Genomic DNA, 230,686 nt, shown 5'->3' on the forward strand with positions numbered 1-230,686 from the left:
TTCCGGGTCGCCGGTGTATAGCTCACTGGTAATCCCCCTGTCGCCGGGTTCATTGCGCGGGTCGTTGCTGTCAAGCAATAACAACTCGCAGCGGCCAACCTGAGCCTTCCAGGCTCGTAGGCGAACGTTTCGCCCGGGGAAAGGTACAACCACCCTCACCCACTGGCCTTCATCATCCCTTAAGGGGGAAACCGGCAGCATAGTAGGGTCGTTGTAGGGATAAAATTCGAGCTGTTCACCATCGGTGCTGATGGCCTGGCGGAAATAGCCCTGCTGGAAAAGCAACCCGACAGCCATTACGGGCACACCAAGATCGCTCGAGGCCTTCAGAAAATCCCCCGCCAGGACACCCAGTCCGCCACTGTACAGCGGCAGAGATTCGCTCAGTCCATATTCCATGCAAAAATAGGCAATGCCCTCGCCCAGATTCCCGGGGCACTCCGATGTATACCAGGTATCAGCCTGAATAAACTCACTATGTGCTGATATCTGGTCACGGTAGCGTTTCTGGAAGTCAGGATCGGCGGCCAGTTCTTCAAGCCGGTCGCCGGAGACACTGTTCAGCACCAGCCAGGCGTTCCGGGTGGTATCCCAGATTTCCTCATCGAGGGCGCGCCAAAGCTCATCGGTGCCATGGTGCCAGGTCCATCGTAGATCCAGGGCCAGCTGAAACAGACCGGCCAGGGAGTCCGGCAAGGATCGCGTGGTATAGGCTGCCAGCGTCAAAGTAGGACTCCGCTCAGGTTGGCCGGTAAATTAGAGGGAGCTTCATGAGAGATCTCCCCCATCAATTCAGAAGGCTTGCTGACGACGAACCGGAAAATAATTGACGGGCATATGGTGCTTTCTTAGCCATTGCAGCAGAGAGGAGATGGTGAAGCTGTCGTTTTCAACGCCTTCGAAGTCGACACCCAGCCCCCGGTCGGATTTGCGGACTACGTGTGCTTTGAGGCGACGAAACCGCTTTTCCTGCTGGTCTGGGAAGCGAAACTCCAGCTCTACCGTCTGGTTTAACTGCACGTCCGTGTAATCGGTCGCAATGAAGAGCCCTCGTTTGGACGCATCCCGAATCTGTCCGGTGGCCACCGGCATCCCGCGTTTGTATACCAACAGGCCAAGCTTTCCCTGAACGCGTTTACTGAGTCTGTGTTCCATGTTTCCCCCCGGTGACTCATCAAGAACGGCAATTGTTGATACTGTTCGTGCTTTATAGCGAAGGTTGGGAGACGCCTCTTTGACTCTGGTCAAAAAATGCTCAGCCAGCGGGTAAGCGTCCATGTCGCTTTACAGCTTCAGCAATGCGTATTGACAGATCTTCCTGTGGAAAATTCCAGTCCAGTTGCCAAACCCAATTATTGGTAATCGTTCCCGGCGTATTGAATCGCGCCTCGGTTCCCAGCCCCAGAAAGTCCTGCATTGGTACCACCGCGATAGAGCACACGGATCTGAGAGCCGCCTCAATCACCGGCCATGGCATGCCCTCACCGGTGGTTCCCAGATAATCGTTCACGTTGCGTCTGGTGTGCTCGTCTAGACTCTGATACCAACCGAGTGTCGTATCGTTATCGTGGGTACCTGTGTAAACCAGATCCCGATGATGGTGGTTATGCAACAGGTGGGGATTGCTGGGACTGCCATCGAAACCGAACTGCATCACCGTCATCCCCGGCAACCTGAACCGCTGCCTGAGCTCTTCGACGTCGTCGCTGATGATGCCGAGGTTCTCGGCCACCAGCGGCAAGTCCGGAAACCGGTTGAAGCAGGCTTGCAGAAAATGATCGGCCGGACCTGGCACCCAATATCCGTTTCTCGGCGCTGGCGACTCGGCAGGAATCTCCCAGTACGCCTGAAGACCCCGAAAGTGATCAATCCGGATCAGATCGAAAAGCTGACGCTGACTTTCCAGCCGTTCCAACCACCACCGATAACCGTCTTCAGCCATAATCTGCCAATCGTAGAGAGGGTTTCCCCAGTGCTGTCCATCGGCGGAAAAGTAATCCGGCGGGACGCCAGCAACAACCGTGGGTTCACCCCTGGCGTCAAGTTTGAACAGGTGTCGATTGGCCCAGACGTCCGCGCTGTCATGTGCGACGAAAGTGGGAATATCACCGAATAACAAAATGCCCCTGTCGCGCGCATAGTCCCGCAGGGCTTGCCATTGATGATTAAACAGGTATTGCTCGAATTGTATGCGGGCCAGCCGAGCCTGATTCTGGTCAATAAAGCTCTTTAGTGCGCTAGGGTCCCGGTCTCTCAGGGGCACCGGCCACTGCAACCAGCCCGGCGACTCCTGAACCTCACGGATTGAGCAGAACAGGCAGAAATCATCCAGCCAGTAATCGTTCCTGGCCCGGAAATGCTCGAACCCGGGTTGATCAAGACCGTTCCGGCCTTGCGCCTTGCCATCGAAAAAACGCTGGGCGGCAATGCCCAGAAGCTGTTGCCGGGACTCACCAATCGGCTGTGCAATTTCTGAATCCACCAGCAGGCCGACCTGCAGCAGCTCCGCCAAGTCGATGAAATTCGGATTGCCCGCGTGGGCGCTGAGGGACTGATAGGGGGAAAGATCGGAATGTGTTGGGCCGATTGGCAGAGTCTGCCAGACCGTGATATTGCTGGCGGCCAGGAAATCCACGAAACGGCGCGCACCTGCTCCCAAGACACCGAGGCTGCCCGGCAGACACGTAGGATGCAACAGCACCCCCGCTCTCCTTACACTGAACAGGTCGTTGGTATTCGTTTGCGTCATGCCTGTTTTTCCGCGTCATGGCCCGGACGCATGGTTCCGCCCCGGGCTGGTTCTCCGCTGCCCTGGCTTAGCTGCTGGAATACCGAGGGCGGCGCCGGGTACCCGATCATTTCATAGAGGTTGACCAGGTGGCGGCGGTAGAGATGTTCAAAGTCGCTGACGATCTGAGCCGGGTTGTAGTCGCCAAACCACCAGAACCAGTCGGAGCCTTCACAGATCGCCAATTGTTGCATGGCAGCCTCTTTTTGTTCTGAATTGAGGCTGCCGTTATCCATCACACGGTCAAAGTGGACTTTTGCCTCGCAGAGCAGATCCCAGGCGCGGTTCTTGTCCGGATCACCGATCCAGGTAGAGAAGGTGCCGTAAATCCAGCTCCCGGCAACCAGATGTGGCAGATTGATGGGCTCGGTGACGGGGTTGGCTACCAAATCGCTATAGGTGGTCAATTGCAGTTTGGGGTGGTTTGCCAGAACCCGATAAAGCTCATCCAGAAAATGAAAGCCGTTTTCCGGGTAATACTCCCAGGCGTTTTCACCATCCATGATCACCGAAATCACCGGCCGTGTTTTGCCCTTGCCCTGGCCTGCGATGTTTTCCATGTGATGAACCAGGTCGCCGACGGCATCCCTGGCATGCCAGTCCGCGTAGGTAAACCCGATAAGATCAGACAGGCCGTCGTCCCGAAAGAACACGAACGTGCCCGATTCACCAAAGGTATACGGCCGATGAATGCCGTAATCGGGCAGTTCCGGGTTGGTTTCCCGGGCTCGGTTCAGGCTGTTGTGCACCACCGAATCCCCACTGGCCGTCCAACGGAATTGATGGTCTTCCAGCAAGGTCAGTGTGGCGGCGCTGAGGCCACCCTCTGAGGCCCAGCAGCCGGATGGTTCAAGGCCGAAGAATCGCTGGAAGACGGTTTTCGCCTCCTGGAGCTGCCAGCCGGCCCGCGCCTCACCACCCGGATAGTCACTGTGCACCGGCAAAGTGATGTCTGGCATGGCCTCCCGGGCGGAAGCCAGGTCGATGAGCAGAGGCAGCATGGCATGGGTGTAGGGGCTCACGGAGAGTTCAACCTGGCCCTTCTGGGCGAGATGGCGGTATCTCGGGCCGATGCCGGATAACACATCAAAGATCACGTCCAGCAAAGCTCGCCGGTCGTCCATCGAGAAATTATGGCCTTTTTCCTGAAGGCTCTGGATGCAATGGCTTTTCCTTCGAATCGTCTCCCCCATCCAGCCGAGGTGATACCAGACCAGCAGATCCGAGAGAAATCTGCGGGAAATATACCTCTGAAGCTCCGGTTTTCGGCGGTAGACGTCGGCCAGTTCCGCAAGACGCGCGAACGCGGGGTAGCGATTGATTATCCGCTCGCGGTTCGCCCGAAGGGACTTTTCCATCAGGCCAAGAAAAGCCGGGGTACCGGTTTCGGGCAACTCCTCGGCGACAAGGGCAGCCAGCAGAGGATCACCGATCTCACCTGCTCCATGCCGCCAACGCTCGATCTGGATCAGATAGGTCTCGATCTGCTCAAGCAGAACGGGCGCGAAATTGACCACAGCCCTGGCCTCAGGATTGCCTTCCAGATGGGCAGCCATGTCGCTGTAATCCTTGATGGTATGCAGGTATACCCAGGGAAACAGGAATTGATTGGTTCGCATGTCCTGATAGGACGGCTGGTGCATGTGCCAGCAAAGTACTACCGGCGTTTTTGTGTCAGAGGCCATGGGGATAATCCTGCCCGAGCATCTCGGGCGTGATCAGCACAATACCTTTTGGAGAAACATGGAACCGCTTCCGGTCTTCCTCGGCATCAAAGCCAATCCGGGTGCCCTCCGGAATCCGGCAGCCACGATCAATGAGGCAGTTTCGAAGGCGGCAATGGCGGCCTATCTGCACATCCGGATAGATCACTGAATCTGATATTTCACTAAAGGAATGCACCATAACCTGCGAAAAAAGCAGGGAATGCTTCACCAGTGAGCCGGAGACAATGCACCCGCCCGCCACCATGGAATCCACTGCCATTCCGCGCCGGTTGTCGTCGTCGAACACGAACTTGGCCGGTGGCAGTTGCTCCTGATAGGTCCATATCGGCCAGTGAGAATCGTAGAGGTTCAGTTCCGGGCTTATACTGATGAGCTCAAGGTTCGCCTGCCATAGGGCATCAACGGTACCCACGTCCCGCCAGTAGGCAGGTTTGTTCTCGACCGGGTTCCGAAATGGAAATGCCACCACCCGCAAACGTTTGATCACCGATGGAATAATATCCTTGCCGAAATCGTGGGAGGAATCGCCATCCATCTGTTGATCACGCATCAGCTCATCAAACAACACCTGGGTGCTGAACACATAGATGCCCATAGAGGCGAGCGCCTTGCCGGGTTGGCCGGGCATCGGCTTTGGCTGCTCCGGCTTCTCGACGAATTCAGTGACTCTGAGTTCATCGTCCACTGACATAACGCCGAATGCGGAGGCTTCATCGAGTGGCACCTCGATACAGCCCACGGTGATATCGGCATCGTTTTCCACGTGGTGGGCCAGCATGGTGCCGTAGTCCATCTTATAGACATGGTCACCTGCCAGGATCAGCACGTACTCCGGCTGATGGCTGCGTATGATGTCTAGGTTCTGCAGCACGGCATCCGCTGTTCCCTCATACCAGGAGGTTTCGATCCGTTGTTGTGCCGGCAGGAGTTCGACGAATTCATCCAGTTCCCCACGTAGAAATCCCCAGCCCCGCTGGATGTGGCGAATCAGGGAATGGGATTTGTACTGGGTAATCACACCAACCTGGCCAATGCCCGAGTTGATGCAGTTCGAGAGGGGAAAATCAATGATCCGGAACTTGCCGCCAAACGGAACCGCCGGTTTGGCCCGCCATTTGGTGAGATCATGGAGGCGGGAGCCCCGCCCTCCGGCAAGTACCAGTGCAAGAGTCTGACGAGTGAGACGACTGACGAAACGCTTGGCCGTTTGCATAGCTGCTTCCCTGAAGAAAACCTTCCGTCGGACCGATCGTTCAACCGCTAGGGTTTGCCACGTTTTTGACGCCTTAAACTATATTAGAACACTAGCACGGAATTATGACGTAAACTTGTTTTGGGTCGTTTTTTAAACAGGCCCTTTCGCGTCCAATGAACGGATGCCCAATGCGCTTTACCCGGTCAGGAACAGCACGGTCTATGGACAGTCCAACGCTCAGCGAATTTGACCTCCACCTCTTCGGCGAAGGCCGTCACTGGCACATTTACAATGTCCTTGGGGCCCACGTTTGCCGGAGCAAGGGAGTGGAAGGCGTGCGATTTGCGGTCTGGGCACCCCACGCCAAGGCCGTCAGCGTTGTCGGGGATTTCAATCACTGGGCCACCGGCGCCAACCCCATGGCCTCCAACGGGGACACCGGTGTCTGGTCCTGCTTTGTTCCCGGCATTGGTACCGGCGCTCTCTACAAGTACTCCATCACGACAGAAAAAGGCGACCAGCTTCTAAAAACCGATCCCTACGGGCAGGCCTTCGAATTGAGGCCCTCCACCGCCGCTGTTGTGACCGAACGCGGCCGTTTCGGCTGGGGCGACGGCGACTGGCTTGCCCGCCGTGGCCGCTGGAACTGGCAACAGTCCCCCATTTCCATTTACGAGGTGCATGCTGCCTCCTGGCGACATCACGGTTCCGGTCGCTGGCTGACATATAGAGAGCTGGCCGACCAACTCGTTCCCTATGTCCTGGAACTGGGCTTTACCCACATTGAGCTTTTGCCGGTAACGGAACACCCGCTGGATGAATCCTGGGGTTACCAGACCACCGGTTATTACGCCCCGACCAGTCGTTTCGGCAGCCCGGACGATTTCCGTTACCTGGTAGACCAGTGCCATCGGCACAACATCGGCGTGATCCTGGACTGGGTGCCAGGGCATTTTCCCACCGATGAGCACGCCCTGGCCCGGTTTGATGGCAGCGCGCTCTACGAGCATGAAGATCCCCGCAAGGGGCGTCATCAGGACTGGGGTACCCTTATCTACAATTACGGGCGCCACGAGGTACGGAACTTCCTGATCGGGAGCGCCCTCTTTTGGCTGGACGCCTTCCATATTGATGGTTTACGGGTAGATGCAGTGGCGTCGATGCTCTATCTCAATTATTCCCGCAAAGAAGGCGAATGGCTGCCCAATGTCCACGGCGGACACGAAAACCTCGAAGCCATCGAGTTTCTCCGCGAGTTGAACCGCGTTTGCCAGAGCCGCTTTCCGGGAACATTGATCTGTGCGGAGGAGTCCACGTCCTGGCCCCGTGTTACACGGCCGCCCGAAATCGGTGGTCTGGGGTTCAATCTGAAATGGAATATGGGCTGGATGCACGACACCCTCGATTATCTGGCTCAGGACCCGGTATACCGACAGTACCACCACGACAAACTGACCTTTGGGCTGTTGTATGCGTTCTCGGAGAACTTTCTCTTGCCACTGTCCCACGATGAGGTTGTTCATGGCAAAGCCAGCCTGATCAACAAGATGTCCGGCGACGACTGGCAGCAGCGGGCAACCTTAAGACTGCTCTTCACCTATATGTTCTGCTATCCCGGCGCAAAGCTTCTTTTTATGGGCGGGGAGTTTGGTCAGCGCCGTGAGTGGAGCGAATCCCGGGAGCTGGACTGGTCTCTGCTGGCGCACCCGGAGCATCAGGGAATCAAGAAGCTGGTCCAGGACCTCAACGGCGTTTACCGGCGGGAAGTTTCGCTAAACGGCGCCTGCTTCACGCCGGATGGATTCGAGTGGATCGATTGCCATGACTCCCCACAATCCGTTATCAGTTTCCTGCGCACGGCTGGAGGCGAAACCTCGGTGATTGTGGTCAATTTCACCCCTGTGCCCCGGCACCATTACCGGATCGGGTTGCCTCAGGGTGGCAACTGGCGGGAAATCTTCAATTCCGATTCGGAATACTACGGCGGCAGCAATCTCGGTAACCCTTACACCATGCCAGCGGATCAACAGCCGTGGATGAACCGTGACTGGTCACTGGAACTCACGCTGCCACCGATGGGCGCGATAATCCTGAGGCCAGCGTTATGATCCGGGTTCTTTTTGCCACCAGTGAAGTCTATCCACTGGTGAAGACCGGCGGTCTTGCCGATGTTTCTGCCAGCTTGCCCGAAGCGCTCTGTCGTCTTGAATACGATGTTCAGATTCTCCTGCCTGGTTACCCGGACGCGATAAAGGCCGCCAGAAAAGCCGGTTCCCGCAGAAAGGCCCGATTCCAGCTTGGCCAATACAATGTGAGCCTGTGGCAAACCCGGCTGCCAGGCACCGCGGTTACTCTCTGGTTGGTTGACTGCCCGCCCCTTTTCGATCGCCCCGGCAACCCCTACAAAAACGAGGAAGGGAGAGACTGGTGGGACAACGCTCACCGGTTTGAGCTGTTTGGCAAAGTGGGGGCCATGATCGCCATGGGCGAAGCCGGTCTGAACTGGAGGCCCGATCTGGTGCACTGCAATGACTGGCAAACCGGGCTGATACCGGTATTTCTGGAAGCCTATCAGGAGCGGCCCGGTACCGTGTTTACCATTCATAACCTTGCCTACCAGGGGCTCTTCTCCCACGAGACGTTCCGCGCCCTCGGCCTGCCCGACACCCTCTGGAGGTTTGAACAACTGGAGTTCTATGGCCAGCTTTCGTTTATCAAGGGCGGCCTGGTATTCAGTGATCGGATCACTACCGTCAGCCCCACCTATGCGCGCGAGATTCAGACTCCGGAATTCGGCAATGGCCTCGATGGTCTGCTCCGGCACAGGCAGCACGCCTTGACCGGCATTCTCAACGGCATCGACACCCGGGTCTGGGACCCGGAGGAAGATCAAGAGCTGGCCTTCCACTACGGACGCGACCATCTGAAGAACAAAACTCAGTGTCGGGCCGCGCTGCAACATGAGCTTGGGCTGGAAGTGAACGGCGCGCCGCTTCTTGGTTTCATTGGCCGACTGGTGGAGCAAAAAGGGGTGGACTGGATAGTGTCCGTGATGCCGGATTTGCTGGAACGGGGCTGCCAGTTTGTGATTCTCGGTTCGGGAGAGGACCGTTACGAGGAGCCGCTGAAACAACTGGCCCGTCAATGGCCCGGGCAGTTCTCCCTGACCCTGGGCTACAACGAAGGTCTGTCCCATCGCATCACGGCGGGCTGTGATCTCTTCCTGATGCCGTCCAGGTTCGAACCCTGTGGGTTAAACCAGATGTACAGCCTTCGGTACGGGACAATTCCGGTGGTGCACGGTGTCGGAGGGCTGGCCGATACGGTGCAGGATCCGCAGCAGGTAGGAATCGACAAGGCCAACGGATTCGTGTTTGCCGGTGCCAGTGCTGCGTCGCTGCTGGCTGCGGTACACCGGGCACTGCAGGTGTTTGAAAAGCGAAAACAATGGCGGCGATTGCAGGAAAACGGCATGGCCATCGATTATTCGTGGAAGCAGCGCGCTCGCACCTATGGTGACCTGTATCAGGGCATTCTCAAAGAACGTGATCAACAACAGCTGGATTAGTGCGAGCGTTTGCCCGCCTGGAGGCAACCAACATGCATAAAGCAACGGAATTTCGACTCGAAGCCCATCCCTTGATTCCAGAACCCCTTGAGCGACTGGAAGAACTTGCCAACGATCTGTTCTACAGCTGGGACCATGGCGTCCGTAGTCTGTTCGCCAGGATCGACCTGCGGCTGTGGCAGAAAGTGGAGCACAATCCCAAGCTGTTCCTGCGCCGGGTCGCCCAGGACCGGTTGGACGAAGCATCGGAAGACCGAGCGTTTCTGGCTGAGTATCGCCGGGTTCTGAGCAGTTACGATGCTTACCTCGAAGCCGGCCCCGGCCCGGAAGTCACCGAAAAACTGGATCCGGAGCAGGCTCTGGTGGCCTACTTCTGCGCCGAGTTCGGTTTCCATGAGAGCTTTCCGATTTATTCCGGCGGCCTTGGTATCCTGGCCGGGGACCACTGCAAGGCCGCCAGTGATCTTGCCCTGCCGTTCGTGGCTGTGGGCCTCCTGTACCAGCAGGGCTACTTCATCCAGAGTATCGACGCCCACGGCCAACAGATTGCACGTTACCAGTCCCATTCAAGCGATGAGCTGCCGATAACACCCGTGGAAATGGATGGCCAGGTTCTGAAGGTATCGGTTCCCTTCCCTGGCCGTGATGTGGTCGCACGGGTCTGGGAGGCTCGGGTTGGTCATATCCGGCTGTACCTGCTGGACAGCAACACCGAGGAAAATAACCCAGAGGATCAGAACCTCACACTCCAGTTGTATGGTGGTGACGAGTCCACCCGCATCAGCCAGGAAATGCTCCTTGGCATCGGTGGAACCCGGGTTCTGGAGACATTGAAACTGAAGCCGACGGTCTGGCACATCAACGAAGGGCATGCCGCGTTCCAGATCCTCGAACGCTGCCGAAGCACCATGTTGAGTTCGCAACTCGGCTTTGAAGCGGCCCTGGAAGCAGTTGCCGGTGCCACCCTCTTCACCACCCATACGCCTGTACCCGCCGGCCACGATATTTTCCCCAGGGCTCTGGTGCATCATGCCCTTGGCCGCTACCTTGAGGAGTCCGGGCTGGATTTCGAGCAGGTGTTCGCCCTTGGTTCAAAAGATGGCGGCGACAGCTTCAACATGACCAGCCTGGGGCTCCGTGGCTCCCGTTACCACAACGGCGTCAGCCGCATTCACGGAGGCGTCGCGTCGCTGATGGAGGGCGATGTCTGGCCCCAGGTACCACCAGCCGAGAACCCTATCGGTTACATCACCAATGGCGTGCATGTACCCACCTTTCTTGCGCCGGAATGGTCCAGCCTGTTTGATATACAGGCGCCCACCTGGAAAAGCGAGCTGAGGAATCCGGATTTCTGGGAATTTATCGACCAGATTCCGGATTATCACTACTGGAGCGTGCATAAAGCGCTTAAACAGCAAATGGGCGAGTATATTGTCCAGCGCCTGAAGCGCCAGCATAAGCGCAATGGCACCGGCCACTCCGTGACAGACAGGATGACCCGGCAGATTATGTCCTCAGAAAAGGACACGCTGGTCATCGGTTTTGCCAGACGCTTCGCCACCTACAAACGCGCGACGCTGATTTTTTCAGATCTGGAACGGCTTGAGCGGATTCTTACAAATCCGGACAGGCCGGTGGTGCTGGTCTTTGCTGGCAAAGCTCACCCGAAAGACAAGCCTGGCCAGCAACTGATCAAGGTTATCCACGATCTGTCCATGCATCCCTCCCTGCTGGGGCACCTTATTCTGCTGGAAGATTATGATCAGGCCATGGCTCGCCGGCTTCTCAGTGGTGTGGATGTCTGGCTGAACACCCCGGAATACCCGAAGGAAGCGAGTGGCACATCCGGTGAAAAAGCCGCCCTGAACGGCGCCCTCAACCTCAGCGTGCTCGATGGCTGGTGGGGGGAAGGCTACAACGGCAAGAATGGGTGGGGTATTCCGCCACGAGATACCGAACTGGACCCGGAGTTCCGGAACGAGGAGGAGGCCAGAGACCTGATCGATCTGATCGAGTTGGAGGTGGTGCCCCTGTATTACGATCGGGCATCCCAGGGCTTTTCGAAGGGCTGGGTCAAGCGCTCCAAAGCGTCGATGAAATCCATAACCCCCAGGTTCAATGCCCAGAGGATGGTGATGGACTACGTCAATAACTATTACCACCCCGCCTCCAGTCAGGGCGCGCTCCTGATGGCCGACGGAGGCCGGGTTGCGATTGAACTCGCAGACTGGAAAGCAAGGGTGCGGCAGGCCTGGAACGGGGTTGAACTGCGGGTAGTGGGCTGCGTGAAATCCTCATGCCCCCACGATGGCGCCGTGGAACTGCGGGTTGAGGCGGCGCTTAACGGCCTGACCGCGGAGGATGTCCGGGTGGAGTGCCTGGTCAGCCCTGAGTGCACCGGCACCGATGGCAGCCCCGGGCCAAACAGCTTCCTTCTGGAAAAAGAGGGGCAAGAGGAGGGCCGAACCCTATTCGCCACCCAAGTGCAGCCACCCTACCCTGGCTTGCAGACCCTGAGGCTGCGGATGTATCCATACCATGAGTCGCTGACCCACCCGCTGGAAATGGGCGCCATGCTCTGGGTCTGACCCGGAGCATGGCTGAGCCTTAAAGCAGGTGTCGGCGAATGAACCGGCCAATATCCTGTATTTCCTCCAGGCACACGCTGTGTTCCATGGGGAAGGTCTGGTAGGACGGGTCGTAGCCCATTTCCTTCAGGGTTTCGACACTGCGAACGCCCAGAGACTCCGGCAGCATCGGATCGAATGTTCCGTGATACACACTGATCGGTACATCCGCATTTGCCTCTGAACACTGAACTGTCTTCGCGGTGGCGAAGTAGGTGGAGAGCGCCAAAATGCCGCCCAGACGTTCCGGGTAGCTGAGCCCCAGTTCGTAGGCAACCGCCCCACCCTGGGAGAAGCCGGCGATGATGATCCGGTCTGCCGGAACACCTTTCTCCTTTTCGCGCTCCACCAGTCTGGCGACGGCATCGGCAGAGGCCCGCAGTTGTTCGGTATCCACCACCCGGTCAATGTCCATTGCCTTGATGTCGTACCAGGCCGGCATGGACATTCCACCGTTGATGGTCACAGGCAGGTTCGGCGCGTGGGGAAAGATAAACCGCACCGCGGCATCTTCCGGAAGGCCCAGTTCAGGCACTACCGGCTCGAAGTCGTGGCCACTGGCACCCAGGCCATGAAGCCAGATCACGGCCGCGGTAGGGTTTTCTCCGGTTTCAATCTCGATGTACTGAAGATCCTGCACGGTATACCTCTTTTCTGAAAATTGGGTGCCGATTTACTCGGAATGGCCGGATTTTTCGGCATTGGCCTCAAGCGCGGTAACTACCGGATTGGCATACATATCCAGCAAATAGGGCCGGATGGCCGGGTCGCAGGCTTCCAGTCGCCGCTCCATCTCCGCTTCGGCCGCCTCCATCTCCGCCGGTGACCAGGTTTCGGCGGTGACCACCGCATCGCTGACGGTATCCGGCGTGTCGTGAGCCTGGGGATGAAGGCCGCGTTGCTGGTAGGCCACCAGGTTCGAGGCATGCAGGTGGTAGTTCGCATGCATCTCGCGGTCTATACGCTGGGCCAGATCCTTGGGGTTATCAGGTGAATCATGAATGGGCGCGCCGAAGTGCACATGCACGTGCCCCTTGAATCCGGTCAAACCTTTCATGATCTGCTCGGTGTCCTCGCCCTCACGCTTGATGTATTTGCCGGTTCTGGCGCGGGTTTCCAGTTCCTGAGCCTTGTCGGCATCGCATGGGTCGTACTCATAGGCGATGGAAACCGGCACGATGTGCAGCCGGCTCATGGCCTCGCCAAAATCCAACCCGCTCTTCTTACGGCTCATGTAGAACATCTTGATGATGGCCGGATCGGTGAAATCAAGGCCGTCCTTCGCCCTGCCTTCCCGTTGGGCAATCCAGATACTGTGGTTGGTATCAATGCTGTGGTTGATGAAGCCGGAGAGTGTGATGTAGGCATCGCGCATCTCCCGCGGGCTGGTCATGCTACGACGTACCACAAAGCTCTTGTTCAGCCGCATCATTTCGGCGAACACACGGTTTGCCAGCAGATTGTCGCCTATGGCAATTCGGGTGGTGTGGAAGCCGTTTTGAAACAGCAGGTAGTTCACCACCATGGGGTCAAACACGATGTCCCGGTGGTTTGAAATGAACAGATAGGCGCCGTGTTTATCGAGTTTATCCAGGCCGCTGGTTGTCACTCGTGTGGTGGTGCTGTCGACCAGTTCACCAACGTAGCCGGAAAGCCCAGCCTGGAGATCATCAACACGCGTATAGCGACCAAAATGGCTGGTGAGCCATCGGCGGGTAAACACACGCAACATGGCCGGTGCCCAGCGTGCCAGTGTCGGAGACTTGAAGCGACCGACCATATCCAGAAATTCCCGGTCGTTGACCAGGCGGTTAATAGCAGCGCCGGTTTCTTCGTCCGAATACGGACGGATGGCATCAAATTCCTGCATGGAAGCCCTGTTATTATCAGTGTCTGTCACAGTATGGCGTGAAACGGTGGTTCAAAAACGCGGTATTGTAGCGTTTCTTACACTGCTTTGCCTCCATCTGGCACACGGGTTTGCTGGCCAACCCTCAGGGTTAATCTGGTATCATTGCCCACCGTGCCGACCCCGGCTTTCCACCCGTCTCAATAAAGCGGCTCCACGTCGACGAACCGGTTACCCTATGTATCTTGATCAGGACTTCGAACAGCTTTCCACCGAGCGGCCCACCACCTCGGGAAGGGATCCGGAACAGGTGCTGCACGAAGTCTTCGGCTACGAATCGTTCCGGCCGCTGCAGGGTGACATCATCCGGGAAGTGTCGGAAGGCCGCGACGCCCTGGTGCTTATGCCAACGGGCGGGGGTAAATCCCTGTGTTACCAGGTGCCGGCACTGGTTCGCTCTGGCACGGCGATTGTGATATCCCCGCTAATCGCCCTGATGCAGGATCAGGTGGCAGCGCTCAAGGAGCTCGGGGTAAGAGCTGCGTTCCTCAACTCAACCATGGATTTCGAGCAGGCCCGAGCCACCGAGTACGCGCTGATGACCGGTGAGCTGGACCTGCTGTACTGCGCGCCGGAGAGGCTGATTCAACCTCGCACGATTGAACTGCTTCATGATGCCTCGATCTCGTTGTTCGCCATAGATGAAGCCCACTGTGTGTCCCAATGGGGCCACGACTTCCGGTCCGATTACCTGCAGCTGAGCATGCTGAGTGAGCAGTTTCCCGGCGTGCCCCGCATTGCGCTGACCGCAACAGCCGACGAGCGGACACGCAAGGAGATCGCGGAACGTTTGTCGCTGACCGGGGCAAGACACTTCGTCAGTGGCTTCGATCGCCCGAACATTCAATACCGAATTGCACCAAAAACAAACGCAAACAAACAGTTATTGGATTTTATTAAAGCCGAGCATGAGGGCGACTGCGGCATTGTGTACTGCCTGTCCCGCAACAAGGTTGACGCTACCGCGAAAACCCTCGCCCAGAAAGGCTACACCGCTCTGCCCTACCATGCCGGCCTGTCCTCGGAGCAACGCGCCCATCATCAGGAACGCTTTCTGCGAGAAGATGGCGTGATCATTGTTGCCACTATTGCGTTCGGCATGGGAATCGATAAACCCGACGTGCGCTTCGTCGCTCATCTGGATCTCCCAAAGAGCCTTGAAGCCTATTACCAGGAAACCGGCCGCGCCGGACGGGACGGCAAGCCTTCGACGGCCTGGATGGTGTATGGCTTGCAGGATGTGATCAAACTGCGGCAAATGCTGGAAAGTTCCCAGGGCAACGACCATTTCAAACGGGTTGAGCGCCAGAAGCTCGACGCCATGCTGGGTCTCTGCGAGGTCACCAGTTGCCGTCGTCAGGTGTTGCTGCGCTATTTCGGGGACGAACTCGATCAGCCTTGCGGCAATTGCGACACCTGCCTGAATCCTCCGGAAACCTGGGATGGAACAGTGGCCGTCCAGAAAGCGCTGTCCTGTGTGTTCCGCACCGGGCAACGCTTCGGTGTGACCTACCTGATCGACGTACTCCGTGGCTCAGAGAACGAGCGGATTCTACAGGCCGGTCATCATCAGGTTTCCACCTACGGCATTGGCACAGAGCTCAGCGCCAACGAATGGAAATCTGTATTCCGCCAACTGGTCGCCAACGGCTATTTGCGGGCAGATCCGGAGGGTTACGGCGCACTTCAACTTACAGAAGAATGCCGCCCGCTGCTGAAAGGCCGGCAAACCATTGAGCTGCGTAAGGATCCGGTGGTCAAGAAGGCAGCAGGCCGGGCCTCCGGTGGCCGCTCAAGCGCTCCGGTTAAAGACCAGATAACGGATCAGGCCGGCTGGGACGCCCTGCGGGCCTGCCGCAAGGAGTTGGCTGACAAACAGGGCGTGCCTCCTTACGTTATCTTCCATGACACGACCCTGTTCGGAATGCTTGAACGCAAGCCCCGCACCCTTGAAGAGCTGGCCGAAGTCAGCGGTGTGGGTGCCGCCAAGCTTGAAAAATACGGCGAGATCTTTCTGGAAGCCATTGCCGGCCTTGATCCGGCCTGATCTTCAGGCCTCTGCTTTAAAGCCTTTCTTACGTACCCGGTAATGAGCAATGGAGGTAGCCACATGGTTGCCCTCCTCGTCTTTCAGTGTCCCCTCCAGGGTGAACTTGGCCCGGCCGGTTTCGTCGGCGTCTGCAAGGATGCCTGCCACGGTTTCCGGCGGAAGCGTGAACTCCACTGTGACATCGCTATTTGCCGGTTGCAGGAATTGCAGGGTCATTTCCTTGAGGATCGGGGTGTACGCAGGGCCCAGGTCAAACAGCGTCAGGACGCCACCCGGGATTTCCGCCACCAGAAAATAGGCGCCGGCATACAAGCTTCCAAAGTGGTTCTTGTTGCCTTTGAGCCGGATTCTCGCCCGCACATAGCCCGGCCGCACTTCTTCCACACTGAAGTTGTTCCGCGGCGCAAAGGGTATGGACAGGCCTATGATCTTGTTTACCGCCGCATAACCGCCGGTTTTCTTTAGCCAGGCCAGCGGACTGGCCAAGGTGGCCTTTGGGTCTGTGCTGGCGACCCACCACTGGCCAGTGGCGCCGATAAGGTTGTCGATAATTGCCATTCACTCGCTCCGAATTCTTGGTCGAAGCCGATGATTACAATGGTCTCTGGCAGCCGCAAGAATCTTTTACAATTTTTTTGGACATCGTCTGATTTATTTTTGAATTTATGTTCTAAAGTGAGGGTGGCTGCCTGAATTACGGCTGCTTTTTTGCCGGTTTTTCCAGTATTAAGAAAGGATTTCTGATTTGGAATGTTCTCTGCCCGCCTTCAGGAACTTGTTCCGGTTGCCCAAACTGGCCATCTTCCTCGCTCTGCTCGGTCTGTGCCTTGAAGTGGCCCCCATCGCAGCCTCAACCTCAACGTCCGGCATTACGGGGGCAGCCAGTCGTGACTATGTTCTCTGGTACAGGAATTATGACAGCCCGGCTATTCGTGCGCTTGTCGAGCTTGCATTAGAGAAAACGCCGGAATATGGCGACTCCCGGGTTATTCGCAGTGAAGAACTGAGTCAGGGGCGCGTGCTCCGCGAACTGGCAGATGGCCAGTCTCGCCTGGTTGATATCGCCAATGTAGCCACCTCGGCCGAGCGGGAAGAGTTTCTGACCGCGATTCCTTTCCCGGTTGATGGTGGCCTTCTGGGCTTTCGCGTCTGCGTGGTGTTGCCGCAATCTCTGCCCAAGTTCGCCGACATAAAGAATCTGGATGACTTTCGAGCCAGCCAGATCTGGATCGGTCAGGGCTCACACTGGCCAGACACGCCGGTGCTGGAGGCAAATGGTATTCCGGTGGTGACGCACTCGCGATACGAAATACTGTTCGGGATGCTCCGTAACGAACGCTTTGATTGTTTCGCCCGCGGCGTGAGTGAGGTCCTGTACGATCTGGAAATGGAGCAGGATCCCAATCTGGTGATTGAGCCCAATCTCCTGATCGCCTACCCCATGCCGTCCTATCTGTTCGTTGGCCCAGACGACCAGGAGACCGCTCATCGCCTGCAGCTCGGCATTGAGCGCGCCATCCATGATGGGAGTTTCAGCGAGTTCCTGAAGCGCTACTACTCCCGTGCTGTCAAGGAGCTCAACCTGAGCCAACGCCGGGTAATTGCCCTCGAGAACCCGTACCTGAGTGAGGAATCCCGATACATAGGGCGCAGCACCCTTGAGAATCTGCGCCGGCGCCTCGAGATCCTCAGCCGCTAGGTTTTCCTGCTATACCCGGAACCGGGAGACGTTCTGGTTCAGGGCCTTGCCAATGCTCTCTATCTGCCCGCTGTAAACGTCATTTTCCGTGGCTGCGGCGGCCGCTTCCTGCCCCTGATCCGCGATTCTCGTAATCGACGAGTTTAGCTCTTCGGTCACCGACGTCTGCTCTTCGGAGGCCGTGGCAATCTGCGACGTCATCTGGCTGATCGAGGTAATGGCTTCGGCAATCCGGTTCAGGGCCTCCATGGCATCCTGGGCTTTTTCCATGCTGACACTGGAAACCGCAGTTGACGCTTTCATTACATCAACCGCATCGTTAGCGCCTTTCTGCAGACGCTCGATCATATTGTTGATTTCCTCGGTGCTGGATTGGGTGCGTTGGGCAAGGTTGCGCACCTCGTCGGCCACCACCGCAAAGCCCCGCCCTGCCTCGCCGGCCCGTGCGGCTTCAATAGCAGCATTCAGCGCAAGCAGGTTGGTTTGTTCGGCAATGCCCTGAATCACTTCCAGGACAGTCGTGATTGAAGCGACATCCTTGCCGAGTGTGTCGATGACTTCAGCCGCCGCGTTGACCTCCCTCGAGAGCTTCTGCACCGCATCCCGGGAGGCGGCGACGGTCTCAAGCGATGCCCGGCTGTCGCCGTCGGCAGTATTGGCGGCGTCGGCTGTCTGTTGGGCGTTCTGTGCGATTTCGCCTGCGGCCGCCGACATTTCGTTGATGGCGGTGGCCACCATGTCGATCTCGACCTGCTGGCTCTCCACGCTTGAACGGCTGGTGCTGGCTGTGTCTCTCAGGGAGCTGACATTCTGGCCCAGCTCCGCACTGCCCTGCTGTACGTCCCAGACGACGTTCTGGATATTCTCGACAAACCGGTTGAAGCTTCTGGCCAGCTCACCAAATTCGTCTTTTGCACTGTCGTCAAGGCGCTGGGTCAGATCTGCATCGCCGCTACCGATGTCTCCCATGGCTTTGTTCAGACGACGAACAGGCGCCATAAGCACCTTGATGCCCAGATGCAGAATGACCAGTGAAACGATCAGGCCAATGACTGCCATGATCAGACCGGTCATGCGGGCACTCTGAACCGGCGCGTTGATCTTGTCTGCATTCACAAAAGTGCCCAGATACCACTCCACGCCGCGGGCATCGCTGATTGGATGGAAGCTGGCCTCCCAGTTCCCCTCTTCATTGTTATATTCGTGGGCAGCTCCGCCGAGGTCCGGGCTGCCGCCAATCAAAGCATTGATGTTCTTGCCCACAAGCGCCTGCTGAGGGTGGAACAGAACGGTTCCGCGTTCGTTGATCAAGGCTGCGTAGCCGGTATCCGCCAGGGTTACAGTAGAAAGGGTTTCCGCGATAGCGCCCAGACCGATATCTGCGCCGGCCACGCCTTCGTAGTCACCGCGCTTCACAGGCGCAAGCGTGGAGATAATCATGTCGTTGGTGCTGGCATCCTGGTACGGTTCGGTAAATGAGGCGCTTCCAAGGCTCATGGCCTTCTTGTACCAGGGACGTTCGCGGGGGTCGTAATCAGACGGCAGGGTTGCATTGGCTTCCGGCGATTTCATCAGCATGTAGCCGTCGGTGCGGCCCACATACACATCGCGAAACCCTCCACCGGTCGTAATGGCCTGGAGCACAACACGCGCCTCTTCATCATTCTTGGCGCTTTCCAACGCTTTGGCAGTGGCTTCGGTCATCACCAGCCGGGTATTGAGCCATTCGGCAATGCTTGAGGTGCTTTGCTGCACTGTGTCGTCAATCAGCGCGTCTACATAGGTTTTCGTGGTGTTCTGCAGCCGTAAATCGCCAGAGAGGGTGAAAGCCCCCATAACCAAAAGCAACAGAATACCGAAAGCAGTCAGGAGCTTTTGCCCGAATGTCAGCTGCACGGTCAAATCCTCAGCAATGAAAATTGATATTCGTTAATTTGTCTTTCGGCCTGCGGTGCGAAGTCTTTAGCGGCTTCTGTTAAACTTTCTAAGTATTGACGCAAATGCCGAGCTTGTCCTACTCCATAACGAACGGGAGCCGAACTGAATGGCCCATGAAGAACTGCACCTCAACCTCCGGAACCTGAAGCTTGAAGATTACGAACAGCTTCAAAAGCTTATGGACCGCGTTTACGACGACATCGGAGGCGCCTGGCCCAAGGACACGATCAAAGCTCTGGTGGAACAGTTTCCAGACGGCCAGATCTGCATTGAGGAAAGTGGCCAGCTGGTAGCAGTTGCGCTGACGGTTTCCGTAAAATACGACCGATTCAGCAACCCCCATACCTACGATGACCTGATCCTTCGCAACGAGAAGATCTGGCACAACGCCAATGGCGATTCGCTTTACGGTCTGGATGTTTTTATTCACCCGGATTACCGGGGTTACCGGCTCGGGCGTCGTCTCTATGAGGCCCGGAAAGAACTCTGCCGCTCCATGAACCTCAGGGGCATCCTGGCTGGCGGCCGCATACCCAACTACTTCAAGTATGCCGAGCAGTATTCCCCCGAGGAGTACATCCAGCGCGTGGATCGCAAGGAAATCTACGATCCGATCCTGAGCTTCCAGCTTTCCAATGATTTCCAGGTCACCCGGCTGATGCATAAATACCTGCCGGAGGATGAGAAATCGATGGGCTACGCCACCCTGTTGGAGTGGCGCAACATCCTTTACACCCCGCCTTCTCCGGTCCTCAGCGTCAAGAAGACGCAGGTGAGGCTTGGTGCCGTGCAGTGGCAGATGCGGGAATTCACCTCCGTTGAAGAAGTTCTAAAGCAGGTGGAATACTTCGTGGATGCGCTGTCTGATTACAAGAGTGACTTCGCTATCTTCCCGGAATTCTTCAACGCGCCGCTGATGGGGCTTACGGACCAGATGGACCAGACCCGCGCCATTCGCTTCCTCGCCGGGTTTACCCAGCAGTTCAAGGAAGAAATGTCTGAAATGGCGGTGAGCTACAACATCAACATCATCACGGGCTCCATGCCGTTGATCGAAAATGACCGGGTGTACAACGTTTCCTATCTCTGCCACCGGGATGGCCGAGTGGACGAGCAGCGCAAGGTTCACATTACGCCCCATGAACGGCGCGACTGGGTTATTGAAGGTGGTAACCAGTTCGAGGTCTTTGAAACCGACGCCGGCCGGGTCGCTATCATGATCTGCTACGACATAGAATTCCCGGAGCTGGGGCGAATTGCTGCCAGCCAGGAAGTCGATATCATCATGGTGCCCTTCTGGACCGATACCAAGAATGGCTACTTGCGGGTTCGCCAGTGTGCACAGGCGCGGGCGATCGAAAACGAGTGTTATGTCGTAATCACCGGCAGCGTGGGCAACTTGCCGAAAGTCGAGAACCTGGACGTCCAGTACGCGCAGTCCTCCGTATTCTCGCCATCGGATTTCGCCTTCCCCCACGATGCGGTGATGGCCGAAACCACGCCCAATACGGAGATGATCATGTTCTCCGATATGGACCTGGAAAAGTTGAAGCTGGTTCGCAACGAGGGGTCTGTCACTAACCTGAAAGATCGCCGCGTTGATATGTACGAGCTGAAAACAAAGTAAACTGGCCTGATCTGCCGTAAAAGATTGTTAAAAAACTGCCTTAGCGGTGGAGCGTATGGCACTGATGGCGTTGCAAAACCAAAGTCCAGTGTCTATTGTTTAATCAATATCCAGCCTGTCTCCCCATGAGACAGGTTGCTGTGGATACGGACATCACCAGAGAAGTTGATTCATGAACGAAGCATTGCCGGATCTTGTCGCCCGATTTCGAATCAGACAGGGCCTTTTTCGAAAGGAACTTGTCGAGGCAGCCCTCTACGAACTGGACGGCTATGGATGCGTGATGAAAACCGACAAGGTGTTCAACCCCGGTGATACCGTGGTGCTGGATCTCGTGATGGACATGCCGTTTGACAAGATCCGTGCGGAAGGTCTGTCCGGGCTGGTCACCGAACGCAGAAAACACTGCAGCAATTTCTTCTACTCCATCGATTTCGTGGAACTCGACTCCAACGGTGGCTCGTCCCTGGCGGAGAAGCTTCGCAGAATTCGGGAAGTGGTATCCAAAAAGCAGTCACTCAAGTCACGTCGTTCCCCAGGCTCCATTTCCGGTTTCCGGCAAATGGCCTGATTCTGATTTTTCGTTGAAACCTGTCCGTAAGGAGACAATCCATGGCGAAGAAAGCCAAACAGAACGTTGATAAGATCGTGAAGAAGGTCAACAAGGAGTTCGAAAAGACCTCCGCCCAGATCGAAGGTCTGGTGAACGATGCACTGAAGCAGTTCGACAGTCTGCAGAATCAGGTTCAGGAGCCAGTACGCAAACTGCTCAAGGAAATTGACGAACTTCGCGACCGTGAGATGAAGCGTTTCCACGAAGAGTTTGAACGCCGCCTTGACGAATTTCACGAACTTCAGAGCAGTATTCTTGAACGTCTGGGTGTTGCCTCCAAGGAGGCGGGCAAGGAAGTGAAGAAACTCACCGACGAAGTGAGCAAAGAAGCCGGCTCCGCCGCTAAAAAAGCAGCCCCGAAGAAAGCCGCCAAACCGGCCGCCAAAGCAAAAGCCGCTGCCAGCAAGCCTGCTGCCAAAAAGCCTGCTGCCAAAAAGCCGGCTGCCAAGAAACCTGCCGCCAGGAAAGCGCCTGCGGCCAAAGCGGCCAAGCCGGTGGACAAGAGCGACCTGACACTGGTCAAAGGCATTGGTCCTGCCACTGCCAAGAAGATGAAGGACGCTGGAATCACTTCCATCGACCAGATCGCAAATCCTTCTGCAGCAGACCAGGAAAAGCTGAAGGCTTTCTCCAACGTCAAGGGATACAGCCAATTTACAGCTGAAGCCAAGAAAATCAGCTAATGCGAACGCCTGACCAGCCTGTATTACGGGACATTGTCCTGATTGGCGGCGGGCACAGCCACGTCGGGGTACTCAAACGGTTCGCCATGAACCCGGTCCCCGGCGTGCGCCTGACCCTCATCTGCCGCGACACCCACACCCCCTATTCCGGCATGTTGCCTGGCTATGTGGCCGGCCACTACAGCTACGATGATGTCCATATAGATCTGAGCCGCCTGGCAGAATACGCCGGTGCGCGCTTTTATCGTGCCGAAGCCATGGGCATCGACCGGGAACGCAAGCGGGTTATCTGTCGGGGGCGCCCGGACGTACCCTACGATATTCTTTCCATCAACATTGGTTCCTCGCCGCGGGTTAACGAAGTGGAAGGCGCCTCCGATCATGCCGTGCCGGTGAAGCCGATTACCGGTTTCAACAACCGCTGGCTTGCGCTGCTCTCCCGGATCGAGAACCACGAAGGCCCCCTGACGGTGGCGGTTGTCGGAGCGGGTGCCGGTGGTGTTGAGCTCACCCTGGCAATGCAGTTCCGGCTCAAGAACGAATTGAAACAGCGTGGCAAAGACCCTGGGCAGCTCCATTTCCACCTGTTTGACGCAGCAAGCGAAATCCTGCCCACTCACAATCCGAAGGTTCGCGAGGTTTTCCGCAGGACGCTGGCGGAACGCGGTGTGAAGGTGCACCTGGGGTCCCCGGTAAGCAAGGTTCAGGAAGGGCTATTGATCACCGAATCCGGTGAAACCCTGCAAACCGACGAAGTGCTCTGGGTAACGCGGGCTGGCGGACCGGAGTGGTTGAAGGATACTGGCCTCGCCCTGGATGACGGACTGTTCCTCCGTGTGCGGGATACCTTGCAGGTGGAAAACGACGACAGCATTTTCGCTGCCGGCGACATCGCCAATGTACTGAACCATCCCCGGGAGAAAGCGGGTGTGTTCGCGGTAAGGCAAGGCCCACCGCTGGCTGACAACCTCAAGCGCCTGGCGACTGGCAAGGATCCAAAGGATTTCTACCCCCAGAAAAAATGGCTGGCGCTGATCAGCACCGGCGATAAATACGCGGTTGCTTCCCGTGGGGATACCCAGTTCGACGGCGCCTGGGTGTGGCGATGGAAGGACTGGATCGATCGCCGGTTCATGAAAAAGTTCAACGATCTCCCTCCCATGGAGGAAGAATCCAAATTGCCGGATACCGCGGCGGCCCAGAATGCCGAGGAGGCTTCCCAGGCAATCTCAGCCGTTGCCATGCGATGCGGGGGTTGTGGTGCCAAGGTGGGCAGTACAGTGCTTTCGCGGGCCCTGGGGGAACTCAAGCCCATTGAACGCGACGATATCCTCATCGGCCTTCACGCCCCGGACGATGCAGCCGTCCTGAAGGTACCGCCGGGCAAAGCCGTGGTTCACACGGTGGATTTCTTCCGCGCATTTATCGACGATCCCTACATCTTCGGTAAAGTCGCTGCGAATCATAGCCTGGGTGACGTGTTTGCCATGGGCGCCGAGGCACAAAGTGCTACCGCTGTTGCTACCGTGCCCTACGGCATTGAATCCAAGGTGGAGGACGTGGTCTACCAGATGATGTCCGGTGCCGTGGAAGTGCTGAACGAAGCCGGTTGTGCCCTTGTTGGCGGGCATACCGGTGAAGGCAAGGAACTGGCCCTGGGCTTTGCGGTTAACGGCCTGATCGACCCGGAAGAGGTCATGAGCAAAGGTGGCCTGAAAGCCGGAGACGCTCTGATCCTCACCAAGCCCATCGGCACGGGTACCCTGTTCGCTGCTCACGCAAAGCTGGCTGCGAAAGGCCGGTGGATCGACTCTGCCCTCGCCTCCATGGTGCAATCCAACAAGGCCGCGGCAGACTGTCTCCGTAAGTTTGGCTCCAAAGCGTGCACGGACGTGACCGGGTTCGGCCTGCTTGGGCATCTGGTTGAAATGACCAAACCTTCGGGCGTCGATGCCGAGCTGGACCTGTCTGCCATACCGATTCTTCCGGGCGCCGAGGAGACCGCAGCCGCCGGGATCCTCAGCTCCCTGCAACCGGCCAATATCCGCTTGCGCCGGGGGATCCGGGATCAGGGAAAGTGGGTTAACCACGCAAGGTATCCGCTGATCTTTGATCCGCAAACCGCGGGAGGGCTACTGGCAAGTGTTGCGGCAGACAAAGCCGAGGAATGTGTGCGGGAGCTAAAGGCCCTGGGCTACCCACATACTGCAGTCATCGGCCGCATCACCGCTCAGGATGAATCGGGGCCCATCGAGCCCATTTCCCTGCGGGATTAACACCTCTCTGAGCAGCGCTGCATCGCCAGTTGTAGCGCCTGCTCCAGGGATGCCTGCTCCTTTTCTGGAAGAAAACGCTCTGCCAGCTTTCCAACCTGTTGCGCCAAAGTGGCCAGAAACCCGGGATCGGTCTCGGCTCGATTCAGCAGCTCGGCCAGTGCCTCCTCGTTGCCAACCGGGAAATATCCACCATAGTCCGGCCCCAACAAACCGACGTTGCCCGGAATATCGGATGCCAAAACCGGTAAGCCAGCCCGACAGGCCTCGGATACCACGTTTGCCCCGCCTTCCATGATGGAGCTGATCACCATCACCTGGCTGTTTACCATCAACTGCCGGGTGTCGGCTTTATCCAACTCCCCGAGCCAACGGAAGCGAGGGTTCTCGGCCATTTCCCGCTCTGCTTTGCGTTGCCACTCGTCGTTGTGAGCCTTGCCGGCGCAGACAACCTCGATCCGCGAGTACCCTGGCAGCAGCCGCGCAGCATAGGCCACCCGGAGAGAGTCCTTTTCGTGCCGCAAATGGCCGATTACACACACGCCGAACCGGTTGCTCTTGGAGTCCATTTCCGGTTCTGGAAAGGACTCTGGACCCTCGGCCGACTGATACAGCGTTACCAGTTTCTCCGCCAGACCGGCCGGTATGTCGTCGGCTACCAGACCGTGCAGTCCGATGAGCGCATCCGCCACGTTCATGGAATAGAGGGTTTGTTCAGGATACTCGTGCTGGTGGTGATAGATATCCGTACCAGTCAGCGCCACTATGAGTGGCTTTTCGGGCCAGGTTTCACGGAACCGCCGGATGGCACCAGCGCTGCGCCAGGCATGCAACGCTATCAGGGCATCACAGGGCTCACCGTCGTATTCAGTAACCACACGTACGGAATGACCGGCATTTGCCAGCAGGGTTTTCCAGCGCTCAGCCGTTGCCCGGTTCCCTGCTTTCGATCCCGGCTTCGCCGGTGTAACCAAGATTAAACGCATTCTAATCGCCTGAATTGGTCGGCCGTCTTGAGCCATTTAAAAACGTATGCCGTATAGCTGTTCAGAGTTTACGTGAATACAGGTATCCTTCTTTAACAGGAGCCGCTCGTTCAGACTCCCCACTCTAAATATCCGTTTCAACAAGGAAAAACCATGACCCACAATCTTATACGGAAATTGCTGATTATTGGTCTCTGTTCTCTGTTCTCTGCAGCCGCATCGGCCCAGACGTTTATTTTCACGGCCATCCCCGATGAAGACGAAACCAAGCTCGTCGAGCGTTTCCGCGGCATTGCGGACTACCTGTCCGAGGAACTGGATGCGGATGTAAAGTACATCCCCGTCAAGTCCTATGCAGCCGCCGTATCTGCATTCCGGAACAATCAGGTGCAACTGGCATGGTTCGGCGGCCTGTCCGGCGTTCAGGCCAGATCCCTGGTACCCGGTTCGCAGGCGATCGCGCAGGGCACCGAAGACCAGGCCTTCTACGTTTATTTTATTGCTCATGAGAGCACCGGCCTGGATCGCGCAGACCGTTTGCCGGAAGATGTGCGTGGCAAGACATTTACCTTTGGATCGAAAGGCTCGACTTCCGGGCGATTGATTCCCGAGTACCACATTCGCGAAACCTTTGGAGAAGCTCCTGAAGACGTATTCTCCCGCGTGGGTTACAGCGGCAACCACACCCGCACCCTCCGCCTGGTAGAGTCCGGCACTTATGAAGTGGGCGCCATGAACTTCGCGGTCTGGGAAAAAGAACTGGAAAACGGAAACATCAATACCGATGCGGTGAAGGTGATCTGGAAAACGCCAAGTTTCCCCAACTATCAGTGGAGCATCCGTGGCGACGTGGATGAAAACTACGGCGAAGGCTTTACCGATCGCGTCCGCGAGGCCCTGCTCTCCCTGGATGATCCTGAGTTGCTTGAAAGCTTCCCGCGCTCTGCGTTTGTTCCCGCTTCAAACGATGATTACGAGCCGATTCGCAAGGTTGCAAAAGAAATCGGAATCATTGATTGATGGCAGGCTTTGATCTCTCGGGCCTGACGGCCTCTTTTGGGGGTGAGCGGGTTATCGGCCCGCTCACCCTTACTGTTAAGGAGGGAGATCAGGTCGCCCTGGTCGGGAAGAGTGGTGCCGGAAAATCCACTCTGATCCGGCTCATTCACCAGAGGGTGGATCGGGAATCGTCTCTCGTACCACAAGAGCTTGGCCTGGTTAACGCCCTACCGGTATTCCACAACGTGTTCATGGGGCAGCTGGACAAGCACGCCACCTGGTACAACACCGTTGCTCTGATCCGGCCCTTCAAACAGGATAGAAAGCAGATTGCAGAACTGCTGGACGCGCTGAGAATGTCAGAGAAACTCTGGATACCTACAGCGTCCCTTTCCGGCGGACAGCGCCAACGGGTAGCCATTGCCAGAGCCCTTTATCGCAACGCTCCCGTGTTACTGGCAGACGAACCGATCTCCGCACTGGATGGGCCAATGGCACATCACGTCATGAAACTGCTGAAAGACCGCTTCAAAACGAGCGTGATCGCGCTGCACGACGTTGACATGGCCATGAAGTACTGTAACCGCATTGTTGGCATCCAGGATGGCCAGGTCGCCCTGGATGAGCCTACAGAACGATTGACGGCTGCAGACATCATGTCGCTGTACTAGGACCGGTCCCGCGATGCTCTCCTACCCGACGGTACGCACCAGCCTGATTTTTCTTGCGATTGCGCTCGTGGGGTTGCTGTTTGCCGACATAGCGATAACCGCCAACAATCCCTGGCGAGACCTCGGCAATTTTTTCCTGGGCGTACTGACCCCCAATTTCTTCAGTAGCGAAGGGCTGCTTACCGCCCTGTTACGAACCGTGGCCTTCGCGTTCGTGGGGGTAACGGTTGGCGCTATTTGCGGCTTTCTTTTGGCACTGGTGTATCGCTTTCTCCCGGTTCGTATATTCTGTGCCTTTATCAGGGCAATTCACGAGCTGTTCTGGGCCCTTATTTTTCTCCAGTTTTTCGGCTTCCACCCGCTGACGGGCGTACTGGCGATTGCAATTCCCTATTCCGGTATTTTTGCCAAGGTTTACTCCGAGATTCTTGAAGAGGCAGATCCGGAACCGGGCCGGTTATTGCCTCCGGGCACGGGTACCATTGCGGCGTTCCTCTACACAAAGATCCCGGATTGCTGGGTTCAGCTACGGACCTACACGGCCTACCGTCTTGAGTGTGGTCTTCGCTCAAGCGCTATTCTCGGTTTCGTTGGCCTGCCAACACTGGGGTTTTATCTGGAAACCTCATTCTCGCAAGGCATGTACTCCGATGCCGGCGCGATGCTGATCCTGTTCTATGTGCTTATTGCCACCATCCCCCTCTGGGTGAAACCCAAGTTGTTGCCCGTGTATATCCTGGGCGCTCCGTTCTTCCTCGGCGATGGCTTGCCCATTGTCTGGGGCAACGTTGAGCGGTTCTTCACCCAGGACATTGTGCCCAGCCCATTGAGGGATGGTGAGGGCCTTGCTGGCCTGATGCCGTGGCTCAATGAATTGATGATTGAACAGGCCCTGCCAGGAATCTGGAATACCGTGATTCTCACGCAGATCGCGCTCGTGGCCACCGGCATCCTCGCATTACTTGCGTTCCCGCTTATATCGAACCATTTTGGTGGCCCAATACGCCGGACCTCCGGGCATGTTTTCCTGGTGATTGCGCGATCAACACCGGAATACATCCTGGCCTACATTCTCCTGCAGCTCTGGGGGCCCTCCATGCTGCCGGCCGTAGTTGCATTGGCGCTGCACAACGGCGGAATCATCGGCCATCTCATTGGCCGGCAAACCAACACAATCTGGTTGAGATCCGACGCTCCCCACGGCTTCAATCGTTATGGCTGGGAGCTGGTGCCTCGAATCTACCGCGCATTCCTGGCCTTCCTGTTCTACCGCTGGGAAATCATCATGCGCGAGACCGCCATCCTGGGCATTCTTGGTATCTATACCCTGGGTTTCTACGTCGATAGCGCCATTCAAAGCATCCGTTTTGACCAGGCAATGGTGCTCATACTGATCACCGCCATGCTGAACATTGGCGTAGACGTCCTTGGCCGCTTCATTCGCCGCAAGCTGGCCCTGCAAACCATGCCTACCTGCTAGCCGCAGCCGCTGCGATCCCCGTCACAGTTCCGTCATTTCAGTCAATCCCCGGCCGGGTAATGGGGACGGGTTGGCGGTATTGACAGGATACATTCCGTTACACTCCGATAACCTCTTGCAACATTCAGAGTTCTGGTGATGATGGTAAACGGATTGATTCTCTTGGTTCAGCTTGGGCTGTTTGCACTGCTTGTTCTTCTGGCTGTGAAGATGATCTCGCTGATGCGCGCCGAGCCTCTGGCTGCCGGCCATCAGGAAGACTGGGCAGGCAATCATCCGGGAACCCATCAGTCTGAACCAGCCTCACGGCATTCAGAGTGGCCAGTCGCAGTGCGCAAACCGGTTGTCGACGCTGCCCCGGACCGCGCCGAGCTGATTACCCAGCTGCATATTCTGGCGGGCCTTCAGGAAAGGGATTGTCGAGTGAACGGCCTGGATCTATCAACGGCGCCGAATGCGGTTAAGACGTACGTGGCGGTCTGGCTCTATGGCGCCGGTTGTGCCCTCAGCGACAAAACCAATCGGCACTCTTCGGCTCTGGCAGCCACCGTTGCCCAGATTGCCAGTCGAAAAACCGGAATTCGTCAGTCAGAGATTGTTGAGGCGATCGATACCTTGACGGCCAGTACGGTTTACCTGGCGTGTTTCAGGGCGGGGTTGGAAGGAGCGGAATTCTGGCGGTTCAACCACTATGTACCGCCGACTTCGAGCCTTTACGAGGCTATTACCGCTAACGCGTTTATTTAGCAGCCTGCCCGGAGGCAGTCTCAAGTACCCAATCGGTGCCCAGTGCCACAGGTTCTGCGTGATCCTGTTCGTCAGCACGGGTGCCGGTGATCTCGGGCCGGCTGAATCCACCATCGTCCGTATTGGCCATGCTGTCCACGTCGACAGAACGAACCACATAGGCCACGCCATCGGACAACACTTTCGCTCGGTGAGTTAATCCGAAGACAAACCGGCAGTAATCCAGCTTTAGCTGAATCAGATCCTGCTCCGCTTTGCGGATTTTTCTCAGCAGTACCTTCTGAACGCTATCTCCGTAATCCATCACGTTGTCCCTGGTAGTGGCGGTATGGTGATTTTACACAATCCGGGCCCGTTGTCAGCCGACTGACGTCCGGTTGCCCTTGTCTCAGTGTGGCTCGGCCTGAAATACCAGCTTTGCCGGAATGCCCTCGATAGCCTGTTGCCCATGCTGCAGATCAATCCGCCAGGTCATGGTAGCGTCTACGGTACAGAATGGCGCCGTAAAACGCGCGGAGTATTCGTTTCCGTCCCGGTTGCCCAGTGGTACGGGATACTCGCCCATGTACATGGACTCTCCCCGAAGAACGGCGAGAAAACGCTCCGGCCGTTCTGGTGTGACTACCGTGAGTTGGTACTCCATGCCCTGGGTGCCCTCACCCAGTTCGCTCAGGCTGATTTGCCACTCGCCCGAACCGTCTGACCAACTGCAAGGGCCCTCCTGAAGCAAATCACAACGGGCAAGGGGCGCGGCACTCTCTTTGGCAGTAGCACTTTCCAGATCCTCTTTGGCATCCTGAAGCAAGCCCGGACCAAACACTGCTACGGAAACAAGCCCCAGAATCAATCCTGCCACTGCTATTGCGCGTAACATAACGGCACCCCGAACAAACCTGCCGGGCATTATGGGGATTTCTCCCGCCAAGGCAAAGGTTTCTAAACTGGCGCCAGTCATGAGAAAATACCGCGCCTTCAATTCGACCCATTTTGACCACAGGACACGCCCGTGCAGCCGGATATTTCCGTTAAGCACCTGAGCAAGGTATATGGTGACGGTTTCCAGGCCCTGAAGAACATCAACCTGGACATCCGCCGTGGCGAAATCTTCGCCCTGCTCGGCCCCAATGGCGCCGGCAAGACCACGCTGATCAGCATCATCTGCGGCATTGTTAACCTCTCCTCAGGCGAGGTGAAAGCCGCCGGCTACGACATTGTCAAAGACTACCGCAAAGCCCGCGAGACCATCGGCCTTGTGCCCCAGGAACTGAACACCGATTCGTTCGAAACCGTGTGGGATGCCGTTTCCTTCAGCCGCGGTCTGTTTGGCAAGGCGCCGAAGCCGTCCCACATCGAGAAGGTGCTCAAAGACCTCTCGCTCTGGGACAAACGCAACAACCGCATCATGTCGCTGTCCGGCGGCATGAAACGCCGGGTGATGATTGCCAAGGCACTCTCCCATGAACCGCAGATCCTGTTCCTCGATGAGCCGACGGCCGGTGTGGATGTGGAGCTGCGGAGGGACATGTGGGATATGGTCCGCAAACTCCGTGAGAGCGGTGTAACCATTATCCTCACCACCCATTACATCGAAGAGGCCGAGGAGATGGCCGACCGGATCGGCGTGATCCGGCAGGGTGAAATCATTCTGGTTGAGGACAAGACCCAGCTGATGACCAAGCTGGGCAAGAAGGAGCTGCGCCTGCACCTGGCGCACAAGCTCGACAAGGTACCGGGCGAACTGACCCTGGAACCGGTGGAGCTGTCCGAGGACGGCTACCAGCTGATCTACACCTTTGACTCCCAGCAGGAACAGGCCGGCGTTGCCCGGCTGCTTCGGACACTCGGGGATCTGGGCATTGAATACCGGGATCTGCAAACCCGGGAAAGCTCCCTTGAAGAGATTTTTGTCGGCCTGGTGCACGAGTAAGCCCGCCGGCCCAACGGAGAAAGGCATGAACCTTTACGGTATCCGCGCAATCTACAAATTCGAAATGGCCCGCATGCGCCGAACGGTGATGCAGAGTGTGCTCTCGCCGGTGATTTCCACTTGTCTGTATTTCGTGGTCTTTGGCTCCGCGATTGGCTCGCGCATGGGTGATATCGACAACATCGCCTACGGGGCCTACATCATTCCGGGGCTGGTGATGCTGTCCCTGCTGATGCAGAGCATCTCCAACGCCTCGTTTGGCATTTACATGCCCAAGTTCTCCGGCACCATCTATGAAGTGCTCTCAGCACCGGTGTCCTACGTGGAAGTGGTCCTGGGATACGTTGGAGCCGCTGCCACCAAGTCCGTCATCCTGGGGCTGATCATACTTGCTACGGCGAAGTTCTTTGTGGATTACGACGTTCTGCACCCGTTCTGGATGTTCTCGTTCCTGGTGCTGACCTCCATCACCTTCAGCCTGTTCGGCTTCATCATCGGGATCTGGGCGGATGGCTTCGAAAAACTCCAGATTGTCCCGATGATGATCATCACACCGCTGGTGTTCCTCGGCGGCACCTTCTACTCCATCGATATGCTGCCTGAAGTGTGGCAGACCGTGAGCCTGTTCAACCCGGTGGTCTATCTGATCAGTGGCTTTCGCTGGGCGTTCTACGGCGTTTCAGACGTGCATGTCGGTATCAGCGTAGGCATGACCCTCGTGTTTCTCACTGCGTGCATGGTGGGCATCTGGTGGATCTTCAAAACCGGGTACCGGTTACGCTCGTGACAGCAACACCGCAACGCCTTCGAGGCCTGAAAGTCTGGGTCGTACTGGCGGTCAGCTCGCTGATCTACGGGTGCTCTTCAGGCATCGCAGCGCCACAGGAAGGCCTGCCGGTTGTCGAGGCTTGCTTTGTTTCAGCAACGGGCACAGTGCCGGTCAAACTGGAAGTGGCCAGTAGCTCTGAACAGCGCCGGAAGGGTTTGATGGGCCGTACTTCTCTGGCGCCCGACGCCGGTATGCTGTTTGAGTACAGCGAGCCCAGGGAAGCGAGCCACGGCTTCTGGATGTACAAAACCCTGATTCCCCTGGACATTGCCTACCTCAACGAGGATGGCGTGATCGGCAGTATCCGGCAGATGGTGCCCTGCGCCTCGGCCAGTGGTGCCGGCTGCCCCACCTACCCCGCCGGCGTGTCGTTTATCCAGGCCGTTGAGATGAACGCCGGTTTTTTCCAGGAACATGGAATCCGGACCGGCGACCGGCTATTCATTGGAAACGGTAATTGCCCGACCCAGTAGGCCGGGCTGATACTCCCAGGCGATTCTAACTGTCCTGCCACTCCGGCTTACGCTTCTCCAAGAACGCACAGATACCTTCCTGGGCGTCGTTGGCCATCATGTTGTCGGCCATTACTTTCGATGTGTACTCGTAAGCATCTTCCAGCGGCATTTCCAACTGCCGATAGAAGGCTTCCTTGCCAATTTTCAGGGTATGGCCGGATTTGTCGGCAATGGTCCGGGCCAGCTTGTAGACCATCTCGTCCAGGTGCTGTTCGTCAACAATCTGATTAACCAGGCCGATGCGTTCAGCTTTCACCGCGCCGATCATTTCACCGGTCAGCAGCATTTCCATGGCGTGCTTGCGGGACACGTTCCGGGACAGAGCCACCATTGGCGTGGAACAGAACAGCCCGATGTTCACGCCCGGGGTTGCGAACCGCGCCGTATCCGCCGCTACCGCCAGATCACAGCTGGCCACCAGCTGACAGCCCGCGGCTGTGGCAACACCCGCTACCCGGGCAATCACCGGCCGGGGCAGATTGACGATCTGCTGCATTACCTTGCTGCACTGGTTGAACAGCGCCAGCTGGAATTCATGGCTATCAAACTGCTCCCGCACTTCCCGAAGGTCGTGGCCGGCACAGAACACATTGCCATGGGCCGCGAGCACCACAACCCGGGTTTCCGTATCGGAGGCAATAATCTCCAGCTCTTCAGACAGCGCCTCCAGCATGGCCATAGACAGGCTGTTCTTCTTCTCCGGCTGGTTCAGCGTGAGCGTGGTAATGCCATTTTCGCTGTACTTGTGAACCAGTTCTGCGGTTTGTTCAGTCATGAGGACACTCCATTTTTAACGGTGCTGCACCAGGCAACCTGCAAACTTACCCTGAGTATTGCTGACTGCGTCTATACTGTCGAAGCGACTTTTGTAGGATGCTCAGTTTTGGAGGCTTTGCGGTTGTTATAGCCCTCTCCCGCCCATAGGCTGTTTGTATAAGCCAGAACGCAGAGAGGAAGAACGCATGTCCAAATCGATAATCCTCAAAGCCATCTTTGCCATCGCGGTTATTGGCGGCGCCATATTCATTATCATCAAGGACGAACCGGCAACACCAACCGGCGATATCAATAGCATCCAGCCGCTGCCAGAGCAGGATAACCCCTGAACTGAACAACACACCTCACCAGAACAGGCGAACTCACATTGCAGACAACCCGAATCAAAGGACTGACCATCGCCGCCCTCGGCGTGCTGTTTATCGTCCCGGATGCGCTGCTTGTGAAAATCACCTCCGTGGATCCGGTGGTGTTCCTGTTCTGGCGGGGTTTATTGCTGGCCCTCAGTTTCTTTGTGATCAGCTGGGCCCGTTACCGTTCCCGGCTGGTGCCTGAAATTCGCAAATGCGGTCGCAAAGGCCTGTTTTGCGCCGGCGCCTTCGCCATCAGCACGCTTGGATTCGTAGTCGGCATGAAAAACACCGCCGCCGGCAACGTGCTGGTGATTCTCAACACCGCCCCGGTTATCGCCGCCGTCATCGCCTGGGCGGTCTGGAAAGAAACCCTGCCCCTGCGAACCTGGGTAGTCATCCTGGTATGTGTGACCGGCGCGACCTTCATGGCCGTTGGCGAATTCGGCAAGGGCGACCCGTTGGGCCTGTTGATGGCTGTGGTTGCCGCCACCGCCCTGGCCTCCAACCTCAATGTGGCCCGCTCTAAACCCGACAGTGATATGAGCGTGATGCTCATGTTCGGGGCCCTGGTGTTGGCCGCTGTGGCCGCTCTGTTTGGCGGGGCCCAGATGCCCTCGGGCAGTGACTTCTTTTTCATTGCCCTGCTCTGTCTCGTGTTCCTGCCAACTGCCTGCATACTGATCCAGATTGGGCCCCGCTATATTCCCGCGGCAGAGGTCAGCCTGATGTTGCTTCTGGAAACCGTGTTCGGGTCCTTCCTGGTGTGGCTGTTCCTGGGCGAGGTACCGCCAAACCTCAGCCTGGTGGGCGGTGTCATCGTATTCTCGGCTCTAGCGGTGCACGGCTGGACGGAAGTCAGCCGCTACCGAAAGGCAAGGCTATTAGTTGATTAATCCGGTTCCTGCGCGCGAAGATACGCGCTGATCAAAAACAAGGAACCGCATTCATGACCAACGTACCCAAGCTCACCGATGCACTGCTCACCCTGGAAAACCGGGTAGCCACCCTTACCCTGAACCGTCACGACCTGCGCAATGCGCTGACAGGCTCACACCTGATCGACGATATCGTGACCACCGCAGAATGGGTGAACCAGTGCGACGATGTGTCGGTACTGGTGATCACCGGGGCGGGCTCTGCCTTCAGTGCTGGTGGCAACATCCGGGATATGGCCAACCGCAGCGGTGATTTTGCCGGCGACGTGGCCGAATGCGCCGATCGCTACCGCAAAGGCATCCAGCGCATTCCCCTGGCCCTGCAGAACGTTGAAGTGCCCATTATTGCCGCCGTGAACGGCCCAGCCATTGGTGCCGGCTTCGATCTGGCCAACATGGCGGATATCCGCATTGCCTCGGAAAGTGCCAAGTTCGGCGAAACCTTCCTCAACCTCGGCATCATCCCCGGCGACGGTGGTGCGTGGTTCATGCAGCGCCTGATCGGCTATCAGCGCGCCTTCGAGCTCACCCTCACCGGCCGTGTGATCGACGCCGCCGAGGCAAAGGAGCTGGGTGTTGTTCTCGAAGTGGTGCCAGCGGACGAATTGATGAATGCCGCAAACGCCATGGCAAGCCGCATGGCAAGCCAGCCGCCAAAGGCCACACGCCTGACCAAACGCCTGATGAAAATGGCGCCGAGGATGGAACTGAAGGATTTTCTGGATGTGTGTGCCAACTTCCAGGGCATGTGCCATAACGAGCCGGAGCACCTGGAAGCGGTGAATAGAATGCTGGAAACGATGTCGAAGAAGTGACAGCCAGCTTTCCCACAAATCTGGCAGGACTATTCCATCAGTAGGGAGCTGAAGAAAAGCAATGAATGATCTTGGTGGAGAGAGCTTTGAGTCCCTTCGAGCGGAGATCGAGCGAAGTCTAGGGCAATGCCTGCTCCAGCTCCAAAGATATGAACTGGGTCTCAAGCACTTTCTGTCGGTGACGGTTGTTAAAGGAAACACAGACACTTTAAAAGACCATCAGGAGGCTCGTAAAAGCCATTTCTACAATAAAACCCTTGGTCAACTGATCGGAGAGCTGACAGGAGAATATTTTTCCCCTTCCTCGGCTGAAGAATATTTTTCGCCGCCGCCGGATGAGCCACTGGAAAACCCGAAGCTTCCTGAGTTCCACTTTCGAGTTTCAATGCCGATGACCGAAGAACGACTTGAGGCTTTAAGGGCAGAGCTTTCAGAAATCGTATCGATTCGAAACGAACTGATTCATCACTTTCTCGAACGGTTCAATCTGAAAGAGATTTCTGTATGCGAGGACGCTGCAAGGCATCTCGCGAATGTTCAAAAAATAGTAACTAAGAATTTTGAAAGGCTAAGAGAATGGGACCAAACACGCAGGTTAGCGGCCCAGCAAGCCTTCAAATTCATGCAGTCAGATGAGTTTGAATCTATGCTGAGTTACGGAATTTATCCCGGTCTGCCCATTGTTTGGCGTGACACGATGGCTGTTCACCTTTTAAAACATGCCGAAACGGAGTTGCGTGGCGATGGCTGGACGGACTTGGGTGAGGCAATCTCCATGATTCAACGAAAGCGACCAGACCTCGGTCCAAAAATTTACCACTGCAAGACCTGGCGGCAACTTTTAACGAAGTCCGGGCTTTTCGAATTGAGAAAAATAAAACATCAAGACGAAACTACTTCGACCTTGTTCCGAAGTCGATAAAGTTATGAGGCCTGTACTAAATGGGGGTTGTCATAATTTCTTTATGTCGTTATCTGTTTGCCCCATTCCATTGTAGGCAGGAGAACTCTAATTACGCATGAGTCGATTTTAGGGGATCGTTACGGTGGCGGTCACTCGCCACCTTGGAGCTCTGTCAATAACTGTACTAGATAGCAGGTTCTCACCTATTTCAAAAAGTCTCTGGAGCGTTTCCTCTTTACTCCTCAATCGCAATTAGAGCACTAAACAACCGGATTGAAGGCTCAGCGAGCCCTGAGTTCCCTAATCATTGCAACTGATCGATTTATGAATCATTACTTGCGCCTCCGAAGGGGCCGGGCAAGTTGAAGCCTTTACAGATATTCTTAGGTCAACTTAACGGATAGAGCCTTACGGCCTACGATCGCAAGTAGACTATACTCTGCTATCTATCGCGACTGCATTTGCAGCGTCCACTACAGTCTCAACTGGTGTATAGATGTCTGCCTCGGCCTCGCCGACATCCAACGAGACGATCAACGCATAAGAAACACGCTCCTCGTTTTTCGCTGACATCAGAGCGCTTTGCCTTTGCTTCCACCAACCCGCAACGGGAACTACTGCAAGAGAGTTTCTTAGTGCTAACTCAGAAGCCCCTCCTTCCCAAGTATCTTGATGAATAGTTCCACGAGTCCTAAGTTGATCCCCGAGGACCCACCCTCGACCATCAGCTTGGCCACCCTCGAACTCTTCATCACGGACACCCACGTTTATGCGCTGAACAAACTGATCTCGGTCTTCGTTTTGGTTGATAAGCTTAAAGCGGAGCCCATAGGACTGATAACGGTACCTTTGCGAGTAGGATCGACGGCCTGGGTTAGGTTCGACAAAGTAAGAGAGTGTCACCCTCAATTTTACCGGAGCGTTACCTAGCGCGAGCAATTCATCAGATGGCCATGGCAAATCGACGAGATGCATTTCATCGAAGGATAGTGCCCCATCCTTCAATTTATATGGCTTTATAGTGTCTTGAACAACCAACGTTAGATACTGATGTGAGCAAGAACTCGCTTTTTCATAATCTGGAACACCATGACCGAACATGCGCAGCATTAACTCTTTCGAGTCTTTCATTCGGAGGCCACTCGCAGCCGCTCGATCCTTGTGCTCGAGCATGCTATCGGTCCATTGCGCACTATGTACAATTAATCCCCGGATTGTCTCGGCCCAATAATCAGGATATTTGGACCAAAGATTTGCTGCGATCCTGGAAGCCAGCGCCGTAGCTGCGCTCGTTTCACGATGATCTGTAAATAAGTTTTGGTTAGAGATATCCGAGGTAGTGACCAGCGATACGCAGTCGGCGTTAGTTATTTCCTGAGAATCAGGTGAAACCAAAAGGTTACCACCCTCCTCAACAATGTCGGGCTTAATGGGGGCCTCACTCCTCCAACCCCATTCCACGGAGGTGCGGGCTGTCGGACAGATATCACCGGAAACCGCCATTGCTTGCCAATTCCGATACTGATGTTCTGCAACATCGACTTTCTCTGTGTACGCACCAACTGTAAGCGCATTCCAGGATTGCCCTGGATCTTCAATACCAAACCGCAAAGTGTTCTCTTGGTAGTCTTGGCTTACATCCGCTCCACGAATGTTCCCTCCACTGATTACAAATAGTCTTCGTCCGTCTCCATCGTATGTCAGTTGATCGATCTCAGATGACCAAGACGTGGGCTGCCCAGTAATTCCATCATGATCTGCAGTAACTGCAAGCGATATAACACGATTAAAATTAGGATTAATCTGCTCGGCATTAGTCACTGAGAAGTATGTAAGAGATCCGAAGAGCTCACGGTCGTGGATACCAGCTGGAGGTAAAATACGGCAGGACTCAAGGCAAAAATTAACAACAATATCTTCATTGGAGGTGGCAGCTGCCGATATGTCGCCGTATGTTGTTATCCCCGCCTGCCTGGTTCCATGGTCATTCATCCTATCATGCTTAGGCCAGTTTACATCCCAAACAGAACAGTTCATGTCAGCAAGAACGGGCGACAGTAACGGATGGTTATAATTAACGCCACCGTCGACAATTAAAACCGAAGTCGACGTATTGTCATCAAAACTGGCTTTTTCGAGAATATGGTTAGTCCACTCCCGTTGATCAATAGGCGATTGTGCCAGGAAAAAATGACCTGTATCTGTGACTTTTCTAAGTTCTACCAAGCACGAGATTAAAGTAAGCGAGGCTCTTAGCTGAGTTATATTGGCGCGGACGGCTAAAACTGTTTGCAGTTCGAATTCCAATGTCCCAGCACCGGTTTGGATTCGTTCGCTTTCGCAAAACCTCAGAAACTCTTGAACTTCTACTCGCTGAAAACTCCGCCTCCTTAACCAAACTTCCCACCAAATAGTTTGGTTTTCATCGGGGAAGTCTTCTGGGTTAGATGTCCAGAAATCTCGAAGGCTCGCAAGTCTAATTTCAGCTATGTTATCAAAAAGCGTTGAGTGAGTTCTGGTGCCATCGGCTTGCTGCCTGTATCTCTCGACCTTATTTATGAATACTTGGCGCCTATCGTCGAGAAGGAAAATAGTGGCATATTCACGCTCACCTTCAGTACGGACATTACAAAGCTTACACTCTTTTGTGTCCAAAGATTCTATTGCTAGGGGAAAGCCTTCTTCCGAAATGATTTCTAAATAAGTTCCGGGATCTTCACTCAAATAATCATCAGACCTAGCTTCGGGCAAGCATTCCTGAATAGCCCCAACTAAGGCGTTTCCATGACGTTGTCTTTGGGCTTTTGTACGAGAAAATTTCTCGAAGTTTCCACGACCAGAGCCGGTGTAATTAATATTTTTCGCAATATTTTCTAATAATATTTGTTCTAAATCCATTTGAAAGAAGCGCTCTTATCTCGCTCGCAAATTTATTGCCTCCGCCAAAAGCGGGACATCCATTTTCCCTTCGTGGTGCATAACGCAGTCTTTTGCTGCATCATCACAAGCTTGCCCTAGGTCAGCATAACTCATCCCTTCCACCAAGCCTTTGAGGGATCCAAGGTTAAGAGAATCTAACTCGAATAAGAATAAACGAGTTTTAATAAACCTCTCAGCCTCTGGCCAACTTGGTTTAGCAAACTCGATTATGTCATCAAACCTTCTAAAGAGAGCTTTATCTAATAGTTCAGGATGATTCGTGGCACAAACTATTAAGCTTTCAGAACTATCATCTTCGAAAAACTTAAGAAAGGAATTGAGGACTCGTCGAACTTCTCCAACATCATTTGTACTATTTCTATGAGCACCAATAGCATCGAACTCGTCAAATAGATAGACAGCTCTCGAGTTAGCAATTTGATCGAAAACAGCACGAAGTTTACCTGCTGTTTCTCCAAGATAACGACTGATAAGGCCGTCAAATTGCAGCGTATACAGTGGGAGCTTTAACTCCGTTGCGAGAACTTTCGCAGTCAATGTCTTACCAGTCCCCGGTGGACCACATAATAGAATTTTCCTGCGGGGCAACAAGCCATACCGCGCCAATTTATCTTTTTGTCGATGCTCCATTATTATCCGCTCGATCCGAGACTGGCACTGCTCATTCAAAACAACTTCGCTGATACGAGTGTCCGCCTGAGACAAATGCAATAACGAATCTATATCGACATTGTTCTGTCGATTAGAGCGTTTGCTTACCGCAGTAACACCTCGACCAAAAACCGACCTACCAGAGCTAACCCTTCTGGCGTGGACCAGCCGTCGTAAATCCTCTGCCAACTTCGTGTGTCCTTTTTTGGCTTCTTTGTCAGCAACCTGCAACGCAACAGTGACGAAGCGCTGCTCATCATCTTCAATGAAATGCTTAACTAGGGCTTTGATCTGCTCTGCTGTGGCCATTTTATCGAAACACTATTGAGTTGACGGCTAATCCACTAAGTTACAGGTTAGCCTGCAGTTAGTCGAGATTACGAGAGCATAGCGCAAATTCGAGGCGCAGCGCTTAAAAACAAAAAGTTGTCTACATTATTTTGTTCTGAAATAGATCTTGGGAGATGTGCTCGTAACTTATTGAAAATCTGGTGCTCCGGGCCGGAATCGAACCGGCACGACCTTGCGGTCGAGAGATTTTAAGTCTCTTGTGTCTACCAATTTCACCACCGGAGCATTCGGGGGGAGGTTTTGACGGGCAGAATTGTATAAGTCTGCGTGGGGTAACGCAATTCGGATTCTGGCCTCGCCTTCAGGAGGCCGGGCTGGCCTCTGCGGGCTTGGTTGCCCTGCCCTTGTAGATGTATCCGGCAATTTTAGGTGCCTTGGGGATGTAGAGGTTTTCCAGTTCCTGGATGTCGAAGCCGGCGTGTCGGATCAGGTCGGCGATGTGGCGGTTCAGATGGCAGCCGCCAGCGAGCTTTTTCCATCCTGGGGTGATGCGGTGTTGCCACTTTCGGGTGCCGTCGTCGGGGGACTCGCCGTGTTCCAGGAACAGGAGTTCGCCGCCCGGTTTGAGCACCCGCCACATTTGCTGGAGGGCTGTATGCCAGTCCGGGATCGTGCACAGGGTGAAGGTCAGAAGAACGGTATCGACAGAGTGGTCTTCCAAGGGAATTTTTTCGCCTGGCAGGTCCAGCCACTCTACCTTGACGGGGGATCTTGCCAGATTCGATTGGGCCTTGCGTCGCATGCCTTCTGAGGGTTCCAGGCCATACACTATGTCGACATTGTCGGCATTGTAAAATTCCATGTTGATGGCCGAGCCCATGCCCACTTCCAGCACCACGCCTTTTGCATGGGGTACTACCTGGCTACGAAGCTTCATCACCTGGCCCATGGAGCATGCGCGGTCTATGATGTGGGGGAGAATCCTGTCTTCGTAAAAGCTCATCGGCAACACCATAATTGTTTTAAATCAAGGGTGCGGCAAAACGCCCTATCGAATTTGCTACCATGTTTAGTAGCATAGTAAGTATCTGCCGGTAATAACAATATAACAAACAGAGCTAAGGCAGCGGCTGAACGGGTTCGCTGGGCCCGTTTGTTATGATGTGACCGTTACCGGAGGGTTCCCATGGAACTTGATCCTCTCATTCTATCGCGAATCCAGTTCGCGTTCGTGGTGTCATTTCACGCCATCTTTCCGGTGTTTACCATCGGCCTTGCCTCCTACATTGCGGTACTCGAAGGCCTTGCCTTCAAAACCGAGAATCCTGTGTGGGTAAAGCTCTCTGCCTTCTGGACCAAGGTGTTTGCCGTGGTTTTCGGCATGGGAGTGGTGTCGGGCATCGTGATGTCGTTCCAGTTCGGAACCAACTGGAGCAATTTCGCGCAGGCCTCAGCCAACTTCCTTGGCCCTATCTTGAGTTATGAGGTGGTTACGGCGTTCTTCCTGGAGGCGGCGTTCCTCGGGGTGCTGCTCTTCGGTCGGGATAAGGTGCCGGCGGGCGTTCACCTGTTTGCCGCCATCATGGTTGCGACGGGTACCTTTATTTCCTCCTTCTGGATTCTCTCGGCCAACAGCTGGATGCAGACCCCGGCCGGCACCGAGCTGCGCGACGGCGTGTTCTATGTGACTTCCTGGAGCGAGGCGATCTTTAACCCCTCCTTCCCTTACCGCTTTGCCCATATGGCGCTGGCGTCCTTCCTCACCGGCGGCTTCGTGGTGGCCGGCGTGAGCGCCTGGTTTCTCCTGCGGGGTCGCGAGGTGGAGGCCAATAAGAAAGCGCTGTCCATGTGCCTGTGGCTTTTGCTGTTCATTGCTCCTGCTCAGGCGGTGCTGGGTGATTTCCACGGTCTGAACACCCTGGAGCACCAGCCCACCAAGGTTGCGGCCATGGAAGGTAACTGGGAAACCTCCCGCAATGTGCCGTTGCTGCTGTTCGCCATTCCCGATCAGGAAAACCAGCGGAACCTGTACGAGATCGGTATTCCCAGCCTGGCCAGCTTCATTCTGACCCATGAATGGGACGGAGAGGTGCCGGGTGTGAGCGCAGTGCCGGTTGAAGAACAGCCTCCGGTGGCGATTGTGTTCTGGTCCTTCCGGATCATGGTAGGTATTGGCCTGCTGATGATCGCCTTCGCGGTAACCGGTCTGGTTCTGCGTGCCGGCGGCAGGTACTGGCGCACCAACTGGTTCCTGCAGGGGATGCGTTTCATGAGCATTGCGCCCTTCTTTGCGGTGCTCACCGGCTGGTTCGTCACCGAAGTGGGCCGCGCGCCCTGGCTCGTGTATGGCCAGATGACCCAGGCCGAGGCACTGACCCCGTCGCTGACCGGCGGCATGGCGTTGTTCACGCTCATCGGCTATATCGTTGTGTACGCTCTGGTGTTTTCTGCCGGTGTCTACTACCTCATGCGTGTGTTGTATGTCGGTCTTGAAGACCGTGATGAGGACGAACACGAGGCAGATCGACCCAAGCGTCCGTTCTCCGCTGCACATGTGCCTTTCGAAATCGAACACGATTCTGACGATACTGTTGGTACTGCCAAGCCCGTCAACCAGGGAGGTCACTGATTATGGAACTGTTTGATCTGCCTCTTATCTGGGCATTCATTATCGGCTTCGGCATTATCATGTATGTGTTGATGGACGGGTTCGACCTGGGCGTGGGCATTCTCTTCCCCTTTGCTCCGAACGAGGAAGCCCGCGACACCATGATGAATTCGGTGGCCCCGGTGTGGGACGGCAATGAAACCTGGCTGGTGCTCGGTGGCGCCGGTCTTCTGGCCGCCTTCCCCATGGTTTATTCCATCTTCCTGCCGGCGCTCTATATCGGCGTATTCCTGCTATTGGCCGGGCTGATTTTCCGGGGCGTGGCCTTTGAGTTCCGGTTCAAGGCCCGTACGTCACGTTATCTCTGGAACTGGGCGTTTGCCGGCGGCTCCACAGTTGCATCCTTTGCCCAGGGTGCTGTGGTCGGGGCCTATATCCAGGGCTTTGAAACCGCCAATGGCGTCTATGTTGGCAGCGCGCTGGACTGGCTGACGCCGTTCACTGTGCTCACGGGTCTGGGTATGCTGGCCGGCTATGCCCTGCTGGGTTCCACCTGGCTGATCATGAAAACCGAGGGGAACCTGCAGCAGTGGGCCTACAAGATCACCCTGCCCTTGCTCCTCGCGGTGTTGGTGGTCTTTGGCATCATCGGTGTCTGGACGCCCTTCGTGGATGAGATGGTGCGTGAGCGCTGGTTCTCCAACCTGAGCATTATCTGGGTCCTGCCGGTTCTGACACTGTTTTGTGCTATCCAGATTTACCGTTCGGTTCGTGATCGCAAAGACGGCATGCCGTTCGTGGCTACCATGGGCCTGTTCATCACCACCTATCTGGGCCTGGTGGTCAGCCGCTGGCCCTATGTGGTCCCGCCGGAATACACGCTCTGGGAGGCAGCCTCCGCCTATGAATCCCAGCTGTTCCTCCTGTTGGGTCTGCTGTTCGTGATTCCGATTGTGCTGGTCTACACCGCCTGGACCTATTGGGTCTTCCGCGGCAAGGTACGCGCCGGCGAGGGATATCACTAAGTGGCGGAGCCATCGGCCAATGGGGGCGGAGAGAATACCTCCGCCGCCGATCAGAAAGCCGTCAAAGGATGGCTTTCTGATCTGGCCCGTGGCAACCGCCTGTGGATCCGGAGTACCGTGGCTGCCGGCACCGTTGCCGGCATTGCCACCATTATTCAGATGTTTTTGCTTGCCCGGATTATCCATCTGGGCATCATTGACGAGGTTCCGGTTGCGGACCTCACTTCTCTTTTTCTGGGTCTGATTATCGCCCTCGTTGTGCGCGCACTTGGCCAGGGCTACCAGACCCGCTTCGCCGCTCGATGCAGCGAACAGGTTCGCCGTGACGCCCGCCGGCAACTCCACAAGCACTGGCAGGTCACCGGCCCTGTTGAACTGGGCCAGTCTTCGGCTGGCGCGCTTGCCCGCGAATGGATAGATCACGTGGAAGCCCTGCATGGCTACTTCGCCCGTTTTCTACCGCAGATGACCCTGTCGATGATTGTGCCACTGCTGATCCTCGCCCTGGTGTTCTGGCTGGATTGGCTGGCCGGCATCTTCCTGCTGCTGTCTGCACCGCTGATTCCCCTGTTCATGGCGCTGGTGGGTATGGGTGCGGAGAAACTGAACCAGCAGCATTTTGAAACCATCAGCCGACTATCCGGCCAGTTCCTGGACAAGGTACGCGGCCTGACTACGCTGCAGCTCTTCGGGCAGACCGAGGGGGCAGCCGAGCTGATTCGCAAGCGCTCGGATCATTACCGACGCATCACCATGAAAACGCTCCGGGTCGCGTTTCTGTCGTCGGCGGTTCTGGAGTTTTTTGCGTCGGTGGCCATCGCCGTTATCGCCATCTACATCGGGTTTGGTCTGCTGGGCTACATCACCTACGGGCCTTCCGAAGATCTGACCCTGTTTTCCGGACTGCTGATTCTTTTACTGGCCCCGGAGTTTTTCCAGCCGCTGCGCACCCTTTCCCAGCATTATCATGATCGTGCCGCAGCGATGGGTGCTGGTACCGAAATTCTTGAGCGGCTGGCATCCCCGGTGAACCTTCAGAGCGCGAGTGAAACCGTGTCTGTGGAGGGCGCGGAAGACCGGATCGAGCTGCGTTCCGTCAGCAAGAGCTTCCGGTCGGGTCAGAAGGTGTTGAGTGATCTCACGCTGACCATCCGCAAAGGCGAAGTGGTTGCCCTGACAGGCCCCTCCGGCGGCGGGAAGTCCACCCTGCTACACCTGCTGGCCGGCTTTATCGCACCGGATGCTGGTCAGATCCACCTGTTCGGCGAGGCACCGGGCAGTTTCCGCTTTGGCTGGCTGGGCCAGAAAGGGTTTCTGGTTCACGGCACCTGGGCCGACAACCTCAGACTGACCACTCCGGATGCCTCTGATATCGCCATCGAGACGGCCCTGCGCAATGTGGGCCTCGGTTCCCTGCTCGACAGTCGCCAACAGGGTATTTACAGCCCGGTATCCGAGGAGGGCCAGGGGCTTTCCGGCGGCCAGGCGAGAAGGCTGAGTCTGGCGCGTATTTTCCTGGCAGATTACAGCCTGATTTTACTAGATGAACCCACTGCCGGCCTGGACAGCGACAGTGAAGTGTTTGTGCTGAAGGCCCTGCATAAACTGGCGATGGCCGGCAAAACCCTGATTTTCTCCACCCATCACCATGCCCTGCTGACTCTGGCAAATCGCGTGCTACTGGTCTCCGACGGGGAGGTGAGCGATGCGTGACCTGAAGCCCTGGCTGGACCTGATCTTCAAACGCCCGGGACGTTTGGTTGTGGGCGGTTTCCTGATTCTCGCTACCCTGCTCTCGGGCATTGGCCTGTTGGCGGTTTCGGGCTGGTTTATTACCGAAACTGCGCTGGTTGGCCTGCTGTTGGCGGCAGGCGTGGCGGCGACCATAAACCTTTACGTGCCCGGCGGCGCGATCCGGTTTTTTGCCGTTTCCCGCACGGTGTTCCGGTATATGGAGCGGGTTTACAACCACGATACCGTTCTGAGGTTGCTCACAGATATTCGTGTCGCTTTGTTCAAACGTTTGTCCCGCGCCAGTCGCGTTCGCCGTGGCGAGCTGAGCGGCGCCCAGTGGCTATCCAGGCTGACCACCGATGTGGATGCCCTGGATACCCTCTACCTGCGCCTGATCGCGCCCACCGCCCTTGCGGGCCTGGTTACTCTGCTGGTGATGGTTTTGGCTGCCGTGCTCTTCGATATCGGCACAGCGTTGCTGGTGGGACTGTTGCTGGTCATTGCCCTGGTAATCGCGACCGCAGGGGTTTATCTGAGAACCTGGCCCCTGGCGGCCCGGCAAAGCGACCGGCAGGAAGACCTTCGAACGGCGGTGATCGAGCACATCGAGGGTTTCCCGGAGCTGACCGCTGCCGGGCGTACTGGTAAACATGCGGCCTGGCTCATGCGTCAGGCTCATCAGGTAACTGCCGAGCAGGCCAGGGCCGATACCCGGGTAGGCTGGCATCTGGCTGGCTCCCATTTGTTCGTCAATCTCTCTGCCGTTCTGGCCCTTTGGGCAGGCTTCGCCCTGTTCCAGTCGGGGTCGGTGTCCGGCCCGGTGTTGGTTTTACTGCCCATTGCCCTGCTCGGCCTGGCCGAGGTCTACGCCATGCTGCCGGATGCCTTTGGCAAGCTCGGGGCAACCGTCGCGTCTGCGGCGCGGTTGAACCGGGATTGCCGGGAGGATGACCGGAACGCCGCGCCCAGCGCCTCAGAACTGCCGCCGGGAAAAGCCCTTCTGGCGGAAGATATTGTCGTAAAACATGAGGGTTACGCGCCTTTATTTACGCACTTCAACCTTGGGATTGAGGATAGAGAGCACATCGGCATTCTCGGGCATTCGGGCAGCGGCAAATCCTCCCTGGCGGATGTGCTCGCCGGCCTGCTGCCCACCGCCCAGGGCAATCTGGCGAGGAGGGAGTGCGTTTACCTCACCCAGAAAACCGTGTTGTTTGAGGATACCCTCCGGGCCAATCTGCTGTTGGGCTCGCCCGAGGCCTCGGACACCGAACTCTGGAGCATCCTGGAGCAGATGGAGTTGGCTGAACGTTTTGCCACCGAACCGGACCGCCTAGATACCTGGCTCGGCAGTGCCGGCAGCCGACTCTCCGGCGGTGAAGCAAGGCGTGTGGCCCTGGCGCGTGTGCTATTGAACCCCGCCCCGCTGGTAATACTGGATGAGCCGTTTACCGGCCTGGATGCCGATACCCGGGCGCGGATTTCAAAACGGATGGAAACGCTTCTGGAAGGAAAAACCGTCATCAGTCTGGCACACGGGTCGGATGCCCTCCCGGACACCGACCGTGTGATTTACCTCAGCGGTTAACGGGTCTCGAGTACCTCGAAAGTCAGGCCCGCCTTGCTGGTGAGACGGTCCATCAGCTTGCCGTCGAGCAGCGAAGACGGCGTCCAGAACCCGCCGGGCTGATCCGCCGGAATATCGAACGCCAGACACATCCCTGCTTCACCCAACATCTTGCCGGTGGAACCGTAGCCCGGGTCCTGATCGCCGGTCACCTTGGTGATAATGGTTTTGCCATCCTCTGTGCGGCCAACAAAACGAAGGTCATAGAACCCGGCCTTCTGGGCTTCCGGGCTGGGTCCTTCGCCCGGCTTGGGCACGAACTTCTCAACCAGCCAGCGGGTGGGTTTGACGGCAGAGGCCATCAGGAATGCCCCCAGACCGCCGGTGACGGCATACGCTGCCAGACGGCCCTTGGTACCACGACCGGTCATCATGGCTTCGTCGTAGGTGAACTCCTTGCCATAACGCGCGTTCTGCAGGGCGTTGGAACGATGAACCACGCGTGTGTTGATCGCTGCCATCACAAAAGGCGCCAGCCAGGCGTTGAAGGTCTTGTCGTACTCTTCACCTTTCAGGCTCGGCTGACGGGTCTTGGAGCGATGATCTGGCGGGCAGATTGAAAACGGATTGGCCATTTGTTTCCGCAGTTTCGGATCGGCCGCGGCTTCCTTTACCGCGTTCATCAGGGAGGCAACGGTCCCACCCGAGAATTCGCCTTTGGCGGTTTTCACCCGCATGCGAACATCCCGGCATGGCGCACCGAAGGTCTGCTCTGCCTGGTTCTGAAGGAACCACACGCCCATGTCGGAGGGAATCGAATCGAAGCCGCAGCAATGCACGATGCGGGCACCGGAGGACTTGGCTTCTTCCTCGTAGCGCTCCACCATCTTGCGGATCCACTGCACTTCGCCGGTCAGGTCGCAATAATCCGTGCCACTGCGCACGCACGCCTGAACCAGAGGCTCACCGTAAAGCGCGTAGGGGCCAACGGTGGAAATAATGACTCGGGTTTGCTCGCACATGGCCTTCAGGGCGGCCTCATTAGACGCATCCGCGAGGATCACTGGCAGGCCTTTGGCTTTGGAGCCAAGTTCACCCTTCAGGGTGTTGAGCTTGCTCTCGGAGCGACCGGCAATTGCCCATTTCACCGATTGACCCACTCCGTAAGTTTCGAGCAAGTAACGGGTGAGAATCTGGCCAACGAAACTGGTGGCACCGAACACCACCAGGTCATAGGCCGTTTCTGAGGATTTGGTCATTGCTCTTCCTTAGTCAAAATTAGCTTGAAAGTTGAGAGAGAATTAACAGAGCACTGGTTCAGGGTTCAACGAACGGCTGCAGTTGCCTTGGTGCCCATCAGGCGCATGAATACGGCCACGCCCAGGCCCCAGAACCCGTTGAGGATAAGCCCGCCAACCCAGGTCTGGGCAGAGACATCAAGCCCTTTAAGGGGAAACACCACTAGCATGGCAACGGCTGTGGGACCAACTGCCCCTACAATGACATGCCCCAGCCAGAACTTCATCCCTGCAAGGCGACCGAGAATCAGCCAAAGCAACATACCCCAGAGGCCCCCAAAGAACGCCAGTGATACAACCTGCGGAACGCCCAGCGGTGGTACCGGTGACATGTTGAACGGCGCTGCGGGCGCAACACCGCCCAGCCAGAACAGTGCGAACAGGCCCTGATGGAATACCAGGGTCGCGAGAAAACCACTTGCAAACGCCTTGAACCAAACCATGAACGATCCTCTGTTGGTGTGAATAGTTGGCCTTAACTCGTTGATTCTGCGTAGCTCATCCTACAACTGCAACCGATATTAGCAGTTTTGAGCGCTCGTTCTACTTTCCCCGCCGCGCTATTGGATCCGTCGTCACGGCCAATCGTTTGTCACACTTCATGGGGCACACTGCAACACAGTGCACGACACGATTTCCGGAGGTTCGAATTGATCACCTTTTTGATGGTACTGAGCATCTTGCTTGTGCTGTTCAGCGCTTTCGTCTGCTGGCAGGTTCTTGAACAGCGCAAAGCGATCGCACAGATGATGGAGAATGACGACATCGCAGATTCCGAGCAGCAGCCGGAAATGGTTATTACGCTACGGGTACTGGATCCGATTGCCCTGGCCAAACGGGAATCACGCTCTGCCCGCGTGCTTGCCGACAAACTCCCCGTGATGGTCCGCAAAATGGTGTACCAGGAAGTGCTAAAAGAGCTCGAAAACGAAATGGCAGAGCGTGAAATCGAGGTCGACATGCAGCTTGAGTATCGATGATTCGGGTAGTCACTCCGGTTGATGGAAGCGCATTAACATGATCACCACCGCGATCGTATCTTTTCTCCTGCTACTGGCCTTCATGGGCTTCGGCATCGCCTATTGGCAGCTCCTGCTGTGCCGCCGTGAAGCCCGGATTCTCAATTCTCATCGGGTGGCGGCACACAGCGCCCTACAGAAAAGCAGAATGGATCTTCTGGAAGTACGGAACCGTGCCCGCCTGCTCGAAGATTCCGTCTCAGGCGGTGCCAGCGCAGTGGAGAGAGTTCACAAGGCGATTTCCAACACCACGTTCGGGCTGATTGATCTTTTCTCGAAAGATGAAGAGTTCCGGCAGACGGCCCGAAAAGCGCGAGCCACCCATGACCAGAGCAGTCAGCAGATATACCGAACGGTACGCACCACCAACAAGGCACTGCACATCCTTGCCGATACCCTGATCATCGGCAAGGCCGAAAAGCGGCTGGCGTCCCGCAAGCGTGACAAGGGCCAAGGTTCCGACGATCAATAGCTTTTGGGAGGTTAGCTCTTTTCCCAGGATTTGAGCACCACGTCGACGGTCACCTCCAGTGAGTCAAGCGCTGCTGCCTTCTCAAGTCCCTCGGCGCTGGCCCGGTATAGATGCGGTGTCATGGCCAGAAGATCGGCAATACTTTCCTGATCCGGGAGTGTCACGGAGAAACGCACGACGGTAGAGTCCAGTTGTCGGAAGCCCTCCGGTGCTGCGCTGTCGGTCTTTCCAGGCGATTTCAGCTCGGGATAGATGATTTCTCGCAGCTCTCGAAGATGATCGGCACCGGCATCCACCTGGATCACCTGCCCACCGGGCTTGAGCACACGGGCAAATTCGCCATAGACCGGAAAACCAAACAGGCAAAGCACCAGATCCAGTGATTCCGGCAGAACCGGCAGGTTTGCATTGCTGCCCACTACCCATCGGGTCTGTTTATCCTGTTTTGCCGCTGCGAGGACCGCCCATTTCGAAATATCGACACCAATCATCGCAAGGTCTTTATCGCCAGCCTTGCCTGCCAGGTGCCGTAGGTAATAGCCTTCTCCGGAACCTGCGTCCAGCACCGACCCCTTCCCCTCATCGGGCAGCGACTGCAGCGCCCGATCGCTAACCGACTCGGCGATCCTTGCGTAGAAGCCGGCATTCAGGAACCGTTGTCTGGCCGCCACCATCGCCTTGCTGTCGCCCGGGTCCAGGGTACGTTTCTTCTGGACCGGCAACAGGTGCACGTAGCCCTGCCGGGCGACATCAAAACTGTGCCCGTTCTCGCACCACCAGGACGTTCCGCTGGCGGTGAGCGCGCACCCGTCCAACGGGCAGGCTAAAGCATCAAAGGGTGTGGTGGTCATGGTGTTTGAATCCGGTTCAACAGTCGGGCCGGGTATCATGGCACGTATTGGAGTTTCACCCAACGCAAAAAGGCACCCGAAGGTGCCTTTTTGGATGAAGAACCGAAGGTTACAGAACTTTCTTCAGCTCTTCTTCAAGCTGCGGAACCGCTTCAAACAGGTCCGCTACCAGGCCGTAATCGGCAACCTGGAAGATCGGCGCTTCTTCATCCTTGTTGATCGCAACGATCACCTTGGAATCAGACATACCGGCCAGGTGCTGAATGGCACCGGAAATGCCCACGGCGATATAGAGCTGCGGAGCAACAATCTTACCGGTCTGGCCAACCTGCATGTCGTTCGGTACGAAGCCGGCGTCAACAGCAGCACGGGATGCGCCAACAGCGGCACCCATCAGATCGGCAACCTGCTCAAGCATCTTGAAGTTGTCGCCGTTTTGCATGCCGCGACCACCGGAAACCACGATACCGGCGCTTGCCAGATCAGGACGGTCAGACTTGGCCAGCTCTTCGCTAACGAACTGGGACAGGCCAGCGTCTTTTACAACGTCCAGCTGTTCAACGGCAGCGGAGCCACCTTCAGCAGCAACCGGGTCGAACGCGGTCGGACGAACAGTAACGACTTTGATGCTGTCACTGGATTTTACAGTGGCAATGGCGTTACCAGCGTAGATCGGGCGAACGAAGGTATCTTCGGACTCCACGCGCATGATGTCGGAAACCTGGGCAACGTCCAGCAGTGCAGCAACGCGCGGCATGAAGTCTTTGCCCACGGTGCCAGCGGCGGCCAGGATGTGGCTGTAGCCCTTGCCAACTTCGGCAACCAGCTCACCCAGGTTCTCGCCCAGGAAGTGACCATAAGCAGCGTTGTCGGCAACCAGTACCTTGTTAACGCCTTCGGCCTTGGCAGCTGCCTCAGCAACGGCACCACAGTTCTCACCGGCAACCAGTACGTCGATGTCTCCGCCGATGGCCTTGGCAGCCGCTACAACATTCAGGGTAGCCTGTTTCAGGCTGCTGTTGTCATGTTCAGCAATTACAAGGATGCTCATTTAGATCACCTTCGCTTCGTTCTTCAGTTTATCGACCAGCTCGGCAACGTCGGCCACTTTCACACCCGCCTGACGGGAAGCAGGCGCTTCAACCTTCAGGGTGGAAAGGCGCGGAGCGATGTCGACACCCAGATCGGCCGGGCTCATGTTGTCCAGCGGCTTCTTCTTGGCCTTCATGATGTTCGGCAGAGAAGCATAGCGCGGCTCGTTCAGACGCAGGTCGGTGGTGACAACCGCAGGCAGATTCAGGGAAACGGTCATCAGACCACCGTCTACCTCACGGGTTACGTTAACCTTGTCACCCTCAACAACCACTTCAGAAGCGAAAGTGCCCTGACCCATGCCGGTCAGCGCGGCCAGCATCTGGCCAGTCTGGTTGTTATCGGAATCGATGGACTGCTTGCCAAGAATGACCAGCTTCGGCTCTTCTTTCTCAACAACAGCCTTCAGCAGCTTGGCCGCTTCGAGAGACTGAACCTCCTCGTCGGTTTCGACGTGGATGCCACGGTCTGCACCCAGCGCCAGCGCAGTACGGATCTGCTCCTGAGAGGCTTTCGGACCGATGGATACCACCACGATTTCACTGGCAACACCCTTCTCCTTCAGGCGAACGGCTTCTTCTACCGCGATTTCGCAGAACGGGTTCATTGCCATCTTGACGTTGGCGAGGTCAACACCGGTGTTGTCCGGCTTGACGCGCACCTTTACGTTGTAGTCGATTACTCGTTTTACAGCGACCAGAACCTTCATAGATTCCTCGTTCTTCTACGATGGGTTTATGACTTGCAGTCCTCGCGCAGAGCCTGCCGACATTCAATGCGCATTAATGATGGAGGCAACACTCAGCAGAATCAATAGCCTCAAACGACGCGCCAGGACTGAACTTTCAGCCAATTCCCCGGTATTGACCGGGAACGGCAATGAGACGATACTAGATTTCGACTCAAAACACACGATGTTTCAGTGTGCTCTTACAATGCCAAAGGTCAGAGTGAATTTCAAACAAACGTTTGTTTGATTCTTCAAATACGGTATCCTTTTGGTTATGCAAGTCGGGACAAACGGCTTGGGGCGGTCGTCTATACGCAGTTTTACCGGTATGATGGCGGCCCAGAATAATTGGCCTGCGGGCACATAATTTCCATTAAAGATGTTTGAGGAGACCAACGTGGAACGCGAATCGATGGAATTTGATGTTCTGATCGTCGGCGGCGGCCCGGCGGGCCTGTCTGCAGCGTGCCGTGTCATGCAGTTGGCACAGGAATCCGGCGAGGAACTCACCGTATGCGTGGTAGAGAAAGGTTCTGAGATCGGCGCACACATTCTGGCCGGTACCGTATTCGAGCCCACTGCCCTCAACGAACTCTTCCCGGACTGGAAAGAGAAAGGCGCTCCGCTGAACACGCCCGTTACCCGTGACGACATTTTCCTGCTGAAGAACCAGGATAGCGCCACCAAGATCCCCAATGCCTTTGTGCCCAAGAACATGCACAACCATGGCAACTACATCATCAGCCTGGGCAACCTGTGCCGCTGGCTGGCCGAACAGGCCGAGCAGCTTGGCGTTGAGGTCTATCCGGGCTTTGCGGCCGCCGAGACCATCGTTGAGGATGGCCAGGTAAAAGGTATTATCACCGGCGATATGGGCGTGGCCCGCGACGGTTCCGAGAAAGACGGCTACATGCCGGGCATGGAACTGCGCGCCAAGTACACTCTCTTCACCGAAGGCTGCCGTGGCCACCTGGGCAAGCGCCTGATCAACGACTTCAAGCTGGATGAAGGCAAGGATCCCCAGCACTACGGCATCGGCATCAAGGAGCTGTGGGACATCGATCCGGCCAAACACGAGCCAGGCCTGGTCGTCCATACCACCGGTTGGCCGCTCAACGAGACCGGCTCCACCGGCGGCTCTTTCCTGTATCACCTGGAGAATGGCCAGGTTTACGTGGGCCTGATTACCGATCTGTCCTACAGCAACCCGCATCTGAGCCCATTCGAAGAGTTCCAGCGCCTGAAGCTGCACCCGGAGATCAAGAAGCACCTGGAAGGTGGCAAGCGGGTGTCCTACGGTGCGCGCGCCATCGCCAAGGGCGGCTACAATGCCCTGCCGAAAATGAGCTTCCCGGGCGGCCTTCTGCTGGGTTGCGACGCTGGCACCCTGAACAGCTCCAAGATCAAGGGTTCCCACACCGCCATGAAGTCCGGCCTGTTGGGCGCCGAAGCGGTCTTCGAGGCCCTTAAGGAAGGCAAGAGCGGTGAGGAAATCACCAGCTTCCAGAAGCGCTTCGAGGATAGCTGGCTGTACAAGGAACTCTACGCCGAGCGTAACTTCGGCCCGGCCATGCACAAGTTCGGCAACGTGGTGGGCGGCGCCATTGCCTTCTTCGAGCAGAACATCCTGCGTGGCAGCCTGCCGATCACCTTCCACGATACCACTCCGGACTACGCCACCCTGAAGCCGGCGTCCGAGTGCAAGAAGGTGACTTATCCCAAGCCGGATAACACGCTGACCTTTGACCGCCTGTCCTCGGTGTTTATTTCCAACACCAACCACGAGGAAGACCAGCCGGTACACCTGAAGCTAACGGATCCGGAGCTGCCGATTCGTGACAACCTGCCGAAATACGACGAGCCTGCGCAGCGTTACTGCCCGGCTGGTGTGTACGAGGTAGTAGAGAAAGACGATGGCAGCGGCAAGCGCTTCCAGATCAACGCCCAGAACTGTGTTCACTGCAAGACCTGCGATATCAAGGATCCTGCCCAGAACATCAACTGGGTGACTCCGGAAGGGGGCGGTGGCCCGAACTATCCGAACATGTAAGTTCGGTTCCCCGTGAAAAAAGCGGCCCTTTTGGGCCGTTTTTTTTTTGGATATAGGGTTGTCTGATTACGGCTGGATTAATTCCAGGCATAAAAAAACGGCTCCATGAGGAGCCGTTTTTCGTTGCGCTTCAGAAAAGCTTAGTGAGCGTGACCGTGCTCTTGCTCTTCGTCAGTCGCGTCGCGAGCTTCTACCACTTCTACGTCGAAGTGCAGAGTCTGCCCGGCGAGCGGATGGTTGGCGTCGATGGTGACGGTTTCGTCGCCAACTTCAACCACGCGAACAACCTGGGGGCCGCCCGGGGTCTGTGCCTGGAACTGCATGCCCGGCTCGATGGTGTCGACGCCTTCAAATGCAGAACGTGGAACCGGCTGTATCAGTTCTTCGTTTACTTCGCCGTAGCCTTCTGCAGGTTCTACAGAAACCTTAACCTGATCGCCTGCGTTCTTTTCGTTCAATGCACTTTCCAGTCCACCGATAATGTTCTGTGCACCTTCCAGGTAAGACAGAGGCTCGCGACCTTCTACACGGGAGGAATCAAGCTGCTCTCCCTGATCGTTGGTGAGCGTGTAATGGATGGTGACAACACGAGGTTGGGCCATGTGATCTCCTTGCGTGTCCGCAATGACTGTTTAATTGATTTAGGCAATCGAAAGTGATCGTGAACAGCCAGACTGAACAGAGGGACTAACGACCACCGGGCCTCGTTAGAGAGCCAGGCTCATAACAAGTATGAAAACACAGTTTAACAACTGAGTTGATGCGTTTTCTACCGTAATTCTGGGGCCGCGGTACGGGTTTTCAACCACCCTGCCCGATTTTATAGAAAATTCCGTGGCTAAAGACGCCGAGGGTCGGATGACCACCCTCGTTTCGCTCGACCACATGGTCAGCCAGATCATAATAGGCAGCCGTGACCAGGCGTGCGTCGACGCCATGGCGAACCTTCACAACCGGGCGAGGCTCGTCGGAGCCCGGATAGGTTCCCACTTCCAGCGGGTGGTTCTGGCCGATCTCCAGGGTTTCGCCCACATTGGTAGTTAATGAGATGACCTGCCGGTCGCCCTCTCCGGTTACCTGGAGCGAGTGCGCCAGAAGCGGTGCATCCTCAACCTGGATTCGCCACTTCTCGACCGGGGTTACCAGGTAGTACTCGCCATCTTCTTCCTTGCGGAGAATGGTGGAGAAGAGACGCACGATGGCTTCCCGCGCCAATGGCTCACCCTTGAATATCCACTGGCCATCACGGGTGATGCGCAGGTCCATATCGCCCGAGAGCTCGGGGTTCCACTTATCCAGGGGCGGGTTTCTGGCATTCTTCACGGTTTCCTCCACCTGTTTTGCAAGATTATCCGGATTCATGCTCATAACCGTGGCTCCCGGTCCGGTAAATTACAACCCGCGCATCCATTCCGCACGCAGCGGCGCCGCACCGGGATTTGTGATGGCCAGGTTCACCTGGTCCAGCATCTTCTGCTTGTCCCTGCCCAGCGTCCCTTTGAGGACGAGATAGTTGGAGGCGTGGTCACTTCGGAAGATGGTTTTATCCAGTTCCAGGTGCTCCAGGAACAGGCGGATTTCCTCGAACAGCCCTTGCTGTGACAGTGGAACGAAATCGTCACCGAACCCTTCCCGGAAACGCCCCTCCCCCTGCGGGAAGCTCACTACCAGGGTCGACAGGTAGTCCGGCTGGGTCTCATTACAGAGGGTGGCGGTGTTGATCGCATGCTGACGGGAGAGACTTTCACCGCCAAGCCCGTTCAGCACCATCACAGAACTGGTAAGGCCCCCTTCGCGAATCTTGACCAGCGCCGAGCGGGTAGATTCCCAGGTTTCGCCTTTGTTGACGCGGCGCAGAACCTCATCATCGCCGGATTCCATCCCGACGTAGAGAATCTGGAGGCCGGCTTCCTTCAGCTGTGCCAGCTCTTCCACGGTTTTTTTGGCAAGATTACGAGGCAGGCAGTAGCTGGAAACCCGCTGGAGGTCGGGGAAAGCCTCCCGTAATTGCCCGAGAATCTCCAGCAGGCGACGGGTCGGCAACACCATGGCGTCCCCATCCGCCAGGAAGACACGGCGCACACCACCCAGGCTGCGAGCTGCATTCTGGATATCCTTAAGCACGTCGTCGGGCTTGCGGGCCCGGAATTTCTTCTGGGGCTGGGTGTACATCTCACAGAAGGTGCATTTGTTCCAGGAACAGCCGTTGGTAACCGGAAGGATCAATGACTTGGCTTCACTGGGAGGCCGGAATACCGGCTCTACGTAGTCAATCGGAAAGCTGTACATAATCAGGCTCGGATTTGAGAATTCAGAAATCGGATAAACCGAGTATCAGGGCAGAAACTGCGCTTTCAAGTCTGCGCAGCCCGGGCCAACCACCGGCATATCGAGCATCACCGCCTGGGAAGTCATGAACGGAATGCCCCGGCGGTGGGCATCTACCAGGAGGGTGGCAAGACTACCGACCAGCGGCATGTGGGAGACAATCATCAATGGCGACTCGTGCTGCTCAATCAATGCATCGAGGCACGCGCCGGGATCGTCGTCCGGGGTGATAAACAGCTTTTCTTCAACGGGACAATTCAGGATCTCGGAAACAATTGCCGCCGTTTGCCGGGCCCGGACGTAAGGGCTGCTCCAGATCAGTTTTGGGCGCCAGGGAGACTCGGCGATGCGGGCAGCGACCTCGGCCGCGCCCAGGCGGCCGGATTCTTTCAGTTCACGCTCCTGATCCAGAGTGTGCCAGCCGGCTTCGCCGTGACGCATGATGAGCAGTTGCAAGGGCTCTCTCCTTTCAGACCGTCTCCGGCCTTTGCAAACCGTTTTACTGGCTGATGGTACGCGGCAAGATGAACTCTACGTCGGAATTCTGGACCGACATCATCAGGCTGTTGATCACCGCCTTGATGGATGCGTTCTCGTAGAGAATCTCGTAAAGACCACGGACCAGCGGCATATAGATACCGATCGCCTCGGCCTTTTCCTTAACCAGTTTCAGGGTATAGATACCTTCGGCTACCTGCCCGAGCTCTGCCACTGCATCATCCAGCTTCTGGCCCTGGCCTACTGCATAGCCCACTCGGAAATTTCGGCTCTTGGATGAGGTACAGGTGACAATCAGGTCACCAACGCCCGCCAGCCCCATGAAGGTCATCGGGTTGGCACCGAGGCTGACGGCGAACCGGCTCATTTCCGCAAGCCCCCGCGTGATCAGCATGGCCTTGGCGTTCTCCCCCATCTCCAGGGCAGAGGCGAGGCCAGCAACGATTGCATAGATATTTTTCAGTGCTCCGGCGAGTTCTACGCCATACACATCCACATTGGCGTATACGCGGAAGTATTCACAGCCCAACAGATCCTGAACGGAACGGCGCACGTCCGGATCCTTGGCGGCGATAACGGTAGCAGTCAGATCTCGATTGACGATTTCTCCTGCCAGATTGGGACCACTGAGCACGCCTGTGCGGCAACGGGGAATCTCCTCCTGGAGAATCTCGCTCATCAACTTGAAGCCGTGCTCTTCAATGCCTTTGGTCAGACTGATCACAATCTGGTCATCGCGGAATTTTTCACAGTTTTCGCGAATAACGGCCCGAAAGGCCTTGCTGGGAATGGCGACGAAGACAATTTCGGCCTTGCTGACGGCATCCGCAAGGTCCGTGGTGGGCTGAATATCTCCGGACAGTTCAACGCCGGGCATATAGCGGCTGTTCACCCGGGTGGTACGAATTTCCTCGGCCTGGTCCTGGCCGCGCATCCAGAAGTGCACGCGGTGGCCATTTTCACCCAGTACCTTGGTCATTGCGGTGCCGAAGCTGCCACCGCCCAGAACCGCTACGTCGTGCACCGGTCCGGTTGCCCCGGTGTCTTGAGGCGTCGATTGTTCAGACATAGTTCTTCCGTTTTGTCAGATCAGGTGTGAAACCGGCAGCGCCTCACATCGAGGCAAGGAGGCATTAACCGGGCTCTTCACATTCCAGAGCGCGCACCAGATTCTTGAATTCTTCCCTGTTTCGGTTGTTCAGGCCCATCAGTACCTTGTGGGCATCGAGCACCTTGTCCCGAACCTGCTGTTCGCTGGCTCTGAGTACAGGTATCTCTTCAAGCTCTTCAATACGGGACGCGGGTTCTCGAACGATGATGAATATCTTGTCGAACCCCATGGAAGTGATAATGCGGGTAATGTCAGGGTTGGTCGAAATCAGTGTGGGCAGGAAGTGGCTTTGTTTCTGGGCCGCCATGGCTATTTTGGCAAGCAGTCCGAGCGTGGTGCTGTCGATGATCTCGGTTTCGGTGAGGTCGATTACCACAGTCTTGAACTGTGGGTCCTGGGTAATGGACTCAACCAGATTGTCCAGCGTCGAACACAGGTTCAGCCGGATTTCCCCGATAAACTTCAGGACATAAATGCCCTGTTTTTCAGCTTGCAGGATCTTGTAACCAGCCATGTCTCACACTGCCACTAATTCGACGGGGTGTTATCTGATGTCCCAATGGTATCAGTAACCGATACGATAGCGATATCGTCCGGCAGCTCTGTGATCTGGTCGAGATTCAGAGCATCGCTCAGAGAGGCGATAGTGTGACGACCTCCCGATACGAGTTCAAGTAGTGTTCGTTCCTTTTCATCCAGACCTTTTTCCCGGATAACTTCCAGAATTCCATCCGAAAACAGGGTCAGATGAAACGGTTTGTTCAGGGGGACTTCGTACACCTCCCACTCAGGGGTTTCAAACAACCCGACCGGTAGCCCGCTCCCCTCCAGGAAAGCCGTCTTCCCTCCCTCGAAGGACAGGATGGGCATCGGGAAATGTGCGCCCACTGCGTAGTGCAGCTTACGCTCACTCAGGGAGATGATGCCAACGAATACGGTTACGTGTTTGCCGAGACCGGTATCCAACAATTCCGAGTTGATGCGTTCCAGGAAGCGGTCCGGGTGCAGGATATCTTCACTGGAGCCCCGGCGGAGGTTGCGCTGGAGGCGGTTGGTCAGGTTTTTCAGCAATACCGTCACGAAAGCTGAGCTGGCGCCATGGCCGGAGACATCAGCAATGTAGACCAGTACCTTGTCGTCGGAAATACGGAAATAATCCAGAAAATCGCCGCTCAGATAGAGCGACGGCTTGATCATGTGGTCCACGTGTAGGCCGCTCATAACCTGCTCGTGCTCGGGCAGCATTCGTAGCTGGACTTTCCGTCCGGCACGCTGGTCTGCCCGTAACTCGGCGATGCCGTCCCGGAGATCCCGGTTGGCCTCTTCCAGTTCCTGTCGGTACAGCTGATTCAGCCGATTGACCCGAACCCGGTCAAACAGTTTCCCGAGGACATCATCCAGGGCACCTTTGTCGTCGTTGCAGGGTTTCAGGACAAAATCGGCCGCCCCGGCCCGGAGCGCATTGACCACATCGGCACTGGATTCACTGGAGGAACAGGCCACGATCGGGGTGAAGGTTTCGGCTTCTTCCAGGCGGCTGGCAAGGTCCCGGATGGCCTCCGGAGACAGATCTGCAAAGATGACATCGGGAATGTTATCGTCAAACAGGGCCTTGGCGCCGGCGAGATCCGGATACCCCGTTACGTAGAACCCCCGCGCTTCGAGGTATCGGGCGAGATCCGTACGGGCCTTTTCATCGGCGTCTATTATAAGTATGCGCTCGGTGCGCGAGGTCATGGCGACTGCCCTAAACTACCAGCGATAAACGATAAATTGGCTTGAATAAGCCTATTCTGGCACGCCCCTGTGATATAACAAGGCCAAGTTCATGAAATCGGAGGATTCCAGCTGATGCGACGTGCCGTAAACGATCTACTCGGAGCCTATGACAAGCTGATCATGGATCCGGTTCATGGAGGCATTCCACTCTACCGGCACGAAATCCAGGTGATCGACCATCCGCTGTTCCAGCGCCTTCGAAACATCTGCCAGAACGACATCCTCAGCCTGGTCTTCCCCGGAGCAACCCATTCCCGGTTTCTGCACAGCATCGGCGTGATGCACGTGGGCACCCGTATGTTCCGCTCGATGATTGACGCCTATCTGCGGGAACGCCAGCTGAGCGAACAAACCGACCTGAGCCTGAGCCAGCTCGACGCCATCGACTACCTGGCAAAAACCATCCGTCTGGGCTGCCTGCTGCACGATAGTGGCCACTCCAGTTTCTCGCATCAGTTCACCCAGGCTCGACGCATTCGGGAGTTGATGTCCCGGCCGGGACGATTCCGGGATCTCTGGCACGGCGTGGATTACTCTGCGTACCACCCGGAAGAGCCCGATGAACTCGAACACGAACACTACTCCGTGCGAGTCGCCCACGATGTACTGACGGCCGTGGATCTGGAGAGCGCAGGCTTATACGCCCTGGATGTCATCGGCATCATGGAAACGACCGAGGTAAAGCCCAGCGAAACATTCTGCCGCCACGCTCGAACGTTCTGGGCCTTTATCGCGGGAGAGGATGCGGCCGCCGGCTCTCCCCTGAGCGAAGACATTCCGGGCCTGGTAATGGATCTGCTGTCATCCATTGTATCGGGCGAAATCGATGCCGACCGCGCTGATTACATGTTGCGGGATGGCTTCCACTCGTCGGTGACCATCGGCGGCTTCAATCTGGACCACCTGCTGAGCAATCTTCGCTTTGGCTGGGATGTTTCTGAACCCTGGCTGGGGCTGGCCATTACCCAGAAGGGGCTGGGGGCGCTGGAAGACTTTGTCTACAGTCGCCACCAGATGTACCGGAAGGTGTATGCCCACAAGACCGCACTCGGCTTTGACTGGCTGCTTCGGGAAGCAATCAACGAAGTGCTCGATGACCCGGACAACTTTGAATGGGTGGATACCTGCCTGAGCGACATGGCCTATTTTGCAGAGCTGACCGACAACTTTTTCTGGGAGGCCTTCCGGAAAGTGGCCCGCAAACACCCCAAGAGCTTTTCCTTCTGCATCGTAAACCGGGTGAAGCTGAACCACCTGGATACCCGTGAAGACCTGTCCGCCAGGGGCATTGAGCGGCACAGCGCCTGGCTGGCCGGCGAGCTTTCGCTCAACCCGGCCCAGGTGGTGACCTGCTCCATGCGGGCACGCTTCTCGAATATCCAGGACAATTTCAACGGCATCAAGGTGCTGGTGCGCGAGCCCATTCACCGTGGCCGTTCACTGAAGAAGATCACCGATGTGAGCGCCTTCTTCAGCAAATTCAGCGACGGCACCATCACCCATTTCTACACTCGCCCGGATGTTACAACGGGTAGCCAGGAGGCTCTCACTGAGTAACAGCCCCAGTGGTCAGTTCGGCAACGAGGCCGCTGGCGCTGTCAAAGGCGCCTTCAACCCGCCCGCCACTGAGCCAGTCGCCGGCAAGCCCCAGCCCGTAATCCGGAAACCATAAGTGCCCAGGCTGGTCGCCACCCTCGGAGCGGGCATAGAGCCAGCGGTGCGTGACCCATTCGTCTGGCGGGGTTTCAAAGCCGGTCAATTCCCGGAATGCGGCCAGGAGTTTGTCGGCGACTTGTTCGGCAGGCGCATCCACATGCTCTTCGGTCCAGGCCGGACTGGCGTGCAAAACCCACCACTGCCCTTTGTCTTCCCGACCGGGTTTGCTGGAATTGTTGGCCACCCAGAACAATGCCGGATGCTGGCAGCGCATACCCTCATGGTGCGGCCAGGGCGACTCAGGGAAATGAGCAGCGACAGCCCAGCATGGCAAAACCCGACTCACCGGATCATCAAGTTGCGAAGCAAGCTCTTCCAGACCGCTGTCGGCGAGAAGATCCCGGGCCTGTGCCGGCGGAGCGGTAATGATCACCTGGTCAAAGTCGCCAAGTTGAGTGCCAGAGGTATCCAGGAGGCGCCAGGACTGGTCGTTTCGGGCCAACTTGCCCACCCGGGTTTCAGTAACAACGGTGGCGTGGGCCGACAGGGCGCGGGTAATGGCCGTCATGCGTGGGGTTCCAACGAATCGCGTTTCGTCCGGAAATGGCTCCCAATTGCCTGCTTCGGTCTGGAAACCAAACCGCCCTTCCCACGGTCCGAAACTCTCCGGGCCGGCGAAATTGCGGAGAAACGGCAGGAAATCCGGATTCCGGGAGGTGAAGTACTGCGCTCCCACATCCGCCGAACCGCCGGTTACCCGTTTTGCCGCGAGCCTACCACCGGGCCCCCGGCTTTTCTCGAAGACCGTAACGTCATGGCCCAGGCTTCGTAACTGGATCGCCGCTGTCAGCCCGGCAAGGCCTGAACCAACGATAGCGATACGGCGTATAAGTGGTGAATCAAAGGTTTGATTAAACATGGTTTATCGTGCATCCAATTCCGGTAGTCAGATCGTACAACATCCCATGAAACGGCTTCGGCCAAAGGGCTGAGCGTGCGATCAAGGTTCCATACAAGAGAAAGGGCAATCAGGGTATGACCCGAATGCAGCATTGGTTTACAAACATTCTGAGGTGGTTCGATTCCGAGGCGGGTTCGGATCACATCGACACGACATCCAGATCATTCAATTTTTTGCGGGTTATCCCGTTCATAGCGCTTCATCTGGCATGTTTGCTGGCGTTTTACACGGGGGCAAGCGCATTCGCCATCGGGTTTGCGTTTGCGTTTTTCCTGGTGCGGATGTTCGCGATTACAGGATTCTATCACCGGTACTTTGCCCACAAAACGTTCAAGACCAGTCGCCCTGCCCAGTTCGTATTCGCTGTTCTGGGCGCCAGCGCTGCCCAGCGTGGCCCCCTGTGGTGGGCAGCGCATCACCGACACCATCATCAGCACTCCGATGATGAACTGGACCTTCATTCGCCTCACCAGGGCGGTTTCTGGTGGTCACACATGGGCTGGTTCACCTGTGACGCCGGGTTTGCAACGGACGAACGCCGCGTTCGCGACTGGCTCAAGTTTCCAGAGCTCAAACTGATCAACCGGTTCGATGCGCTGGTTCCTGCCCTGGCAGCCGTCGGCATCTATGCCCTGGGCGAAGCTCTGGCAGCCTGGGCTCCGGGCCTGGGCACCAATGGGCTGCAGTTGTTGGTGTGGGGTTTCTTTATCTCGACCGTGGTGTTGTTCCACGCCACTGTGTCGATCAATTCCCTCTCCCACGTCTGGGGCAAACGCCGGTTCGAGACATCCGACGACAGCAGAAACAATTTCTGGCTGGCTCTGATTACCCTCGGGGAAGGATGGCACAACAACCATCACCGCTGGCCACAGTCTGTCCGGCAGGGCTTTCGGTGGTATGAAATCGATATCACATGGTATGGACTGTGGCTGATGTCGAAGCTGGGAATCATCTGGGAGCTTAATCCGATTCCCAAGCATATTCAGGAGGAGACACGCGAACTGGATAAAGCGAGGAGGAGCAACAAATGACAACCGCCTCAAAGATCGAAGTCGGTAAGCGGAACTCGGCGCTTCCGGCGGCGCTCGGCCATTTCAGGGCGCTCTTCAACGAACTCGATAAAGGCAATCTGAACAAACTTTCAGAGGTCTACAGCGAGGATATCCGCTTTCAGGACCCGCTGGAGACAGTACAAGGGCTTGATGAGCTCACCCGCTATTTCGCCGGAGCCTATGCAAACGTTATTTCCTGCCGCTTCGATTTTGGCGAGGCGATCGTTCAGGGAGAATTTGCCGCCGTGCCCTGGGTGATGCTCCTGCGCCACAAGCGGATTCGCAAGGGGCGGGAGGTTCAGGTTCGGGGCATAAGCCATCTGGAGATACGTGATGGCATGGTGTGCTACCACCGCGACTACTTTGACGCTGGGGAAATGCTTTACGAAAACCTGCCGGTAGTTGGCAGGGTCATTCGCTGGATCAAGGATCAGGCAGGATGAGTGATCGACTTCAGGAAACCTCGAATATCTGGATAACCGGTGCCAGTTCAGGCATTGGCGAATCCGTTACCCGCGCACTTGCACGCGGCGGTCATCGGCTCGTTATTACCGGGCGACGCAAGGGAGCGCTCGAGGAACTGGCATCCGTGGCGCCCGACAGGATTATCCCGGCTGCAGCGGACACCACCAGCAAGGAGGATCTTCAAGCCATTGCGGGGTCGCTTGAGAACCACGGCGACCTGAACATGGTGATTCTCAACGCCGGTACATGTGAGTATCTGGAGATAGCACACTATGACAGTGATGTTATCGAGAAGAACATCCACACCAACGTGATTGGCACAGCCAGGTGCCTGGATATTGCCCTGCCCGCTCTGCGCCGCAGCCGGGCGAAGGGGCAACCGGCCACCCTGGTGATTGTCAGTTCGTCTGCCTGGTGGTTTCCGTTTGGCCGGGCCGAAGGTTACGGCGCTTCCAAGGCTGCGCTGACCTACTTTGCCCAATCCCTCAGGGCGGATCTCGCGGCCGAGGGTATTGATGTGGTTGTAGTCTCTCCTGGCTTTGTAAAAACCCCTCTGACCGACCGCAATGATTTCCCGATGCCCTTCCTGGTCTCGGCCGAGGACGCGGCAGAACGGATTGTCAGCGGGCTGGCGCGTGGTAAAAACGAAATCGCTTTCCCGAAGCGATTTACCTGGATGCTCAAAGTGCTTGGTGCCCTTCCCCGGCCCCTGATTGACCGGATGTCGGCCTCCATGGCCCGTAAAAGTAACGCCGAACAGGAATACAATGGATGAGTAGTGAACGTCAGCGAATTGCTGTCATTGGGGCCGGCGTTTCCGGCCTCACGGCTGCCTGGCTCTTGGCCGAGAAACATGAAGTAAAGATTTTTGAGGCCGGCGACTACGCCGGCGGTCACACCAACACCGAAGAGGTAGAGGCCGGTGGTCGTACCTGGCCGGTAAACACCGGGTTCATCGTGTTCAACGACTGGACCTACCCCAATTTCATCAAGCTGATGGAGCGGCTCGGGGTTGCATCTGAGGTCAGCGACATGAGCTTCAGTGTGGATTGCAGCAGCACCGGCCTGCAATACAACGGCACCAGCCTCAATACCCTGTTTGCCCAGCGGAAGAACCTGCTCAACCTGCCATTCCTGAAGATGGTCCGGGAGATTCTGCGGTTTAACAAGGAAACGCGGGCTGACCTGGAAGCGGGCAACATCAACAACGAAGAAACCCTGGGCGAATACCTGAACCGGAATGGCTATTCCCGTTACTTCCGGAACTACTACATCGTGCCCATGGGAGCGGCCATCTGGTCAGCGCCGGAAATCGTGCTGGAACAGTTTCCGATCCGCTTCTTCCTGCAGTTTTTCAACAATCACGGCATGCTTTCGGTGGATGACCGCCCCACCTGGCGGGTGATTTCAGGCGGCTCCGCCCAGTACGTAAAGAAAATGATGTACAGGCTCGGTGATGGCATGCATCTGAACAGCCCTGTTGACAGGGTTGTCCGGAATGAAGGCGGCGTTACGCTTACTGTGAAAGGCGAGGAACACCACTTCGACCAGGTGATCTTTGGCTGTCACAGCGACCAGGCGTTAGCGATGCTCGCCGACGCATCCGACAAGGAACGCGACATTCTGGGCGCCATGGCCTACCAGAATAATGATGTGGTACTCCACACCGACAGCAGTGTGTTACCGGATAATCGCCGGGCGTGGGCGGCCTGGAACTATTTCATCCCGACCCATAGTACCGAACCGGTCTCGGTTACCTACAACATGAATATCCTGCAGAATTTCCACGATGCCCCGGAAACTTTCTGTGTGACCCTGAACCGCAGCCGTGATATTGATCCCGACAAGGTTATTAAACGCTTCGAGTATGCTCACCCGGTATTCACACTGGACGCGGTGGCTGCCCAGGAACGCTACGACGAAATCAGCAATCAGAATCGGACCCATTTCTGCGGTGCATACTGGTTCAACGGGTTCCACGAAGACGGTGTTCGCAGTGCGCTGCGGGTAACCGAAGCCTTCGGGGTGGAGCTTTGATCATGAACAGCCAGTGGCTGGAGGGTACTGTCCGGCACAGACGGAAGTACCCGGTGCAACACGAATTCAGCTACAGCACGGGCATGCTGGCCCTGGACACCGACGAGTGGGACACGGTTTCAGGGGTCAGTCCGCTGTTCTCCCTGGAACGTTTTAACTGGATTTCCCTGAAACGCAGGGATTATTTCCGACCGGACACCGGGGACCTCTCGGTTGCGGTTCGCGATCACGTTGAGGAAGCCACGGGCTGGCGCCCCGACGGCGAAGTGGAGCTGATCACCCATCCCCGGTATTTCGGTTATGTGTTCAACCCGGTCAGTTTCTACTTTTGCTACCGGTCCGGGGAGCGCCCGGCTGATGGCGTGGTTCCCAAAGTGATCGTTGCCCAGATTACCAACACCCCCTGGCACGATCGCCATGTCTATTGTCTGGAAACCATGGGGGCAGAACCTAACCAGGCCGGGTGGCGCACCGAGCGGTTCGGCTTCAGCAAGCGTTTTCACGTCTCGCCATTCAATGGCATGAACCAGCACTACGAATGGACATTCAGTTTCCGCGGCCCGGATCTCAGAATTCACATGAATGTTCTTGAGGGCGACCGAAAACATTTTGATGCCACCCTGGTAGTCCAACGCACACCTCTCAATCGTAAAGATGTGCACAGAAGTCTTCGAAAGTTTCCGCTTGAAGCATTCAAGGTTGTGGCCGGCATTTACTGGCATGCGCTGCGCCTCAAGCTGAAGGGGGCACCGTTCTACAGCCACCCGGACAAGCTTCCCGAAGACGACAGCGCCTACTGCCGTGGGCACGATGATTCCGGACTGGATGTCACCAGCTCCGAGGCCAATGACAAGATTCGTGGAAGGGTAAGCTCATGGAGAACCTGAATACCTCGGTTGAAAACACCTCATCCGATTCCGGCAGCCTGCCGGTTCTAAGCCGGTTTGCAAGGACTCTGGTGATTCAGCAGCTCCGTCTACTGGGCGAAGGCAAATTGACAGTCAGGGAATCCGGTTTTGAAGATCTGGTATTCGGAGATGATAACAGCCAGTACCAACCTGCCGAATTGATCGTTCATGATCACAGTACCTGGCGTGATCTTCTGACCGGCGGAAGTGTCGGTGCTGCGGAGGCCTTTGTGGCCGGTGACTGGTCCACGCCCGACCTGGTTGCCCTGCTCCGTTTCTTTACCCGTAACGTTGACCGAATGAACGAGTTTGAAGACCGGTTCAGCTGGGTTACCAAACCGGCCCTGAAAGGGTTGCATTGGCTAAACCGGAACACCAAGGAAGGCTCGCGGAAGAACATCAGCGCCCATTACGATCTGGGTAACGATCTGTTCGAGGCGTTCCTGGACCCAACCATGATGTATTCCTCAGCCATATACCCAAGTGCCGAATCCACGCTAGAAGAAGCGGCTGTGCACAAGCTGGATACCATTTGCCGGAAACTCGATCTCCAGCCTGGCGACAAAGTGATTGAAATCGGCACCGGCTGGGGCGGCTTTGCGATCCACGCCGCCAAACATTACGGCTGCCACGTGACTACCACGACCATTTCCAGGCAACAGCTGGAGTTGGCGAAGGCGCGGGTTCAGAAGGAAGGCCTGGAAGACCGTATTACCCTTCTGTTTGACGATTACCGGGATCTTGAAGGCCAGTTCGACAAGCTGGTATCCATCGAGATGATCGAAGCCGTCGGCCCGCAGTTCCTGGACAGCTACTTCTCCCAGATCAACGCGCTGTTAAAGCCCGATGGGCTGGCACTTGTGCAGGCCATCAACATGCCGGAGCAGAGGTACCACAGGGCCCTGAAAAACGTCGATTTTATTCAGCGCTTCATCTTCCCGGGCAGCTTTATTCCCTCTTTCGGCGCGATCCTGGAGTCCGTCCGCAATGAGAGCAAACTGGTGCTGACCCATGCCGAAGACATCGGATTTCACTATGCCCGAACGCTTCACGACTGGTGTGAACGCTTCATGGCTCAGCGTGACAAGCTGGATTCCATGGGCTACGACGAGGCCTTCCGTCGCCTGTGGCACTTCTACTTTGCCTATTGCGAGGCGGGCTTCAGTGAACGTGCCATTGGCGTGGCGCAGCTGGTTTTCGCCAAGCCCGGCAACAAACGTGAGAACATCCTGAGCGTATGATCGCCTCTGAAACTGCCCGTAACATCCTGAACTTTCTGCTGTTCCAGGCAGGCTGGTTTGCCTGCGTGTTTTATCCGGGCCTGATCGGAGCTGGCGTGGTGGTGGTTTTTCTGGTGCTGCACTTTGTGCTTGTGAGCCAGAACCGAATGACAGAGCTGCAGTTTATCGGCCTGGGAACCGTGGTTGGCTCCGTTCTGGACGGCATCTGGTTCCGGACCGGAATTCTGGACGACGGAACCGGACAGGTGATGCTGACGCCACCGTGGTTGGTGGCCATCTGGGCCATTTTCATGACCACTCTGAGCCATTCTCTGGACTGGATCAGCAAGAAGGCGTGGTTGCCGTTCGTTCTTGCACCCTTCGCTGGCCCGTTCGCCTACTGGTCCGCCAGCCAGCTCGGCGCCGTGCAGCTGCCGGAGTTGATGCCCTCACTGATCGCACTCGCATTTGGCTGGCTAGTGGTTTTTCCATTGCTTTTGTACGCCCGCAAAACGCTTTATCCGGAGCTGGTGCAATGAGAACCAGGCCTTTGGTCGTTTCCTTTGCCTTGATGACTGCAGCGTTGCCGGCGGTGGCACAGGATTTTCGCTTCACCGGTACCGCGACCACCGACGGCGGTAACGTCATCTACGAGGAACGGCATGCCGTTGATGGAACCTGTGAGGAAGGAATCTTCCGGCCCCGACAGCATGAAGTGGCCTATCACAAGCCTGGCTCGGAAGCGTCGTTCGCGCGTAAGTCCCTGGAATATGGGGCGTCAGTTCTGCGACCGACCGTGGATTTCTTGCAGCCCACGTTCGACGAAAAGATGGAGATCACCTATCCCGAACCCGATACTCTGATGATCAACTGGCAGACGCCTGGGGGTGATTCGGAGCGGTTCCAGGTGGGGTACTCGTCCAATACCGTTGTCGATGCGGGGTTCGACAACTTTGTCCGCCAGAACTGGCAAAGCGTACTGGCCGGTGATCCGGTAGAATTCCGTTTCCTCGGGCCTACCCGGGGCGAGCACTATGGCTTTGTGCTGGAACGTGTCGAGAACGAACAAATAGACGCCGACCATGTAGTCCAGATACGTCCGACAGGCATGGTGCTGAGGTTCCTGGTGGATCCTATCGTGCTGGGTTACAACAACGCCGGTGCCCTTTCCGATTATCTTGGCCTGACCAATATCCGGAAAAACCAGGACGAGAACTACACCGCACATATTCGCTATTCCGTGCAAACCAGCCCGGATTGTGAACTGACCCCCTGAAACTGTCGCCCCTGCCAAGGCAGACCCAGGGGGTCAGTGTGTTAAACTCCGCCGGGAACCAACGCCGGAGAGTTTTTCGTAATGATGTTCGTCTCTTTCAACGTCAACAGTATCCGTACCCGCCTGCATCAGCTTGAGGCCGTCATCGACGCCCTGGCTCCAGATTTTATCGGTCTTCAGGAAACCAAGGTCCAGGACGACGACTTTCCCGTCGAAGCAATCCGCGAACTCGGCTACCACGTCCACTTTCATGGCCAGAAGACCCACTACGGCGTTGCGCTGCTCTCAAAGGCTGAGCCGGACGAGATTGTCAAAGGCTACCCCTGGGACGGCGAGGACTCCCAGCGCAGATTGATCACCGGCCAGTTCACCGTAAATGGTGAAAAACTGACAGTAATTAACGGCTACTTTCCCCAGGGCGAGAGCCGCGACCACCCGGTGAAGTTCCCTGCCAAGGAAAAATTCTACGCCGATCTGATGCGCTACCTGGACGAGCTCAAGCAAGCCGGAGGGCATGTCGTGGTCATGGGCGATATGAACATCTCTCCAACCGACAAGGACATTGGCATTGGCGCAGACAACGCCAAGCGCTGGCTGCGCACCGGCAAATGTTCCTTCCTGCCCGAGGAGCGGGAATGGCTGGGCCAGGTTGAGTCGCGCGGCTACACCGATGTATTCCGCCACCTGCACCCGGACGAGGCGGACACATTCAGCTGGTTCGATTACCGCAGCAAGGGATTTGAACGGGATCCCAAGCGCGGTCTCAGGATTGATCTGATCATGGCCAGCGACAGTCTGCTGCCCAAAGCCCGCCAGGCAGGCGTTTCCTACAACATTCGCGCCATGGAACGGCCGTCCGACCATTGTCCGGTCTGGGCGAGCTTCGAACTCTAGGGGCTGGCCGGGCGCGACATGAAAAAAATCAAAACCCGCGACCGTATTCTCCAGACCAGCCTGGCGCTGTTTAACAGCATTGGCGAGCCCAATGTCACAACACTGCTGATCTCGGATGAGCTGGATATCAGCCCGGGCAACCTTTACTACCACTTCAAAAGCAAGGGCGACATTGTCGAGGAGCTGTTCGACCAGTTCGAGCACGACATGGTGGATCTTCTCGCGGTTCCGGAAGACGCCGACATCAGCCTCGATCAACAGGGGTTTTTCCTGCACCTACTGTTTGAGACCGTCGCCCGCTACCGGTTTCTCTACCAGGATCTGGTGAACGTTCTGTCCCGGTACGATCAACTGCAGGTTCGTTTCAAGCGCATCCAGAAGAAGAAAATCGTCGCGTTCAGAACCATTTGCGACAGCTTCCGGCGCCAGGAAATCATGGCAATAGACGCTGAAGAACTTGAGTCTTTGTGTGAGCAGTTAACGCTAACTGCCTGTTACTGGAGTGCTTTCGACACCCTATCCCACTTGGACGACAGGGAATCGGTCGATCCGGGGCGTGGGGTCTACCAGATGATGCACCTGATCCTTCCCTACCTCGAACCCGGCCACCGCGAAGAAGCCCGACTGATGAGCCGGGACTATCTCTGAGGGGCGTGATTATTCCTCTTCATCATCACCGGCACGATTGCGCAGGCGGGCAAGCTCTGATTCAAGGGCTTCAATCCTCCGTTCCAGGGATTCGATCTCTTCCCTGCGGTGGATCCCCAGGCGCCTCAGTGCCCCGGAAACCCGTTCATCAAACATGTGCTCAAGCCGGTCCCAGGTACCGGTGGCACGTTCACGAACCCCTTCGACCCGGTCTTCCACGGACTTGATCTGCTTCTCGACCACACCCCGGGTTTTGTTCTCCAGTTGCTCACCTTCCTGAACAAGACGATCGAAGAATCGGCCGGTGTCCTCTTCGGCTTTAGTATAGGCACCCAGCCCGGCCAACCAGATCTGGCGGGCGGAATCCTTGATTTTTGCCGCCAGTTGCGGATCATTCTCCGGCTTATTGTCGTTCTCGTCAGACATGTAACAACCTCGGGGGTACGGATATTTCTTTCGACGACCTATTGTATTACAGGTTTGGCCGGATTTCAGTCGGCCTGAGAGCCGCACAGTGAAAGGCCGCAGTATAAAGACGTATCCGATATGAAAAAATGTTTTCAAACGAAAGTGACTCTCGCTTGAAGTGTTCAAAATATAGTCAATACTTCCCAATACCGGCGTCCCTGCTGATGCCGGTTTGTCTGGAAGTCTTTCATGGATACTACTCGCACGCCTCTGCCCGGCATCCTTTGCCGGGCTTTTTTTTGGTATTATCGCCCCCAGATATATGCTTATTCCAAAAACCACGTTTAACGTTCGGAGTAACAGATGATTGAAATCGCCTGGAGTAACTTCACCCCCTGGTCCGCGCTTCTGGGGGGCATTCTGGTGGGCATCGCCGCTGCCAGCTTTCTGCTTCTGAACGGTCGTATTGCCGGCATCAGCGGAATTCTCGGTGGGCTTCTTGCGCCGGCAAAGGGCGATATCGCCTGGCGCCTCGCGTTTCTGTTGGGGTTAATCGGTGCTCCGGCTGTCTGGGTACTGGCTACTGAACTTCCCCCCATTGAAATCGAAGCCGGCTATCCGGCTCTGATTATTGCCGGACTGCTTGTCGGTATCGGCACGCGATACGGTTCCGGCTGCACCAGTGGTCACGGAGTTTGCGGGCTGTCGCGGCTTTCACTTCGCTCGTTGGCCGCCACCCTCAGCTTCATGGCAGCCGGATTTGTCACTGTTTATGTCATTCGTCATCTTCTGGGAGTCTGACGCCATGAAATTTTCACTTGCCTCCCTGTTTGCCGGCCTGGTTTTTGGTCTGGGCCTGATCGTGTCCGGTATGGCAAATCCCGAGAAGGTGCTCGGCTTCCTGGATATTGCCGGCGCCTGGGATCCTTCACTCGCCTTTGTGATGGGCGGAGCCATCATGGTGGGCGTGGTCGCGTTTGCCGTTGCCCGTAAACGTACCCTCTCCTTTCTCGGCTTCCACATGAAGATGCCCACCAGCAACCATATCGACAAACGGCTGATCCTGGGCGGTCTGATGTTCGGCATCGGCTGGGGCATAGCCGGTTTTTGTCCCGGCCCCGGGCTGGTCGCGCTCGGTGCCGGCGAAATCAAGGCGGCGGTGTTTGTGGCCGCCATGGTCGCGGGTATGGGCATCTTCGAGGTGATTGAGCGCAGCCGCGCGAAAGCATAAGTAGTTTCTGTTAATTTTCCTGCCGCCATTCTGACACAGCCCGGAGGCTATGCGATCATGGCGGCAGCCCCACTACTCGATCCGGAGAGAACATCCATGGATATCAGAAAGATTGATGACAACATTTCAGTTGCACCCCAGATTTCCGTCGAAGATGTGGCAGAGGCCGCCAGGCTGGGTTTCAAGACCCTGGTAGCAAACCGCCCTGATCACGAGGAACCCGGCCAACCGGCAATGGCAGACATTGAAGCGGCCGCGCGGGAACAGGGCCTTGAGTGGGTCTATATGCCGGTGGAGTCAGGCAACATCACCGATGGCGATGTAAACCGATTTGCGCCAATGATCCGGGACGCGGAAAAGCCCGTACTGGCCTTCTGCCGCTCCGGAACCCGCTGCACCGTGTTGTGGGCATTGAGTGCGGCCAGAAATACATCAGCCAATGAAATCTTTACCAAGGCACGCAACGCCGGCTACGACATCTCAGGCCTTGCGCCGAGGATGGCACAGCAGGCCGCCGATAACAGCTGATAATCCAACCGTTTCATCTACGTTCAGGATCCACCGCATGCAATACAAAGGTTCAGAGAATTTCAGCCACAACCAGCCCGACCGATTGGGCGTGCTGGTCACCAACCTGGGCACCCCGGACGCCCCGACCACCTCGGCACTCCGGCGTTACCTGGCTGAATTTCTCTCGGACCCGCGAGTGGTGGAACTGCCCAGGCCACTGTGGTGGCTGATCCTGCACGGGGTTATCCTCCGCATTCGGCCAAAGCGCAGTGCGGAGGCCTATTCCAGTGTGTGGCAGCCAGAAGGCTCTCCCCTTCTGCTGCACACTGCAAAGCAGGCTGAGGGCATCCGGGAGGCCCTGAAACGCAAGTATGGGCCCAACGTGGTCGTCGGGTTTGCCATGCGGTACGGCAATCCGTCGATTGCACGGGTTCTGGATGAGATGCAGGAACAGGGAGTGCGGAAGCTGCTGGTTCTGCCGCTGTACCCCCAGTACTCGGCCTCGACCTCTGCATCCACTTTCGACGCCATCGCCAGGGATTTCACCAAACGGCGCTGGCTGCCGGATTTCCGGTTTATTTCCCATTACCCGGATTACCCGCCGTACATTGAAGCCATGGCGCGCCACATCGAGGCCCATTGGTCGAACCACGGGCGGAACCAGAAGCTGGTGTTCTCCTATCATGGGGTGCCACTGAAATACCTGACCAAAGGCGACCCCTACCACTGTGAATGCCACAAAACCTCACGGTTGCTGGCGGAACGCCTTGGCCTGAGCAAGGAAGACTACATGACCACCTTCCAGTCCAGATTTGGCAAGGAAGAGTGGCTCAAGCCCTACACGGATGAAACCCTGAAATCTCTGCCGGGCAAGGGCGTGAAATCCATCGACGTGTTCTGCCCCGGCTTCTCATCGGACTGCCTGGAGACCATTGAGGAAATCGACGAGGAAAACCGCGAGTACTTCATGGAAGCCGGCGGTGAAGGCTTCAGCTATATCACGGCACTGAACGCCACGCCCGGCCACATCGAAGCTCTGGTGAAACTGATCGAGGATAATCTGGAAGGCTGGCAGGTGCCGAAGAACGAACCTGATGCACTGGCTGCACGGCAACAAAGAGCCGATGAGCAAAAAGAAATGACCTATCCGGGCCGGGATCTTTGAGCCGGCCCAGGCTTACAACCGGGGCAGTATCAGCTGCTCCGTTCCCCCCCCGTCTCCCGCTCATTCGCTGAAAGATCCGGTACAGACTGGCAGAACGTGCATTCCTCAGTATCAACCGCAGCACCGCCTGCCTCCACGTAACGCACCCTGTGACTGGCCTTACCCCGATTTGCGGAGACAGAGAACTTCCGATCGCGGCGTTCCATTGAGCGGTCGCGTGATGGGTGATTCTTCTGGAAGTTAGTCATGTTTCGTCCTCATACGTTCGATAACTGGATAGTGAGGGTGACCTGGCGCCAAACCAAGTAGGGATAAACACGACGATCCGTGGGGAATTGGTGCTAAAGAGTTCTTCGGGGAGACAAGGGATAGAAGGAAAAATGGCGGTGGGCCAGGGATTCGAACCCCGGGAAGGCTACTAACCTTCGGCGGTTTTCAAGACCGCTGCATTCAGCCACTCTGCCAGCCCACCGGTTTTTCCATTCGCCGCCATTGCGACAGCGGTGTGCATGATACCGGAATTGCCTGTGCTGTCAACGCTCTGCATAAAACCCGCCGTATTTTTCAACATTAACGGTTTTTAATGGAATCCGGGAGCCGGTTTCCTGTCGTAAATGATTGAAAGTTGCGTATCTGACACTATTATGAGACACAGTATCCAGTCGTTATAAACGGAGATGACAATGGAAGACAGACGATTCGGCGTTCAGAACTCTCAGGGAGCCTATTCGACTCCCCAGACCGAGCGCGCGACCACTGGTATCAGCGATGACGCGATGAAGGTGTTGCGCAACACCTACATGCTCCTGGGCATGACTCTCGCCTTCTCGGCGCTCACCGCATTCCTGAACATGAACGGAACCCATCCGGGCTTCCTGATCACCATTGTGGGATACATTGGCCTGCTGTTCGCAACCTATAAGTTGAAGAACAGCCCGTGGGGCATCGTGACCACGTTCGCGCTGACCGGCTTCATGGGTTACACCCTGGGCCCGATCATCGGCGCATTCGTAGCCGCCGGCGCGTCCCAGATTGTTGCCCAGGCTCTGACACTGACGGCTGTCGCCTTTGTTGGCCTGTCTGCCACGGCAATCATTACCAAAAAAGACTTCAGCTTCATGTCGAGCTTCCTGACCGCTGGTGCCTTCGTATTGATCGGCGCCATGCTGCTGGCCTTCCTGATGGAGAGCTCTGCTCTGCATCTGGCAGTGTCTGCTGGCTTCACTATTTTCGCCTCCATCATGATCCTGTTTGAAACCAGCCAGATCATCAAAGGTGGAGAGCGCAACTACGTGATTGCCACCGTTGGACTGTATGTATCCATCTACAACCTGTTCGTCAGCCTGCTGCACTTGCTGTCTGCGTTCAGCGGCGAAGATTGATGCCAGACTGATTAAGCTGGCTCGAAACCCCGGCAGTTGCCGGGGTTTTTGCTTTCGGTAAACTGAAAGCCCTGAACGACAGATCAGGAACACACAGGAAATATGGCCGAAACTGCTTCTGAAAGCTTCACCCTGGTAATTACCGGCGCGCCCTACTCTTCCCAGGCGCCCCAGACCGCCCTTGGGTTTGCGCAGGCGGCGGTAGACGCTGGCCATCGCATTGACCGGGTTTTTCTCTACGGTGATGGCGTGCATCTTGCGTCAGCACTGAGCGCACCGCCATCGGACGAAACCCACTGGCCCGAGGCGTGGTCGCAGTTTCTCACCGAGCACAGCATTCCCGGTGTTGCCTGCATTAGCTCTGCGCTGCGTCGTGGGCTGGTAAACGAAACCGAGCAGAAACGCTACGAGTTGCCCGCATCCAATCTGCGCGCCCCGTTTGGAATTGCAGGGCTCGGCGAATGGGTCGAAGGACGGATAAAGTCCACCCGAACTCTCTACTTTCACGCTGGAGACTGACCGTGAGCACTCTGATCATGATTGACCAGGCTCCTTACGGCACCTGGAGCGGGCGGGAAGCACTGGATATGGCGTTTTCGCTGGCAGCTTTTGACCAAGCGGCGTCACTCCTATTCACCGGAGCTGGCGTCAACTGGTTAAAAAAGGGCCAGGAAGCCGAAGGCATTGGCCAGAAGTCAGTGGACAAGAATCTCGCGGCTGCGCCTATTTTCGGTATAGAAGCCATCCTGGCGGATCGCGCCGCATGCCGCACCTACGGACTGGATGAGAACTCGCTCATTGAGGGCGTAACTCTGGTAGATGCAGACGCCGCCCTACTTGCCGCCTATGACCACACCGCTTTCGCAGGTTGATCCATGACTGCCATCCAGACATTGCACATTCTGAACAAGTCTCCGGACCACCCGCGTGCAACCCGCTGCCTTGAGATGGTCGCTGAGGAGGATTGCCTCTTGCTGATCGGCGGGGGCGTTCTACTTCTTGCAACGGATAATCTGCCTGGGATCAGCAGGGTATTTGCACTCACGCAGGACCTCGATGCCCGGGGACTGGCCAATCTGGCAGGTAACGTCAGCGCTGTGGATTACGCGGAGATGGTTTCGCTGTCAGTTCAAGCACAACGGGTAATCAGTTGGTAAGCCATGACCAATACCACAATGCCGGAACGAAATAACGAAGGTTTTCTTGAAGACGCCCGAGACTGGACGGAAGATGTCGCGGCTACCATAGCCGCTGAGGACGGAATGGAGTTGACCGAAAAACATTGGGAAATCATAGAGTTTTTGCGGTCTTTTTATAAGGAACATGAAATATCGCCACCCTCGAACCGCCTGTTCGTGAAAGCGGTCAAAGAGGCCTTGGGCGAGGACAGGGGCAACAGCATTTATCTGATGCAACTGTTTCCCGGAACCCCAGCCAAGACCGCCTGCCGGATAGCCGGGCTTCCCCGCCCCACCAATTGCCTGTAGCGCCGCGCAGCAGCTCACATACCGACAAAGGATAGGAACTGAAGCAGCCCTGCCAGGGCACCGAAAATACCGCCCACGAGCATCAGTTGGAGTTCCTCTTCCCTGAACGCCGGGCGAAGAATGTCCTGGAATTCATCCGGTTTCAGTGCCTTCATCTGCCCCGACAACACTTCCGCCACCACCGGCGCCCTCTCCCGGTTAAACGCGGGGTCGCTAAAGACATCTCCAGTGGCCAGAACCGCCTTCTGGTTCATCACCCGTTGCAGTTCGGTGTAACCCGTCATGCCCATGGTCACCTGCGCTGTCAGTTTCATGATGACGGAATTGTCCAGCAAGGGGCGAAGATGTTTCTGGATGATTGCCCGGGTCCTGTCGCCCTGACTGCCATTGATCATGGCATCGGCAACTTTCTCAACCGTGATCAGTTCTTCGGCCACCAACTTTGCCCAGACATCGCTGATCTCTGGTTGCCTGCGCAGAAACAGTCCCTGGATTTTCCAGAACAGAAACCGGCGCGGCCTGAGCGGGGAGAAGATCAGGTTGATCGCAATCCAGTTGGTTACGAACCCGACCACAAAGCCCCCGAGGGGCAACAGCCAGGGTTCTGGATAATGGGTCCACAAAGGCACGAGGACTGCCCCGAGGATGCCGCCGATAATCGCGCCACGGTTGATCACGGACTGGAGTTCCACCGCCCCGGCTTGCTGGAAGATCCGGTTCATCATATCCGGGTGCTTCTCCAGTTCCCGGCTGAGCAACGCCTTGAGATCCACCAGCTCATCCAGATCATCGCCAAAGTCCTCGACCAGCTCCTCCACCCGGGACGGCAATTGCTCCCGTGCCCACTGGTAAATCCGATTCCTCAGAAACAGGGGTAGATTGTCCCAGAGGACCGGCTGAATCTCGTACATGACTTCATCAATGTACTCATCCATTCTGGGTGTGACCTGGGAAACAACCTGCTCAACGATGCGCTGGGGTTCGAGCTTCTGATAGACGGCGTTGAGATCGCCGAACTGCTGGAGGGTCCTGTCGATGCAGATGTGCGCCATCTTTTCCGCCTTGCGGGGAATAACCCCCTGCCAGCCCACCAGGCCCACGCCGATGAATTGAACCGGGTAAAAGGACATCTGGATGGCAAGCCAGTTGGTCAGCCAACCAACAACGGCCGCCATGAGTGGCACAGACAGAAGCGCAACGTCGTACAAGTTTGACCCCGGTGTAAGAGTGTAATCCGTTCAAGCCGGTGATAATGCTGTTAACAGGCAGCCAGGATGGTACATGCCTGATGTTTCCGTGTATGTGACGAATGATGAAGTAATTGAAATGTCACAACATTGGCCGTGTAGCCAGGGGGATGAGGGTACTGCGGCAGTCTTGAGTGGGCGCCGCGCCCGGAGGGCGCGGTCCACAGGAAAGAAAAGACCTTGGCGCTTACTGGTAGTAGGCGTTTTCAGTGTAAGAGTGGTCGGTCACATCCCTTACGGCAGTGATTTCCGGAACACGCTCCCGAAGGGTGGTCTCTACGCCCTGTTTAAGGGTCAGACTAACTGCAGAGCAACCCTGGCAGCCGCCACCAAAACGCAACACCGCCACTGATTCGTCAACGATCTCTACCAGAGACACCTCGCCGCCATGGGCTGCCAAGTTGGGATTGATTTCGGAAGCCAGAATGTAATTCACCCGGTCCGGAAGCGGCGCATCGTCATCAATCTTCGGCACCTTTGCGTTCGGTGCCTTGATGGTGAGCTGGCCACCCATCTGGTCTTTGGAGTAATCCACGTACGCTTCTTCAAGGAACGGAACGGAATTGTGGTCCAGATAAAGGATGAACTTGTCCAGATCCACCTGCTCATCCGTCGGTACAACTTCGTTGGGTGGGCAGTAGGCCAGACAGGTCTCGGCGTTCTTGGTGCCGGGCTGGGTAACGAATATACGCACACCCATGCCTTCCACATCCTGTTTTTCGATAAGTTGTGCAAGATAGTCCCGTGCGGGATCTGTCACAGTAACCTGAGCCATGTTTTCAACCCGTTTGAAAGTTTGAGTTTATTTTAAGGGAGTTCGCGGGAACATGAAAGACCAAGTAAAATAGTCGGGCTTTACGACGATAATCAATTTCCCGTATTGGCAGGTATTTGCAGAAGGCAGTTGATAATCGTCATTCGTACTAAGACGGACTCAGGCATTTTTGCTATGATCCCGCGCCATTGACATTAATACTGCGTTATTAACGACATCCGGAAGTACTTCTATGACCGATCGCACCACCCGTCTCGACCAGCTCCATAAGGCCCTGCAGGAACGCATTGTGATCCTTGATGGCGGCATGGGCACCATGATCCAGAATCTCAAGCTGGACGAGAAGGCGTTCCGTGGTGATCGGTTTGCCGACTATGATCGGGAAGTCCAGGGTAACAATGATCTTCTGAACCTGACCCAGCCTGCCCTGCTCCGCAATATTCATGCGGATTACCTGGATGCCGGCGCAGATATTATCGAAACCAACACCTTTAACTCCACCCAACTGTCCCAGGCAGATTACGGACTGGAGGCAATTGCCAAGGAACTGAACGTGGCCGCTGCCAGGCTGGCCCGTGAGATTGCAGACGAATACACCGCCAAAAATCCGGACAAGCCCCGTTTTGTGGCTGGCGCCGTCGGGCCCACATCGCGCACCGCGTCCATTTCACCGGACGTGAACAACCCGGGCTACCGGAACGTCGATTTTCAGACCCTGGTCGACAACTATTATGAAGCTGTCGAAGGACTGGCCGAGGGTGGTTGCGACCTCATCCTGATCGAAACCATATTCGACACCCTGAACGCCAAGGCGGCGATCTACGCCACGCAGCAATACTTTGAGGACAGTGGCATCACCCTGCCGATCATGATTTCCGGCACCATCACCGATGCCTCCGGTCGGACCCTTTCCGGCCAGACCACCGAAGCCTTCTGGAACTCGGTAGCACACGCCAAACCTATTTCAGTAGGCCTTAACTGTGCGCTGGGTGCAGACGCTTTACGTCCGTACGTGGAGGAGCTATCTGACAAGGCTGAAACCTACGTCAGCGCGCACCCGAACGCCGGTCTTCCCAACGAGTTTGGCGAATACGACCAGACCCCCGAGGAAATGGCCGAGATTATCGAAGGCTTTGCCCGTGATGGCTTCCTGAACATCATCGGCGGCTGCTGCGGTTCGCGACCGGACCACATTGAAGCGATTGCCCAGGCGGTGGCCAAATACCCACCCCGGAAGATTCCCGAACGCCCGAAGGCGTTACGCCTGTCTGGCCTCGAGCCGTTTACCGGGGACGACAATGTTCTGTTCATTAACGTGGGGGAGCGAACCAACGTCACCGGGTCCAAGCGTTTCCTGCGTCTGATCAAGGAAGAACAGTACGAAGAAGCTCTCAGCGTTGCCCGGGACCAGGTTGAGAACGGTGCACAGATCATCGATATCAATATGGATGAGGGCATGCTGGAGTCCAAGGAGGTGATGGTTACCTTCCTGAACCTGGTTGCCTCCGAGCCGGATATCTCGCGGGTACCGATCATGATCGACTCCTCCAAGTGGGATGTGATCGAAGCAGGCCTGCGCTGCATCCAGGGCAAGGCCGTGGTGAATTCCATCAGTCTCAAGGAAGGCGAAGAAGAGTTCATAAAGCGGGCCAGGGACTGCATGCGCTATGGCGCCGCAGTGGTGGTGATGGCCTTTGACGAACAGGGCCAGGCCGACACCTACGAGCGCAAGACAGAAATCTGCAAACGCTCTTATGATGTACTGACCAGTATTGGCTTCAACCCGGCGGATATCATCTTCGACCCCAACATCTTCGCCATTGCCACCGGCATCGAAGAGCACAACAACTACGCGGTGGACTTCATCAACGCCACCCGCTGGATCCGGGAAAACCTGCCCCACGCTTCGATTTCCGGCGGCGTGAGCAACGTTTCTTTCTCGTTCCGGGGCAATGACGTGGTCCGGGAAGCCATCCACTCGGTGTTCCTGTATCACGCCATCAAGGCCGGCATGAACATGGGTATCGTGAACCCCGGCCAGCTGGTGATCTATGATGAAATTGATCCGGAGCTCAAGGAGCTGGTAGAAGACGTTGTCCTGAACCGGCGCGATGATGCCACCGACCGCCTGCTCGAGATTGCCGAACGCTTCAAAGGTAAAGGCGGCAAAACCCAGGAAGAAGACCTCGCCTGGCGTGAATGGTCTGTCGAAAAACGCCTCGAACACGCCCTGGTGAAAGGGATTACAACCTATATCGTCGAGGACACCGAAGCCTGTCGCTTAAACGCCAGCCACCCCATCGAGGTAATCGAAGGCCCGCTCATGGACGGCATGAACGTGGTCGGTGATCTCTTCGGCGACGGCAAGATGTTCCTGCCCCAGGTGGTCAAGAGCGCCCGAGTGATGAAGCAGGCCGTCGCGCACCTGATTCCCTACATTGAGGCAGAAAAAACCGAAGACCAGAAAGCCAAGGGCAAGATCCTCATGGCCACGGTGAAGGGCGATGTCCATGACATTGGGAAGAACATCGTGGGCGTTGTGCTCCAGTGCAACAACTACGAGGTGATTGACCTAGGCGTGATGGTGCCCTGCGACAAGATCCTTGCCGCCGCCAAAGAGCATGATGTCGACCTTATTGGCCTGAGCGGCTTGATCACGCCGTCCCTGGACGAGATGGTCCACGTGGCCCGTGAGATGCAACGGCTGGATTTCAACATCCCGTTGATGATCGGCGGTGCGACAACATCGAAGGCTCACACAGCGGTGAAAATCGAGCCCCAATACAAAAATGACATTGCCCTGTATGTGTCGGATGCATCCCGCTGCGTGAACGTGGCATCCCAGCTTCTCAGCAAGACTGCAAAGCCGGAATTTGTCGAAGCGGCCCGCACCGAATACGACGAGATTCGTGAACGCCGGAAAAACCGCGGCGACCGGACCAAGCTGGTGTCTTTGAAAGAAGCCCGCGACCGCGCGCCGGAAATCTCCTTCGAAGGCTACCAGCCTCCCAGGCCGGCATTCACCGGTATCCGGGTATTTGAGGAATATGACCTCACTGAGCTGGTGGATTACATCGACTGGACACCGTTCTTCCTGTCCTGGGACATTTCCGGCAAGTACCCGGCCATCTTTGATGATCCGAAACGCGGCGAGGCGGCTCGTCATCTGTTCGACGATGCCCAGAAGATTCTTCACCGGATGATTGACGAAAAACGGGTCCAGGCCCGTGGCGTTATTGGTTTCTGGCCAGCCAACCGTCGGGGCGACGATATTGTTCTGTACGCAGACGAGTCGTGCGGAGAGGAGCTGACCACCCTGCACCACCTCCGTCAGCAGGATGAAAAGGCACCCGGCAAACCCATGATGGCACTGTCTGATTTCGTTGCGCCTGAGGGCTCCGGTACTTTGGACTACGTGGGTGGTTTCGCTGTGACCACAGGCATTGGCGCGGAAGAGTTCTCACTGGAATTCAAAGACGCCAACGATGATTACAACGCCATTATGGTGAAGGCGTTGGCCGACCGTCTGGCGGAAGCGTTCGCAGAACGCATGCACGAACGGGTCCGACAGGAGTTCTGGGGCTACGCGGCCGATGAAAAGCTGGCCAATGAAGACCTGATCAAGGAAAGGTACCGCGGGATACGGCCTGCACCGGGCTATCCGGCGTGCCCGGATCACACCGAAAAGGCAACCCTGTTCAACCTGCTTGAAGCCACTGACACGGCAGGTATTGAGCTGACTGAACATTTCGCCATGTTCCCGACTGCGGCCGTATCCGGCTGGTACTTTGCACATCCGGAATCCAAGTACTTTGCAGTAGGCAAAATTGGCGTTGACCAGGTTGAGGACTATGCTGAACGCAAAGGCATTTCCAAGGCCGAAGCAGAGCGCTGGCTAGCGCCAAGCCTGGCCTACGATCCGGCAGAATAAACTTCGGCCAACGCACAGACCAGGGGCGGATGTATGACGGAGACTTCAAAGGCAGAAAGAAAGGATCAAGAGAAGCAGCGCGGGCCTAGCGTTTTAAAAGTCATGCAAAGCATTCTGGCCGGCGCTTTCGGGGTACAGTCCGACAAGCGCCGGGAAGAGGACTTCTCAAGCCATAGCCCCTGGCCCTATATCATCGCCGGCATTCTGTTCACAGCCAGCTTTGTGGTTGGCCTGATCGTTATCGTGAATCTGGTCCTGGCGAGCCAGTAAGATTACTGGCCAGCCACCCAGACAACGGCGAACGCAACGGCAAGCACCACCAGCAGAACGGCGGCAACGGCATCGGCCTGACTATCTGAGCGTACGGTCTTTTTCATGTCTGTTCCTCTTTCCGAGTTGGGTCTCGTGTTTTTCTTGTTTTCACACAGCCCGGCACATCGGCCCGGCTGCCTTTGTTAAGTTAAGCAGTTAATTGATATTCGTCCAGTCCATTGTTCCGCTTGCTTATCGCCTGAATCGATAAACATATTTTGAAATAATTATTTTAAGAATATAAACCCGCTGTTATCCTTCCCCCCAGATATAAGGCCGTCGGCCTCGATATGTCGCTTTCAAGCAGGATCTTCCCACTATGTACGTATACGATGAACACGATCGGCAAATGGCCGCCGAGAGGGTTGCCCAGTTCCGTGACCAGACCGAAAGGGCTCTGGCCGGTGAGTTGGCAGAAGACGAGTTTCTTCCCCTTCGCCTGCAGAACGGCCTGTACGTTCAGCGTCTTGCCCCCATGCTCAGGATCTGTGTTCCCTACGGCATGATGCGTTCGGACCAGCTTCGTAGACTTGCCCGGATTACCCGGGACTACGATAAAGGCTATGCGCACTTCACCACCCGCCAGAACGTTCAGCTTAACTGGCCGGCGCTGGAAGACGTTCCGGATATTCTTGCGGAACTCGCCGAGGTGGAAATGCATGCCAACCAGACCAGCGGCAACTGCATTCGTAACACCACCACAGACCAGTTCTCCGGTGTTCAGTCCGATGAAATTGCGGATCCGCGCCCCTACTGCGAAATCATTCGACAGTGGTCCACCTTTCACCCGGAATTCGCCTTCCTGCCGCGAAAGTTCAAGGTTGCCGTGAATGCGTCCGAGCATACCGATCGCGCCGCCATCCAGGTGCACGATATCGGCTTGCAGATGGCGCGTAATGAGGCTGGCGAACTCGGCTTCCGTGTTCATGTTGGTGGCGGCCTGGGTCGGACACCCATGGTTGGCCCGGTTATCCGTGAGTTCCTTCCGGAACTGGACTTGCTGACCTACCTGGAAGCCGTGCTGCGCGTCTACAACCGGTATGGCCGGCGGGACAACAAGTTCAAGGCCCGGATCAAGATTCTGGTGAAGGCGCTCACTCCCGAAGGCTTCGCCGAGAAGGTGGAAGCCGAGTGGCAGCACATCAAGGATTCCCCTACCCGGCTGACACCGGAGGCGATTCAACGCATCCAGGCTTACTTTACCGAGCCGGATTACGCGGCACTGGATAATGCCACAGACCTGCTGGCCAGCCAGCGCTTTGAGAATCGGGGCTTCGATCAGTGGCTGACCCACAATGTGGACACCCACAAAAAGCCGGGCTACGCCATTGTCACCCTGACCATGAAAAAGACCGGTACACCTCCGGGAGATGTCAGCGACAAACAACTGGAGCAGATTGCCGATCTGGCGGACGAGTTCAGTTTTGGCGAAGTTCGGGTCACCCACCAGCAGAATGTGGTGCTGGCAGATGTGCGCCAGGATCGCCTTTTAGAGTTGTGGCAGGCCATTACTCCGATGGGCTTCGGCACCGCGAACCTGAACACCCTGACGGACGTCATCTGCTGCCCCGGCGGCGACTACTGCGCGCTGGCTAATGCCAAGTCCATCCCTGTGGCCGAAGCCATCCAGCGGCAGTTCGATGATCTGGACTACCTGTACGACCTGGGCAACATTGATCTGAACATCTCCGGCTGCATGAATGCCTGCGGCCACCACCATGTCGGCAATATCGGTGTTCTTGGCGTCGACAAGAAGGGTGAAGAGTTCTACCAGATCAGCCTTGGCGGTTCGTCCCACCACGACGCCTCGATTGGCAAGATCCTGGGGCCGTCATTCGCCCGGGACGAGATGCCCAAGGTGATTTCCAAGATCATTGATGTCTACGTTGATAAGCGCACGGAAGAAGAGACCTTCCTGGATACTTATCGTCGTGTCGGAATTGATCCTTTCAAGGAGCGGGTATATGCCTAACGTTATTTCTCCGGACGGCAGCATCCGTCAGGACAACTGGGTTGTGGTTCCCCGCCCGGCTGAGGGTGAATCACTGGACATCCCGGCTGACCAGCCGGCATTGATCCCGGCGGATCTGTGGCTGGCCGGTTACGAGCATTTCACCGGCAGACAGGATATCGGCGTGTGGTTTGACAGCCACGACGAGCCGGAGATCCTGAATGGCCACGTCAATGAGCTGCCGGTGATTGCGGTGAACTTCCCGAAGTTCAGTGATGGCCGGGGTTACAGCATTGGCCGTTTGCTGCGGGAACGCTTTGGCTACGTGAACGAATTGCGTGCCATCGGCGACGTGCTATTGGATCAGCTGCAGTTCATGAAGCGCTGCGGTTTTGACGCCTATGTGCTTCGAGCTGACAAGGACATCAACAAAGCCGCACGGTGCCTGAACTTCTTCAGCCAGGGTTATCAGGCCGCCACCGACACCGACATGCCTCTCTTCCGCCGTCGGGCCTCCTGATTTAGATCGGAAGAATGAAGAGAGGGGTTCACCCCTCTCTTCACTCCCAATTACTTGGCGTGATCCAGAACAATCTTCCCGGACGACTCACCTTTTAGAAACGCCTTCAATGCGCCATCCAGATCCTTCCGGCCAATATCTCTGGCTGAAGCTTCCGTTTTAGGACACGCCCACTCCCCTGCGAATTTCTTCCAAACGGCTTCTTTCTCCGCCAGCGGAATCTCTACCGAATCCACACCCAGCAGATTCACGCCACGCAGGATAAACGGAAGTACCGTGGTCTGAAGACCGGGTCCCGCGACAAGGCCACAGCAGGATACGGAGCCGCCAGGCTGAATCTGTTTGAGCAGTTCGGCCAGCGGGCCGCCACCGACCGTATCCACCGCGTTGGCAAACGCAGGTTTGACCAGAGGTTTCTTTTCTTCTGCCAGGGTCTCACGACCCACCACTTCGCTGGCACCCAGGGCCTTGAGATCATCCGCGTGCTCGGCCTTACCACTGATGGCGACGACCTCGAACCCGAGTTTGGAAAGCAGCTCAACGGCAACGGTGCCAACGGCACCGGAGGCACCTGAAACGGCAACCTTACCCTGCTCCGGTTTGGCACCCATGGTCAGAAGCTTCTGGACACAGAGGCCTGCGGTGAGACCGGCGGTGCCATAGATCATGGCGGTGCGGGCGTTCCAACCGGCAGGCATGGGGACGCACCAGGCGGCAGGAACGCGGATGTATTCGCCAAAGCCACCGTCGGTGTTCATGCCCAGGTCATAGCCCGTTACGATAACGGGACTGCCGTTAGACGGCGTTCCCGTAGCTGACTCAACGACCTCACCGGCGGCGTCGATACCCGGGGTGTGAGGGAAAGAACGGGTGACTCCCTTGTTGCCGGACGCGGACAGCGCATCCTTGTAGTTGAGCGAGGAGTGGCTGACCCGGATCAGGACCTCGCCATCGGGCAGATCACCGGTGCTCAGGGTTTTCTCGGCGCCGACATACTCTCCGTTCTGCTCTTCGACACGCCAGGCTTTGAATTCGGTATTGGTTGTCATCGTTGTTCCCCGTTTTCAGTGGTCTACTGGAACTTCTGGTTGCGGAAGGCGCCCAGTACTTTCCAGATCGTGTGTTCAAGCGCCGCACTGGTTGCCAATCCGAGCTTTTCCGGAAGGCTCCGTTTGCGCTGGTATGCCACTGAGACTACGTCTGCGCGGTCGCAGGCTTCAATGAGATATTCGTCGGAGGTTTTGATCTCATCGATCAGCTTTACCTCCAGGGCCCGCTTGCCAAACCAGATATCGCCATTGGCAACTGCAGCGATATCCAGGTCAGGCCGTCGTTCGCTGACATATTCCTTGAACAGACCGTGGGTGTCTTCAAGGTCTTCCAGGAATTTCTGACGGCCTTTATCGGTGTTTTCACCGAAAATGGTCATGGTTCGCTTGTGCTCGCCGGCAGTCAGCACTTCGAAGTCCACATCGTTTTTCTTCAGGAAACGGTGGAAGTTCGGGAGCTGGGCAACCACGCCAATGGAGCCAAGTATGGCAAACGGGGATGCCACAATCCGGTCGGCCACACAGGCCATCATGTAGCCACCGCTGGCCGCGACCTTGTCAACGCAGGCGGTGAGGCGTACGCCCTTGCTTCGAATGCGATCCAGCTGGGCGGCAGCCAGACCATACGAATGAACCAGTCCGCCACCGCTTTCCAGGCGGATAACAACTTCGTCCTTTTCCGGATCGGCGATGCTCAGTACGGCGGTAATGGCGCGGCGAAGCGGATCGGTGTCGCTTGCCTTGATATCGCCATCGAAATCGAGAACGTAAACTCGGCCGCGACTGTCCTCATGCTCGTCGCTATCTTTCTTGGCCTTGGCCGCCTTTTTTTCGGCCTTCTGTTCTTTCTTCCGGGCCTTCTGGAAGAGCTTGCGTTGTTGATCCGACATCAGCCGGGATTGAATCGTTTCACGCAGTTTCTCGTATTTCTCATTGAGCTTCCGGATCTTGAGCTCTCCCTCGCCCTCATGATCACCCCGATCCTTTTGGGCGGCGGACATGACGACAGAGATCACCACCAGAGCCGCCACCACGAAGGTAACGATCTTGGCCAAAAACAAACCGTATTCTGTCAGGAACTCCAAAGTGCTTCTCCAACTGAATGTACAAAGGCAAGAGTGTAACTTACCGAATTTATGGTGATAAGGAGAGCAAAAAAATTAAAACAAGCGTTCGATCGATCTTGACAGACCGGACCACTAACCATAAAGTCGGATTGCGAGGTCGGCTCTACCCGGGCAACCGATCAGGCTCGTGCAGCCAGGGACATCAAGCCGTCGTGATCATGACTAGACAACCATCAAAAGGGTAAAACAATGTCTGTAGCTCAGGTATTTGAACAACTCGAACAGAATTTCAACGCAGACGCAGCTCAAGGCCTGGACCTGGTATTCCAGTTCGACATCGAAGACGACAAAACCTATCACCTGGTCATCAATGACGGCACCTGCAAGATGCACGAAGGCGCCCATGACGACCCTTCCGTCACCCTGATCATGAATTCCGAAACCCTGCACGGCATCGTTTCCGGCGAGACCGACGGCATGCAGGCATTCATGGCAGGCCAGCTGCGCGCCGAAGGCGACATGATGCTGGCAACCAAGCTGGGCGAACTGTTCAAGATGGGCTGATTGTCCCCGGCAAGTGTTGTAAAAAAACCTGCGTTTCGACGCAGGTTTTTTTGTACCCCGGGATTCTACTGGTTCCAGAACTGGACGGCTGCCCTCGCCTGATCGTTCACCGGAACGGCCACCAATCCCGAGGCGGAAAGTTTAACCTCGAAAACAGCCTCATCCCGCATTGGCATGAAAGTCATGCTGCCGTCCACCGCCTCCAGAAACGGCAAGTTGTACTGCTGATCCCACTGCCATAGATCCGGCCAGATGTCCTCGGAAAGCCCCACGGCTGTTCTTGGCGCAGACCGCTCCTGCTCAAGAGACGTGTAACGCCCGCTCAATCGTTCCAGCCGATAGCCGGGAGCAATATCCAGCCATCGGAACGGGCCGGTAAACCGAATAATCCTGGCATCGATCTGCCACTGGTCGCCCTGAAGTGTCCGTATGGCGGCTATGTCACTCTGGCCCTGGAGAGAAACCTCCCAGATTTGCTCGGCCTGTCGTTGGGTAGAAATGGTTGCCACGGTCTGCATGCCGACCAGCGATTGGTAGCTGGTGAGGTTTACCGCAATAACAAGGACGTAAAGCCCGGCAAGGATAACGCCGAATACCACCGTACCCTTCAGCCAGGTCAACAGCCATCCGGGGTGTCTGAAAAACAGCAGGCCTGCGATAACCATCACCGCGCCTGCAGCGGCAAGGACAATGGTCGCGAGCGTATGGGACATGGAACTACAAACCTACATCGTCCAGCGACGATTCTGCCAACTTCAACAGGTCAACATTACGGTCCTCACTCTTGCCGATGTTCTCGATGTAGTACTCGAGTGACGTCAGCGCGTCGGCAAGGGCTTCAAGCACCTGAGCTGCGGGGGCTTCCTTGGCATCCAGCAAACGCTCCTGGATAGAGGCTGCCACACGCTCAAGAACGCCTGCCGCCCCGGGGTCGTTAACCATCTGCAGGCCGCCCCAGATACTGTGCAGGGTTGCCGGCAGATTCGCCAGATGGAGTTTGTCGTAGTCGGATTCGATAAAGGCAGTAATCGCTCGTTTGGCCAGGGTCAGAGCACCACGGGCTTCATCGGCAACCACATACAGCGCTTCCCGAAGGTACACAGACTCTTCACGCTTGCGCCCACCACTGGCCAGGGCATCGGTTTCCGACGTAATACCCCGGGTGACAATCTGCATTACCGCATCTTCAATGCCCAGAACGGAATCCGCCAGCCGGTAAAGCTCATCATCACCAGGCAGCCGGGACTCTTCTTCCCAGCTCCGGAGTTTGCCCGCCTCTTCCCGTGAAACGCTCGCCAGCTTGTTCAGGTCGAGCATAACCAGGGTGTTTGCCAGACGCTCTAGGGCATCAGCAATGGAAGACAACTCGGCCAGATCCGGCTCTATGCCACGCTCGATGATGTCCAGCTTGTCTTTTAACTGGTTCAATTCATCCTGCAGCGCTTCTGACAGGGACTTGAGAACGTCGCTGCCGGGGCCATATAACCTGCGGGCGTGGGCCTCGAGCATGGAGTCGGGAAAATCGGCTGGCGCGAGATGATAGGCGGACAGCACCTGGGTGACTTCAGGGTTGGCAGAGCCACTGCGATACAACAGATAGACCAGGTCGCGGATCAGGGAATCCGGGGCGTCTTTGCCGGTGGCGACTTTGCCAACGTAAACCACTTCCCGGGCGTATTTTTCGATCCGCATGAACATGCGCTTGCGGGCCTTGGTGAACACCATCGCCCGATCAAGCATGGTGTCCGCAACAATCCCGACAAGACACCACATCTGCCCCATGGGCGCACCCTGGCACAGGCGTGCAAGACCACGAGACGCTCGCCCGATCAGCTTTTTATTCACCACGTCGTTTCGATCTCGGAGAATGCCCAGAAGTGCAACCTGGAAAGTCAGCCGCATGCGGCGAGCCATAATTTCGTAATCGGCCTCATTGCCGTCAAAGGCCTGCAGCGTCATGCCGGCACAGAAATCCGGGCGCTCCTTGACATCGACATCAAAAAAACAGGATTCGGGGTAGGGTTTCTCCCGCCGGGCTTCCCGGAGATCATTGATAACAGGAAGCAGCAGTTCGGGATGATCTTCCCTTTGCTGGTGGTAATACTCCACATAGCGGCGGAGAATAAATAGCGCGCTGTTGAGTGTGGTCAGGAGGATGTTTTTGTCGTCGTTGGCACCAACGGGTACGTCGTTGGCCATGGTGACCGCTTCCTGGCACAGCAAAGTGCCGCCCCGAAGCTCCACCAGGATAAAAATGCCCCGCAACTGATTGATGAAATCAACACAGTTCTGGAGATCCTCACCCCTTTCGCGGTTTTCCTGAAAGCGTTCAAGGCTGGATTCTGCCTGCTTGATGGTCTGTTCGATTTCACTTTTGACCAGATCAAACGACTGCGATTTCGTCGCGAGAGACGACTGAACCATAAACGCTTCCCGTTAATATTGCGGAGACTACCGCATCCTCTTTGGTGGTCTCTGGTCCGGCTGCAGCGGACCAGGCCTTTTTGTTCTGGGCCGGTTATCCCCTTATCCGGCCAAAGACAGTTCGCAAAAAACTGGCGAACTTATCATTACTTATAACATAAAACTCAAGTACCTCAAGAAAGGCGGAATGTAACATTTAGTACAGGCCGACCCAGTTCTCATTCTGCGCTCTGGAGTTTACCCCAGACGGTTTCACCGGCCTGTTTCTCGAGCAGCGACATGAACTCGTCATGGGCTTCATTTTCAGCACTCGAGGCCCGAACAACGGAAAGCGGCTTTCTGTCAGCCGGAAGCCGCCTGATTCCGCCGTTGCCGCCACCACTTTCGGAGCCGGCATCCAGTGACAGCGCGGTCTGGCCGCCGGTGAGCAGCAGGTAAACGTCGGCCAGGATTTCCGCATCCAGCAAAGCGCCGTGAAGGTCACGGTTGCTGTTGTCCACGCCGTAGCGTTTACAGAGCGCATCCAGATTGTTCTTCTGCCCGGGGTGGCGTGCCCTTGCGATAGCGAGCGAATCGACAATCGAACAGTGATCAGCGGTCTTACGCACCGGCTTCACCCGGGCGAATTCCGAATCCATGAAGCCAACGTCGAAGGCGGCGTTATGGATAACCAGTTCCGCTCCCTTGATGAACTCGAAGAACTCGTCGGCAATCTCGGCAAATCGGGGTTTATCGGCCAGGAACTCATTGGTAATGCCGTGAACCGTGATCGCCTCGGCCTCAACCTCGCGGTCGGGATTGATATAAACGTGGTAGTTGCGACCGGTGAGCTGGCGCTCCATAAGTTCAACGCAGCCGATCTCGATGATTCGATGGCCTTCTGCGGGATCAATACCCGTGGTCTCTGTATCCAGTACGATCTGTCTCATTGCCTGTACCTGGTTATCTGCAGTTATGCGTTGGAAAGCTCTTCGACACCGCGATTGGCGAGTTCATCCGCCAGCTCATTGTCGGGCACGCCGGAATGTCCCTTGACCCAGTGCCAGTTAATCTTGTGCCGGGCAACTTCGGAATCCAGCTCCCGCCAGAGATCCTCGTTCTTGACGGGTTTTTTCGCAGAGGTTTTCCAGCCGTTGCGTTTCCAGCCCGCCATCCATTCAGTAATACCCTTGCGCACGTATTGCGAGTCAGTGAACAACTCCACGTCACAGGGGCGCTTCAGGGCCTCGAGGCCCCGAATGGCCGCCATGAGCTCCATACGATTGTTGGTGGTTCTGGCTTCGCCGCCGTGCAGGGTTTTGCGGTTATCGCCATAGCGCAGAACCACTCCCCAGCCGCCCGGGCCGGGATTGCCCTTGCAGGCGCCATCAGTGTAAAGGGTTACCTTGCCGGCCATTCAGTCTCCTGCTTCGATAATCAATGGATCACTTGATTTTGCTTGCGGACGAACCGCTCCGGCTGCAGCCCCGGGAGGCGCCAACGGTGCCAGTCCCCGGCAAGGCAATGACCTTGCTTTGTCGCCAGACAGGGCGTCTTGGCAGCCGTGCATGCACGCGTTTTTTGGCAAGGATACAGTAATAGGCGCCCACTGGCAGGAGTCGATTTCCCGACAGGCGATCATCGATACGGGACCGTGGCTTTCGTCCGGAGCGTTGGAGAGGCGCTCGGAAGAACCTCGTGACGGACGCCTCGACATTGAAGCCCAGCAGGTGAAGCCAGTCTTCCATCCGACCGCGCAACAGGAAACGACCGCCCCATGGGCCTTCGCTACTCCTGGTGATCAGTTTCCGTGCTCCCCAGAGGCTGAGCGGATTGAATCCAAACAAAGCCATGGTCCCTTCTCCGCGAAGCACACGCGCTGCCTCCCGAATCACCTGATGCGGATAGGGTGAAAAATCCGCAGCGTGGTGCAGCACCACCAGGTCCATGGAGTCACCTGGAAAGGCCAACTCGTCAGCATCGCAAATGGCGACTCCCTCGGGGATGTGGGGATACCATCGCGGCGTTGTCATGATCTTCTGGGAAAAATCCGTTCCCGTAGCCAGTGGCAGGCGGTGGCTGATGCTTACCTGCAATTGTCTGGCGCCAGTGAGGCGCTGGAGTTCGGCGTCCACAAACCGCCTCTGGTCTGCCAGAAGTGCCCGCCCCAGCGGGGTCTGGAACCAGCGCTCAAAGCTTTCATGTCTGGCGGAATAATCAACTGCGTCGGATTCACTCACCAAAGCGGCACTCCCGGAAGCCGGAACCTGTGGTTGGGGCCTTGTATTTAATGCTCTATCATATCAGTCACATTCGATAAGCACATGTGGGGCCCTATGTTGACCATTTCTGCCATACCCGCGTTCAGTGACAACTATATCTGGTGCCTTTCGGACACCAACAGCGATAAATCGTTGATTGTGGACCCGGGGCAGGCTCAACCGGTTCTGGACCACCTGGCCGCGAACAACCTGACACTGGACACCATCCTTGTGACCCATCACCACCCGGACCACGTTGGCGGCGTCAAAGAGCTGGTTTCCCGTTTTCCGGATTGCCGTGTCACCGGCCCCGCGGATTCCCCTTATAAGGGTAGTACCAACCTGGTTCACCCGGGCGACGAGGTGATCTGGGGAGACATCACTTTCCAGGTGCTGGGCGTACCCGGTCATACCCTGGACCACATAGCCTATTTCACGGATGTAGAGGTTCAGGGCCGGCCGGTTCTGTTCTGCGGCGATACCCTGTTCGTCTGTGGTTGCGGTCGCCTGTTCGAGGGTTCTCCTGAACAGATGCGCCAATCGCTCCAGACCCTGAGAGCCCTGCCGGGTGAAACCGCGGTTTATTGCGCCCACGAATACACCCTAGCCAATCTCCGTTTCGCCAGAAGCTGGCTCCCTGAAGACGAGGGACTTCGGGATTTCGAGCAGCAGTGCCAGGCCGCTCGTAATGAGGGAAGGCCCACTGTCCCCTCGGTACTGGATGACGAGAAACGGCTGAATCCATTTCTCCGCTGGGATGATCCGGCTGTTGTGGATTCGGCCCGCGCCTATTGTGCCAGCCACGGTTTGCCGGCGGATTCCGAGAACGCCATCTTTGCGGCCATACGCCACGGCAAGGATAACTTCTGACGGCCTGCGCTACGCACTTAACAAATCCTCTCATAGCCGTAACGAGAGGTTTCTTGACCCTTTAAAAAGCGGTCCCATAGAATCGTTTCAACTTTGTTACCGTAAATTATTCAATACGCCGGGTTTTCAGTTGCTGAGTCCGGCGTCAACCTGAAACCGGATGTCTTTATGTCGGTCAGTCGATTGTCGTTGATGTTTTTCGCCGGAGCCTTGGCCAGCGGCTGCAGTAGCCTGATCAATCAGGGCGAGGAAAGCCCCCTGAACACTCAGGAAGTTGCCGTTGCCGCTGGCGACGAGGGGCTGAAGAAAGCCGTTGAAACCGGGGAGAACGGCGACGTCACTCGCAACGAGCCGCTTGACGAAGCCATTGCGCCCGAACTCAAGGACGCTGCCAGGGATGCCCGGGAGAAGCTCGACAATCCAGTACAGAAAACAACAGAAATAGAAGTAGAAGCGGTCGAGCAGGACCTGTGGGCCAGGCTTCGCTCCGGATTCGTACTGGATCATGATATCGACAATGAGCGCGTCCGGGACCAGTTAAACTGGTATGCCCGCCATCCCGGTTACATCGACCGGGTGGTGGAGCGTGGTAGCCGCTACCTGCACTACATTGTCAATGAGACTGAAAAGCGCGGCCTGCCGGCCGAGTATGCCCTGCTCCCCATTGTTGAGAGCGCGTTCGATCCCTTCGCCTATTCCCATGGCCGGGCCGCCGGTCTCTGGCAGTTTATTCCATCGACAGGAAAGTACTTCGGTCTTACCCAGAGCTGGTGGCACGATGAGCGTCGGGACGTTATTGCCGCCACCGACGCCGCCCTGACCTACCTTGACCGTCTGGCGAACCGGTTTGACGGCGACCATACCCTGGCCCTGGCCGCCTACAACAGCGGCGGTGGCACGGTTTCCAGCGCCATGCGCCGTAATCGTAACAGCAACAAGCCGACCGACTTCTGGTCATTGCAGCTGCCGCGGGAAACCCGCCATTACGTTCCCAAGCTGATTGCGCTGGCGAAAATATTCGACAATCCCGAGGCCTATGGCATAGAGCTACCATCGCTGAAAGACGAGCCCTACTTCGAGATTGTTGAAACGGGCTCCCAGCTGGATCTCGCGCAGGCTGCTGAATTGGCCGGTGTCGATGTGGATGAAATCTACCTGCTCAACCCCTCCTACAACCGTTGGGCAACCTCCCCGGACGGCCCTCACCGGCTGCTCGTTCCGGTTCAGAACGCCGAGAAATTCCGCACGGCATTGGCGCAGATTCCCCCAGATCAACGGGTCTCCTGGCGCAACTACAAGGTCAAATCCGGCGACAGCCTGAATTCAATTTCCCGCAAATTCTCGACGACGCCGTCTGTATTGCAGCAGGTGAACAACCTGGACGGCGATCTGATCCGCATTGGCCAGCGCCTTATGATCCCGTCTGCGTCCAAGGGTAGTGACGCCTACGCCCTGAGCGCCTCCCAGCGCCTCGAGCGCAAACAGGAGCGTAAGCGAGACGGAAACAAGGTGCGGTACACCGTTCGCAAAGGCGATACCTTCTGGGACATTGCCCGGGAGCACCGGGTTTCTGTGCGTGAAGTAGCTGCCTGGAATGGTATGGCTCCCGGTGACCCGCTGATCCCGGGCAAGGAACTGGTCATCTGGTCCAAAACCAATCAGCCCACGATGGTGGCAACCAATAGTACTCGCGGCAAAGCCATGGTGCGTAAAGTCGGCTATCGGGTACGCAAAGGCGATTCTCTGGCCCGGATTGCCAGCCGTTTTTCCGTGAATGTGCGGGACATCGCAAGCTGGAATGACCTGAATACGGCCCGTTATCTGCAACCCGGGCAAAGTCTGGTACTCTACGTTGATATCCGAAACAGTCCCTGACGTGCGAGACTTATGACAAGAACACGGAAAGCCTCATCCCTTACGTCGTTTTTTTCAGCCCTGGCTCTGATGGCCACACCGTTCATTTCTCCATTTTCCGCCGCCCAAGAGGCAATGCCAGCACATGGCATTGCCATGCACGGCGACACCAAATACCCCGCCGGTTTCACTCATTTTGACTACGTGAATCCGGACGCCCCCAAAGGCGGTACGCTGAAGATGGCCGTGGTGGCCAACGGTTTCGACTCCTTCAATCCGTTCGATATCCGGGGCGTGGCTGCAGCAGGTATCAGCACCTATCTCTACGATACCCTGCTGGAATCCTCGGATGATGAACCCTTTTCTGCCTACGGCCTGATTGCCGAATCCCTGGAAACCCCTGAAGACCGGAGCTATGTGGTATTCAATATCCGGGAACAGGCGAAATTCCACGATGGCGAAGCCATTACCGCAGAAGATGTGAAATTTTCGTTCGAAACCCTGACAACCAAGGGGCACCCCTTCTTTCGAAACTACTACGCCGACGTCAGTTCGGTGACGGTAGAGGGCCCCCGCCGGGTACGTTTTGATTTCAGCGATACCAGCAACCGGGAGCTGCCGCTGATTCTGGGCCAGATGCCGATCTTGCCGGCGCACTACTGGGCCGATCGTGAGTTTGGCAAGAACGGGCTCAATCCGCCGGTGGGCAGTGGCCCCTACCGGATCGGCGACTTCGAGGCAGGCCGGTCCATAACCTATGAGCGGGTAAAGGACTACTGGGCCAAAGACATCGGGGTCCGGAAGGGCCGGTTCAACTTCGACCAGATCACCTACGATTACTACACCGATGACACCGTGGCCCTTGAAGCCTTCAAAGCGGGCAGTTTCGATTTCCGTCTGGAGTCTTCCGCCAAGAACTGGGCAACGGCCTACACTGGTGAACGGTTTGAAAATGGCACCATTATCAAGGAAGCCATTGAACACCACCGCCCCTCGGGTATGCAGGGTTTCGCCTTCAATACCCGCCGTAAGGTGTTTTCCGACCCACTTGTGCGAGAAGCCCTGGCCTATGGCTTTGATTTCCAGTGGGCCAACAAGAACCTGTTCTTTGACCAGTACACCCGCACGGACAGCTATTTCGAGAATAGCGACCTGGCTTCCTCTGGGCTGCCAGAAGGTCGGGAACTTGAGATACTGGAGCCCTACCGGGATCAGCTCCCCGAAGAGGTCTTCACAGAAGAGTATCAGCCGCCCACAACAGAGGGTCAGCAGGGATTGCGAGAAAATCTCAGGACAGCCATGGAGCTGCTGAAGTCAGCGGGCTATGAGATCCGGGACGGCAAAATGGTACACGGAGAGTCCGGCGAACCACTGGCGTTCGAAATACTGCTGTTCCAGAAGAGTTTCGAGCGGGTGGTGTTACCCTTCAAGAACAACCTCGGCCGGCTTGGCATTGATGTCACTGTCCGCCTGGTAGACAGCAACCAGTATATCCAGCGTTTGCGGGAATTCGATTTTGACATGATCACCCAGGTGTTCGGCCAGTCGGATTCACCGGGCAACGAGCAGCGGGAATACTGGCATTCTTCTACCGTGGACGCCAAAGGCTCACGGAACTACATGGGCGTTAGCGATCCTGTGATCGACGAGCTCGTAAGCATGGTGATTCAGGCGCCCGACCGCGAGGAGCTGGTGCACCGGGTTCGTGCGCTGGACCGGGTTCTGCTGCACCACCACTACGTGATCCCCCACTGGCACCTGAGAAGCGATCGCGTCGCCTACTGGAACCATCTGCAACGTCCGGCCGAGACGCCCAAGAACGGCATCGACCTGGACAACTGGTGGGCGAAGCCCTGAGGAAAACGCCGCTAAATGGGCATCTATATACTCAGGCGTCTGGCGCTGATCATTCCCACGCTGATTGGGATCATGCTGCTCAACTTTGTTATCGTGCAGGCCGCTCCGGGCGGACCGGTTGAGCAGTTAATTGCGGAAATGGAAGGCCATGGAGGCAGCGCCCTTGCCCGGGCCTCTGGCGGCGGCACCGGTGGCGAGGTGGCCGATTCTTCCGGCGACACCCGTGGCTCCCGGGGCATACCGGACGAACTCCTGAAGGAAATCGAAGTCATGTATGGCTTCGACAAGCCGGCCCACGAACGCTTCTTCAAGATGCTCGGCGATTACGCCACCTTCAACTTCGGCGATTCCTTTTTTCGCGAGAAAAGCGTCATTGAGCTGATTCTCGACAAGATGCCCGTATCCATCTCACTGGGCCTCTGGTCGACCCTGATTATCTATTTCATATCCATTCCCCTGGGCATCCGCAAAGCGGTCACTGACGGCTCCCGGTTCGATGTCTGGACCAGTTCGGCCATTGTGGTGGGCTATGCGATCCCCGGCTTCCTGTTTGCCATACTCCTCATTGTGCTGTTCGCCGGCGGCAGTTACTTTGACTGGTTCCCGCTTCGCGGCCTGACTTCGTCCAATTTCGACGAGCTTACCTGGTACCAGAAAATCGGGGATTACTTCTGGCACCTGGCGTTGCCAGTGACTGCAAACGTGATTGGCGGTTTTGCCACCCTCACGCTGCTCACCAAGAACTCGTTCCTGGATGAAATCGGAAAACAGTACGTGGTGACTGCCCGCGCAAAAGGGCTGGACCAGAAAGAAGTGCTCTACGGGCATGTGTTCCGCAACGCCATGCTGATCGTGATTGCCAGTTTGCCGGGTGTTCTGGTCGCCCTCTTCTTTACTGGCTCACTGCTTATCGAGGTCATCTTCTCCCTCGACGGGCTCGGATTGCTGGGTTTTGAGGCCGCCCTGAATCGTGACTACCCGGTGATCTTCGGCACCCTGTATATCTTTACCCTGATGGGGCTCATCCTGAAGCTGATCAGCGACATCACCTATGTCCTGGTCGATCCCCGGATCGATTTTGAAAGCCGGGAGGGTGCGTGAGTTTCCGTTCCCTGACTCCAATCCAGCAGAGACGCCTGCGTAACTTCCGGAAAAACCGGCGTGGTTTCTGGTCGTTGTGGATCTTTCTGGCTCTGTTCGGTCTGTCACTGGCGGCCGAGCTGATTGCCAACGATTCTCCGCTGATCGTCTCCTATAAGGGTGACCTGTATTTTCCAGTTATCCAGTCGGTACCAGAAGAAACCTTTGGTGGTTTTCTGCCCACGGAGGCGGATTATCGGGACCCGTTTATCTCAGATGAGATCAGTGCCAATGGCTGGATGGTCTGGCCACCCATCCGGTTCAGCTACAACACCATCAATTACGATCTTGAGGTGCCCTCACCGGCGCCACCCAGTGCCGAGAACTGGCTCGGCACCGACGACCAGGGCCGGGATGTTGCCGCCCGGGTGATTTACGGTTTCCGCATCTCGGTTCTGTTTGGTCTTACCCTGACCATTGCAAGCTGCATTGTTGGCGTTGTTGTCGGTGCTATCCAGGGCTTTTACGGCGGAAAGATCGATCTGCTGGGACAGCGGTTTATCGAGATCTGGTCTGGCTTGCCGGTTCTGTATCTGCTGATCATTCTGTCCAGTATTGTGCAGCCAAACTTCTGGTGGTTGCTGGGCATCATGCTGCTGTTTAGCTGGATGGGGCTGGTGGATGTGGTCCGGGCAGAATTCCTGCGTGCCCGAAACTTCGAGTACGTCAAAGCCGCGCGAGCCCTCGGGCTGGACAACCGCAAGATCATGTTCCGGCATATCCTGCCGAACGCCATGGTTGCCACCCTCACCTTCCTGCCGTTCATTCTTACCGGCGCGATTACGGGGCTGACCTCCCTGGATTTCCTCGGTTTCGGTCTGCCCTCTGGTTCGCCCTCGCTGGGTGAACTGATCGCCCAGGGCAAGGCCAATCTGCATGCCCCCTGGCTGGGCATTTCTGCTTTTGTCTCGTTGTCGCTGATGCTCACCCTGCTGGTGTTTGTTGGCGAAGCCGTGCGCGACGCCTTTGATCCGAGGAAGAGCTGACATGAACCAACTGCTTCAGATCTCAGATCTCTCCATCCGCTTCGATCAGGGGCCCGCAGCGGTCGAATCCCTATCGCTGGCTATTCGGGAAGGAGAAACTCTGGCGCTGGTGGGCGAAAGCGGCTCCGGAAAATCCATTTCCGCGCTTTCGATCCTTCGGCTTCTTGATGCACGCCACGCCAGCTACCCCAGCGGGCAAATCCGGTACCGGGGCGAGGACCTGCTGGCTGCTACAGAAAAGCGAATGCGCCAGATTCGTGGCCGGGAGATCGGCATGATCTTCCAGGAACCGATGACATCCCTGAATCCGTTACACACCGTGGAAAAGCAGATTGGCGAAACCCTGGAGCTGCACAAGGGGATGCGTGGGCCCCAGGCCAGGCAGCGATGCCTGGAACTGCTGAACCTTGTGGGGATACAGAATCCGGAGTCCAAGCTGTGTGCTTACCCTCACCAGTTGTCGGGCGGACAGAAGCAGCGTGTGATGATCGCCATGGCCCTGGCCAACGAGCCGGACCTACTGATCGCGGATGAGCCCACCACCGCGCTGGATGTGACAGTCCAGAAACAGGTTCTGGAATTGCTCCGGGATCTTCAGAAGAAACTGGGCATGGCCATCCTTCTGATTACCCACGATCTTACCATCGTACGACGCTACGCAGACCGGGTGGCGGTTATGGAGCGCGGAAAACTCGTGGAAGAAGCTGATACCAACACCCTTTTCGCCAGCCCACAGCATGCCTACACCCGAAAGCTGCTGGATGCCGAACCTCCGGAAACGCCCCTGCCCCCTGGAAAACACGCAGAGCCGCTGCTGGCCGTCGAGAATCTGGACGTGCGCTTCCCGATCCGCAAAAGCCTTCTGGGCAAGGTAAAGGAATCCTTTCACGCCGTACAAAATGCGGATTTCCAGCTCGGTCGGGGAGAAACCCTTGGTATTGTCGGGGAAAGCGGCAGCGGCAAAACTACCATAGGCCATGCCTTGCTCAAGCTTACCGCAAGCACGGGAAGTATCCGCCTTGCCGGCGAAGAACTGGCATTTCTCAATCAGAAGGAATTCCGGCCCTGGCGGCGGCGTGTCCAGATCGTCTTCCAGGACCCGTTCGGTAGCCTGAGCCCGAGAATGTCCATCGCAGAAATCGTCCGTGAGGGGCTGCAAATTCACGATGCGCATAACGCCGCTGAACACGATAGGAAAGTCATACGTGCGCTGACCGATGTTGGCCTGGATCCCGAGGCGCGTCACCGGTACCCCCATGAATTCTCCGGTGGCCAGCGGCAGCGGATTGCCATTGCGCGGGCACTGGTACTGCAGCCCGACCTGATCATCCTGGATGAACCCACCTCTGCCCTGGACCGCACGGTACAAAAGCAGGTCATTGAACTGTTGAGGGATATCCAGACCCGTTATGGTCTAAGCTATATCTTTATCAGCCATGACCTGGCCGTTGTACGCGCCCTGAGCCATAAACTCCTGGTTCTACAGCACGGCCGGATCGTGGAATATGGTGATGCGGATGAGATCTTCCATTCACCTCGCGCGGACTACACCCGTGAGCTGCTCAGTGCCGCATTCTTTTACCAGAACACAACTACGACTATTTGAGCGTTACCCCGGCCAGAGCACTCAGGGATAATGCACCCAAATCAGGAACACAGGGAGAACGACCCATGGGAATCCTCAGTGGCAAAAAAGCACTGATCGTTGGCGTAGCCAGCAAACTGTCCATTGCTTACGGCATCGCCGAGGCATTTGCCCGCGAAGGCGCTGAACTGGCTTTCACCTACCAGAACGAAAAGCTCCAGCCACGTGTTGAGAAATTCGCCGAGCAATGGGGCAGCAAGCTGACCTTCCCCTGCGATGTCGCCAGCGATGAACAGATTGAAAATGTCTTCAAGGAACTGGGCAAGCACTGGGACAATATCGACATTATCGTTCATGCCGTTGGCTATGCCCCGGGTCACGAGCTGGACGGCAACTATGTTGACGTTACCACCCGTGACGGCTTCCGCATTGCCCACGACATCAGCTCCTACAGCTTCGTGGCCCTGGCCAAGGGTGCCCGCAGCATGATGCACGAGGGTAGCTCGCTCATTACCCTGAGTTACCTGGGCGCCGAGCGGGTTCTGCAGAATTACAACGTCATGGGCCTGGCCAAGGCATCCCTGGAAGCCAACGTTCGTTACATGGCTGCCAGCCTGGGCCGTGATGGCATTCGCGTGAACGGCATTTCCGCCGGCCCGATCAAGACCCTGGCTGCCTCGGGCATCAAGAGCTTCCGCAAGATGCTGGCCGAAAACGCCAAACGCGCACCGCTGCGCCGCAACGTCACCATCGACGAAGTGGGCAACGCCGCCGCGTTCCTGGGCTCCGATATGGCCTCCGGTATTACCGGCGAGATCATGTACGTGGACGCTGGCTTCAACATCACCGGAATGGCGGAACTGGAAGAGTAAGTTTCCGTACCCGGATAGAAAGAGCCGGCTTTATGCCGGCTCTTTTCGTTAGACGGGGTGGTGTTTCGTCAACCCTGGTCATCGCGGACGCCACAGCCTCTACCCATTCAACGTAGGCGGTTTCATCGGATTCAATGATCCGCACGCCCACCAGAAACCCCGACTCATTCGGCCTGCACCAGACCACCTCGACCATCAAGGTGAAAGGCTCGTTATGGTTACCGAGTGATACGCTTGCTGGTAACAGGGCGCCCAGGGACAGGGGCTCCCCGGAAGACAAACATAGGCCGCTCGCAGAAATATCCCGAATACCGCAGACAAGCTCCCTGGCCTCGGGCGTTTCCTCTTCCGGTATGCCGGATTCAAGTTCGAGAACTGCACGGGCTCTCGCGGTCAGGCGGTAATCGGCACGGTTGTCCTTCTCAAAGGGAGGATCATTCCGGGTTCCAAAGGTGTAATCGTTGTCTGCCATTGTTATTTTTCCTGCTTCGGCAATATCAGTTTCGGCCCACACGGATTCGGCCAACCACCCTGCTGAGGGTGTCATCAAATTCTGCGGAGGTTCCCAGAACCCGGATCCGGCCTTCGACAATACCCTCTACAAGGGCGTCCTCAAGAAATTCACGACGATTGAGGCCCAAACGATCGACAAACACCAGCTTTCTGGACGCATTGATGCGTACGGCCAGCTTCAGGCGGGCCGGCTCATCCGAAGTTTCATCCGGTTCAACCACGATCCAGCCGCCGAGCTTGATGGCGTCTACCTGTTTTTCAGCCAACAGGGTGTGCTCCTTCCTGATCCGCGCCTCCTCGGCCTTTTCATCGGCGATGCGCTGCTCTTCGGCCGCCTGACGCTGGCGCTCCAGCTCTGCTTCGCGCTTCGCTTCCTCCGCCCTGCGGCGAGCTTCTGCGGCTTCTTTCTCCCGACGCAGCTCCTCGGCCCTGAGCCTTGCTGCCTCCGCAGCCTGTTCCCGCTGCCGGCGCTGTTTATCGCAAACACCCGCGAGTAGTTCGACGGTCTCCGCCAATACGGTTCCAAATGGCGTCAGTTTCGGCAGGGGACGGATCTGTTCTTTTTCCAGAGCGGCCTGGAAATCAGTCCAGGTCTGCAGGCCCAGTTTTACACCAGCACCGTTAGTCCAAAGGATTTCTGCCGATTCGGTCAGAAAGGCATAGAAATACCGGCGCTGCTCCGCTCCCCCTTCGCCTTCGACAAACCACTGCCCCTCGAACGGTTTAAAGGCTTGCTCAGTCGGTACCTCAAAGCTCAGCCAACTGCTATCCCACTGAAATCCACCTGCTGCCGGTAACGCATCGACCAGCTCTGGCGTCTCTCCTCTGAGTCGCGAGACCATCACGCCTTCGATTCCTGCCAGGGAGTCCGCCGGAAGCGCCTGGTTATACACCCGTTTCCAGACATCAAGAAGTCGGTCGCCGATCTGTTCGCCAACGTGATAGAGGCGATTTCTGTCTTTGTCAGAAAGCGAAGGATCACCGATCCAGACCAGCCACTCGAGAAGCTTGCTGCCATGCCGAAAAGTCTCACCTTCCAGACCGGCGTCCCAGAAGGACTGCTTGAGCAGCCCCTGCCAGTAATCGAGGATAAACCGCACGATCGGCATGGGAAGCCTGCGACCCTGAAGAGCCCGGCCAACAAGGGCGCGGGCAGTCTGGTCGGCCTTGCGCTGTTTGGCAGCACCCTGCTCCGTCTCCAGCAGGCGTTGGCGGAGCTTTCCGGCCTGGGCGTCCCTTCGGGCCGACTCTTCCTGCCATTGGTGACAGAAGGCTTCCACGGGGTCCGTGCTACCGGATTCAAAGCTGGCCGACACCGCAATAACCAGCGAATCAAGCTGGTCCAGAAGCACCCTTGATGAACGCCCGCCAGAGTCGCTCCAGCCCCGCCACTCCTGCAGACTGTCCAGCCAGGAAAGCACGGGCCCGCTGAAGGCTTTCTTGCCCTCAAGATCCATGCGCCAGGCAAGATAAAACCGCAGTCTCGCTACGCGTCGCGCGAGACTTGGGTGCAAACCACTGGTTTTCAGGAAGACATCCATGATCCGGTCGGCAACATAAGCCGCGTTCACCTGACGCGCTGACCACTCAAGATGGACGGACCGGATGACGTGGGTGACGCGCTCGTCCCGTTGCTCGGACCAGCATGAAATCAGAAGCGGGCGCCAGTCGCTGACAGACTCTGGTTCGAGCTTGCCCGCCGGGTAAGGGAGGTCAGGAACACGTATGCCGGCCAGGACATCGTCTATCTTACCTGAAACCGTTGCAACGGAAGGCACATCCTTCGGTCTCTGCCTGTTTTGCGACATCCGTTCCCCATACCTAAGAAGCGTTGAAAAGGCCCTGTAAATAACGCAGTATAACCAACTCGCCGGGGTTTACCGCAACCGTACACCGGCGCTATTCGCGTTAATCTGCAACCCTGTTGGCATATTCCATGGTCCACCAGGGCTGCAACGATCAGAATCGGGGAAGCAGAACAACATGTCGGGCAACAAACTAGAGAATCTGAATGTGGCGAGCCAGGAAGCACTGATCACTCCTGAAGCGCTGAAGAAGGAGATGCCACTCTCCGACAAGGCCGCAGAAACCGTCTCAAAGGGCCGCCAGGCCATCTATGACATCATGGACGGCAAAGACCACCGGCTATTCGTGGTGGTGGGCCCCTGCTCCATTCACGATGTAGAAGCGGCCCGGGATTACGCCGCGCGCCTGAAGAAGCTTGCCGATGAAGTCAGCGATACGCTGCTGATCGTTATGCGTGTCTATTTTGAGAAGCCTCGTACAACCGTTGGCTGGAAAGGTCTGATCAACGACCCGCACCTGAACGACACCTTTGATATTGAGCAGGGCCTCCACATCGGTCGTCGCTTGCTGCTGGATATCAACGAGCTGGGCCTCCCCGCAGCCACAGAAGCACTGGATCCGATTTCCCCGCAATACCTGCAGGACACCATTGCCTGGTCGGCCATCGGCGCCCGTACTACTGAATCACAGACCCACCGGGAAATGAGCAGCGGCCTGTCCATGGCAATCGGTTTCAAGAATGGCACTGATGGCAGCCTTGATGTTGCCGTGAACGCCATGAAGTCGGTTTCCCATCCCCACAGTTTCCTGGGTATTGATCAGCAGGGCCAGGTGGCGATTATCCGCACCAAGGGCAACAATTACGGGCACGTTGTTCTTCGCGGCGGCGGTGGCAAACCCAACTACGACTCGGTAAGCGTCGCCCTCTGCGAGCAGGCGCTGGATAAAGCAGGCTTGCGCAAATCGATGATGATTGACTGCAGCCACGCCAACTCAAGCAAGGACCCGGCTATCCAGCCGCTGGTCATGCAGGACGTAACCCACCAGATTCTGGAAGGCAATACCTCCATCCAGAGCCTTATGGTAGAGAGCAACATCAACTGGGGTAACCAGTCCATTCCCGAGAATCTGGCCGATCTCAAATACGGCGTGTCGGTGACCGACGCCTGTATCGACTGGCCAACCACGGAGAAGGCGATCCGGGACATGCGCGACAAACTCAAGGATGTATTGCCCAAGCGCAAGATTGGCTGAGCAAAGCATGATGAGAAAACGGGGAGCTCAGCTCCCCGTTTTCATAACCCCACCTACCCAGTCGAGCCTTTCTCTCAGCGCCACCACGTGGCCGATAATCACCAGCGTTGGCGGCTGGACGGCTTCAGCCTCTACCCGTTCAACGATATTGCACAGACTCCCTGTCACCACGCGCTGATCCCTCGTTGTGCCCTTCGAGACCAACGCCACGGGCATATCCTGCGACATACCATGGGCGACCAGCTGCCGGCAAATGATGGGCAGGCCCACCAGCCCCATGTAGAACACCAGGGTCTGGTTGTTCTGGACAAAGTCCTTCCAGGGTAGATCACAGGTATCGTTCTTGAGATGGCCGGTCACGAACCGAACCGACTGGGCGTAATCCCGGTGGGTCAGAGGAATGCCAGCGTAGGCGGCGCAGCCGGAAGCGGCGGTGATACCCGGCACTACCTGGAACCGGACACCGGCGTCGGCAAGGGTTTCAATCTCTTCACCACCCCGACCAAAAATAAACGGGTCTCCGCCCTTGAGACGAACGACTTTTCGTCCCTGCCTCGCCAGATCCACCAGTCGCTGATTGATCTGATCCTGGGGCAAGGTGTGGTTGGCGCGCTGCTTGCCAACATGAATCATCTCGGCAGTTTCCGGGATCATGGCCAGGATTTCCGGCGACACGAGACGATCGTAAAGTACTACTTCCGCGGCGGTGATCAGCCGCCAGGCTTTGAGTGTCAGCAGTTCAGGGTCCCCGGGGCCGGCCCCGACAAGAGCCACCTCACCCGCTGAGCTGTTGGGGTTCGAGGTTACCGGATTGACCCTGTACCTTACCGGTGCAGGGGTTGCACCAACGCCCTTCCCTGGTGCGCTATCTGGCTGATCACTCATTGGATTTTTTCAACGCCTCCCATATACGGCCTGAGAACCTCCGGAACCACAATGCTGCCGTCTGCCTGCTGGTAGTTCTCCATGACCGCAATCAGTGCACGGCCAACGGCAAGACCCGATCCGTTCAGGGTGTGGACAGGCTCGGGCTTTCCGGTTTCCGGGTTACGCCAACGAGCATGCATGCGGCGTGCCTGGAAATCCCGGGTATTGGAACAGGAGGAGATCTCACGGAATTTGTCCTGCCCTGGCAACCAGACCTCCAGGTCGTAGGTCTTGGCCGCGGAAAAGCCCATGTCGCCACCGCAGAGCGCAACCACACGGTAAGGCAACTCCAGCAACTGAAGCACTTTTTCGGCGTGACCAGTCAGGGCTTCCAGCGCGGCATCTGAATCCTCCGGACGAACCACCTGCACGAGCTCTACCTTGTCAAACTGATGCTGACGGATCATGCCCCGGGTATCCCGGCCGTAAGAGCCTGCTTCACTGCGGAAGCACGGAGTGTGGCAGACCATCTGCAACGGGAGCTCAGCGGCATCCAGGATGGAGTCCGATACCAGATTGGTGGCAGGTACTTCTGCAGTGGGAATCAGGTACAGCGGATGCTCGCCCTCAGTCTTGAACAGGTCTTCCTCAAACTTGGGCAACTGGCCGGTTCCGTACAGGCTGTCTGCGTTCACCAGGTACGGTACATAAGTCTCCAGGTAGCCATGCTCGCGGGTATGCAGATCCAGCATGAACTGGGCCAGGGCCCGATGAAGCCTTGCCACGGGGCCTCGCATGACGGCGAAGCGAGAATGGGCCAACCGGGTCGCGGTCTCGAAATCCAGACCTTTCAGCCCCTCGCCCAGGGCAACGTGGTCTTTGGGCTCGAAATCGAAGGCCTTTGGGGTGCCCCAGGTGCGAATCTCTACGTTATCGTCTTCACTGTCACCCGCCGGTACATCTTCATCCGGAAGATTCGGGATACCGGCCAGAAACGCGTTGAGCTCTTCCTGAAGGGCGCGGAGCTCGTCTTCGGCTTCAGACCTCTGCTTCTTAAGGTCTTCCACCTCGTCCAGCAGCGGCTGGATATCCTCGCCGGCCGCTTTGGCCTTCCCGATCGACTTGGACCGCTTGTTCTGCTCGCTCTGAAGGGTTTCCGTACTTACCTGGAGTGCACGACGGCGCTCCTCAAGCTGCTCGAAGGTGGCAGTATCGAATTCGAAATTCTTGACGGCCAGCCGACGGGCGATCTCTTCTGTCTGGGTGCGGACACGTTTGGGATCGAGCATGATTATCCTGAATCTTCCGGTTAGCGATGGTTTGAATGACTGGCCATTATACCTGCACTGGCGCTCGTGGCTACCGCAGCACAAGACTCAGTTGTAGCGTTTTCGGGGGCTTTCGGCGTTGCGGGTATCCAGACGCTGGCGTTTCTCGGCCAGTTTGATCTCAAGCCCTCGATTAACGGGCTCATAGTAGCGGCGTTGATGAATGGCCTCGGGCAGGTAGGACTCCCCGGCGGCGAAGGCCTCGGGCTCATCATGGGCGTACCTGTAGGTATCGCCGTGGCCCATGCTTTTCATCAGTTTGGTCGGGGCATTGCGGAGGTGAACTGGCACCTCATAGTCCGGGTCTTTGCGGATATCCGCCATACACTGATTAAAGGCGTTATAAACCGCATTACTTTTGGGAGCCAGCGCCAGATAGGTCACCGCCTGGGCCAGGGCCAGTTCCCCTTCCGGTGTCCCCAGCCGCTCCTGGGCATCCCAGGCGTCCATGCTAAGCTGCAGGGCACGAGGGTCAGCGTTACCAATGTCTTCGCTGGCAATGCGCACCAGACGCCGTGCAACATAGAGCGGATCACAGCCGCCATCGAGCATCCGGCACAGCCAGTACAGCGAACCGTCCGGATCGGAACCGCGAACGGATTTATGCAGTGCAGAGATCTGGTCGTAAAACACATCTCCGCCCTTGTCGAACCGACGCAGGCTTGTCTGCATTACCTGTTCGAGCTGATCAGCCGTTACCCGGTCCATTCCGGAGCCGTCCGGCTCGGCCAGATCCGCCGCCACCTCCAGAATATTAAGGGCGCGACGGGCATCGCCGCCGGATGCTGCCGCCATCAGGGTCAGCACGTCCTCATCAACCAGCAGGCGGCCTGCGAAGCCCTCGTCGGCAGCCAGCGCACGACGTAACAATTGAAGAATGTCCTCTTCTTCAAGGTTCTTAAGCACGTAGACCCGGGTACGGGACAGCAGGGCGCTGTTAAGTTCGAAAGAAGGGTTTTCGGTGGTCGCACCCACGAAGATGAACGTTCCGTCCTCGATGTGGGGGAGAAACGCGTCCTGCTGGCTCTTGTTGAATCGATGCACCTCATCGACAAACAGCAGCGTGTCCCGCCCCTGGGACTGTTTTCGATTGCGCGCCCGCTCTACTACAGCCCGAATCTCTTTCACACCGCTCAAAACGGCAGACACCGTCTCGAAGCTAAGATCGCTGACGTTCGCCAGAAGCTGGGCAAAAGTAGTCTTACCGACTCCGGGAGGTCCCCAGAGAATCATGGAGTGAAGCTGGCCCTGCTCCACCGCACGTCGAAGAGGTTTTCCGGGCCCGACCAGGTGTGCCTGGCCCACGTAGTCATCCAGTGTTGCAGGCCGCATTCTTGCGGCCAAAGGCCGGAAACCGGCGGATTCCCCGAACAGGCTATCCTGCATCAGGCCCCGTCCCGGATAATATCCACACCCTCCGGGTAGTCGAGGGTGAAGGCACCGGCTTCCACCGGTTCATTGAGCCTGATCCGGTCAAAACTCAGAACACTCAACTGGGCAAGGGAATCCTGCATGCGCATCTCCTGAAGCTCGCCCTTGAAGAAGGTCAACCGGAGTGACGTGAAAAGGGAATCAGGACTCCTTGGTTCCAGGGTGAATTCGCGCGTGTTGTCACCGATCTGGCGCTCTGAGACCTTGTAGGTTTCCTCCAGGTTATCCACTTCACCGCTGAGCAGCAGTGCCGGGGTAGATTGCACCCGGTCATCGAGCTTATGAATCGTAACCTGCTCCAGATCAGGATCGTAGACCTCCACGGTTTCGCCATCGCTCACAATAAACTGCGAGAGGGGCGCGCTGGTTTCCCAGTAGAACAGACCCGGACGTTTTGCTTTCAACGAACCACGGGTTTCCTGGACCTTGTTGCCATTCTCGTTGACAACAATCTGAATGAAATCCGCCTGATAGGATTCATAGCTCTTCAGTAACGAAGCCAGCTCGTCGGCTCCCTCTTGGCCCTCACTGGCCGTCGCAGGGCTGAAGAAAAACACCGTCGCTGCCATTACTAACAGGTATTTCAGAAAAGACTGTGCCATGGCTCGTTACTCCTAATCTCTGGGTGGCGGCGGCGCCAGAACTTCACGGGCGCCGTTATGGCCTGCGGCGCTTACCACGCCGGATGCTTCCATGGCATCAACCAGGTTTGCCGCCCGGTTGTACCCGATCTTGAATTTTCGCTGCACCGAGGAAATTGAAACGCGGCGCCCTTCAGTCACGAACGCAACCGCCTCGTCGTAGAGCGCATCGCCTTCGCTGTCTCCACCGCCTTCTGACAGGTTGGGTACCCCGGGCAGACTCTCGCCTTCAGCTCCGTTGAGGACATCGTCCACGTAGACCGGTTCGCCACGTGCTTTCCAGGCACTGACAACGCGGTGAACCTCATCGTCGTCCACAAACGCTCCATGCACCCGAACCGGCAGGCCCGACCCCGGTGGCAGGTAGAGCATGTCGCCATGCCCCAGGAGCTGCTCGGCGCCGCCCTGATCCAGTACCGTCCGCGAATCGATCTTGGACGACACCTGGAAAGACATCCGGGTGGGAATGTTGGCCTTGATCAGGCCGGTTATCACATCAACCGACGGCCTCTGGGTAGCGAGGATCAGGTGAATACCTGCCGCCCTTGCCTTCTGTGCAATGCGGGCAATCAGCTCTTCAACCTTTTTGCCAACGATCATCATCATGTCGGCAAACTCGTCGATCACGACCACGATGAATGGCAGGGTGTCCAGCTCGGGACGTTCCTGTTCATCATTGGCGAGATACTCGTCCGGCTTCCAGAAAGGATCCAGAAGCGGTTCACCGGCGGCCACGGCGTCTTTGATCTTCCGGTTGTAACCGGCCAGATTCCGGACACCGAGGCTGGCCATTAACTTGTACCGGCGCTCCATTTCAGCCACACACCAGCGCAGGGCGTTGGCCGCCTCTTTCATGTCGGTGACCACCGGCGCCAGCAAATGTGGAATGCCATCGTAGATGCTCAATTCGAGCATCTTCGGATCCACCATGATGAAGCGGACATCTTCCGGCCCTGCCTTCAGCAGCATGCTGAGCAGCATGGCATTGACGCCAACGGACTTACCGGAACCGGTGGTACCCGCCACGAGGAGGTGCGGCATTTTGGCGAGGTTGGCCACCATCGGGTTACCACCGATGTCATTACCCAGCGCCAGGGTCAGAGGGGAGCTGGATTCCTGGAATACCCGGGCACCAAGCACTTCGCTCAGGCGGACCATTTCTCGTTCTTCATTCGGAATCTCGATACCAACAACAGACTTGCCGGGAATCACCTCGACAACCCGAACACTCAGTACCGCCAGGGAACGGGCCAGATCTTTGGCGAGGTTGGAAATCTTGCTGACCTTCACGCCCGGGGCCGGCTTGATCTCGAACCGGGTGATGACCGGGCCCGGATTGACTTCGACCACTTCCACCGATACCCCGAAATCACCGAGCTTTTCTTCCAGCAACCGGGACATGTGCTCCAGCGATTCTTCCGAGTAGCCTTTTTCCTTATGCTCCTCCGGCGGGTCCAGCAGGGAAATCGGAGGGATCGGGCTTTCTATGTCTTCCAGCAACGAAGGCTGCTTGTTCCCCTTGTCTTTCGACTGTGACGGCTGTTCGTCCTTCTTGAAAGGCGAGATCTTCACCGAGCGCCCCGTAGGCTGAGGGGATTCCTCAGGTTTGGCAGGCTTACCTTTAGCCACAGGCGCGTCATCCCGCGAGCTGAAACTTTCAAGCCGAGCCGGTTCCGGATCAACTTCGGCCGAGAGGCCATCCAGGCCCGGTTCCTTTCGAGCGATTTCGGGCTTTGAAGCAGCCTTCGGGGCCTTGGGCTTCTTCGGACCGAAGCCGGGGATCCGGTGCCACCAGCGAGGCTTGTCGGGATCCGGGCTTTTCAATGCGCTATCGACAGCTGGCACACGATCCTTGACCACTGGGGGCTCTGCTCTTGGCTCGACCTTGGCCTCTGGTTTTTCCGATTTTTTCGGCTTTTCCGACTTCAGCTTGCCCTTGAACAGACTGCTGATCGCCAGCCCTGTCCGAAGAGTCAGACCACCGACTTGATCCATCAGCCAGAACCACGACAACCCGGTTGTAACGGTCAGTGCGAACAGAAAGATGGCGATCAGCAAAAGCGTTGTTGCCGGCAGATTGAAAAACCGAACCATGGCATCAGCTACAGCCGTACCAAGCACGCCGCCCGAGGAAGCCCCGAGACCAAATACGGAATAGAGCGACAACAGGCTGGTTGCCGAGAGAAGGATCAACAGGAAGCCACCGAACCGCATCATGAACAGCGGCCAGTGCAAGTCCAGGGAATCGTTGCGCCGCCGGATAAGCATCAGCGCGTAGCCGGCGATCATTACCGGAAACAGATAGGCGACGTGGCCGAAGAAATCCATGAAAAGGCTGGCGAGCCAGGCGCCGGTACGTCCGGCATAGTTCTGGACGCTGGTGTCATGACCAATGCTGGCCCAGCCGGGATCTGAGGGACTGAAGCTCACCAGCGCCATGGAAAGATAAATACAGAGCGCTATCAGAGCAATAACGGCGCCTTCCCGGGCGCCCTGGGCAGCCAGGCGGCGAAAGCGCAGCTGCTTCTCTGTCAGTTCCTGTGGTGCTTTCTTCGCTTTTGCAGATTCGGCCATGAATGCTCAGACGTTATCGGTGCTTGCGTTGCGAAGCGCCTGGAAGCCCCTCTCCAGATCGGTTTTCAGGTCTTCGACAGCTTCGATGCCCACGGAAATCCGGATCAGGTTTTCCGTAATCCCGGCCCGCGCCTTGTCCTCCGGCGATAAGCGCCCGTGAGTGGTCGTAGCCGGGTGCGTGATCGTGGTCTTGACGTCACCCAGGTTTGCTGTGATGGAAATCATTCGGGTGCCATCAATGAAGGCCCAGGCCTCCTCCCTCGCGCCCTTGAGCTGGAATGACAGCACGCCGCCAAACCCGGTTTGCTGCTTTTTCGCCAGCTCATGTTGGGGATGGTTCTGCAGACCGGCGTAGAACACACGTTCAACCGCCGGTTGTTGCTCCAGCCACAGCGCCAACTCTAACGCATTGTCACAGTGGGCGCGCATACGAATTGGTAAGGTTTCCAGACCCTTCTGGAACACCCAGGCGTTAAAGGGACTCATGGTGGGACCAGCAGACCGAAGGAAGCCATAGATCTCTTCCATCATCTTCTCGGACCCGACCACAACACCGCCGACACAGCGGCCCTGGCCATCGAGGTATTTGGTGGCCGAGTGGATCACGATATCCGCGCCCTGCTCCAGCGGACGTTGAAGCACAGGCGTACAGAAACAGTTATCCACCACGAAAAGCGCGTCGTTATCCCGGGCCAGCTGCCCGAGGGCCGCCATATCTGCAACTTCGCACAGGGGATTGGATGGCGTTTCAATGAACAGCATCCGGGTTTCGGGGCGCACCGACGCCCGCCACTCTTCCATGTCCGTCAGACTGACAAACGTGGTTTGGACTCCGAAACGGGCCATGTATTTCTGGAACAGCACGTTGGTGGTGCCGAATACACCCCGGGAGCAGATTACATGGTCGCCGCTCTGCAGCAGCGCCATGCAGGTGCTCAGGATCGCGGCCATACCGGAAGCGGTAGCAACTGCCCGCTCTCCACCTTCCATGGCGGCAATCCGGCCTTCAAAAGCCTGGACCGTCGGATTGGTAAATCGGGAATAGATGTTGCCCGGCTCATCACCGCCAAATCGCGCCGCTGCCTGCGCGGCACTGCCATAGACAAAGCTGGACGTAGGGAAAATGGCATCGCTGTGCTCGAGCTGCCCGGTGCGGATCTGCCCTGCCCTCACTGCCAGTGTGTCCACCGACATACCATCAAGGTCCGACTCGGGAATCCAGACAGTCTCTTCACGGCGAAAGGTCATCAACTACTCCTGCCTGCTACGGCTCTTTCAGTCTTCGTCATTGTACAGATCGATAATACCGTTATCGCCAGATGTGGCGCCGGCGCTCTTGAAACGTTTGTCATCGTTACGCAGTTCTTCCAGACGGTTCAGATACGCTGCATCAACATCGCCGGTTACGTAGTTGCCGGTAAACACGGAACATTCCCAGCCTTCGATGTCGTCATTGACATCACTGACACAGGTTACCAGATCCTCCAGATCCTGATAGAGCAGCCAGTCGGCCCCGATCAGTTCACGGATTTCCTCAACGGTGCGGTCGTGGGCGATCAGTTCACTGGCCGAAGGCATATCGATCCCGTAGACGTTCGGGTAGCGAACGGGGGGTGCCGCAGAGGCAAAATAGACCTTGCGAGCACCGGCATCGCGGGCCATCTGCACGATTTCCTTGCAGGTGGTGCCACGCACGATGGAATCGTCCACCAACATGACATTCTTGCCACGGAACTCCAGATCGATCGGGTTCAGCTTCTGGCGCACCGATTTCTTACGCATTTTCTGGCCGGGCATGATAAACGTCCGCCCGATATAGCGATTCTTGATGAAGCCTTCCCGGAATTTCACGCCCAGACGGTGGGCCATCTGCATGGCTGAGGTGCGACTGGTATCAGGTATGGGCATCACCACGTCGATGTCGTGGTCCGGCGTCTCGCGAAGCACCTTCTCGGCCAGGGTCTCGCCCATGCGCAGACGGGCTTTGTAAACCGACACCTTGTCGATAATGGAGTCCGGGCGGGCAAAATACACGTGTTCGAAAATGCACGGGTACAGGTGGGGCTGCTCGGCGCATTGCTGGGTATATAGCGTGCCGTCGGTTTCAATGTAGACCGCCTCACCCGGCGCAATGTCCCGCACCAGTGTGTAACCTGCCGCATTGAGGGCAACGCTTTCCGAGGCAATCATGTATTCCTTGCGGCCATCTTCGGACGTGCGCTCGCCGTAACAGGCAGGACGTATGCCGTTCGGATCACGGAAGCCCACAATGCCGTAACCGGTGATCATGGCAATCACGGCGTAGGCACCCCGGCAGCGTTTGTGAACGGCTCTCACTGCGGAGAAAATCTCGTCCTTGGTCGGGTCGAGCTTGCCGAGCTTCTGCAGCTCGTGGGCAAACACATTCAGCAGAACTTCCGAATCGGAGTTGGTGTTGATGTGCCGCAGATCGGTCCGGAACAGGTCCTTGCTCAGATCATCCGCGTTAGTCAGGTTGCCGTTGTGGGCCAGGGTAATGCCGTAGGGACTGTTTACGTAAAACGGCTGGGCTTCAGCGGAACTGGAACTGCCCGCTGTCGGATAGCGCACGTGGCCGATGCCCACGTTACCCACCAGCCGGCGCATGTGCCGGGTATGGAATACATCCCGCACTAGGCCATTATCCTTGCGCAGGAAAAACCGATCATCCTGAAATGTCACAATGCCCGCCGCGTCCTGGCCCCGGTGCTGAAGTACAGTCAGCGCATCATAGAGCGACTGATTGACGTTGGAAGTACTGACGATGCCGACAATGCCACACATGGATAAAGGTATCTCCGAGTGTTAAAACTGAATGTTAGCGGGACGCGGACGCAGGTTCCACGTCTTCCTGCTCTGTAACGGGTTCCGGTTCCAGCGCATTTTCCGGTGCAGGCCCCAGAAAGCGTGCAAATTCATCGCCCAGGGTCCGTCTGGACCAATCTTCCACCACGGCCAGGCGATCAATGATAATTGAGGTTCGCCACCAGGTGTCCTGTGCCAGCGGCGTATACCGGGTAAACGCAATGGCCACAATCACCACCACCACACCGCGCAGAAGCCCAAACCCCATACCGAGTACCCGGTCAGTGGCCGACAGCCCAGTGGCCCTGATCAGATGGCCAATCATGTTATTGATGATGGCGCCAACAATAAGGGTTCCAAAAAAGAGTATGGCAAAGGCAGCGATCAGCCGGACAAGTGGCGTTTCAACCGTACTTTCCAGCAGAGACTGCATCTGGGGGTGGAAGGTTCTGGCCAGGATAAACGCGCCCACCCAGGTCACCAGCGACAGCGCTTCCCGAACAAAGCCCCGTTTCAGACTGATGAGAGTGGAAACTGTAATGAGGGCGATAATGACCCAGTCAATCCAGATCAGCGCTTCCATTGAAAACCCGGTGGAGAAAAGGAAGCGCGAATTCTATCAGGAAACCCCTGCTCGCCAAACCGCCAGACACACATTAACCGGACCCCGAGCGTTATTTTTCGCCGGAGGTGACCAGGCTATTGAGCCCAAAGGCATCATCCAGAGCCCTCTTGGCAGATTCAGCTTCGGATTTGGATGCGAAGGGACCACTGAATACCCGGGTTAACGTGGTATCGCCCCGAACAACTTCCTGCAGGTGGGAGCCATAGCCTTTTTCTCGCACCTGGTCTCTGAGCCGGCGGGCATTATCGGAATTGCCGAAGCTTCCCAATTGAACCACCCAGGCGCCTTCCAGGGATCGTTCGTACTCAGCGGTTTCCGTGGCAGAGCTCTCCGAGGCTTGATTGTCGGTCTCGGCGGAAGCGCTGGACGGTTCCTGAGACGGGCTGGCTTGGGACTGCGGGCTTTCGGACGATGGTGCATCCCCGGAGGCTGTCTCGTCGCCCGGGGATTCCTCAAGGATCCGATACCCCAGCGAATCGGCGCTTTCTTCCTCGACAGCCGGTATCTTTACACCGCCTTCGCTGGTTTCAAGGCCGTAAGATGGTGGGGGTTCCACCCCGGATTCAGGTGCTTCAACCTCGGGAAATGGCGGTTCCTCTGGAATCTTTATGGTGGTGGAAGTGCGCTCGGAATGAGGCTCATCGAAGAGCATGGGAACAAAGATAACCGCCAGGGAAACAAGGACCAGCGCCCCGATTATTCTCTGTTTCAGTCCATCCACGTCGTAAGGCTCCCAACTGTTATGACTGCGCCCCGAGAGGCACCTATCCGCAGATACTAACTGCCCGAAAGCCGGAACTCAAAGTGCTACCCGCTGCCATGGACAAAGTTTAAGGGGGTTTCGCCTGGCTTCGGCCTGATTCTTCAGCGAAGCAGAATCTCGCGACCCTCTGCGACCGTGAAGAACGAGCCGAAAACGACCACGATATCCTCGGGACTGCAGGCTGACAAAGCTGACTCGAGGGCCTCACCTACGGACTCGAAAGCCGAGGCATCAGCGATACCGGCGTTGGCCAACCGTGCCTGCAAATCATGGGCAGACAGCCCCCTCGGCAACTTGAGACTGGATAGATACCAGGCATCAACCACACCAGCCATTGCTTTTCCGACACCTTCCACGTCTTTGTCCGCCAGGGCACCGTAGACCGCATGGACTCGCCGGCCAGAGGACTTCAGGCTATTCAGTTGTCCGGCCAACCATTCTGCGGCATGGGGATTATGCCCGACATCCAGATAAACATCCGGGGAAGACCCCAGACGCTCAAATCGGCCGGGAACGCTCAGACTTCCGAGCACCTGCTCAATGGCGGAAACCGACAGACCCGGCTCAAGCTGCCGCACAGCAACGACGGCCGCTGCCATGCTTTTGACCGGCAAGGGCCCTGCCGGCAGGCGTACCGGCTGGTTTTCATAGTCCAGAATCACCTCAGGAAACCCGGAACCAGACTGCGGTTCTGAACTTAACTGATAGTCCCGCCCCAACATCGCTAACCGGATCTTCTGAGCCGCCGCCTGCTGAAGCACCGACCGCGGCGGATCGGTATCCGCATAGACCGCCGGAATACCCGGTCGGAGCACCCCTGCTTTCTCAAAACCGATGACTTCCCGGTTATCGCCAAGAAAAGCCACGTGGTCGATGTCCACCGATGTCAGTATGGCGAAATCTGCATCCAGAACATTGACTGCGTCCAGTCGTCCGCCCAGGCCAACTTCAAGGACCCAGTCGTCCAGGCCTGAGTCGGCAAAAGCCACAAACGCAGCAAGAGTCCCGAATTCAAAATAAGTCAGCGACACACTGCCGCGGGCGGCTTCAACCGCTTCAAAGGCCCGCACCAGTGCGTCGTCGGAGATATCGTCACCATTGAGGCGCACCCGTTCGTTATAGCGCTGGAGGTGAGGCGAGGTATAGGCTCCGACACGACGACCGGCGGCGCGCAAAAGCGCTTCTGTAGCGGCCACAGCACTGCCTTTGCCATTGGTGCCGGCCACCGTGATGATCCGGGCTTGCGGCTTTCGCCGGAAAAGCCGGCGCATAACCACGAGCACCCGATCCAGGCCGAGGTCAATCTCTGTTGGGTGTATCGCTTCGAGGTAGGCAAGCCACTGATCAACAGTGGCACCAGCCCCCGGTGAAGCCGGGGGCTGGTCCGAACGGTTACTCGGCGGGGGCATCGGTTTCAGGCTTTTCCGTCACTTCAAACTCGATGGGCTCCTCGGTTCCTGGACGTTCCTGGCCGGTGAACTTGGCCAGCACGTGGGCAATACGTTCACGCATCTGGTGACGATGGAGAATCATGTCGATCGCGCCATGCTCCAACAGGAACTCACTGCGCTGAAACCCTTCCGGCAGCTTTTCACGCACGGTCTGTTCGATGACTCGGGGACCGGCGAAACCAATCAACGCATTCGGCTCGGCAATATTCAGATCACCCAGCATGGCCAGACTGGCTGAAACGCCACCGAACACGGGATCGGTCATTACCGAAATGTAGGGGATCCCCTCCAGTTTCATCCGTTCAAGGACCGCCGCCGTTTTCGACATCTGCATGAGCGACAGGATGGCTTCCTGCATCCGGGCGCCACCACTGGCGGAGAAACAGACCAGAGGAATTCTTTCTTCAAGGGCAACATTGGCAGCCTGGACGAATTTTTCGCCGACGACCTGGCCCATGGAGCCGCCCAGGAAACCGAATTCAAAGGAGCAAGCAACCAGAGGCACGCCAAGTGTGGTGCCTTTCATGGCCACCAGAGCGTCTTTCTCACCGGTACCTTTCTGGGCCTGGGACAGACGATCCTTATAGCGTTTGCTGTCTTTGAACTTCAGACGATCCCAAGGCTCCAGCTGGGCAGCAATCTCTTCCCGACCATCCGGATCAAGAAAAACGTCCAGACGACGGCGGGCCGTCACCCTCAGGTGGTGATTGCATTTGGGGCAAACATCCAGGTTTTTTTCAAGTTCCGGCTTGTAGAGAAAGGCGCCGCATTTGGGGCATTTCTTCCACAGCCCCTCCGGCACTCCGGTTCTCTGCTTGGATTCCGAGCGAATCTTGCTCGGCATGATCTTGTCCAGCCAGTTACTCATGGTCTCATCCTGTCCTTTGACGCCTGTTTGCCCCGCTCCTCTCCAATCAGGAGGCGAGACTGTCCAGTGCTTCACGCATCGGGTGGAGCAGATCCGTCAATGCCCGCTTGAGCTGGTCGGTATCTGCCTGATTTCTGGCTATTGTATCGACCAGGACACTGCCAACAATTACACCATCGGATACCCGACCCACGGCGGCAGCCGTTTCCGCATCGCGAATGCCGAAGCCGACACCCACGGGAAGCGCGGTCAGCTCGTGAATATGATTCACTTTCTGAGCGACCTCATCCACGTTGATGGTGGCGGAACCTGTCACACCCTTGATAGAAACATAGTACACATAACCGGATGAGTGCTCACTGATTGCACGGATCCGGTCATCGGTCGTGGTCGGTGCGAGCAAGAAGATGGCGTCGAGATTTCGCTGGGTAAACAGCGGGGCAACCTCGTCAGCCTCCTCTGGCGGCAGGTCCACGGTCAGGATCCCATCCACGCCGGCCTCCTTGGCGGCGTCGGCAAATTGCTCGTAGCCCATGGCTTCCATCGGATTCAGGTAACCCATCAGAACCACCGGGGTCGCATCATCCGTCTTGCGAAACTCCTTGACCATGGCAATCACCTGTCGCAAGGAGGTGCCATGAACCAATGCCCGCTCGCAGGCCAGCTGTATAACCGGCCCGTCCGCCATCGGGTCGGAGAAAGGAACACCGAGCTCGATAATATCGGCACCTGCTTTCACCAGCGTATGCATCAGATCAACCGTGACATCGGGATGAGGGTCACCGGCGGTAATGTAGGGAATAAGTGCCTTGCGACCCTGTCCTTTCAGGGCCTTGAGGACCCCTTCAATTCGGCTCATGCCTGCTCCTGTTAATTCTTCAGATCTCGATGCCTTCAAGCTTGGCAACAGTGTTGATGTCCTTGTCTCCGCGGCCGGAAACGTTGATCACGACGGTCTGGTCTTTGTCCATGGTCGCAGCCAGTTTGATGGCGTATGCGACAGCGTGAGCCGTTTCCAGAGCAGGCATGATGCCTTCCACACGGGTCAGCTTCCGGAATCCCTCCATGGCTTCATCATCAGTGACTGACACATAGCTTGCCCTGCCGATATCCTTCAACCAGCTGTGCTCTGGCCCCACACCCGGATAGTCGAGACCGGCGCTCACTGAATGCGTGCCCGCAATCTGGCCGTTCTCGTCTTCCATCAGGTAGGTTCTGTTGCCATGGAGCACGCCCGGGCGACCGGCGCACAGGGGCGCTGCGTGCTTGCCGGTATCAATACCAAGGCCGCCCGCTTCAACACCATAGATTTTGACTGACTCGTCAGCGAGGAACGGATAGAACATCCCGATTGCGTTCGAGCCACCACCCACACAGGCCACCAGCGCGTCCGGCAGTTTCCCGGTTTTCTCCAGTGCCTGGCGGCGGGTTTCACGACCGATCACGGACTGGAAATCGCGGACCAGCAGAGGATAAGGATGCGGGCCTGCAACGGTGCCGATGATGTAGAAGGTATCGTCCACATTGGCCACCCAATCACGCATGGCGTCGTTCATGGCATCTTTCAGGGTTTTGGTGCCACTTTCCACGGCATGCACGGTTGCACCCAGAAGTTTCATACGGAACACGTTCAGGGACTGGCGCTGGACATCTTCCGCACCCATAAACACATGACACTCCAGACCCAGACGAGCACAGACCGTGGCAGTGGCAACACCGTGCTGGCCGGCGCCGGTTTCAGCGATGATCCGCTTTTTGCCGAGAAAGCTTGCAAGCAGGGCCTGGCCGATGGTGTTGTTCACCTTGTGAGCGCCCGTGTGACAGAGATCTTCGCGCTTCAGCCAGATCTGGGCGCCACCGGTTTCACGGCTAAGACGTTCGGCGAAATACAGCGGCGTTGGCCGACCAACATAATCGGCGAGCTCTTTGTCGAACCGCGCCTGGAATTCCGGATCCTTCTTCAGGCGGGCATATTCTTTCTCGAGGGTCATCAGGGAATCCATCAGGGTCTCGGAAACAAATCGCCCACCAAAGGCCCCGAAGTGACCCCGCGCGTCCGGCAGTGCGCTCAGCATTTCTTCAGTCAGTTTTACAGACACGGTGAACCTCTTTAATGAAATGAGAAATTTTCTGGATGTCCTTGATTCCTTTGCCCTGCTCAACACCGCCACTGACATCCACAGCCCAGGGTTTCACCTGCTCTACAGCGGCAGATACGTTATCAGATGACAACCCACCGGCCAATACGATCGGGAGTGGCCGATAGTCGGGAATCAGGTCCCAGTTGAACGACTTTCCTGTTCCGCCATACCGGTCAGGATCCCAGGCGTCTACCAGCAAACCAGAAGCATTCCGGAACTCGTCAAACGCGGCTTCTATCTGGCCGGCCTCACGAACCCGAATAGCCTTGATCCAACGGCGTCCAAAGCCGCCACAAAACCCGGCCTCTTCGTCGCCATGGAACTGCAGCAAGTCTAGCGGCACCTGTTCCAGAACACTCTCGACAAACTGCTGGCTGGGGTTTACGAATAGCCCCACGACCGACACAAACGCCGGAACGCGTTTTGCCAGTTCCACGGCCTGCTCCACAGTCACGGACCGGGGGCTGGGCTCATAGAACACCAGGCCCAGGGCGTCGGCGCCGGATTGAACAGCACCATCAATATCCTCGGGACGGGTGAGGCCGCAAATTTTAACCCTTGTACTCATTGGCTCGGAACCCGCTGTTTGACATGGATGTGCGTTGGACTGACCGGGCTGTTTTCGGCCTTGGTGAACCATGGCCGCAGAAACCCCGGCCCACATTCTGCGGCTGGTATCCGGAGCTCCTCGGCATAGCCCACATCGACCAGGTACAAACCATGGGGAGGCGCGGTGACACCCGCAGCTGTCCGGTCCCGGGCAACCAGTATCTCATGAATCCACTCCGGTCGCTCTTTTCCAGAACCAACGGCCATGAGGGCACCGGCAATGTTCCGGACCATGTGGTGCAAAAAGGCATTGGCCTGCACGTCTATTACGACAAAGTCCTGTTTCCGGGTTACCGTAATCCGCTCGAGAAACCGGATGGGCGTCCGGGATTGGCAGCCGGCTGCCCGAAAGGAGGAGAAATCATGTTCCCCGGCAAGTACCTGCGCCGCATCATGCATGCGCTCGGCATTGAGGGAACGAAATGTCCAGCTAACCTGCCCTCTTTGTATGCCGGGGCGCACGGGGTGGTTATAAATGATGTATCGGTAACGCCGGTACGTGGCAGAAAACCGGGCATGAAAATCGCCAATGCCATTTCCGGCCCAATGAACTGAAATGTCTTCGGGTAAAGCAGTATTGATTCCCATTACCCAGGAACGGAGATTACGCACCGACGGGGTATCAAAATGGGCTATCTGATAACTGGCATGGACGCCGGCATCGGTTCGCCCCGCGCACACCAGCTCGACCGGATGATCCGCAACCCTCGCTACAGCCTTTGTCAGTTCCGCTTCCACCGAACGGACGCCGGATTTCTGCAGCTGCCAACCATGAAAGCCTCGCCCATCATATTCAAACGCGAGGGCGACACGCCCTGCCCCGATGGCATTATCCGTAGTCAGTTGCTGGGTTTCGAGAAACAAGTGTGAATCCGGAAAGAGTGTTGCTGTAAAAACAAAACGCCGGCTTGTTGCCGGGTGTTTACCCGGCAGCCGGCGCTTGCTGCCTGTCAGATCCGATTATAACGAATCAGGACAGATTTTTAAGGAGGTCCTGCGCCTCCGCTTTCTGATCTTCGTTTCCTTCCAGTGCAACTTCCTCAAGGATATCGCGGGCTCCGTCAGCATCGCCCATCTCGATGTATGCCCGTGCAAGATCGAGTTTGGTGGCCGCCTCGTCGGTGCCTGCGAGGAAATCAAAGTCATCTTCGTCACCGAGCTCGCTTTCTTCAATATCGGCGGTCTGTGCTTTACCTGATCCATCAGAAACTTCATCGGAAGCCACCGGCAGATCCAGGTCTTCTTCCGAAGTTGCCTCGTCACTTGCCGCGGCGTCAGATTCTTCCAGTTCCTCGGTGATGCCCTGCTGTTCGAGTTCCTCGGCACCCTCTACAGATTGCTCTGGATTGGCTTCGTCCGCATCGCCCTCACCAAGGGCATCTTCAAGACCAAGCTCTTCGTCGAGAGACGCTTCTTCAGTTTCCTCAGGATTGGCCGAATCTGCAGAGTCGGAGAACTCCTCCATCAGGGCCAGATCTTCGTCAGAGACATCAAGCTCAAGATCGTCCAGCGAAGATTCCTCAATCTCGCTGCCGCCCAGCTCGTCTTCTTCGCCGGCGACCTTGTCCAGTTCGGCGTCCAGTTCATCCAGGAAGGATTCGTCCAGTGAATCAATGTCCGCCTCAGCATCCGACTCTGCAAACTCTTCAGTCGACGCTTCCGGCTCGGTCGTTGATTGCTCCTCAGACAGATCGCTATCGGCAAGATCACCCTCTTCGAGATCCAGGCTCAGGTCTTCTTCGGATTCACCAAGCCCCTGTTCTTCAACAGATGACTCTTCAGTACTCTCGTCGAACTCGGAAGACAGGTCCCAATCACCGGATTCTTCCAGTTCCGAGGCGTCTTCAGCCTCAGCCTTTTCTTCATCAGACTCCAGTTCGAGGCCAGACAGATCGTATTCGATCATGTCGTCGGGGCTCTCTTCCTTACCGCCTTCAGCCTCTTCACCTTCGGAAGCCTCGGCAGTCTCCTGCTCGTCGAATTCATTCAGCTCGAAATCGGAAAGGTCAGTCTCGGATAGATCAGAGTCGAAGTCACCGAATTCATTCTCGACAGGCTCTTCGCGCTCGGAATCGAATTGATCCGCAAGAAGCTCTTCGGATTCCGGCTTATCCTGCGTTTCTTCCGGCTCATCACCAGTGTCTTCCGAGTCGTAAGAGGTTGCGAAGGAATCCGAACGCAATTGCGATTCGAGATCATCGATGCTGGGCATCGACTCGGCTTCCTCCAACCGGGCCCGCAGTTCGTTGGCACTTGTCAGCGCCTCGTCGTCTTCCAACGCCTCAATCTCACCGAACTGCTTCTCAAAGGAATCGCGGTCCTGAGTGTCTGCATAGACACCCAGAAGCTTCAGGCGCAGATCAGTACGGCTGGGCTCGCGGGAGATTGCAGTCTCCAGGGTTTGCGCCGCCTGATCATGCTGGCCATAGGCTATGTAGGAATCCGCCTCTGCAAGGGCGTCGCCTGCGGCCGATTCCTGATCCTCCTCATCCAGGCTCAGGTCGAACGAGTCAGCTCCCTCGTCAGCTTCACTGTTGAGCTGCTCATAAAACGCCTTTTCCCGGTTTGCATTGCGACGGGCAAGCAACAGAAGCAGCAGTAGAAGAAGAATCAGACCGCCACCCAGGGCAATCTGATACATCGGATTACCTGTAATGGCATCGATGACGTTACCCGGGAAGCCCTTATCAGCCGCGGGTGCCTGGGGTGCTGGTTTGGGTGCAGGCTCCTGTGCCTGATCTGGCTCCGACGCAGCTGGCGCTGCAGCAGCGGTTTCCTCAACGGGTTCATCAGCTTCCGCACTAGCCGGCTCTTCTGCACCTGCCATCGCTGACTCTTCCGGAGCTTCGCCAGCCTCCGCAATTGCCTGCTCATCAGTTCCTTCACCCGGCTCAGCCATGGTGCTGGTTTCATCAGCCATGGCATCAGACTCAGCCATTTCTGCAGGTTCGGCAGAGCCTTCGGAGTCTTCTGCGTCACCATCCGTCATGTCGGCATCAACAGCTACGGACGCTTCTCCTTCAGGAACCTCGTCTGCTGCTTCGGTACCTTCCGGAGCCATCGCTTCGTCTGCCGCCGAATCCGCAACCTCACCTTCAAGTGACTCGGCCGGCTCAGTAGGTTCGGCGCCGGTTGCCTGCTGCATTTCAGCAAGCTGAGTGTTCTTCAGCTCAAGCAGCCGCTGAAGGGTCTGAACCTGATCCTGAAGATCCTCTACGCGGCTGTTCAGCTCGTCATTTTCGCGACGGGCGCTTTCAAGCTCTTCCATTGCGACTGCAGTGCCCGCATCAACACCGCCGGGCAGTTCGCTGTCACCGCCCGCAGAGCCATTTTCGCTCGACTCAGTGCCGGTTTCCTCGGAGACCACCAGTTTCAGTTCATCGCCACCGGAAGCAGCCTCTTGCTGAGTTGAAGGTTCTGGTTGCCGCTGAGCGGTTGCATCCACCGTACGCTGGGGAGCCTGGAATGCTTCATTCTGCTGGGCAACCAGACGGGTCGCCTCAGCACGGGTCCGGCTCTGGATCTGATCGAGAGAGGGCACCCGCAGGACTTCACCGCGCTTCAGGCGGTTAATGTTATTACCAATAAAAGCGTCTGGATTTAGGTCCTGGATTGCCAGCATGACCTGCTGCATGGAAACGCTGTTGTCAGGACGCACCTGGGAAGCGATGGTCCAGAGAGTGTCCGAAGCACCGGTGGGCCCGAAGGTATTGGCCTGATACCCGGTGCTGAGGGAGCGCTCGGCCTGTTGCTGACGACGCACTGACTCGGCACTGCGGCTGGTGCTCGGCTGACTGGTTGCCCGAGTCGTAGTGACTGTTGGAGTACTGACCTGCTCCTGCACGCCAGACTCTTCCGCGTAGACAGGCGGATCCACAAGCACCGCGTATTCCCGCATTAACCGGCCGCTTGGCCAGGTCAATTCAAGCAGGAAGTTCAGGTACGGTTCCCTGAGCGGTTCCCGGGAGGAGACATTGACAATGAGACTGCCATCGTTGCCGGTTACCACCTGGAAACGAAGCTTGCTGAGAAACTGGTTGCGATCCAGCCCCACCCGCTCGTATGCCTGTTCCGAAGCAATGTTGACGAACACGTCCGCTGGATTGACGCCACGGCTTTGGGGCAGAACAATTTCTGCATCCAGTGGCTCGTTCAGATAGGACTGAAGTTCAATTTCACCCAGCCCCAGGGCCTGTGCGACGCCGGATCCGAGCCCTCCCGCCAGAGCCAGGGCAACCGCAAGCTTGCGTACCTTCATGCTTTTTCCTTTCCAGTCTCCGTTATTCGTTACTGCTCTCTTTCAAACAGAATCGGACGAGGTTGGATGACTTCCGTCTGGATCATTCTCGTTATTATGTGTTCTTTTTAATTTTCAGTCCGGCAAGTATTGTTGATAAAACCTCTTTTATCAATCAATCAGCCGCAATCCTTGTACCATTTTTTTATCAATCGCGCGGAACTACCTAGCGCTCTTGAAAATAACAGGGGCGGAGGCTGAAATCAGCCTCCGCCCCATTACCGGTTCACTGAAACCGGACACAGTTGGCATTTATTGCCTCTGTGTAACAATTTTTAACGCTCCTGAAGGATCCGGAGCATCCGACGAAGTGGCTCAGCGGCACCCCAAAGCAACTGGTCGCCCACGGTGAACGCAGAAATGTACTCCGGTCCCATGGTCAGTTTACGAATGCGGCCAATCGGCACGCTCAATGTGCCTGTCACCTTCGCCGGGGTCAGTTCCTCGATGGTCGCATCGCGATCATTGGGGATGACCTTCACCCAGTCGTTCGCTTTGGCAAGGATCGATTCGATTTCAGAAACCGGCAGATCCTTCTTGAGCTTGATGGTCAGCGCCTGGCTGTGGGAGCGCATCGCGCCGATCCGCACACAGATACCATCAATGGGAATCGGGCTATCGGAGCGACCAAGAATCTTGTTGGTCTCAACACCCGCTTTCCACTCCTCCTTGCTCATTCCGTTGTCGAGCTGCTTGTCGATAAACGGAATCAGGCTGCCCGCCAGGGGCACCTGGAAGTGCTCGGTCGGGAAGCCATCCGAACGCATGGATTCGGTTACCTTGCGGTCGATCTCCAGGATCGCAGAGGACGGATCATCTAGCTCGGATTTCACGCTTTGATTGAGCTCGCCCATCTGGTTCAGCAGCTCGCGCATATTCTGTGCGCCAGATCCGGAAGCCGCCTGGTAGGTCATGGGTGAGACCCACTCAATCAGATCCTGCTCCAGCAGACCACCAAGGGCGAGCATCATCAGGCTCACGGTGCAGTTGCCACCGATGTAGTCCTTGACGCCTTTCTCAAGGGCAGCATCAATCACGTTACGGTTGACCGGATCCAGAACAATCACGGAATGGTCGACCATCCGGAGCGTGGAGGCTGCATCTATCCAGTAGCCTTCCCAACCGGCGTCCCGCAGCTTCTGATAAACCGCACCGGTGTAATCGCCACCCTGACAGGTCACGATCACATCCATCGTTTTCAGAATCTCGACGTCAAAAGCGTCCTGAAGAGGCGGAACGCCTTCCTTACCTACGTCCGGTGCAGGCTTGCCAGCCTGGGAAGTGGTGAAAAACACCGGTTCGATGTCGGCGAAATCGTTTTCTTCACGCATGCGCTGCATGAGGACCGAGCCCACCATGCCACGCCAACCTACAAGTCCAACTCGCTTCATGTGCGATCTTTAGACCTCGTTTTATGCCCGCCCTCTACCTTTATCGCTGGCAGGGACAGGATGGATGATCCCGCGGCAACTGCGTCCCGTTGCCGTCGGGTCTCAAATACACTGGCCGGGGCCTCGGCTTTACAGCGCTGCCAGAACCGCCTCACCCATTTCCCGGGTGGAGACCTTCTTCGCGCCCTCGGACATGATGTCCGCAGTACGCAGCCCCTGATCCAGAACCTTGCTGACCGCCGCTTCAATAGCTTCAGCGGCCTTTTCCTCATTCAGACTGTACCGCAGCATCATGGCGGCACTGAGGATAGTGGCCAGCGGATTGGCAATACCCTGGCCGGCAATATCCGGCGCAGACCCGTGGCACGGCTCATACATACCCTGCTTTTCCGAGTTCAGCGACGCCGATGGCAACATGCCAATTGAGCCGGTGAGCATAGCCGCTTCGTCCGAGAGAATATCACCAAACATGTTTCCAGTCACAATCACATCAAACTGCTTGGGTGCGCGGACCAGTTGCATAGCGGCATTGTCCACATACATATGAGACAGCTCGACATCCGGATATTCCCGGCGCAAATCGTTCATGATTTCGCGCCACAGAACAGTTACTTCCAGCACGTTGGCCTTGTCCACAGAGCACAGTTTCTTGCCCCTCTGCTGGGCGGCCTCAAAGGCAACGCGACCAATACGACGAATTTCCGATTCGGTGTAGGCGTAAGTGTTGTAGCCCTGGCGTTCACCGCTCTCAAGCTCACGCACGCCACGAGGCTGACCAAAATAGATGCCCCCGGTCAGTTCGCGGACGATCATGATATCCAGACCGGAAACAACCTCGGGCTTCAGGGAGGAGGCAGAAGCCAGCTGCGGATAAAGAATGGCCGGGCGCAAATTGGCGAACAACTCAAGGTTGGAGCGCAGGCCCAACAGGCCTTTTTCGGGGCGCTTAGCCATCGGCAGGCTGTCCCACTTGGGGCCGCCAACAGCGCCCAATAGAATCGCATCGGCCCTGGTTGCCTTCTCAAGGGTTTCATCCGGCAGCGGCGTGTCGGCCTCATCAATCGCCGCGCCGCCCACGAGGCCGGATTCGAAGCTCAAACCCGGATTGAACTGATCGTTAATCTTGTGAAGTACCTTTTCCGCTTCGGCAACGATTTCCGGGCCGATACCGTCGCCTGGGAGCATCAGGATTGTTCTGGACATGTTGTTTCCTTGTTCTATTCCTCAATGTCGGATTACGCCTCCGGCTAATCCGACCTACGTTTTCGGGTATTCCTGAGAGATGGCAGGCAGGTCGGATTAGCGCCAGCGTAATCCGACACTAAAATCAGCTGCCAGCCCCGAACAACCAGGGCGCCGTCTTCCGGCGGCTTTCCTCGTAAGATTGGATCAACTCCGCATCTTCCAGAGTGACCCCGATATCGTCGAGGCCGTTCAGCAGGCAATGACGACGAAAATCATCCACCTCGAACGTGAAGGTTTCACCAGCAGGCGTAGTCACGGTTCTCGCTTCAAGATCGACCGCCAGTTGATAGCCTTCACTCTGCTCGACTTCCTTGAACAGTTGGTCGACCACTTCCTCAGTAAGAACAATGGGTAACAAGCCATTCTTAAAGCAGTTATTATAGAAAATATCGGCAAAACTCGGGGCGATGATCACCCGGAAACCGAAATCTTCCAACGCCCACGGCGCGTGCTCGCGGCTGGACCCACAGCCAAAGTTACGCCGCGCCAACAGTACACTGGCGTTCTTGTACCGATCCTGATTCAGAACAAAATCAGGATTGATCGGTCGGGTGGAACAATCCAGGTCCGGCTTGCCCTCATCCATATATCGCAGTTCATCAAACAGGTTCGGACCAAAGCCGGTGCGCTTGATGGACTTCAGAAACTGCTTCGGAATAATCATGTCCGTATCCACGTTGGAACGGTCCATGGGGGCGACAACGCCCTGATGTTGCTTGAATGCGCGCATGGTTCTCTCCTGTGGATCAGTTCATCAGCTCACGGACATCAACGAAATGCCCTGTTACCGCGGCAGCGGCAGCCATGGCCGGGCTTACCAGGTGGGTTCGCCCACCGAAGCCCTGCCGACCCTCGAAGTTCCGGTTAGAGGTAGAGGCACAATGCTCACCCTGCCCCAGCTTGTCGGCATTCATGGCCAGACACATAGAGCAGCCCGGATCACGCCATTCCAGACCGGCCTCGATAAAGATCTTGTCCAACCCTTCCTGCTCCGCCTGGGCTTTCACCAGCCCGGACCCCGGCACCACCATGGCCTGTTTCAGGATCGGAGAGACCTTGCGACCTTTCACCACGGCAGCGGCCTCGCGCAGGTCTTCAATCCGGCTGTTGGTACACGAGCCAATAAACACCCGGTCCAGCTTGATTTCGGTAATTGCCATATTGGGTTGCAAACCCATGTACTTGAGAGCACGAACAATGCCTTCCCGCTTGATCGGATCGGCTTCCTGCTCCGGATCGGGCACCTTGCCATCGATTCCGGCCACCATTTCCGGCGACGTACCCCAGCTCACCTGTGGCTGGATCTCCGAGCCTTCCAGCTCGACAACCTTGTCGAAGACCGCATCGCTGTCGCTGTGCAGGGTGCGCCAGTACTCAACCGCAGCATCCCATTGCTCACCCTTGGGCCCGAATGGACGATTGCGGACATACCCAATGGTGGTGTCATCAACCGCGACCATACCAACCCGTGCACCGGCCTCGATGGACATGTTGCAGATGGTCATCCGCCCTTCCATGCTCAGCCCCTGAATGGCCTCGCCGCCGAATTCGATGGCGTAACCAGTGCCGCCGGCAGTTCCGATCTTGCCTATGATGGCCAGCACGACATCCTTGCCGGTAACGCCAGGCCCCAGCTTGCCGTTCACCTTCACCAGCATGTTCTTCATCTTTTTCTGGACGAGACACTGGGTGGCCAGCACATGCTCAACCTCACTGGTACCAATACCATGAGCCAGGCAACCAAAGGCGCCGTGGGTAGAGGTGTGGGAATCGCCACAAACGATGCTCATCCCTGGCAGGGTTGCACCCTGTTCGGGCCCGATCACGTGCACAATGCCCTGGCGCTGGTCCTTGATCTTGAACTCAAGAATTCCGAACTCGTCGCAGTTCTTGTCCAGCGTTTCCACCTGAATTCGGGAAACCGGGTCTACAATGCCCTCGACACCGCGGTCGCGATCCGTGGTGGGCACGTTATGGTCCGGCGTCGCAATGTTGGCATCGATCCGCCATGGCTTCCGTCCAGCCAGCCGCAGGCCTTCAAATGCCTGAGGTGATGTCACTTCGTGCAGCAACTGGCGATCGATGTAAATCAACGCCGAGCCGTCATCGCGCTGTTTGACGAGATGATCGTCCCACAATTTGTCGTATAAGGTCTTGCCCGCCATGGTTCTCTCTCACTCTCTGGGGGTTTCTGGTTCTGACGTTTGATGTTGGTATCTTACCGCCTGGAGCCGGATAACCTCAATTCATGTTTTTTATCTTTGGCATCCTTTTTGGTTATACTTCGGTGAAGGTCCCGGGTTGGGACAGCACTTTCAAAACACGCCTACAAGCACATCCATGTGGGCTCGAATCGGGCCATCCCTGGCCCTCTACGGTTTTGAAAGTGCTGTCCCAACCCGCTCCCCAGACAATTGAGCAGCCCGCAATAATGCCCGAGGCGCCTGGTGGGGCGAACCTCCCAAAACTGTGGAGCGCCAGGGATGGCGCGACCGAGCCCTACAGGGATGTATTTACGGGCGTGTTTTGGGAGGTTTGCCACTCCAGGCAACCTGCTCCCAAGCTCCAGGCCAGAGGACCCTTCCGTGGACTCAAACGCATTAAAAGCTTTTCTGACAATCGTCGACCAGGGCTCCTTTTCAGAGGCCGCAGAAACCCTGCACCTGACACAGCCGGCGATTTCCAAACGCCTGGCGGCCCTGGAAAACCAGCTTGGCACCAGCCTAATCGACCGGAGCAACCGACAGATTCGGCTGACCGATGCTGGTAGCCGGTTACTGCCGCATGCGCGTCGAATACTGGATGAAATCCACAATGCCCGGGTTGCGTTGTCGCCGGACTCCGGGCAAGTGGAGGGTGAGCTTCAGATTATCGCGAGCCACCATATCGGCCTGCACCATTTGCCGAACTGGCTCCGACGGTTCAAGCGGGAATACCCTCAGGTGTCCATCAACCTGCAATTCATGGAATCCGACGCCGCCTATGAACAGATGCGAAAACGCAACGCCGAGCTCGCGTTTGTGACACTCAGCGACAGCATGGAACCCAGTTTTCATGTTTTCGCCCAATGGCCAGACCAGATGGTATTCGTGGCCGGTGCTGAACATCCTCTGGCGTCACTAAAGCGCCCGGGACTGTCAGATCTCGCAGGCCACCCTGCACTTTTACCGGACACCAGCACCGCAACATACCGGGTGGTCAGCCGGCTGTTTCTGGAAGCGAATCTACACCTGAATCCGCAGATGCCAACCAACTACCTGGAAACCATCAAAATGATGACCAGCGTTGGCCTGGGCTGGAGTGTTCTTCCCCTGCGCATGGTTGATGACAGCCTGAGGGTGCTTGAGGTGGGCAAGCGAGTTTCGAGGGTGCTTGGTGGAATTGGTCTCTCCGGGCGGCAGCTCAGCAACGCTGCCCGGGCACTGCTGGAAATAGTTCAGGAAGAAGAGAATGCCTGAACTTCAACCCTCACCAGGCCCGGGTGGCGGCCGCAGGCCTCGCCAAGTGATCACGATTGCAATTGCCATGGCGGCAGCACCACCCCAAAAGGCCGCCGAGGTGCTGAAGCCATCCACCAGAAACCCCGACAGCCAGGCACCCAGTGCGCCGCCAGCTCCAAACGTCAGGCCGCTGTAAAGGGCTTGCCCCTGGCCGTGATGATGCTTGCCGAAAAAGCCCTGGATGTACTGAACCGAAATCGCATGCAATGCGCCATAAGACGCCGCATGCAGCAGCTGTGCGAACAGCAGCACGACAACAACATCGGTGACCTCGGCAATCAAGATCCAGCGGATCATGGTTAATGTCAGAGCGCCAACCGCAATCTGGCGCACCGAAAAAATGCGAGTTAACCGATGCATCACCAGAAACAGCGCAATCTCTGCAAAAACACCCAGAGACCACAACAGACCGATCGACAGTTTGCTGTATCCGTGCTGTTCCAGATGAATGCTGAAGAAGGTGTAATAAGCACCATGGGATACCTGCAGGAGGAAGTTCATCAAAAAGAAGGTCACCACCGCCGGGTGCGTGACGATGGCTTTCAGGCTTCCTTTCGGTGCCGGCGGCTTTCGTTCGCCCCGCTCGGCAGGCACCAGGAAGGCTGACACCGCAATGCCCGCAAATACCGGCAGCAAAAGCCATGGCAGGTTCTGAATCGGCACCATTTCCAAGAATCCGCCAACCAGAGCTACCGCTCCGATAAACCCCACCGAGCCCCAAAGCCGAACCCGCCCGTATTTCTCCTTCTGCTCGCCCAGGGTGCGCAGGGTGATCACCTCATACAGCGGCAGAATGGCATTCCAGAAAAACGTGAACGCCAGCATGACCAGCAGCAACCCATAGAACCCCGGTTCCATAAACACACCGGCGAAGAACAGCGAACCGGTAATAGCGCCAAACCGGACGAGACGAACCCGTTGTCCGGTTTTATCGCCTAACCAGCCCCAGACACTGGGGGCAATAATTTTGGTCAGCTGGATCGTCGCCATCAGGGTGGCGATCTGGAGATAGGAAAATCCCTGGCCTTCGAGGTAAAGGGACCAGTATGGCAGGAGCCCACCGAGGAGAGCGAAGAACCAGAAATAGAGGTTGGAAAGGCGCCAGTAGATAGAAATACCCCGCAAGTCAGGCTGCTTTGTCGGGACTCACTGCCCAAAAATGTGGAGCGCCAAGGATGGCGCGACCAAGCCCTACAGGGAAGTATTCACGGGCGTTTTTTGGGCAGTGAGTCCCGACAAAGCAGCTTCACCAAGCCTGATAAACAGATTCAGAGCTGACCAATCACCGGCGTAGAAACAGACACGTCGGCGTTCTGCCCACGGTGTCGCAGATAATGGTCCATCAACACAATGGCCATCATAGCCTCGGCGATGGGCGTTGCCCGAATACCAACACAGGGATCATGCCGCCCGGTGGTGATCACTTCACAGGGATCGCCGTTCACATCAATACCCCGCCCCGGCAACCGCAGACTCGAAGTGGGCTTGAGCGCAATACTGGCCACAATGGGTTGGCCCGATGAAATGCCACCCAGCACACCACCCGCATTGTTCGAGAGGAAGCCTTCTGGCGTCATCTCATCCCGGTGCTCGGTGCCCTTTTGCTCAATACAATCAAATCCAGCGCCAATCTCCACGCCCTTCACAGCATTGATACTCATGAGTGCATGGGCCAGATCTGCATCCAGACGATCAAAGATCGGCTCGCCAAGCCCTGGCGGCACGCCCTCTGCAACCACGTTAATCCGGGCACCAATGGAATCCCCCTCCTTACGGAGCGCATCCATGTAGGCTTCCATCTCGGCAACCTTGTCCGCATCCGGGCAGAAAAACGGGTTCTGATGAACCTGCTCCCAATCCAGTTTTTCGGCCTTGATAGGGCCCAATTGAGACAGATAGCCGCGAATCCGAATCCCAAGATGTTGCTCCAGGAATTTCCTTGCAACCGCACCGGCAGCCACACGCATGGCAGTTTCTCGGGCAGACGAACGACCACCACCGCGGTAATCCCGAACACCGTACTTGTGCATGTAGGTATAGTCGGCGTGAGCCGGCCTGAACTGTTCGGAGATCTTGGAATAATCCTTGGAACGCTGGTCGGTATTCTCGATCATCAGACCAATCGGCGTGCCTGTGGTCTTACCCTCAAAAACACCGGACAGAATTCTTACCTCATCGGCTTCCCGACGCTGGGTGGTATGCCTGGAGGTGCCAGGCTTGCGGCGATCAAGATCCCGCTGCATATCTGCCTCAGAGAGCTCGAGCCCGGGAGGACAGCCATCAATAATGCACCCCAATGCAGGCCCGTGGCTTTCGCCAAATGAGGTGACCGTAAACAGTTTTCCGAAAGAATTTCCCGACATAATTCAGTATCTTGTTCAGCTTTATTGAGAATTCAGATTAACTGGATGCCTGCCACTGACGCAGATCCGGTTCGGTAATCAGAAAGACGCCATCACCGCCATTTTCGAACTCCAACCAGGTCAGCGGAAGATCAGGATAGGCCTCATCCATTGCCACCCAGCTATTACCAACCTCCACAACCAGAAGTCCACCTGGGGTAAGATGGTCAGCCGCACCAGCAATAATGCGGTGGGCGATATCCAGCCCATCTTTGCCTGCGGCAAGGCCGAGTTCAGGCTCATGGCGGTATTCATCCGGCATGCCAGACAGATCTTCCGCATCAACATAAGGCGGATTGCTCACGATGATATCGTAACGGTCCTCGATATGTTGAAAGACATCCGACTGTACGGTACGAACCCGTCCCCGGACTCCGTGCAGTTCAATATTCGATTCCGCTACCTCCAGCGCATCTGCGGAGATGTCCGAGAGGACCACTTCCGCTTCGATGAAAACGGACGCAGCACCAATGCCAATACAGCCGCTTCCCGTACAGAGATCGAGGATCCGTTCAACCGGCTTGTCCGCCAGCCAGGGCTGAAAACCGTTTTCAATCAGTTCACCAATGGGAGAGCGCGGAACCAGTACCCGTTGGTCCACATGGAACGGCATGCCCATGAACCAGGCCTCTCCCAACAGGTAGGCCAATGGCACTCGTTCGTTTACCCGGCGGTCAACCCTTTCCAGAATCAGCTCTCGCTCTTCGCGGGTCAGCCGGGCATCCAGGAACACGGTGTTGTTTTCGAGAGGAAGATGCAGGCTACGCATGACCAGCTGAACCGCCTCATCCCAGACGTTGTCCGTTCCGTGGCCGAAAAACAGGGGCGAAGCGGCAAACTTTGAGGAGGCGTAGCGAAGGTAATCCCGAACGCTGTGAAGGTCGTCAATGGGGCTGGTCACAAACATAAATCCTGTGCGAGAGCGTGTCAGCGCAGGATTATACGCTGTTTATCCGTCCAACTGCAGCCCACGCGCAACGGCTGTCGCCAATTGCCTCAGATCGCCATCGGGCCGGAGCTGTTACGGCTTTCCTCGTACCGATCCAGGGCAGCTGCCATTCGCTCCCTGCCCAGTTGAATCAACTCCGGCGCTTTGTGGTAATCGTAGCTCCGACAGGCATTCTTGGGGATATTAACCAGCAAATCGGGTGGATATCCGGCAATTTTGTACTGCACCAACGCGCTCTGCATCGTCTCGATGGTGAGGTTCATAACATCAAATTTCCCGATACCAAGCTTGTCCCAATCGATGGTTTCGTGCTCTTCCTGGCTCTTCTTGTCACTCGGTTTCTTGTCGTGCTGCTTCTGATGTTCTTTTTTATGCACGGCTCGGCTGATTTTTTCTTCCGGGCTGTCGCCATTGTCCGGCTTTCGGGCCGTCAGGGATTTCAGGGTGTCCCAGTCGAACCAACGCGACGCTTTCTCGCGGATCGTATCCACCCACTCGTCCATATCCGTTTGATCATCTTCCACAGGCGAAAATGCGGCGTCCGGAATTCGCCGTCTACGGTCATCCTCACCGCTGAGATTAACCGCCACGATCATATCGGCGTGGGACGATATGGTTGGGATGATTGGCAGCGGATTGAGCAAGGCCCCGTCAACAAGAACCCGGCCGTTGAGAACCAGGGGCGTAACAACGCTTGGAATGGCCACTGAGGCCCGAATGGCCTGATCCAACGGGCCTTCCTGGAACCAGATTTCCTTGTGGGCAAGCAGATCGGTGGCGACAGCGGTAAAAGCGATAGGCAGGTTCTCGATCCGGGTGTCACCCAGCATTTCCCTGACCACCGAAAAAATCTTCTCTCCGCGAATAGCGCCAACAGAATTGAAAGTAACGTCCAGCAGCTTCAGGACATCAAACTGGCCCAACCCCGTAACCCAGTCCTTGTAATCCTGCATCTTGCCGGCCCCGAACATGCCGCCTATCAATGCCCCCATGGAGCAGCCAGAGATGGCAACAATGTCGTAACCACGCTCTACCAGTATTTCTATGGCACCGATATGGGCATACCCACGGGCCCCGCCACTTCCCAGCGTCAGGGCGACGGTCTTGCGCGGCTTGTTTCGGTTATCCCCTTTTTCAGGATTGGCCGGTGCATGCGTGGAAGAAACATCCGAGCTTTTGAGGACCTTGGAGACATTGTCCTGAGGATCGTGCTCTGGGGGCTTGTCCTTCTGCTCTTTGTCGTCGTCCTTTGTTGGGCCCATGACCATTACCTCGTAATCACTATCACTTCTACCCGATCGCCCTGCCTGTCTGGATCACTGAAGACACCTGCCGGGCCAACCACGATGATCTCCTGCTGGTTGCGTGAAACACCTGTCTTCGAAAGCACCTCCGCAAGCGACTCTGTGGCCAGACGGGCACGCTCCATCGACTCAGCGAACGATTCATCGGTTTCCAGTACAGAATAGCCCACCAGGACAACCACTGTACCCTCTTCACGGGCCAGGTCGGTCACCCGTCTGCGGTCCGTTGCCTGCCAGTCAAACCGATAGGTCATACCACCTTGCCAGGGCACAATGATCGGCCCCTCAACTCGACTGGTCCCAATGCCAAATCCCGGAATCATAGCTCCGGATTCCACCTTCAGGTGTTCCACCCAGACATACTCCCGCAAGTTGCCCCGGGTAACCGTATAAACCAGGGTCAGCCAGCGAGAGCCATCCTCCGCAACGGTGCCGGCAACCAGATAATCCTGCGTTGCATCCCGCCCATAGAGAACGGCCTGGTTGAAAATCTGGTTTGCCCAGACGTTGCTTCGTCCACACCGGATGCTGGAACACTCGAAAAGAATCTGGGCATTCCTCTGCCGCAACAGACCCAGATAATGGTCCCGCGCCTCTTCCCGACTGGAGTCCCGGGCAATCCGATACAGGCGCCCTTCGCCAGTCACAGGTAGCCGAGCCAGGGATTCGGAGCGGATTTCGTTATTGATCTCTCTTACAGGGCTGAACAAGACCAGGTGCCCCGAGGATTGAATCCGGACGGTGCCCTCAAGCGTCGATTGCGGATACGCCTCGGGCATATCTTCTGGCGCAGCCTGTGAGACAGTCGAAAACGCCAAGAAACCGAGAGCTAGAACAAGAAAACGTTTGAACAATAATTTCAGCAAGCGATTACTCATTTTCCAGGAATTGTCTGATGGCTGTTACTACCGGACCGGTCTCGCCATCAAGATGGCAGTGGTGACCCCCGGGGACTTTCGCAATCTGGAGGTGCGCAATGGCTTCCGCACGTTTGTCCAGGTCCTTTCTGTACGACAAAAGACCCTGATCGGCTCTGACGAAAAGCACCCGGGTGTCTATCGCTGCCAGCGAGGCCAATACCTGATCTTCGGTCATCATCAGCGGCGAGGGATGTCGCAGCCGGGGATCGGTCTGCCAGACGTAACCATCCCCCTGGGGTTTCATATTACGTGGAATCAGGGTCAGAGCAGCTTCGGGGCTGAGCGGACTCAATCCGCCCTCGCGGGCTTTGGCTGCGGTGGCGATATCCGGGTATACAACCTGCTTACCTGAGCCTGCAATGCGTTTTTTGATGGCCTTTCGTAGCTGGGGAATGGTCTCTTTGACCGGCCGACTGAGGGCACCCAGGCTATCGATCATCACAAGATTCTGAACCCGTTCCGGGAACGCTGCCGCGTACAGGGCGCCAACAATTCCACCAAGGGAATGACCAATAATGTTGATCCTGCCATGCGGGGTTTCCTGGAAATAGCGCTCAACCAGTTCAGCCAGATCGGCAACATAATCCATCAAGAGATAACTCTGGCCTTCCGGGCGGTGTCCGGAATGGCCATGCCCGGCGAAGTCCAGGGCGTAAACCGGCCCAAGGGATGTCAGTTCCGGTGCCAGCTTTACAAAGGTAAGACTGTTGTCGAGCCAGCCATGCAGCATGAGGATAGGAGTATTGTCATGACTCTCTGGCTCGGAGGGCCAACTGAGACCGGCCAGGGTGATGTGCCGGAGTTTCCAGGCTGACTCCCGGAATGCCGGAGTAGTTCCCTGAGTGCCGATAGGCTCTGGCTGGCTGCCGGAAGCCTCCGTGGGAATCACCATATCGTTCATCCGACTCCCGCCTTCACATTGTGTGGGTTGGGCGATCGGAACTCAGCGAGCCTGCCAGATAGGATTCAATCTTGGTCCGGGCCGTTTCATCGTCACCATTGAACTGGACACCGATGCCCGCCGCGCGGTTACCCTGGGCCCCCTTGGGCGTTATCCATATGACCTTGCCGGCAACGGGGATCTTTTCAGGCTCATCCATCAGGTTAAGAAGCAGAAACACCTCGTCGCCCAGTTGATACTGCTTCTGGGTCGGGATAAACAGACCACCCTGGCGGATATAAGGCATGTATGCGGCATAGAGCACTGCCTTGTCCTTGATTGTCAGGGTAAGTATGCCACTGCGCGCGCCAAATCCTGGCCCCATAACTGACACCTTTCTCTAAGATCGTATTGAACGTTTTCGGGATCTGAAAATCCCTTTCATTCCGGAATCATAGCAGCTGTTGCCCCCAAAGGCGCAATCTTGCAGGCAATGATCACCTATGCCGCAGGGCGTTTGACTGGCATCAGCTTTTGCCAGGCAATCAGAAGCCGACTTGCTTCCAGCTCCGGGCTGGCGTTGTACACACCCGCTGCCCTTGAATCCTTTACCATATCGAGCAATTCATGGGCCCGCCAGGCAGGTGTGGTTCTGGCAAGGAAGCCGAGCATATCAGCGGCTTCGCTATCCTGGGCACTTCCGCCGGCTATCAGGCGGGCCAGGTCGGCGGCCCAGGTCTCAAACAACCACAGGGTATCCTCCAGCCCCATCGACTTGAACGCCTTGGCGGCCTCGCCCACCGGAATTCTGGATTTCATGAACTCCTTGAAGCGCTCCAGAGCCGTATCGCGAAGGCCAATAAAATCACCGGTAGCATAGTCGAGGGCCAGCCTCGGCGCGTTCCCGGCGAGCATCAGGGCTTTTGCCAGCACCTCAGCAGAGGGCTGGTCGTCTTCTGGCAGATCCCGCACGCGGCTGGCGAGCCATTGATTAGCTTCCTTGTTGCCCGGCACAGGAACAGTCAACGTCTGGCAACGGGAACGTATGGTAGGCAGGACAGGACGCCCGCTCTCCTGCAACAGGATCAGAGTGACATCGGGCAGCGGTTCTTCCAGGGTCTTGAGCAACGCATTCGCCGCGTTGATATTCAATTGGTCCGCCCGATCGATGATCGCCACCTTGTGATGGGCCACCTGCGGAGAGGCCACTGCAAAAGACGAAAGCGCCCTGACCTGATCAACCTTCACCATTCGGGATTTTTCCGGCGCATAAACCCGGATATCAGGGTGGCTGGCAGCCGCCAGGAGTTCACACTGCTTACAGTGCCCACAGGCAACCGGCTTACCCGCATCACTATTCACAGGCTTTTCACACAACAACAGTCCGCCAACAGCCTCGGCCCAGGCCCGCTTACCGATTCCCCGCTCTCCCACGAGGATCAGGGCGTGCGGGAGTCGATCTTCCGCTACACGGCTTTGCACGGTTTGCCAGGCGCGGGTAAGCCACGGCATATCTTGGGCAATGTCAGTCACTGGATTTTCCTGTCCGAGTCCTGGATCTGCGCAGCGGGCGCTTCCGCAGTTGACGCTTCATAGTGGCGAGGAGACGGCGCATTCGCTTTACCTGTTCACCCCCGTTTTCGTCTTTAGCAGCGCCATAGTAATGGCTGTTGACCATACGGGCAAAAAGCCTGGCCGAATCTGCCGCGGCCGGTTCTGCTTTCGCCAGTCGTGACGCCAGCACCGATGGCGTTTCACCATGGCGAACAGGCACCCCGGCGCTGGCGCACAGCCGATACCAGGTATCAACCACTCTCCGAAACGCGTCTCGCCGTTCTCCCCGGCGCATCTGGAGCGCCGAAATCAACCCGGCAATCAACAAGCCGGCGCCAACGATACCTGCCGTCATGTACCCCAGCTCCCGCATGCCGAACCCACCGGGTAACCGAGACATAAAATCCATCTGGGTCTGGCCCTGGTAACCGACCACCCAGCGCTGCCACTGGTAGTTGATGCGATCCAGCTGCAGGCTTGCCCATTGCACCAGGGCTACATCGGCGTACCGCTGGGGTGAGGCCCAATTGTCTTCCAGGAAAGATCCCTCTTCGGCAACGGCATCCCGAAGGCCAGATTCAATCCGGTCCGGCGCAATGGCCGCTGTAGGATCGACCCTCACCCAACCTCGCCCATCAATATAGGCTTCAACCCAGGCGTGGGCGTCGTACTGGCGCACGATCAGGTAATCGCCGCCGGCCCCGCTTTCTCCACCCTGGTAACCGACCACAACTCGCGAGGGAATGCCCGCAGCCCGGAGTACGAAGGTGGTGGCGCCTGCGTAGTGGGCGCAAAAGCCCCGTTTTTCGTCGAACAACAGGGAATCAATGCCGTCATCGGGCATGGCAGGTGGTCTAAGCGTGTAGAAATATTCCTGTTCACGGAATCGTTGCAGGAGAGCCCTGACGACCTGTTCATCACCCATCGTACGGCGAAGCTCACCGGCTAATTCCCGGGCCCTGGGATTGCCTTCCGCCGGCAACTGGAGGTACTGCCGCAATTGGGCAGGGCTTTGCTGCTCAGGGGATGAACCCTCTTCCTCCAACGCCAACCGGTAGCGAACCGGGCTGTCAGCTGGCCGCCGAAACCGGAAAAGGTCAGCCATACCCTCGAAGACGTTATCCGAGACTGCACGCGAGTTTTCAAGTGCAAAGGCCCAACGTTGATCGGTTGGCTCCAAAAGGACGTCATACTGATTCGGTTCCAGGTCTCCTATCCCGCCATCAACCGCTACGCGGCCGAGAGGACGAAAACCCTCTCGCTGCCCCTGGCGCCAGGTCTCTCCATCCAGATAGTCGAGAATGAGGCCGCGCCAGTATCGGTCGCGATAGGCGGGCACTTCGCCTCCAAACGTTACCCGGAAAGCCCGTTCACTGCTCTGGGCCAGATTGGAAATGTCGCCGGGTCTCATGGTGTCGCTGATACCGGTGCGGGCCTCACCCGAAACCAGCGGAACGCTCCACAGCGGGGACATTCGGGGAAAAAAGACGAACAATAGAATGACGATCGGTAATGTCTTCAGGAACATACCGCCCAATCTGCGCCAAACAGACGTCATTCCCTTGGGGAGTTCCGGTGCGTTCAGCACCTGCAACCCGACAAGCAGCAGCGCTATCCCCGTGAAGTTGACCAATGTCCAGAGAATCTCCTGGTGGAAGAGGAAATTCACGGAAGCGAGATAGGTGAGAATAAAGAACAGGACATAAAAGTCCCTAACTGAACGGGTTTCCAGCCATTTGAGGCCCACAGCGAGCACAAAAAACGAAGCGGCGGTATCCACCGTAAACCGCCCCTGTACCGTTGCGACATAGACACCAATCAGCACAAGCATAATGCCTGTGCGCAACAAACGACCGGGAAGCCGCACACGCCCATACTGTGCAAGCCACCGCCAGGCCGCCAGTACGGCACAGGCGGCAATCAGCCACACGGGCAAACGGTCCCATTGGGGCAATAGAAGCAAACCAAAACCGGCGATCAGCCAGAGCAGAGCCCTCGAGGGCAAATTGTTCCCGCTAGCATCGTCTGATTCTTTGCCTCGCAGGCGGTCCAGAATACTCAAGCCTGACCCTCCGCAGCCCACCTTTGCGCCCCATCCTTGGGCTTCCTCCGCGTTCCGTGGGGCTCGGCCACCGCATCCCTTGGCCGCTCCTCGCCCCAGGTCGCCAATACCCGGAGACACCTGGCCACATGGGCTGGGCCAGAGTCCGGCTCGATGATCTGGCCCGGGAGGTTCAGCCCGAACCGCACGCCACTACGCCCCCGCTCATTCACCAGAAACGCCAGGTAACTCAACCGCAATTCATGGTCTGCTCCAGGATAGGCGTTAAAATCCAGCCAGTAGGGACTGCCCTGTTCGCCCTCCCAGTCAGCGACCACCATTTGCCCTGTTCGTGCGAATCGTTTCCAGAGCACCCGCTGGCTGAGATCGCCTTCCCGCCACGGCCGTATATCGGCGTGATCGTTGCCTTCGACAGATCTTGCCTCGGCAGACTCATCGCCATCCGCGACCGTGCTGAATGCCTCTGGCGCCTCAATCGGCCTCGGAAATACAACACCGGCAGACACTGGCCGAAGCCAGGACCAGGCCTTCAGCAGGCCGAACGGAAACCGGGTCTCAATTCGAACCCGATCAGGACGCAAATAGCCCCGATGAGCGGAATGAACCGGCAGAGTGACATCCTGCGCCTCGCCTGAATGGACGTGCACTGGAGCAAGTCCCGATTCTTCGCACGAGAGAAGGATGGCGATGGCGTCATCCCGCCCTGCCTTCAGGCGTAGCCGGAAAGGAATATCATCGCCAGCAAAGCCCTCTCCTGGCTGAATCAGGGTGAGCTCAAGGCCGGACAGATTTCGATGGGTCTGATGCATGGCGCCGACAAACACAGCGCCCAATAAAAAGGTGCTCAAGTAGATAAGGCTATTTTGGTAATTTATTCCGGTCAGCAACATGATGACCAGCAAAAGGCCAAATACCAGGCCGGCGCCGGTAGGCAGGATAAAAATGTTTTTTTGACTGAAGGTCTGAAGATCGGACCGCGGAATGCGGCGGTTGATCCAGCGACGAAATCGGTTTGTGAACGGCTTTTTCATGGTGTCACTGAGGCCCTGGGATGCCGAAAAAGTTCATGGTATTCGAGCATGTTTTTGCTGTGTTTAGTAACAGTACCGAAAAATCGACGATTTTGATCACAATCCCGGACCTTCCAGCTTGAATTCCTGTCCTACAAACCGAATACTCGCTTCAGGGAGCGTATTTTTTATACAAAAGGGGCCAGAATATGAAACGCCGACACCTGCTCACCACCGCCATCAGCGGTCTGGTTGTTGCTTTACCTGCCTTTGGTGGCGTTCAGACCATGACCTCGGACGAGATGGTGGAAACCTATGTTAAGGATTCCGCCGTTATCGTTGTGCCCAAGGAGCGGAAGGAATCTGACGCCGATCGGCAACGTATTCTGCGCTCACTCACGATCTCCCCTGGCGAACCAGTCCTGTCCGAAGCGGAAGAGGAAGCCTACCGGGACGCACTACAGCGGTATATTGACGAGGGCAAAACCGATGCCCTGGAAAGCGCAGAAGAGGAATTTCTCCGGCGCGCCCTGCTCCTGCCCCAGGAAGAAATCGCCAGGGCACAGCCGCCGGCCGAGTTTACGCCAACGATTCCACCGATCATTTTTGGCCAGCAAGCACAGATTCCGGAAGAGCCTTTCACACAGACGTTTCTTAACGATCAATTGGGAATTGGCTTTGATGGCCAGAACCTGAATTTCAGTATCGGTAATCCACCGGGGATTGATCAGATACAGGTTCCGCAGGCTATTAATGAAGGACCGATTACACTGACGCCGCGGCCGGGTGGCGGGTTCGATCTTTCTATTGCGGTGCCGGATCAGTAACGCAGAGTAAGTTGATTCGATTTGAAAACGGCAGCCCGGAATGGCTGCCGTTTTTTTGTTGGCTTGCGTTTTCTTTTGGCCAATAAAAACGCCCCGCGAAGCGGGGCGTTTCACCAAATTTGGCGTTAGGTCAGATTAGTGACCGTATACAGCCAGCTTGGTGTCGGAGATGTGGAGGTTATCGATACCGATAGTACCGATGTTAGTTCCACCAACACGGGTCTCTTGGATGTTCACATCCATCAGCACATCGTCAACGTCTACGCGCAGGACATCCGCACGTGACCCATCAAGATTGTCACCTTTATATACATCAAGGCGGGCAACCGCGAAGGATTTGTTCGCGCCGTTATTGCCGGAAGCAAGCGCAGCGAGGGTGCCTTCAAGTACCGGATCTTCACCGTTTGCATCGTTCAGAAGCGCAGCAATCTCTGCGTCAGTGTATGTCTGACCGCCAGCGTTTGCACCTTGGATGCTCAGGCCGGTAATGCCAACCGCCAGGAAGTCTACCTCAAAGTCCATTTGCTCGACAGTGAAGGCAACATCCAGGTTCAGAGTGCCAGTGTTAGCACCAGCTGCGACGTCCGTGGTGTCAACGCGAATATCCAGAGCACCCAACAGACCCCAAGCTTTCATGTCGGAAATGAGGGTGGTGTTCTCAGAGTTATCCGCAGCGCGTAGCGACATCTCGCCAACCTGCATACCCCAGTCGATGGGCGCGCCTGTGTTTGAACCAACATGGATAACTGCGTCGCCATCTGCCGCAACGTCAATATCGATCTTCAGGTCGTCCAGCAGGTTGCTTTGAGTAGCCAAACCAGGAACAGCAACGGGGTCACCCGTGTTTGGATCTGTAGGAATCAGACCACTCGCATTGGCACCACCGATTTCGATGTCAGATACCGCGAAGGTACCTTCATCGGTGTAGGTGAACTCGCCGATGGAAACGCGGGTTTCCAATTCGATAGTTACACCTGCCTGACCAGTTACGTTCCCCATTGCGCTATCATCCAACGCCTTGAGGTCTGCATTTGCTGCGAAAGGGGAAGCAGCGACTGCTGTAGCAAGAGCAAGTTTCTTCAGGCCTTTCATTATTATCTCCTTGAGTAAACTCTTTTTGATTGTTTTCCGAGTTTTATTTTTGTGAAGTTCTGTAACCTCACACCTCCATTTAAGATTGTTTTACAGTCCGAGTCCGTGAATGAACGCACAGTTCCGGAAGACTAAGCTACAGCTTGTGCCTGACACTCAGACACCCTTTTTCTTCTGGTCATAAAAGATCTGAAATGACTTTTCCTGCGACATAGCAGCTCCAAATGAGACATCCCCTTGGTCTAACTCAAGAGGAATCAATTTCAAGCCTGAGATGCCCAGTCGATGTTCATGCTCTACTACTACAACCCTCTGTTTCTCACCTTCTTTGGTTATGGTGCCTGGATAAACAATTAACGCGGCATCAATTTTATTGTGCCTAGCCAGAGACCGCAGGCTAGCCCTGAAAACTTGCAGCTTCGCTGAAGGAGGTGCATTTTCAGACTTCTCGTCCAACGTAACTTTTTTGAGTTTGCGATCTTTAAGAACCATCCATGCCCCGGGCCCAAAAATCGCAGAGCTCTCTAACTCCTGCTCCAGATCAGACATGGATGCTTTAAGCATGGACGTAAGGTCCTTCTCTGCTGTTAACATTGCTGCCGCTAGCTCCTCCTTCGTGAGCTTGCCGTCCGACAAAATGCCAGAATCGTTCGCTATGTTTTCCTGGGAACTTGCAGTTAGCGAAAACAAAGTTAGAAAAAGAAAAACGAGAAACACGCACTTAGTCCGTATTCTGTACATCGTCATATTTACTCCATATGGCGTGGAATGCTCTGACTTCCCATCCGGGAGAAGCCTTCCAATTTAGTTTTTATACTGGGGAGACTCTTCTAACTCGGCTAGAATGCCCATCAATTGGTAGACCGACACTAGTCGTAAAGAGCATTTTCATTAGATCAGCGAGTCCCCAAAACCTACAACGCCCGTTTTGTGTTCCATTTATCATTTCTCAAAGAATCCGGAGGGACCTTGAACCCGGCAACCATGCGTGAACTCACCCAGGAGGCCTACCATCGCTTGCTCAGCCATGCCTGCCGGGAAGCGGATTTCGCCTATATCGGGAGTGTCGGAAACGGCCCGGCCCGTGGAGTTTTCAGCGGCTTTTCTGCCAGGGCTCTCGCCTCAGAAGTGCTCCAATACCCTGTGCCTTCGGATTTCTGCTCCGATCAACTTGCCCAGAGCATGGAAACCCTCGTCCGCCAGTACCAGATTGAACAGGAGCCTGACCCGGAATGTTTGTCCGGTGGCTGGATTGGCTTCCTCGGCTATGAACTTGGATATGTGCGGGAAGGTCGTCTCAGACAGCTGTGTCCACCTGTGGGTGCTCCCCTCATCTCCGCAGGGTTCTATCTTTGGACTGCCAGCCACAATCGCAAAACAGATCAATATTGGCTCTGGATTCATCCGGGCTGCCCGGATGAGACGAGAAATTTACTTGAGCATTGGTTATGCGCAGACGAACCAGCAGCAACCACAGGTTGGGCGATGAATTCTCCGTTTCAGCCCAGGCAAACACCGGACGGCTTCAGGGCGAGCGTGGAAAAAGTTCGCCAATACATTGAAGCCGGAGATTGCTACCAGGCCAATCTTTCGCAGGAATTTTCCGGCCAATTCACAGGTGATCCCTGGCAAGCATTCCAGGCGCTTTCGGATGCCAACCCGACGCCCTACAGCGGTTTCATTCGTGCCGGAGAGGCTTCCATCCTCTCAGTTTCCCCGGAACGTTTTCTAGAAATACACAATCGAACCGTCACCACCAGCCCCATCAAGGGCACCCGGCCGAGGGGTGACACTCCTGAGAGCGATGCAGCGTTTGCAACTGAACTGGAAGAGTCCGAAAAGGACCTGGCCGAAAACCTGATGATCGTAGACCTGCTACGCAATGATCTGGGCCTGAACGCAAAACCTGGAAGCGTGAGAGTCGACAAGCTGTTTGCATTGGAGTCCTACCGCAACGTCCATCACCTCGTCAGCCACATCCGCGCCGTGCTGGCAGACGGCATCTCACCTATGAAGGCCCTGTTCGATGCCTTCCCTGGTGGTTCCATTACCGGAGCGCCGAAGATACGGGCGATGGAGATCATCCGTGAGCTGGAACCCCACTGGCGTGGGCCCTACTGCGGCTCGATCTTCTATCGCGGACTGGATGGTACGCTGGACAGCAATATTGCGATTCGAACCATGCTGTGTAACGGCCAGGGCAACATTCGGTGCTGGGGTGGTGGCGGTATTGTTGCGGATTCGGATCCTGAAGCCGAGTATCAGGAGACGCTCGCCAAAGTCGGGCCTTTGATGCGGTTTCTGGAAGAGTTGGTAATCGAGTGAATTGAATTCGGGTGAACATAGGGTCAGAAGAAAGCGTTCTTCTGACCCCAGTGTCAGTGTTCCTATCAGGCGTTGTGAATAGCGCTGGCCTTGAGAAACTCCTGCCTCAGATCCTCAAAGTTATGAACCGCCGGGAACTGCGGAAACTCGTCGATCACGTTCTGCGGTGCATGGAACAAAATACCGGCTTCCGCCTGCCCCAGCATGGTGGTGTCGTTGTAGGAATCCCCTGCAGCAATCACACGGTAATTCAGCAACTGGAATGCCCTGACTGACTGGCGCTTGGGATCGCGCTGGCGGAGCAAGTAGTTGGTGATCTGGCCGTCATCTGCCACTTCCAGCTTGTGACACAGCAGCGCCGGGTAACCCAGCTTCTTCATCAGGGGCATGGCAAATTCGTAGAAGGTGTCAGAAAGAATCACCACCTGAAAACGTTCGCGTAGCCAATCCAGAAACTCCCGGGCGCCGGGCAGCGGATCCAGCTCACCGATTACTTCCTGAATCTGCGGCAGGCCATAACCGTGCTGGTCCAGCAGTTTCAGGCGCTGCTTCATCAGTACGTCGTAATCCGGAATATCGCGGGTGGTGGCCTTGAGCTCTTCAATACCGGTCTTTTCGGCGAACGCGATCCAGATTTCCGGGATCAATACTCCTTCAAGGTCAAGGCATGCCAGTTCCACAACGATCTCCTGCTTCAATTGGTTAAGGGCGACCACGGTAAGTGCGTCTGCCGCTATTCGGAGCGTATGATAAGAAAAACCGGGCGGGATTGCATCGTGGAAGTGTAAAGCCAGGCTTTTATGCGCGGAATAACCATATAGATTGTCATTCCTTCAGGATATTAGGCGTTTAATGATAGCCTTTTTATCAACTTAGATTTCCTTGCACACCAAAATAAGGCAATGCCGGGCCATGACCGATATTCAAACCCTGCGGGAAGAGCTCGAAGGCCAGAGCCCCCGTTCGATTCTCAAAACTGCTCTAAAGAAGTACGACAACATCGCCATCTCCTTCAGTGGTGCTGAGGACGTTGTTCTGATTGAAATGGCGCACAAACTGACTGACAACCTGAAGGTTTTCACCCTCGATACAGGCCGTCTCCACCCGGAGACCTACGAATTTGTAGAACGGGTGCGAAAACATTACGGGATAGAGATCGAGGTTCTGTTCCCGGATGCTCAGGAAGTTCAGGATCTGGTCAACAAGAAAGGCCTGTTCAGTTTCTACGAGGATGGACACAGTGAGTGCTGCGGCATTCGCAAGGTCAATCCCCTTCGCCGCAAACTGGCAACAGTCGACGCCTGGATTACCGGTCAGCGCAAGGACCAGAGCCCCGGTACTCGCAATGACGTCCCGGTTGTTCAGGAAGACACCGCTTTCTCGACCGATAAAAGAACACTGGTCAAGTTCAACCCGCTGGCAAACTGGACCTCAAAGGAGGTGTGGGATTACATCCGGATGTCCGAGGCACCCTACAACGAGCTGCACGAAAAGGGTTTCGTGAGCATCGGCTGTCAGCCCTGTACCCGCCCTGTCCTGCCGGGACAACACGAGCGAGAGGGTCGTTGGTGGTGGGAAGAAGCCACCCAGAAAGAATGCGGCCTGCACGCCGGCAACCTGATCGCCCGGGAATAACCCGGGCGCAGCCTCCCCGCTCACTCTCTAGTGAGTGGGGAGCTCGACATCCTTGAACAGTTCCTCGATTTCAGACCGGCTGCCCTGGTGGGACACAGCTTCGTCCACCTTATCCTTGGTGAGGTGGGGAGCAAAGCGATGAATGAAGTCATACATATACCCCCGCAGGAAAGTCCCCTTCCGGAAACCAATCCGAGTGACACTGGGGCGGAACAGCTTGCGCGCATCAAGCGCGACCAGGTCCGTGTCGGTTTTGGGGTCAAATGCCATGCTGGCGACAATTCCGACGCCAAGACCCAACCTTACGTATGTCTTGATAACGTCCGCATCCGCAGCCGTGAAGACAACCTTGGGCGTGAGCCCCTGGGACTGGAACGCCTCGTCAAGCTTGGATCGACCGGTGAAACCAAAGACGTAGGTTACCAGTGGGTATTCCGCCAACTCCGGTAGCGTCAGTTCCGACAGTTTGGCCAGAGGGTGATCCTTGGGAACAATGACGCTCCGGTTCCATTTGTAACAAGGCATCATGATGAGATCGTTGAAAAGCTCCATGCCCTCGGTCGCAATCGCAAAGTCGACCGCGCCGCTGGCAGCCATCTCGGAGATCTGCATCGGCGTGCCCTGATGCATATGCAGGGAAACGTCAGGGTACTCCTCAATGAAACCGCTGATGATCGGCGGCAACGCATACCGCGCCTGAGTGTGGGTTGTGGCAATACTCAGATCGCCCTTGCGCTGGTTGCTGAATTCCTGGGCAATTTTCTTGATGCCCTCAACCCGCCGCAGGATCTCTCCCGCCTCACGAATAATGATTTCGCCGCCCGGCGTGATTCGGGTCAGATGCTTGCCGCTGCGGGCAAACACTTCCAACCCCAATTCGTCCTCCAGCAGGCGAATCTGTTTAGAGATACCGGGCTGCGACGTAAAGAGGCTCTGGGCGGTTGCGGACACATTCAGATCGTGATGCGCAACTTCCCAGATATAGCGCAACTGTTGTAGTTTCATTGAATCTGCTGCTCCCTGGAGATCGAAGGACCTGGTAGAAGAATACGCATAAAAATACAGGCTTTCATTCTTTTTTAATATAGGCGACTACTTTCACACAGTTTAGACCAAAAATGCATTTACGTAGTCATTGATAAAACCTTGCCGAAGAGAACGTAGTTTCATAGCCCTTGACTTGGTCATTACAAAAGACACAATCCCTAATGCCCAGCCGGGGCAATTCCATACTCCATATATCCAGGGAATCCATGCTGCTCACCACCAAGTTTCTCAGGCCTACCTCCGATGCTCGCGCAGTCAAGCGCGACCGCCTGAGCGACCTGCTCGAGCCCCATGGCCCCAAACGACTGAACCTGGTGATTGCTCCAGCCGGGTTTGGAAAGACCACACTGGTCGCCCAGTGGTGCGCACGAGTTACCTCACCCACCTCCTGGTTATCTCTGGACGAGCACGATGATGAGCCCAGGCGTTTCTGGCAATACGTTATCGGCGCCTTCGAACAGGCCGGGCTGAACGGCGCCGCCGAGTTGCGTAAACAGCTGGCGCACCAGTCTGACGAGTCGTTTACTGAGGCCATCACCGGTTTGATCAATATCCTGGCTCAGGACGGCAGTGCGTGGGGCCTCGTACTGGACGATTTCCACTTTGTTGGAAACCCGGCTATCCACCGGCAGTTTGCCTACTTCATCGACTATCTGCCGCCGGGAATCCTGGTCACCCTGGCGTCCCGAACAGAGCCGCCCCTGCCGCTCGCACGTTGGCGCGTCCGCCGCTGGATTGAGGATATCCACCCTGGCCTGTTGGCCTTCTCAGAGGGCGAGTGTCGGCAGTTCTTCCGCGAAACCATGGGGCTTCAGATCTCAGACGAAGATGTCCACACCGTTTACCATAAAACCGAGGGCTGGGTGGCCGCCATGCAGCTTTCGGCCCTGTCTTCGACATTCTCCGGGAAGGAAGCTGCGAAGTCAGGGAGCCAGATAAATCTGGATGAGCGCTACATCAGCGATTATGTTTTGAGCGAAGTGCTGGAACAACAACCCCGGGATATTGCGGACTTCCTGCTTGAAACCGCCTGCTGCCCCCGGCTCTGCGCTTCCCTGTGTGATTCAATCCGCGAGTCCAGCGACAGTCAGGAAATGCTTGAGAGACTTCTGGGTCAGAACCTGTTCCTGATTCCACTGGATACTCGTAACGAATGGTTCCGCTATCACGATCTGTTCCGGGATGCGCTGCTGCTCAGGATCAGTCATACAGAACCGGAAAAGGCAACGCGCCTCTGGCAACGCACTGTGGAGTGGCTATTGGCCCACGGTCATGTGCAGGAAGCCATTGCCCAGATCGTCCGTCAGACGGACTGGCCGTGGCTCGCCCGGGTACTGGCCGAACACGGGAACAATCTGATTCATGGTGGCTACCATCTGCCCGTTCTGGACTGGCTCGATGCCCTGCCACAGTCGCTGGTCAACGATAACCCACAACTCCAGATGCTCCGTATCTGGGGATTATTCTTTGCCAACCGCGTGGATACTCTGGAACCGCTGCTATCGGCCCTTGAGGATCTGCTCGACCGTCAGGTGGCTGATTCACACCCGGATGCCGAAGGGGCTCTCGGACTTCAGAGTGAGATCTCGCTGATGCGCTCGTATCTGGCCCGTACCCGGAGTGACGACAAGAGCGCGGCCGACCTCACCCGCCAGGTGCTCCGGGAGATAGATCACACCCGCATACCGTTGAAATCCGTGACCTATTACGGACTGGGCCTGGATTACTATGGCAAGGGTGAGCTTACTGAAGCTGAGGACGCACTCCAGTCAGCCGTTCGATACGGGCAGGTCGAACATAAACCCAGCACGGTGCTCTCGAGTGGCGGACTGTTGGCCTGGATTCAGTACAACCGGGGCGATATCGATCTGGCGCTGGAAACCTCCACTGACATCCGGCAATGGGTGGATAAGCATTACGCAGACCCGAGCCAACCAAGGCTCATTTCCTGTTGGCAAAACAGCACCCTGTGTGAAATCCACAGGGAGCGCAACCATTCAGAGCTCGCAGCGATGCATCTGAAGCCGCTTCTGGAGCATGTGGAGCGGGGCACGGAACCGGGGCAGCATGTGATCATCCAGTACGTTCGTGGCCATCTTGCCTTCAGCGAAGGTAAGCTTCAGGAGGCAATTGAGGCGCTGGAGGATGCCTCCCAGACAGGCCGGAAACGCCGTGAACAGATCGTATTCGAACCACCGGCAAGCACGGCCCTTCTTGCGCGGTGCTATCTCGCCACCGGCCACCCGGAAAAAGCCAGGGCCTGCCTGGATGCCAGGGCAGACGGCGAATTTACCAACCCGCTTCACCTTGAACAAAGCCGAATCAGCGAAGCACGTGTACTGGTGGCACTGAATCAGCCAGAACGTGCCCAGGAAATACTAAGCGCCCTGCTGAAACCGGCTGAACGCAATGCCCACAACCGTCACCTGGTGGAGATACTGTTGGTTTATGGCGAGGCCCTGGCACAGCAAAAGCGGAACGACGAATCGCAACAGATGCTGACCCGGGCATTAAATCTGGCCGCTGAGGCCGGGTTCATGCGACTGTTTGCCGAGGAAAGCCCGGATCTTCGCGCCTTGCTGCTGAAGCTGCCCGCGCTGAACGGCCCTGGCAGCTGGAACACTAATCTCAGGAAGATGCTTGTTGATCAGAGCCAATCGAGACAGGTGAATTCTGACACTCGAGAAACCCCAACCAGCCGTTCGGCTGATAAGCCGGCACCGCAACCAACAGCGCTACCCGAACCACTCAGCCAGCGCGAGCTGGAGGTGCTGGCCTTGATTCATGAGGGGCATGCCAACAAGGAAATCGCCTCGAAAATGAAGGTCGCGCCGGCGACCGTAAAAGCCCACATTCGGAACCTCTACGGCAAACTGGGCGTCGGCCGCAGGACCGAGGCCCTGGCCCGCGCCCGGGACCTCGGGCTTTTTGAAGCCTGAGTTCGAGGCAGTCAGAAATGTGACAGGCGTCACATTCTGCACCAACAATCTAAGCCCGCTACGCCCTTTGGACGATCCGACTACGCCCTCTAATCCCCTATGATTATTCCAACGGTGAGGGAAACCTCACCAGGAATTCTGAAACTTCAGGCCTTCAGATTTCTTGTTCCGCGTTGTTTCGACGCCCGGGTTCGAAAGAACCCCCTTTGACGAGAGCCACCCCATCCGGGCTGGCTCTTTTTTTATGCCAGGTAACCCGAGGCCAAGCCCTAGCGCTCGATCATTCGACGGAACGGAGGCAAAGCGTCCAGTAAAAGCTGCCCATAACGCCTGGTAATTATGCGTCGATCCAGAATGGTCACCCTGCCGGTATCCTGCTCGGTTCGAAGCAACCGCCCCACCGCCTGGACCAATTTGATCGAAGCATCCGGTACCGTGATTTCCATAAAGGGATTACCGCCTCGTTGCGTCACCCACTCCGCCAGGCTCGCCTCAATGGGGTCGTCCGGCACAGAGAACGGAAGACGGGTAATTACAACGTGGTGCAAGTACTTTCCGGGCAAATCTATGCCCTCTGCAAAACTGGCCACACCAAAAAGAACACTCGGTCGACCCTCGTCCACCCGGCTGCAATGCTGGCGAAGCACTTCGCCCTTGGCCATATCGTCCTGGGTGATGATGAGATCCGGATACTCCGGGGCCAGTGCGTCGCGCACCTGCTGCATCTGGCGGCGCGAGGTGAATAAGACCAGGGTCGCTTTCTCTCCCGCCCAGAGGTCAGGCAATCGTCTTATAAGCTCATCAGCAAAGCCATCATCCGTTGGCATGGCAGACATCGCCGGAATCTCAACCGTCGCCATCTCACCGTACCGGAAAGAGCTGGGTACAACGAGAAAACGGCTTCCCTGGGGCAACCCCGCCCGGGCATTCAAACGATCAAACCGTCCAAGTGCAGTCAGCGTGGCACTGGTGAGAACGGCTCCGTAGGCACGGGACCAGAGCCTCGAGTACAACAGGTTATCCGCCAATACGGGAGAACTGAAGAGGGTAATGTCCTCCGCGTGATCCCAACGCTGGCGTACTGCCCATCTGGCCGGTGGCGGGCTTTTCTGTGTTTGTGGCCTGGGCGCGGGCTCCTCAGCCGCTTCGCTGTCAGTTTCTGGTTCACTCACAGGTTTGGCGCTGCCCTGCTCGCACCAGGCCGTCCACAACCTTAACTGGTCTTCTGCCCGGGCGTGAAACGAGCCGATCACCGGATACCAGGCTTCCGCGGTTTCCCGGTCGATCTCATGTTCCTTGCGTTCGTCGAAGGCGCCCTGAAGCTCATCCGCCAGGACACCCAATTGCCGGACCATATTGGCGGTTGCAATACGGCTCTCGGCGGCCAGCTCCGCCATAGCCTCCGGTAACTCACCTTCCGGATAACGCCATTGGGCCGTCCGGCGCTCCTCGTTGAACTCCCATCCGGTATTCTGCTCAGCTTCCTCGTAGACCCGGTTCAGCACGAGATCCACCTCCCGCGAAGCGGAACTGATTCGATCCAGCGACTTCGCGGCCTGGGTACCAGCCGCGAGGTATGGCTGCATTTTCACCAGCGCCTGGGAAAGCTGTTTTAGCCATTGCCGGGTAGCGTTCAGGGGAAGCGATGCGGCGAAGTGATTGAGCGCCTTGTCCGGAAGGTGGTGAGCCTCATCGAAAATATAGAGAGCATTCTCCGGCTCCGGCAGAATCGCCCCGCCGCCGAGCGCCAGGTCCGCGAGCACCAGATCGTGGTTGGCGACCACGATATCGGCATCGTCCAGGTCTTTACGGGCATCGAAAAACGCACAACTGTCGAAGTAGGCGCAGTGACGGTTGGTGCATTGACGGTGATCTGTGGTCACCTGTCGCCAGACATCGTCCGGGATCTGCTCCGGCCAATGGTCCCGGTCGCCGTCCCACTCCCGGGACCCATAGCTCGCCAGCATCTCTTCAAAAAACGCTCGGGTACCGGGCTCTTCGTTTTTGGGGCCGTCCAGCAGGAACAGGGGCATGGTATCGCTGTCGGTATTACCCTCATCGTGCAGACGGGCTTCCAAACGGGACATACACAGGTAGCGGCCCCGACCCTTTGCCAGCGTCCAGTTGAAATCCATTTTGCTGTGCTTTTTCAGGTCGGGAAGGTCCTTGAGTACGATCTGGTCCTGAAGAGCCACGGTCGCGGTGGAAATCACAAGGGTTTTGCCCAGAGCTTTTGCCACCGGAATGGCAGCGATCAGGTAGGCAAGGGTCTTGCCGGTACCAGTGCCTGCCTCCACAACACAGGCCGAGGCCGGTGAGGTTCTCTGGCCATCGTTCTCGGTGATATCGCCCATGTACCTGGCGATTTCAGCAATCATCAGACGCTGACCATAGCGCGCCCGGATGTCCTTGCCGGCGAGCACATCGCGATAACCTTGCTGGATGGATTGTTTGATGTCGTCGGTCAGTGGCATCAGCGGGGGCTCACCCAGTCCCGCACAACGCCAACCCGGAAACGGCGCCCGTCACGACTCAGCACCACGCCCTCTTCGGTGATATCGTCCACTCGCAGGCCCTCGAAGGTATCGCCCACCCGAAGGTATGTATTGTTGATCATCACCCGGCGAGATGCGGGTGAGGACGAATAGATATGGCTGTTAAAGGTCAAATCCGGGACGCTCTTCTGGAATGAAAGCGGCAACTCTACCAGATGAGGCACTCGGTCTGCCTGCCGCTGCTCCACTACCGGCACCCTGGTTTCGGATATTGCGGATGAGGGCACGATGACCGTCGCCCGCTCCCTGCGCTCAGGTTCAGGCGTTTCAGTGGCAATTGGCGGAGGCGTTGAATCAGCGACGTCGGATTCCGGAACTGCCCCCGTCTCGGCGACAGGGCTTTCCGACATCGGATCCGATTCCGCATCGGGCGTCACCGAAACCGGTTCCGGTGCGTTCTTCACAATATCCTGTCCGGGTGACACCTCTGCCTGATCCGCAGAACCCCAGGGCAGCGGCGTGCCCGGCCAGAACAGGAAGGCGAGAACACCCGCGTTAAGCATCAGTGCCAGCGCTACCCAGACAGCCGGCGACACCCGCTTTTTCTTTGGACGATGTATCAGCTGAACCTGCTGGCCGAGGTCCGGGACGCGCCCCTGCTGCCGCTCGGTTTCAGATTTTCGCAATGCGTCAAGAATGTAAGACATGGTTACTCTCGACCTTCAGACTGCTTGGGCTTGAGGCGAGGAACGGAAGCCTCCAAATCATTGTTGATCTGGATGATCGTCATGGCGCCAGCAATTCCATCCACAGTGAGCCCTGTAATTGCCTGATACCAGCGAACCTGCTCTTCCGCATTCATTCGTTTAACGCGATCGCTCTCAGCACGGGAATCACTGTGCATATCCGCCAGGTCCATCATTCGCGCACCGATCCAGAGTTGCTCACCACCGCCATTACTGTAGAACCCGTCTCCCGTCAGGTATTCGGGCAAGCGCCAGAGTACCCGATATTCACCGAACCAGTGGCGCTCGATACTGGCAAAGGAAACAGTCTGGTTGCCAGACGGTAGGGCCACCTCTGCCGTATCGCCATCGAGTCTGCGGAGCACGACAAAACCGGTGTTGCCGGCCTCATCCTGAAGCTGAAGCATGGCCGGGCGGTCGAGAAATTCCAGGCTTCGGCGGCTGCCCTGTCGATCAAGACACCCCAGCCCGCTTTCTCGGGCCCATTCGCAGGCCACGGGCGCTTCCGATGGCTGGTAGTCCCTTCCCCAGATCCCGAAAAGCACCTGGAACGCCGAAACGGAATCCAGAAGCTGATCCGGTACGGCCAGCTCAGGAGGCCGAGTCGACTCTTCTGTCGCTGGTAATGGCGTTTCCTCAACTTGTCCGGATTGCTCCTCCACCCGCTCAACTGCCCCTTTCAGCGGCTCTGGCGACGACAGACCTGATGAGACTGCACTGTCGGGAGACCACCGCTCGAACAACCAGGCGGTTCCGATAATGGCCACCAGTATTGACGCGGCAACGATCAGGTACTGTGTTCTGTCAGCGGATCGGCGTGATCGTGAAGGCACGGGACCAATGGAAGCGCCACGCACTTCCTTTGCTGCGTGGCGGATATGATCAGCCGTGATTTCATGTTCACCTTCCGCGTAAGCGCCCAGTAGAGCCCGGTCGCTGATCAGATTGATCAGGCGAGGAATGCCCTGACTCTCCCGAAAGAGACGAGTCATCGCACGCTGAGAAAATATGTCGCCGCGCATGCCGGCCACGCTGAGTCGGTAGCGAAGATAGGCTGGCAACTCCTCCCGACCGATGGCGTCGAGGTGGTAGCGTGCGGTTACCCGCTGGTTCAACTGTCGCAACTCCGGCAGCGCCAACATTTCCTGAAGCTCGGGCTGGCCAAGCAGGACAATCTGAAGCAGTTTCTTCTCTGCCGTCTCCAGGTTGGTCAGAAGCCGTAGCTGTTCCAGTACCTCGGCCGACAGGTTCTGAGCTTCGTCAATCATCAGCACTTTGTGGCGCCCAGCCGCATGAGCCTTGAGCAGGTCCTGGTTTATCAGGTCCACCAGTTCCTTGATGGTGGCACTGATTTCATGGGGGATTTCCAGCTCGTCACAGATGGAGGACAACAGCTCCCGGGCAGAGAGTCTCGGATTCAGGATCAGCGCGATATCAACGTTATCCGGTACATTTTCGATAAAACATCGGGAAACGGTGGTTTTTCCGGTCCCCACTTCACCGGTGATCACGATAAAGCCACCCTGCCCCTGGACCCCATACATCAGGTGCGCCAGCGCCTCCTTGTGGCGATCGCTCAGGTACAGGTAACGAGGGTCCGGGGCAATGGAAAACGGCGGTTCGCGAAAGCCGAAAAAATCGTAATACATATCAGGACGTACCGGAATCCGCGTTACTGATCAGTCTGAGTTCGGCGGTGCGCCGGTTCTGTTGTTTAAGCCTTCGCACACACCGCTCCAGGGTTTTGGAGATGCGGGCATGGGAGCGGATCATGGAGATCTTGGGCCAGGTGGCGCGTTCGCCCGCCAGAATCATCTGACGCACGTAGGCCGGATCAGGGTTCGCCAGCATCCTGCTGTAGTCCTTGAACGAGTACGAGGGTGCGATAGTGACGTCCCCGGAATAGCGCTGGGCCATAATGGTGTACAACTGGCCCGACATCTGCCTCAGAAGTTCCGGCCGTAGGCGTTTACGGAGGTAATCGAACACCCCCTGGCCGTGGAACTGAATTTCGGACTTCATCAAATGCATCGGCAGGTTGCCAAAAGACAGCTTTTCATCACGACCGCGCTGGCTCAGGAAGGGCACCACATGGGGGTTGGTCTGGCTAACGATGGTGTAGTTCACATCGTACAGGTGCATCAAGCGCTCAATGGGCAGATCGCTCACCACGGAGCCATCCACAAACTTCAGGCGTGGCATATAAGGCAGCGTGTTGCCCTGGATGTCCTTTTTCATCAGGGTAACCGGCGGGAAAATACCCGGAACCGCGGCGCTCGCCAGTACCGCACTCCAGACCATCAGGTAAGGCGACGTATATCCGCACAGCAGGCGAGCCTTCTGGTGAGCCTGTACCGGAGAAACACTCACGTTGATCGAACGGCCAGTACGCTGGTATGCCTCCTCAAAGGTGTATTCGCCAATATTGCCCCGCAGACAGTTGCGAAGCTCTTCCTGATCCATCAGCCCGTCTCCGCGAACGGCACTGAGCAGGCCCCGCCATTTCCAGGCTTTCAGGTTATGGTTTTCCGGCACCAGCATTTCGGGGATTTCCGCGTCAGTATGAACACCGAGAATGCCCGCAATAATGGCGCCGATACTTGAGCCGGCGATAACCTGCGGCAGAAGCCCTTTTTCCCAGAGGGCCTTGATGACTCCGAAATGGAAAACACCAAGGGTAGCGCCACCACTGAGCAAGAGCGCCGGCCGACCATAGCTTGTCAGGGTATCGCGAAAGAACTGCAGCTTGTCGGCAACGGGAAAACCGGGGACGGATTGATCACAGAGGTAATCCAGGGCTTCACACACCTGGGTAATGTATTCTTCGATCAGGTGTTTGGTACCAACGCGGGATCGCGTGTAAAGTGCCGGGTTGCCCATGTTCCCGAGATCGTGGTGCAGTCCCTCCCTCAGGGCCCGCTTCAGGCGTTCGACATCATTCTGTTGGCGATACTGTTTCAGGTTGCTCAGGCGGTCATAAATCAATTCGTAGTGATAGAGATCGGAAGCGAAATCCTCTTTCCACTCGGCGTTACCTTCCAGAAAGTCCAGCTCCAACGCTGCTGCCTTCCAGACTTCATAATTCGGCGCCTCGGCCAGCATCTTCCGGAATTTGGCTATTCTTGGATCCTTCAGCACCGCTGACCTCCTATCAATCCGGATGACGCTCAGAAATCCTCGAGCATCAGGTCCTCATCATCACCGCTGGCAAACGGATCGTTGACCACCTTCCCGTCATTGATCAGGAATTCCCGACGCTGCAGGAAGGCATTTCGAACAAACACGTAACTGTCGCCAGAGATGAAGCTCTCCGCAGGAATCAAATCCGCGCGTTTATCAACAATCTGGAGGGCGCGGGCGTAATAAACTTCCGGACTGTCCACAGTATCCCAAGCGGATGGCAACGCAAAGCCGTCAGTTGCAAACCCGGTCAGGTGCCTTGGCGTGGAAGGCCCGAGAAACGGCAGCATAAGGTATGGCCCCGAACCGACACCCCAGTAGCCCAAAGTCTGGCCAAAGTCCTCGGGCCGTTCAGGCAGGTCAAAGGCGGTTGCCACATCAATCAGGCCACCCAGACCGAAGGTAGTGTTGTAGGTAAATCGACCCACAGCTACGACGGCCGACTCCCCTTTCAGCTGCAACACGCTGTTGGTGAAGTTCCTGAGTTCAGTCAGGTTATTAAAGAAATTGGTAATGCCGCGGTCAACAATCTGCGGGGTAAACGTCCGATAGGCCTGAGCCACCGGTTTCAGGAACCATCGGTCGATCGTTTCGTTGAACGTATACACCTTGCGGTTCCAGTTTTCCCACGGGTCTTTGGGATCAACCGGTACCGAACCTTCGGGAGGCGGTTCCTGCATATTCTGGGCTATCGCCTGACCCGATGGCACAACGGTAGCCAGGGACAACAACAGGCAAAACGTAACAAGCCGGCGCCGGATAAAAAAGTGTTTCATCATCTGCTCTTGGGTTGTTTAATTCGTTTCAATTCGTCGAAAATACCGGCGCTACTTTTTTATTATTAAACCGTTGTTCCGGAGAAACCGATGTCAGTACCGGGAAATCTTGTAAACACGATTACCATGCCCCTTCGCTGGGGAGACATGGATGCATACGGCCATGCCAACAATACAGTCTACTTCCGATTCTTTGAGGAAGCCCGTATTGTCTGGCTGGCCTCACTGGAGCTGGGCGGTCCCGAGGAGCCGACCGGTCCGGTTATTATAAAGACCAGTGCCACCTTTCTAAAGGAATTGAATCACCCGGCAACGGTTGAGGTGAAAACATACGCCGACAAGGCAGGTAACACCAGCCTCGACACCTACCATCTACTGACCGATGTCGATACCGGCGCTGTTTACGCGGAAGGTTATGCGAAGATCGTCTGGTTCGACCGTAAAACACGCTCCTCGGCTCCGCTGCCAGAAACCCTCCGGGCCCTGGCAACGTCTTGAACCAGAGAACGTCTACCGGCGGCGTACCACCACGCTGCCGATGGAATAACCGGCACCGAACGAACAGATAACCCCGAGATCACCACTGACAAGATCGTCCTTGTGTTTGTGGAAGGCGATGATCGAACCGGCGGAGCTGGTGTTGGCGTATTCATCGAGGATGACCGGTGCCTCTTCCTCGGTCGCATCCCGACCCAGCACCTTCCGGGCAATCAGCTGGTTCATATTCAGATTGGCCTGGTGCAGCCACATGCGGCGGAGATCATCCGGGGCCAGAGACAGGCTTTGAAGCTGCTTCTGGATGGTCTCGGCAACCAGAGGCGATACTTCCTTGAACACTTTCCGGCCCTGCTGCACGAAGAGCTTGTCCGGTTTGCCAACGCCTGAATCGTCTGCACGGTTCAGAAACCCGAAATTGTTCCGGATGTTATTGGAGAACTTGGTCTTCAGGCTGGTACCAAGAATTTCGAAACCCTGACCCTTGGACGTATCTTCCTCACGCTCAACGAGGATGGCCGTGCAGGCGTCACCAAAAATGAAGTGGCTGTCACGGTCACGGAAATTCAGGTGGCCGGAACAGATCTCCGGGCTGACCACCAGAACGGAACGGGCACTGCCGTTCTCGACAGAGTTGACCGCTGCCTGGAGGCCGAACGTAGCTGAGCTGCAAGCCACGTTCATATCGTAGGCAAACCCCTCGATACCAAGCGCTTCCTGAACCTCGATGGACACGGCCGGATAGGCTCGCTGCAGGTTGGAGCAGGCAACGATTACGGCATCGACATCCTGTGCCGATTTGCCCGCCTGCTCCAAGGCCTCACGGCAGGCGGCCACTGCCATGTCGCATTGCACCGAAGGTTCTTCGTTGCCGCGCTCGGGGATATAGGGTTTCATGCGTTTGGGATCGAGAATGCCATCCTTGTCGATCACATGGCGTCGTTTGATGCCGGACGCTTTCTCGATAAAAGAAGAGGACGATGGCTGCAGTGGCGTCACATCGCCGCTGGCGATGGCATCTGCATTCTCGGCGTTGAACAGTTCAACATACTGGTTAAAGGCTTCGACCAGTTCGTCATTATCAATGGTTGCTGGCGGTGTGTAGAGACCGGTCCCGCTAATAACGGCTTTAATCACGCTAACCCCACGTCATGATTGTGAAAACGGGACACCAAGCGTCCCGTTTGGTTAATTCGTTCACCCACTGCCGGAAATACTAACACAGTCTCTGGGTTTTGCCCGTCAGGTATCAGTCACGGGCACCAGTCTGGTGCGCGCGGTGTTCTCTAAACTCGGGTTTTCTCCCATTGCCGGTCCAGGCGTTTAACCGATACCGTCATCACCGTGCCCAGTTGCTGTGCAAAGAACGACACCCGGAACTCCTCCAGCATCCAGCGGTAAAGGACAAGCTCCGGATCTCGAATCCCCTGCCGCTGTTGTTCGTCCCGCTTCACCGCGTAGCGGGACCAGAGGGGCTCAATGGTGTGAAGAAACTCCCGCTCACGGCCCATTTCCCGGGGCATTTTCTCAAGGCGAATCAGAGCGGCCTCAAAATAACGGCCAAATTCCGCCAACCACTCTGGCGGCGTTTCTACCAGAAAACCGGGATAGACAAGGTTCTGCAACTGGAACTTCAGGTCGGCCATGCTGTTGGCCAGCGCCAGGTTGATTTTGCCTTTTAATTGCTTCGCCACTTTCTGGTAACCGGACATCGCCTGGTACAGCCGATCATCTGCCTGCTCCAAAGCCGGAATGAAATCACCCCGATGAGTGTCGAACACCTTGTCGAAATCCTCTGCCGTCCTGGGAATTTCGCCCGCGAGAAAGTGCTGGATGGCCGTCGCCAAAAGCAGGTCGTCCAACAACACTTTTGACTGGCCCACCGGCGCGAACATCAGTGCGGACTGCTTGAAATGAGGCAGTTTTCGCTCAAGATCATCAAGCGTCCTGCCAAATCGGTTCAGAATCAACCGGGCGATAGCCTTGCGGGTGGTATCGTCCGCGGTCAGCCGATCCAGACAGCGTATCTGGCGCACCTGTTTGCCCAGATCCTCCAGGGCGGGATACACGGTCACCTGCATGCCACCTTTTTCCGTCTGGACCTCTTCTGGCAGTGAACCGAACTGCCATTCGGTGTACTCGCCGCTCGGTTCTGCTGGCGAATCATCCTGTGTTGCCGAGGCCAGTGCCTGCTCAGCCTGACCTTCAAGCTGGTGTTGCAGATCGCCGGTCTCGCGACTCTCAGCAATGGTGCGACCGCCGTCGCCCATGACCCGCAGGTTCATTCGGAGGTGTTTGGGCAATTCCGAGTCGGACCAGGCCTCGGGATCAATCTGTACCCCGGTCATTCGGCGCAACTGCTCACCCAGCTGAAGCGTCAGCGGCTCGTTGGAGGGTTGAAGATTCTCAAGAGCCGCATCCACAAAATCGGGTACCGGCACGAAGTTCCGGCGCAGAGCCTTGGGCAGAGATTTCACCAGGGCAATACACTTTTCCCTCAACAGTCCCGGAACCAGCCACTCCAAACGACGGGACGGAATCTGTTTGAGAGCCATCAGCGGAACCTGAAGCGTGACACCGTCTTTTTCGCTGGTGGGCTCGAATTCATAGCTCAGCGGATAACGAACACCCTCCCATTCCAGAAAGTCCGGATACAGGTCGGCGGCCTGGGCATCCACCGGCCGCTGGAGTATGTCGGCTTCGGTGAGCTCCAGTTCCTTCAATTGTTCAACCGACAGCCCCTTCCACCAGGTCTCGAAATGCCGACCACTGATAATGTCTGCAGGCAGGCGTTCGTCATAGAAAGCCACCAGTACCTCATCATCAACGAGCAGGTCCCGGCGCCGGGTCTTCTTCTCGAGATTCTCAACCGTATCGAGCATCTCGCGATTACGGGCGATAAAAGGCGCCTTTGACCGGTAATCACCCTCCACCAGCGCACGGCGGATGAACAGATTCCGGCATTCCGCCGGATCCACTTTGGCGTAGGGGATGCGGCGCCTGGCAACAATGTCCAGGCCGTAGAGGGTGACCTTCTCGTAGCCCATCACCTGGGCACGCTTTTGCTCCCAGTGCGGTTCGAAATAGTGGTGTTTGACGATGTGACCGGCCAGGGGCTCGATCCATTCCGGCTGAATGGAAGCCACCACCCGGGCAAACACCCGGCTGGTTTCCACAATCTCGGTGGCGACTATCCACTTCGGACTCGTTTTGGCCACCTTGGAGCCGGGAAAGATCAGCACTTTCCGGTTTCGTGTTGCCAGATATTCCTTCTTCTCCACTTTCATTGCGACCTGGCCCAGAAGACCGGCCAGAATCGCCTTGTGCAGGGCTTCGTAACTGGCGGCGTCCTTGTTCACCGTCAGCTTCTGTTCACGACAGATCAGAGTCAGTTGGCGATGGATATCCCGCCATTCCCGCATTCGCATCCAGCTCAGGAAACTTTTCTGGCAGACCTTTTTGAGCTGGTTCTGGGACAGTTCCTGACGCTGTTCTTCATAGAAGTTCCAGATGTTCAGCAGAGTGACGAAATCCGATTCCTTGTCGTTGAACGGTGCATGAGCCTGGTCCGCTGCCTGTTGTTTATCCTGGGGCCGCTCCCTCGGGTCCTGGATACTCAACCCGGCAATAATCACCAGTGTTTCCGCCAGACTGCCCAGCTCTGCGGCCGTGACCAGCATCCTGGCCAGTCTTGGATCAAGGGGCAGCCGGGCCATGGTTCGGCCAAGCCGGGTGACGCGGCGCTTATCATCCACCGCGCCCAACTCTTCCAGGAGCTTGTAGCCATCGTTGACCTGGCGCTTGTCCGGCGCCTCAAGGAACGGGAACTGCCGGATTTCGCCCAGACCTGATGTGGCCATTTGCAGAATGACGGAGGCCAGGTTGGTTCGAAGTATCTCCGGATCGGTGTATTCCGGGCGATTGATAAAATCCGTCTCATCGTAAAGCCGGAAACAGATACCCGGCGCGACCCGCCCACAACGGCCCGCCCGCTGGTTGGCGCTGGCCTGGGAAATCGGTTCCACCGGCAGTCGCTGGATCTTGGAGCGCACGCTGTAGCGGCTGATCCTGGCCACCCCGGTATCGATCACGTAACGGATGCCTGGCACCGTCAAGGAGGTTTCCGCCACGTTGGTGGAGAGCACAATCCTTCGCCCCTTGTGGGACTGAAACACCCTGTTCTGCTCAGCATTGCTCAACCGCGAATACAGCGGCAGCACTTCTGTATGCCGCAGATCCACATGGCGCAACACCTTGCTGAGATTGCGAATCTCACGCTCGCCGGGCAGGAACACCAGAATATCCCCCGGCGGCTGTTTCTGGCTGCGCTCATGCTGCTCGATCTCGTCGAGGGCACCCAGAACGCCGTCCGTCCAGCCCTGATCCCGGTCGTCCTCATCTCCGGTCAGCGGTCGGTAGCGCACGTCCACGGGATAGGTCCGGCCGCTCACCTCGATCACCGGCGCCTTGTCGAAGAATTCGCTGAACCGTTCGACTTCGATGGTCGCCGAGGTAATGATCACCTTCAGATCCGGGCGCTTGGGCAGGAGCTGACGCAGATAACCGAGCAGAAAGTCGATGTTTAGACTGCGCTCGTGGGCTTCGTCGATGATGATCGTATCGTAGCGATCCAGAAACCGGTCGTGCTGAACCTCCGCCAGCAGGATCCCGTCGGTCATCACCTTTACCCGGGACTGCTCGGAGGTGTTGTCGGTGAAGCGAACCTGATACCCGATCTGCTGGCCGGTCTGCTCACCGATTTCCTCGGCAATTCGCGCTGCCACGCTCCGCGCCGCGATGCGTCGGGGCTGGGTATGACCGATCAGCCCCCGGATCCCCCGCCCGCTGTTCATGCAGATTTTTGGAATCTGCGTGGTTTTACCGGAGCCGGTTTCCCCGGCAATGATCACCACCTGGTTATTTTCGATGGCCTCACGAATGTCGTCGACCCGTTCGGAAACCGGCAAGCCCTCCGGAAAACTGGCCGGCTTGTGCAATGCGTGTCGCTGCTGCACCTTTTCCAGCCCACGCTCAAGCCATTTCGCCATTTTTTCCAGGTCTTTCTGGCCCGGTTTCCCTTTGGTGCGGGCAACCGTTTTAACGATGCGGGCGGCCTCCTGCTGGTTGCAGGCGTCCAGCTGCTCCATCATGGCCTTCACGGCCGCCTCGGCATCAGGCTTCGGAGTCGGTGTGCTCGGATTATCGGAACGGGTGTCTGTCATTGAATTCCCGGAATAGCGCTCACTCGGATTCGATTGGGCGACAGTCTATCGGGAAAGTCGGTATCTTAAAAACGGAAAAACCCTGCCGAAGCAGGGTTCTCCTTGATCAACTGCTGGAAAGGCTTACTTGTTATTCGCCTCGTCACGCAGCTCACGGCGAAGGATCTTGCCTACATTGGTCTTGGGCAGTTCATCCCGGAACTCGAACTGCTTGGGCACTTTGTAGGCGGTGAGTCGCTCGCGACAGAACTCCTTGAGTTCATTTTCTGTCACGCCCTCAGCCGTAGGCACCAGGTAAACCTTGACCGCCTCGCCGCTCTTGGCATCAGGTACGCCAACAGCCGCACACTCGACCACCTTGGGATGGCTGCTGACCACATCTTCAATCTCGTTCGGGAACACGTTGAAGCCCGAGACGATGATCATGTCTTTCTTGCGATCCACAATGCGGATGTAACCGTCTTCCTGGATCAGCGCAATGTCGCCAGTACGCAGGTAGCCATCGTCGGTGAAGGACTTCTGGGTGTCTTCCGGACGCTGCCAGTAACCGCGCATGACCTGGGGGCCTTTGACACACAGTTCGCCGGGCTCGCCCAAAGGCGTCTCATTGCCCTCTTCATCAATGGTTTTAACCTGCGTGGACGGAATCGGAAGCCCAATGGTACCGATCTGAATAGCGCTGTGCGGATTGAAGGTCACCACAGGCGACGTCTCGGTCATGCCGAAGCCTTCGCAAATCTCGCAGCCGGTCACTCGCTCCCACATTTTGGCGGTGTCGCTGGTCAGCGCCATGCCGCCCGATGAGGTCAGTTTCAGGCTGCTGAAATCCAGGTCCTGGAAATCTTCGTTGTTGCAAAGCGCAACAAACAGTGTGTTCAGGCCAAGGAATGCGGAGAATTTGTGGTTCTTCAACTCTTTCACAAAGCCCGGGATATCCCGCGGGTTTGGAATCAAGACGTTGTGAGCACCCGCCTCAAGCATGATGCCGCAGTTCAGGGTAAAGGAATAAATGTGATAGAGCGGCAGGGGGGCAATCACCACTTCCTGCCCCTCAACCACCATGTCTTCCATCATCGGACGGGTCTGCAGCAGGTTCGCAACCAGGTTGCCGTGGGTCAGCATCGCGCCTTTCGCCACACCGGTAGTGCCACCGGTGTACTGGAGCACGGCAATGTCGTCCTGTTTGCACTCAACCGGAGTAAATTTCTCTCGGGCGCCCGCACTCAGTACTGCCGGCAGTTTGTGCGCCTGGGGCAGATTGAAGGGCGGAACCATCTTTTTGACATGCTTGATCACCGCATTCATCAGGGTGCGCTTGATAGGCGAGTGCATGTCCGCAATTTCAGTCACAATGACATGCTCAATGCCGGTGTGCGGCAGCACCTTCTCGGCGTTCTCGGCCATGTTGGCCAGAACCACCAGGGCCTTGGCACCGGAATCATTGAACTGATGTTCCATTTCCCGCGTGGTATACAGCGGGTTGGTATTCACCACAATCAGGCCAGCTCGCATGGCACCAAATACAACCACCGGATACTGGCTGACGTTCGGCATCTGCACAGCAATACGGTCGCCAGGTTTCAAATCTGTCTTGTTCTGGAGCCAGGCCGCGAAGTTACGGCTCTGGGTGTCGAGGTCACGGTATGTGAGCGTTGCGCCAACAGCACTGAATGCGGGACGGTCAGCAAATTTTTTGACCGACTGTTCGAACACATCCACCATGCTTTTGTACTTGTTCAGGTCCACCTCGCGGGGCACGCCGGCGGGGTATTTATCCTGATAGAACTGCTCAAAATCCATCACCATCTCCTGTTTGGCGCTTTTGATTGTAATGATTTACCGATGTCAAGTTGTTTAAAAAATCAACCCTACAAAAGTATCAGCCTCAAAAAAGTGGGGAGAGAATAGCAGTTTTGTAACCGATGAGGTAGTTTTCGAGACTCTGACCCGAACACCGACCAGAACACCTGTACTTTAATGCCAACAGCACGGAGCACGCGATGAGCGATACCCTTGATACTCTGGAGAATATCACCTACGACGAGCTGAATGAGGGCGACACCGCCACCTTCACGCGCACCCTCACCGAGGATGAACTGGTGCTGTTTGCAGCGGTCTCCGGTGATGTAAACCCGGTACACCTGGACGCCGAATTTGCAGCCCGTTCCATGTTCAAAGAGCGGATTGCCCATGGCATGTGGAGCGGCTCCCTGATCTCGGCTGCCCTGGCAACGGTGATGCCTGGCCCCGGTACCATCTACCTGGATCAGAGCCTGTCCTTCAAGCGCCCGGTGAAACTGGATGACACACTCACCGTAAAGCTGAAAGTCCTTCGGAAAGAACCGAAAGGCCGGGTCGTGGTCGAGTGCGATGTACGCAACCAGAACGATCAGCAGGTGGTCATAGGAGAAGCGAAGGTGATTGCCCCATCGGAGAAAGTGTCTTTGCACAAGCCCCGGCTGCCCAAAATTACCATTGAAAACTGAGTTTCTTGCATCGGGCAGTTCTCACTGACTGCCCGATCAGCCGGTTCACCCGGGCAGGAAGTCAATCGGAAATCTGACCTTCCGGGCTTCAACACTGTCAGCCCCGAAATTGAACAGCCTCACCCGCATGGCAATCCGCTGCTCGAGTTTGGGATGTTCAAGCTCTGAGCTGACCACCTCACAGGCTGAGACGGAGCCATCAGGCTCGATGACCAGTTCGAGCAAAACCTTGCCTTCCAGTGTCGGGTCCTGCCGCAGTTCCCGCTGGTACATGGAATAGAGCGCCGATTTCTGGGCATCGAAGACCTTCCGGATATTGCTCATTGCCCGTTCGCCGACCGATGGCTGGGCCTTTACGGGTCTCGCAGCCACTTCCCGGGGTTCCTCCACCGGCGCATCCACTGTTTTGACTTCATGTTCGGCCACAGCGACGTTTGTCTCCGGGGCGGTGGCGTCTGCAACACCACCACTGCCAGTCAGAACCTGCTCCGAGTCCGTGGTTGTTCTGTTTCGTTCGACGGCGTCCGTCTGTGTATTGACCGCAAACTCCCTGGCTGGTGTCTGTTCGGGCGACCTCAGTGAAGCCAGTTTGTCTCTCATGGCAAGCAGGCCGGACCGGGATGCTTTCTCCCGGGCCTGCTCGGCGGTCTGTTTGGGCTCCGGGTTGGATACGGTCTTAGTCTTGGTTTCCGGTTTCGGGGCAGCCACAGGATCTGGCTCAACCTCGGCCACTTCCGGTTCCGGCCGCTTTGGCTTCTCTTTCACCACTTCCGGTTTTTGCTCGGGCTCGAGCTCACGTTCCGGCTGGACCGGCTCCGGTGACATGACCGGTTTCGGCTTTTCCACGAGGCGCGCCAGCCGGGGCGGAACCTTCTCGGCCTCGCTGCGTTCAATCTCCGGTACTTCCATCATCGGGACCAGGAACGCCGGCGGCAGGAACAGCGCCAGCATCACCACCATAATAACCGCGAATCTTCGACGTTCGCCGAGGTCACTGCTCCATGGCAACCCCGAACCGGCCAACGGGGAATGTGCGTTGTCAGCCATTGCGGACCTCCCCTTCCACGGCCAGACGTACCCGCCGATATTGTTCATCCACACAGGTCTGCATGACCTTGCGAAGCAGCCGATAATCGGTATCCCGCCCAGCCATAATGGTCACCTCAAGCCCCTCCTCCGGGATTTCGGACCAGCGATTACGGCGCCAGGAAAGCTCTTCCGAAAGGCCGGAGATATAGGTGTCACCGGTCTCGATACCCTCCAGTCTTGCCACTTCGCTGCCCTGGACCAGAATGGCATTGCCCGTTACCTGAACTGTCAGGCTCTCAACAGCCTCCTGTTGGGCCGTGGACTTGGGCAATGGCACATCTGCGGTGTTCTGCATCACTTTCACATCCGAGGAATTCACCATCAGGAAAAAAACCAGGATGGTGAAGATGTCCATCAGCGATACCAGGTTCAGACCACCGGGCTTGTGCATCCGGCCGTAATGCCGATGAATTCTTTTCGCCTTGCGGGACGTTTTCATGCCCCCTCTCCTGCTTGGGCACTGGCGTTTGCCGCAAGTTGTCTGCCTTCAGGCGCATTCATCAGCGAGACATCAGGAAACAGCTCCCCCTCCACCACGCTGGCAGCAACCACGGCGGGATACGAGCGAACGGTATCCATTGCTGTAACCAGTGTCTGGTAATCGATGTCCGGTCCTACCTCGAGCACCACGTCGGTTTTATCCGGCACCCGAGTCTTGATCTGGCGGAGAACCGTTCGGAGACCCTCGAAATCCTGCCCCTGCTGATCCACGGGAAGCACCCGGATCAGACCTCGACTGCTATCTGCGATCTCGATACCTTCCGGAATGAGGGTAACAACAAGCCGTAACTCCTCTGGCTCCGGTGTCTGCCCTGCTTCCATACCCGGAAAATTCAGCTCGATCATCCGGACCTGGCTGAACACCATGCCAAGCAGCAAAACCGGAACCAACACAATCATGAGATTTAGAAAGGCGGTGATATCCAGTTCCGGCGATGTACTTAACCTGCGGTGACGGCGTCTCATGGCATCGACTCAGGCAGCGGATGGCCGGGCGGCACTGCCCGCAACAGGGGTCGAACCAGAATCAGAGACCATGTTAAGCAACTTCACGCCGGCCATCTCGAAACTGTCCACAATCTCATTGGTCCGTGTTTGCAGTACTGCATGGAACATGAGTAGAGGGATAGCCGACATCAGACCGAAGGCTGTGGTATTCATGGCCACTGAAATACTCTCGGACAGCAAGCTGGCTTTCTGGGAAGGGTCTGCCGCCGCCACTGCGGTAAACGCCGCAATAAGACCAATAATGGTTCCCAGCAGGCCAAGCAGAGTGGCGATATTGGCAAGGGTCGCCAGGTATTGGGTGCGTTTCTCCAGGCGCGGCAGTACTTCCATCAAGCCTTCTTCCATGGCGTATTCAATATCCTCTCGCCGGCTGTTGCTAAGCAACCGGCCGATCCCGGCGCCCATGATCGAGGCAATCGCACTATCGGAATTAGTGGCCGCTTTCATGGCCCGCTGATAATCCCGCTTCCTGAGTAGCGGCAGGATGCCTTGCTCAAAGGCAATCCGGTTGCGCCGTCTCACCGCCGAGAGATAGAAGAACCGTTCCAGAGTGATGGCCAGCCCCAACGCCAGTACGATGGCAATGGGGTACATGAAAGGCCCGCCTTCCTGGAAAAAACGTACGATGGTGTCCAGCATGATTATTCTCCCGTTATTACTGCGCAGTCACCGCTGAGCCCCAAGGGGACTCAGGATCAGAGGGTTGAGGTTTTCGCGGAACAGACGGTGTCGCTCCAGGGCGACCGGATCAGCCGGACGCACCAGTTCCGGCGCTTCATCATTCAGATCTGCCCTTGGTCTCCGTGGCAAGCTTGGCGCCTGCCAGGGCAATATGTAGAGTACCCGGGGCTCGTCTTCGCCAAGACTTGCAGACAGGCCTTCAACACTGAGCCGGACCGTGTCACCCTGATCCGCCTGTACCGGCGTAATAACCAGTATCTGAAGGCCTGCAAACACCAGTGCGGCAAAGACAGCTTTGGCGGCTTTTTGAATTTCAACCATTTATTCCAGCCTCCGTTCCAGATCCGCAATCCAGCCGGCCACTTGTTGGTCGTCTTCTTCCGTCAGCTCCCGGTAACGGCTGTAGTGCAAAAGGGCTGTTTCCAGATCCAGCAGATAGAGTTCAGCGATTACCGCCAAATTGAAATGCAGCTCCGCCACATCTGGTGAATGGACGAGGCCTGCTTTCAACAACTTGGCCGCTTCTGCGAACCGGTGCTGGTCCTTGAGCACGAGCGCCAGATTGTTCACGGTTACAGCGTTGGTCGGGTCCAACTCCACGGCTTTTTTCCAGGCCTTTACAGCCGTCCCCTTCCGGCCCTCTTCGAAAGCAGTGCGACCTTCTTTTTCAAACTTTGCGGCCAGTTCCGGATCCGTCTTGACGGACTCCTCGGGCTGCCGGATTTCCTGACCGGCACAACCACCCAGAACCAAGAGCAAAAGGAGTACCGAGCGCAGTACTGTTTTACGAAACGGATTAAACGTCATCCTTCGACCTCATGTTCCAACTGAGCCATTTGACGCTTCGCTCGTAGCGACCTGGATGCAGTTCCGCAAGAACGCCAAGGCTTCGCCCGATCCAGGCATCGTAGCCTTCCGATGCGATCCGGCGGTGGTTTTCGGTGTGCAGTTGAATCGCCTTTTCTTCGAAGGGGTAAGCCTCCTCTTCCAGCAGCATCTGGTACTGCATGGCCTCAAGCTCATTCAGGTCCGAAGGGATGGTTGAGGTCATCAGGTCTTTGGCCAGGCCCCGGTAGAGCTCTGCCCTGCGGAACAAAGACTCAGACAGGACGCGCTCGCCACCGAGGGCTTCGGCATCGAGAAATCGCTGTCTGGCCGCTTCCAGGGCATTCTGTTTGCGGTCCAGTGATTGCTCCAGAGGCTGGCTCAGGCTGATACTGGTGAACACCGCCGCTGCCCGGGCGCCAAGCACCAGGGATGCACGGGATGACCACTCAAGTGTGTCTGCACTGTGCCAGGCACTGTCCAGCTCTGCCTGAACCAGGGCTTCCCGCCAGGAGTCCGGATCGTCACCCGTCTCTACCAGGCGATAACGGAATGTCTGAAGCCGCTCATGCTCAGATCCGTCGGCAGCTTCCGGACCCGTTGCAAGGTAATCCACGTACAGGGCATTCCGTTCGGCAATATTTCCGGCCTCATTCAGCAATTCTGCGGCGCGCATCCGCAGGCCCCAGGGGTTGGCGCTATTGTCAGCGGCCTGAAGTAATTCTGATGCCGCCTGGGTCGGTTTATCGGACTGAATCCAGGCATGTACCAGCTTGTCACTGATACCCGCAGCCAGTTCGTGTTGCGGGTGGTCGGCACGAAACGCCTGCAGGTCCGCCACAGCGGCTGCCCAGTCTGATGCCTTCAGCAAGGTATTGGCGGCGTCGTACCGTGCCCGAATGGCGATTTCCGAGCCGGGTAACACTGAATCAACCCGCCGGAAGTGACCTACAGCCTCTCTGAACCTGCCACGAGAGGCTGCCATCTCTCCCTGGCGATAGACCGCCGTCGCCAGTTGCCGGCGAACGGCCGCCCGCTGTTCGTCGGTCACATCTTCTAGCTGATCGCCCTCCGCAAGATCCAGCGCCCGATTCCAGGCCCGCTCTGCCAACCCATACTCACCTTCCTTCTGGCGAATCCGGGCCGTCACCTGCCAGGCTGTATATTGCTCCGCCGGCGACGCCCCGGCTGCCGTGAGAACCTGAGACGCGTAATGCAGTGCCCGCTCATGGTTGCCTACTGCAAGCCAGCGGGAGCCCAGATCCGCCATGAGGCCTGAAATCCGGGCATCATCGGCGAAACGCTCTTCAAAGCGATTGGCTTCGTTTGAGAGATCCTGCAGTTCGGGCCTGAATGCAGCAGTCGGGAGCTTTTGGTCGACACCGTCTCTTAACAGGATGACTGCGGCCCAGGCAGCATCAGCCGCCTCGTTGTAACCGGGCGCTTCGTAGGCAGCCTTGCGAAAGTTCACCAGCGCCTTCGCAAACTGCCCTGCCTGAAGTCGAGCATCTCCGGCTAGGCGCAGGATCTCTCCACTCTGAGCTACCCTGGGCGCCAGTCCTTCATAGTAGGCAGCGGCAATTGCAAAGGCCTGACCGGAAGCTGCATCCTGCCCCTGCTCCGCAGCACGGCCACCCAGGTCATAGTGATAGTCCGCCAGGCGCTTGCTGTAACTCCGCCATTTGTCGCTCTGGTCCCCATTCAGCTCAGCAAACGCCGGTTCCGCGCCATAAGTCTCAACGAATCGAGCCCGGGCAGCGCGAACCTGCTCAACGTCACCGGCCGCCTGCCATACATCCACCACCTGCAACAGGAAGGCTGGAACCGAATTGTGATTGGGGGAATACTCAATGAAGGCCTTGTTGGCGGCGACACTGGCCCGGGTGTCGCCAAGGATGGCGTAATAGTCCGCGAGGCGGTCAAACAGAAGATGTTCCCAGGGACGCGGCCGTTCTCTATCCAGCCAGGAAATCAGGGTGTCCGGGCCGCTGTTTCGTGCGGCCATTAATGCCAGGACCCGAAAGGTATCGTCGATGGTATCAACGCTGGACTCACTGACCGACTCCAGGCTCTGTTCCTGCGGTAAAAACTCATCCAGAACCTCGACGAAGGTTGCGGCAGCCCTGTTCCAGGCAGACGGCCCCTGCTTGAACTGGCTCCAACCAAGCATGTATCTGGCCTTTGTGCTGAATTCTTCGCTGTCATCGGATGTAACCAGGTGACGGTAGCCGTTTTCTGCCTCGGCGTACTGGCCAGCGGCAAAGGCGGATTCTGCCAATCGGAACCTTGCCTCCGGTACCAGAGGCGATTGAGGGTATAGCCCGATCAGCTGTTTCAGCCTCTGGATAGACGCATCCTGTTGTCCTGTCAGGGCATGGGCCTTGGCCATCTGGTAAAGCAGTTCATCCAGCCGGCCACCATAGGAGCCGCGCTCCAGAATCGACTCGTAACTGCTGATTGCCTCGCTGTAGACCCTTTCCTCTTCAACCGGAGAGAACCCGATATCTTCACCTGAACGATCCCGGATATTGCTTAGACGGTTAAGGGCATCAATCCTCACCTCCGGTTCGTCAGATGTCCGGAACAGGCGGTGATAACGCCGGGCAACTTCCGAGGGCGAGATAGCCGGCATGGGCCGGCTTTCAAAGGTCAGGAAAACCGGACGCATATCCCCGATGGTCTCGCCGTCCCTGCCCAGCTCCACACGGAAGGATTCCTGAGCCATAGCCGGCGCAACCAGAAGCAGGGAGAGACAGAGGCTCTGGATCGGCCGGATCATGGCTTTGTTTCCTCCAGATTCTGGAGGGCAAGATATTCATACAGGTGAGCAATCTGTTGTTCAGTTTTGTCCAGTGCAAAGGCCATCTGCTGGTCCCTGGCCTCGACATAATCCAGAGCCAATTCGTCCAGCGCCGCTTCAGATGCCCGGAGCAACTGAAGCACAGACGAAGCCAGCGCTTCATTGCGCTCTGTCAGCACGGCAGCTGTGTGACGTAAACGTTCCAGGATTTCAGGTTGCCCCGATGCATTGCTCCTGACCTGATTCAACCGCGTCTGGGCGTCCGAGAGGGTTTTCCGGAGGGCCTGGATACGGGCTTGCCCGCCAGGACTGGCGTTATCCGCGAGCCGCTGGAGCCGTGCACCGAGCTCTTCACCTTTAGCAATCAGATCAGCTGTGCGTTGCCTGGAGCCCTGCTCCTGAATGCCGACCAGCTGTTCGGTCAGCGCTTCCTGAAATACCTCAAGGTCGTGCCCATAACGTTCCAGTTTCGCGGCCATCAAGCGAAGAGCTGCCACCCTCCCCGCAGCGGTCTGGGCATTCATCTCTTCCAGGAACCCCAGGAGGTAGGCCATCCGCGGCTGGGTCAATGTGCGACTGTCTGCAAGAAACCAGTCGACCCCGGTTTCCCGGGCATCTTCCACCAGGGTTTTGTAGGCCCCTTGTTCGCGAACCTTTCCCGCCAGTTTGCGGAGAGTCACCCGCTCACTCTCAAAGGCGGCGTTGGCGGCCAGATAGGCTTCACCGGCCTGCCCGAGATAGCCGGATAGGTCGTAGCCCCTGCCCATGCCAATCCAGGCGTCAGCGACACCGGGGTACGCCAGAGGATACTTCCGGGCCCGGTGCCAGCTCTGCATCGCGGCCCGATGATTGCCTTTTTCAGCCAGGGCGAGACCATGAAGATACAGTGCCCTGGGGGTGTTAAAGCTATCGAGATCGACCTTCTCCAGGAAGCTTATCGCCTTGTCAAACTCGCCATGCTGGTAAGCAAGGTAGCCCGCCCGAACCAGCAGATTATTCTTCAGGTGCTCGCTGCGACCGGAATTGTCGTCGCCCTCGGACATGGCTAACGCTACCCGCAGAGCAACCAGCGCCCTGGCCGGGTTGAGATCGGTTTTCGCGTAATCGCTGGCAAGATTGAGGTAACCCAGAGCCGCCCAGTAGCCTTCTTTCATTCCGGCCAGGATTCGCCCGGCCTCTTCGGTACGACCCTCGGTCCTTGCCTTTTCCGCGGCTTCGAAGAGCGCTTGCTGTCGGCCCTCACCAAGGTTGACGCCAACATCCCCGGCCTGTCGGAATTCCGTGAGGCCAGAACGAAGTTCGTCCGGCATTGCTGGCGTAGCGGCTGAGGAAGACCCGCAGACAGTCAGAAGTACCGGAACCAGCAGGACCCGCAACACCATGACGCCCTACTCCCACTCCACGAAAGAAACCCGGGGTTCGTAATCGGGAGCCCGGGCTTCAAGGCTTAGTTGCAGACGCAGAACGCCGGGGCGTTTTCTGAACCGGTGCGTGGATTCCCGACGCACAAAATCATCATCGGCAGAGCGAGCTGTAATGACCGTTTTCAACTCATGCTCGCCGTTTGCCAGATTCCCGGTGAACAACTGCTGTATTCCGCCCCGTTCAAGTGAAGCTCGCTCTCTGTCGGAATACAGGTGGGAGGCCACTGGCTGGCCATTCACAAACAGCTCGACGGAATCGAGATCGAGGGCATCGCGGCTTTGAAGTGTCAGAAAAACTGCCAGCCGGGTATTGGCTGGGTGCAGCACCTTTTGTTCGAGGACAAAAACGCGCTCGGAGTGACTGGCGACCTCGGCGCTCAGGCGTTCGAGCTCTTCATCAAGCCCGGCCGCTGGTATTGCGGGAGCGGTCAGCAATGCAAGAATAACGGATCCGATGGCCACTACCCTTCGATGTGCTATCCGGCGCCTTTGTGTTTGTTGTGTGCCGAACATAAGCCTCCTGCCCTTGCAGCCTCTGTAACTCATGAAAACTTCTGTAACAGATCGGCAGAAAGCGTAACACTTGGTAACCTTCAAGAACGGTATCCAGATCACCAAATGAAAAACGCGAGTTCGGCAGTTCGAAATTGAGAAGAGTGTCGAGTTATTTGACGGTATTCAGGAGGGGAGGAAAATCAGAACCCGGAATTCGCATAACTGGATTTTTAAACGACTGTTTTAACAGCCTTTAATCCAACTGGCCCTGTATTTGCTCTCTGGAAAGCGGCGGGAAAGCCTTCAGGCAACCCCGCTTGATATGCCGAGCTTTGCCGATGCCCTCAACCGCATCGGCTTTTTTTATTTACTCAGTTGCTTCATGGCCGATTCCAGGCCTTCAACCGTTAGCGGGTACATGTGGTCGTTAACCAGTTGCTTGGTCATTCCCAACGACCCTCCATTGCCCCAGTAACTCTCCGGGAGCGGATTGATCCAAACAACCTTCCGAAAATGTTCGGTGATACGCTGGAACCAGGTGGCGCCCGCTTCTTCGTTCCAGTGCTCGATCGAGCCACCGGGATGGGAGATCTCGTAGGGAGCCATCGTTGCGTCACCCACAAAGATCACTTTGTAGTCGGGCGTGTACTTGTGAAGGATGTCCCAGGTGCTGGTGGTTTCGTTCATTCGGCGGATATTGTTCTTCCAGACACTCTCATAGATGAAATTGTGGAAGTAAAAATATTCCATATGCTTGAACTCCAGCCGCGCGGCCGAGAACAGTTCCTCGCACACACGAACGTGGGGATCCATGGAGCCGCCGACATCAAAGAAGATCAACACTTTCACCGCGTTATGCCGTTCAGGCACCATTTTCAGGTCCAGATAGCCGGCATTGCGAGCTGTCGAACGGATGGTGTCATCCATATCCAGCTGATCCGCCGCGCCCTGTCGGGCGAACTTCCGTAGCCGGCGTAGTGCCACCTTGATATTCCGAATGCCGAGGGTCACGCTGTCGTCCAGATCCTTGAACTCGCGCTTTTCCCAGACTTTCACTGCCCTGCCGTGGCGACCGTTTTTCTGGCCGATCCGGAAACCCTCCGGGTTGTATCCGTTGGCGCCGAATGGTGAGGTGCCACCGGTGCCAATCCATTTGTTGCCGCCAGCGTGTCGTTCCTGCTGCTCCTCCATCCGCTTTTTGAAGGTTTCAATCAACTCCTCAAGGCCGCCCAGAGAATCGATTTTGGCCTTCTCTTCCTCAGACAGGTGCTTCTCGAACTCGGCCCGCAACCAGTCGTCAGGAATCAGGGCTTCCAGCAAGTCGTCGAGGTTCTCGATACCTTCAAAGTAAGCCTGGAAGGCACGGTCAAACTTGTCGAAGTGGCGCTCGTCCTTGACGAGGCAAAGACGGGACAGGTAATAGAACTCCTCCATATCCGCAAAGGCAAGCCGCTTCTGCAGGGCTTCCAGAAGATCCAGAAACTCTCTCAGGCTGGCAGGCACCCTCGCGCGCCGGACATCAAGAAAAAAATCAATCAACATAAAACGTGACTCTTGCCAATGAGCTTGCCGAGAATCAGCTGCGACGACGGGCCATGAAAGCGAGCTTCTGCAGCAGGTGCACATCCTGCTCGTTCTTCACCAGGGCCCCGTAAAGCGGCGGCAGCGCCGAGCTGGTATCCTTCTCCTGCAACATTTTCGCAGACAGCTCATCGGCCATCAGCAGTTTCAGCCAGTCAATCAGCTCCGAGGTAGACGGCTTCTTCTTCAGGCCCGGGACCTTGCGCACATCAAAGAAAACTTCCAGGGCATCGCGAACGATTTCCTGCTGCAAGCCCGGGAAATGTACGTCCACGATATTCTGCATGGTGTCGTGGTCCGGGAAGCTGATGTAGTGGAAGAAACACCGGCGCAGGAAGGCATCCGGCAATTCCTTCTCGTTGTTACTGGTGATCACCACGATCGGGCGTTTCTTTGCCTTTACGGACTGCTGGGTCTCGTAGACGAAGAACTCCATCCGGTCGAGTTCCAGCAACAGGTCGTTGGGGAATTCGATATCCGCCTTGTCGATCTCGTCGATCAGCAGCACAACCTGCTCGTCAGCCTCAAAGGCCTCCCAGAGCTTGCCCTTTACGATGTAGTTGCTGATGTCTTTGACCTTTTCATCACCAAGTTGGGAGTCCCTCAGGCGGGAAACCGCATCGTATTCGTAAAGACCCTGCTGAGCCTTGGTGGTGGACTTGATATGCCAGGGAATAAGCTTCATGCCCAGGCCGGCGGCCATTTCCTCCGCCAGCAGGGTTTTCCCGGTGCCCGGCTCGCCTTTGATCAACAGCGGACGCTGAAGCGCAATTGCTGCGTTGACGGCCATTTGCAGGTCATCGGTGGCTACGTACTTCTCGGTACCGGTAAACTTCATGCTCTGGTTCCTGTTGGTTACTTTTTCTGGTCTTTCTGATCAGGCTTTTTCTTTGGATCGTCTTCGGGCAATCCGGACTCATCCTGATCATAATCGGGTAAATCGTCGAACTCGGACAAATCGAAATCCTCAAGCCCGAACTCTTCCTCGTCATCTTCTTCCGGCTCATCAGCGTCGGACGGATCGGCGACATCCTCCAACTCAGGGATATCCTCATCCGTCTCTGCAGGCTCTTCTTCCACCGGAGTATCGGCCACTGGAATGTCCTCTTCCAGGTCATCGGCCGATTCCATCCCGGATTCAGAAAGCGCTTCATCTTCCGCTTTCAGAGTGGCCTCATGCTCATCAATCACGGCTTCCAGCTCGGACATATCATCTTCTGGCGCCTCCTCGGTGACCTCCGGAATCTCCTCGATTTCGGCATCCTCTTCCAGCTGAGGGCTTTCTTCCGGCTCAAGGCTTTCTTCTGGCTGAGGTCTTTCTTCTGGCTGAGGGCTCTCCTCTTGCTGGAGATTGTCCTCTGCATCGACGCTGGCCTCCGGCACAGGCTCCGGTTGAGGCTCTTCCTGCAGATCCTCAAGCGTTTCTCGTTCTGCGGCGGCCTCTGCCTGCTCCTGCTGGCGTTGCTTCCGCTGGCGAAGTGCAAACCACACCAGGCCTCCGATCAGAACCACACCACCGCCAGCTGCTGCGATCATCCACAAGGGTACTGCAAAGCCGGTTTCCGTTTCTTCCGGCCCCTCAGGCGCCGGCGCGGGCTCCGGTGCCGACGGCGTCACCGGCTCCTCTGCCTGGCTCACATCAATGGGCGATGAAATCGCAGGTTCAGGCTCGGATTGCTCCGGCTCGGATACGGGCGGCTCCGGCTCAGATTGCTCGGAGGCGGGCTCCGATTCAATTACCTCGGGCTCCACCTGTTCAAATGGCTGATCGGCAGGTTCCGTCCCTTCAGGTACCGTGAACCCGACAGTCGCACTGAACTTGCGGCTGAAGGTCTGGCCGTCGGCAACGACATCAAAAGTGTAGAGGCCAGCGGCCGGCAATCGACTCACCGTATCCCGATAGGTGCCATCTTCTGGCGGCTGTTCACCAGACAATACTTTGGTTCCGCTCCGGCCATCTTCCGAGGTGATACTGAGGCTGACCTCAATCACACCCAGAAAATCAGGATTGGTGATTTTCTCCCCTTCCTCGAAAAAACCAACCCGGATGTTCAGCGGGTCCTCTGCGGTAAACGACGGTGGTAGTGGATTAACCACCATCCTGAGATCGCTGACCACCGTTACCCGGCTGCCCTCGCCCAGCTCGCCATTGATACGCCATTGCCCGGCCAACGGCTCATTGACCGTGATCAGGTCATAGCCCGCTTCCCTGGCCCAGCGGACATTATCGGGAAATTCAGAAAGATTGACGGTCTGCTCATCCGGGCGCACCAGGGCAAGCTCCCGTGTTGCGGAGGTCTCGGACTCGCCCCAGAAAATCAGGGCGGTAAATTCACTGACGCCCTCGTCTACAGTGAAACCGTTGCCCTCAATCGGAATCTGCTCCTGGGGTACCGCGGTGTTCAGGGCCTGGAGAAACGCCAGGTTCAGTGCATCCGCCGTATCGGCCACCTGGAAACGGCCACCGGATTCCGTCGCCAACGCCTTCAGAAAGTCAGTATCGGCAGCCTCTGACAGGGCTACAGGGTGAAACGTGGCGCCCCGCTCGATGAGATCCGCCACAATCGTGTCCAGAATCCGTTTTTCTTCTGCCGTATTGGCGGCGGCATCGTCGGAGATATCGACCTTGCCATCAGTTAGCAGGATAAAGTGGGTCTGCCCCAGATCGCCATCCGTGAAATAGTCATCGCTTGCCGTCTCAATAGCCGCGCCAAGGTTGGTTCTGAGGGCAACGGAATTGATCTGCGCGGAACGCTGGATGGCCATATCCCGCCAGGTATCGGTCACCTCCTGGTGCGGCACCAGCATGTTGACGTACTGTCCGAACGTCCAGACACCGGCACTGGCTCCCTCTGGCAACAGCCGGGCGAGCAAACGAACGGCAGGTTGACGCAGATTCTCCGGATCGGTCTCTTTCATGGAACCCGAGATATCGACAATGATCCGCACGTCCGACTGTTCTGGCAGTTGAACGTCGTCGCTCTCCTGGGCGCCAAGCCCGCCAGACAAGCTGAGCGCGAGAAAAACCGCGAACAGGCCCAACCATCTCGATGTCATCTCTCTCAAGGCATCCATCCTTTTATTGTTTTCCCGATTTACTTGCGAACCAGGCGGTAACGAACCAGATCCAGTACCCAGACCAGCAACATTACCAATCCAGCCAGACCGAGATTGAACAGCGCCCGGCCTGAAGCGTCGGCGTCGCCGAGAATCATTTCGTAACCGCCAAACAGCCAGGCCGGAATCCACCAGCCGGCCAGTTCCGGCGACTCCACTGGGGTAAGCAGCAAGGCCACCAGGGCGGCAAGAATCAGGGTACGAACCCCGTAAAACGGAAGGAAACGCACAAGGCTCTTCATCATGTAAAAGAATACGACAAAGGCGATGGCGTAGGCGGCCCAGAATATCCCGTAGGCCAGTTGTGCATCAGTATCAATCATTACAGGATCCAGTGAATGATGTGTTCTTCCCAGTCTTCTTCCGGCACGCGGTCCTCTAAGATGACCTTGTGGCGAATCGAAACGCCTGCCTCGTGTACGGAGCCCGGATCCCCGCTTCGCAGAGGATGCCAGTCGGCCAGCGGCCGGTCTTCAGCCAACGTTCGGTAGGCGCAGGTATATGGCAACCAATGGTAGTCGCTGACGGTATCCGGTGTCAGCACTGTGCAGCCCGGCACTTTCTTTAGCCGATCTTCATAAACGGTGCACTGGCAGGTTTCCTCGTCCATATAACGGCAGACAAGGTCGGTGTGGTAAACCTCACCGGTGTCCTCGTCTTCCAGTTTGTTCAGACAACACTTGCCGCAACCGTCGCAGAGTGACTCCCATTCCTGCTGCGTCATCTCATTCAGGCGTTTACGCTGCCAGAACGGCACCTGGGCAATCATTGATTGCGCTGCTCCAGCTTACGCTTGAAGTCCACCACATAGCTTTCCTGCTCTTCCGGCATCTGCAGAAAGAAGTCCTTCTCGTCGATCGCTTCCAGAACCTGCTTTCCAGTGGTTCGTGCCAGCTTACGGTCAGGTGTCAGCACGAGGTCCATGGAATGGACCGGCTGCCCGAAGATACCCCGGAGGCTCTCTGGAAGGTCCTCCCAGTTCTGGCCGCGGCGAACGAAAAGGTAGGTGTCGTTCTTCTTGCTGCTGCGGAAAACGGAAACGAATTCACGCTCTTTCATGACTTCAGCAATTCCTCGATATCAGCGCGAACCGGCGCGAGAATTTGCGCCCGCCAGCCCTGGAAAAATTCATGTTTCGTAAGATCAGGATGCTGCACAACCTTCTCAAGACGTTTCCTGGGCGCCAGCAATTCCATTGGAATATCAGCATCTTCTGAAGCTTTCCTGAAAAGACGCTTTAACTGTTTGAAGAAGCCCTGCTGATCCCGTGACAATGGTGGCGCGATCCTCTCAAGGGAGGAATTATCCGCGGTCGCCCCCCGGCTAACAAGTTCAAGGATGGTTTCACCATATCGGCGGACAGCGCCGGAAGGGACACCCTGAATGTTGGAAAGCTCCTTGAGTGAACCGGGCAGCCTTTCCGCAATGGCAATCAGTAGAGCGTCAGCCAGCACCCTGTTCCTCGGCCGGTCCCGCCGCTGACATTCCAGTTCGCGCCAACGAACCAGTTCTCTGAGCACCCCCTGCTGCTGGGCAGAAAGCGTCCAGCCTCCGCGCAGCTTCAGGTAATGGTTGTCCGGATCTTCCTGCCCTGCCAGCTCATCGGCAAAACGAGCCGACTCCTCCACGAGGGCCGCCTCTAGCCCGCGATCACGCAATAATTGGCTAACCCACTGGTACATCGGCTCCAGAAAACGGATATCGTCGATCGCATAGCGTTGCTGGGCGTCGCTCAATGGTCTTGCCAGCCAGTCGGAGCGGGTGGCGGACTTGTCCAGCGTCTCGCCAAAAAGAGTTTCCACCAGCCTGGCGTAACCGAGGGAAAACCCGGCTCCGGCCATTGCAGCACCAATTTGAAGGTCTATCACACCGGCAGGCTCAATGTTGAGCCACTGGCGGAACAATTCCAGGTCTTCGCTCATGGCGTACAGGAGCTTAGGGGTTCCCGGATCTGCCAGTATTTCCCGGAAACGTCGGGATTTCTCCGCAACGGGAGGGTCCACCAGGCAGAACTCACCACCAAGTCCCAGCTGAACGAGGCCCGGAATCGGATAAAAGGTGTTTACCCGCTCGAATTCAGTGTCCAGAGCCAGAGGTTTGCCAGGTGCGCGATCCAGCCATTGGTCCAGCGCCTGCGACTCCCGGACCCAATGAATGCTGGCCGGGGCCGGGGGAACGTCAACAGCCATCGAGGCGTGAGCAGAAATATCCATAAACGTGCCTGGTAGGGTTATTCGTTCTGGTTCAATCGGAGAGCGGCTTGCGGCCACGGAATGCGTGCGTCAGGGTAAATCCGTCAACATAGCCCAGCTCGCCACCCACCGGAATGCCATGGGCCAGCCGGGTAATCAGGATCCCCTGGCCATCAAGACGATCCGCTATGTAGTGGGCGGTAGCCTCGCCTTCCACGGTCGGGTTGGTCGCCAGGATCAGTTCCGTAACACCTTCATCGCGGATCCTTTTCAGCAGGCGTTCGATGCCGATTTCTTCAGGCCCCACGCCATCGATGGGCGACAGGTGTCCCATCAGGACAAAATAACCACCCCGGTAATCACCCGCCTGCTCGATGGCCAGCAAATCCGAGGGACTTTCCACCACACACAGCGTCCCGGTGCGGCGCTGAGGATTTTCACAGATGCCGCAGATTTCGGTGTCCGCAAAGTTCTGACAGCTTTCGCAGCGACGTACACCGGTCATGGCCTGGCTCAATGCCTCGGAAAGCCGAGTGCCGCCCGAGCGGCCACGCTCGAGCAAATGGAAAGCCATGCGCTGGGCAGTTTTCTGACCAACACCGGGCAGGCAACGAAGGGATTCTACAAGCTCATCAACCAGCGGGCTGAACGCCATGAAAGGTCCTCAAACGACGGCAGGGTAAAATTCAGAACGGCATTTTGAAGCCGGGTGGCAGGCCCATGCCCGACATCATACCGGACATCTTCTCCTTCTGGTTTTCCTCAACGCGGCGAACGGCATCGTTCACCGCAGCGGCGAGAAGGTCTTCCAAGATGTCCTTTTCCTCTGACATCAGCGATGAATCGATGTCCACTTTACGAACGTCGTGGCGGCCATTCATGGTAACCTTGACCAGACCGGCACCGGCTTCGCCAGTCACCTCTGCCTTGGCAATTTCCTCCTGGGCCTTCTGCATCTCTTCCTGCATTTTCTGGGCTTTTTTCATCATATCGCCCATATTGTTCATCATAACTTATCTCCTGCTTGTCTCGGCCGGTCGGATACTCTCTTCGACTACCCGCGCCTCGAATCGTTCAACAATAGACTTTACGACCGGATCCTGGCGAATGGACGCCTCCGCCGCTTCCTGGCGGGCCTTCCGCTGGCGTTCCTCATAAGCCGCAGGCGTATGGGGGCCGGGATTACCGTGCTCGGTACGTAACTGGATGGAGTCGCCAAAGCGGTTTCTCAAGGCAGCGAGAATCTTTTCCTCGTGCCGGCTGTTCAGCAGCCGGGCGTGGCCCTCGTCGATTGTCAGGGTAATCACATCCCCATCCCGCGACATGGCGCCGTGACTGGCGAGATTACCGGGCATACCAACAATGCCCAGACTCCGGAAATCCCGGTGCCAGACAAATTCGCCCTCCGGCACAGGCTCTTGCTCAACTGCTGATTCTATCGCTGGTTCGGGCGCTGGCTCCGACTCCACAAACGCGGGCTCCGGAGCCGGCACAGGCTGATCAACCGGCTCGTCGGCGACGTCAGGTGGCGGCTCTTCCGTCACCGGCGCGTCATCGCTTAGAGGGTAGTTTTCTTCATATTCTCCAGTTGCCTCGGCCTGGGCATCAAGGCTGGCCAGCCAGGATGCATCCTCCTCCGCAACAGGCGGGGCGGCCGGCATTTCGGGCTCGGGCTCAGGTGTGGGTTCCGGCTCTGGCTGTGCGGGAGCTTGGCTGGCCTCTCGAACCGGCTCCTCAGCTACTTCCGTCTCCGGCTCAGACTGTGGCTGCTGCGTTTCAGGCTGTTCTGATTCTGCTTCTGGTCTCGGCGCCGGGTCGGGCTCATCCCGTGGCTCGGAGGCGACAGACTGACCACCAGAACTTATAGCGGGCGGCTCTCGCCGATCAGCACCAGGCCTGAAGGCAAGCATGCGGAGCAGGGTCATTTCGAAACCCATACGTGCATCCGGCGTAATGGTCAGGTCTTTCCGGCCGATCAGTGCAGACTGGTAGAAAAGCTGGGCGTCCTCGGCACTGAGCTTGCGAGCCAGGGCCTGGACTTGCTCGGCATCACCCAGCGCGTTATCGGCACTGCCCGGAACCACCTGCTCCATGGTGACCCGGTGGAAGAGCGACAGCAGATCGGCAAGAATCACACTGTAATCCGGCGCAAAATCGGAAATCCGGCTGATTTCCGACAGCAATGCCGGGCCGTCGCCCTCAACGAGTGCATCAACGATGCGCTCAATATCCCGCTGATCAATGGTGCCCAGCATGTTGCTGACATCACTGGCCGACAGCTTCTGGTTACCGAAAGCGATTGCCTGGTCGGTCAAGCTCAGGGCATCACGCATACTGCCATCGGCAGCCCGGGCCAGCAGCCACAGGGCCGGCTCCTCAAATGGAATATCCTCGGCACCCAGTACATGGCGGAGGTGGCCAGCGATATGCTCGGGCGTCATTCGCTTGAGGTTGAATTGCAGGCACCGGGACAACACCGTAACCGGCAGCTTCTGGGGATCCGTCGTCGCCAGCAGGAACTTGACGTGTTCCGGTGGCTCTTCAAGCGTCTTCAGGAAGGCATTGAAGGACTGATTCGTCAGCATGTGCACCTCGTCAATGAGGTACACCTTGTAGCGACCGCGAGTGGGTGCGTACTGGACGTTATCGGTCAGTTCCCGCATATCATCCACGCCGGTGCGAGACGCCGCGTCAATCTCGATCAGATCCACAAACCGGCCTTCCTGGATTTCCTGGCAACTGGAGCATTCGCCGCAGGGATTGGGCGTGACGCCGGTTTCGCAGTTCAGGCAGCGGGCGAGCAGCCGACCAATGGTGGTCTTGCCTACTCCACGGGTACCCGTGAACAGATAGGCGTGATGAAGACGCTGGCTTTCCAGGGCGTGGATCAACGCCTGGAGCACGTGTTCCTGGCCCACCATACCCTCGAAGGTGCGTGGGCGCCATTTACGGGCAAGTACCTGGTAGCTCATGTTCCGCCAACTGCAGTGAAAACGGGTTTAACCTTAGCACGGACGAGGTTTCAGAAGAAGCAAACTCGGTCTCGGAAACGGGCACGCCAGGTCCGGACATAAGTTCATGGCAATCAAGGATAATCAGAAAGATAAAAACGAGAGAGGGAGAGAAAACTGGGGGTGACTCCACCAGCGACACCCCGGCACACAATTCCACCGCTGCGGCTGCTCCCTTCCGGGCCTGACCGGGTTCACGGTTTCATGTTGCGGGGGCACCAATGGAGCCACCATAACGGCGTTTCAGAACAATTCCCTGAAAGCGGCGCGCATATTAGCAAAAGGGTTTGCACACTACAATGACAAATCGGCGCGCCCTCCCGTATCGGCATCAGAGGGGCAAGGGCACCTCGTCCTGACGGAACCAGCAAGCCAGACTGTAACGAGTGCGGTTTGCAGGTAACACCTCGTGCGGTATTTCCTCGCTCATGAACAAAGCCATGCGCCCGGCCTCGGGCAATAGGGTTCCGCAAACTTCCTGATCGTTGTCGCGATTGAAAACCTGGAGAGCTCCGCCATCGGCTGCTTGCCAATCTTCGTTGAGATACAACACCAGACTGACAACGCGAGACGCCCTGCCCCGGAAGCTGTCCAGGTGCCGCTTATAGAAATCACCAGGGTGATAGGTCGCGTAATGGGTTTCAAATCGCTTCAACCCGAGAAACAGCCTCTGGTTCAACCCCTGGCGAATCGTCTCGAAAAATTCAAACAACGCAGCCTGGGGTGCTGTGACACCTTGCAACCATGCAATCTTGTCGCGTCGAACCGAGCGGTCACGCACCAGATCATTGCCACGGCCAATACCGGCTTTTTTCATGGCATCCGTGCGATCAAGAATCTGCACTTCCTGCTTCAGCGCCGCCAACAGGTTTTCTCCCAGCCGTGAGCGGACATCGAGCGACATCCAACCATGCTCACTCAGTCCCGAAGCCAGTTCGTCCAGCCACTCCTCGGACAACAGCTCACGTTGATCCGGCGCAAGGTCGGATGACTGAACATCACTGCCTGCCACCGCATCGTATGCGCTACTCAAGGGGGTGTTCACGGGATCGTTGATTGGGACTATTACCGGCGTTTCCATCGTCGGGCCTCGTGCTTAATTTGAGCGTATTTTAGGCGCAATTCTCGCCGGAGCGGCAGTTTTAATTTACTCTCTGTGTAGGCAAATACACTTAACCGGTTTCACTCAGCAGATTCCCATTAGCAGATAATCATGTCAGAAAGCAGTAACAGCCCACCGCTCTCACTATCGCCGGGCCAGTGGTCCTTCACGCGCTGGAAAACGATCGGGCAACTGGAAGCCCTCGAGGTACATCACCCTCTGTTTCAGGCAACCCTGTTTCTCCAGGGAGCCCACCTGGCAAGCTTCAAGCCCCAAGATGAGTCCGATTGGCTGTGGATGAGCCCATCCGCACGCTACGAACCTGGTCGCGCCATCCGGGGCGGCATTCCAGTCTGCTGGCCCTGGTTCGGGAATCCTGCCCGCAATGCGCCTGAAGTCCGAAAGCGGATCCATACCGACAAAGCCCACGGCTTTGCCAGAACCGCACTCTGGAAACTGGAGGATGTCCGGGAGAACGCGCACGAAGTGGAAATCAGTCTGTCTCTGGATGCCAACGAGGACTTCAGTGATGTCTGGGTCGGCCACGCACTTGCGCTGTTTACGTTCAGCTTTTCTATTCGGGGTTGCCAGCTGGCTCTGACCACGACGAATCTGGGGAAAGACCCCCTCGCGTTTACCCAGGCACTCCATACTTATCTGCCAACGAGTGACATAAGCCGCACACGAGTACTGGGCCTCGGAAACAGCCAGTACATCGACACCCTGGATAACTGGGAATACCGTAACCAGGAAGGCCCAGTGTATTTTGACGGCGAGACGGACCGGATCTATGAGAGCGGCGAGCCCCTGACCATCGTCACGCCCCGAACCGGCCGAAAACTGACCTCGGTGGGTAGCGATTCGACCGTCGTATGGAACCCGGGGCCGGCGAAAGCGGCAACACTGTCGGACTTTCCGGATACGGCCTGGCAGTCCATGCTGTGCGTCGAAACCGCCAATGCCGCCAGCGACTATCGGGTGCTAAATGAAGGACAAAGCCACACATTAGGCGTATTCATCGGAAGGAAATCATGAGCCTGGCATCATTTCTGAAAACCCGACTGGTTCCCGCGGAGCTGGACGAACATATCAACCGCATCCGCAAACCCATCGGCAGCCTGGGCTACGATCCCTGGGGCTATAACAACGAAGCCATCAAATACGGGCTTTCGATTACCAAACAGATCTACGAAAAATACTTTCGGGTGCAGGCGCACGGCGTCGAGAACATTCCCGCCGAGGGTCCGGTGCTGATTATTGCCAATCACAGCGGGCAATTACCCATTGATGGCTTGCTGATCGGTTACGCTCTCGCCTCCCGGGAAAAAGATGCCCGCATTCCAAGAGCAATGATTGAGCGCTTCTTCCCGACTGTGCCCTGGCTGGGAAACCTGCTGAATGAAGTAGGCGCAGTTCTTGGAGACCCGGTCAACTGCGCCAAGATGCTCGCCAACAATGAAGCGGTCATCGTGTTCCCGGAGGGCGTGCGCGGCTCCGGAAAACTTTACCAGGACCGCTACCAGCTCAAGCGTTTCGGCAACGGCTTCATGCACCTCGCCATGAAATACAAAGCCCCAATAGTGCCCGTGGGTGTGGTTGGTTGTGAGGAAACCATCCCGGCCATCGCCAACATCAAGCCCCTGGCAAAGGCTCTGGGCATCCCTTACGCCCCGGTCGCCATGCCCGTGGTGCTACCGGCAAAGGTACACCTGAATTTCGGAGCCCCGATGTACTTTGACGATCTGGAAATCCCTGAAGAACAGGTCACCGAGCGCGTGGAGAAGGTGAAAGCGGAAATCAGCCGGTTGATCGACAAGGGACTGAGCGAAAGGAAAAGGCTTTTCTGATGACCGAACAACGCAGACCGCACATTCTGATTACCGGTGCCGCCGGCGCCCTTGCCCAACAGGTTATTGAGCAACTCCGCGACACCTGCGACCTGGTCGCCGTGGATTTTCGGGAACAGGTCTACCTGGGCGACGACATTCCCAGCTACTGTATCGATTTCAACAAAAGGGTTTTCGAGGATCTGTTCCGGCGCTACCAGTTTGATGGCGTGATCCACATGGGCCGGATTATGTCCAGCCAGCTCACCCGTATGCGCCGCTACAACGCCAACGTGCTGGGCACCCAGAAACTCCTGGACCTGAGCCACAAGTACGGCATCAAACGGGTGGTGGTGCTCTCAACCTTCCACGTATACGGCGCCGTGGCCTACAACCCGGCACTCATTGATGAATCTGCCCCGTTGAAAAGTGCGGGGCTCAGTGCCGACCTGATCGACTCGGTTGAGCTGGAAAACCTTGCCAACATCTACCTGTGGCGCTACCCGGAACTGAACATCACCATCCTGCGGCCCTGCAACATCGTGGGCCCGGGCGTGCGCAATACCATCAGCACCCTGCTGGCCAGTGAACGGGCACCAGTGTTGGCGGGCTTTTCCCCCATGATGCAGTTCATCCATATTGATGACATGGCCGATGCGATTGTACTGGCGTATAAAAAACCGACACGTGGCGTGTACAACGTCGCACCGCAGGACTGGGTAGCGTACCAGCACGCGTTGAAGCTCTGTGGCTGCAAACGGATTCCTGTGCCTTCCATTCCGCCGATGGTTCCAAAGATGATACTCGGCACGCTGAAGCTCAAGAGCTTTCCGTCTTACCTGATGGCGTTCTTCAAGTATCCGGTGGTGATTGACGGGCGGGCGTTTGTGAAGGAGTTCGGGTTTGAGCCCAAGAGGCCGCTGAAGGAGATTTTCCGGTTTTATCGGGAGAATAAGAGGCCGGTTTAGCGAATCGAAACAAACACGCTAGCCAACGAACTCATTGTGTCATGTTTTTTTACACCTCGCGATAAAACGATTCTATATTTGAGACAAAAAACAAGCTCTTAGAAACCTGGAACATTCCATGCGTGCTAATTCCCATACATTCTTACTCGAAAGGAAGGGAATACCATGGTCAAAATGAAGAGTTTGGGAGCTGCAGTTGGCCTGACTGCATTAATGCTTTCTCCCATTGCATCGGCCAACCTTCTGACAAATGGAAGTTTTGAGGAATCGCCCGAACTGACACAGGCAGGTGGTGGTTGGGGTTTTTTCAACCCGAACCTCAACCCTAACCCGGTCCCCGGCTGGGGCAGCGAAGACAATAACATTGAAATCTGGAACTCAGGTTTCAATGGCGTAACTGCAGCAGATGGTCAGCAGTTCGCTGAGCTCAATGCCCACCCTGAAACCGGAAACGCGTTCACCCTTTTTCAGGATGTAGTCACTACGATTGGCGAGAGCTATAACCTGAGCTTCGCGTACAGAGCCAGAAATGGGCAGGAATCCTTCAACGTCTCTGTGGCCAACCTGGATGAGCAGGTTCTCAATACCAATACCGGCGAGTGGACTATCTACTCTGGCATGTTTACGGCACAAGAAGAACTCACCAGGCTGATGTTCACCTCTGTCGATCCGGAAACCGAAACCCTTGGCAACTTCATTGACAATGTTTCTATTGTCGCCAGGGTCCCTGAGCCCGGAACCCTGGCGCTGCTCAGTCTGGGTCTGGCAGGCCTGGGGGTTTTCCGCAGACGTCGGAACTAATCCCTCAGGCATCTCACATAGGGCCAGCGGCCAACTGCCGCCGGCCCTTTCATGTTAAGGTTACCTGGTATCAAAAACACGGCTATTCTCTGCTGAGGGATTTGCGATTTCGAGGCTATAGCAAATGTTCAGTAACATGGACGTACTCAGCTACTCACTCGCTGCGGTTACGTTCGGGCTACTTGGAGTTTTGGTAGCGACGCGGTATCTAAGACGCGGGGTGGATCGTGCCCTGACCCTCGCTTCAGTTATGACATCGGTATGGGCACTGACTCTTGTCAGCCAAAGTCTGTGGGGCCACCCAGGATTTAACTTTCGCTACCTTGTAGAACTCTCTCGCGACGCCAGCTGGATTTACCTACTTTTCGTTCTCTTGAAAGACGGCCTCAAAGAACAACAGCTAACCGGGAATCTCAAAAAAATACTCGGAGCTTGTGCCGGTGTTTTAATCTTTGTATTGCTTAGTATTGGCATCGTCGAACATACAATTGACATTGATATAGCCAGTGGAAAAGTCAAGCTACTCGGGCAGATAGCGCTATCCCTTCTAGGTTTGTCACTAGTCGAGCAAATTTGGCGCAACTCGCCGAGTTTCGGCCGTTCCAGTATCAAATATATTTGCATTGGAATCGCAACGATTTTTGGCTTCGACTTCTTTATGTATGCCGATGCTCTGCTCTTCGGGCATATTGCAGACTCCTTCTGGAACGCACGCGGATTTGTCAACGCGTTGCTAACGCCATTGTTCGCCGTCAACGTTATTAACACCCGCAAACAACCGGTTGACTTCCAGCTTTCCCGTTCCGCCGTCTTCTATGCCGGGACCCTTATATTCGCTGGTGGCTACCTGCTCTTTCTTGCACTTGGCGGATACTATGTCCGAGTGCTAGGTGGGGTTTGGGGGGATGCCCTTCAGGTCCTTTTTTTCACTATTTCGCTCGCATTCCTGGCAACACTTCTCCTCTCCCGGCGCATCCGTTCAAAGCTGATGGTGCTCATTAGCCAGAACTTCTTCGATTACAAATACGACTATCGGGAACAGTGGTTAAAGATGACGCGGGAATTGGCAGACCTCAGCGATGACCCTCCACTCCCTCAGCGGGTAATCCGAATCCTGGCTGGATTGGTTGAAAGCAATGCCGGCGCAATCTGGTTAGTGGGCGAAAAAGATGATTACGTCCTCAAGGCGGCCGTGAACATTTCAACGCCCAAATACACCATGATTGATAGTGACTCAGAATTGGTTCGATTCTTCCGTGATCGGGAATGGATTGTAGACCTCCACGAATATAAGGCCGATCCTGTCAGCTATAACTTGCTGGAAATACCCGACGCTATAACCAAAACACCGGATGGCTGGCTGATCATCCCCTTGTATCTGGGAAATGAACTATACGGCTTGGCGCTCGTTGGAAACCCTTATGCCCGGGTTGAATTGAACTGGGAAAACTTTGACCTTATCAAGGTTGTCGCCCGTCAGACTTGCAACCTCCTGGCGCAGGCAGATGCGCAAAATCGATTATCGCGAGCGATGCAGTTCGAAGCCGTGAGCAAAGCGTCTGCGTTCTTGGTGCACGACCTGAAAACGGTTATTGCTCAGCTCTCTCTCCTGGTGAAAAACGCCCCCAAGCACCGAAACAACCCGGCATTCATAGATGACATGATCAACACCACCGAGCACGCGGTGCGCAAAATGTCGAATCTGGTAGACCATATTCGCAAGCCATCCAGCGACGACGACTCCAAGCTGGAAACGATCAATCTCACCCAGCTTGTGAAAGAACTCGTTACACACCACCAACATAGGACTCCCGCACCACGTCTGGAGGGCACACCTCCCGATGCAATGATCAACGCGGACGCTGAGCAACTGCGTAGCGTTCTGGGACACCTTATCCAGAATGCACAAGATGCCACGCCGCCGGATGGCGAAATCGTTCTGACTCTCAAAATCGCAAAAGGCAACGCAGCGCTGTTTATACAAGATACCGGATGTGGAATGACCGAAGAATTTATCAGTGCGCAACTGTTCAAGCCCTTCGAGAGCACGAAAGGCCTGACCGGGATGGGCATTGGCGCCTATCAGGCCCGGGAGTACATTCAGAGGCTGGCAGGTAGTATCGACGTAACCAGTGAGCCGGGGATCGGCTCCTGTTTTTCAGTAAGGATACCGTTGGCAGTTGAAAGCCTGACTCTCATCGGTAATTCGTCCTTGACGCCAATTACAGAGATTGATGCGGCCCAGGAAAATGCCAATTAATCGGCGCCGGAGCGAATCTTCGAAAACCACCATTGCAAAGTGTCAATGTTCAGTTAAGAATCATGGTAGGAACCATATTTAAAAAAAGGATTTACTGCTGTCGTGACTAGAAGACTCTTGATTGTAGAGGATGATCCTGGCCTTCAGAGCCAGATGCGCTGGTGTTTCAGTGAGGATCTGGAAGTGACTGTTGCCTCCGACAGAGATTCTGCGCTCGCAGCCCTGAGGCGCACAGAGCCCGAAGTTGTAACCCTCGACCTTGGCCTACCCCCTGATCCTGGCGGGGCATCAGAAGGTTTTAGCCTGCTTGAAGAAATCCTTCGCCTAACACCCATGACTAAAGTCATCGTTGTGACAGGGCGAGAGGACAAGGAGAATGCGGTCAAGGCAATCGGGATGGGTGCTTCAGACTTTTACCAAAAGCCGCTGGACGCCGATATCCTGACTTTTGTGGTTAACCGTGCATTCCGGCTGGCGGAACTGGAAAGAGAAAACCGGGACCTGGCCTTTCATCAAAACGGGACCAATATTAAAGGTATTGTTGGGGCAAGCCCTCAGATGCTCGCCATCTGCCGTACCCTCGAGAAAGTGGCACCTACCGACGTCACCACCCTGGTTACCGGGGAAACCGGAACTGGCAAGGAACTGCTTGCCCGTGCCATTCATAATTTGAGTCACCGATCCTGCAAGCCCTTTGCCGCCATCAACTGCGCCGCGATCCCGGAGAACCTTTTGGAAAGCGAGCTATTCGGATATGAAAAAGGTGCATTCACTGGTGCGACCCAGTCTAAAAAAGGCAAGATCGAAAGCGCCAATGGGGGTACCCTTTTTCTTGATGAAATTGGTGATATGCCCATGGCACTTCAAGCCAAGTTGCTGCGCTTCCTACAAGAGCGTGTTGTTGACAGAGTCGGTTCAGTTACTCCCATTCCGGTGGATGTTCGGGTGGTTTGCGCTACCCATCGGGACGTCAGGCAACTCATAGAGAGCGGTGAGTTTCGCGAAGATCTTTACTACAGAATTAGTGAAATCACCCTCGATGTTCCTGCCGTGCGCGAGCGAGAGGGTGATGCGCTGGTCATAGCTCGATCGCTACTAAAATCACTGGGCAAAGAGATGGACCGCCCAAATCTGTCCTTCAACGAAGATGCCATAAAAGCCATTAATAATTACGCTTGGCCTGGCAATGTCCGAGAGATGATAAATAAGGTTAAACGGGCAACCATTATGGCTGATGGCAAGCGGGTCACTGCGGAAGACCTCGAACTACCTTGTGAAGGCTTCCCTGAAACTTCTCAATTGAACCTGAGGCAGGTCAGGGAGAACGCAGAGCGCCGGGCGATCGTTCAAGCGCTGAGCTCATGCAACTATAACATGGCAAGGGCCTCGCGACTTTTGGGCGTTACTCGACCAACACTTTATAACCTTACCGATAAATACAAAATAGACACCTCCGCCGAGGCCCCCAGCGCCTGAAAACGGACGCAGGCGAACGAGTATCGATGAAAAGGAACAGACCATGAAGTCCACTGCAGTTGCATGCTTAGTTATTGTCTCTCTGGTTATAGGTCTGACCGGTTGTAGCAATGAAGATGAAATGAGCCAGGAAGATATCCAGTATCTTAGCCATCTGGATCAATCGCGTTTTTTTCAACGCCAAGGTGAACTCAAAGCCAGCACGATTGAGGCAAGGAGTGCGATTGAACTGCAGCCGGATAAGGTTGCTCCCTATTTCGTTATCATAGACAACCTGCTTAAAGCCGGTGATGCGGTGAACGCCGAGCGGCAACTGGATCGCCTACTGGCGAATATCCCCCTGGAATCACTGGCGCCACCAGAGGCAAACAAGGCTGCCCTCATACGTGCAGAAGCGATGCTCATGCAAGGTCAATTTCAGGGGGCGATTTCGGCGTTGACTTCACTTGACTCGCCTGACAGAGCTATCGAACTGGAGGCCTCGCTCCTAAGAGGACGCATTCATTTGGCCAGCAATAATACTGATCTGGCCGAGCAGGCATACCATGAGGCAAGATCCCTCGACAATACCACCGCTCTACCACTTGTTGGCCTGTCCCGACTTGCCTTTGTTCGAAATGAACCAGACCAGGTGGCGCATTTCATTGAAGAAGCAGAGCAAGTTGACCCAGACGAAGCGGAGTTATGGCTTTGGAAAGCGCAGCTAGCTCATGAGCGGAAACAATGGAAGGATGCCGAAGACGCCTACATCAAGGCTCTTGAAGACATCGGGCAGTTTGATGTCATGACTTATCGGAAATACGAAACCATTTCTGCCCTCATACAGACTTTACGCGAACAGGGTAAATCTTCAGAGGCTTTCGTTTATGAGGAAATATTAGCCAAGTCGGCACCGGGAACAATCAAAAGTAACCTGACAGCTGCGAGCAAAGCCTATCAAGAGGGTGATATGGAGACCGCCAGTCGTTATCTGGAAGAGGTATTGTCCCAGGCTCCCGGTCACCGACAAAGCAGTCTTATGTTAGGAATGGTCCGGTTTCGACAAGGTCGTGTTGAAGAAGCTGAGACACTGCTGGCACCCATAGTAGAGGAAGGTGGACCGGATACTGCTAATAAACTGCTTGCGGCAACGAGACTTCAATTAAGAGATTCCGAAGGTGCTCGCGAGGCACTAGGCGAATTAGATAACGATCAAAAGGACCCCGAAGTTCTTGCACTCGTTGGCATAGCCTCGTTAGCGAGCGGCGATATCAGCACCGGGCGGGAATTCATTCAACGAGCCCTTTCGCTCCAGCCAGAAAACCATCAGTTACGACTTCGTTATGCAAGTTTCCTATTGCAGCAGGGCGACACCAGCGAAGCCATCACGCAAGCTCAGCAACTTATCGATAGCAGCACCTACGCTGACCAGGCTCGCCTACTGATCATACAGGCGCACGTAGCTAGCGGAGATACCACAGCTGGCTTGGAATCAGCCAACTCCTGGCTCAAAGAGCACCCCGACAACCTAAACGCCCTAATTACGCGGGGTCAGCTTGCGGCTCGGGAAGGCGACCATACCGAAGCTATGCGATATTTTGAAGAAGCCGCCAGCAAAGCGCCAGATAGCGCAGCGCCGCTCATCGCCGCCGCGAACCTGAAGCTGGAGATGTCGCGGCCGGAGGAGGCCCTTATTCATTTCCAACGGGCTGCAGAGCTTTCGCCGAACAACCGGCAAGCTCTGGTTGGGGTGAGTCGGTTAATGGAACAGGATGAAGCAGTAAAGTTCATGCGCAAAATCCTGGACAAAGAACCCAGCGCTCATGGGCCCCAAGCCGTACTCTTAGAGGTTGCTCTTCATAAAGGTAACAGCGGAGAAGCCGATCAACTTACAGCCGCCCTACTGCAACGCAGCAGTGAAGACACTCCCTCGCCTGCAGCTCCTCTAGTTGCGGGCATTTATCACGGCGTGGCGGTCCGACAGATTGAAGAAGGAAATATAGGTCAGGCCTCTAAAACTCTTGAGCGGGGTCGCATCCTGTTCCCGTCGAACGAAGACATTGCACTTCAATCCGCCGCAATGGCCTTCCGCGAGGGTAACGACAGCGAGGCCAGAAGCATCCTCCACGAAGTCAAAATCGAGCATCCTGAATCCGCCCGACCGTTTATGGTTGAAGCAACTTACCTTGCATCTCTGGGCAAGCATCGTGAAGCAGCGGAAATGGTGCAACTGGCGCTTGCCAAAGAGCGCACAGCAAGCAATGAACTGGCTTACGCTCTGGAGCTACAAAAGGCTGGGCAGACTACGAGGGCCATTGAATCTCTCGAACAGTCTCTAGATTTGTTTCCGGATGATCCCAAACTGTTGCTTAACCTGGCCATGCTTTATCAGTCAAGTGAACAGGGATCAAGAGCAATCGATGTATATGAACGGGTACTGAACCTGACAAATGACAATGTAATCGCATTAAACAACCTGGCTTGGCTTTATCATCAAAATGACGACCAGCGTGCCGTAGAGCTCGCTAGACGCGCATATGAGCTTAACCCCCGATCCGGTGCGATCGCCGACACCTACGGCTGGATTTTATTTAATAGCGGTCAGGCCGAAAAAAGCGTACCACTACTTGAAAAAGCACGTGAACTGGAACCTGACGCAGTTGATATCGCACAGCACCTGGTAGAAGCGTACAGAGCTACCGGCCAGGATGAAAAAGCGAAAGCGCTAATGGAAAAGCTGTAGTTTAAGAAAGTTCCGATATAAAACGGCTGCCACAATACTAAAACGATCCAACAATCTGGTGGCAGCCGGTTCTCCCCGCAACAATACTTAACAGACTGACTCATTTAGCCAGGAAGGTAGGTGACGTATGTCTGTCTGCAGGATTTTAAGTCTTGGAAGCGCAATCGTCCTTGTCACCGGCTGCCAGAGCTGGCAACTCGATAACATAGATCAGTTGCCGCCAACGGCATCGCTGCCGGATACCAGCCAGCCCGGGGTTGTGGAGGTCTGGTATTACGAAGGAATCACAGGGACAAAGGTAGAAGACGTCCGAAGCGCCGAAAAATTTCCAGACAACCCTGATAGCATTGTCGAGCTGAACAGCCTTCAAACGCCGACGGATCGTGCCGACAATTATGGCTCCCTGACACGGGGGTATATTCAACCACCCTCGGACGGCAACTATCGTTTTTTCGTTGCGGGTGACGACGAGACGCAGCTCTGGTTGAGTACGTCTGAGGACCCGACTCAGGCTGACATGATTGCCTCAGTTACCGGCTGGAGTAGTCCAGGTGACTACACCAAATACAGCTCCCAGACATCTGCATCCATACCCCTGGTTTCCGGTGAAAAATATTACTTCGAAATTCGACACCAGGAAGGCGTAGGCGGAGACCATTTCGGTGTCGCCTGGGAAGGCCCAAATATTTCTCAACGGGTAATTGATGGCGCGTATCTATATTCTTACGCACGAGTCACAGAACCGCAGGATCTGAGTACTGAGGAAGCATACTCGCTGGGTTATCGCGTCGGGTATCTCGATGGCTCAGAGGCGCTGACATTCAATCAACTGTATCCGCCACTCGACAGCGATGGTGACGGGCTCTATGACAACTGGGAGGTTGTCAATGGCCTCGATCCAAGTAACGCCTCCGATGCTTCCTCGGACCCTGACGGCGATCTTCTGTCAGCAGCCGACGAGTTTCTGCTGGGTACCAGCGAGAATACTCCCGATTCTGACGGTGATGGGATCCCAGACGGTGCCGAGTACGCCTACGGATTAGACCCGCTAGACCCGGCCGATGCGAATCAAGATCTTGACGCCGACGGTTACACCAATCTGGAAGAACACTTGGCAGGAACAGCCTTAAACGATCCAGATAACACACCTGCTCCAGAAGGGCCCGCCTATATTGCCGGGTTCGGTGCACAGTTCTTTAAAGGCACTTCGTTTGATCGCTTTGTCCTGACTGAGATACATGAAACGGTGAATTTCGATTGGGCGCGCGGTCAACCTCATCCGGACCTGCCGGACGATCAATTCAGCATCCGCTGGAACGGCGTTTTTACCGCACCCCACGGATCAGGCTCCAATCAATACCGTTTTACTGTGAGCACCAACGATGGTGTCAGGTTATACGCTAATGGCGAACTGGTCATCGACGACTGGACATCCCATCCAACGACCACGTTCACTTACGACCGGTCTTTGACCGCTGGAGAAGGCCTGAATCTAACCATTGAATATTTCGAAGGATCCGGCAGCGCGGTTGCCGAATATTCAGCAACCAACCTGACAACTGGAGAGACCATTTCGACCGCAGCAACAATAACCACTCCGGACCCATCTACCCGTAACGAGCTAGATACCGACGGTGACGGTATTCCGGATACCTGGGAGTTACGCCAAGGACTTAGTGCCTGGGTGGCGGATGGTGATGTGATTAACAACGTGCAAGGAATCTCTAATCTGCAGGCCTACCAAACCAGTGTAGATCCGTACACCCTGGAAACCGTTGAAACCGATGGTGACCCCACAACTGGCGAAGAGGGCAGCGAAACAGGCACCGCTCCCACTGAACCAGCGCCTACCGAGCCTGCCCCCCCGGCGGATGGTTCTGTAACACTAACCTGGACCGCACCGCTAACCAGAATGGATGGAAGCTCTATCGCACTCAGCGAGATCGATTTCTACACAATTAACTATGGCCAGGATGTAAACAGTCTGCAGCAGTCTCAGGACGTTAGCGGTGAGCAAACCTCCTTCACGTTCGAGGGTCTCGCTTCAGGCACATGGTATTTCACAATTCAGGTCGTGGACACCGACGGTCTTTCCAGCCCGCCATCCAGCCCGGTTTCGACTCAAATTAACTGATATTTGTTGGTGAGAGCCAGGGTAGCCATGCGGCTACCCTACTCACCAGTCTTATAAAGGCTATCCAATTGGCGTTGCGCGTTTTCTCTCACTTCCGGGAAAAGTTTGTTCAAGACTCGTTGACCATCACAGCTGTCACAGGCGACCCCTGCAACTACCAGCGAAGCGTCACTTCTTCGATTGAAAATGCCGGGGATCTGGGCCAATTTGGCTCGTAGCTCATCTACTTCCCAGCGACCCTCCACGTAATATCCATAGGCGACGTGAACCCGGACATCGGTTTGCCGGTACCTCAGCTCAATGCCACGTAGTTTTTGCCCATCTCCGGCATCGACTTCAAATGTCCTTTCAGGCAAAAACAGTTCCCTGTCATAGAGCCTGTTATTGTAATGCACCAGCTCCCCGCCAGGCCTCTGCCACTCGTAAACGTAAAGCCCGGTAAGCATCTCCAGCTGGAGCTCCTCACCTGCACCGCCATTCGACCTATCCAGATAAACATCGACCCGAGAGCGATCTGGTCGGTGCAATATCGGATGCCAGCCTAGAAGTGAACTTTTGAACAGAGGCAACAAATGATGTCTTTCCACAAGGGAACCCAAGGAGCCTGGACTACCCCCGGATACACGGGTGTTCTCCCGAGCATCCGCATTCAAAGCTGCCAGTGAAAACAAAAAAATTGGCAGGAAAACGACGCCAGACACCGACAGCCACCCCGGCGCCTGGATCTGACAATCAGCAGCACTATCCATGTTCCCGCTTGGCGCCCGCTCCCGATTCTCGAGAACCCGGGCAAAAATGAAGAGAGGCACTAGAGTGCCAGCAAAAACCCACCAACCAAAATAATCATGTTCATTGATAAGAGAGGAGGTCATATCGGATTTGTAACCGATGTAAATGATGACAAATACGCGAATCCAGTTGGCTGCCAATGCCAACAATGCACCTGCGACCAGCAAATAAAAACGGGAACGAAGTGCTTGGTAATTCAATTCACCGTACAACGTCGACAACGTCAGGCCCACCAGCAGATAACGCAAGCCCGAGCATCCGTGAGCGATCTCAAATGCGCCTACGCCGGGAAAATAAACAAAGACACCCTCTACTACAAATTCGATATCCAGCCACGAGAGGAAAAACTGATTCACCGCTACGGTGATAAGCTGGAGCGGCCATGACAGATAGTCCCAGACGGGTATTGCGAATAACAACAAACCGAGTGGAAGAAAAAACGCTTTCGTTTGATCCCAGCCCCAAATGAGCAAGAGAGCACCTACCAACAACGGCAGAAGCGCAATCTGCTGCAAAGCTTCCATCAGCAGTAGGGTCCCCACGAGATAGACCATTCCTGCAGCCAACAGCGGAACAAGCCAGATCGGATAGAGGCCTACGCTTGGGCGTATTTTAAGCCATTTGCGAACGGTTAAGACGACACTTACCGCCAAAACCAGAAACCCATGGGAGTAGGACTGATCAAATTTCAGCCAGCGCATTCCCAGAACCTCTAACGCAGGCCAGAGCCCGGCAAGAAGCAATGAAATAACAATCAGAGGGATCAACCACGTCCTTGGAGGGGCTACGAAATAACGTTCCATGTATACCAGTCTCAGGGTTTTAGCCGATAAAGTAGCTTTAAGAATCTGCTACGTACAATCATCACCGAGACAAGAGGGGTGACAATGTTCGCCAGCCGTTTTTTATAGTCTTCATTTTTGCCCCCGCCCGCCAAAAGATCAAAGGTCCGAATATCCGGACTGAGACATGCATCCTCAATACTGTAGCCCAAATGAAGTGTTCCAAGTGCAAGCTTGCGATGAAACGCCTCCAGAAAGCCCGATTGTAGATTGTATACGACACCTTCGAAGGCCACGTTGTAAAGAACAGATATTGCTTTCTGATCACAGTAAATGACTGAAAGTTCCGGTGCCCCGCCCTCATCTACAATGTTTTTGAGAAACTGTTTATGGAATGCCAGGCTCTGATCGCCGAAACAGGGAGCGCCCCATCGTGCCTCATGGAACTCATTCAACAACTCAAAAAAGCCGTCTGGATTAGCGGGCCATAAATTTTTGCGCTCAACTGCACCGCAGGATTCCAACAGCTTACGCCGATTGAAAAGTCGCAGCCGAGTGTTGGAGCCAAGAGATTTAAGGTAGGAGGAGAAGGCAACGGAAGTGAAGATTTGGTATGCCCAGTCTTCGTGAACAATTCGGAGCAACCACCCCTTCTCTAAACACAGCCTCTTGATTTCATCAATTTGCGCTGTGTTGTCGATCAAATCCCGGAAAACCGCTTCGCTCCAAGGCAGGTCCAGCACTGATTTTGAATCATCGCCCGTAAACCAGGCGGGGTTTATTCCATTGTATTCTGTTCTGGGCGTCGAAACCCGGCGGTAGTTGGTACCTATAAACTGTAGGCAGCGGATAGGCAGAACGCCCCGCAAAAGGTATTGGTCAAGGTACAGACCAGGTTGCCCTTCCCCCCCGGCCACAGCAACTTGAAAGCCCGGGGTGCTTCCCCACACGTCCCACCAGGCTCCTTGCCAGGCACTCGTCTGAAATAGGCTCACGAAGGCGATCTTCCTTGTCTGAGTACTCAAAAAAAGCGTGTCGACAAATCTTACAAGTCCGTAACGAGCACCGATCTATTGGCAGGTTATCACATTGTTATCACGGTTTAAGCGCCGTTTTGGCACCATTGATGCTGCATTGGCAGTTGTAACGGCTAAATGATTTAACCGGAGGCACTGCAGAATGATCCTAAATATATCTCGCCAACCAGCCCTCAAGCCGGTAATGGCGCTATTTTTCGCTGTCCTTTTTTTCTCAGTGCACCTATCGGCCTCAGCCGCCCCATCGCTTCTGGTTAGCGAATTCGCAAATCGCTCAGCACCAACCGAACTTAACGGCGCGGAACTCAGTGGCAATCGCTACATCTTTGTAGGGCCCGAATCCGGCATAAAACGGGTGGATTTTTATCTCAATAATCCCCCTCCAGCCTCCGCTCTCCAGGTCGAACGGGTAGAACCCTTTGATTTCAGAGGTACCGCGCCTGACCGTTCGGCCTACGCTTTTGATACTTCCTCCATTCAAGATGGACAACACAGCGTTTACGCAACGGTTTACTATGACAGCGGCAGCACAGAACTGTTGTCGACAGCCTTTACAGTTAATAACTCAATCCCGGTATTCGAGTTCGGGCAAGCAGAAGCATTCTTTACAGCGCAGGAAGGAGCAACCGTTCCAACATCAACCACAGTGGCTCTGCAAACGTCCGACAACAGTGGTGTGGATTTTTTCCTATCTGATAATGCCAGTTGGTTAAGCATTACTCCGACCTCTGGAACCACGCCTGACTCCGTCACCTTAACTGCAGACCCGTCCGGTCTGGCTGCCGGTGACTATACAGCGATTGTAGAAGTGTCGGGCACAGGTGCGGGAAGCAGTTCCCTACTCGTGACTCTCGAAGTACTTCCTGTCGAGGTCAGTAATTATTCCCTGATGGTCAGCACCAGCCCCGACCGATCCGGGGCCAGCTCACTTCAAGGCAGCTCCGTATCCGGTGATATTTACGTGTTCGTTCCAGAGCAGCCCGATATGAACCGGGTCCAGTTCTATGTGGACAACCCGCAGAAATCCGGAACCCCCAATCAAACTGAGAATGTTGCGCCTTACGATCTGGCCGGCACGGCCAGCAACAATCTAGCTCTGCCATTCGATACAACCACGCTCCAGGATGGCAGCCATACCATCACAGCGGTTGTGAGGTTGACAGATAACAGCCTTCACGAGGTTACCGAATTCTTTGACGTTGCCAATCAAGTCTCCAGTCTGGAATTCAGCACGTCCTCACTTGCAGGTTCACGGCACGTTGATAACCCGGACCCCATAGTGACCAGTGTTACGCTCAACGATAGCAACGAGGCCGGTGCTCCTTTCAGTCTTATATCGAGTGAAGCCTGGTTGACCACCAGCGCCAACTCAGGAACCACGCCAGCCACAATATCAATAACGGCCAATCCTGCCGGACTTCCTACAGGCACATACAACGCGACGGTGACAGCGTCGGCAAGTGGTTATGAATCTGCCGAGCTCACTTATACTCTTACCATTACCGATGGTGCCACAGGGCTGCTTGTTGCACCCGGTTCCCTGAGTTTTGCCGGCGAGCCAGGTGCTCCCATTGCAAGTCAGTCCCTGAGCGTCAGTCATTCTAACGGGCTTGCCCACAATTTTACCGTGAGTACAGATGAGCTTTGGCTTCAAGCATCGCCGAGTACCGGCGAGACCCCAGAGGACATCTCAGTCACCGTTGACTCCACAGGCCTGGCGTCCGGCTATTACAGTGGAACGGTAACCCTCTCACCCTCAGGTAGTGATCCGGTCAATGTACCAGTAACTCTCAGCCTTGCCAGCAACGATAAGTGCGCACCCGTAGAATGCAGCGAGGTTAGGGTCGGACTCCCCTACCAGCTCAGCTTTACTGAGAGCCAGGGGTATTACATGGACAAAAACGGCTGGGGAACCGGTTTTACCTGGGTTGATCAACCCACAGCAGGTACCGGATACATCCAGAACAACCTCGAGATGCACTTCCTGCAGGGGTATTTAGAGCTAACAACAACCTCGGGGCTAAACATTGAAGGCGTAAATTCTCTGGACAATGCACTAGCTGTTGGTTTTGCCGCGCCAAATCAGATAACCCGAATTACAACACAAGTACTTGATGTACCTGCGGGAACCGGAAAGTACGAACAAGCGGGGCTTTGGTTCGGAAATGATGAAGACAATTATCTGAAACTGGTCGCAGCCTCAACGCCCAAAGGCACAGTGATTCACTACCTGCTTGAAGTCGGGGGCATGAAAATAGTTGAAAAGAATGTCCCGGTAAGCGGCCTGGTGGGTTCAGACGCCAAGTTCGGGCTCATCGTTAATCCATACTCCCGCAATGTCGAGCTGAACTACAGCCTGAACGGAGGGTCGACTTATAAGCTGGACACCCTATTCCCGCCAGACGAATTCTTCAGCTTTGATGCCGCCGGCATCGACCCGGAAATCGGAACCCGGAGTTTCACCGGTATTTTTGCCACGCATCGTCATGCGTCGGCACCAATGGTCTACCGCTTTAACGAGTTCACGCTCCAGGAAGGGGAAACCCCGCTCACGCCAAATTCGAGTGTCGATTTCATTAAACGGCAACACAACGTCAGCTACCCGACGTCAATGGTCTGGGGGCCCGATGACAGGCTCTATGTGACCCAGCTGTTTGGCACCATTCGTGCCCTGACCTTCGATGAAGAACTCAACGTAATTGATGATCAGACTATTGAGGCACTCACCAGTAATATTGGACCAAGACTGACCTTGGGAATAACCGTGTCGCCCTATTCTACCCCTACAGATGTGGAATTGTGGATTGCGCATTCCAGCCCCTCAATCGAAAACGGAGAACCGAATTCCGGCATGGTTACCCGTATTGGAGGCACCAACTTTAGGGAAGTTGAGCACGTCATCACAGGTTTGCCCCGAGCCATAGCAAACCATTCCATTAACTCAATCCACTTCGGACCAGAGGATAATCGGCTTTATATTGCCATGGGTGGTAACACAGGTGCTGGTGCGCCGAATGAATCCAATTCCGAGTTCGGTCAGATGGAGGAGCAGCCGCTGAGCGCCGCCATACTCGTAGCAAACGTCTTTGCTGCAGACTTTGACGGCACTTGTAACAATGAAACCAACATTTTCGGGCCTCCGCCTTGTGATGTGGTAACGTACGCTACCGGCTTGCGCAACAGCTACGACTTTGTCTTTCATAGCAATGGCAACATGTACGCCACAGATAACGGCCTCGGCGTCACCGGCACCTATCCTCCAAGCCCCGAACCTGCCTGTTTGGGTCTTGCAAGCACGGCCAGCTATCTGAATGGCGGACACAATCCCGGAGCCCAACCTGACCTCCTGCATCTAGTCAAGGAGGGTAGCTATTACGGGCACCCCAACCCCCACCGCGACGAATGCGTATTCAAAGACGGGTCTTACCAAGGTGTTGCTCCACTTCCGAACTTCGAGGAACCCATCTACAACCTGGGTGAGCACAAGTCTGCGAACGCAATTATCGAGTATGACGGAGCTCAAGGCTGTGTTGGTGATTTCCTGAACGGCCAGTTGCTGATCACCAACTACTCCGTGGGTGACGACATCTTCCGCGTCAAGCTGGATGAAACCGGGACAATCGGCACGGAAGGTGCTCCCCTGGTGACCGGCTTCAACGACCCGCTGCCAATGACGAAGTCACCCTCCGGAAACCTTTTCGTAGGTGAATTCGGTGGTGGCAAGCTGACTGCATTGATGCCGGTCAGTCTCGGATGCTGGGAGGCCAGAGCACCTGCCCCGCTGGCGGTGCTGGATGCGTCCGGCGCCTCTATCGACGGGAAGTTCTACGCCGTGGGCGGGAAAAACAGCAGCGGCCACCTGAGCACACTGCTGATTTACGATCCGTCAACTGACAGCTGGAGCCAGGGAGCCAACCTCCCGGGCGAGGCAGTAGAGAACGCCGCCGTTACAGCCCTGAATGGCAAGCTCTATGTGTTCGGCGGCTCCACGGCCCCGTTCTCAGGTGCAGTTGCCAATGCGGCTGTGTATGATCCCGCGAGTAACAGCTGGTCTGCATTGGCTGATATGCCGACAGCAAGAGGGGGCGTTACCGCACAGGCTGTCAATGGGCTCATCTATGTGATGGGCGGCATGAGCGATCAGGGCGCCTCTCTGAGCGTGGTAGAGGTTTATAACCCCGCAACCAACTCCTGGCAAACTGCCACGCCTCTGACATATGTTCGAGATAACCCCGGCTCTGCGGTCCTCGACGGAAAGATATACGTTTTCGGCGGCCGCAACCGGGAAGCAAATGGGAACACCATTCAAGGCGCGATGAAAACCGTGGAAATGTTCGACCCCGCCACGAACATCTGGACCGAAATGACGCCGATGCCAACCGGAAGGCGTGCCATGAGCGTAGGGGTTATTGATGGCAAGGCACAAGTGGCTGGAGGTGAATTGAACGAGAACACACCTACCGGCGTATTTGAGCAGAACGAGGAATACGATCCAGCGACAAACACGTGGCGTCCCCTGACGAACGTGCCAACGCCGAAGCACGGAGCGGCGTCGGCAACGGTTAACAATACGCTCTACATCATGGGTGGCGGTACTACTTCCGGCTCCTCGTTTACCAGTTCAATGGAGGCCATGAAGTTCTGAACCTCAGACAACAGTCAGCACGGCAGGATTGGCAGAATTCAAGGCCGGTCCTGCCGGCTATCAAATGACGAATTGATGCCCGGGCAAACTGTGTTTATCCACAAGCCACATAAGCTATAATGCCAAACAACCAAGAATTTGTTTGCTGTGGCAAGGACGCATATGCCAAAAGCCTCAATTATCATTCCGGCCTACAATGCTGAGCAGTACATCGGCCAAACCCTTCGCTCGATTCTTGAACAGTCATTCGAAGACTTCGAAGTAATTGTTGTTGATGACGGTTCAACCGACCAAACCGCCAGAGTAGTTAACGAATTCAATGACGCCAGGATTCGATACTTTCACCAGGCCAACAGCGGTCGCCCAGCCGCTCCGAGAAACAGGGCCATCCGGGAATGTTTGGGTGAGCTGGTGTTCATTTTTGACTCTGACGACATCATGCTTCCCGGCAAATTGGCCACAACAATAAAGTGTATGGACCAGGCACCGGAAGCTGGGCTTGCCTTCACGGGGTTTGCCTGCATTGATGAACAAGGCTCTGTGATTAATCCGAGTTTCCTCGCAGCCTACAGCACACTTGCTGGCCTGGAAAAAGAACCGGTTGGAAACAACGCGTTTTTAATCCGCGCCCGCACTGCTTTACGAGGGCTGGCCGCATCCAACTACCTTGGAACTTCTGGCGTCGCCATAAGGCGACATGTGTTCGATGTAGTGGGCGGGTTTGATGAGGACGTCAGAAACTCCGACGATTTCCTGATGTGGCAGGCTATAGCAAGCCGGTTCAACTTATTATACATTCCCGAGATTTACCACCAATATCGCGTGCGATCCGGCAGTATTTCGTTACGCAGCATAGAAGATAGAGCCCCGGGTTTAATAGCTTGTATTGAAAAAATGAAGCAATACCATCTAGATGACCCCACAGCACTGAAGTTACTCGACAAAAGGATCGGGCGGTACCATTTCGAAAGCGGCTATTCTTACTTCAGCCAATACAGAATGAACGAAGCAAGGAAGGCTTTTCTTCGAGCGCTTTTAAAGCAACCGAGCCGAAAAAACCTATTCTATCTGATCGTTTCAACGCTGCCGGCCCGGGTTGTAAGCCAGCTAAAGCAACTAAAAGCAACTGGCAGCATTACCTGACGTGTCTACTGCTATAGAACTTCTGAAAGGGTCAATTACACGGGTTTCGCAAACCTTTGTAAGCATCATCGTCGCCTTCTTCATGATGCCATTCCTGATACACCAGTTGGGCGATCACTGGTATGGCATCTGGACCGTGATAGGCAGCCTTGCAGCGGCCTATCATCTATTTGATATGGGCATGGCGAGTGCCGTGACCCGATATGTAAGTCGTGCATTCGGATTAAAAAATGACCAACTAGCGAACGAAACGATAAATACAGCGCTCCTTATATACCTTGCCATCGCAGCGGTCATTATCCTCGCGAGCATTGCGGCCAGTTTCGCCAGCCGATTGTTCATTGACTCTGAGAGCGAAAAAGACATCATTCAGTTACTGGTGCTCATAATTGGTGTTTCGGTAGCTCTGGAGTTTCCATTCAATGCTCTGGCGGGTGTCGCCAGCGCGAAGCTCAAATTCCACCAGGTCGCATTGACCAGGACAAGCGTGACACTGCTCGGGGCCGCTTTAACCTGGTGGTTTATCTCAGAAGGCTATGGTGTCGTAGCCCTGGCTGTAATCACATTCTGTACGGCACGCATCTCCAACCTGTGTTATCTCCTGATCTGTAAAGCCGCCTTCCCTGCCCTGAAGTTTTCTCGTCGTCTCGCGGCGATAGATAAAGGAAAAGAGCTTTTCCAATACAGCGCGTGGTCCTTCGTGATCGCCATTGCATACCAGTTAAGAAACAACGTCGACAACTTCGTCGTGGCCGGATTCCTGTCCGCTGCCAGTGTGACCCATTATGCAATTGGGTTACGCCTGGTCGATTATGTGGCCCAGTTTCTGAGCCAGGCCACCAATATGTTTGTGCCTATCTTTACGAGCTATCACGCCCAAGAAAACAGCAAGGAACTGCACAGCAAATTACTGTTCATTACCCGCCTGAACCTTGTAGCGGCACTAATCGCGGGAGGTGGACTGGTGATATTCGGTGAGGCCTTCATCGCCCGCTGGATGGGGCCTAAATATGACGACGCCTACTGGGTGATGGTGATTCTCTTGATCGGCCGGATGATGGGCTTCGCCAACCACCCATTAAACTCTGCGCTGTACGCAGCCAACAAGCACAGTATTGCGGCAAAACTCGACATCTGCGAAGTTATTCTTAATCTCTGTTTAAGTCTAATTCTCGTTCAATATCTGGGGCTTATTGGCGTCGCCCTCGGCACAATGCTCCCCCTTCTCGTGCTCAGGCTATTCTTTCTTCCCTTCTACGCCTGTAAAGCAATTGAAATGAACGCCAAAGACTATTTCCTCTGCATGGTGCGACCTATTCTGGTAATCGTAATTCCCACATCTATTATTTTCTTTTGGACGAAAACCGTCATCGAGCTTCACAGTTATTACGAGATATTCTCCTTGGCATTAACCATGGTGACAATATGTGGCATCATCGGAATAAAAATGGCGTTCTCTGAAAATGAGAAGAAAGAGCTGAGAAAACTGTTACCGAGTGAACGATTGAAATTTTTGATATGAAAAAATATCGTGCTACTTAAAAAATTCCGTATACAAAGATAAAGCATTTGAGTTCGAAAAATTATGAAATGCCCACTTGTGACAGTAATTATCCCCGCATACAACGCATCTGATTATATTTCAGAAACTATTCAATCTATCGTCAACCAAACATATGCCAATCTGGAGATCATTGTTGTTGATGATGGATCCACGGATGATACGAAGGAGATCGTCACCTCTTTCAGGTCCAAAGTGAAATACATTTACCAGGAAAATAGCGGGAGCTGTGCATCGCCTCGAAACACCGGACTAAGGCACGCACGGGGAGAGTATGTCACGTTCTTTGATGCCGACGATGTGATGATGAAAGATAAAATCCAAAGCCAGGTGGCCGACCTCAATAAAAACTCCAATGCTGTAATTTCAATTTCAAACTATTGGAATTTCACAGAAACTGAGAGGTTCAACGACCATTTTTCAAGTTGTTCTATTTTGCAAAAAAAAATAATCGGGCACGATAATGAGACCTTTCAGCTCAACTCGAAGGAATGTCGAAGAATACTGCTAGAGGAAAACTTTGCAATCGCTTCGTCTCCTTTATTTCGAACCTCAGTAGTTAAGGCAATCGGTGGTTTCGACGAAGCCCTTAAAGCATGTGAAGACTTTCATTTAATATATCGCGTGGCCATGCAGGCACCTATCATAATAAACCCCAACACTGGTTTTTATCGGCGCTTACACGATACAAATATGAGTAGTGACAATGAGCGAATGCTAAAATATTTGATCCAGAGTCGAGACTCTCTTAATAAAAAAGAATCTATTCCTGAGTTAAGACATCGACTTCAGACTAGAGTCCGAGAATACAAAAGGGCTCTGCAATCCTGCTTGCTGAGAAAAGGTGACACTAAAAGCTATTTACAACTATATTTTGAGACCTTCCCTCCTGGAAGTTGGAGGGAAGCCAAACATGATTTAAAGAATATAATTACAATTTTCTTAACAAAAATAGGATTGAGAGTTTAGCGATCCTTATTTGAAAACAGAGAGTAGTAGCGCACATAACAAACTACATCATTTCGATTCATTTCATGCGGAGACTTAAAACTGGAAATCGGCGACAGCATAAAGAACTTATTGGGCGGATCAGCGTCCCAAATTCTATGAAGCCATTCTTCGGCAGGTGGCCTAGCCACATGATTGGACTGGGTAAGAATTCGCCAGCAAGAGGTATCAGAAGTGCCACCTCGTCTGCACAAAAGGCCAAACGCAAAATCAGCTTCAAAAAAGCTGAATTAGTTTCCTGCTGCACCTACCCCCACCAACGTAATTGAAACCTTGCATCGCCACTGAGCTAAACTGATCAGATCAGGGACCTGACAATCAACAAATAAAGCCTACCAAAACTGTACTATTTCGTTATTAGTAAGGCATATGACCGCTGGATGGCTCCAACTCAGAACTGGGAATTCTCTCCCGCAGTGATTAAAACGTCCCGCGCCTGCACGGTGGCTACGTCAGCTTAGCATTACTTATAATGAAAGGGTTTTGAGAACCCTCAGCCGATGTGATTCCGAGAGCGTGGGTCAAGGATTATTTGACCTAAAATCCAAAACAAAACTCGATCACCCTGAACAGACTGCAAACCAAACCTTAATATAGCGGCTTTTTAAACAAATGACGTTTATTCTTTACGTAAACCTTTATATATCGCCACACAAACAGAGCCGACATCACTAGAACATTAGATTTAGATCTGCAGTCCTTGCCGATGCCGTGACGCAATTTGGTCATTAATAGGTTAATATTCCTCTGCGCTTCAGTTTTTAGGGCGACATTTGTATATATATCCTTAAAATACCAAACGGGAGTTTTGGACATGGAGTATACCCTCCCTCCTGCCACTTTGGCGGAAATTCCAATTGAGCTACCCTCAGAAAACTCAAATAACCTGATTGTTGAATAGGTCGCGCAATAGTCCCACGCTTTTAAAAAAAGCTCATAATCTCCGTGGTTCTTGTTTATTGCAAAAAGTGATTCTTTAACAAAATCAACCTCAGAGGTACGAATACCAAACTTCATTGTTAGTCGATCGAACAGTGCCTGCTCTTTTTTGGGGTTGTTAAAAGACCACCTTCCGTCCCACTCGGAAATCTTAAAGCCATGCTTTTCCGATAGATTTTTAGCCCAAGTCGCTACGAGAAAAAAACCGTCTTTTATTAAATCGGAGAAATCTATAGGATATACTAGTCGACTGTCGGCATCTAAAAAAACACAAATATCCACATCGTCTTTGAAAATTTCAGAAACGACATGCCTTTTATCATGGTAACAAGCCCTTACGCCACTAAACTCATGCTTAATAGCTCTAACATTGGAAAAACCTTCGAAACTCTCCGGATCGTCAGTCAATACATAAAAGACCAAATCTGGATGATAAACTCCAAGATCGTAGGCAAGTAGCCTCGCCAATACCCGGTACTCCAATCCTAGCGCTAATGTTCCACAACCAACTTTCAGATTTTCTTTCATATTAAAACTCAACGTCTTCCCTTGATTCAACGAATAACCTAAAAAGTCACGCTTCCCTCGCTACTATTTAGTCAGGCACTTAGTTATTTACCTCTATAAGATTGAAATAATAGATGCAATTTCCAGGACAGTAATAATAAATATCCTTAATCGGTTTGCCCCAGCGCGAATCTAACTACCCCTGTTGATCACTCCGGTATTTAGGTTAGTGCTCACGGCAAGGATTGTCGAATTTTTCAACGCTTTACGAGCTCGCCAATTCCCTTAACGCCCCCTCAGCTGCTCATACCGATTTAGATCGTTTGGGGCCCACCCCGGTACTGAGGACATTCTGACATGCCCCCCTTGTCTAACCGCTCACTGCTTTGCAAGGTCGGTTAATTGACCCTGACCCCGTATTAGGTCCACCCAGAGTTGGAAAAATCCGGCTCCTGACCCTGTTCCCGTATCAGGTTAAGCCCGTGGCGTGCAGGTCAGGCTGGGCAGAAAATTCGGTGTGAGTTAAATTTCTTTTTACTTGTCGACCACAGACAACCGACGGGCTTTCCTGTGTTTTGGTTTCACAACAACCTCCAGTGCAAAAGTACGGAGATTACAAAGGATCTTGTACGGTAATGGGCAGTGGTATTGGCGCTTACAAGAATGACCAAGAGCCCAAAAAAACAAAACAGGTAATGCCTGTTTCCAATGAGTTAGAATATCTCTCGGTTTAATTGTTGGAGATCTCGCGATGGGAAAACGTAATGTACCAAAACGAAGAGTGCTGCTTGTAGTTCGCTGGCCAGTAGGCGGAATACGAACCTTTCTGAAGTACGTTCTTGCAGGGTTTCCGTCTAACGAATACGAGTTTGTGTTTTTAGGTCCTGATACCGAAGCAATTGGAACCTTGCAAGAGGACCTTGGAACAATCGTATCTGAATGGCTATTGTTCCCGACGGATGGAAATGAGCTAAGGTCTTGCTTTAGTCTAGTTAGGAAAACGCTTCAGGCACAAAAGATTGATCTGGTTCACGCGCACGGCTTTACTTCTGCAGTCGGCTGCGTTCTCCCAGCGAGGTTGAAACAGGTACCAGTTATTTGCACTTCCCATGATGTGCTTTTGCCCACTCAATTTTCCGGCTGGAAAGGAGTGTTAAAAAAGATCGGTCTATTCTCTGCCTTGAGTCAATGTAAGATAATCCAATCGGTATCTGTAGATGCCGAAGCTAATTTATCCGGTGCTCTGCCATGGCTGCAAAAAGGAAGAATGCAGGTCATTCTGAATGGAGTGGACACAAATGCTTTTGAGTCCGCTGTAGCTCGAGACTTAAAATCCGAGCTCTCCCTCCCACAGGATACTGTCTTAATTGGTTTTTTTGGGCGATTCATGGGTCAGAAGGGTTTTGGCATCCTCGTCGAAGCTGTCAAAACACTCATCGACGATGGGAAGCTTTCTCAACTCCACGTGGCATGTTTTGGTTCCGGTGCATTCATTCGCGAGGAGCAGGCAAATATTGAACGTCTTAATTTGTCCAGTGCCTTTACTTTTATTCCGTTTACGGCCGATGTTTCGGGTGCAATGAAAGGCTGCGACATTATTGCAATGCCCTCCAGATGGGAAGCCTGTCCGTTGCAGCCAATGGAGGCTTTAGCCGCAGGCGTTCCGTTTGTCGGGAGCAACTGTATTGGACTCAGAGAGGTCTTGAGCGGCACCCCCGCTGTCATAGTTCAAACAGGCGATACAGAAAGTTTGGCTAACGGAATTATCGAATGCCTGAGAAAGGGTGCTAAGCCATTTGTGGAGTATGTACCAGAAGCTGTAAAACGATTTGATGTAAGAAGAACGTCACAACAGATCCAGGCTCTGTATGAGCAGGTATTGAGTTAGATTGATGCCCCCCCTCATTCCCAACGATTGGCTTTCCGGGCGAGAGCGAACTTGCTCAATTGGAGGGCATTACGGGTATCCGCAAGCATGCATCTATCCGCAGCCGCTATTTTGGTCTGTGCGCACTTAAAAATAACAACCGATAACCCACCAAACAGATACCACTCATAACTTTTTAAACCATAACTGGCAAAGCTGAACAAAAGATTCATCAGAAGCCAGACCTGCATTGCCTGAATACTCCGGTGCAGAAAATCGTTCTCTGCAAGGCGATCTCGAACAAGCTTTCCCGCGTTGATAAAGTTTCCGACCATTGCCTTGAGATACAGAATAAAAAGGACCAAACCGATTAGCCCTATTTCCTGCCAGATTTCGGCCCAAAGAATATGGGAAATTTGGTCTTTACCAGCGACGTTCCAGTTGGCCTCCCTAGAGGTGCCCAGCCCATGACCAATAACAGGGCGATTCATCGCGACCTTGAAATCCGAAAACCAACCCTCAATCCGACCTTCTGCCGAAGCCGACTGTCGCGCATCGGAGCTAACAAGGAGTTATGGTGATTTCTGGTGTATGGAAGCAGGTTGAAGGGGTGGCGTATCCTGTTGGTTGATCACCGCGACGATCACAACCAACAGAGGAATGATACGCCATGTCCAAGTCTAACCTGCATGCTCTTTCACAACCAGAGGTAGCCGGCAACGATCCCTTGCACGGGTTAATCCGTCAGGGTGCCCGTGATCTGATTGCACAGGCTGTCGAGACGGAGCTGGAGAGCCTGTTGAAGCAGTGCGCAGACGTCAAGACACCGGATGGCCGCCGTGCTGTGGTGCGCAATGGGCACCTTCCCAAACGCACTGTTCAGACCGGCGTCGGCGACGTAGAAGTCCAGGTTCCCAAAGTCCGGGACCGCAGTGGCTCTGGCATTCGCTTCAACAGCCACCTGCTGCCACCCTACCTGAAGCGTGCCCGGAGTCTGGAGGAACTGATTCCCTGGCTCTACCTGCGGGGCGTCTCCTCCGGTGACTTCCAGGAGGCCCTGAGCGCGCTGGTCGGCGAGCAGGCCAACGGGTTGTCGGCGAACACGGTCTCCCGGCTCAAGGCGAAGTGGCTGGATGAGCACAAGGACTGGCAGCGCCGGGACTTGAGCCAGAAACGCTATGTGTACTGGTGGGCCGACGGCGTGTACAGCAACGTCCGGCTGGACGATCGACTCTGTCTGCTGGTAATCATCGGCGTGACTGAGCATGGCCACAAGGAATTGGTGGCTGTCGAGGATGGCCACCGGGAGTCCGAGGCCAGTTGGCGAGAGCTGCTCACGGACTTGCGGGAACGTGGTCTGGAGCCGTCGCCCAGGCTGGCTGTGGGTGACGGCGCACTGGGCTTCTGGAAGGCTCTGAGCAAAGTGTTTCCGGACACCCGGCACCAGCGGTGCTGGGTGCACAAGACGGCCAATGTGCTGGACAAGCTGCCCAAGTCGGTGCAACCGAAGGTGAAGTCAGCCTTGCATGAGATCTACCTGGCAGAGACTCGTGACAGCGCCCACAAGGCGTTTGACAGCGCTTTGCGGCGGTTCCGGGACAAGTACCCGAAGGCCATGGAAAACCTGGAGAAGGACCGGGATGAGCTGCTGGCCTTCTACGATTTCCCGGCGATTCACTGGATTCACTTACGGACCACCAATCCGATTGAATCCACCTTCGCCACAGTACGGCTGAGAACCAAGCGGAGCCGGTCTTGTGGCAATCGCGACACCACGTTATCGATGGTGTTCAAGTTGCTCCAATCCGCCCAGAAACGCTGGAAGCGGATCAAGGGGTTCAACCAACTGAAGCTGGTCGTGGACAACGTGCAGTTTCAGGATGGAATACCGGTGGAGGATCAATCTGACAGGAGCGCTGCCTGATGGTCATACACCAGATTTGACAATAACTCGCTAACAAGGGACAAGTATCTATCTCTCTGAACTTCGTTAAGACTCATAGAAATAACAACAAGCCCGAGCGCTCCAAGGATCATCAATGCCGCCTTATGAGAACTCTTTAACCATATCCCAACCGCTATTATAGCCAACGCCAAAACGCCCGAGCGGGACATTGTTAAAATCATTGTATAGATCAGTATAGGAATCAACAAAAGGTATAGGGCATAGGTCTTTTTGTTAATCGGTGCAAATACGAAGTGCAGAAAAGGAATAACTGTGGCTATTACAAATGCCAGTCCATTCGGATTTATTGTGTCAGAAGGTGCGCCAGCCAAGCGGCCAGCGAATTCACCACTGCCAATATAGGTTGAAGAACCCAAATATCCCGAAGTTATATTTAATAGTAAAGGCTCTAATATCCTTATTAGGTTACATAAAACGAAAACAAAAATAACACTTTTTAGCCTCTTGATATTAGAAACCAAATTTACTGTAAAAAAATAGAATATAGCACCTTTAATGAAAGCGACCATACCATTATTAACAACGGAACCAGGCCATTCCACAAGTGGCAGCGTAATTATAGAATATACGAAAATGGCCAGAAGATATTTTGAGGCAATATCAAGCTTTGCGCCTTTTGTGGCCTTTGCTCCCAGAATCAGGAAGACAATTAATCCAACCAGCAAAAAGTCAAAGCTGATAGCACCAAGAGCAGGGAGACGTGCTGGCAGACGCAAAAAGAAACTTATTAGATACAAAAGGTAAAGCCAAAACGCCAGTTTTGTTTGATCATCAATTTGGCTTTTCTTGGTTGCAAGTCCGTTTGTTATTTTGCCAAATTCAGATGAATTCATTTGGCTACTCCCTTTATAAATTTCATTGATAGACACTGTCAGTTCTCAGCAATCAATGCGATCAACAACCACGGGTAGATGCTCACTGGACCACCCTTCTCTTAATTAGCGCCCGCATGGTCAGCGTCTCCGTTAGCTGCAGTTTAGGATTTTCCCACACCCCGCTGCTGTCAGCCTAACTGCCCAATTGGCAAATTTGTAGTTGCCCCCGCTAAACCGGACACCACCTCATTCGTTTGATGCCAGTTCCGCCCGGTACTCCCAGGGCGATTTCATTTTCAGCCCCTTGTGCGGGTGGCTGCGATTATAGTCTTCGATCCATTCCGGCAACCGGGCCATCACCGTGGCGGCATCAGGGAGATCGTTCAGGTACACATAGTCCCGCTTGAACGTCTTCACGAAGGCCTCAGCCATGCCGTTGCTCTGAGGGCTTTTCACCGGTGTGGTACACACTGCAAAGCCCAGAGAGGACGCGAAGGCTCGCGTTTCTTTGGCAATGTAGCAGCTGCCATTGTCCGTCAGCCATTCCAGCGGATGAGGCACTCGCTCTGACTGGCCGAACCGGTATTCCAGGCTTTCCAGTAGTAGGTCCTGAACCATCTCACCGGTGATGCCACCAGTGGTCGCTACATAGCGCATCAACTCGCGATCACAGCAGTCCAGGCTGAAGGCCACGCGAACGACCTCCTTGTTCCAGCAACGGATCTCAAAGCCATCCGAGCACCAGCGAAGGTCTGGCTTCAACGTGATTACCTGGCCGTTGTGACAGCGCTCCTGAGGCCGTCCCGTATAACGAGGTAACAGCAGTCCATCCTGCTTCATCAGTCGATACACGCGCTTGTGGTTTACTCGCTCATCGTTGGCTGCGAGCAACCGATTCAGTCGAGCTGTGATCCTTCGATAGCCATTGGCAGCACGGGCATCGCACAGCTCACGGATAAACGCTAAATGCCGGTCATCGTCCTGTTTGCTGTATTTCGGGCTTCGGCCTTTCTGGCGACCATGAAGACGATCCAACAGATTGGAGCGCGATACCTTCAGCACTTCCGCAACCCGCTTCAGAGGGTATCGTCCGGTGGCAGCAACGGCATGCGCGAGATCAACTTTTTTGACTGAGCCACCTCCAGGGCTTCCCGGAGTATTTCAGCTTCCATCGTCTTACGGCCCAACATCCGCTCCAGCTCCCGAACCTTCTTGTTCAGGGCTTTCACCTCGGATGCGCTTACAACCTCATCACCAGATTCAATCGCGGACATGCCACCGTCTTTCATCAGCTTCTTCCAACGGAACAACAGACTTGCTGATATACCATGACGCCTGGCTACAAGCGATACTGACATGCCTAGCTGCTCACACTCCGCAACCATGAATGCCTTCTCCTGCGTGGAATACCGGCGACGGCGCTGCACTCCGGTTATGACTTCGATTCTCTCCACCTTGGACACTCCTTTGCACTAGGTCTATGCCTAGGCCTTTGCTTCTACCAAGGTGTCCGGTTTAAATGGGGGCGACTACCAAATTAGACTGAATCAAAACAACCACGAGGGGGCTAAGGGAAGCCTACGCGATATGCCTTGTCGTTTTCTGAAGACAGAGTCGAGAGAAAGGAATGCCCCCTGCAAGTAGTCTAGATTCTATGGAAGACCGGTCCCCCGAGGCCGAACAAAAGTCATGCGTCTGCTACGTCCGCCCGTATCGAGAGCAAGTCCAGCGCTAAGAAGGAGCCCATACCATCCGCGGAATGCGGAAAACCCGAGATAAAACCTGATCAGAACGAGAAAAAAGAAGGCCAGAAAGCCATAAAAGTTGAAACTCGCCGTCAAGACATCACTCTGGCCGAAAACAATTCGCGTGTAGTGCAATCGAAAAACGCCCGAAGTATGGTACTGCGAGTCCCAGAACAACCGCGGCTACATCACACTCAGTTGAAAAAATACTCATATTTCCAGAGCTGATTTATGAAACGATTGCCGATACTGCCACTCAATAAAACCTTTTGAGGCGTCCTCCGACAATGGCAACATCAAGTTGAAGCGCCAAAGAAGCATAATGGCAGGGTAAATGCGTAACCAAAACCTAGAGGCAGAGCGAGAGAGCAGTAAAAAAGAATGTGCAAAATGCTTCACTCAGCCGTCGATAGAACAACCGCCAACGGTTGCACTACTAGAGTGGGCAATAAAGGTCCGAACGCTATGGCCGATACCCCCATTGCCCCGTATTGTGTAAACGCACGATTTCTTAAACGTTTACACTCCCATACCAAAAAGCTACTCAGCAGCTAAATATCTCGATAGCACAGCTGATGTTGATCGGACAATAAGAAATCTACAGACTTGAGTATACTCTTATCATTATCTTCCAAATACAAACTGAACTAAAAACAGTCACACCTAAGGTTATTCCACAGAGATATCAACTGGAGGAGTGGGGGCGCGAGATTTCGGACTTCCTGCCCAAACAGAGATATTATCTATCTGCAAACCACCCGCATACCCTCCTCTATTTTTTGAGTTGGAAAGATCTTGTGGGGATGCATAGGAGGTTGAAAACTGTTCTACCACGAAGCCGCGTGGTAATCTAAAATAGTTGTCATTTGAGTCAGGCGCATACCTTTCATCTTTTGCTGCATGGCCGTTCACCCAAATCTTCGCTCTGATATAGTCCTGAGTCCCGCTGTGGTCCAACTCCATTTCAAACTTATTCCATTTTCCATTTGCGCCAAATGGATGACCGGTTTTCAAATATATTAATTTTCCACCAGGCGACCAATCACGTTCATTCCAAGAACTATCCCAGGCTTGTCCGCCACTACTATTGTCACCAAATGTAATCCTGCCATTGGGTCCACCGCCCCAAACCAAGTAAAACCCTTGTTGCACTATCTCTCGATACTTACCATAGTAGCCACCCTTCGTGAGGACGGCGATGTCCGACTGGGTACCCCCACCCCACGAATATGGTTGGCCATCGCTTTTCCTCCACAAAGCGTCGTCAAATCTAAAATCGTAGCTGATGTAAAGAACCTCAGGATAATTATCACGAACTGCAGTTGACGTAGTTCGAACTGTCGACCTATTCTCCGGGAATTTTACCAGGGGATCGTTGCTTCCCTCAAACAGATTGACCCGCGCAGAAAAACTGCCGCTTGAAGGCATATGGTCTGTAATAACGCCACCATCAAGGATTTCGGCATTATTTACACCAGTCTCGAAATCCTCCGAAAACAATAACCTAGGCTCCGAGATTGCTAACATTGGCAAGCCAAGCAGAATTAGTGTAAGCCATCGAGATATCAGATCAGTCATTTTTATATCCCTTCTCAGAGTAAAAACCACCATAATCACATTATTGACGAAAATCGAACGACTCACCACATCACAGGTGTAACGTTTGGTGATAACTCGTAGCCGCTTATAATGGATTTCATTCCCAATTCATATTTTCAGTAGAAAATTATCGAACTCCAGGTAGCGAGAGGAACTATCATAGCATTTACTGACGTCTGCGTACATGAATGATAGCCTAACACTATAGAATGAAGATATATCCCTAGTCCATTCTTGAGATTCTTTCGCGAGAATATGTTTGCGAAGATCTTTATTTAAACGTTTTGAGTTTACTTTAGCTGAATTTTCCTGAACGGCTGCTTGCCGTATTGCATGATTGTCGAACTGACCTCGCCTCTTAATTGCCTCGGAAAGCTCCGTAACTGATCGCACAATAAAACTATTGTCAGGATTCAATAGGGACCTAGTTCCAATATGGGAATTTTCAAACATCACAACGGGCGTTCCAGAAATCAACGCTTCAGCCACAGCAATAAATGAGCCCTCTCTATATGACAGAGCACAAAAAATCTTCGCCCTTCTATAATATTCACGTAGAATTTCTTGTGTGGGTGACTCGACAACTTCAACTCTATCTAAAACACCAAATAATTCGGCCTCAGCTTCGATTTCCGTCTTTGTCCTGCCACCCCAACTTACTCCAACGCAATAAACGGTCAAATTTTCTTGAATATTAGAAATAGCATCAAAAAGAATCCAATGACGTTTAAAACTTGCAAAATTTGCTACGATCAAACAGTCGATATCTCTTTCAACGTCAGTCGGACTAAATAATTCATCATTCACCCAGCTGGCCGCATTATATTCTAGTGGCACACAAAAGCCGCCTAAATACTGACAATATTTATGCTCTTTTTTATGGACTGGCATCACAAACCACGTCTGTTTTGCCATACTGGCAAAACACAATATCTCTGGAGAGAACAAACCAGTCCACGACGGTAAAAAAATAACGTGATACCGATCCTCAATCTCCTCGAGAACTCGCTTATTACACAACTTTCCCAACTCTCTCTCAAATGAAATTAGAATAATGCCCTTTTCTCTTGGAGAAACATAGTCTTTTAAAATTATCGAATTGGAAAGCTCTATTTCAGCAACCTCTTCATCCCGATTCGCCCAGCCAAAAATTGTCTTCCTTATATATCTGAACGACATTAAATTGGGATAGTGACAAAATAAATTGCTTACACCATTTAGTTTTTTCCTTGGATCCTTGGCCAGAATAGAAAACATCGCCTTGACTATTGAAACAATGGATGAAATATTTTTTTCTTTAAGAAAGTTTTCGCCCTTTAACTTTGTTTTTAAAAAATATGAGCCCACCCCCTGCTTATAGCCTCGAAATAGCATTATTGATCTCCCTAATCACAGTCGAATGATGAGACTCAAAATCCATTTTCATTAAGAAAACATCTTTTATTAATTTCTCATAATTGTTAATGATATATTTGATATTTTTTGTGATAGACACGGGATCTATTTCAGAAAAAGAATAACCTCGGTAAAAAATCTTTTCTATTTGCTTATCTTTTGTGACAACGCCGGGCTTACCAAGAGCCAAAGCCTCATATATCCCACAGTTAATACAACTTTTACGTTTTGTCAAAACAATCACGGCGCTTGACACATTTAGGAGGGCGCAGTACTCAGCGTAACTGATAAACCCGAGCAGATTTACGTTATCCGGGATTTTCTTCAAATCTTCAAATGATAACTTTTTTCTATAATTCCCAGTGATATATATTTCTACACGCTCACCCAGAAGAAGACTCGCGCTCTCGATAACCTCGTTATACGGCTCATCATTGTCCCAACTACATATAAATACTATGTTAAATTGGCTTTTATCAAATTTTGCAAATTTAATGGACTGATCTATGGGCATTTCTGGAAGTGGGTCTGGAGCAACAATTGCTCTTCCGCCAAGTGACTCGACAACATCTAGTAGCTCGTCATTGGTAACTATGTTAAGGTCTGCCTTTCTTAAAATCCAAGCGGACAGAAAATTAAGTACATTACTCTTTCCTTCAAGTGGGTATATTCCGGCATTATGCTGGTCAACAACAAGCTTGTAATTAAAATATATCCTTAAGAAGACCGCAATAAAAGAAAGTACTATAGAAGGATTTTGAACAAACAATATCCTTGGCTGCACCCGATTAATAATTAAAACCGTTTTGACGATTGATAATGCATACCTTTGAATTCTACTTTTTTCTACGACGACCTCTTCCAAATCTGCTTTCAGGCGATTCGCCATTGAGCGGTTCCTCGGCTGACGCTCCCAAGTTATCCATAATCTGGTTTCAAGCATCAACCAAGCTCCCTTCTCATAAATCTGTCTGAGATGTAAGTCAACCCAAACACTTTTTTCTCAAAGTCCTCAAAAGATCGCCCCACACCATATCGGCCTATCTCAAACCTATCACTAAGATTAAATCTTTCTCCAATAGCTGTAATGGCATATTTATAGCCGGCTAGATCGATTATCCTTTTAATTGATTCGTTGAAGTCTCTCTCTGTGCCATTCGGATAACAGAATACAGTAGGCTCCTGACCAAGCTCTTTTAATATTAGTTTTCTTGACTCTTCTACTTCACACTTGACTTCATTTAAGGGCATTCTTGTTAATATTGGATGGTTTACTGAATGGCTTCCAATATCAACTCCACGCTCCAAAAGCTCCCGAAGATCGTTCCACGAAAGTGAGTCGTAATTTTGAGGCACTGAATCTGGATAGGCAACTTTTAGCTGATCATAGATATTGTTAATCAGGTCAACCCTTTCCTCATTTGGAATCTCCAAGCAATAGTCAGCTATCTCATTCCAGGCTTTTTCTGCTCGACCTCTTATAGTTATTGTTATTCGCTCTTTTCCGACCGACACGCTCTCCATATCCGTACGTTGGAGACAATACTTGATTTGATCAGGCCACAGCCAAATATCTTTATTGATGAAACCAGTAGTTATAAAAAGCGTCACCGGAACATCGTATTCCGTAAGGATGGGGTAAGCTATATCTTTGAAGTCTCTGTATCCGTCATCAAAGGTTACAACGACCGCGTTCTTTGGAACCTTTCCGTTTTCATGCGCCTTCAACAGGTTTTGAAGGGTCATAGGGGTGAAATCGCGTTTGATTACAGTGACCTGCTGCCGAAACTGGTCAGCAGTTAGCCCCTCACCTGTCGGATCTTCGGTAATCCGATGGTACATTAAAATTTTGGGGTGGTTCCGGGAGAGGAACTTCGCAAGCTGTAGCCCGCCCAGAGGCCGTGACATTCGATAGATGAACTGATTTAGTGTCATGGTCTCAAACCCTCCTTAGCATCAACTTTGCCAAAGAACGCCAGGCTGGCCAGTAGGTAGAATCCTTTCGCAAGCCGGCCAGGATATCCCGGAGGGGCTCGGCAAACGTTTTTTCCGCTCCTGCAATTGCCATCCCGCGGCTTACATACATATCAGCCCAGGCTCTGGCGATGAGATCATCAGGGAGTTTATTGGGGTGTTGTCCAAGGAATTTATTCAGTATCCGGAATGCGTTGTCGTAACGCCCACGATAGTTCTTGGACATCTGGCCTGCCCAGATCCGGTAGATATAGGTTTTCTCGGGCAAGTAGCGAAACTGCCAGTCGACGGAATATCGCAACCAGAGATCCCAATCGATGCCCATAGGTAGAGCTTCGTCAAAAACCCCGTTCTTCTCAATACAGGCTCGGCGGATAACGGCCGTACCAAAAGGAATGAAGTTCTTGATCACCAGGTGGTGCGTTACCTGGCCACTGTGCCGGATATAAGGCTGCGGTTTCGTCACCTTTACGCTGTGTTGATCAATGTATGACACTTCGCTGTAAACAACACCTACATCTTCTTGCGCAAACAGCGGTATCTGCATGCTTAACTTTTCGGGGTGCCATAGATCGTCTGCGTCGCAGAACGCGATGAAATCGCCAACCGCCTCCTGGAGGCCAAGATTCTTGGCCTTGGGCTGACCTCGATTCTCTGTCTGGATGTAGCGAACCCGTTGGTCAGGTTTGAAACGCGCCATTACCTCCGCTGTGTTGTCGCTGGAGCCATCGTCGACCACTATGATCTCTAGATTTTTCCATGCCTGCGCCAATACCGAGTCGATCGCCTCCGGAAGGTATTGCCCCATATTAAAAGTGGCGATGACAACACTCACCAAAGGCTGCTGACCTGGAGTTACACCTTGCATATGGAAAACCTGTATTTGCCAGAGGGCTCTTGGGGAATTCGCACTACGTCCACGATATCCAGAGCTATCTGTTCACCGAAGGTTTCGCGCATCGCTTGTAACAGTGCAGCATCGGTAACCTGCGTATAGTCGTGGCCTTTCACACGATGAATAAGAATATGATCCAGGCGGTCCTGTACCAGTTGCATTTGCTCGATACCCGGCACTCGCGTCAATGTTCTCTCCACCAGGGAGATACCCGCTACCTGACCGCCATCTGGCAGCTTTAGAAAGTCCGCTACCCGCCCTTCAAGGTTTTTCAGTATCGGAAAGCCTCGTCCGCATTCGCAAGGTTCTTCCGAAAAGACGCCCACATCCTCAACCCGATAGCGAATCAGGGGCATCGCCTTGTTATTCAAATCAGTCACCACAATCTTGCCCGGTTCCCCGGCTTTGACTGGTTGATCATTAGCATCCAGAAACTCAACGTAGACATGTGGCAGATTCATATGCATCCCCTGATGCTGCTCACATTCGCAGGCTATCAAGCCGACCTCCTCGCATCCGTAGCGGTTAGTGACCTTGCATTGAAACGCGTCTTCAATGAGGTGTCGCTCGTGTTCCAGAAGCATCATGGATGTTGCAACGATTGCTTTTGGGCGGCAGGTAGTTACACCCATCTTCCGGAGATAACGAGCAAACAAGTAGATCGAGTGAGCATGTCCAAACACTGCTTCCGGCTGCTCTTTGGCCCAACGTTCGACAAAAGTTGCCATGGAATGGTCGTTGAGGTTCATCGTATCCAGATAAATTGTGCGATCGAGCAAATGGAGCCGAATCTTCTGTTTAAAAGTCCGAGCTACAGGAGGGTTGCCCCACACCGCGGCCCTTTTCATGCCAAGGTCCCAGCCTGCCCAGCGGTCCGCCATTAGTTGCGCCGCATTGCGTTGCTCCTGGCACGCTTCGTCAAAATAGAGATTCAGGGAAACTCCGGTTGAACCGCCGGTTTTTGCGGATACCAAGGAGTTTTTGTTGAAGTCATCGCTAATGAACTGGTCGAGGTGACCCCGAATGTCCTTCTTCGTTGTTACAGGAATCTTTCGGAAGTCTGCCTCGGAAAGGATCTTTTCAGGGTTGATCTGATTGGCGACAAACAGATCTCTGTAGTAAGGGCTATGGCTACCTGCGTAACCTAACAATGTCTGCAGACGCTCCCATTGATAGGCCTTCAACTGCCGTTGCGGCCACCATTGCTGCTCTTCGAGACGCTTCCACTCCTGCAGCCGGTGGCTCCGATCCTTCAAATCCCAGAGAGGGTAAAACACGTGCTTGGACAAGGTCTGCATCATGTTCTATCCCTCCCTGATAAGATACTAGTGTACAACTCGATGTGTTGAGTCAACATGGTGTCGATAGAGTAGCGGTGCCGCACTTGCGCATAGCTGGCCTGCCCCATTCGTGCCCGGAGGTCGGGATCATTTACGAGCATTCTAAGGTAAGTTGACAGCGCCGGAACGTCTCCAACCGGCACCAGATAGCCCGCCACTCCATCTTCTACAATTTCCGGGTTGCCTCCTGTTCTGGTGCATACCACGGGTTTACCGCAGCGCATATACTCAATAAGGGCGTTGGAGAAGCCCTCCGTCTCTGAGCAAAGCACAGCAATATCAAAAGCCCTAATGTGCCGTTCGGGATCAGCCTGACTTCCTAACAGGGACACACTGGATTCAATTCCCAGGCTGCGGATCTGGGAAAGATATGGCGATTGGTCCCCTCCCCCAACCACACGAAGTTCAACATGATGTCCATCTGATATCAGGCCGGCCGTCGCTTCGATAAGATCATGAATGCGCTTTATTGGCCGAAGGTTGGCAACAATTCCAATAACAACCGGGCGCTCCTTGTCATCAACTCGGTGCTGCTGAACCTTTATCGGCAGAGTCGTCTCAGGATAGCCGTTGTAGATAACATTCACCCGTTTGGATTCGATACCTTCCATCTCTGAGGTAATCGCTGCAACGGCCTGGCTATTGCAGATCACCGCATCTACCCACCGGCCAGTCTGTCTCAGAGCTCTCAAATACTTTGAGGTATACCAGTACCCCATATCGCGACGGGAAATCACGGTTCTGACTCCGGCCAATCGCATCATTGGAGGGCAAATCACGGAGGTATCGTTAAAGAAACCATGAACCAACCCATACCCCTCAGCACGCAAGTCTCTGGCATATTGATAGACCCTCAGCCAGCTCCCCGGATTGGACAGGCTCTGCACGCCAAGGTGGTCAACAGGGACGGGGAAATCGTTACTCAGTGAATAGTCGGTGCTCCGGAACACAGCAAAGCGAATCTGCCAGCCGCTATCTCTCAGCCCCTCAACAAGCTTCAGCACCTGGCTTTCCGTGCCCGCGTAGGGGTTGTCGTAACGATCCATGATAATTCCGAGTTTCATTTCAGAGCACACTGGTATATCCGGGTGTAACTTTCGGTCATTGATCTACTGGAAAAATCAGATTCCACCCTGTGTGAGGCCCATCGGATTTTCTCCGAAACCTCGGTACCTCCCGAAACAACGGATTCGAGTTGGGCCGCCAGCATCTCAGGGTCCCTATAGTGGAACACACGACCACCTTTTCCCTGACCAAGAACATTCGCAATTTCTCCAACGTTACAGGCAACGACCGGTACCTCTAACGTCATTGCCTCAAGCAGGGTGATCGGTAAACCTTCGGTTAACGAGGGCATGCACAACACCGAGGCCCGCTTCATTAATGCAGGGACAGGCTGGACGTAGCCAGGAAAAAGAACATCATCCGAAATACCAAGCTCCTTGGCCTGCTCTTGGAGTGCAGCCCTTTGCTTACCCTCTCCAACAATGACGAGACCCAGGCGCGGATGCTGCTTCCGCAAAACTGCAAATGCGGCTATCAGACGATCAAAACCTTTCTCTGCGGACAAGCGCCCAACTCCCAGAACGAATCCGTCACGAACGCCTAAGAACGCCTCGATCGTCTCTGGAATAGGAAGGGATGCCATCTCCAGTACCGCTTGTGTGCTCAATCCATTGGCGACTACTGAAGTGCTGTTAGAATGCGCAATGCGCTTTGGTACTTGTTTGCGCATTGCCTCTGAGACCAATACCACTTGCCGCATTCGGGCGAGAACCACACGGTCCACAGATTCATAGAGCCATGATTTGGTGAACCTAGGGCCTTTCACATAGCCGTGCAACGTTGCAATAAGGGGAAGCTTTCGAGTGTGCTCAGGCCAGAGTCCCATGAGCACATTAAATTTGTAGCCATGGGAATGAAGCACCTGGAATTTTTCAGCCCGGGCCCATCTGAGTATTTCGGCAGCCTCCTTCAGGTTAAACCCCGGCTTCATACGCCATGGGGTCACAGGTATCCGCAGCTTCCTAGCTTCAATTTCAATCGCCTTATCAGTGAGATGCGGCTCACCAGCGCTCAAGATCATTGGTGATAATCCCTGCGCTAGCTGTTCTGCCGCAAGCGTTAACAACATACGCTCCGCGCCGTATAGGCCTCCGCTGTCAATGAGATGAAGAACCTTCATTTAATAGCGCTCAACCTTTCCTTGGCTTCCAGATGACCTTCTTCTCTCCCCGTAAAAAAGCAGCCGTAGCTTTGAAAGATGAGAAATTGAGAAGTAAAAAGTAGTAAGGCACCGAATAAAATGCCGAGCTTTTCTTATCTGCGTCTATTGAACGCGCACCTATCCAGCCAAGAACATATAACGCAACAAGTCCAAGAAAACTGACCGTATAGATACCACCGTCAAACGAGAGCAATAACGCAGTCATGCTTAAAATAACCAACGGTATAAACGCTAAGTAGCGCAAAAGCTTGTGTGAAATGAGCTGAAAGGAAAACATGCCAAACCGAACCGGATTCATCAGGTGCGACATGTCTTTTAGCGCCCACAAAGCCCGTAACCCGACCCGGACCCGCATGCTGAACTCGCTGCCGCTGTCCTCGTTGGTGTTCTCTTTGAGCAAGGCTCTCGGCTCGTATACAACCCGGTAGCCTTGTTCTATCACTTTCAATGGTTGAACAAAGTCCGGCAGTTGATCTGGCCGCAAAGGCACATGCAAGGCCTTACGCATGGCGTCAATACCGCCGTCCACGCCTACAATGGAGCCCAGGTGGGTTTCATGCTCTCGCAGCCAGTTCTCATATTTCATGTACGCACTGCAACCGTCACCCACCAATGATCCATCTTCGTTTACATAGACCATTTTTCCGGTTACGTAGCCCACATCTGGATCCGCGAAGTTACTCACGAGCCTCGCAACAGCATGTTTATCCCACTGGGAGTTGGCATCTGAAAAAAGAATGATCTCTCCGCAGGCCTGAGCAATGAGGGTATTCAATCCTGCCGTTTTGCCCTGGCGAGGCACTTGGCGTATCAGTTTGATAGGGCACTCGGAGTCTCTGGCTTTTCTTTCAATGATCTCATCGGTGCCATCGTCAGACTCGTCAGATACAACCAGGATCTCCATCTTCTCCAGGGGGTAATCCTGCTTCAGCTTGTTATCCAGGGTGTTTTCGATGTCCGCTGATTCGTTGTAGGCGGCAATAACGATGCTGACTGAAGGGCGATAAGAATCGTCTAGCTGCACCGGCATCATCTTGAGCAAGGAGAGAAGCCGAACGAGTAACGGATACCCCGCGTAAACGTAAACCAGAATAAGCAAGGAGAGCCAGAACAGTGTGGTCAACATTGACGATCTTCCATGGAATCAGGACGTTTTCAGCATTTGGCTCGTCTCCAACCCGCGATCACTGTTCGAGGAGGAAGAGGCCGTGTCATACCCAATGTCCAGCAATCCCTGGCTCTGG

General features: G+C 55.6%; 200 protein-coding genes, 2 tRNA genes and 1 other RNA gene (2 of these 203 running past the window's edge). 81 read left to right on the top strand and 122 right to left on the bottom strand.

The window, feature by feature from the left end; all coding sequences use genetic code 11:
• From glgP (SIC15_RS09915) to glgC, 5 genes are all read right to left on the bottom strand, one after another.
• Positions 1-726, bottom strand: partial view of an alpha-glucan family phosphorylase gene (gene glgP, locus SIC15_RS09915; protein WP_069183641.1) — the 5' end (the start) only. The gene continues 1,809 nt to the left of window position 1, outside the view; the window shows 726 of its 2,535 coding nt (coding positions 1-726); the start codon lies at positions 724-726; its stop codon lies beyond the left edge, outside the window.
• A gap of 66 nt (positions 727-792) precedes the next feature.
• Positions 793-1,155, bottom strand: coding sequence for a PilZ domain-containing protein (locus tag SIC15_RS09920; RefSeq protein ID WP_069183640.1), 363 nt, complete (start codon positions 1,153-1,155; stop codon positions 793-795).
• A gap of 100 nt (positions 1,156-1,255) precedes the next feature.
• Positions 1,256-2,749: a 4-alpha-glucanotransferase gene (gene malQ, locus SIC15_RS09925; RefSeq protein ID WP_069183639.1), complete on the bottom strand. Its 1,494-nt coding sequence runs from the start codon at positions 2,747-2,749 to the stop codon at positions 1,256-1,258.
• A complete protein-coding gene (locus tag SIC15_RS09930) occupies positions 2,746-4,473 on the bottom strand; it encodes a glycoside hydrolase (RefSeq protein WP_412537575.1) in 1,728 nt (575 codons plus the stop codon). The genes malQ and SIC15_RS09930 overlap by 4 nt, the downstream gene beginning before the upstream one ends.
• The gene (glgC, locus tag SIC15_RS09935) at positions 4,463-5,728 is read right to left on the bottom strand and encodes a glucose-1-phosphate adenylyltransferase (protein WP_291909066.1); all 1,266 of its coding nucleotides are present in this window, start codon (positions 5,726-5,728) and stop codon (positions 4,463-4,465) included. The genes SIC15_RS09930 and glgC overlap by 11 nt, the downstream gene beginning before the upstream one ends.
• 203 nt (positions 5,729-5,931) lie before the next feature.
• Here glgC and glgB point away from each other — a divergent pair, with 203 nt between their 5' ends.
• The 3 genes from glgB to glgP (SIC15_RS09950) are packed head-to-tail and all read left to right on the top strand — an operon-like array spanning position 5,932 to position 11,866.
• Positions 5,932-7,818: a 1,4-alpha-glucan branching protein GlgB gene (gene glgB / locus SIC15_RS09940; RefSeq protein WP_412537576.1), complete on the top strand. Its 1,887-nt coding sequence runs from the start codon at positions 5,932-5,934 to the stop codon at positions 7,816-7,818.
• Positions 7,815-9,278: a glycogen synthase GlgA gene (glgA, locus tag SIC15_RS09945; RefSeq protein WP_136629482.1), complete on the top strand. Its 1,464-nt coding sequence runs from the start codon at positions 7,815-7,817 to the stop codon at positions 9,276-9,278. The genes glgB and glgA overlap by 4 nt, the downstream gene beginning before the upstream one ends.
• A gap of 32 nt (positions 9,279-9,310) precedes the next feature.
• A complete protein-coding gene (gene glgP / locus SIC15_RS09950; RefSeq protein WP_412535749.1) occupies positions 9,311-11,866 on the top strand; it encodes an alpha-glucan family phosphorylase in 2,556 nt (851 codons plus the stop codon).
• A gap of 19 nt (positions 11,867-11,885) precedes the next feature.
• Here the strand turns inward: glgP (SIC15_RS09950) and SIC15_RS09955 are convergent, their stop codons facing one another.
• Positions 11,886-12,545 (bottom strand): alpha/beta hydrolase, encoded by a 660-nt coding sequence (locus SIC15_RS09955; protein WP_412535750.1) that lies wholly within the window; start codon positions 12,543-12,545, stop codon positions 11,886-11,888.
• A 33-nt stretch (positions 12,546-12,578) separates the two neighbouring features.
• Complete coding sequence (locus SIC15_RS09960; protein WP_069183632.1) at positions 12,579-13,775, bottom strand: 1-acyl-sn-glycerol-3-phosphate acyltransferase; 1,197 nt, start codon at positions 13,773-13,775, stop codon at positions 12,579-12,581.
• A 217-nt stretch (positions 13,776-13,992) separates the two neighbouring features.
• On the opposite strand from SIC15_RS09960, the gene recQ reads away from it, so the two are divergent.
• A complete protein-coding gene (gene recQ, locus SIC15_RS09965) occupies positions 13,993-15,861 on the top strand; it encodes a DNA helicase RecQ (RefSeq protein WP_069183631.1) in 1,869 nt (622 codons plus the stop codon).
• 3 nt (positions 15,862-15,864) lie between these two features.
• On the opposite strand, the gene SIC15_RS09970 is transcribed toward recQ, so the two are convergent.
• Complete coding sequence (locus tag SIC15_RS09970) at positions 15,865-16,422, bottom strand: PaaI family thioesterase (protein ID WP_412535751.1); 558 nt, start codon at positions 16,420-16,422, stop codon at positions 15,865-15,867.
• A gap of 187 nt (positions 16,423-16,609) precedes the next feature.
• On the opposite strand from SIC15_RS09970, the gene SIC15_RS09975 reads away from it, so the two are divergent.
• Positions 16,610-17,563: an ABC transporter substrate-binding protein gene (locus SIC15_RS09975; protein ID WP_069183629.1), complete on the top strand. Its 954-nt coding sequence runs from the start codon at positions 16,610-16,612 to the stop codon at positions 17,561-17,563.
• 9 nt (positions 17,564-17,572) lie between these two features.
• Here SIC15_RS09975 and SIC15_RS09980 read toward each other — a convergent pair whose 3' ends face one another.
• Positions 17,573-19,459 carry a methyl-accepting chemotaxis protein gene (locus tag SIC15_RS09980; RefSeq protein WP_412535752.1) on the bottom strand — a complete coding sequence of 629 codons (1,887 nt, stop codon included), beginning with the start codon at positions 19,457-19,459 and terminating at the stop codon, positions 17,573-17,575.
• Positions 19,460-19,607: 148 nt separating this feature from the next.
• On the opposite strand from SIC15_RS09980, the gene SIC15_RS09985 reads away from it, so the two are divergent.
• From SIC15_RS09985 to selD, 4 genes are all read left to right on the top strand, one after another.
• Positions 19,608-21,128 carry a bifunctional GNAT family N-acetyltransferase/carbon-nitrogen hydrolase family protein gene (locus SIC15_RS09985; RefSeq protein WP_069183627.1) on the top strand — a complete coding sequence of 507 codons (1,521 nt, stop codon included), beginning with the start codon at positions 19,608-19,610 and terminating at the stop codon, positions 21,126-21,128.
• Positions 21,129-21,300: 172 nt separating this feature from the next.
• Positions 21,301-21,699, top strand: coding sequence for a hypothetical protein (locus SIC15_RS09990; protein ID WP_069183626.1), 399 nt, complete (start codon positions 21,301-21,303; stop codon positions 21,697-21,699).
• A gap of 41 nt (positions 21,700-21,740) precedes the next feature.
• Positions 21,741-22,424, top strand: coding sequence for a helix-hairpin-helix domain-containing protein (locus tag SIC15_RS09995; RefSeq protein ID WP_412535753.1), 684 nt, complete (start codon positions 21,741-21,743; stop codon positions 22,422-22,424).
• Positions 22,424-24,700 (top strand): selenide, water dikinase SelD, encoded by a 2,277-nt coding sequence (selD, locus tag SIC15_RS10000; protein ID WP_153633458.1) that lies wholly within the window; start codon positions 22,424-22,426, stop codon positions 24,698-24,700. Before SIC15_RS09995 ends, selD begins: the two co-directional genes overlap by 1 nt.
• Here the strand turns inward: selD and senB are convergent.
• Complete coding sequence (senB, locus tag SIC15_RS10005) at positions 24,697-25,683, bottom strand: selenoneine biosynthesis selenosugar synthase SenB (protein WP_412535754.1); 987 nt, start codon at positions 25,681-25,683, stop codon at positions 24,697-24,699. The two genes, selD and senB, sit on opposite strands and share 4 nt — an antisense overlap.
• A gap of 153 nt (positions 25,684-25,836) precedes the next feature.
• Between senB and SIC15_RS10010 the strand changes: the two genes are divergently transcribed.
• The 4 genes from SIC15_RS10010 (at position 25,837) to SIC15_RS10025 (ending at position 29,580) form a co-directional block, all read left to right on the top strand.
• Positions 25,837-26,703, top strand: a complete 867-nt coding sequence (locus SIC15_RS10010) for a putative selenate ABC transporter substrate-binding protein (protein ID WP_069183622.1) — start codon at positions 25,837-25,839, stop codon at positions 26,701-26,703.
• Positions 26,703-27,353: a phosphonate ABC transporter ATP-binding protein gene (locus SIC15_RS10015; protein WP_412535755.1), complete on the top strand. Its 651-nt coding sequence runs from the start codon at positions 26,703-26,705 to the stop codon at positions 27,351-27,353. The genes SIC15_RS10010 and SIC15_RS10015 overlap by 1 nt, the downstream gene beginning before the upstream one ends.
• Before the next feature lie 13 nt (positions 27,354-27,366).
• A complete protein-coding gene (locus tag SIC15_RS10020) occupies positions 27,367-28,833 on the top strand; it encodes a PhnE/PtxC family ABC transporter permease (protein WP_412535756.1) in 1,467 nt (488 codons plus the stop codon).
• A gap of 138 nt (positions 28,834-28,971) precedes the next feature.
• Complete coding sequence (locus SIC15_RS10025; protein ID WP_412537606.1) at positions 28,972-29,580, top strand: hypothetical protein; 609 nt, start codon at positions 28,972-28,974, stop codon at positions 29,578-29,580.
• Here the strand turns inward: SIC15_RS10025 and SIC15_RS10030 are convergent.
• Together SIC15_RS10030 and SIC15_RS10035 are read right to left on the bottom strand one after the other, a co-directional pair.
• On the bottom strand, positions 29,573-29,884 hold the full coding sequence (locus SIC15_RS10030) for a hypothetical protein (protein WP_291909025.1): 312 nt from the start codon (positions 29,882-29,884) through the stop codon (positions 29,573-29,575). The genes SIC15_RS10025 and SIC15_RS10030 overlap by 8 nt on opposite strands.
• Before the next feature lie 84 nt (positions 29,885-29,968).
• Positions 29,969-30,454 (bottom strand): hypothetical protein, encoded by a 486-nt coding sequence (locus SIC15_RS10035; protein WP_412535757.1) that lies wholly within the window; start codon positions 30,452-30,454, stop codon positions 29,969-29,971.
• Between the two features lie 132 nt (positions 30,455-30,586).
• Here SIC15_RS10035 and SIC15_RS10040 point away from each other — a divergent pair, with 132 nt between their 5' ends.
• Genes SIC15_RS10040 through SIC15_RS10050 form a run of 3 tightly spaced genes read left to right on the top strand, consistent with a single transcriptional unit; the run spans position 30,587 to position 32,809 of the window.
• Entirely contained in the window at positions 30,587-31,507 is a 921-nt protein-coding gene (locus SIC15_RS10040) for an ABC transporter ATP-binding protein (protein WP_069183617.1), read from the top strand.
• Positions 31,508-31,532: 25 nt separating this feature from the next.
• A complete protein-coding gene (locus tag SIC15_RS10045; RefSeq protein WP_136632317.1) occupies positions 31,533-32,294 on the top strand; it encodes an ABC transporter permease in 762 nt (253 codons plus the stop codon).
• Positions 32,291-32,809, top strand: a complete 519-nt coding sequence (locus SIC15_RS10050; RefSeq protein ID WP_412535758.1) for a DUF192 domain-containing protein — start codon at positions 32,291-32,293, stop codon at positions 32,807-32,809. The genes SIC15_RS10045 and SIC15_RS10050 overlap by 4 nt, the downstream gene beginning before the upstream one ends.
• A 25-nt stretch (positions 32,810-32,834) precedes the next feature.
• Here SIC15_RS10050 and SIC15_RS10055 read toward each other — a convergent pair whose 3' ends face one another.
• Positions 32,835-33,626 carry an enoyl-CoA hydratase gene (locus SIC15_RS10055; RefSeq protein ID WP_069183615.1) on the bottom strand — a complete coding sequence of 264 codons (792 nt, stop codon included), beginning with the start codon at positions 33,624-33,626 and terminating at the stop codon, positions 32,835-32,837.
• A gap of 187 nt (positions 33,627-33,813) precedes the next feature.
• On the opposite strand from SIC15_RS10055, the gene SIC15_RS10060 reads away from it, so the two are divergent.
• The 4 genes from SIC15_RS10060 (at position 33,814) to SIC15_RS10075 (ending at position 36,653) form a co-directional block, all read left to right on the top strand.
• Positions 33,814-33,957, top strand: a complete 144-nt coding sequence (locus SIC15_RS10060) for a hypothetical protein (RefSeq protein WP_162841257.1) — start codon at positions 33,814-33,816, stop codon at positions 33,955-33,957.
• A gap of 38 nt (positions 33,958-33,995) precedes the next feature.
• Positions 33,996-34,874 carry a DMT family transporter gene (locus SIC15_RS10065; RefSeq protein ID WP_412535759.1) on the top strand — a complete coding sequence of 293 codons (879 nt, stop codon included), beginning with the start codon at positions 33,996-33,998 and terminating at the stop codon, positions 34,872-34,874.
• A 53-nt stretch (positions 34,875-34,927) separates the two neighbouring features.
• On the top strand, positions 34,928-35,731 hold the full coding sequence (locus SIC15_RS10070) for an enoyl-CoA hydratase-related protein (RefSeq protein WP_412535760.1): 804 nt from the start codon (positions 34,928-34,930) through the stop codon (positions 35,729-35,731).
• Positions 35,732-35,792: 61 nt separating this feature from the next.
• Positions 35,793-36,653 (top strand): OST-HTH/LOTUS domain-containing protein, encoded by an 861-nt coding sequence (locus SIC15_RS10075; RefSeq protein ID WP_412535761.1) that lies wholly within the window; start codon positions 35,793-35,795, stop codon positions 36,651-36,653.
• Between the two features lie 414 nt (positions 36,654-37,067).
• Here SIC15_RS10075 and SIC15_RS10080 read toward each other — a convergent pair whose 3' ends face one another.
• The 4 genes from SIC15_RS10080 to SIC15_RS10095 all read right to left on the bottom strand — a co-directional run bounded on the left by SIC15_RS10080 (position 37,068) and on the right by SIC15_RS10095 (position 41,520).
• Positions 37,068-39,533: a S8 family peptidase gene (locus tag SIC15_RS10080; protein WP_412535762.1), complete on the bottom strand. Its 2,466-nt coding sequence runs from the start codon at positions 39,531-39,533 to the stop codon at positions 37,068-37,070.
• A 15-nt stretch (positions 39,534-39,548) separates the two neighbouring features.
• Positions 39,549-40,535: an AAA family ATPase gene (locus SIC15_RS10085; RefSeq protein WP_412535763.1), complete on the bottom strand. Its 987-nt coding sequence runs from the start codon at positions 40,533-40,535 to the stop codon at positions 39,549-39,551.
• A 180-nt stretch (positions 40,536-40,715) separates the two neighbouring features.
• Positions 40,716-40,802: transfer RNA gene (locus tag SIC15_RS10090), tRNA-Leu, on the bottom strand.
• Between the two features lie 76 nt (positions 40,803-40,878).
• Positions 40,879-41,520: a class I SAM-dependent methyltransferase gene (locus tag SIC15_RS10095; protein WP_412535764.1), complete on the bottom strand. Its 642-nt coding sequence runs from the start codon at positions 41,518-41,520 to the stop codon at positions 40,879-40,881.
• 183 nt (positions 41,521-41,703) lie between these two features.
• Here SIC15_RS10095 and SIC15_RS10100 point away from each other — a divergent pair, with 183 nt between their 5' ends.
• Genes SIC15_RS10100 through cydC form a run of 4 tightly spaced genes read left to right on the top strand, consistent with a single transcriptional unit; the run spans position 41,704 to position 47,472 of the window.
• Positions 41,704-43,146, top strand: a complete 1,443-nt coding sequence (locus SIC15_RS10100; protein WP_412535765.1) for a cytochrome ubiquinol oxidase subunit I — start codon at positions 41,704-41,706, stop codon at positions 43,144-43,146.
• A 2-nt stretch (positions 43,147-43,148) separates the two neighbouring features.
• Positions 43,149-44,150: a cytochrome d ubiquinol oxidase subunit II gene (cydB, locus tag SIC15_RS10105; RefSeq protein ID WP_412535766.1), complete on the top strand. Its 1,002-nt coding sequence runs from the start codon at positions 43,149-43,151 to the stop codon at positions 44,148-44,150.
• Positions 44,151-45,863, top strand: coding sequence for a thiol reductant ABC exporter subunit CydD (gene cydD, locus SIC15_RS10110; protein ID WP_412535767.1), 1,713 nt, complete (start codon positions 44,151-44,153; stop codon positions 45,861-45,863).
• Positions 45,856-47,472 (top strand): thiol reductant ABC exporter subunit CydC, encoded by a 1,617-nt coding sequence (cydC, locus tag SIC15_RS10115; RefSeq protein ID WP_412535768.1) that lies wholly within the window; start codon positions 45,856-45,858, stop codon positions 47,470-47,472. Before cydD ends, cydC begins: the two co-directional genes overlap by 8 nt.
• Here the strand turns inward: cydC and SIC15_RS10120 are convergent.
• Both SIC15_RS10120 and SIC15_RS10125 read right to left on the bottom strand, forming a co-directional pair.
• Positions 47,469-48,710 carry a saccharopine dehydrogenase family protein gene (locus SIC15_RS10120; protein ID WP_412535769.1) on the bottom strand — a complete coding sequence of 414 codons (1,242 nt, stop codon included), beginning with the start codon at positions 48,708-48,710 and terminating at the stop codon, positions 47,469-47,471. The two genes, cydC and SIC15_RS10120, sit on opposite strands and share 4 nt — an antisense overlap.
• 65 nt (positions 48,711-48,775) lie before the next feature.
• A complete protein-coding gene (locus SIC15_RS10125) occupies positions 48,776-49,192 on the bottom strand; it encodes a hypothetical protein (protein ID WP_209397303.1) in 417 nt (138 codons plus the stop codon).
• Positions 49,193-49,399: 207 nt separating this feature from the next.
• On the opposite strand from SIC15_RS10125, the gene SIC15_RS10130 reads away from it, so the two are divergent.
• Complete coding sequence (locus SIC15_RS10130; protein WP_412535770.1) at positions 49,400-49,729, top strand: hypothetical protein; 330 nt, start codon at positions 49,400-49,402, stop codon at positions 49,727-49,729.
• A gap of 37 nt (positions 49,730-49,766) precedes the next feature.
• A complete protein-coding gene (locus SIC15_RS10135) occupies positions 49,767-50,240 on the top strand; it encodes a hypothetical protein (protein ID WP_412535771.1) in 474 nt (157 codons plus the stop codon).
• A gap of 11 nt (positions 50,241-50,251) precedes the next feature.
• On the opposite strand, the gene SIC15_RS10140 is transcribed toward SIC15_RS10135, so the two are convergent.
• The 3 genes from SIC15_RS10140 to SIC15_RS10150 all read right to left on the bottom strand — a co-directional run bounded on the left by SIC15_RS10140 (position 50,252) and on the right by SIC15_RS10150 (position 52,892).
• Positions 50,252-51,091, bottom strand: a complete 840-nt coding sequence (locus SIC15_RS10140; RefSeq protein ID WP_209397299.1) for a putative RNA methyltransferase — start codon at positions 51,089-51,091, stop codon at positions 50,252-50,254.
• A 109-nt stretch (positions 51,092-51,200) separates the two neighbouring features.
• Positions 51,201-52,142, bottom strand: coding sequence for an electron transfer flavoprotein subunit alpha/FixB family protein (locus SIC15_RS10145; RefSeq protein ID WP_069183602.1), 942 nt, complete (start codon positions 52,140-52,142; stop codon positions 51,201-51,203).
• Positions 52,143-52,892 (bottom strand): electron transfer flavoprotein subunit beta/FixA family protein, encoded by a 750-nt coding sequence (locus SIC15_RS10150; RefSeq protein ID WP_069183601.1) that lies wholly within the window; start codon positions 52,890-52,892, stop codon positions 52,143-52,145.
• 418 nt (positions 52,893-53,310) lie between these two features.
• Here SIC15_RS10150 and SIC15_RS10155 point away from each other — a divergent pair, with 418 nt between their 5' ends.
• The gene (locus SIC15_RS10155) at positions 53,311-54,963 is read left to right on the top strand and encodes an electron transfer flavoprotein-ubiquinone oxidoreductase (RefSeq protein ID WP_069183712.1); all 1,653 of its coding nucleotides are present in this window, start codon (positions 53,311-53,313) and stop codon (positions 54,961-54,963) included.
• A gap of 140 nt (positions 54,964-55,103) precedes the next feature.
• Here the strand turns inward: SIC15_RS10155 and SIC15_RS10160 are convergent, their stop codons facing one another.
• From SIC15_RS10160 to SIC15_RS10190, 7 genes are all read right to left on the bottom strand, one after another.
• Positions 55,104-55,565, bottom strand: a complete 462-nt coding sequence (locus tag SIC15_RS10160; RefSeq protein ID WP_008171631.1) for an FKBP-type peptidyl-prolyl cis-trans isomerase — start codon at positions 55,563-55,565, stop codon at positions 55,104-55,106.
• A gap of 199 nt (positions 55,566-55,764) precedes the next feature.
• Positions 55,765-56,331: a DUF1285 domain-containing protein gene (locus SIC15_RS10165; protein WP_412535772.1), complete on the bottom strand. Its 567-nt coding sequence runs from the start codon at positions 56,329-56,331 to the stop codon at positions 55,765-55,767.
• A gap of 24 nt (positions 56,332-56,355) precedes the next feature.
• Positions 56,356-57,252 carry a radical SAM protein gene (locus tag SIC15_RS10170; RefSeq protein WP_412535773.1) on the bottom strand — a complete coding sequence of 299 codons (897 nt, stop codon included), beginning with the start codon at positions 57,250-57,252 and terminating at the stop codon, positions 56,356-56,358.
• Between the two features lie 45 nt (positions 57,253-57,297).
• A complete protein-coding gene (locus SIC15_RS10175) occupies positions 57,298-57,747 on the bottom strand; it encodes a SixA phosphatase family protein (protein WP_412535774.1) in 450 nt (149 codons plus the stop codon).
• 43 nt (positions 57,748-57,790) lie between these two features.
• Entirely contained in the window at positions 57,791-58,858 is a 1,068-nt protein-coding gene (locus SIC15_RS10180) for an NAD(P)H-dependent glycerol-3-phosphate dehydrogenase (protein ID WP_209397289.1), read from the bottom strand.
• A 64-nt stretch (positions 58,859-58,922) separates the two neighbouring features.
• Positions 58,923-59,414 (bottom strand): STAS domain-containing protein, encoded by a 492-nt coding sequence (locus tag SIC15_RS10185; RefSeq protein WP_064230439.1) that lies wholly within the window; start codon positions 59,412-59,414, stop codon positions 58,923-58,925.
• 14 nt (positions 59,415-59,428) lie between these two features.
• Positions 59,429-60,637 (bottom strand): PP2C family protein-serine/threonine phosphatase, encoded by a 1,209-nt coding sequence (locus tag SIC15_RS10190; protein WP_412535775.1) that lies wholly within the window; start codon positions 60,635-60,637, stop codon positions 59,429-59,431.
• Positions 60,638-60,751: 114 nt separating this feature from the next.
• On the opposite strand from SIC15_RS10190, the gene SIC15_RS10195 reads away from it, so the two are divergent.
• The gene (locus SIC15_RS10195; protein ID WP_412535776.1) at positions 60,752-62,236 is read left to right on the top strand and encodes an HD domain-containing protein; all 1,485 of its coding nucleotides are present in this window, start codon (positions 60,752-60,754) and stop codon (positions 62,234-62,236) included.
• On the opposite strand, the gene SIC15_RS10200 is transcribed toward SIC15_RS10195, so the two are convergent.
• Complete coding sequence (locus tag SIC15_RS10200) at positions 62,226-63,254, bottom strand: NAD(P)/FAD-dependent oxidoreductase (RefSeq protein ID WP_412535777.1); 1,029 nt, start codon at positions 63,252-63,254, stop codon at positions 62,226-62,228. The two genes, SIC15_RS10195 and SIC15_RS10200, sit on opposite strands and share 11 nt — an antisense overlap.
• 116 nt (positions 63,255-63,370) lie before the next feature.
• Here SIC15_RS10200 and SIC15_RS10205 point away from each other — a divergent pair, with 116 nt between their 5' ends.
• From SIC15_RS10205 to SIC15_RS10250, 10 genes are all read left to right on the top strand, one after another.
• Entirely contained in the window at positions 63,371-64,327 is a 957-nt protein-coding gene (locus tag SIC15_RS10205) for an acyl-CoA desaturase (RefSeq protein ID WP_069183592.1), read from the top strand.
• Positions 64,324-64,791, top strand: a complete 468-nt coding sequence (locus tag SIC15_RS10210) for a nuclear transport factor 2 family protein (RefSeq protein WP_412535778.1) — start codon at positions 64,324-64,326, stop codon at positions 64,789-64,791. The genes SIC15_RS10205 and SIC15_RS10210 overlap by 4 nt, the downstream gene beginning before the upstream one ends.
• Positions 64,788-65,588: an SDR family NAD(P)-dependent oxidoreductase gene (locus SIC15_RS10215; protein WP_412535779.1), complete on the top strand. Its 801-nt coding sequence runs from the start codon at positions 64,788-64,790 to the stop codon at positions 65,586-65,588. Before SIC15_RS10210 ends, SIC15_RS10215 begins: the two co-directional genes overlap by 4 nt.
• Positions 65,585-66,850 (top strand): NAD(P)/FAD-dependent oxidoreductase, encoded by a 1,266-nt coding sequence (locus SIC15_RS10220; protein WP_412535780.1) that lies wholly within the window; start codon positions 65,585-65,587, stop codon positions 66,848-66,850. The genes SIC15_RS10215 and SIC15_RS10220 overlap by 4 nt, the downstream gene beginning before the upstream one ends.
• Positions 66,851-66,852: 2 nt before the next feature.
• Positions 66,853-67,737 (top strand): DUF1365 domain-containing protein, encoded by an 885-nt coding sequence (locus SIC15_RS10225; RefSeq protein ID WP_412535781.1) that lies wholly within the window; start codon positions 66,853-66,855, stop codon positions 67,735-67,737.
• A complete protein-coding gene (locus SIC15_RS10230) occupies positions 67,725-68,999 on the top strand; it encodes a class I SAM-dependent methyltransferase (protein WP_412535782.1) in 1,275 nt (424 codons plus the stop codon). Before SIC15_RS10225 ends, SIC15_RS10230 begins: the two co-directional genes overlap by 13 nt.
• Positions 68,996-69,517 carry a DUF2878 domain-containing protein gene (locus SIC15_RS10235; protein ID WP_136632205.1) on the top strand — a complete coding sequence of 174 codons (522 nt, stop codon included), beginning with the start codon at positions 68,996-68,998 and terminating at the stop codon, positions 69,515-69,517. The genes SIC15_RS10230 and SIC15_RS10235 overlap by 4 nt, the downstream gene beginning before the upstream one ends.
• Positions 69,514-70,254, top strand: coding sequence for a hypothetical protein (locus tag SIC15_RS10240; protein ID WP_136632204.1), 741 nt, complete (start codon positions 69,514-69,516; stop codon positions 70,252-70,254). The genes SIC15_RS10235 and SIC15_RS10240 overlap by 4 nt, the downstream gene beginning before the upstream one ends.
• An 81-nt stretch (positions 70,255-70,335) precedes the next feature.
• Positions 70,336-71,148, top strand: coding sequence for an exodeoxyribonuclease III (gene xthA / locus SIC15_RS10245; RefSeq protein ID WP_412535783.1), 813 nt, complete (start codon positions 70,336-70,338; stop codon positions 71,146-71,148).
• 18 nt (positions 71,149-71,166) lie between these two features.
• The gene (locus SIC15_RS10250) at positions 71,167-71,796 is read left to right on the top strand and encodes a TetR/AcrR family transcriptional regulator (RefSeq protein ID WP_136632202.1); all 630 of its coding nucleotides are present in this window, start codon (positions 71,167-71,169) and stop codon (positions 71,794-71,796) included.
• 9 nt (positions 71,797-71,805) lie between these two features.
• On the opposite strand, the gene SIC15_RS10255 is transcribed toward SIC15_RS10250, so the two are convergent.
• Entirely contained in the window at positions 71,806-72,222 is a 417-nt protein-coding gene (locus SIC15_RS10255; protein ID WP_069183582.1) for a phasin family protein, read from the bottom strand.
• Between the two features lie 345 nt (positions 72,223-72,567).
• Here SIC15_RS10255 and SIC15_RS10260 point away from each other — a divergent pair, with 345 nt between their 5' ends.
• From SIC15_RS10260 to hemH, 4 genes are all read left to right on the top strand, one after another.
• Positions 72,568-73,005, top strand: coding sequence for a YeeE/YedE family protein (locus tag SIC15_RS10260; RefSeq protein ID WP_069183581.1), 438 nt, complete (start codon positions 72,568-72,570; stop codon positions 73,003-73,005).
• Between the two features lie 4 nt (positions 73,006-73,009).
• Entirely contained in the window at positions 73,010-73,435 is a 426-nt protein-coding gene (locus tag SIC15_RS10265; RefSeq protein ID WP_153633487.1) for a YeeE/YedE family protein, read from the top strand.
• Between the two features lie 96 nt (positions 73,436-73,531).
• Positions 73,532-73,963, top strand: coding sequence for a TIGR01244 family sulfur transferase (locus tag SIC15_RS10270; RefSeq protein WP_412535784.1), 432 nt, complete (start codon positions 73,532-73,534; stop codon positions 73,961-73,963).
• Between the two features lie 37 nt (positions 73,964-74,000).
• Positions 74,001-75,110, top strand: coding sequence for a ferrochelatase (gene hemH / locus SIC15_RS10275; protein WP_069183579.1), 1,110 nt, complete (start codon positions 74,001-74,003; stop codon positions 75,108-75,110).
• 381 nt (positions 75,111-75,491) lie between these two features.
• Here hemH and SIC15_RS10280 read toward each other — a convergent pair.
• A tRNA-Ser gene (locus tag SIC15_RS10280) sits at positions 75,492-75,582 on the bottom strand.
• A 211-nt stretch (positions 75,583-75,793) separates the two neighbouring features.
• Between SIC15_RS10280 and SIC15_RS10285 the strand changes: the two genes are divergently transcribed.
• The 5 genes from SIC15_RS10285 to SIC15_RS10305 all read left to right on the top strand — a co-directional run bounded on the left by SIC15_RS10285 (position 75,794) and on the right by SIC15_RS10305 (position 77,979).
• On the top strand, positions 75,794-76,492 hold the full coding sequence (locus SIC15_RS10285) for a Bax inhibitor-1/YccA family protein (protein WP_069183578.1): 699 nt from the start codon (positions 75,794-75,796) through the stop codon (positions 76,490-76,492).
• Between the two features lie 102 nt (positions 76,493-76,594).
• Positions 76,595-77,011, top strand: coding sequence for a sulfurtransferase complex subunit TusD (tusD, locus tag SIC15_RS10290; protein ID WP_412535785.1), 417 nt, complete (start codon positions 76,595-76,597; stop codon positions 77,009-77,011).
• Between the two features lie 2 nt (positions 77,012-77,013).
• Positions 77,014-77,364 (top strand): DsrE family protein, encoded by a 351-nt coding sequence (locus SIC15_RS10295; RefSeq protein ID WP_412535786.1) that lies wholly within the window; start codon positions 77,014-77,016, stop codon positions 77,362-77,364.
• Positions 77,365-77,367: 3 nt separating this feature from the next.
• A complete protein-coding gene (tusB, locus tag SIC15_RS10300; RefSeq protein ID WP_136632245.1) occupies positions 77,368-77,649 on the top strand; it encodes a sulfurtransferase complex subunit TusB in 282 nt (93 codons plus the stop codon).
• Positions 77,650-77,652: 3 nt separating this feature from the next.
• Positions 77,653-77,979, top strand: a complete 327-nt coding sequence (locus SIC15_RS10305) for a TusE/DsrC/DsvC family sulfur relay protein (protein WP_069183574.1) — start codon at positions 77,653-77,655, stop codon at positions 77,977-77,979.
• Between the two features lie 14 nt (positions 77,980-77,993).
• On the opposite strand, the gene SIC15_RS10310 is transcribed toward SIC15_RS10305, so the two are convergent.
• Both SIC15_RS10310 and nfuA read right to left on the bottom strand, forming a co-directional pair.
• Complete coding sequence (locus SIC15_RS10310) at positions 77,994-79,187, bottom strand: hypothetical protein (RefSeq protein ID WP_209397254.1); 1,194 nt, start codon at positions 79,185-79,187, stop codon at positions 77,994-77,996.
• Between the two features lie 226 nt (positions 79,188-79,413).
• Complete coding sequence (gene nfuA, locus SIC15_RS10315) at positions 79,414-80,001, bottom strand: Fe-S biogenesis protein NfuA (protein WP_069183573.1); 588 nt, start codon at positions 79,999-80,001, stop codon at positions 79,414-79,416.
• 232 nt (positions 80,002-80,233) lie between these two features.
• Between nfuA and metH the strand changes: the two genes are divergently transcribed.
• The 4 genes from metH to SIC15_RS10335 all read left to right on the top strand — a co-directional run bounded on the left by metH (position 80,234) and on the right by SIC15_RS10335 (position 86,715).
• On the top strand, positions 80,234-83,932 hold the full coding sequence (metH, locus tag SIC15_RS10320; protein WP_412535787.1) for a methionine synthase: 3,699 nt from the start codon (positions 80,234-80,236) through the stop codon (positions 83,930-83,932).
• Between the two features lie 33 nt (positions 83,933-83,965).
• Positions 83,966-84,202, top strand: coding sequence for a DUF2970 domain-containing protein (locus SIC15_RS10325; protein WP_153633490.1), 237 nt, complete (start codon positions 83,966-83,968; stop codon positions 84,200-84,202).
• Between the two features lie 361 nt (positions 84,203-84,563).
• A complete protein-coding gene (locus SIC15_RS10330; RefSeq protein WP_069183570.1) occupies positions 84,564-86,216 on the top strand; it encodes a nitrite/sulfite reductase in 1,653 nt (550 codons plus the stop codon).
• A complete protein-coding gene (locus SIC15_RS10335) occupies positions 86,209-86,715 on the top strand; it encodes a DUF934 domain-containing protein (RefSeq protein ID WP_153633491.1) in 507 nt (168 codons plus the stop codon). The genes SIC15_RS10330 and SIC15_RS10335 overlap by 8 nt, the downstream gene beginning before the upstream one ends.
• Before the next feature lie 50 nt (positions 86,716-86,765).
• Here SIC15_RS10335 and SIC15_RS10340 read toward each other — a convergent pair whose 3' ends face one another.
• Entirely contained in the window at positions 86,766-87,764 is a 999-nt protein-coding gene (locus tag SIC15_RS10340) for a YhdH/YhfP family quinone oxidoreductase (RefSeq protein WP_153633492.1), read from the bottom strand.
• Between the two features lie 23 nt (positions 87,765-87,787).
• The gene (gene sohB, locus SIC15_RS10345; RefSeq protein WP_153633493.1) at positions 87,788-88,849 is read right to left on the bottom strand and encodes a protease SohB; all 1,062 of its coding nucleotides are present in this window, start codon (positions 88,847-88,849) and stop codon (positions 87,788-87,790) included.
• 231 nt (positions 88,850-89,080) lie between these two features.
• Here sohB and SIC15_RS10350 point away from each other — a divergent pair, with 231 nt between their 5' ends.
• On the top strand, positions 89,081-89,395 hold the full coding sequence (locus tag SIC15_RS10350) for an SCP2 sterol-binding domain-containing protein (protein WP_136629577.1): 315 nt from the start codon (positions 89,081-89,083) through the stop codon (positions 89,393-89,395).
• A 65-nt stretch (positions 89,396-89,460) separates the two neighbouring features.
• On the opposite strand, the gene SIC15_RS10355 is transcribed toward SIC15_RS10350, so the two are convergent.
• From SIC15_RS10355 to SIC15_RS10375, 5 genes are all read right to left on the bottom strand, one after another.
• Positions 89,461-90,108 carry a multidrug transporter gene (locus SIC15_RS10355; protein WP_305966914.1) on the bottom strand — a complete coding sequence of 216 codons (648 nt, stop codon included), beginning with the start codon at positions 90,106-90,108 and terminating at the stop codon, positions 89,461-89,463.
• Positions 90,109-90,112: 4 nt separating this feature from the next.
• Positions 90,113-91,819, bottom strand: a complete 1,707-nt coding sequence (locus tag SIC15_RS10360; protein WP_412535788.1) for a chemotaxis protein — start codon at positions 91,817-91,819, stop codon at positions 90,113-90,115.
• 218 nt (positions 91,820-92,037) lie between these two features.
• Positions 92,038-92,748, bottom strand: a complete 711-nt coding sequence (gene dnaQ, locus SIC15_RS10365; RefSeq protein WP_136629574.1) for a DNA polymerase III subunit epsilon — start codon at positions 92,746-92,748, stop codon at positions 92,038-92,040.
• Positions 92,749-92,771: 23 nt separating this feature from the next.
• Positions 92,772-93,215: a ribonuclease HI gene (gene rnhA, locus SIC15_RS10370; protein WP_412535789.1), complete on the bottom strand. Its 444-nt coding sequence runs from the start codon at positions 93,213-93,215 to the stop codon at positions 92,772-92,774.
• Positions 93,216-93,243: 28 nt separating this feature from the next.
• A complete protein-coding gene (locus SIC15_RS10375) occupies positions 93,244-94,038 on the bottom strand; it encodes a methyltransferase domain-containing protein (protein WP_412535790.1) in 795 nt (264 codons plus the stop codon).
• 96 nt (positions 94,039-94,134) lie between these two features.
• Between SIC15_RS10375 and gloB the strand changes: the two genes are divergently transcribed.
• From gloB to SIC15_RS10410, 7 genes are all read left to right on the top strand, one after another.
• Complete coding sequence (gene gloB, locus SIC15_RS10380) at positions 94,135-94,929, top strand: hydroxyacylglutathione hydrolase (protein WP_412535791.1); 795 nt, start codon at positions 94,135-94,137, stop codon at positions 94,927-94,929.
• Positions 94,930-95,097: 168 nt separating this feature from the next.
• Positions 95,098-96,804, top strand: coding sequence for a LysM peptidoglycan-binding domain-containing protein (locus tag SIC15_RS10385; RefSeq protein ID WP_412535792.1), 1,707 nt, complete (start codon positions 95,098-95,100; stop codon positions 96,802-96,804).
• A 12-nt stretch (positions 96,805-96,816) separates the two neighbouring features.
• On the top strand, positions 96,817-98,640 hold the full coding sequence (locus tag SIC15_RS10390; protein WP_412535793.1) for an extracellular solute-binding protein: 1,824 nt from the start codon (positions 96,817-96,819) through the stop codon (positions 98,638-98,640).
• Positions 98,641-98,655: 15 nt separating this feature from the next.
• Positions 98,656-99,741, top strand: coding sequence for a microcin C ABC transporter permease YejB (locus tag SIC15_RS10395; protein ID WP_069183557.1), 1,086 nt, complete (start codon positions 98,656-98,658; stop codon positions 99,739-99,741).
• Positions 99,738-100,766, top strand: a complete 1,029-nt coding sequence (locus SIC15_RS10400) for an ABC transporter permease (RefSeq protein ID WP_209397238.1) — start codon at positions 99,738-99,740, stop codon at positions 100,764-100,766. Before SIC15_RS10395 ends, SIC15_RS10400 begins: the two co-directional genes overlap by 4 nt.
• 1 nt (position 100,767) lies before the next feature.
• Positions 100,768-102,372 (top strand): ABC transporter ATP-binding protein, encoded by a 1,605-nt coding sequence (locus SIC15_RS10405; protein ID WP_412535794.1) that lies wholly within the window; start codon positions 100,768-100,770, stop codon positions 102,370-102,372.
• A gap of 65 nt (positions 102,373-102,437) precedes the next feature.
• Positions 102,438-103,223 (top strand): enoyl-ACP reductase, encoded by a 786-nt coding sequence (locus SIC15_RS10410; protein WP_412535795.1) that lies wholly within the window; start codon positions 102,438-102,440, stop codon positions 103,221-103,223.
• Here SIC15_RS10410 and SIC15_RS10415 read toward each other — a convergent pair.
• Positions 103,195-103,695, bottom strand: a complete 501-nt coding sequence (locus SIC15_RS10415) for a PilZ domain-containing protein (protein WP_412535796.1) — start codon at positions 103,693-103,695, stop codon at positions 103,195-103,197. The genes SIC15_RS10410 and SIC15_RS10415 overlap by 29 nt on opposite strands.
• Positions 103,696-103,720: 25 nt before the next feature.
• Entirely contained in the window at positions 103,721-105,544 is a 1,824-nt protein-coding gene (locus tag SIC15_RS10420; protein WP_412535797.1) for a DUF1631 family protein, read from the bottom strand.
• A 175-nt stretch (positions 105,545-105,719) separates the two neighbouring features.
• On the opposite strand from SIC15_RS10420, the gene SIC15_RS10425 reads away from it, so the two are divergent.
• Positions 105,720-106,796 carry a 3-deoxy-7-phosphoheptulonate synthase gene (locus SIC15_RS10425; protein ID WP_008171726.1) on the top strand — a complete coding sequence of 359 codons (1,077 nt, stop codon included), beginning with the start codon at positions 105,720-105,722 and terminating at the stop codon, positions 106,794-106,796.
• Positions 106,797-106,823: 27 nt separating this feature from the next.
• On the opposite strand, the gene cobA is transcribed toward SIC15_RS10425, so the two are convergent.
• The 20 genes from cobA to leuC form a co-directional block, all read right to left on the bottom strand.
• Positions 106,824-107,681, bottom strand: coding sequence for a uroporphyrinogen-III C-methyltransferase (cobA, locus tag SIC15_RS10430; protein WP_412535798.1), 858 nt, complete (start codon positions 107,679-107,681; stop codon positions 106,824-106,826).
• Positions 107,678-108,952, bottom strand: coding sequence for a serine--tRNA ligase (gene serS / locus SIC15_RS10435; RefSeq protein ID WP_412535799.1), 1,275 nt, complete (start codon positions 108,950-108,952; stop codon positions 107,678-107,680). Before serS ends, cobA begins: the two co-directional genes overlap by 4 nt.
• Before the next feature lie 87 nt (positions 108,953-109,039).
• Complete coding sequence (locus tag SIC15_RS10440; RefSeq protein ID WP_412535800.1) at positions 109,040-110,377, bottom strand: replication-associated recombination protein A; 1,338 nt, start codon at positions 110,375-110,377, stop codon at positions 109,040-109,042.
• A complete protein-coding gene (gene lolA, locus SIC15_RS10445; protein ID WP_349343117.1) occupies positions 110,377-111,024 on the bottom strand; it encodes an outer membrane lipoprotein chaperone LolA in 648 nt (215 codons plus the stop codon). Before lolA ends, SIC15_RS10440 begins: the two co-directional genes overlap by 1 nt.
• A gap of 12 nt (positions 111,025-111,036) precedes the next feature.
• Positions 111,037-113,637: a DNA translocase FtsK 4TM domain-containing protein gene (locus tag SIC15_RS10450; protein WP_412535801.1), complete on the bottom strand. Its 2,601-nt coding sequence runs from the start codon at positions 113,635-113,637 to the stop codon at positions 111,037-111,039.
• A gap of 6 nt (positions 113,638-113,643) precedes the next feature.
• On the bottom strand, positions 113,644-114,885 hold the full coding sequence (locus SIC15_RS10455; protein WP_412535802.1) for an O-succinylhomoserine sulfhydrylase: 1,242 nt from the start codon (positions 114,883-114,885) through the stop codon (positions 113,644-113,646).
• A 27-nt stretch (positions 114,886-114,912) separates the two neighbouring features.
• A complete protein-coding gene (purF, locus tag SIC15_RS10460; RefSeq protein ID WP_069183545.1) occupies positions 114,913-116,439 on the bottom strand; it encodes an amidophosphoribosyltransferase in 1,527 nt (508 codons plus the stop codon).
• Positions 116,440-116,473: 34 nt separating this feature from the next.
• Positions 116,474-117,043, bottom strand: coding sequence for a CvpA family protein (locus SIC15_RS10465; protein ID WP_412535803.1), 570 nt, complete (start codon positions 117,041-117,043; stop codon positions 116,474-116,476).
• A 91-nt stretch (positions 117,044-117,134) separates the two neighbouring features.
• Positions 117,135-117,806, bottom strand: coding sequence for an SPOR domain-containing protein (locus SIC15_RS10470; RefSeq protein WP_412535804.1), 672 nt, complete (start codon positions 117,804-117,806; stop codon positions 117,135-117,137).
• A gap of 143 nt (positions 117,807-117,949) precedes the next feature.
• Complete coding sequence (folC, locus tag SIC15_RS10475) at positions 117,950-119,257, bottom strand: bifunctional tetrahydrofolate synthase/dihydrofolate synthase (RefSeq protein WP_412535805.1); 1,308 nt, start codon at positions 119,255-119,257, stop codon at positions 117,950-117,952.
• The gene (gene accD, locus SIC15_RS10480) at positions 119,241-120,167 is read right to left on the bottom strand and encodes an acetyl-CoA carboxylase, carboxyltransferase subunit beta (protein WP_069183541.1); all 927 of its coding nucleotides are present in this window, start codon (positions 120,165-120,167) and stop codon (positions 119,241-119,243) included. The genes folC and accD overlap by 17 nt, the downstream gene beginning before the upstream one ends.
• Before the next feature lie 46 nt (positions 120,168-120,213).
• A complete protein-coding gene (gene trpA, locus SIC15_RS10485; RefSeq protein ID WP_069183540.1) occupies positions 120,214-121,026 on the bottom strand; it encodes a tryptophan synthase subunit alpha in 813 nt (270 codons plus the stop codon).
• 19 nt (positions 121,027-121,045) lie between these two features.
• Positions 121,046-122,254, bottom strand: coding sequence for a tryptophan synthase subunit beta (gene trpB / locus SIC15_RS10490; RefSeq protein WP_370686078.1), 1,209 nt, complete (start codon positions 122,252-122,254; stop codon positions 121,046-121,048).
• Positions 122,247-122,876, bottom strand: coding sequence for a phosphoribosylanthranilate isomerase (locus SIC15_RS10495; RefSeq protein WP_412535806.1), 630 nt, complete (start codon positions 122,874-122,876; stop codon positions 122,247-122,249). The genes trpB and SIC15_RS10495 overlap by 8 nt, the downstream gene beginning before the upstream one ends.
• The gene (truA, locus tag SIC15_RS10500; RefSeq protein WP_412535807.1) at positions 122,873-123,781 is read right to left on the bottom strand and encodes a tRNA pseudouridine(38-40) synthase TruA; all 909 of its coding nucleotides are present in this window, start codon (positions 123,779-123,781) and stop codon (positions 122,873-122,875) included. Before truA ends, SIC15_RS10495 begins: the two co-directional genes overlap by 4 nt.
• Before the next feature lie 106 nt (positions 123,782-123,887).
• The gene (locus tag SIC15_RS10505; RefSeq protein WP_412535808.1) at positions 123,888-127,175 is read right to left on the bottom strand and encodes a FimV/HubP family polar landmark protein; all 3,288 of its coding nucleotides are present in this window, start codon (positions 127,173-127,175) and stop codon (positions 123,888-123,890) included.
• 314 nt (positions 127,176-127,489) lie between these two features.
• Entirely contained in the window at positions 127,490-128,605 is a 1,116-nt protein-coding gene (asd, locus tag SIC15_RS10510; RefSeq protein WP_412535809.1) for an aspartate-semialdehyde dehydrogenase, read from the bottom strand.
• A 129-nt stretch (positions 128,606-128,734) separates the two neighbouring features.
• Entirely contained in the window at positions 128,735-129,808 is a 1,074-nt protein-coding gene (gene leuB / locus SIC15_RS10515) for a 3-isopropylmalate dehydrogenase (RefSeq protein ID WP_412535810.1), read from the bottom strand.
• A gap of 124 nt (positions 129,809-129,932) precedes the next feature.
• The gene (gene leuD / locus SIC15_RS10520; RefSeq protein ID WP_412535811.1) at positions 129,933-130,580 is read right to left on the bottom strand and encodes a 3-isopropylmalate dehydratase small subunit; all 648 of its coding nucleotides are present in this window, start codon (positions 130,578-130,580) and stop codon (positions 129,933-129,935) included.
• 16 nt (positions 130,581-130,596) lie between these two features.
• Positions 130,597-132,015, bottom strand: coding sequence for a 3-isopropylmalate dehydratase large subunit (leuC, locus tag SIC15_RS10525; protein ID WP_412535812.1), 1,419 nt, complete (start codon positions 132,013-132,015; stop codon positions 130,597-130,599).
• Between the two features lie 420 nt (positions 132,016-132,435).
• On the opposite strand from leuC, the gene SIC15_RS10530 reads away from it, so the two are divergent.
• Positions 132,436-133,308, top strand: coding sequence for a LysR family transcriptional regulator (locus SIC15_RS10530; protein WP_209397211.1), 873 nt, complete (start codon positions 132,436-132,438; stop codon positions 133,306-133,308).
• A gap of 3 nt (positions 133,309-133,311) precedes the next feature.
• Here the strand turns inward: SIC15_RS10530 and SIC15_RS10535 are convergent, their stop codons facing one another.
• The 10 genes from SIC15_RS10535 to SIC15_RS10580 all read right to left on the bottom strand — a co-directional run bounded on the left by SIC15_RS10535 (position 133,312) and on the right by SIC15_RS10580 (position 144,452).
• Positions 133,312-134,475, bottom strand: a complete 1,164-nt coding sequence (locus SIC15_RS10535) for an MFS transporter (protein WP_412535813.1) — start codon at positions 134,473-134,475, stop codon at positions 133,312-133,314.
• Between the two features lie 143 nt (positions 134,476-134,618).
• The gene (gene aroC, locus SIC15_RS10540) at positions 134,619-135,713 is read right to left on the bottom strand and encodes a chorismate synthase (protein ID WP_412535814.1); all 1,095 of its coding nucleotides are present in this window, start codon (positions 135,711-135,713) and stop codon (positions 134,619-134,621) included.
• Positions 135,714-135,750: 37 nt separating this feature from the next.
• Positions 135,751-136,653: a 50S ribosomal protein L3 N(5)-glutamine methyltransferase gene (gene prmB, locus SIC15_RS10545; RefSeq protein WP_412535815.1), complete on the bottom strand. Its 903-nt coding sequence runs from the start codon at positions 136,651-136,653 to the stop codon at positions 135,751-135,753.
• A 95-nt stretch (positions 136,654-136,748) separates the two neighbouring features.
• Entirely contained in the window at positions 136,749-137,963 is a 1,215-nt protein-coding gene (locus SIC15_RS10550; protein WP_412535816.1) for a patatin-like phospholipase family protein, read from the bottom strand.
• Between the two features lie 5 nt (positions 137,964-137,968).
• Positions 137,969-138,784: a DUF4892 domain-containing protein gene (locus SIC15_RS10555; protein WP_412535817.1), complete on the bottom strand. Its 816-nt coding sequence runs from the start codon at positions 138,782-138,784 to the stop codon at positions 137,969-137,971.
• A gap of 91 nt (positions 138,785-138,875) precedes the next feature.
• Entirely contained in the window at positions 138,876-139,826 is a 951-nt protein-coding gene (locus tag SIC15_RS10560) for an alpha/beta fold hydrolase (protein WP_412535818.1), read from the bottom strand.
• A 13-nt stretch (positions 139,827-139,839) separates the two neighbouring features.
• Entirely contained in the window at positions 139,840-140,190 is a 351-nt protein-coding gene (locus SIC15_RS10565) for a PilZ domain-containing protein (RefSeq protein ID WP_008171779.1), read from the bottom strand.
• 116 nt (positions 140,191-140,306) lie between these two features.
• Entirely contained in the window at positions 140,307-141,338 is a 1,032-nt protein-coding gene (locus tag SIC15_RS10570; protein WP_305966936.1) for a DNA polymerase III subunit delta', read from the bottom strand.
• Positions 141,331-143,412, bottom strand: coding sequence for a DUF3488 and DUF4129 domain-containing transglutaminase family protein (locus SIC15_RS10575; RefSeq protein ID WP_412537607.1), 2,082 nt, complete (start codon positions 143,410-143,412; stop codon positions 141,331-141,333). Before SIC15_RS10575 ends, SIC15_RS10570 begins: the two co-directional genes overlap by 8 nt.
• A gap of 5 nt (positions 143,413-143,417) precedes the next feature.
• Positions 143,418-144,452 carry a DUF58 domain-containing protein gene (locus SIC15_RS10580; protein WP_412535819.1) on the bottom strand — a complete coding sequence of 345 codons (1,035 nt, stop codon included), beginning with the start codon at positions 144,450-144,452 and terminating at the stop codon, positions 143,418-143,420.
• A 188-nt stretch (positions 144,453-144,640) separates the two neighbouring features.
• Between SIC15_RS10580 and SIC15_RS10585 the strand changes: the two genes are divergently transcribed.
• Entirely contained in the window at positions 144,641-145,258 is a 618-nt protein-coding gene (locus tag SIC15_RS10585; protein WP_412535820.1) for a hypothetical protein, read from the top strand.
• 135 nt (positions 145,259-145,393) lie between these two features.
• Here SIC15_RS10585 and SIC15_RS10590 read toward each other — a convergent pair whose 3' ends face one another.
• The gene (locus SIC15_RS10590; RefSeq protein ID WP_412535821.1) at positions 145,394-146,350 is read right to left on the bottom strand and encodes a DUF6160 family protein; all 957 of its coding nucleotides are present in this window, start codon (positions 146,348-146,350) and stop codon (positions 145,394-145,396) included.
• Between the two features lie 156 nt (positions 146,351-146,506).
• Complete coding sequence (locus SIC15_RS10595; RefSeq protein ID WP_412535822.1) at positions 146,507-146,914, bottom strand: hypothetical protein; 408 nt, start codon at positions 146,912-146,914, stop codon at positions 146,507-146,509.
• 420 nt (positions 146,915-147,334) lie between these two features.
• Here SIC15_RS10595 and pabB point away from each other — a divergent pair, with 420 nt between their 5' ends.
• Positions 147,335-148,675, top strand: a complete 1,341-nt coding sequence (gene pabB / locus SIC15_RS10600; RefSeq protein ID WP_412537608.1) for an aminodeoxychorismate synthase component I — start codon at positions 147,335-147,337, stop codon at positions 148,673-148,675.
• 65 nt (positions 148,676-148,740) lie between these two features.
• Here pabB and thrH read toward each other — a convergent pair whose 3' ends face one another.
• Positions 148,741-149,355, bottom strand: coding sequence for a bifunctional phosphoserine phosphatase/homoserine phosphotransferase ThrH (gene thrH, locus SIC15_RS10605; RefSeq protein ID WP_230706516.1), 615 nt, complete (start codon positions 149,353-149,355; stop codon positions 148,741-148,743).
• Positions 149,356-149,587: 232 nt separating this feature from the next.
• On the opposite strand from thrH, the gene SIC15_RS10610 reads away from it, so the two are divergent.
• Positions 149,588-150,310: a phosphoadenylyl-sulfate reductase gene (locus tag SIC15_RS10610; protein WP_412535823.1), complete on the top strand. Its 723-nt coding sequence runs from the start codon at positions 149,588-149,590 to the stop codon at positions 150,308-150,310.
• A gap of 27 nt (positions 150,311-150,337) precedes the next feature.
• On the opposite strand, the gene cysB is transcribed toward SIC15_RS10610, so the two are convergent.
• Positions 150,338-151,315 (bottom strand): HTH-type transcriptional regulator CysB, encoded by a 978-nt coding sequence (cysB, locus tag SIC15_RS10615; RefSeq protein ID WP_069183521.1) that lies wholly within the window; start codon positions 151,313-151,315, stop codon positions 150,338-150,340.
• 248 nt (positions 151,316-151,563) lie between these two features.
• On the opposite strand from cysB, the gene SIC15_RS10620 reads away from it, so the two are divergent.
• Positions 151,564-154,296, top strand: coding sequence for a LuxR C-terminal-related transcriptional regulator (locus SIC15_RS10620; protein WP_412535824.1), 2,733 nt, complete (start codon positions 151,564-151,566; stop codon positions 154,294-154,296).
• Between the two features lie 269 nt (positions 154,297-154,565).
• On the opposite strand, the gene dinG is transcribed toward SIC15_RS10620, so the two are convergent.
• The 5 genes from dinG to SIC15_RS10645 are packed head-to-tail and all read right to left on the bottom strand — an operon-like array spanning position 154,566 to position 161,493.
• The gene (dinG, locus tag SIC15_RS10625) at positions 154,566-156,770 is read right to left on the bottom strand and encodes an ATP-dependent DNA helicase DinG (protein WP_069183519.1); all 2,205 of its coding nucleotides are present in this window, start codon (positions 156,768-156,770) and stop codon (positions 154,566-154,568) included.
• A complete protein-coding gene (locus SIC15_RS10630; RefSeq protein ID WP_069183518.1) occupies positions 156,770-157,498 on the bottom strand; it encodes a general secretion pathway protein GspB in 729 nt (242 codons plus the stop codon). The genes dinG and SIC15_RS10630 overlap by 1 nt, the downstream gene beginning before the upstream one ends.
• Positions 157,499-157,500: 2 nt before the next feature.
• Positions 157,501-159,186, bottom strand: a complete 1,686-nt coding sequence (locus SIC15_RS10635) for an ExeA family protein (protein ID WP_069183517.1) — start codon at positions 159,184-159,186, stop codon at positions 157,501-157,503.
• A gap of 1 nt (position 159,187) precedes the next feature.
• On the bottom strand, positions 159,188-160,675 hold the full coding sequence (locus tag SIC15_RS10640; RefSeq protein ID WP_349343095.1) for a DUF3336 domain-containing protein: 1,488 nt from the start codon (positions 160,673-160,675) through the stop codon (positions 159,188-159,190).
• A 29-nt stretch (positions 160,676-160,704) separates the two neighbouring features.
• Positions 160,705-161,493 (bottom strand): VacJ family lipoprotein, encoded by a 789-nt coding sequence (locus SIC15_RS10645; RefSeq protein ID WP_069183515.1) that lies wholly within the window; start codon positions 161,491-161,493, stop codon positions 160,705-160,707.
• Positions 161,494-161,583: 90 nt separating this feature from the next.
• On the opposite strand from SIC15_RS10645, the gene SIC15_RS10650 reads away from it, so the two are divergent.
• Positions 161,584-161,991 carry an acyl-CoA thioesterase gene (locus tag SIC15_RS10650; RefSeq protein WP_136629432.1) on the top strand — a complete coding sequence of 136 codons (408 nt, stop codon included), beginning with the start codon at positions 161,584-161,586 and terminating at the stop codon, positions 161,989-161,991.
• A 12-nt stretch (positions 161,992-162,003) separates the two neighbouring features.
• Here SIC15_RS10650 and SIC15_RS10655 read toward each other — a convergent pair whose 3' ends face one another.
• The 3 genes from SIC15_RS10655 to SIC15_RS10665 form a co-directional block, all read right to left on the bottom strand.
• Entirely contained in the window at positions 162,004-163,125 is a 1,122-nt protein-coding gene (locus tag SIC15_RS10655) for a beta-ketoacyl-ACP synthase III (protein ID WP_412535825.1), read from the bottom strand.
• 149 nt (positions 163,126-163,274) lie between these two features.
• The gene (hrpA, locus tag SIC15_RS10660) at positions 163,275-167,210 is read right to left on the bottom strand and encodes an ATP-dependent RNA helicase HrpA (RefSeq protein ID WP_412535826.1); all 3,936 of its coding nucleotides are present in this window, start codon (positions 167,208-167,210) and stop codon (positions 163,275-163,277) included.
• 123 nt (positions 167,211-167,333) lie between these two features.
• Positions 167,334-169,010, bottom strand: a complete 1,677-nt coding sequence (locus tag SIC15_RS10665) for a long-chain fatty acid--CoA ligase (RefSeq protein ID WP_412535827.1) — start codon at positions 169,008-169,010, stop codon at positions 167,334-167,336.
• A gap of 200 nt (positions 169,011-169,210) precedes the next feature.
• Here SIC15_RS10665 and SIC15_RS10670 point away from each other — a divergent pair, with 200 nt between their 5' ends.
• Entirely contained in the window at positions 169,211-169,696 is a 486-nt protein-coding gene (locus SIC15_RS10670; RefSeq protein WP_412535828.1) for a MaoC/PaaZ C-terminal domain-containing protein, read from the top strand.
• 45 nt (positions 169,697-169,741) lie between these two features.
• On the opposite strand, the gene SIC15_RS10675 is transcribed toward SIC15_RS10670, so the two are convergent.
• The 21 genes from SIC15_RS10675 to SIC15_RS10775 form a co-directional block, all read right to left on the bottom strand.
• Positions 169,742-170,743, bottom strand: coding sequence for an AgmX/PglI C-terminal domain-containing protein (locus tag SIC15_RS10675; RefSeq protein ID WP_412535829.1), 1,002 nt, complete (start codon positions 170,741-170,743; stop codon positions 169,742-169,744).
• Entirely contained in the window at positions 170,736-171,224 is a 489-nt protein-coding gene (locus SIC15_RS10680; RefSeq protein ID WP_069183509.1) for an ExbD/TolR family protein, read from the bottom strand. Before SIC15_RS10680 ends, SIC15_RS10675 begins: the two co-directional genes overlap by 8 nt.
• Positions 171,221-171,751 carry an ExbD/TolR family protein gene (locus tag SIC15_RS10685; RefSeq protein WP_349343090.1) on the bottom strand — a complete coding sequence of 177 codons (531 nt, stop codon included), beginning with the start codon at positions 171,749-171,751 and terminating at the stop codon, positions 171,221-171,223. Before SIC15_RS10685 ends, SIC15_RS10680 begins: the two co-directional genes overlap by 4 nt.
• A gap of 9 nt (positions 171,752-171,760) precedes the next feature.
• Positions 171,761-172,432 (bottom strand): MotA/TolQ/ExbB proton channel family protein, encoded by a 672-nt coding sequence (locus SIC15_RS10690; RefSeq protein WP_209397174.1) that lies wholly within the window; start codon positions 172,430-172,432, stop codon positions 171,761-171,763.
• A gap of 27 nt (positions 172,433-172,459) precedes the next feature.
• Positions 172,460-172,795 (bottom strand): hypothetical protein, encoded by a 336-nt coding sequence (locus SIC15_RS10695; protein WP_412535830.1) that lies wholly within the window; start codon positions 172,793-172,795, stop codon positions 172,460-172,462.
• A complete protein-coding gene (locus tag SIC15_RS10700) occupies positions 172,796-173,281 on the bottom strand; it encodes a tetratricopeptide repeat protein (protein ID WP_412535831.1) in 486 nt (161 codons plus the stop codon). It lies immediately after the preceding gene.
• Entirely contained in the window at positions 173,271-176,078 is a 2,808-nt protein-coding gene (locus SIC15_RS10705) for a tetratricopeptide repeat protein (RefSeq protein WP_412535832.1), read from the bottom strand. The genes SIC15_RS10700 and SIC15_RS10705 overlap by 11 nt, the downstream gene beginning before the upstream one ends.
• Positions 176,075-177,481: a hypothetical protein gene (locus SIC15_RS10710; protein ID WP_412535833.1), complete on the bottom strand. Its 1,407-nt coding sequence runs from the start codon at positions 177,479-177,481 to the stop codon at positions 176,075-176,077. The genes SIC15_RS10705 and SIC15_RS10710 overlap by 4 nt, the downstream gene beginning before the upstream one ends.
• Positions 177,482-177,487: 6 nt before the next feature.
• Complete coding sequence (locus tag SIC15_RS10715) at positions 177,488-178,036, bottom strand: AraC family transcriptional regulator (RefSeq protein WP_412535834.1); 549 nt, start codon at positions 178,034-178,036, stop codon at positions 177,488-177,490.
• A 345-nt stretch (positions 178,037-178,381) separates the two neighbouring features.
• Positions 178,382-179,560, bottom strand: coding sequence for a vWA domain-containing protein (locus SIC15_RS10720; protein ID WP_412535835.1), 1,179 nt, complete (start codon positions 179,558-179,560; stop codon positions 178,382-178,384).
• 34 nt (positions 179,561-179,594) lie between these two features.
• Positions 179,595-180,437 carry an AAA family ATPase gene (locus SIC15_RS10725; RefSeq protein ID WP_069183500.1) on the bottom strand — a complete coding sequence of 281 codons (843 nt, stop codon included), beginning with the start codon at positions 180,435-180,437 and terminating at the stop codon, positions 179,595-179,597.
• A 17-nt stretch (positions 180,438-180,454) separates the two neighbouring features.
• Positions 180,455-182,656 (bottom strand): VWA domain-containing protein, encoded by a 2,202-nt coding sequence (locus SIC15_RS10730; RefSeq protein WP_412535836.1) that lies wholly within the window; start codon positions 182,654-182,656, stop codon positions 180,455-180,457.
• Positions 182,657-182,694: 38 nt separating this feature from the next.
• The gene (locus SIC15_RS10735; RefSeq protein WP_069183498.1) at positions 182,695-183,039 is read right to left on the bottom strand and encodes a hypothetical protein; all 345 of its coding nucleotides are present in this window, start codon (positions 183,037-183,039) and stop codon (positions 182,695-182,697) included.
• On the bottom strand, positions 183,039-183,485 hold the full coding sequence (locus tag SIC15_RS10740) for a YcgN family cysteine cluster protein (RefSeq protein WP_412535837.1): 447 nt from the start codon (positions 183,483-183,485) through the stop codon (positions 183,039-183,041). Before SIC15_RS10740 ends, SIC15_RS10735 begins: the two co-directional genes overlap by 1 nt.
• Positions 183,482-183,775, bottom strand: a complete 294-nt coding sequence (locus tag SIC15_RS10745) for a YcgL domain-containing protein (RefSeq protein WP_412535838.1) — start codon at positions 183,773-183,775, stop codon at positions 183,482-183,484. Before SIC15_RS10745 ends, SIC15_RS10740 begins: the two co-directional genes overlap by 4 nt.
• Positions 183,772-184,929, bottom strand: coding sequence for a ribonuclease D (locus tag SIC15_RS10750; protein ID WP_412535839.1), 1,158 nt, complete (start codon positions 184,927-184,929; stop codon positions 183,772-183,774). Before SIC15_RS10750 ends, SIC15_RS10745 begins: the two co-directional genes overlap by 4 nt.
• 31 nt (positions 184,930-184,960) lie before the next feature.
• Positions 184,961-185,563: a recombination mediator RecR gene (gene recR, locus SIC15_RS10755; protein WP_209397154.1), complete on the bottom strand. Its 603-nt coding sequence runs from the start codon at positions 185,561-185,563 to the stop codon at positions 184,961-184,963.
• A gap of 31 nt (positions 185,564-185,594) precedes the next feature.
• Entirely contained in the window at positions 185,595-185,918 is a 324-nt protein-coding gene (locus SIC15_RS10760; RefSeq protein WP_053115401.1) for a YbaB/EbfC family nucleoid-associated protein, read from the bottom strand.
• 3 nt (positions 185,919-185,921) lie between these two features.
• Entirely contained in the window at positions 185,922-187,880 is a 1,959-nt protein-coding gene (gene dnaX, locus SIC15_RS10765) for a DNA polymerase III subunit gamma/tau (protein ID WP_412535840.1), read from the bottom strand.
• A gap of 166 nt (positions 187,881-188,046) precedes the next feature.
• An RNA gene (gene ffs, locus SIC15_RS10770) (signal recognition particle sRNA small type) lies at positions 188,047-188,143 on the bottom strand.
• 107 nt (positions 188,144-188,250) lie between these two features.
• The gene (locus SIC15_RS10775; protein WP_412535841.1) at positions 188,251-189,000 is read right to left on the bottom strand and encodes a 2OG-Fe(II) oxygenase; all 750 of its coding nucleotides are present in this window, start codon (positions 188,998-189,000) and stop codon (positions 188,251-188,253) included.
• A 132-nt stretch (positions 189,001-189,132) separates the two neighbouring features.
• Here SIC15_RS10775 and SIC15_RS10780 point away from each other — a divergent pair, with 132 nt between their 5' ends.
• The 8 genes from SIC15_RS10780 to SIC15_RS10815 all read left to right on the top strand — a co-directional run bounded on the left by SIC15_RS10780 (position 189,133) and on the right by SIC15_RS10815 (position 201,208).
• Positions 189,133-190,056: a D-hexose-6-phosphate mutarotase gene (locus tag SIC15_RS10780; RefSeq protein WP_412535842.1), complete on the top strand. Its 924-nt coding sequence runs from the start codon at positions 189,133-189,135 to the stop codon at positions 190,054-190,056.
• Entirely contained in the window at positions 190,053-190,868 is an 816-nt protein-coding gene (locus SIC15_RS10785; RefSeq protein ID WP_412535843.1) for a lysophospholipid acyltransferase family protein, read from the top strand. The genes SIC15_RS10780 and SIC15_RS10785 overlap by 4 nt, the downstream gene beginning before the upstream one ends.
• Entirely contained in the window at positions 190,868-191,815 is a 948-nt protein-coding gene (locus SIC15_RS10790) for an SDR family oxidoreductase (protein WP_069183489.1), read from the top strand. Before SIC15_RS10785 ends, SIC15_RS10790 begins: the two co-directional genes overlap by 1 nt.
• Positions 191,816-191,980: 165 nt before the next feature.
• A complete protein-coding gene (locus SIC15_RS10795) occupies positions 191,981-192,616 on the top strand; it encodes a DUF642 domain-containing protein (RefSeq protein ID WP_412535844.1) in 636 nt (211 codons plus the stop codon).
• 124 nt (positions 192,617-192,740) lie between these two features.
• Positions 192,741-194,876, top strand: coding sequence for an XrtA/PEP-CTERM system histidine kinase PrsK (gene prsK, locus SIC15_RS10800; RefSeq protein ID WP_412535845.1), 2,136 nt, complete (start codon positions 192,741-192,743; stop codon positions 194,874-194,876).
• A 153-nt stretch (positions 194,877-195,029) separates the two neighbouring features.
• Positions 195,030-196,352 carry a PEP-CTERM-box response regulator transcription factor gene (prsR, locus tag SIC15_RS10805; protein WP_412537609.1) on the top strand — a complete coding sequence of 441 codons (1,323 nt, stop codon included), beginning with the start codon at positions 195,030-195,032 and terminating at the stop codon, positions 196,350-196,352.
• 43 nt (positions 196,353-196,395) lie between these two features.
• Positions 196,396-199,074, top strand: coding sequence for a tetratricopeptide repeat protein (locus SIC15_RS10810; RefSeq protein WP_412535846.1), 2,679 nt, complete (start codon positions 196,396-196,398; stop codon positions 199,072-199,074).
• Between the two features lie 127 nt (positions 199,075-199,201).
• On the top strand, positions 199,202-201,208 hold the full coding sequence (locus tag SIC15_RS10815; protein ID WP_412535847.1) for a PA14 domain-containing protein: 2,007 nt from the start codon (positions 199,202-199,204) through the stop codon (positions 201,206-201,208).
• A 38-nt stretch (positions 201,209-201,246) separates the two neighbouring features.
• Here the strand turns inward: SIC15_RS10815 and xrt are convergent, their stop codons facing one another.
• A complete protein-coding gene (xrt, locus tag SIC15_RS10820) occupies positions 201,247-202,764 on the bottom strand; it encodes an exosortase (protein ID WP_412535848.1) in 1,518 nt (505 codons plus the stop codon).
• A gap of 47 nt (positions 202,765-202,811) precedes the next feature.
• Positions 202,812-203,729 carry a GNAT family N-acetyltransferase gene (locus tag SIC15_RS10825; protein WP_412535849.1) on the bottom strand — a complete coding sequence of 306 codons (918 nt, stop codon included), beginning with the start codon at positions 203,727-203,729 and terminating at the stop codon, positions 202,812-202,814.
• A gap of 229 nt (positions 203,730-203,958) precedes the next feature.
• Here SIC15_RS10825 and SIC15_RS10830 point away from each other — a divergent pair, with 229 nt between their 5' ends.
• The 4 genes from SIC15_RS10830 (at position 203,959) to SIC15_RS10845 (ending at position 212,134) form a co-directional block, all read left to right on the top strand.
• A complete protein-coding gene (locus tag SIC15_RS10830) occupies positions 203,959-208,461 on the top strand; it encodes a kelch repeat-containing protein (RefSeq protein WP_412535850.1) in 4,503 nt (1,500 codons plus the stop codon).
• A gap of 162 nt (positions 208,462-208,623) precedes the next feature.
• Positions 208,624-209,604 (top strand): glycosyltransferase family 2 protein, encoded by a 981-nt coding sequence (locus SIC15_RS10835; protein ID WP_412535851.1) that lies wholly within the window; start codon positions 208,624-208,626, stop codon positions 209,602-209,604.
• Between the two features lies 1 nt (position 209,605).
• Positions 209,606-211,126, top strand: coding sequence for a lipopolysaccharide biosynthesis protein (locus SIC15_RS10840; RefSeq protein ID WP_412535852.1), 1,521 nt, complete (start codon positions 209,606-209,608; stop codon positions 211,124-211,126).
• Between the two features lie 78 nt (positions 211,127-211,204).
• Positions 211,205-212,134, top strand: a complete 930-nt coding sequence (locus SIC15_RS10845) for a glycosyltransferase family A protein (RefSeq protein ID WP_412535853.1) — start codon at positions 211,205-211,207, stop codon at positions 212,132-212,134.
• A 627-nt stretch (positions 212,135-212,761) separates the two neighbouring features.
• Here SIC15_RS10845 and SIC15_RS10850 read toward each other — a convergent pair.
• Positions 212,762-213,640, bottom strand: a complete 879-nt coding sequence (locus tag SIC15_RS10850; RefSeq protein WP_412535854.1) for a hypothetical protein — start codon at positions 213,638-213,640, stop codon at positions 212,762-212,764.
• 730 nt (positions 213,641-214,370) lie between these two features.
• On the opposite strand from SIC15_RS10850, the gene SIC15_RS10855 reads away from it, so the two are divergent.
• Positions 214,371-215,507, top strand: a complete 1,137-nt coding sequence (locus SIC15_RS10855) for a glycosyltransferase family 4 protein (protein WP_412535855.1) — start codon at positions 214,371-214,373, stop codon at positions 215,505-215,507.
• Positions 215,508-215,521: 14 nt separating this feature from the next.
• Here the strand turns inward: SIC15_RS10855 and SIC15_RS10860 are convergent, their stop codons facing one another.
• Positions 215,522-215,977: a hypothetical protein gene (locus tag SIC15_RS10860; protein WP_412535856.1), complete on the bottom strand. Its 456-nt coding sequence runs from the start codon at positions 215,975-215,977 to the stop codon at positions 215,522-215,524.
• Between the two features lie 179 nt (positions 215,978-216,156).
• On the opposite strand from SIC15_RS10860, the gene SIC15_RS10865 reads away from it, so the two are divergent.
• Positions 216,157-217,410, top strand: a complete 1,254-nt coding sequence (locus SIC15_RS10865) for an IS256 family transposase (protein WP_412535857.1) — start codon at positions 216,157-216,159, stop codon at positions 217,408-217,410.
• On the opposite strand, the gene SIC15_RS10870 is transcribed toward SIC15_RS10865, so the two are convergent.
• The 12 genes from SIC15_RS10870 to SIC15_RS10925 all read right to left on the bottom strand — a co-directional run.
• Positions 217,386-218,285 (bottom strand): hypothetical protein, encoded by a 900-nt coding sequence (locus SIC15_RS10870; protein ID WP_412535858.1) that lies wholly within the window; start codon positions 218,283-218,285, stop codon positions 217,386-217,388. The two genes, SIC15_RS10865 and SIC15_RS10870, sit on opposite strands and share 25 nt — an antisense overlap.
• A 228-nt stretch (positions 218,286-218,513) precedes the next feature.
• Positions 218,514-219,721, bottom strand: a protein-coding gene (locus SIC15_RS10875; protein WP_412535859.1) for an IS3 family transposase whose coding sequence is annotated in 2 segments (ribosomal slippage) — positions 218,514-219,394 and positions 219,394-219,721 — 1,209 coding nt in all. Because the reading frame shifts where the segments join, the coding sequence is not laid out codon by codon here.
• 960 nt (positions 219,722-220,681) lie between these two features.
• Positions 220,682-221,590 (bottom strand): hypothetical protein, encoded by a 909-nt coding sequence (locus SIC15_RS10880; RefSeq protein WP_412535860.1) that lies wholly within the window; start codon positions 221,588-221,590, stop codon positions 220,682-220,684.
• A gap of 129 nt (positions 221,591-221,719) precedes the next feature.
• On the bottom strand, positions 221,720-222,985 hold the full coding sequence (locus SIC15_RS10885) for a glycosyltransferase (protein WP_412535861.1): 1,266 nt from the start codon (positions 222,983-222,985) through the stop codon (positions 221,720-221,722).
• The gene (locus SIC15_RS10890; protein WP_412535862.1) at positions 222,966-223,949 is read right to left on the bottom strand and encodes a glycosyltransferase; all 984 of its coding nucleotides are present in this window, start codon (positions 223,947-223,949) and stop codon (positions 222,966-222,968) included. Before SIC15_RS10890 ends, SIC15_RS10885 begins: the two co-directional genes overlap by 20 nt.
• Positions 223,949-224,941, bottom strand: a complete 993-nt coding sequence (locus SIC15_RS10895) for a polysaccharide deacetylase family protein (RefSeq protein WP_412535863.1) — start codon at positions 224,939-224,941, stop codon at positions 223,949-223,951. Before SIC15_RS10895 ends, SIC15_RS10890 begins: the two co-directional genes overlap by 1 nt.
• Positions 224,942-224,945: 4 nt before the next feature.
• The gene (locus tag SIC15_RS10900) at positions 224,946-225,848 is read right to left on the bottom strand and encodes a glycosyltransferase family 2 protein (RefSeq protein WP_412535864.1); all 903 of its coding nucleotides are present in this window, start codon (positions 225,846-225,848) and stop codon (positions 224,946-224,948) included.
• Positions 225,836-227,176, bottom strand: coding sequence for a phenylacetate--CoA ligase family protein (locus SIC15_RS10905; protein WP_412535865.1), 1,341 nt, complete (start codon positions 227,174-227,176; stop codon positions 225,836-225,838). Before SIC15_RS10905 ends, SIC15_RS10900 begins: the two co-directional genes overlap by 13 nt.
• Positions 227,173-228,261: a glycosyltransferase gene (locus SIC15_RS10910; protein WP_412535866.1), complete on the bottom strand. Its 1,089-nt coding sequence runs from the start codon at positions 228,259-228,261 to the stop codon at positions 227,173-227,175. The genes SIC15_RS10905 and SIC15_RS10910 overlap by 4 nt, the downstream gene beginning before the upstream one ends.
• A gap of 14 nt (positions 228,262-228,275) precedes the next feature.
• A complete protein-coding gene (locus tag SIC15_RS10915; RefSeq protein ID WP_412535867.1) occupies positions 228,276-229,400 on the bottom strand; it encodes a glycosyltransferase in 1,125 nt (374 codons plus the stop codon).
• Positions 229,401-229,410: 10 nt separating this feature from the next.
• The gene (locus SIC15_RS10920; RefSeq protein ID WP_412535868.1) at positions 229,411-230,568 is read right to left on the bottom strand and encodes a glycosyltransferase family 2 protein; all 1,158 of its coding nucleotides are present in this window, start codon (positions 230,566-230,568) and stop codon (positions 229,411-229,413) included.
• Positions 230,569-230,586: 18 nt separating this feature from the next.
• A protein-coding gene (locus SIC15_RS10925) for a DUF3473 domain-containing protein (RefSeq protein WP_412535869.1) crosses the window boundary here: on the bottom strand, positions 230,587-230,686 show its 3' end. Its footprint extends 182 nt past the window's final position; 100 of the gene's 282 nt are visible here — the last part of the coding sequence; its start codon lies beyond the right edge, outside the window; it ends in the stop codon at positions 230,587-230,589.

This window comes from Marinobacter sp. MIT932201 (assembly GCF_047123295.1).
In the GTDB taxonomy this organism is placed as follows: Bacteria; Pseudomonadota; Gammaproteobacteria; order Pseudomonadales; family Oleiphilaceae; genus Marinobacter; species Marinobacter salsuginis.

Coding starts and splice junctions, on each gene's coding strand:
- SIC15_RS09920 (WP_069183640.1), bottom strand. CDS start 1,155: ATGGAACACAGACTCAGTAAACGCGTTCAGGGAAAGCTTGGCCTGTTG.
- malQ (WP_069183639.1), bottom strand. CDS start 2,749: ATGACGCAAACGAATACCAACGACCTGTTCAGTGTAAGGAGAGCGGGG.
- SIC15_RS09930 (WP_412537575.1), bottom strand. CDS start 4,473: ATGGCCTCTGACACAAAAACGCCGGTAGTACTTTGCTGGCACATGCAC.
- glgC (WP_291909066.1), bottom strand. CDS start 5,728: ATGCAAACGGCCAAGCGTTTCGTCAGTCGTCTCACTCGTCAGACTCTT.
- glgB (WP_412537576.1), top strand. CDS start 5,932: ATGGACAGTCCAACGCTCAGCGAATTTGACCTCCACCTCTTCGGCGAA.
- glgA (WP_136629482.1), top strand. CDS start 7,815: ATGATCCGGGTTCTTTTTGCCACCAGTGAAGTCTATCCACTGGTGAAG.
- glgP (WP_412535749.1), top strand. CDS start 9,311: ATGCATAAAGCAACGGAATTTCGACTCGAAGCCCATCCCTTGATTCCA.
- SIC15_RS09960 (WP_069183632.1), bottom strand. CDS start 13,775: ATGCAGGAATTTGATGCCATCCGTCCGTATTCGGACGAAGAAACCGGC.
- recQ (WP_069183631.1), top strand. CDS start 13,993: ATGTATCTTGATCAGGACTTCGAACAGCTTTCCACCGAGCGGCCCACC.
- SIC15_RS09970 (WP_412535751.1), bottom strand. CDS start 16,422: ATGGCAATTATCGACAACCTTATCGGCGCCACTGGCCAGTGGTGGGTC.
- SIC15_RS09985 (WP_069183627.1), top strand. CDS start 19,608: ATGGCCCATGAAGAACTGCACCTCAACCTCCGGAACCTGAAGCTTGAA.
- SIC15_RS09990 (WP_069183626.1), top strand. CDS start 21,301: ATGAACGAAGCATTGCCGGATCTTGTCGCCCGATTTCGAATCAGACAG.
- SIC15_RS09995 (WP_412535753.1), top strand. CDS start 21,741: ATGGCGAAGAAAGCCAAACAGAACGTTGATAAGATCGTGAAGAAGGTC.
- selD (WP_153633458.1), top strand. CDS start 22,424: ATGCGAACGCCTGACCAGCCTGTATTACGGGACATTGTCCTGATTGGC.
- senB (WP_412535754.1), bottom strand. CDS start 25,683: ATGCGTTTAATCTTGGTTACACCGGCGAAGCCGGGATCGAAAGCAGGG.
- SIC15_RS10010 (WP_069183622.1), top strand. CDS start 25,837: ATGACCCACAATCTTATACGGAAATTGCTGATTATTGGTCTCTGTTCT.
- SIC15_RS10015 (WP_412535755.1), top strand. CDS start 26,703: ATGGCAGGCTTTGATCTCTCGGGCCTGACGGCCTCTTTTGGGGGTGAG.
- SIC15_RS10020 (WP_412535756.1), top strand. CDS start 27,367: ATGCTCTCCTACCCGACGGTACGCACCAGCCTGATTTTTCTTGCGATT.
- SIC15_RS10025 (WP_412537606.1), top strand. CDS start 28,972: ATGATGGTAAACGGATTGATTCTCTTGGTTCAGCTTGGGCTGTTTGCA.
- SIC15_RS10030 (WP_291909025.1), bottom strand. CDS start 29,884: ATGGATTACGGAGATAGCGTTCAGAAGGTACTGCTGAGAAAAATCCGC.
- SIC15_RS10035 (WP_412535757.1), bottom strand. CDS start 30,454: ATGTTACGCGCAATAGCAGTGGCAGGATTGATTCTGGGGCTTGTTTCC.
- SIC15_RS10045 (WP_136632317.1), top strand. CDS start 31,533: ATGAACCTTTACGGTATCCGCGCAATCTACAAATTCGAAATGGCCCGC.
- SIC15_RS10055 (WP_069183615.1), bottom strand. CDS start 33,626: ATGACTGAACAAACCGCAGAACTGGTTCACAAGTACAGCGAAAATGGC.
- SIC15_RS10060 (WP_162841257.1), top strand. CDS start 33,814: ATGTCCAAATCGATAATCCTCAAAGCCATCTTTGCCATCGCGGTTATT.
- SIC15_RS10070 (WP_412535760.1), top strand. CDS start 34,928: ATGACCAACGTACCCAAGCTCACCGATGCACTGCTCACCCTGGAAAAC.
- SIC15_RS10075 (WP_412535761.1), top strand. CDS start 35,793: ATGAATGATCTTGGTGGAGAGAGCTTTGAGTCCCTTCGAGCGGAGATC.
- SIC15_RS10080 (WP_412535762.1), bottom strand. CDS start 39,533: ATGGATTTAGAACAAATATTATTAGAAAATATTGCGAAAAATATTAAT.
- SIC15_RS10085 (WP_412535763.1), bottom strand. CDS start 40,535: ATGGCCACAGCAGAGCAGATCAAAGCCCTAGTTAAGCATTTCATTGAA.
- SIC15_RS10095 (WP_412535764.1), bottom strand. CDS start 41,520: ATGAGCTTTTACGAAGACAGGATTCTCCCCCACATCATAGACCGCGCA.
- SIC15_RS10100 (WP_412535765.1), top strand. CDS start 41,704: ATGGAACTTGATCCTCTCATTCTATCGCGAATCCAGTTCGCGTTCGTG.
- cydB (WP_412535766.1), top strand. CDS start 43,149: ATGGAACTGTTTGATCTGCCTCTTATCTGGGCATTCATTATCGGCTTC.
- cydC (WP_412535768.1), top strand. CDS start 45,856: ATGCGTGACCTGAAGCCCTGGCTGGACCTGATCTTCAAACGCCCGGGA.
- SIC15_RS10120 (WP_412535769.1), bottom strand. CDS start 48,710: ATGACCAAATCCTCAGAAACGGCCTATGACCTGGTGGTGTTCGGTGCC.
- SIC15_RS10125 (WP_209397303.1), bottom strand. CDS start 49,192: ATGGTTTGGTTCAAGGCGTTTGCAAGTGGTTTTCTCGCGACCCTGGTA.
- SIC15_RS10135 (WP_412535771.1), top strand. CDS start 49,767: ATGATCACCACCGCGATCGTATCTTTTCTCCTGCTACTGGCCTTCATG.
- SIC15_RS10140 (WP_209397299.1), bottom strand. CDS start 51,091: ATGACCACCACACCCTTTGATGCTTTAGCCTGCCCGTTGGACGGGTGC.
- SIC15_RS10145 (WP_069183602.1), bottom strand. CDS start 52,142: ATGAGCATCCTTGTAATTGCTGAACATGACAACAGCAGCCTGAAACAG.
- SIC15_RS10150 (WP_069183601.1), bottom strand. CDS start 52,892: ATGAAGGTTCTGGTCGCTGTAAAACGAGTAATCGACTACAACGTAAAG.
- SIC15_RS10160 (WP_008171631.1), bottom strand. CDS start 55,565: ATGGCCCAACCTCGTGTTGTCACCATCCATTACACGCTCACCAACGAT.
- SIC15_RS10165 (WP_412535772.1), bottom strand. CDS start 56,331: ATGAGCATGAATCCGGATAATCTTGCAAAACAGGTGGAGGAAACCGTG.
- SIC15_RS10170 (WP_412535773.1), bottom strand. CDS start 57,252: ATGTACAGCTTTCCGATTGACTACGTAGAGCCGGTATTCCGGCCTCCC.
- SIC15_RS10180 (WP_209397289.1), bottom strand. CDS start 58,858: ATGTCTGAACAATCGACGCCTCAAGACACCGGGGCAACCGGACCGGTG.
- SIC15_RS10185 (WP_064230439.1), bottom strand. CDS start 59,414: ATGGCTGGTTACAAGATCCTGCAAGCTGAAAAACAGGGCATTTATGTC.
- SIC15_RS10190 (WP_412535775.1), bottom strand. CDS start 60,637: ATGACCTCGCGCACCGAGCGCATACTTATAATAGACGCCGATGAAAAG.
- SIC15_RS10195 (WP_412535776.1), top strand. CDS start 60,752: ATGCGACGTGCCGTAAACGATCTACTCGGAGCCTATGACAAGCTGATC.
- SIC15_RS10200 (WP_412535777.1), bottom strand. CDS start 63,254: ATGTTTAATCAAACCTTTGATTCACCACTTATACGCCGTATCGCTATC.
- SIC15_RS10205 (WP_069183592.1), top strand. CDS start 63,371: ATGACCCGAATGCAGCATTGGTTTACAAACATTCTGAGGTGGTTCGAT.
- SIC15_RS10210 (WP_412535778.1), top strand. CDS start 64,324: ATGACAACCGCCTCAAAGATCGAAGTCGGTAAGCGGAACTCGGCGCTT.
- SIC15_RS10215 (WP_412535779.1), top strand. CDS start 64,788: ATGAGTGATCGACTTCAGGAAACCTCGAATATCTGGATAACCGGTGCC.
- SIC15_RS10220 (WP_412535780.1), top strand. CDS start 65,585: ATGAGTAGTGAACGTCAGCGAATTGCTGTCATTGGGGCCGGCGTTTCC.
- SIC15_RS10225 (WP_412535781.1), top strand. CDS start 66,853: ATGAACAGCCAGTGGCTGGAGGGTACTGTCCGGCACAGACGGAAGTAC.
- SIC15_RS10230 (WP_412535782.1), top strand. CDS start 67,725: ATGGAGAACCTGAATACCTCGGTTGAAAACACCTCATCCGATTCCGGC.
- SIC15_RS10235 (WP_136632205.1), top strand. CDS start 68,996: ATGATCGCCTCTGAAACTGCCCGTAACATCCTGAACTTTCTGCTGTTC.
- SIC15_RS10240 (WP_136632204.1), top strand. CDS start 69,514: ATGAGAACCAGGCCTTTGGTCGTTTCCTTTGCCTTGATGACTGCAGCG.
- xthA (WP_412535783.1), top strand. CDS start 70,336: ATGATGTTCGTCTCTTTCAACGTCAACAGTATCCGTACCCGCCTGCAT.
- SIC15_RS10250 (WP_136632202.1), top strand. CDS start 71,167: ATGAAAAAAATCAAAACCCGCGACCGTATTCTCCAGACCAGCCTGGCG.
- SIC15_RS10255 (WP_069183582.1), bottom strand. CDS start 72,222: ATGTCTGACGAGAACGACAATAAGCCGGAGAATGATCCGCAACTGGCG.
- SIC15_RS10260 (WP_069183581.1), top strand. CDS start 72,568: ATGATTGAAATCGCCTGGAGTAACTTCACCCCCTGGTCCGCGCTTCTG.
- SIC15_RS10265 (WP_153633487.1), top strand. CDS start 73,010: ATGAAATTTTCACTTGCCTCCCTGTTTGCCGGCCTGGTTTTTGGTCTG.
- SIC15_RS10270 (WP_412535784.1), top strand. CDS start 73,532: ATGGATATCAGAAAGATTGATGACAACATTTCAGTTGCACCCCAGATT.
- hemH (WP_069183579.1), top strand. CDS start 74,001: ATGCAATACAAAGGTTCAGAGAATTTCAGCCACAACCAGCCCGACCGA.
- SIC15_RS10285 (WP_069183578.1), top strand. CDS start 75,794: ATGGAAGACAGACGATTCGGCGTTCAGAACTCTCAGGGAGCCTATTCG.
- tusD (WP_412535785.1), top strand. CDS start 76,595: ATGGCCGAAACTGCTTCTGAAAGCTTCACCCTGGTAATTACCGGCGCG.
- tusB (WP_136632245.1), top strand. CDS start 77,368: ATGACTGCCATCCAGACATTGCACATTCTGAACAAGTCTCCGGACCAC.
- SIC15_RS10305 (WP_069183574.1), top strand. CDS start 77,653: ATGACCAATACCACAATGCCGGAACGAAATAACGAAGGTTTTCTTGAA.
- nfuA (WP_069183573.1), bottom strand. CDS start 80,001: ATGGCTCAGGTTACTGTGACAGATCCCGCACGGGACTATCTTGCACAA.
- metH (WP_412535787.1), top strand. CDS start 80,234: ATGACCGATCGCACCACCCGTCTCGACCAGCTCCATAAGGCCCTGCAG.
- SIC15_RS10325 (WP_153633490.1), top strand. CDS start 83,966: ATGACGGAGACTTCAAAGGCAGAAAGAAAGGATCAAGAGAAGCAGCGC.
- SIC15_RS10330 (WP_069183570.1), top strand. CDS start 84,564: ATGTACGTATACGATGAACACGATCGGCAAATGGCCGCCGAGAGGGTT.
- SIC15_RS10335 (WP_153633491.1), top strand. CDS start 86,209: ATGCCTAACGTTATTTCTCCGGACGGCAGCATCCGTCAGGACAACTGG.
- SIC15_RS10340 (WP_153633492.1), bottom strand. CDS start 87,764: ATGACAACCAATACCGAATTCAAAGCCTGGCGTGTCGAAGAGCAGAAC.
- SIC15_RS10350 (WP_136629577.1), top strand. CDS start 89,081: ATGTCTGTAGCTCAGGTATTTGAACAACTCGAACAGAATTTCAACGCA.
- SIC15_RS10355 (WP_305966914.1), bottom strand. CDS start 90,108: ATGTCCCATACGCTCGCGACCATTGTCCTTGCCGCTGCAGGCGCGGTG.
- SIC15_RS10360 (WP_412535788.1), bottom strand. CDS start 91,819: ATGGTTCAGTCGTCTCTCGCGACGAAATCGCAGTCGTTTGATCTGGTC.
- dnaQ (WP_136629574.1), bottom strand. CDS start 92,748: ATGAGACAGATCGTACTGGATACAGAGACCACGGGTATTGATCCCGCA.
- rnhA (WP_412535789.1), bottom strand. CDS start 93,215: ATGGCCGGCAAGGTAACCCTTTACACTGATGGCGCCTGCAAGGGCAAT.
- gloB (WP_412535791.1), top strand. CDS start 94,135: ATGTTGACCATTTCTGCCATACCCGCGTTCAGTGACAACTATATCTGG.
- SIC15_RS10385 (WP_412535792.1), top strand. CDS start 95,098: ATGTCGGTCAGTCGATTGTCGTTGATGTTTTTCGCCGGAGCCTTGGCC.
- SIC15_RS10390 (WP_412535793.1), top strand. CDS start 96,817: ATGACAAGAACACGGAAAGCCTCATCCCTTACGTCGTTTTTTTCAGCC.
- SIC15_RS10395 (WP_069183557.1), top strand. CDS start 98,656: ATGGGCATCTATATACTCAGGCGTCTGGCGCTGATCATTCCCACGCTG.
- SIC15_RS10405 (WP_412535794.1), top strand. CDS start 100,768: ATGAACCAACTGCTTCAGATCTCAGATCTCTCCATCCGCTTCGATCAG.
- SIC15_RS10410 (WP_412535795.1), top strand. CDS start 102,438: ATGGGAATCCTCAGTGGCAAAAAAGCACTGATCGTTGGCGTAGCCAGC.
- SIC15_RS10415 (WP_412535796.1), bottom strand. CDS start 103,695: ATGGCAGACAACGATTACACCTTTGGAACCCGGAATGATCCTCCCTTT.
- SIC15_RS10420 (WP_412535797.1), bottom strand. CDS start 105,544: ATGTCGCAAAACAGGCAGAGACCGAAGGATGTGCCTTCCGTTGCAACG.
- SIC15_RS10425 (WP_008171726.1), top strand. CDS start 105,720: ATGTCGGGCAACAAACTAGAGAATCTGAATGTGGCGAGCCAGGAAGCA.
- cobA (WP_412535798.1), bottom strand. CDS start 107,681: ATGAGTGATCAGCCAGATAGCGCACCAGGGAAGGGCGTTGGTGCAACC.
- serS (WP_412535799.1), bottom strand. CDS start 108,952: ATGCTCGATCCCAAACGTGTCCGCACCCAGACAGAAGAGATCGCCCGT.
- SIC15_RS10440 (WP_412535800.1), bottom strand. CDS start 110,377: ATGCAGGATAGCCTGTTCGGGGAATCCGCCGGTTTCCGGCCTTTGGCC.
- lolA (WP_349343117.1), bottom strand. CDS start 111,024: ATGGCACAGTCTTTTCTGAAATACCTGTTAGTAATGGCAGCGACGGTG.
- SIC15_RS10450 (WP_412535801.1), bottom strand. CDS start 113,637: ATGGCCGAATCTGCAAAAGCGAAGAAAGCACCACAGGAACTGACAGAG.
- SIC15_RS10455 (WP_412535802.1), bottom strand. CDS start 114,885: ATGACCTTTCGCCGTGAAGAGACTGTCTGGATTCCCGAGTCGGACCTT.
- purF (WP_069183545.1), bottom strand. CDS start 116,439: ATGTGTGGCATTGTCGGCATCGTCAGTACTTCCAACGTCAATCAGTCG.
- SIC15_RS10465 (WP_412535803.1), bottom strand. CDS start 117,043: ATGGAAGCGCTGATCTGGATTGACTGGGTCATTATCGCCCTCATTACA.
- folC (WP_412535805.1), bottom strand. CDS start 119,257: ATGCCCCCGCCGAGTAACCGTTCGGACCAGCCCCCGGCTTCACCGGGG.
- accD (WP_069183541.1), bottom strand. CDS start 120,167: ATGAGTAACTGGCTGGACAAGATCATGCCGAGCAAGATTCGCTCGGAA.
- trpA (WP_069183540.1), bottom strand. CDS start 121,026: ATGAGCCGAATTGAAGGGGTCCTCAAGGCCCTGAAAGGACAGGGTCGC.
- SIC15_RS10495 (WP_412535806.1), bottom strand. CDS start 122,876: ATGAGTACAAGGGTTAAAATTTGCGGCCTCACCCGTCCCGAGGATATT.
- SIC15_RS10505 (WP_412535808.1), bottom strand. CDS start 127,175: ATGAAGGTACGCAAGCTTGCGGTTGCCCTGGCTCTGGCGGGAGGGCTC.
- asd (WP_412535809.1), bottom strand. CDS start 128,605: ATGAAGCGAGTTGGACTTGTAGGTTGGCGTGGCATGGTGGGCTCGGTC.
- leuB (WP_412535810.1), bottom strand. CDS start 129,808: ATGTCCAGAACAATCCTGATGCTCCCAGGCGACGGTATCGGCCCGGAA.
- leuD (WP_412535811.1), bottom strand. CDS start 130,580: ATGCGCGCATTCAAGCAACATCAGGGCGTTGTCGCCCCCATGGACCGT.
- leuC (WP_412535812.1), bottom strand. CDS start 132,015: ATGGCGGGCAAGACCTTATACGACAAATTGTGGGACGATCATCTCGTC.
- aroC (WP_412535814.1), bottom strand. CDS start 135,713: ATGTCGGGAAATTCTTTCGGAAAACTGTTTACGGTCACCTCATTTGGC.
- SIC15_RS10550 (WP_412535816.1), bottom strand. CDS start 137,963: ATGGGCCCAACAAAGGACGACGACAAAGAGCAGAAGGACAAGCCCCCA.
- SIC15_RS10555 (WP_412535817.1), bottom strand. CDS start 138,784: ATGCCCGAGGCGTATCCGCAATCGACGCTTGAGGGCACCGTCCGGATT.
- SIC15_RS10560 (WP_412535818.1), bottom strand. CDS start 139,826: ATGAACGATATGGTGATTCCCACGGAGGCTTCCGGCAGCCAGCCAGAG.
- SIC15_RS10565 (WP_008171779.1), bottom strand. CDS start 140,190: ATGGGGCCAGGATTTGGCGCGCGCAGTGGCATACTTACCCTGACAATC.
- SIC15_RS10580 (WP_412535819.1), bottom strand. CDS start 144,452: ATGAAAAAGCCGTTCACAAACCGATTTCGTCGCTGGATCAACCGCCGC.
- SIC15_RS10585 (WP_412535820.1), top strand. CDS start 144,641: ATGAAACGCCGACACCTGCTCACCACCGCCATCAGCGGTCTGGTTGTT.
- SIC15_RS10590 (WP_412535821.1), bottom strand. CDS start 146,350: ATGAAAGGCCTGAAGAAACTTGCTCTTGCTACAGCAGTCGCTGCTTCC.
- SIC15_RS10595 (WP_412535822.1), bottom strand. CDS start 146,914: ATGCTTAAAGCATCCATGTCTGATCTGGAGCAGGAGTTAGAGAGCTCT.
- pabB (WP_412537608.1), top strand. CDS start 147,335: ATGCGTGAACTCACCCAGGAGGCCTACCATCGCTTGCTCAGCCATGCC.
- SIC15_RS10610 (WP_412535823.1), top strand. CDS start 149,588: ATGACCGATATTCAAACCCTGCGGGAAGAGCTCGAAGGCCAGAGCCCC.
- cysB (WP_069183521.1), bottom strand. CDS start 151,315: ATGAAACTACAACAGTTGCGCTATATCTGGGAAGTTGCGCATCACGAT.
- SIC15_RS10620 (WP_412535824.1), top strand. CDS start 151,564: ATGCTGCTCACCACCAAGTTTCTCAGGCCTACCTCCGATGCTCGCGCA.
- dinG (WP_069183519.1), bottom strand. CDS start 156,770: ATGCCACTGACCGACGACATCAAACAATCCATCCAGCAAGGTTATCGC.
- SIC15_RS10630 (WP_069183518.1), bottom strand. CDS start 157,498: ATGTCTTACATTCTTGACGCATTGCGAAAATCTGAAACCGAGCGGCAG.
- SIC15_RS10635 (WP_069183517.1), bottom strand. CDS start 159,186: ATGTATTACGATTTTTTCGGCTTTCGCGAACCGCCGTTTTCCATTGCC.
- SIC15_RS10645 (WP_069183515.1), bottom strand. CDS start 161,493: ATGAAACACTTTTTTATCCGGCGCCGGCTTGTTACGTTTTGCCTGTTG.
- SIC15_RS10650 (WP_136629432.1), top strand. CDS start 161,584: ATGTCAGTACCGGGAAATCTTGTAAACACGATTACCATGCCCCTTCGC.
- hrpA (WP_412535826.1), bottom strand. CDS start 167,210: ATGACAGACACCCGTTCCGATAATCCGAGCACACCGACTCCGAAGCCT.
- SIC15_RS10665 (WP_412535827.1), bottom strand. CDS start 169,010: ATGGATTTTGAGCAGTTCTATCAGGATAAATACCCCGCCGGCGTGCCC.
- SIC15_RS10670 (WP_412535828.1), top strand. CDS start 169,211: ATGAGCGATACCCTTGATACTCTGGAGAATATCACCTACGACGAGCTG.
- SIC15_RS10675 (WP_412535829.1), bottom strand. CDS start 170,743: ATGGCTGACAACGCACATTCCCCGTTGGCCGGTTCGGGGTTGCCATGG.
- SIC15_RS10680 (WP_069183509.1), bottom strand. CDS start 171,224: ATGAAAACGTCCCGCAAGGCGAAAAGAATTCATCGGCATTACGGCCGG.
- SIC15_RS10685 (WP_349343090.1), bottom strand. CDS start 171,751: ATGAGACGCCGTCACCGCAGGTTAAGTACATCGCCGGAACTGGATATC.
- SIC15_RS10690 (WP_209397174.1), bottom strand. CDS start 172,432: ATGCTGGACACCATCGTACGTTTTTTCCAGGAAGGCGGGCCTTTCATG.
- SIC15_RS10695 (WP_412535830.1), bottom strand. CDS start 172,795: ATGGTTGAAATTCAAAAAGCCGCCAAAGCTGTCTTTGCCGCACTGGTG.
- SIC15_RS10700 (WP_412535831.1), bottom strand. CDS start 173,281: ATGACGTTTAATCCGTTTCGTAAAACAGTACTGCGCTCGGTACTCCTT.
- SIC15_RS10705 (WP_412535832.1), bottom strand. CDS start 176,078: ATGATCCGGCCGATCCAGAGCCTCTGTCTCTCCCTGCTTCTGGTTGCG.
- SIC15_RS10710 (WP_412535833.1), bottom strand. CDS start 177,481: ATGGTGTTGCGGGTCCTGCTGGTTCCGGTACTTCTGACTGTCTGCGGG.
- SIC15_RS10715 (WP_412535834.1), bottom strand. CDS start 178,036: ATGTTCGGCACACAACAAACACAAAGGCGCCGGATAGCACATCGAAGG.
- SIC15_RS10720 (WP_412535835.1), bottom strand. CDS start 179,560: ATGTTGATTGATTTTTTTCTTGATGTCCGGCGCGCGAGGGTGCCTGCC.
- SIC15_RS10725 (WP_069183500.1), bottom strand. CDS start 180,437: ATGAAGTTTACCGGTACCGAGAAGTACGTAGCCACCGATGACCTGCAA.
- SIC15_RS10730 (WP_412535836.1), bottom strand. CDS start 182,656: ATGACATCGAGATGGTTGGGCCTGTTCGCGGTTTTTCTCGCGCTCAGC.
- SIC15_RS10735 (WP_069183498.1), bottom strand. CDS start 183,039: ATGATTGATACTGATGCACAACTGGCCTACGGGATATTCTGGGCCGCC.
- SIC15_RS10740 (WP_412535837.1), bottom strand. CDS start 183,485: ATGATTGCCCAGGTGCCGTTCTGGCAGCGTAAACGCCTGAATGAGATG.
- SIC15_RS10745 (WP_412535838.1), bottom strand. CDS start 183,775: ATGAAAGAGCGTGAATTCGTTTCCGTTTTCCGCAGCAGCAAGAAGAAC.
- SIC15_RS10750 (WP_412535839.1), bottom strand. CDS start 184,929: ATGGATATTTCTGCTCACGCCTCGATGGCTGTTGACGTTCCCCCGGCC.
- recR (WP_209397154.1), bottom strand. CDS start 185,563: ATGGCGTTCAGCCCGCTGGTTGATGAGCTTGTAGAATCCCTTCGTTGC.
- SIC15_RS10760 (WP_053115401.1), bottom strand. CDS start 185,918: ATGATGAACAATATGGGCGATATGATGAAAAAAGCCCAGAAAATGCAG.
- dnaX (WP_412535840.1), bottom strand. CDS start 187,880: ATGAGCTACCAGGTACTTGCCCGTAAATGGCGCCCACGCACCTTCGAG.
- SIC15_RS10775 (WP_412535841.1), bottom strand. CDS start 189,000: ATGGAAACGCCGGTAATAGTCCCAATCAACGATCCCGTGAACACCCCC.
- SIC15_RS10780 (WP_412535842.1), top strand. CDS start 189,133: ATGTCAGAAAGCAGTAACAGCCCACCGCTCTCACTATCGCCGGGCCAG.
- SIC15_RS10785 (WP_412535843.1), top strand. CDS start 190,053: ATGAGCCTGGCATCATTTCTGAAAACCCGACTGGTTCCCGCGGAGCTG.
- SIC15_RS10790 (WP_069183489.1), top strand. CDS start 190,868: ATGACCGAACAACGCAGACCGCACATTCTGATTACCGGTGCCGCCGGC.
- SIC15_RS10795 (WP_412535844.1), top strand. CDS start 191,981: ATGGTCAAAATGAAGAGTTTGGGAGCTGCAGTTGGCCTGACTGCATTA.
- prsK (WP_412535845.1), top strand. CDS start 192,741: ATGTTCAGTAACATGGACGTACTCAGCTACTCACTCGCTGCGGTTACG.
- prsR (WP_412537609.1), top strand. CDS start 195,030: ATGCGCTGGTGTTTCAGTGAGGATCTGGAAGTGACTGTTGCCTCCGAC.
- SIC15_RS10810 (WP_412535846.1), top strand. CDS start 196,396: ATGAAGTCCACTGCAGTTGCATGCTTAGTTATTGTCTCTCTGGTTATA.
- SIC15_RS10815 (WP_412535847.1), top strand. CDS start 199,202: ATGTCTGTCTGCAGGATTTTAAGTCTTGGAAGCGCAATCGTCCTTGTC.
- SIC15_RS10830 (WP_412535850.1), top strand. CDS start 203,959: ATGATCCTAAATATATCTCGCCAACCAGCCCTCAAGCCGGTAATGGCG.
- SIC15_RS10835 (WP_412535851.1), top strand. CDS start 208,624: ATGCCAAAAGCCTCAATTATCATTCCGGCCTACAATGCTGAGCAGTAC.
- SIC15_RS10850 (WP_412535854.1), bottom strand. CDS start 213,640: ATGAAAGAAAATCTGAAAGTTGGTTGTGGAACATTAGCGCTAGGATTG.
- SIC15_RS10855 (WP_412535855.1), top strand. CDS start 214,371: ATGGGAAAACGTAATGTACCAAAACGAAGAGTGCTGCTTGTAGTTCGC.
- SIC15_RS10860 (WP_412535856.1), bottom strand. CDS start 215,977: ATGAATCGCCCTGTTATTGGTCATGGGCTGGGCACCTCTAGGGAGGCC.
- SIC15_RS10865 (WP_412535857.1), top strand. CDS start 216,157: ATGTCCAAGTCTAACCTGCATGCTCTTTCACAACCAGAGGTAGCCGGC.
- SIC15_RS10870 (WP_412535858.1), bottom strand. CDS start 218,285: ATGAATTCATCTGAATTTGGCAAAATAACAAACGGACTTGCAACCAAG.
- SIC15_RS10880 (WP_412535860.1), bottom strand. CDS start 221,590: ATGACTGATCTGATATCTCGATGGCTTACACTAATTCTGCTTGGCTTG.
- SIC15_RS10885 (WP_412535861.1), bottom strand. CDS start 222,985: ATGCTATTTCGAGGCTATAAGCAGGGGGTGGGCTCATATTTTTTAAAA.
- SIC15_RS10890 (WP_412535862.1), bottom strand. CDS start 223,949: ATGCTTGAAACCAGATTATGGATAACTTGGGAGCGTCAGCCGAGGAAC.
- SIC15_RS10895 (WP_412535863.1), bottom strand. CDS start 224,941: ATGACACTAAATCAGTTCATCTATCGAATGTCACGGCCTCTGGGCGGG.
- SIC15_RS10900 (WP_412535864.1), bottom strand. CDS start 225,848: ATGCAAGGTGTAACTCCAGGTCAGCAGCCTTTGGTGAGTGTTGTCATC.
- SIC15_RS10905 (WP_412535865.1), bottom strand. CDS start 227,176: ATGATGCAGACCTTGTCCAAGCACGTGTTTTACCCTCTCTGGGATTTG.
- SIC15_RS10910 (WP_412535866.1), bottom strand. CDS start 228,261: ATGGATCGTTACGACAACCCCTACGCGGGCACGGAAAGCCAGGTGCTG.
- SIC15_RS10915 (WP_412535867.1), bottom strand. CDS start 229,400: ATGAAGGTTCTTCATCTCATTGACAGCGGAGGCCTATACGGCGCGGAG.
- SIC15_RS10920 (WP_412535868.1), bottom strand. CDS start 230,568: ATGTTGACCACACTGTTCTGGCTCTCCTTGCTTATTCTGGTTTACGTT.